The organism is Herminiimonas contaminans, assembly GCF_015645465.1.
In the GTDB taxonomy this organism is placed as follows: Bacteria; Pseudomonadota; Gammaproteobacteria; order Burkholderiales; family Burkholderiaceae_D; genus Oxalicibacterium; species Oxalicibacterium contaminans.
This window is the reverse complement of record NZ_JADOEL010000001.1, coordinates 173014-403699: the sequence shown is the minus strand read 5'-3', so window position 1 is coordinate 403699 and position 230686 is coordinate 173014. Positions and strand designations below refer to the sequence as shown.

Here is a 230686-nt window from a genome sequence, read left to right as displayed (position 1 = left end):
CACGTTGCATCATTTTCGGGATGCGGTGAATCACCACGTTCAGGAAGCTACCTATCAATAAGCCAAATACGCCTGCGACAACGGCAGGTAATACGCTGCCCGCGGGGGCAGACCAAAGTAAATCCATCATCAGACCACGGAACCCAGTTTGAAAATAGGCAGGTACATGGCGATCACCAGACCACCTATCAGTACGCCCAGTATGACCATAATCAGCGGTTCCATCAGGCTGGAGAGTGATGAGACAGCTTCATCGACTTCGTCTTCGTAGAAGTCCGCGACCTTGCCCAGCATATTGTCGAGGGAGCCGGATTCCTCACCGATGGAAACCATCTGCGTCACCATGTTCGGGAACACATCCGAGTTTTGCATTGCGACTGTCAGGCTGACACCAGTGCTTACTTCGGTTTGTATGCGCTTGGTGGCGTCCAGATAAACGGCGTTACCAGATGCGCCACCTACCGAGTCCAGCGATTCGACCAGCGGTACGCCAGCAGCAAACATGGTCGCCAGGGTGCGGGTCCAGCGTGCGATGGTGGCTTTGCGTATGACGGCGCCGAAGATGGGTAATTTCAGCAGCAGCTTGTCCATCGAGCGCTGCATTTTCAGCGAGCGTTTCCACGACTGGAAGAACAGGTAGAGACCGCCAAATAGCAGGCCGAAGATGATGTACCAGTTGGCTACCATGAAATCAGACATGGCCATCACCATTAGCGTCGGTGCCGGAAGGTCGGCACCAAAGCTTTTGAATACTTCTTTAAAGGCTGGAACCACCCAGATCATAATGACGGCGGTCACGATGAAAGCGACGGCCAGGATCGATACCGGATAAAACATCGCGGACTTGATCTTGCCCTTGATGGCCAGGGTTTTTTCCTTGTAGATCGCGAGTCGGGTCAGCAGATCTTCCAGGATACCGGCTTGCTCACCGGCGCCGACCAGATTACAAAACAGCGGATCGAAGTAGAGCGGGAATTTGCGGAAAGCCTGGTTCAGGCTGGTACCGGTTTCGACATCGGAGCGTATGTCCTGGACCAGCTTGGATACGGACGGGTTGTCATTGCCCTTGGCGACGATATCAAAGGATTGCAGCAGCGGCACACCGGCTTTCATCATGGTGGCCAGCTGGCGGGTGAATAAGGTGATGTCTTTTTCGGAGACCTTCTTGCCGCTGCGATAGGTTTTCTTTTTGACCTTGGTGACCAGCACGCCCTGACGACGCAGCGTTGCGCTGACTACGGATTCGCCACCGGCACGTAATTCGCCGCGCACGATCTTGCCGGATTTGTCCTTGCCTTCCCAAGCGAATACGGACTCCTTGGGTAGTGTTGCGCTTCCGACCTTACGTGCGGATGTTGCCATGCATAGACCTCTTTATTATTCGTTGGTGCAGCCGAGAACTTCTTCCAGGCTGGTCAATCCCAGTTTGACTTTTACCAGGCCAGATTCACGCAGGTTACGTACGCCATCTTTTTTGGCTTGCGCTTCGATTTCCATTGACGTGCCGTGATTCAGGATGATGGCTTCGATTTCCTCGCTGATCGGCATGATTTGATAGATGCCGACCCGACCTTTGTAACCACTGCCGCTGCAGCGTTCGCAACCGACCGGTTTGTATGGCAACCAGGTGCCGTCCAGATCATCTTCGCTAAAACCTGCTTCCAGCAATGCCTCATCCGGTATCACAGTGGTTTGCTTGCAGGAGCAAAGTCGGCGCGCCAGGCGTTGCGCAGTAATCAGGATCACGGACGATGCGATGTTGAACGGCGCGACGCCCATATTCATCAGGCGCGTCAGTGTTGCTGGTGCGTCATTGGTATGCAGCGTGGAAAACACCATATGTCCGGTTTGCGCCGCCTTGATGGCGATATCGGCGGTTTCCAGATCGCGGATCTCACCGACCATGATGATGTCAGGGTCCTGCCGCAAGAAGGCTTTCAGCGCGACCGGGAAGGTTAGTCCGGCGCGGTCATTAACGTTGACCTGATTCACGCCTGGCAAGTTGATCTCGGCCGGGTCTTCCGCGGTCGAGATATTGATGCCGGGTTTATTCAGGATGTTGAGGCAGGTGTAGAGCGAAACGGTTTTGCCCGAGCCGGTAGGGCCGGTGACCAGCACCATGCCGTATGGGCGCTGGATGGCATTCAGCAGCGTTTCCTTTTGGTCCGGGTCGTAACCCAGTGCCTCGATCCCCATTTGCGCCTGTGTGCCGTCGAGAATACGCATGACGATTTTTTCGCCAAACAGGGTAGGCAGGGTGCTGACGCGGAAGTCGATGGAACGGGTCTTGGACATCACCAGTTTCATGCGGCCGTCTTGCGGCACGCGTTTTTCTGAAATGTCGAGTTTGGAGATGACCTTGATACGTGAAGCCAGTTTTTCCTTGATTGCCAGCGGTGGCTGCGCGATATCGCGCAAGACGCCATCGACGCGGAAGCGGATGCGGTAAAACTTTTCAAATGGTTCGAAGTGCAAATCGGATGCGCCCAGGTTGATCGCATCAACCAGGATTTTTTGCAGGAATTTGACGATAGGTGCGTCATCGATATCAGCGGTGCCGCCTTCGGCCGGGGTCGCCAGCTCTTCCTCGATGAAGTCGATATCGAGATCGTCACCTATCAGTTCATTCAAGCCTTGCTCGGCACTTTGGCCTAGCTTCTCTATGATCTTGAGCAGTGTCAGGTGGTCGACGATGATGGGTTCGACCGCCAGCTGGGCCTGGAATTTGATTTGATCCAGCGCCTGCGAATTGGTCGGATCCGAGATCGCTATCGAGACTTTATTGCCGCGTTTGCCCAGCGCGATCACGTGCTGGCTTTGCATCAGCTTCGCATCGATGATTTTTTCGGGCAGCAGGCTGGTATTAAAGGCCGCCAGATCCAGTAAGGGATAGCCGAAGGTTTCAGAGCAAAAGGCGGCGAGTTTGCCGGAATCGATCACTTCGCTTTTCAGCAACATGTCGATAAACGGACTTTTTTCGTTGGTGGCTTGTTTACAAATGGTATCGGCTTGCTGTTGCGTCAGCCGCCCTGCTTGCAAGAGTGCGCGGGCGAGGCCAGGCATTGCATTAGTTGATGCCGAACTAGGAAGGACTGCAGCCATTTATTTACGCCAGGAGCATCAAGAGGTGCATTAGATAATGCCTCTAGGCACCTGTTTTGTAAAGATATCCTGCGGGAAATGTTACTTTTACGCATAAAAATGCAACGGCTGTGAGCGCCTGCTGAAGGAGCAGCATTTAACAGTGTTTACAGCCGATAAGGGCGGGGAGATTACGATAGTGGTGCGCATGTGTGGAACATGGCACCACCAGCGTATTAGTGATTGCGGTTGACTGCGAAGGCGCTCAGTTTGAGGAGGGCATCCTTGAAAGCATTGTCCGGCAGACCGGCGATGGATGCGGTGGCGCGGGCAGATGCTTCTTCTGCCTTGCGTTTGGTGTAGTCGAGGGCGCCGGAAGTGGTTACAGCCTGCAGTACAGCGTCGAAATGTTGTTCGTCGCCATTCTCGATGCAACCACGTACCAGTTCGCGTTGTTCCGGTGTGCCATGCTCCATCAGATAGATCAGTGGCAGCGTGGCTTTGCCTTCGCGCAAGTCATCACCGACGTTTTTGCCTATATCGTCGGCCTGGCCGGAGTAGTCGAGTACGTCGTCGATTAACTGGAAAGCGGTGCCCAGCGAGCGACCGTATTCCGCGGCTGCTTCGATTTCATCATCGGAAGCGCCAGCGATCAGGGTGCCGAGCTGGGCAGCGGCTTCAAACAGCTTGGCCGTTTTGGAGCGGATCACTTGGGTGTAGCGTTCTTCCGAGACGTCTGGATCATGCATATTTAGCAACTGCAGCACTTCGCCTTCAGCGATCACATTGGTTGCGTCAGCCAGGATTTGCATGATGCGAATATCGCCGACCGAGACCATCATCTGGAATGCGCGCGAATAGAGGAAGTCACCTACCAGTACCGAGGCAGCATTGCCAAACAGGGCGTTGGCGGTCTTGCGGCCGCGGCGCAGCGAGGATTCATCGACCACGTCATCATGCAGCAATGTTGCCGTATGGATAAATTCCACCACAGCAGCCAGTTGATGATGGTCGGTGCCGCGGTAGCCATAAGCATTGGCCATCAACAGGACCAGGACCGGGCGTATGCGCTTGCCACCTGCGCTGATGATGTAGTCGGCGATCTGATTGACCAGCGCTACTTCAGAGTGCAGCTTCTGGCGGATCACAGTATCGACTGCATTCAAATCAGCTGCGATGGGTTGTATAAGCAGGTTTTGAGCGGAGGGTGCGGAAGCGGAAACCAAGTTGAGCCTGATTAATGAGCGTTAATAAGCGTTAATTTATGGAATTATACGACGAGCCGGGCGGGAAACGTTGCTTACCCGCTACGAAGCAAGGGTATAGATGCCCTGGAAAGCTGTCTTTTTAATACAGTAATACAGTCTTTGACCGGGATCCTAAGTCCATGTATAATTGGGGGTTTTCCCGATTCCGTCTGCGTAGTTCTGGCCGGTTTCAAGAGAAAAAGTCCTTAAATCATTTGATGAGGTTTCACATGTACGCGGTCATAAAAACCGGTGGCAAACAATATAAAGTTGTCGCTGGTGAAAAATTCAAAGTAGAACAGATACCGGCAGACATTGGATCCGAAATCACCTTAGATCAGGTGCTCGCATTGGGCGCTGGAGAAACCATCAAGTTTGGTGCTCCGCTGGTCGCTGGTGCTACGGTCCTTGCTACGGTTGTCTCCCATGGTCGTCACGACAAGGTTAAGATTTTCAAGATGCGTCGCCGTAAGCACTACCAGAAACACCAAGGCCATCGCCAAAATTACACCGAATTGCAGATCGTTTCGATCAACGGCTAAGCCGCTGACTCGGACTAACCAGATACAAGGAGTCAGAAATGGCACATAAAAAAGGCGGCGGCACTACGCGAAATGGTCGTGACTCAGAGTCAAAACGACTGGGCGTTAAAGTCTACGGTGGTCAAGCTATCAACGCAGGCGGCATCATTGTTCGCCAACGTGGTACCAAAATGCACGCAGGCGAAAACGTCGGTATCGGCAAGGATCACACCTTGTTCGCACTGACCGACGGCAAAGTTGCATTTGTTACTAAAGGCGCGTTGAAACGCCATTACGTCACTGTAGTACCTGCTTAATTCACTTAAGCACGCAAGGTAAGGCGAAAGCCTTCAATCGAAAGGCTCTGCCCCAGGTAGAGCCTTTTTAGTTTTATAACGGCAAATATTATGAAGTTTATCGACGAAGCAAAAATCGAAGTCATTGCCGGTGATGGCGGCAACGGCGTCGCATCCTTTTGTCGTGAAAAATTCAGGCCGTTTGGTGGTCCGGATGGCGGCGACGGCGGAAAAGGCGGCAGCATCTATGCGGTAGCAGACCGCAATATCAACACGCTGGTTGATTTCCGTTTTGCCAAAATGCACAAAGCCAAGAATGGCGAAAATGGTCGCGGTGCTGATTGCTACGGCAAGGGCGCGGACGACATCAAATTGCGCATGCCAGTCGGCACCCTGATTATCGATAACAAAGATGGTGAGCTGATCGCCGACCTGACCGAGCACGGGCAGGAAGTCCTGATCGCCAAAGGCGGCGAAGGCGGCTGGGGCAATATCCATTTCAAATCATCGACCAACCGCGCCCCTCGGCAAAAATCCGAAGGCAAGGAAGGTGAACGACGCGAACTGCGGCTGGAGCTGAAAGTGCTCGCCGACATCGGTTTGCTCGGTATGCCGAATGCAGGTAAATCGACCTTCATTACCGCTGTGTCGAACGCGCGTCCGAAGATCGCAGATTATCCGTTTACTACGCTGCATCCAAACCTGGGCATGGTGCGTGTCAGTCATGAAAAGAGTTTCGTGATTGCCGACATTCCAGGTCTGATCGAAGGAGCATCTGATGGCGCCGGACTGGGTATCCAGTTCCTGCGCCACTTGCAACGTACCCGTCTGCTCTTGCACATCGTGGACCTGGCGCCGTTCGACAATGTCGATCCGGTCAAGGAAGCGAAAGCCATCGTCAAGGAATTGCAGAAATACGATGAGTCGCTGTACGACAAGCCACGCTGGCTGGTGCTGAACAAGCTGGACATGGTGCCGGAAGACGAACGCAAAAAACGCGTGAAGGACTTCATCAAACGCTTTGGCTGGAAAGGTCCGGTGTTTGAGATTTCGGCGCTGACACGTGATGGTTGCTCCGACCTCGTAAATGAAATCTACGAATACATAGCTGTGCAACGCCAGGCAGAGCAACGCACTGAAGAAACACCGCAAATGGTTGAAGAGGCGCGTGGTATTGACTCTATCGACCCGGATGATCCGCGCTTCAAGATCATCGACTAAAGTTGTAAGGGATTGCCGTAGCCCGGCAATCCGGCATCCTCACCGTTCAGGTACCTCAAAACTAAAACAGAGCCGGGTTATTAAGCATGGACTCCGTCATTCAAGAAGCCAAACGCGTCATCATCAAAGTCGGTTCTTCACTCGTCACCAATGACGGTAAAGGCCTGGATGCCAATGCCATCCAGAAATGGGCGGCGCAAATCGCGCAATTGCGGGCACTCGGCAAGGAAGTCGTGCTGGTCAGTTCCGGTGCTATCGTCGAAGGCATGCAACGCCTGGGTTTTGACAAGCGACCGGTAGGCATCCATGAATTGCAGGCTTGCGCCGCAGTAGGGCAAATGGGCCTGGCGCAAATTTACGAAACCAGCTTCCGCCAGCATGACGTGCGTACCGCGCAGATCCTGCTGACGCATGCTGACCTGGCCGATCGTGAGCGCTACCTGAACGCGCGTTCTACCTTATTCACCTTGTTGCGCCTGGGCGTCGTTCCCATCATCAATGAAAACGATACCGTGGTCACCGATGAAATCAAATTCGGCGACAACGATACCCTGGGTGCACTGGTTGCAAACCTGATCGAAGCGGACGCCCTGATCATCCTGACCGATCAGCGTGGCTTGTTCAGCGCTGATCCACGCAAAGACCCGAATGCAGTCTTTATCCATGAAGCCAAGGCCGGTGATGTGGCGCTGGAAGCAATGGCCGGCGGTGCGGGTAGCAGCCTCGGACGTGGCGGCATGCTGACCAAAATCCTGGCGGCCAAACGTGCGGCCTTGTCCGGTGCACATACCGTCATCGCCTGGGGGAGGGAAGATAATGTCCTGACACGCCTGGCTGGTGGCGAAGCCATCGGCACCCAGCTGACGGCTCAAACCGCGCAACTGACGGCGCGCAAGCAATGGATGGCCGATCACCTGCAAACCGTAGGTGCAGTGGTGCTGGATGATGGTGCGGTACGGAAGTTAACGGCTGATGGCAAGTCACTGTTGCCTATTGGCGTCACCGACGTGACTGGCAGTTTTGGTCGCGGGGATGTGATTACTTGTGTTGACCAGCACGGACGTGCGCTGGCACGCGGGATCAGCAATTATGCAAGTTCGGACGCACGTCGCATCATGCGCAAACCTTCATCGGACATCGCTGCCATACTCGGTTTTGTCGAAGAGCCGGAATTGATTCACCGGGACAATCTGGTCTTGTTGTAACTGATCTGCAGTAAAGCAAAACGGGCGATGGTGCGCCCGTTTTTTTATTCCCGCAACAATTCGTCTGTCAGTGTCTTGCGGTACTTCATGCGTTCCAGCATTTCTTTTTCATTCCCGACTATCGTCAGATTACTGCAAAAGTAATCTTGCGCCAGTGCCGCATGCTGGCGGTTCACCTTGCTGCGTACGATCACTTCCCACTGGTTGCGGCGTGAAGGCGCCCATGTGCCGTCTTCACGTCCCAAGGCATAGATTTTCTTTTCGAAGGTGGCGCAACGTATGCCTTCATAACTGATGTTTTTGGCACCGCCCTGGCTGACCGCAACCAGCGTGTAACGGATTACGCCATCCTTGCCTATCGCCAGCGACTTGGTGTCAATCGCAAAAGTCTGGGTAGCGGTAGGTCCTACATAAAAAGGTTGCAGGTTTTCAGTCTTGGGTGCTGGAGGTGGCGGCACCTCAAGTTCTTCCCAGTTCTTTGCCTCGGCTTCTTCGAACCCTTTGTTGTATTCCAGCTGTTGCGCCACGGAAATTTGCGTGGCTGCCAACAGCGCCAGGGCCAGCAGGGTTTGCGGCAATGCGTGCAAGGAAAAGAACGACTTATTCATTGTCAGGTTTGGTCTTTGCGGTAGATGGTTCGTCAGGTTTGCGCGATGCATGCGTCTGGCGCAGGTAGCGTGCGGTATTGTGCTGTGGCGGTACATGTTGCGTCGGGCGCGACAGGAAACGTGATAATTCCTGCAAGGCACGCTGGTAAACATCCCGTTTGAATTCGATCACCACATCCAGTGGTACCCAGTAATCATGCCAGCGCCAGGCGTCGAACTCCGGATGTTCGGTCATGCGCAGATTGACGTCGCAATCACGTCCGACCATGCGCAGCAGGAACCAGATCTGCTTCTGGCCCTTGTAATGGCCGCGGATTTCCCGCTTGATGAAATGATCCGGCACCTCGTAGCGCAGCCAGTCGCGGGTGCGACCTATGATTTTGACGTGCTCCGCCCGCAAGCCGACTTCTTCTTCCAGCTCGCGATACATAGCCTGCTCAGGGGTTTCGCCAAATTTAATGCCGCCCTGTGGGAATTGCCACGAATGCTCGCGCACCCGCTTGCCCCACCACACTTCATTCCTGGTGTTGATCAGAATGATGCCGACGTTAGGGCGAAAGCCTTCACGGTCCAGCATGTTGTACCTCAAAACTTTCTGCGGCTAACGGACCCTCAATCGAACATCGTCACCTGTACGGCCTTATACCGTAGTCCCGCGCAATGACGCGCGAACAACGGAGAGAGCAATCAATTGTACGAAGAGTGGGTGCATCAGCCAGCTAATCCTTTAAAATTGAGTTGATTATAACCCTCTCTCTTTTTAAAAAGAATTCATCGTCATGCGCGCATCCCGTTTTTTCATTTCCACTCTCAAAGAAGCTCCTTCCGACGCAGAAATCGTCAGCCACAAGCTGATGATGCGTGCCGGCATGATCAAGCGCATCGGTTCCGGTATTTATACCTATATGCCTATGGGTTTGCGCGTGATCCGCAAGGTCGAGGCGATTATCCGTGAGGAAATGAATAAGGCCCATGCCATCGAGCTGCTGATGCCATTAGTGCAACCGGCCGAGCTGTGGCAGGAAACCGGCCGCTGGGACAAAATGGGCGCAGAGTTGATGCGCGTCAAGGACAGGCATGGCCGTGAATTCGCGATCCAGCCGACTTCGGAAGAAGTGGTTACGGACGTGGTACGGACGGAAATCAAGTCCTACCGCCAGCTGCCTATCAATTTTTACCATATCCAGACCAAGTTCCGTGACGAGCGTCGCCCACGCTTTGGCCTGATGCGGGGTCGTGAATTCACGATGAAAGATGCGTATTCGTTTGACCGTGATGTCGACGGTTTGAAGCGTTCGTATCAAATCATGTTCGATGCCTACGTCAAAATCTTCAATCGTTTCGGCCTGCAGTTCCGTGCGGTGGCTGCCGACAATGGTGCGATCGGCGGTTCCGGTTCACACGAATTCCACGTGATTGCCGATACCGGCGAAGACGCTTTGGTTTACTGCCCGAACTCTGACTATGCCGCCAATATGGAAGCGGCTGAAGCCTTGCCACTCGGCACTGAACGTGCAGCGCCGACCCAGGCCCTGACCAAGACCGCAACACCTGGCAAAGCCAAGTGCGAAGACGTGGCTGCCTTGCTGAACCTGCCGTTGGCACAAACCGTAAAGTCCATCGTGTTGACGGTGGAAAAAGAAGAAAAAGGCGTGACCAGCAAGCAAGTCTGGCTCCTGTTGCTGCGCGGTGACCACGAATTGAATGAAGTCAAAGCCGCGAAAATCCCTGGCATCGCCGGTTATCGCTTTGCCAGCGAGGCAGAAATCGTTGAATGGTTCGGAACGCCACCTGGTTACCTCGGTCCGATCAACACCAAGAAACCGGTCAATGTGGTGGTCGATCGTACGGTCGCCAACATGCATGACTTCGTCTGCGGTGCGAATGAAGTCGATTTCCACTTTACGGGGGTGAACTGGGGCCGCGATTTGCCGGAAGCGCAGGTTTTCGATATCCGCAATGTGGTCGAAGGCGATCCATCGCCGGACGGCAAAGGCGCGCTCGCGATACAACGCGGCATCGAAGTCGGCCACGTATTCCAGCTCGGCACCGCGTATTCCGAATCGATGAAAGCGACCTACCTCGATGAAAACGGCAAGCCACAACTGATCCAGATGGGTTGCTACGGCATCGGCGTGACCCGCATCCTGGGTGCTGCGATCGAGCAGAATTTCGACGACAAGGGCATTATCTGGCCGACTGCACTGGCGCCATTTGAAGTGGTGCTGTGCCCTATGGGTTACGACCGCAGCGAAGGTGTCAAGGCTGAAACCGACAAGCTGTATGAAGCTTTGCAAGCTGCCGGAGTCGACGTGATTCTGGATGATCGCGGTGAGCGCCCAGGGGCCATGTTTGCTGACTGGGAACTGATAGGCGTACCGCACCGTATCGTGATCGGTGATCGCGGCCTGAAAGAAGGCAAGCTTGAATACCAGGGCCGTCGTGATGTCGCGGCGACACCGGTTGCGCTGGAAGAAATGCTGGCTTTCGTTCAAGCCAAACTGGCTGAGTAATCATTACGATGCGTCAGGCCAGCATGTATGCGATAGGGCAGGACTTGAGTAGTCATCAGGTTGTATCTCCCGTATGTGCTGCGCCTGATACTTCGTTGCATGGCTATCGTAGATATGGCACTGGACTCGCTTGTGCCTTGTTGTTCGCGCTGCTGAGTAATGCCGCCAGCGCGGGTAATCAAAAAGAAGAGGCGATGGCCGATGGTGTCCGTATTGCCTTGTCACGCGCGATTACAGATCCGCGTCCGCCGATACCGCAGTTTGCCGGTATCGATGAGCGCATCGAGTATTTGCATTGGCTGGGTGAGATGTCGGATCGGCTGTACAAGAAGCTGCCGGATCGTCAGGTCCGCCTGGAGTTCTTGCGTACGACATGGTATGAGGCGCGGCGTGCTGGCCTGGATCCGGCTTTGGTACTGGGTTTGATACAGGTGGAATCGGCGTTTCGCAAATATGCGGTATCACCAGTCGGTGCCCATGGCTATATGCAGGTGATGCCGTTCTGGACGCGTGTCATAGGCGATGGTGATCGCAGCAAGCTGTTCCATATGCAAACCAATTTGCGCTTCGGCTGCTCCATCCTGCGTATGTATCTGGATATGGAGCGTGGTGATTTGTATCTGGCTTTAGGCAGGTATAACGGTAGTCGCGGCCGTCCTGAATATCCGAATGCTGTGCTGGCGGCGTGGAAGAAGTGGGAGCATCAGCGTGCACCGATCACGAACGTAGTGGCAGAAACCGGATCGGAACGGAAGTAAAGCAGAACAGAGTACAAATACAAAAACGCCCGCGCGATGCGGGCGTTTATGTTTGGCACAGAGGCAAATTATTTCAGGTGACCCGAGATGAGTTTGGTCATCTCAAACATGGACACTTGTTTTTTACCGCCAAAGACAGCTTTCAGCTTTTCATCCGCATCAATCATGCGTTTGTTAGCTTCGTTTTGCAGTTTGAACTTCTTGATGTAGTCCCACACTTTTTTGGTGACTTCAGTGCGTGGAGCTGGCGATGCACCGATAACAGCGGCCAGAACGGCGGACGGTGTTACTGGTTTCATGAATGCGGCGTTAGGCTTGCGTGCGGCTGCTGGCTTTTTCGCTGCAACTTTTTTCGCTGCTGGCTTTTTAGCGGCTACTTTTTTAGCAGGAGCGGCTTTCTTTGCCGGCGCTGCTTTTTTTGCTGGTGCTGCTTTTTTCGCTACGGGTTTTTTCGCAGCTGGTTTCTTGGCGGCCGGTTTAGTGGCCGCTGGTTTTTTGGCTGTTGCCATCTTCAAACCTCCTTCACATTGTGTTGGGAAATTGCGCCAATTCACGCACCGTCAATAGTGGTGTGGTTTTTCTTGCTACGCAAGTGTTTTTTGTGCGTTCCCCTCTGTATTTGTAGGCTGCAAGCCACGTATAGCGTAGTGTTGGAAAGTGCGGCTGGTTTATTCGATTCTGTGGCGCAGTTTTTCATCTCATTTTTCGATGCGCTTTGGGATGCGCAAGCGGCAGGTTTTGCATCGCAGCGAATCGGAAAGACGGCACCGCATTCCTCCCTTTTTTGTGCGGATCAGTAAAAAGGTCGGGATGTAGCGGTGGCAGAATAAGAAAAAGCCCGGTCTTGCGAGCCGGGCTTTTTGTCTAAATGGCGGGAAAAATCAGCGCATGCCGGGTAGCATACCCTTCATGCCGCGCATCATTTTCATCATATTGCCGCCTTTGAGCTTCTTCATCATGGTCTGCATTTGATCGAATTGCGCCAGCATGCGGTTGACTTCCTGCACCTGGACGCCTGCGCCGGTAGCGATACGGCGTTTGCGCGAAGCCTTGATCAGCTCTGGTTTGGCACGTTCTTGCGGCGTCATCGAATTGATGATGCCTTCCATGCGGACCACCTGTTTGTCAGCCATGCCCATATTCGCGCCAGCGGCGGCTTGCTGCAGTTGCGCTGGCAGTTTATCCATCAGGTTGGACATGCCGCCCATTTTCTTCATTTGCGCCAGTTGCGATTTGAAGTCGTTCAAATCGAACTTGCCGCCGACCTTGATTTTATTGGCCAGGCCTTGCGCCGCTTCCATGTCGACGCCTTTGCGGGCTTCTTCCACCAGCGCCAGGATGTCGCCCATACCGAGGATACGGTCGGCCATACGAGCCGGATCGAACGCTTCCAGGCCATCGAGTTTTTCTGCGACACCAGCGAATTTGATCGGTTTGCCGGTGATGTGGCGTACCGAAAGTGCGGCACCGCCGCGTGAATCACCATCCAGTTTGGTCAGCACGATACCGGTCAGTGGCAGTGCATCGCTAAAGGCTTTGGCCGTATTGATTGCATCCTGACCCAGCATCGCGTCGACCACGAACAGGGTCTCTATCGGTTTGACGGCACCATGCAGGGCTTTGATTTCCTGCATCATCGCTTCGTCTATGCCGAGGCGACCGGCGGTATCGATGATCAGTACGTCGTGATAATGGCGTTTCGCATAGTCCAGTGCGGCCAGTGCGATGTCGACCGGCTTGTCAGTCGGCTGCGACGGGAAGAAGTCAGCACCGACTTGTGCGGTGACGGTTTCCAGCTGGCCGATAGCGGCCGGACGGTAGACGTCGGCGGAAACGGTCAGGACTTTTTTCTTCTTTTGCTCGCGCAGGTATTTGGCCAGCTTACCGACGGTGGTGGTTTTACCTGCACCTTGCAGACCGGCCATCAGGATAATGGCGGGCGGCTGGGTGGCAAAATTCAGTTGTGATGCTTCCGGACCGAGATCGCCGCCCATGATGGCAGCCAGTTCGCGCTGTACGACACCGACCAGTGCCTGGCCAGGTGTGAGCGAGCCCACTACATCTTCGCCCATCGCTTTTTCTTTGACGCGGCTGATGAATTCGCGCACGGCGGGCAAGGCAACGTCGGCTTCGAGCAGGGCCAGACGGACTTCGCGCAGCATTTCTGCAGTATTGGTTTCCGTCAGGCGCGCTTCTCCGCGCATGGTTTTGACGGCTTTGGCTAAGCGTTGGGTGAGATTGTCGAGCATGGATAGTGGCTGGTGTGAGTCTGACTAAACGGTGATGCCAAGGGCGACAGCGCTAAAGCGGCTTGCGGCACAGTATGGCGAAAGTCTCATTTTAACCGATGCGCTGGCGGATGCGCCGCCTGGCCTGAGATAGTTGCTGGCCTGCTATCTATATATAGACGCCTGCTTGGGTCGGCCCTGGCCTGGCAAATTTTTATCGCGCAAACGCATCTAGTACGCGCGTTTGTGTCCGGCTAGTGGTAATGTCACGGGAGCAATTTCACGGCAGACACAAAGCTGCTGCCAGTGAGCTGCAAAAGCGGCGCGCCGCTGGTCCTGCCGACCGGGGTGCTGGCCTTACATGGTGTAAACTTAAGCGATGTACACATACTTCTTTGTCTTGGCTGCATTGTTCTACGCAGCTTGCGCATTCCTGCCGTCGAAACAGCACACGGCAATCTCTACCGGCACCCTGATCGGCTGGCTGCTGCACGGGGCTGCGCTGTGGGTTGATGTGATCGGGCATGGTGTCTTGCGGATGGGATTTGCCATCATGTTGTCCGGTGCCTTGTGGATTTCGGTCGCGATTTACTGGCTGGAAAATCGCAATTTCAGTCTCGATGGTTTACGTGTTCTGGTTTTGCCCAGCGCGGCCATCGGCGTATTGCTGCCCACGGTGTTCCCCGGCAGCCTGATCCCGCTGGATGGCAAGTCGGCACTATTTCCCTGGCATATTGCGATTGCGATGCTGGCTTACAGCACGCTGACCATCGCGGCCTTTCACGCAGTGCTGATGGCGTTGCAGGAATCCAAGCTGCATACCCGTCTGAGTGTACAAAAGACCGGCTGGTTTGCGCTGGCGATCGACCGGTTACCAGCATTGCTGACGATGGAGAAATTGCTGTTCCGCCTGATCGGCATCGGTTTCTTCCTGTTGACGCTGACGGTATTGTCGGGCGTGGTGTTTTCCGAAGAGTTATTCGGCAAGGCATTTAAATGGGAACATAAAACCATCTTCACGATGCTGTCGTGGATTTTGTTCGGTGTCTTGCTGGCCGGACGCAGATGGCGCGGCTGGCGTGGCAAGACTGCGCTTAGTTTTACACTGACGGGGTTTACTACCCTGTTCCTGGCGTATGTCGGCAGCCGTTTTGTATTTGAAGTAATCCTGCACCGGAGCCTGGCATGAAGTTGTTGTTATGGGCTGGTGTAATCGTCGCAGTGATCTGGATACTGCGCAGCAAAAAGTCGAACAAGGCTGAGCCGCCAAAAGCGCAAACTCGCCCGCCAGCCGCGACCGGCGAGACCGAGACTATGCTCAGCTGTGCCCATTGCGGCACCCATTTCCCCGCATCCGAGGCGGTGTTGGGGACTTCCAGCCTGGCCTTTTGCAGCGATGAACATCGCCGTCAGCATCTGGCGCGCTGATACATGGTGAATACCAAACCGGTGGCAGCGGATACGCGGGATACCTTCTGGCGTACTTTGCAGGCTTTTGCGCTGACGCGCACCCTGATTGCCGCAGTTTTGTTCGGTTACTTCGGCATGGGCTCATCCAAGCTGTGGCTGCATAAGGAAAATTTCTGGGGCGCCTGCGTGGTGTACCTGGTGCTGGGTTTGCTGTTTGTCTTGTTGTCACTGTACTGGCGCCGTCGCTTCCTGTTGCAGGTCGTGGTGCAGGTATCGGTAGATATCGTCGCCATCTCCATGCTGTACCTGACCGCGGGCGGTCTCAAGAGCGGTCTCGCCATCCTCTATTTATTCCCGCTGGCTGGTGGTGCGATTCTGACGCCACTGGTGCTGGCGCTCTTCTTCGTTTCTGCGGCGACGCTGGTCCTGCTGGCAGAAAACGGCTATCAATTATTGAATGACAACGCCGACATTTCGTCTTCGCAAGTCGGTTTGTATGGCGCAGCGTTTTTCATCATCATCTTTGCCATTAACCGGCTGGCGGCGCGCCTGATCAAACAGGAAACGCTGGCACGCGGCCGTGGTCGCGCCTTGCATGTGCAACAGGCAATCAATCGTTTGGTGATCGCCGATATGGAGGATGGCATTTTGGTGGTGGATCGTAAAGGTCGCGTACTTACCAGCAATCCGGCAGCAGCACGTATGCTCGGCCTGACTTTTCCACACGTAGGTGACTACGGCAGGTTGTCCGATATGGTGTGGCTGGCACCGATCGCTGCCGCTTATTCCGCCTGGGGCGCACGTTCCGGCTTGCGCGCACCGACGCAGCCCAACACATTGCAGCAGACTCCGACTTTTGTATTCATCAAACACACGGAAGAAAACACCTTGCAAGGCGGTAGTACCATCATGGGTGGACGTCGTGAATTGATGACGCATTTGAAACTGCGCTTTGCCCGGGTCGATGCCGATGGCGTGCAGGAAGACCGGGTCGTGATTTTCCTGCAGGATGTCAGCGAGATTGAAAACCAGGCGCAGCAATTGAAGCTGGCGTCCATGGGGCGGCTCACCGCCAGCATTGCGCATGAGGTGCGCAATCCCTTGTCGGCGATAGGCCATGCGACTTCTTTGCTGAAAGAAGATGAGCTCAGCTCCGGCCAGCAGCGCCTGCTCGCCATTATCAGCGACAACGTGGCACGCCTGAACCGGATGATAGAAGACATCCTGAAGCTGTCGCGCAAGGCACACCAGTACCACGAGCCGCTAAGCCTGGATCTGCTGTTCGAAGACTTGCTGAACGAATTAAATGAGCTGCACGAGATCAAGGATGGCATGATCACAGTGTCTGACATGAAGCCGTATAAAGTCCGTTTCGATCCGTTGCATTTGCGCGAAATCGTCTTGAACTTGCTGACAAATGCGTTACGCTACGCCAGTGGAGCCGCCGCCAGTATACGTATATATATAGTAGCGACGCCCGGCCATCGGCTGGAGTTGCACGTACAGGATGACGGCGCGCAGATCACGCCTGCGGTACGTGCTCATCTGTTCGAGCCGTTTTATACGACCTCCAACAAGGGTACCGGCCTCGGTCTGTATCTGGCGCGCGAGCTGTGCCTGAATAATGGCGCGATGCTGAACTATGAGTGCCGGACGGATGAGGAGTCGGGTAAGCCCTCAGGTCGGTTTGTGATTACTTTTGCCACTAACGAAGCTGTTTAAATGTCCTTCAACCCTACACACTGCGCACCATGACATCTCCTCGTATTCTTATCGTCGATGATGAGGCGGACCTGCGCGAGTTGCTGGAAATTACACTCGTCAAAATGGGTTTGGATATCGACAGCGCATCCGACCTGGCTACTGCGCGCGATTATCTGAAGCAACATGAATATGCGCTGGTCTTGACCGATATGCGCTTGCCGGATGGCCTGGGCATAGAGCTGGTGCAGGAAATTACTGCGCAATATAAAAACACCCCGGTCGCTGTGATTACCGCTTTCGGTAGTGCTGACAATGCGGTGGTGGCTTTGAAAGCCGGTGCTTTTGATTATTTGTCGAAACCGGTCGGGCTGGAGCAATTGCGCGTCATGGTGCGTTCCGCCTTGCGTATCAGCCAGTTCGATGAGCAGCCTAGCGTCAAAGTGGCAGTCACACCAGCCTTGCGTCTAATGGGGCAGTCGGCAGCGATGCAGGCACTGCGGGCACAGATTGCCCGCCTGGCGCGCAGCATGGCACCGGTTGCCATCAGTGGTGAGTCCGGCAGCGGCAAGGAATTGGCGGCCCGCGATATTCATGCACAGAGTGGTCGCAGCGACAAACCGTTTGTAGCCGTTAACTGCGGCGCCATCCCGGAAGCGCTGATGGAAGCGGAGTTCTTTGGTTACCGTAAAGGTGCGTTTACCGGTGCGGTTGATGACCGTGATGGTTTCTTCCAGGCGGCGAACGGCGGCACCTTGCTGCTGGATGAGGTGGCCGACCTGCCGCTGGCGATGCAGGTCAAGCTGCTGCGCGCAATTCAGGAGCGTCGTGTGCGCAAAGTCGGGGCGACGGTGGAAGAGCCGGTCGATGTACGTATTATTAGTGCGACTCATCAAAACCTGCTTGATTGCGTGGGACGCGGTACCTTCCGCCAGGATTTGTATTACCGCCTGAATGTCATTGAATTGAATTTGCCGCCTTTGCGCGAACGCCTCGACGATATTGCCTTGCTGGCGCAAGCCATCCTGACGCGTCTGGATACCGAGCCGGTCAGCCTGGCTCCGGCGGCACTGGATGCCTTGCTGGATTATTCCTTCCCCGGCAATGTGCGTGAACTGGAAAACATACTGGAACGTGCGCTGGCCTTTGCCAATGACGGCGTGATCGAAGTAGGCGACCTGGTGCTGAAGGCCGCATATACGCCCAAGACGGTTGCGGTAGCGGAAGCAGAGCAATCAGTCGCAGCGCTGGCCGAGTCTAAAGTGGTGGTGCAGGACGCCCCGGCGTTGACAGCCATTAACGATATACCCGGTTCCTTGCCGGATCACCTGGATGACGTCGAGCGTGAAATCATCCGCCGTGCCTTGAGCAAAACCCAGTTCAACCGTACCCAGGCCGCCGAATTGCTCGGCATCAGCTTCCGCCAGTTGCGTTATCGGATGCAGCGGCTCGACATCAATGCACCGGAATAAGACTTTGGGCCAGCCATCAACGCAGTTCCGGATCGACGCCGCGGGTTGGGCTATCGGGGCAGAGCACCTGCCTTCGCCCAATTTTGACGCACGGGCAGAAGGAACAGAAATTGCATTACTGGTGATACATAACATCAGCTTGCCGCCGTCGCAGTTTGGCGGACCGTATATTGCTGACCTGTTCCTGAACAAATTGGATTATGATGCCGACCCGTATTTTGATCAGCTGCGGCCTTTGCGTGTTTCTGCACACTTCCTGATCCGGCGTGATGGTGCGGTGATGCAATTTGTTTCCGCGCATGACCGGGCCTGGCATGCCGGGGTTTCGTCCTTTTGCGGACAGGAGCGGTGCAACGATTTTTCGATCGGGATCGAATTGGAAGGTACCGACTTTGCTGCTTTTGCGGATGCGCAGTACAGCGCGTTGGCGGCGTTGACGGCAGCACTGAAGGTGGCTTACCCGCTGATGCATGTGACCGGACATGAAGATATCGCGCCTGGTCGCAAAACGGATCCGGGACCTTTTTTCGATTGGGCAGAGTATCAGGCACGTTATCGCCTGCAGCAAAAACAGGCAAATACAGGTGAGCCCGCACCAGATTTGGCTTTCCGCGTAATGTAAAAAATGCAGCTATGCAATCCCATATATTCTTATAAAAAAATATATCTGAAACTGCTGAAAAATTGATTGCATCCTCGCGTCTCGCGCACTAGAATTAGTGCAGATCGTGATTTTCACACTAGATGTAGTAAGTTTTCGGTCCCGCCTTAAGTTTGTTCAGGTAGATGCACCTTCAAGCAATTTGTTAATTCATATGATGTAAGGGCTCTGGGCAGATGCCATATATAAATAGAACGATGTTGGCACGGGCATTCAACACAGCTAGCTGTGTTTCTGGCTGCGGCTTTGGTTTTCATTTGAACCTGGTTCTGCAGCTGTCATCGAGACAAAACAATTTCGCGAAACCGGCAGTAGCCGGTTTTCTCTCTTAAAAAAAGTACGGCAATATTGCCCCCAATCCCTATTGAAGGAGTCGTAATGCTCTCTACGCAAGAAATTTCAGCCAAGTCACCGACAGAAATTGGCAATATCGCGTCCCTCGCGACTGCACCGTCGACCTCCAATACACAGACCGCTGGTCTGGGCGAACATCGCATTATTCGTCGTAATGGCGCAGTTGTTGGTTTTGAGCCATCGAAGATTTCCATCGCAGTAACCAAAGCATTTTTGGCAGTTAACGGTGGCCAGGGTGCGGCATCGGCGCGTGTGCGCGAACTGGTAGAACAACTGACTTCGAACGTCGTCAATGCTCTGGTCCGTCGTCAGCCTGCCGGTGGCACCTTCCACATCGAAGACATCCAGGACCAGGTTGAACTGGCGCTGATGCGTTCGGGTGAACACGATGTCGCGCGCGCTTACGTTCTATACCGCGCCAAACGTATGGAAGAGCGTGCGCAGCAGCAAGCCGCCAAACCAGTCGAAGAAGCACACCAATTGCACGTGACCGAAGACGGTCAGCGTCGTCCGCTGGACATGAATCAAGTGCGTGACCTGATCAATGCAGCTTGCCTGGGTCTGGAAAAACACGTTGATGCTGAAGCGATCCTGCACGAAACAGTTAAAAACCTGTACGACGGCGTACCGGTTGAAGAATTGCACAAGTCTGCCATCCTGGCTGCCCGCGCGCTGATGGAAAAAGACCCTGCATACAGCACCGTAACCGCACGTTTGCTGATGCACACCATTCGTAAAGAAGTATTTGGCCAGGAAGTGGCACAAGCTGACGCGCCTGCGCAGTACATCGAATACTTCCCGAAATTCATCAAAAAAGGTATCGAAGCAGAATTGCTGGACTCCAAACTCGGCCAGTTCGATCTGAAGAAACTGGGCGACGCACTGGTTCCTGAGCGCGATCTGCAGTTCGGCTACCTCGGCCTGCAAACCCTGTACGACCGTTACTTCCTGCACATCCGCGATACCCGTATTGAAATGCCGCAAGCGTTCTACATGCGTGTAGCGATGGGCCTGGCACTGAACGAAATCAACCGCGAAGAACGCGCTATCGAGTTCTACAACCTGCTGTCCAGCTTCGACTTCATGAGCTCGACACCAACCCTGTTCAACTCCGGTACCCAACGTTCGCAATTGTCGTCGTGCTATCTGACCACCGTTGCTGATGACCTCGACGGCATCTACGAAGCGATCAAGGAAAATGCATTGCTGGCTAAGTATGCCGGCGGCCTGGGCAACGACTGGACTCCGGTCCGTTCGCTGGGCGCACATATCAAAGGCACCAACGGCCGTTCGCAAGGCGTGGTTCCATTCCTGAAAGTCGTCAACGACACCGCAGTTGCGGTTAACCAGGGCGGCAAACGCAAAGGCGCAGTCTGCGCATACCTGGAAACCTGGCACATGGACATCGAGGAATTCCTCGACCTGCGTAAAAACACCGGCGATGACCGTCGTCGTACGCATGACATGAATACCGCTAACTGGATTCCTGACCTGTTCATGAAACGCGTCATGGAAAAAGGCGAATGGACCCTGTTCTCGCCATCCGATGCACCAGACCTGCACGACAAAGTCGGCAAAGCGTTCGAAGCGGCTTACACCGGCTACGAAGCCAAGGCAGCGCGCGGCGAACTGAAACTGTTCAAGAAAATTCAGGCACTGGACCTGTGGCGCAAAATGCTGTCCATGCTGTTCGAAACCGGCCACCCATGGATCACATTCAAAGATCCTTGCAACATCCGTTCGCCACAGCAACACGTGGGCGTGGTTCACAGCTCGAACCTGTGCACCGAGATCACACTGAACACCAACGATTCGGAAATCGCAGTCTGCAACCTGGGTTCGGTCAATATGCCGGCCCACATGAAAGACGGCCAGCTGGACCACGTCAAGCTGCAAAAAACGGTACGTACCGCGATGCGCATGCTGGATAACGTGATCGACATCAACTACTACGCAGTCAAGAAAGCACGTGATTCCAACCTGCGCCACCGTCCGGTCGGCCTCGGTATCATGGGTTTCCAGGATTGCCTGCACATGATGCGCATTCCTTACGCTTCGGATGAAGCAGTACAGTTTGCTGACCGCTCAATGGAAGCCGTCTGCTACTACGCTTACTACGCATCGACCGAACTGGCCGAAGAACGTGGTCGTTACAGCTCCTACCGTGGTTCGCTGTGGGATCGTGGCATCCTGCCGCAAGACTCGCTGAAGCTGCTGCAGGAAGAGCGCGGCGGCTATCTGGAAGCCGACCTGACAGAAACCCTGGACTGGGCACCGTTGCGTGAACGCATCAAACAATACGGTATGCGTAACTCGAACTGCGTGGCGATTGCACCAACCGCAACCATTTCGAACATCATCGGCGTTTCGGCATGTATCGAACCGACTTACCAGAACCTGTACGTTAAATCGAACCTGTCGGGTGAGTTCACCGAGATCAATGAATACCTGGTACGTGATTTGAAAGCACGTGGCTTGTGGGATGAAGTCATGATTTCCGATCTCAAATACTTCGACGGCAGCCTGGCCAAGATCGACCGCATTCCGCAAGACTTGCGCGACATCTACGCAACGGCGTTTGAAGTTGAGCCGAAATGGCTGGTTGAAGCGGCATCGCGTCGTCAAAAATGGATCGATCAGGCGCAATCCCTGAATATCTACATGGCTGGCGCATCCGGCAAGAAACTGGACGACACCTACAAACTGGCATGGTTGCGTGGCCTGAAAACCACTTACTACCTGCGTACCATGGGTGCAACGCATACCGAGAAATCGACGTCCAAAACCGGCGCGTTGAATGCAGTGGATTCGGGCGCTCCATCGGCAGCACCACAAGCAGCGGCAGAAACAGACGGTCCTGCTTGCATGTTGCGTCCTGGTGATGCAGGATTCGAGGAATGCGAAGCTTGCCAATAAGCGGTAGCCAAGCGCTGGCAGGGCGGGATTAAACCGGCTGGCCAGCGCGAGATTGAACTAGATGTAAAGAAAGCAGACAAAGGACTATGAGCTTTTGTTCTGCAACGACGGTGTAACGACACCAGCAGAATACGAATAAGGAAATAAGTCATGCTAAGTTGGGATGAAGAAGTAACTCCGGCAGCACCTGCGCCTGGCGCGCAACCAGCGTTGCAACCAGTGCGTGAAGCAGCCGCACCACGCGCGCAGGCGCAACAGGATGTGGCACTGGATCCTGCACTGGTAGCGAAAAACGCTGCTGCAGTCGACCCGACCCGCCGTATGGACGCCGCCGACAAGCGCGTCATCAACGGGCAAACAGACGTTAACCAACTGGTTCCGTTCAAATATAAATGGGCATGGGATAAATATCTGGCCGGTTGCGCTAACCACTGGATGCCGCAAGAGATCAATATGCAGCGTGATATTGAACTGTGGAAAAACCCGAATGGCCTGACCGAAGACGAGCGTCGTCTGGTCAAGCGTAACCTCGGCTTCTTCGTTACCGCCGATTCTCTGGCTGCCAACAACATCGTGCTCGGTACCTACCGCCACATTACCGCTCCGGAATGCCGCCAGTACTTGCTGCGCCAGGCATTTGAAGAAGCGATCCACACTCACGCTTATCAATACATCGTTGAATCGCTGGGCCTGGACGAAGGCGAAATCTTCAATGCTTACAATGAAGTCGAGTCGATCCGCGACAAGGATCAGTTCCTGATCCCATTCATCGAGACGCTGACCGATCCTGAATTCAAGACCGGCACGATTGAGAATGATCAAAAATTGCTGCGCTCGCTCATCGTGTTTGCCTGCCTGATGGAAGGTCTTTTCTTCTATGTCGGCTTCGCACAAATCCTCGCGCTCGGTCGTCAAAACAAGATGATGGGTGCTGCAGAGCAGTATCAATACATCCTGCGTGATGAGTCGATGCACTGCAACTTCGGCATCGATTTGATCAACACGATCAAGCTCGAAAATCCGCATTTGTGGACGCCGCAATTCCGCGAAGAGATTAAAACGTTGTTTTTACGCGCAGTAGAGTTGGAATATCGTTACGCAGAGGATACAATGCCGCGTGGAGTGCTTGGTCTTAACGCACCGATGTTCAAAGGCTATTTGAGATTCATTGCAAATCGCCGCGCACAACAAATCGGTTTGGAACCGATGTTTGAACAAGAAGAAAATCCATTCCCATGGATGAGCGAAATGATCGATCTGAAAAAAGAGCGCAACTTTTTTGAGACACGTGTCATCGAATACCAAACTGGTGGCGCGCTCAACTGGGAATAAATAATTAAAAATCGCGTTGCCTGAGCAACGCGAAACAAGCAGCAAAAGAGTAGTTCCAAAGATGCAGTCGCTCAAGCAGGAATTACAAAGACTGCGTAAAACAGGAAAGGCAACAACCAAATTTAATGAACAGTAGAAGACCTATACGATCTCATCTGCTCAAACCGCAACACTTGATTCAGTCAGGTGCGGCGGTTTTTTTCTTTAAAAAAGGTTTGTTTTTTCTGAAACAGTATTCCAATGCCGGCGTGTGCGCTGGCGTTTTTTTTGGCTATAGCGGTAGCTCCGCTACGTTGGACGCATAGCCAAGCAAGGCTGAAGTGCTGCATAAGTGAGGGGATGCAGCAGTTCAGCTGGAGCCGAATTCATTAGCGCAAGCAACAAGCACGCTTGTGCCGATGAATAATTCGCCCAAACCATCGCGATGGTGCGGGAGAGTTTCAAACCTAGAAGCTTGATTTTTTCCATCACGTGAAGGAGAAACAAAATGGCAACAGCAGCAAAAAAACCAGCAGCTAAGAAACCAGCTGCAAAGAAAGCAGCAGCTAAAAAACCAGCTGCAGCAAAAAAACCAGTAGCTAAAAAAGCAGCAGCTAAAAAGCCAGTGGCTAAAAAAGCAGCAGCTAAAAAGCCAGTAGCGAAAAAAGCCGTAGCTAAGAAAGCTGTAGCTAAAAAGCCAGTGGCTAAAAAAGCAGCAGCTAAAAAGCCAGTAGCGAAAAAAGCCGTAGCTAAAAAAGCCGTAGCTAAAAAAGCTGTAGCGAAAAAAGTCGTTGCTAAGAAAAAGCCAGTGGCTAAAAAAGCAGCAGCTAAAAAGCCAGTAGCTAAAAAAGCAGTTGCTAAGAAAGTCGTAGCTAAGAAAAAGCCAGCGGCCAAAAAAGCAGCAGCTAAAAAGCCTGCTGCTAAAAAAGCAGTTGCTAAAAAAGCCGTAGCTAAAAAAGCTGTAGCTAAAAAGCCAGCAGCTAAAAAGGCAGCCGCAAAAAAGCCAGCAGCTAAGCCTGCTGCTAAAAAAGCAGTTGCTAAAAAACCTGCAGCTAAAAAAGCAGCGCCTAAAAAGCCTGCCGCTAAGCCAGCAGCAGTAGCAGCGCCTGCAGTTAAGACGGTGTTGAATCCGGCAGCAGCATGGCCGTTTCCAACGGGCACACGTCCGTAAATCCAGGTTCGCTTGGATGCGCCTGATTAAATTCAGGCACAATCCCGCTGTGTGGCTTTGGTCGCACAGCGGTTTTTTTTTAAGGAGTCTCCGTGCTGGATAGCATCTTTACGCTGATTATCGATACGGTCGCCATCGTGCTGGCCGGTGCCTTGCTGCTCAGATTCTGGATGCAGGCTGTGCGCGTGCGTCCACCGATGGAACTGGCACAATTTACCTATCAACTGACAGACTGGCTGGTACGCCCGTTGCGCCGAGTATTACCGGGTGCCGGTGGTTACGATTGGGCCAGTGTGATTGCTGCCTTCCTGGTGGCGTTGGTGGCAACAGCTGTTGACCTGTTGTTGCGGGGTGGCTTTAGCGCGCAAACGCTGTTGCTCCTGTCCTTGCTGCGCGTCGTGCAGTGGGCTTTATATGGCCTGATCGGCCTGATCCTGATCGAAGTGATCTTTAGCTGGGTGAATCCGCGTGCGCCGCTGGCACCGTTCGTCCGTGCCTTGAATGATCCGCTGATGCGGCCTTTGCGCCGGGTAGTGCCTTTGATAGGCTCGGTGGATTTATCGCCGCTGGTTGCGCTGATCCTGCTGCGCATAGCGATACAGTTGGTCACTACCGTGGTGGCAGCGCTACTGTAATGAATATGCGGTCCGGCCACCGAGCCGGATCCGCAGTACTTCCTTCTTACAGACGATAGCCGAAAGCTTGCTGGAAGCGATCGTCGATCTCTGTACGCGACAATACGTGGTTTTGTGGGCCCTGGTGTGCAATCTTGATGGAGCCCATCAGACTGGACAAACGTCCGGTCGTCGCCCAATCCATATTGTTGGTCAAACCAAACAACATACCGGCACGGAATGCATCGCCGCAACCGGTCGGGTCGAGTACCCGTTCCGCCTTAACGCATGGGATATTCAGATGTTCGTTGCCGGTGAATATCTCTGCGCCTTGTTCGCCGCGGGTGACGACCAGGGCCGAAACGCGCTCTGCGATCTGTTTCAGTGACAAGCCGGTACGCTCAGTCAGCAATTCTGCTTCGTAATCATTGACTGCAACATAGGTTGCCAGGTCGATGAAGTTCTTCAGCTCATCACCATTAAACATAGGCAAGCCCTGGCCCGGATCGAAGATCAGCGGGATATTCAGGTCGGCACAGTGCTGTGCGTGCTGCAACATGCCGTCGCGGCCATCTGGTGCGACGATGGCGATGGCGACCTGGCCAGCGTCTGCCACCTTGTTGTAATGGGAGTAGCTCATTGCGCCCGGGTGGAACGCATTGATCTGGTTACCGCCAGCATCTGTCGTGATGAAGGCCTGGCCGGTATAGGAGTTATCTATGGTTTTCAAGCATTGCTGCGAAATCTGCAATTGCTCGAGGCGGTCACGATAGGACGCGCCATCCTGGCCTATGGTTGCCATGATGAGCGGATCGCCGCCCAGCAATTTCAGGTTGTACGCGATGTTACCGGCGCAACCACCGAATTCGCGGCGTATGCTCGGAACCAGGAAGGACACATTGATTTTGTGCAATTGGTCGGCCAGCAAGGCTTCGGAGAAACGGCCTTCAAAGGACATGATCGTATCGAATGCAACGGAACCGCAAATTAAGGATTTCATATTTAGTATGGAATAGGCCAGAGATAAGAAATTGGTCGCAATCATACACTGGGCCGCTGCTTTGCGGCACGGTGTTCAATGGCAGGAGTTCAGGGGTAGAACAGGTAGACGCGGTAGCCGGATGCTTTCAGCTGCGATAGTTCAAACGATAGTTTGACGCTGCGCTCGCTGTTGGCGCTAAAGCCTATGCGCACATCCTCGCTATTGTTGAGATAGTCAGCCGGTGTGAAGACGCGTCGCAACAAGGCTTTTTCATTGGTGTCGTTGAGCGTCAATTCTATGTGCGGCCACTCCTGATACGTACTGCTGTAGTTGCGTAGCAGCGTAGTGAGTACAAACGTATCTTTGTCATTGGCGAGCGTTTGCAGTTCGCTGGATTCTATCGATACCTGGTCGATCTGGGCAGGCAGGTCGATGCGGCAACCCAGTAATTCACAGGCGTTGATCAACGCCGGTTTGGCTTGCGGGAACCAGCCAGCGATTTGATTGCGGAATATATAGGTGCCCTGCAGCAGGGCCGCGATCAGCAAAATGAAGCAACTGATGCTGAGGAAAATGCGCAACTTGCGGCTCAGGCGTTGTTTGCGCCTGCCTCGTTTCAGGAAGTCGGGCTCGTCATCTGCATCGACTTCATCCAGTGCGTCTTCGGTCGCTGCTTTCGCCGATTTGCGGCTACCGCGCCAGGGTTTGCGTTGCAAGTCATTGATCGCCTGGTCCAGCTCGTTCGGGTCGTAGGTGGACGCGGTGTTTTCGGCATTGATTTCATCCGGGAGTTCACGGGTGAAATCCAGCAAGGTCATACGCTGCAGCGGGTCTTCGGGTTTGTTTGCTTCGTAATCGGGATCAGGTACATAGACATCCGCATCACGTTCAAAACCGGCCGGGATCTCGAAATCTATCTTGCTGGCGGCCGGTGCTTTTGCTACTTCCGGTTCTTCTTCTACTGCTTGGTCTTCGATTGCGGCTTCGTCTGTCTCGGTTTCTGCGGTATCCGGTGCGGATGCGCTGCTTGTGTCAGCGCTGTTATCCATATCTACTTCAGAGACGGGTGCTACCGGAGTTGCAGGAACAGATGGGGTTTCGACGACGGCGGGCGCAGCAGGTGTCGCGGGTGCTGGTGTGGATGCTGCGGCATCTTCAGACGGCAACAGATTCTCTATGCCGTTAAAGATTTCCTTGCAGTAGCCGCAGCGCACCAGGCCTGCGCGCAACTTCAATTGATCATGCGCGACGCGGAACGTCGTCTGGCAGTGGGGACATTGAGTCGCGAGTGCCATAAGTGCGTTGGTCTTTATGCCTGGCCGGGCGGGAGATGGCCAGCCAACGCGACCCAACCTTCATGTTCTGCCCAGACACTGAGCGCGATGAAAGGAGCGTAAGCGGCGGTGACTTCTTCGACCTGGGTCGCGAGTACGCCGGACAGGATCAGCTTGCCACCCGGACGGACGCGTCCGGATAGCATCGGCGCCATCACCTTGAGCGGGTTGGCGAGGATGTTGGCGACGACCACGTCAAACGTGTGGGCATGGCCGGAGATGGCAAATTCATCCGGCAGGTAATAAGCGACGTCGCAATGATTGCGTTCGGTATTGAAAACTGCCGACTTGATCGCTTGCGGATCGATATCGATACCGATCACGTCGGTGGAGCCCAGCTTGGCTGCCACCATCGCCAGTATGCCGGAGCCACAGCCATAGTCGAGTACGCTCAGGCCGACTGGCGGATTTGCTTCCAGCCATTCCATGCAGAGTCGTGTGGTCGGATGGCTGCCGGTGCCAAAGGCGAGGCCGGGGTCCAGTTCCAGTACCAGCGCCTGCGGGTCAGGTGCATCGTGCCAGCTCGGCACGACCCAGATGTTTTTACCGATATGGATAGGTTCGAATTGCGATTGGGTTAAACGTACCCAGTCCTGTTCTTCCACGGCGCGCAGTGTAAAGACGACGTCAGCAGCGACGAGCCCGACTGCTTGTGCGGCTTCGGCCACGATGCTGGCCTGGTCTGCTTCGATGGGGGTGAGGGCGACAACGCGGCTATGTTCCCACGCTGCGTCTGTCGGTTCCATGCCGGGTTCGCCAAACAAAGGTTGTTCGGCGTCAGTGCCGAAGTCAGCGTCTTCTACCGAGACTGATAATGCGCCAGCCTCCATCAGCGCATCGGATAATGCTTCCGCATGCGTACGGGCGACTTCGATCACAATTTCGGTCCAGCTCATGTATTACCTCGATGTACTTTACTGTCAGTCATTATAGGGGCTGTGCGCCCGCAAGGGGCAGGGTGATGATAGTTTGTATACGCTGTAACAATCAAACCGCTTGATTGTTACAGCGATAGGCTCGACGCCAGGAGATGATGCTGATTACGCTTTCGGCAAATCTGGCTTGTTTGCCAGTTTTTGCTCGAGGTAGTGAATGTTGGTGCCGCCTTCGATGAAGCGTGCATCCACCATCAGTTCACGATGCAGTGGGATGTTGGTTTGTATGCCTTCCACCACCATTTCGGACAAAGCGATTTGCATGCGCTTGATCGCTTGTTCACGGGTCGCACCGTAAGCAATGACTTTGCCTACCATCGAGTCGTAGTGTGGCGGCACGTAGTAACCAGCATACGCATGCGAGTCTACACGGATGCCAGGACCACCAGGTGCATGCCAGGAAACAATCTTGCCTGGCGACGGAGTGAACTTGAACGGGTCTTCCGCATTGATACGGCATTCGATGGCGTGGCCGCTCAGGATCACGTCACGTTGGCGGAAACGCAGTTTTTCGCCAGCAGCGATACGGATCTGCTCTTGCACGATGTCGATGCCGGTGATCATTTCGGTGACCGGATGTTCAACCTGCACGCGGGTGTTCATTTCGATGAAGTAGAACTCACCGTTTTCGTACAGGAACTCAAACGTACCAGCACCGCGATAACCCATTTTGCGGCAAGCTTCTGCGCAGCGATCGCCGATGCGTTCTATGGTTTTGCGTGGAATGCCAGGAGCTGGCGCTTCTTCCATGACTTTCTGGTGGCGACGTTGCATGGAGCAATCGCGCTCGCCCAACCAGATGGCGTTTTTGTGTTCGTCGGCCAGGATCTGGATTTCCACGTGACGTGGATTTTCCAGGTACTTCTCCATATAGACTTCCGGATTGCCGAAGGCTGTACCGGCTTCGGTCTTGGTCATGGTGACCGCATTCAGCAAAGCTGCTTCGGTATGCACAACGCGCATGCCGCGTCCACCGCCACCGCCGGCTGCCTTGATGATGACCGGGTAGCCGATCTTGCGTGCAATCTGCACGATTTCTTTCGGATCATCCGGCAATGCGCCGTCCGAACCTGGCACGCATGGCACGCCAGCTTTAATCATGGCTTGTTTGGCCGACACTTTGTCGCCCATCATGCGGATCGATTCCGAGCGTGGACCGATAAAGACGAAGCCGGATTGCTCTACGCGTTCAGCAAAATCCGCATTTTCCGACAGGAAGCCGTAGCCGGGATGGATCGCTTCGGCGTCGGTCACTTCTGCCGCGCTGATGATGGCCGGCATGTTCAGATAGCTTAATGTGGATGGTGCCGGGCCGATACAAACGGACTCGTCGGCCAGTTTGACGTATTTTGCATCGCGGTCTGCCTCGGAATGGACGACCACGGTCTTGATGCCCATTTCGCGGCAGGCGCGCTGGATTCGGAGCGCAATCTCGCCACGGTTGGCGATAAGAATTTTTTCAAACATAGTGGAAACTGGATTCGTCGTTATAGGGAATGAATCGAATCAGCAAAATGGGAGGGGCGGCTAAGCGTCTCTTGCTTACGCTACCCCTGCAACCATTTATTAGCCGATGATAAACAACGGTTGGCCAAACTCGACCGGTTGGCCGTTTTCGACCAGGATTTCCTTGATAACGCCAGAAGCGTCAGCATCGATTTCATTCAAGAGTTTCATCGCTTCGATGATGCACAGGGTGTCGCCTTCTTTGACAACCGAGCCAACTTCAACGAATGCTGGCGAACCTGGAGCAGAGGAGCGGTAGAAGCTGCCAACCATAGGCGATTTAACGACATGACCCTTGATTTCAACTGGTGCTGCTGCAACTGGTGCCGCGGCGGCTACTGGAGCTGCTGCTGGTGCAGGTGCATATTGCGCTGGAGCGCCTTGCGGTTGCATCATCACTACTTGGTTTTGCGGTGCTGCGGAAGATTTGACGATACGGACTTTGCTTTCGCCTTCCGTGACTTCCAGTTCAGCGATATCCGATTCTGCGACCAGATCAATGAGGGTCTTGAGCTTGCGTAAATCCATGTGAATTTCCTTGGAAATTTTAGTTTTTATGATTGAAGATGGCGGCAATTATAAGTCATTTGCCGACAAATGGTGAAATTTAGAGCTTTTTGAGCGCAAAAGAGATAGCTGCTGTATATCCTTCGGTGCCCAATCCGCAAATCACGCCGACAGCGATGCCGGACAGATAGGAATGATGGCGAAATGCTTCGCGCTGGTGAATGTTGGAAACGTGGATTTCCACAAATGGTATGGCAACGCCTGCCAATGCATCGCGCAATGATACGCTGGTATGCGTAAGTCCGCCCGGATTTATCACGATGGCATCGATACCTTCTTTTTTCGCGGCCTGGATGCGGTCGATTAACGCGCCTTCATGATTGCTCTGGAAGGTCGTCAATTTGGCACCGGCTTGCGCAACCTGTTCGCTGGCCGCACGTTCCACATCAGCAAGAGTGGTGCTGCCATAGACTTCAGGCTCGCGCGAACCCAGTAAATTCAGGTTCGGGCCGTTTAATAAAAGAATATTTTTTGCCATGGAGATGCAACTCCGTTTGCAGACGATGGGCGCATTTTGCCGCTAAATGGCGCTGATTGGCAAGGAAAAATCTTGCTTTGGATTTAAAGAGCGGCGATGTCGGCGCGCAGTTGATCCATCTTCAGGCGACCCAGGTAGGTTTTGCGTACGTCGCCTTTCGGTCCAATGATCACGGTAAAAGGCAGGCCGCCAGCCTGATTGCCGAATTGGCGCGACAGTTCGCTGCCGGTCAGTCCGGCTATATAAAGCGGATAGGTGATTTTATATTTGGCGGCGAATTCGCGGATATTGCTCGGCGAGTCTATGCCGATACCGAGGATCTGGATGTTCTTTCCGGCCAGCTCTGTTTGTAATTCCGTCAGTTCAGGCATTTCTTCCACGCAGGGTGCGCACCACGTTGCCCAAAAGTTAACGATCAGGGTTTTGCCATGGTATTCACCCAAGCTATGTGTTTTGCCGTTGCTGTCTTCCATGTTCTGCGCGAAGAAGTTGGCGACGGCGGGAGATTCGGGATTGGCCGGACGGTGATGTTTGGCACCGAAGTAGATGCCGAAGGCAGCAAAGAATACGGCGATAGTGGCGAACAAAAAGACATTACGTTTCATATTTACTCATTTTCCTCGGATAGCAGTGCGCGCACTGATTCTATATCAGCACGCTCGGCACGGCCGGATGATGACTTTTTCAGGGCGCCTCGCAGATCATCGCTGTTGTAGAGTGCCAGGTGTACGCCTTCCTGTTGCCAGAGGAAGCTCAGGGTTTCTACCGGCTCGTTGTGACCTTTGAAATGATTGGACTCCGAAACGTCGAAGTCCACCCCCTTATTTAATAGATAGATTTCTACGTCTTTCGGACTTTCTGCGAACAATTGCAGATGGATTTCCGAGTGTTCGCCTGCGGTGCCGTTCAGGATCGCGCCGGTCAGGTGGGGCTGGAAAGGTGCCAGTTCGGCCATCAGGCGCACCGCGAGTTGCCGCAAATGCAATAAGCGGGCAGGCTGGGTGTCACCGAAAAACAGCTCGTTATATATCCGTACCTCGTCTTCGATCTGGCTGTTGTCCGGCAGCACATTGCCGCGCACTTTGCTATTGCCCAGTATCTGTTTGACGGCCTTGCGTTTGGCCGTGCCGTAGTCGACCCCATCTTCTGCAATCAGGCGGGCGGCGGCTGCGGCGATTTCCGCGCGCAGCAATTCGGTATCGGACAAAGGGGGTGTAGGCATGGCGTGATTGATACTCCCGCCGACATAGGCCCGTCGTCGGGTAAAATCTCGTTAATTCAATCTGAAATTGTACAATGCATATCCACATACTTGGCGTTTGCGGCACCTTCATGGGTGGTTTGGCAGTTCTGGCTAAGGCCGCCGGCCATACGGTTACCGGATGCGACGCGAACGTCTATCCGCCTATGAGTACCCAGCTTGAAGCACAAGGCATCAAGCTGATCGAAGGTTACGGTCCCGAACAGATCAGCCTGTCCCCTGATTTATATGTCATCGGCAACGTTGTTTCGCGCGGCAATCCGCTGATGGAAGAAATCCTCAATCGAGGTTTGCCATACACCTCCGGCCCGCAATGGATAGGTGAGCACATCCTGCAAGGTAAGTGGGTGCTCGCTGTTGCAGGTACACACGGTAAAACCACGACTTCGTCCATGTTGGCGTGGATACTGCAAGATGCAGGCTACGATCCCGGCTTCCTGATCGGCGGCGTGCCTATGAACTTTGGTATTTCTGCGCGCTTGTCCGGCAGCGGCAAGGAATCGTCATTCTTCGTGATTGAGGCGGATGAATACGATACGGCCTTCTTCGACAAGCGCAGCAAGTTCGTGCACTACCACGCGAAGACAGCGATCCTGAATAACCTGGAATACGACCACGCCGATATTTTCCCTGACCTGCATGCAATCGAAACCCAGTTCCATCATCTGGTGCGTACCGTGCCGGGTGTAGGGCGCGTGATTGCAAACGGACGCGAGGAGGCGTTGCAACGCGTATTGCAACGTGGTTGCTGGAGCGAGAGCGAATGGTTTGGCGGCAAGGATGGCTGGTCGCTGACCACGCATGACGATGGCAATTTCGATGTGATCTTCAATGGCGAATTGCAAGGCACAGTGCAGTGGTCGCTGACCGGCGAACACAATCGCATGAATGCGCTGGCTGCCATCGCTGCTGCACGCCACGTTGGCGTATTGCCAGCACAGGCAATCGCCGCACTCGGACAATTTGAAAACGTCAAACGACGCATGGAGCTGCGCGGTACGGTCAACGATATCGCCGTCTATGACGACTTCGCGCATCATCCGACGGCCATCGCGACCACGGTAGAGGGCTTGCGCAAGAAGGTCGGCAAGGCACGCATACTCGCAGTGCTGGAACCGCGCTCGAATACGATGAAGCTGGGCACGATGAAAGAAGCCTTGCCTGGCAGCCTGGTCGATGCCGACTTGGTCTTCGGTTATGGCGCCAGCGGTAACGGCAAGGATGCGCTGGGCTGGGATCTGGCGGAAGCACTGTCACCTTTGGGCGACAAGGCGCGCGCCTTTAATGACTTGCCAACTCTGGTGCAAGCGATTGCGCAAAGTGCACAAACCGGCGACCAGATCCTGGTCATGAGCAACGGTGGCTTTGGCGGTGTGCACCAAAAGATTCTGGATGCGCTGGCTCAATGATTTTGTATCTGCACGGTTTCCGTTCTTCCCCGCTGTCATATAAAACCAGTTTGCTGGCGGCCCGCATGCAGGCGCTGGGGCGGGGTGATGAATATATTTGTCCGCAACTACCCGCTTCACCAAGCGCAGCAATCGCGCTGGCATTGTCGCTTGCGCAGGATATTCCTCCTGCCGAGCTCACACTGATCGGTTCTTCGCTCGGTGGCTACTACGCAACCTGGCTGGCAGAACGACTGGGTTGTCGGGCTGTCATGCTTAATCCTGCCGTGCACGCAGCACGCGACCTGGCGAGCCAGGTTGGTGTCAAAACGCAATATCACTCGAATGAGGCGTTTGAATTCAAGCGCGAGTATATTGATGAATTGACGGCGCTGGCCGTGCCTGTGATTACGCAGCCGCAACGTTATTTCCTGATAGCAGCAAGCGGTGATGAGTTGCTCGACTGGCGTGAGATGGTGACGCAATTCGCAGGTGCAAAACAGCATGTAATAGAAGGCAGCGACCACGGCATATCTGATTTTGCCGAGTATGCAGATGAAGTGCTGGCCTTTTGCGGTGTCGACCTCGGAGCGGTGCAGTGATGAGCGAGACCAGGACACATCGCGCGGTTACGCACGCGTACTGGTATGCACATGTCAACGCCGTGCAGCCGTCGCCGCAGATGCGGGGCTGGCTGACGGATGAGATGTCGCTGACGATGAAGCTGGTCGCACGCTGTGAGCAATTTCGCATACGCCGGCTGGTACAACAGCAAGCGATGGTGTTGGCGGATGAATATGAGATGGTCGCCTTGCCGCGCCGTCTGCAAGTGCAGGAACGTGAAGTATTGCTGTGCTGTGATGACACGCCTGTCGTCTATGCACACACGATAGTGCCGCTGTCGGCGACTGCTTCTGACTGGCCATTTTTTGGCACGCTGGGCGAGCGCTCGTTGGGGACTACCTTGTTTGGTGATCCCAAGGTGTGGCGCGGCAAACTGGAATATGCGCGCCTGTCGGCACAGCATCCGCTGGCGGTGCGCGCGGCGGCAGCCCTGGGTCAGGCCTTGCCTGCACCTTTATATGCGCGTCGTTGTTTGTATCGTCGCGGCCAGGGTTTGCTACTGGTAACAGAAGTTTTTCTCCCCAATCTGGCTACGATCCGGCAGAATCCGCACGCCGAGAGGAAAAGCTAAATAACACAGCGCAAATGTGCGCGTAATCCATGCAGCAATCTATCCTGTGTACAAGCGGGAGCGATAGTAGGTGCAGCTGTATAAAGAACGATTAAGAATTACTAAATAAGCAAAGTATTGAATGAATCTATTTTTTGATGAATCCGGTGACTTCAAGGCCGGCGTCGCGATGTCGCAGCAGGGTGAGGCATATCAGGTAGAACTGCCTACGGGCAAACGCAGCAAGGTGAGATCCAAGGATGTCCTGCTGCAATTTGCCAGTCCTGCACCAGCGGAATTCATGACGGATGCGCAAGCCATCGCCGCGGATATCGATCTCGATTTCCTGTGGGAAGTGGCGGGCCAGGAAGAATTTGGTTTTGCAGAACTGGGTACCGAGTATTTTGGTCATGAACCCAAGCCACATGAAGCGGCCGGGTTGATACTGCGTTTGCATGCTGCCCCGATTTATTTCTATAAAAAAGGCAAAGGCCGTTACAAGGCAGCGCCGGAAGCATCGTTGAAAGCGGCTTTGGCGGGCGTTGAGAAAAAGCGCCAGCAAGCGTTGGTGCAAGCCCAGTACGTTGAAGAATTAAAAGCGATGCGCTTGCCGGATGCCATGCTTCCTATCGTGTTGCAGCTCTTGTTCAAGCCGGATAAAAACTCGATCGAGTACAAAGCGCTGGATGCTGCCTGCGCAGAATTGCAAATGGCACCACAGCGCCTGATGCTGGCGGTAGGCGGCATTCCATCAGCCAAGGATTTGCACTTCTCGAAATTCCTGTTTGAGTCATTCCCCAAAGGCACAGGCTTCCCTGAAATTACTTTGCCGACCTTGCCGGAATTGCCGGTGGCTGACGTGCAGGCATTTTCTATTGATGACGTCACCACCACCGAGATCGATGATGCGATGTCCGTGACGCGCCTGCCGGATGGCAAGGTTTGCGTCGGCATCCATATCGCTGCACCTGGCCTGGGTATCAAGCGTGACGACGCACTTGATGTCATTGCGCGTCAACGCCTGTCTACCGTGTATATGCCGGGTGACAAGATCACCATGCTGCCGGATGAACTGGTAGAAGAATATACGCTGGCAGAAGGCCGGACTTGTCCGGCGCTGTCCTTGTACGTCACGCTTGATCCAAGTGACTGGTCCGTGATTAGTACTGAAACCCGTGCTGAACGCGTGCCTATCGCTGCCAATCTGCGCCATAACGATCTCGATGCTTATGTCACCGAAGACAATCTGGCGGCCGACGTCGGCGACTATCCGTACAAGGAAGATATCGCGCTGTTGTGGAAATGGGCGCAGGTATTGGAACAAGGTCGTATGGCCAAGCGTGAGAGCTTTGGCTTGCGGCCGGAACAAAACAATCGCGTCGATTTCAACTTCTATGTAGAGAATGACGTGGTCTCCATCCAGCGTCGCAAACGCGGCGCACCGCTGGATAAAATCGTCGCCGAACTGGCGATCCTGACCAATAGCAGCTGGGGCAAGTTATTGCATGACCACGGTGTGCCAGGCATTTACCGTGCTCAAGGTGGGGCTGGTAATGGCTGGGCGGCAAAAATGCAGGTGCGCATGCAAACACATGCAGCGCCGCATCAGGGTCTGGGTGTCGATCAATATGCGTGGAGCACTTCGCCTTTGCGTCGTTACACCGATCTGGTCAATCAATGGCAAATCCTGGCTTGTATAGAGCACGGTGTAACAGCACCGCTGGTCGCGCCATTCAAACAACGTGATGCGGATCTGTTTGCGATCGTGTCGGCATTCGACGCTGCTTATAGCGCCTACGGTGCGTTCCAGGCGGACATGGAGCGTTACTGGTGTCTGCGCTGGTTGAGTCAGGAAAAAGGCGAGGCCGAGACCCTGAAGCTCGAAGCCGCGGTTCTGAAAGAAGAGATCTTGCGCCTGATGGATATACCACTGGTCATCAAACTGTCCGGTATGCCGCAGCTGGCACGTGGTTCGCAGGTCAAGCTGGATTTGCTGCGCTGGGATGAAGTGGATCTGACCGTGGAAGCACGTTTGCTCGATATCATCCAGGATGCCGCTGCCAATGCGGCAGTAGCCGAGGAGCTGGATGATGAAATGACGGACGATATGATGGAAGGCGATGCCGAGCCGGTACCGCTGGAACCGGAATTGCAGGAAGCGCCGACAACGGAAGGCGAGCCCGCACCAGAAGGTAATACGAATCCGTAGCGGCAGACCGGCTTTGCCGTAAAATTCATTCTTTTAAACACTATTGCCTAACGCCTGCACGTGAAGTCTCTTTTCCAGAACCGCTTTTTGACTGCTGCCGTCACGATTTCCGTGCTGGCGCATGCGGCGTTGCTGGCCGTGCACTTCACGCCACCCGAAGCCTTCAAGTTCAAGCCGACTGATCCGGGACTGGAAGTCATCCTGGTCAACGCCAAGCATGACAAGCAACCGTTGAAAGCGGATGCGCTGGCACAGGCGAATCTGGACGGTGGCGGGAATGCGGACGCCGGACGCGCCAAATCGCCTTTGCCGGATTTGCGCAAGAGTGAGGATGGCGATAGTGCGAAGGCTGCGCGCCGCAAGATAGAAGAACTGGAACGGCATCAGCAGAAATTGCTGGCGCAGATGGAAAAGAAAACACCTGTGCACACGCCGAAAGTCAGCGATGTGGAACCGGTCAAGGATGTGCCGATACAGCGTAATGCGACTGACATGCTGGATAGCGCGAAAGCTTTGTTGCGGCGTGAAGCGGAAATCTCGCGCAGCATAGAGGAATACAACAAGCGTCCGAAGAAAACCCAGGTCACACCAAGTACGCGTGAGGTCGGTTATGCCGCGTACTATAAGACCTTGCAGGATCGCATCGAGAAAAACGGCACGCTGAATTTCCCGCAAAAAGACGGCAAGAAACTCTACGGCCAACTGGTGGTGTATATCCCCATCTTCCAGGACGGCACCATTTATATGAAGGAAGGTGGTCCGCGGGTCGAACGTACTTCCGGTAACCCGGCACTGGACCAGGCGGCGCTGAACATCGTGCGGCGTTCCGCGCCGTTCGGCAAGTTCCCCGATAATATGCGCTCAGTCGGCAAGGACGATGTGTGGGAAATTATTACGCGCTTTAACTTCACGCGTGACGATGCATTGCAAACCGAAACACGAGGGCAGTGAGTGAGTATGACGACGGATCATTATGCAGTGATCGGCAATCCGATCGCACACAGTAAATCGCCGGATATCCATGCGCGCTTTGCGGCGCAGACCCGGCAAGACCTGCAATACGATCGCTTGCTGGCACCGCTAGACGGTTTCCTGGCAACCGTACAGCAGTTTGTGCGCGCAGGTGGCAAGGGCTTGAATGTGACAGTACCGTTCAAGCTGGAAGCGTATGCGATGGCAACCCGCCTGACCGAGCGTGCACGTGCAGCCGGTGCAGTGAATACCCTGAAGTTCGAAAACGGCGAGATGTTGGGTGATAACACCGATGGTGTGGGCCTGGTCACCGACATCGTGCGCAACGCAAGTGTCGCAGTAGCCGGTAAATCAGTCTTGTTGCTGGGTGCCGGTGGTGCGGCACGCGGTGTGATCCTGCCTTTGCTACATGAAAAACCGGCACGTCTGGTCGTCGCGAATCGTACTCACTCCAAAGCGGTCGAACTGGTGGAACGCTTTGCGCCGCAACCTTGCCTGGAAGTCAGCGATTTCGGCATGTTGGATGATACCTTTGATATCGTGATCAATGCGACGGCAGCCAGCCTGGCGTCGGAAGTGCCGCCGATTTCGCCGCGTGTTTTTGCGCCGCGCACTTTGGCTTATGACATGATGTATGGCGCAGCGCCCACCGCTTTCATGCAGTTTGCTACCCAGCATGGCGCAGCTGCGCGTGATGGCCTCGGCATGCTGGTAGAGCAGGCGGCAGAATCGTTTTATCTGTGGCGCGGTGTACGACCAGAGACCGCTGCCGTGTTCGCGGAGTTACGCGACAAACTGTAAGGCGCGCAGTATCCTGTTTTACAGTTGTCGTAGACAGTGCACCATGCTTTTTCCAAGAACCAGGCAGACTATATAAAAATGAAAATACTGCGCAAGCTGCTGTTTTGGCTAATAGTTGTGCCAGTGCTGCTGGTGTTGCTACTGCAACTCTACTTCTTCCTGCAGATCGGTTGGTGGGTCAACCATAATCCGGATTCGACCAGCTTCATGCGGCACCAGCTTTCCATCCTGCAGGAAAAAAATCCGAAAGCGCAGCTCAAGCAAAAGTGGATACCGTATAAACGTATTTCCAATAACCTGAAGCGCGCCATCATCGCGTCGGAAGATTCCAACTTCTCCGAGCACGAAGGCGTGGATTGGGATGCCTTGCAAAAAGCCTACGAGAAAAATATCAAAAAAGGCAAGGTTGTGGCCGGTGGCTCCACCATCACGCAGCAACTGGCAAAAAACCTCTTCTTGTCCGGTGAGCGCAGCTACCTGCGCAAAGGGCAGGAAGTCATCATCACTTACATGCTGGAATACTGGATGGACAAAGAGCGTATCTTTGAAATCTATCTGAACGTGGTCGAGTGGGGTGTCGGCGTGTTTGGCGCTGAAGCTGCAGCCCAGCATTATTACGGTGTATCCGCTGCGCAACTCAGTGCGGCTCAGGCAGCGCGCCTGGCCGTGATGTTGCCGAATCCGCGTTTTTACGATGTGCACCGCGGTACTGCTTATCTGGGGCGTCGCACTGATCTGATCCTGCGTCGCATGAACTCGGCGGCCTTGCCCTGAGTCACTACACACTGCAGTCATATTGCCTGTGTAAAAGACAGTCTGAAGGACAAGGTGGTGTCGGCAATACAGAGTTGAGGAAAAAATGCTGCAGTGCGCTATTCGCGGCTTGCTAGCCGTTGCACTTATCAGTACACTTGCGCTGTTTTCGTTTCCGGAGCCCTGAATTGGGTAGTCCTACTTATAGTTGTCCGCCGTCTTGCGACGGTTATTCCGCGAGATAGTGCTTTAGCGATCACCTTCCTTTAGCGCCTCTCGCCGGATACGGTGAGTGGTCGCGTCCTGGCCTGTGTATTTTGTTGCATGGCCGCGTTCCCTCAAAAAATAATGAGCTGCAGCGTTGGCGCTGCAGGATATGTTGTGTGTTTCATCAATCATATTGATGTTTCCGGCGCGACAGGGAGAGCTAATGATCAATGTATTTGTATTGCAAAATGGTCGCCTGAACCAAATCAATATCGACAGCCGTGCTGATCTCGAGCGGGCTACGCCGGTCTGGGTCGACCTGACTGATCCGAACGACGATGAGCGGGACTGGGTTAAAAGCATTTATGGCGTGACCTTGCCGGGTGAGGATGACGTCAAGGACATTGAGGCGTCCGCGCGTTATTACGAAGGCGAAAACGGCGACTTGCACCTGCGCACCGATTTCCTGCTGGAAGAAGATGATGGCCCGTCCCGTGTGGTGACCGTAGCGTTCATCCTGGCGCGCGACATCCTGTTTTCCGTCCATCCTGAAGATTTGCCGATTTTCCGCCTGGTACGCATGCGTGCACGTTCGCGTCCCGGCTCGATTGCAGATTACAAGGATGTCTTGCTCGACCTGTACGCAACCGATGCCGAGTATTCGGCGGATGCGCTGGAAGGCGTGTACCAAAGTCTGGATGAAGTCAGCCGCAGCGTCTTGCAGGAAGAACTGAGCGATCAGGACGCCGCCGTTGCGCTGAATGCCATCGCGCATGAAGAGGATTTGAATGGTCGTATTCGCCGCAATATGATGGATACGCGACGCGCAGTCAGCTTCCTGATGCGTGGTCGTTTATTGAATGCGGAGCAGTTTGAAGAAGCGCGCCAGATTATGCGCGATATCGAATCGCTGGACGGTCATACTGCCTTCCTGTTCGACAAGATCAACTTCTTGATGGATGCGACCGTCGGTTTCATTAACATTAACCAGAACAAGATCATCAAGATCTTCTCGGTTGCTTCGGTCGCCTTCCTGCCACCGACGCTGATCGCCAGTATCTACGGTATGAACTTCAAGGTCCTGCCGGAGCTGGACTGGACCTTCGGTTATCCGCTGGCCATCGTCATGATGATCGCCTCTGCGGTCACGCCATTCTGGTACTTCCGCCGCCGCGGCTGGCTGAAGTAATTCACTACATGTTTTCCACGCACCGTGCGGTGCGTGGAGTATTTCCTTACATCAATCGTCGCAGTCGTCAGCCAACTGGGCAAAGGCGGCGCGTGCTGCCTTGATGCTGCTCTCTATGATGGCGTCATCATGCTGGGCCGAGACGAAGCCAGCTTCAAACGCAGACGGTGCGAGATACACGCCAGCATCCAGCATCGCATGGAAGAAAGCGTTGAAACGTGTCTTGTCGCACTTCATCATCGTGTCATACGACACTGGCACTTCTGTCGCGAAATACAAACCAAACATGCCGCCGACCGAGTTGGCACAGAAGGCAATGTCCGCCTCGCGTGCCGCAGCGCTGAAGCCATGTACCAGCTTGGCGGTTTGCGCGCTCAGGTTTTCATAGAAGCCTGGAGCCTGTATCAGTTTCAGCGTGGCCATACCGGCTGCGACGGTGACCGGATTGCCGGACAGCGTGCCCGCCTGGTATACGCCACCCAGCGGTGCCAGGTGACGCATGATGTCAGCGCGACCACCGAAGGCAGCAACTGGCAAGCCACCGCCTATGACTTTGCCGAGTACTGTCAGATCCGGTGTGATGCCGTACAGCGATTGCGCCCCACCGAGGGCGACGCGGAAACCGGACATCACTTCATCCAGAATCATCACTGCGCCGTACTGGGTACAGACGCGGCGCATGGTTTGCAGGAATTCAGGTGTGGCAGGCAGCAAGTTCATATTGCCTGCAACTGGTTCGACGATGACGCAGGCGATTGAGTCACCCATTTCCTTGAACACGTTTTCCAGTTGTGCCGGATCGTTGTAGTCGAGCACCAGCGTGTGTTTGGCAAAGTCTTCCGGTACCCCGGCTGAAGTCGGATTACCAAAGGTCAGCAAGCCGCTGCCTGCTTTCACCAGCAGCGAATCGGCGTGGCCGTGATAGCAACCTTCGAACTTGATGATCTTGTCGCGTCCGGTTGCACCACGCGCCAGACGTAGTGCGCTCATCGCTGCTTCGGTACCGCTGGAGACCAGGCGTACTTGTTCTATCGATGGAACCAGGCGGCAAATCAATTCAGCCATCTCGATTTCAGCTTCCGTCGGTGCGCCGAAACTCAGGCCGCGGGTCGCCGCTTCCTGTACCGCCTTGACCACATCCGGGTGTGCATGGCCGACGATGGCCGGACCCCAAGAGCCTATGTAATCGATGTAGCGACGGTCATCGGCATCCCAGAAGTAGGGGCCTTCGGCACGGGTGATGAAGCGTGGCGTGCCGCCGACCGAGCGGAAGGCGCGGACTGGCGAATTAACGCCGCCCGGCGTACTCAATTGTGCGCGGGCGAAGAGTTGATCGTTCTTGGATGTCATGCAGAGACCGTAGCGGTGAAAAATAATTATTGTATCGGTGGCGGCAGGATATCGATGTTTTCATCGAATTCGCGCGCCCAGAAATAGCGGTCCAATACCAGCTTACCCATGCCCAGGCGTTGCGCATTGGCGATCGAGGCGATGGTGAATTCCTGTGCTTCGAATACCGCTTCCGGCACATCGAGACCGTTCGCCAGCAGGGCGGCAATGGTCGCCGCCAGTGTGCCACCAGCACCACTGTAGGAACCGGAGATGCGTTGCCAGTTATCGTGGCGGATCACGCCGGTTTCGTCGAACAGGGTATTCGCGACATCGGTCAGGTCGGACGGGGTACCGGTCACGAATACATATTCGCAACCCATTTCTATCAGGCGCATCGCATCGACCGCCATCATGTCTTCCTCGGACGCTTCGCGCCAGGTTTCTGCCAGGCGTGACAGTTCGACCGCAGAGATGATCAATACCGTGGTTTGCGGGATCAGCAATTCACGGGTGGCCATCAACATATCCTCGCCATCCGGGCCCTGGTCGGGCAGGGAAGACAGGAACGGGTCGAAAATGAGCGGAATATCCGGGTAATCGGACACGATTTCGGCAATGGCCGAGACATTTTCTATGCTGCCGACGGCGCCGACCTTGAAAGCGGCGACCGGCATATCTTCGAGTACGACGCGTGCCTGGTCGGCCACCCAGTCGGAATCAATGACTTGGGTATCTTCGATCCGGGCGGTGTCGCCTATAAATAAGGAGGTAATCACCGACAGGCCGTGGCAGCCCATCGCGGCAAAAGAGGCCAGATCAGCCTGAATACCAACAGCACCGACCGGATCGGTAGGGCCAAAGGTCAATATAAGCGGAGAAGTTTGGTTTTGCACGGCGGGTATATTAAGATAGCTGACTATGCATTTTAACTTGAAGGGCTGTCAGACGTGAGCAATAACGAAACATCGAACGAACAATTCCAAACCTGGATGTGCCTGATCTGCGGTTGGATCTACGACGAAGCCGCCGGTTTGCCGGAAGAAGGCATTGCGCCGGGTACGCGCTGGGCCGATGTGCCTATGAACTGGACCTGTCCGGAGTGCGGCGCGCGCAAGGAAGACTTCGAAATGGTAGCAATTTAAGGCAGTAATCACGCTAGTCCAGCGTTATGACTTCGGCAATTTTTGTTTAAAAACGACGGGTGTTAATACATACCCCCGAGTTGGCTTAAAGAATCTTGCTTTTTGTTACGGATGCGCCGTATATTGTTGACACAGTTCAACGAGACGAATCATGACAATAGCGCTGGATAATGCCGACATGAAAATCATGGTGATCGACGATAGCAGCACTATTCGTCGGTCTGCCGAGATATTCCTTGGTCAGGCAGGTTATAAGGTCGTGCTGGCTGACGATGGATTTGACGCACTTGCCAAGATGCATGATCACAAGCCTGCGCTGATCTTCTGCGACATCCTGATGCCGCGTCTTGACGGTTATCAAACCTGTGCACTTATCAAGAAAAGTGCGAAATTTCATACAACGCCGGTCATTATGCTGTCATCCAAAGATGGTTTATTCGACCGTGCGCGTGGTGCGATGGTCGGTTCCGACGCATACCTCACCAAGCCATTCACAAAAGACAGCCTGCTCAAAACTGTGCGCGAACACGCGCTCGAGGCAGTCGCAAGGTAAATTCGATCTAAAGGTTTCAGATGGCTATTCAAAAAATTCTGGTCGTGGACGACTCACCGACTGAACGTTACTTTCTTACCGATATCCTGATTAAACGAGGTTTTTCCGTCTCTACCGCAGAGAATGGCGAAGAAGCGCTGCTGAAAATCAAGGCAGACAAACCACAATTGATCCTGATGGATGTCGTGATGCCAGGTCAAAACGGTTTCCAGGTAACCCGTTCCATTGCGCGTGATCCGGAAACCCAAGATGTACCTATCATTATTTGCACCAGCAAGGGCCAGGAAACCGATCGCATCTGGGGCTTGCGCCAGGGCGCGCGCGACTACATCGTCAAACCAGTGGATCCGGCTGAACTGTTATCCAAAATTGCAGCGCTCGGATAAGTAGCTCCTCATGAGCCAGCCTACGTCGGATTTTCAAACGGATAGTGCATCCCCGAAATCGGATATCACCGCGCGGCGTACGCGTTTGCGCGAATTCCAGGCGCAGTTGGTGGAGCGCATGCAAACCGCACGCAGCGGTACCGATGCACGTGTAAGCCAGTTGGGTGTGATGATAGGTGATCAGCGCTGGCTGCTGAATCTGCAGACCGCAGGCGAAATCGTCTCGGTCGGCACGATCACACCGGTGCCGCTGACACAGCCGTGGTTTCTCGGCCTGACGAATATACGTGGCAACCTGATCAGCGTGATCGACTTCGCGCGGTTCCAGGGTTTGCCCACTACTAATATAGAGAAAGACAGCCGTATCGTGGCCTTCGGTCCGTCGCTGGCATTTAATAGCGGTTTGCTGGTGTCGCGTGTACTGGGTTTGCGCAATGTCGCGCAAATGCAATTGCAGGCTGACACTGCTGAAGCCGATGCACCATGGGCCAGCAAACGCTACCTCGATCAAGAGTCGCAAGTCTGGACCGAGCTCGACCTTTCTTCAGTAATACAAAACCCCCAATTTTTACATGTCGGCCTGTAAGCCTCGTAACCATAGTCCGAGCGCTTCATCTATAGAGAATCAGGAGAATCAGTATGGCGTTTAAATTACCGCTCTTTTCCCAAAATAAAAAAGAGACGGCTGCGCAAGGCAATGATGCCAATAATGCTGCGCCAACTGAGGGGGGTACACACGCAGAGTCTCCTGCTGCGCCAAACACGATTACACGTGCCAACATCAATCCGAACGCGACCTACATCGGCGACGTATTGCAGAAAAGTGGCGACATCACGCTGCCACTGATCGGCAAGCTGCCACTGCAACAACAGGTTCGTATTTTGCTGATCGCACTTGGCGGTTCGCTGGTGGCTGGTGCCTTGTTCGTCTGGCTGAGTGCCGATTCCTCTGCTTTGAGTTCGACCCAGACCCAGATCGCCGGTGATGCACTGATGCACTCGCAGCGTGTGGGTAAGGCGACGCCGAATGCGATTCAGGGTAACAAGGAAGCGTTCCAGCAACTTGCTGACAGTCGTAAAGAATTCAATAACGACCTGGCCATTCTGTCCAAGGGTGGTGTGTACCAGGGGCGCAGCATCAGCCCGCCGGACGCACAGATGGATGCGATGCTGAAAGAAACACAAAAGCTGTGGACCGGTACCGACAAGGCTGCCGGAACAATTCTGAAGCTGGAAAAAGAATTGACTGGTTTCGGTAGCACATTGCAGATCCTGAACGGTATCTCACCTAACTTGCTGGAGCTGACCGAACAAATCTCGACCCTGAAAGCACAGGGCGGTGCTTCTCCGCGCGAAACAGCGCAGGCTGGCCAACTGGTCATGCTGACACAGCGTCTGGCACGTAGCGCGAACGAATTCCTGACGTCCGAAGGTGTGAACCCGGAAACAGCCTTCTTGCTGGGTAAAGATACGAACACCTTCCGCGAAATCGTCGACGGTTTCCTGAACGGTAGCGAAGCTTTGCGCCTGAGCAAAACCACGGAGCCTGATACCCGCGACAAGCTGCTGGAATTGCAGGCCAACTTCAATGAATACCAAAAATCGATTTCGCTGATTCTCGGTAATCTGCAAAACTTCATCTCGGCAAAACAAGCCGAGGAATTGATCTTTAAAGAAAACGAAGCGCTGAAACAACGCCTGACCGAACTGCAACAAAGCTATCGCAACGAGCAGGATTCGCTGACAGTGCCATTCTGGTTAATGCTCTTGAGCGTGCTGGCGGCACTGTTGTCTGCTGCAGGTATTGCACTGGTACTGCTGCAGGACAGCCGTAACCGTACCAAGGAAGCGGATGCACGTCGTCTCGAAGCTGAGGGCCAACGTCTCGAAGCGCAGAAACAGGAAGAAGAAGCGAAACAAGCGAACGATCAAAACCAGGCGGCGATTTTGCGTCTGATGAACGAATTGCAGGAAGTGGCGGATGGTGACTTGACGGTGCAGGCGACGGTCTCGGAAGACATTACCGGCGCGATTGCCGACTCGGTTAACTACACGGTGGAAGAGTTGCGCGGCCTGGTAGGGCGTGTCACGAATACAGCGGAACAGGTTACCTCGGCCTCGACACAAGCGCAGAACATCTCGACCGAATTGCTGGAAGCGTCGCAAAAGCAATCGCGCGATATTCAAGAAACCGGCCAGGCGGTATTGGATATGGCGGTACAAATTACCGACGTTTCCAAATCAGCCAATGAATCAGCCGAAGTTGCACGTCAGTCCGTGACGGCAGCGGAAGAAGGTTCACGTGCGGTGGAAAATGCGATCAAGGGCATGAACGAGATTCGCGAACAAATCCAGGAAACCTCGAAACGAATCAAGCGACTCGGTGAATCGTCGCAAGAGATTGGTGAGATCACTGAACTGATTTCCGACATTACCGAGCAGACCAACGTACTGGCGCTGAATGCGGCGATCCAGGCGGCGTCTGCCGGTGAGGCCGGTCGCGGCTTCTCGGTGGTGGCGGAAGAGGTGCAACGACTGGCGGAACGCTCAGGTGAAGCGACCAAGCAGATCGGTGCACTGGTACGTACGATTCAAACCGATACCCATGATGCGGTAGCGGCGATGGAAAAATCTACACAGGGTGTGGTCGAGGGGGCCAAGCTGTCAGATGCGGCCGGTGCTGCGCTGTCCGACATCCGCCGCGTGTCGAACCGACTGGCGGAACTGATTCAGGGTATTTCATCTGCGACCGAACAGCAGGCAACATCGGCGAACGGCGTGGCGCAAAACATCCAGGGCATTTTGACGGTTACCGAGCAAACGCAAGAAGGTACGCAGCAGACGGCGCATTCGATTCGCGAATTGTCGAAACTGGCCGAAGAATTGAAGAACTCGGTATCACGCTTCCGCGTCACCGCTTGATATTAGAACTCATTTCACCAATATCCGTGAGATGCGTTCTTACCAAAAGCGGTGCTGGCAAGGCGTGCGACGCGTCGCATAGTGGCCTATGCGCAAGGAGCACAACGCGGCCAGCGCCGCTTTTGGTAAGAACCCGGAGGGAACGGGCTATTTGGGCGTATTGCTGCGTTGCGCCGCTTGCCAAGGGACCACCCTTGGCTGCGCGACACGCCTTGCACTACCTCCCAAATAGCCGCGTTCGCACTCGCGGATATTTATGAAATGAGTTCTAACTATTGCAGGCTTGCAGTGGCTTAGACCCAATAGCAATTGCGGTGATCGACCAATATAGGTTGATCACCTACGCACCGCGAGGCAGTCATGAATACCCCTACCTCCCCATTGTCGCAAGGCAGCGGGGCACACTTCGATACCGGCCCCTTGTCATGGGTGATCGGTGAAATCAGCGGAGCGCTGACGCGTTCAAAAATCGCGCTGGGCGAAGCATTGATGCAAGATGCCGAAACCAGCTCGACCACCTTGCGTCATGCCAAGGCATATTTGCATCAGGCACATGGTGCTTTGCAAATGGTGGATGTTGATGGCGTCGTCATCATTACCGAAACAGTAGAAGATTTGCTCGATCGCGTAGAGTCCGGTCAGTTGCAGCTGGATGAAGGCTGCGTGCATGCGATCACGCATGCTTACCAGGCTTTGCTCGAGTACCTGGAAGAGTTGTTGGCAGGTGTGCCGCACCAGCCGGTGCGCTTATTCCCATACTACCGCGCATTGTTGCAAGTACGCGGTGCGGAACGCATTCATCCAGCCGATCTGTTTTTCCCCAACCTGGCGATACGACCACAGCTGCCATCAGCCAGTGTCAAGCTGTCGCACGATGATTATGTAGCGCTGCGCAAACGCTTTGAGCGCGGCCTGTTGATGTTCCTGAAGAATGCGCCTGATGGTTCGGCCATCGCCAGTGCGCAGGCGATGCGCGACATCGTCCTGCGTGTCGAGCAGGCACAGAATACGCAGCAGGGACGCAGCTTCTGGTGGGTCATGCGAGGCTTTGCCGAAGCGGTCGCAGGCGGACAAGTACCGAACGAACTCTACGTCAAACAATTGTTTGCACGTATCAATCTGCAGATGCGCCGTCTGAGTGAGGGTTCATCCAGCATCACGGAAAGATTGTTGCGTGATGCCTTGTTCTTCATCGCGAAAGTTGAGCAACCATCGCCGGTGGTACAGCAAATCCGCGCCGCTTATCAGCTCGACGGCGTGGTCCCGCCTGATTATGAGAAGAAGCGTTACGGCCAGATTGATGCACAGGCGTTGACACAGGCGAAAGAGCGCCTGATGCAAGCCAAGAATTTCTGGAATCGCATCGCAAGCGGCGATGCCAGTGTTGCCACGGCTTTTGAAAAAGAAATGGGCGGCCTGGCAGAAGCTGGCGCACGTCTGAATGCACCAGCGCTGGCCAAGTTGTTGCGTGAGCTGGGCGGCATTGCCCGTCATGCGGCGCATACCCAGCCGGGCGATAACCTGAGCCTGGAAATCGCGACCAGCCTGCTGTTTGTGGAAAACGCCCTGCAGCAAATCGGCCACTTGTCTGAAGACTTCGCCGAACGTGCTGATGCATTGACTGCACGTTTGTTGTCGGCAGTAGCGGGCGAGCAACTGAGTGTATCGGCATCGTGGCTGGATGACATGTCGCGTGAAGCGCAAGAGCGCCAGACCATGGGGGCGCTGGCGACAGAAATGCAATCCAGTTTGCGTCAGGTAGAGAAACTGCTTGACGAATACTTCCGCGACACGACGCAACGTAGCGGTCTGGCTGATATCGACACCATACTGCATCAGATCAGCGGTGCACTGGCCGTACTGGAGCAGGATGATGCAGTGCTGGCAGTCCAGCATACGCAAGCGGCAGTACGTCGCTTCATCGAAGCGGAAGACGAGCCTTATGTACAGGAATTTGAGCAGGTCGCGCAAAACGTCGGTGCGCTGAGTTTCTTTATCGAGACTTTGCAACTGCATCCGGACGGTGTGAAGAATCGCTTTTCCTTTGATCAAAAGCTGGGCGTGTTCCATGCCCGCCTGACGGAAAAGAATCAGCCGGATGAGAGTGCGCTGGATGTTGCGCTGATGCCGATACCGGACGAAGGCACACCGGTGCCAGCAGATCGTGCGTTCGATGCACCTGATTTGCCTACGGTTGAGGCTGAACTCGCTTACCACCAGAAGCAATCGGAAGAACTGGCGATGTCCTTGCTGGCCGAGCCTGATAACTCCTTGTTGCAGGAGCAGCTGCGCGAATCGCTGGAACAGGTGCGCCTGGATGCGACGCTGGTCGACAATCCGGAAGCCAATGACAGGGCGCGTGCCGTGATCGATATGCTGGAGCATCCGGCTTTCGTGGCTTCGCAGGATGCGATGGAAGACGTCGCACTGGCCGCCGCGGCACCGGTCAAGACAGTCGCGCAAGTCGATGAAGAAGTACCGCGTGCGACGCCAGTCAGCGATGAGGCGATCGATGCAGAATTGCTCGAAATCTTTTTGTCGGAAGCGGTCGAAGTGCTGGATTGCGTCAGGCAAACCATGCCGGAATCGCGCAATGCACCGCATAACCAGGAATACCTGACCACGCTGCGTCGGTCCTTCCATACACTCAAAGGCAGTGGCCGTATGGTCGGTTTGCTGGCTTTCGGCGAAACCGCATGGAGTGTGGAGCAAGTCTTGAATCTGCGCTTGTCTGAAACTCGTGGTGGCGATCCTGATTTGTATGCTTTGCTGGATCGGGCGACACAGGAACTGGATGCCTGGGTTCAGGATTTGCTGACACAAGGCCGCTCTGATCGTCAGGGTCTGGCACTGATCAATGCAGCGGAACGCGTGAAAAATAATGCAGGCTTCTATTACGAAACTGCAGAGGAAGCCGCGCATGAAGCTGCCCCTGCAGTAGCAGACGTAGTTGCCGAAGCTGAGGATGGCAAGGTAGCAGAAGCAGATACTGCACTTGAGTTCAACACGGAAGAAGCGCCTGCAGTCACGGAAGCGGAAGAACTGGAATTAAGTGACGAAGAATTGGCGCAATTCCGTCAATTCGATGCTGCACCTGAAGCGATAGCGGCGGAAACCAAGAAGACGCAGGCAGCGGGTGAATTTGATCATCTGCAGATAGCCGATGTCATTGATTTCCCGAACAAGCCTACGCCGCTGAAAACAGATGACAACATCAAGTACATAGGCGATCTGGAAATCAGCCTGCCGCTGCACAATATCTATCTGGCAGAAACCGATGAGCTGGTGCGTTTCCTGTCGCAAGATATAGGTGAATGGCGGCACGAACCTGATCGCCAGGTGAATACCCAAGTCGTGCACGCGGCGCATTCGCTGGCTGGTAGTTCCGCTACCGTCGGCTTCAAGCCGCTGCAGGAAATTGCCTATGCGCTGGAAACAGTGCTGCAATACCTGGCACGCAAACCGGTGAAATTGCTGATCTCTGAATACGATGCGCTGGAGCATGCGGTTGGTCGCATACGTTTCATGCTGCAAATGTTTGCGCTCGGCGAAATGCCGGATGCAGAACCGGATCAGGTCGCTATTCTGCAAAGCATGCCGGAAGATTTCGAAGCGCGTTCGGGTTTGCGTAACGGCTTCGCTGCGCCTGATGAAACAGAATATGCAGAGCCGGAAACAGCCGCGCCATTGCCGGATTATCCTGAGCTTAACGAGCAAGTATTTGTCGCGCCAGTTGCAGAAGCAGCGCCGCAAGTACAAGCCGATAGTCAGCAACCAGCGCCGTTTGCCGAACCGGTTTATCCGCAGCTGGATGAAGAGTTAAATGATCCTGCGCTGCTGATCCGCGATGAAATCGATGCCGATTTGTTGCCGGTATTTATAGAAGAGGGCCGCGATATGCTGCCGCAGATGGGGCAGGCGCTGCGCGCCTGGCAACAGGATCTGGGTAATTCCTTGTTGCCACAATCCTTGTCGCGTTTGCTGCATACGGTTAAAGGCAGTGCGCGTATGGCTGGTGCGATGTCGCTGGGTCAGCATATGCACGAGATGGAAACCCGGATCGAAAACATTACGCATGCCGGTCATCCATCGCATGCAGCCCTCGAAGATTTGCTGGCGCGCTACGACCAGGGTCTCTATCTGTTCGAGCAATTGCAAAGCCAAAGCAAAACTGCAGCACCAGCTGCCGCAGCAGCGACGACGGTTACGCCAAAAGCAGAGTTGCCACAAATTCATAGCGCGATGCCGGTACCGCCGCATCGTCTTGCACCTATTGTGCCGGATGCTGCTGCGCTGGCTGCGACAACTGCCGCGCCTTTGGTGCGGGTGCGCGCCGACATTCTGGATCGCCTGGTCAATCAGGCGGGTGAAGTATCGATCTCGCGTTCCAAGCTGGAAAACGAGGTTGGCAGCTTGCGGCAGTCCATGGGCGAGTTGTCGGAAAACGTGGTGCGTTTGCGTGAACAACTGCGCGAAATTGAAATGCAGGCGGAATCGCAGATTACGTCGCGCATGGGTATCTCGGCCGACCGTGAATTCGATCCGCTCGAGTTCGACCGCTTCACGCGCTTGCAGGAACTCACACGCATGATGGCGGAGAGTGTGAATGACGTCGGTTCGGTGCAACAGAACCTGAGTCGCACCATCGATAGCGCCACCACTGACTTGTCTACGCAGGCACGTTTGACACGCGATTTGCAGCAGGATTTGATGCGTGTGCGTATGGTGCAGTTTGCCAGCATCTCTGAGCGCCTGTTCCGCGTCACGCGCCAGGCTGCCAAAGAAACAGACAAACGTATCAACCTGGATATCCGCGGTAGTGCGGTCGAGATCGACCGCGGCGTGCTGGAAAAAATGGCCGGTCCGTTTGAGCACTTGCTGCGGAATGCGATCGTGCACGGTATCGAGTCACGCGAACAACGCCAGGCGGCAGGCAAGAATGAAACCGGCGAGCTGCGCATAGAAATCCGTCAGGAAGGTAATGAAGTTGTGATCCATTTCTCTGACGATGGTCAGGGTTTGAATCTGAATAACATCCGTAACAAGGCACTGAACAGTGGTTTGCTGACGAACGATATGGATTTGTCCGATGCCGAAGTCACCGATTTGATTTTCCATCCGGGCTTCTCCACTGCAGAAGAAATCACCGAGCTGGCTGGTCGCGGCATTGGTATGGACGTGGTGCGTTCGGAAGCCGCCTCGCTCGGTGGTCGCGTTGCGATTGCATCGGAAGCGGGCAAGGGTGCACAGTTCACCATCCATTTGCCACTGACACTGGCCGTTACGCAAGTGGTGTTGCTGTCTACTGGCGGCAAGACTTATGCAGTGCCATCGGTGCTGGTCGAACAAGTGCAGCAATTGAAAACGGGGCCGCTGGCCGCCGCGTATAACGAAGGCGCAGTCATGTGGCAGTCGCAACGCGTGCCTATGCATTATCTGTCCAGCTTGCTGGGCGACCAGCAGGTGGCGCCGGTGACGCAGCAGTATTCACCGTTGCTGATTTTGAAGAGCGGCAATGAACGCGTCGCCTTGCACGTCGATGAAATCCTCGGCAACCGTGAGGTGGTGGTCAAGAACATAGGCCCGCAATTGTCACGCATGATAGGGATCGCCGGTGCGACAGTGTTGGGTTCGGGTGAGATCGTGCTGATCCTGAATCCGGTGCCACTGGCACAACGCGCAGCGCTGGACAATATTCGTGCACCGCGCCTGACACCATCGGATGCTCCTGATGGCATGGGTGCGATCGCGGAGATGGCTGATTCGAATGTGCGCGGCGCTGAACCGGTACAAGGCTTGCGTACGCAATCTATCGTGATGGTGGTTGATGATTCCCTGACCGTGCGTCGTGTCACCCAACGTTTGTTGACACGTGAAGGCTATCAGGTGGTGCTGGCAAAAGATGGTGTCGATGCCTTGCAGCATTTGCAATCTGTGACGCCGGATGTGATGCTGGTCGATATCGAAATGCCGCGCATGGACGGTTTCGATTTGACGCGCAATATACGTGACGATGAACGCACACGTAATATTCCTATCATCATGATTACCTCACGCACCGCCAGCAAGCATCGCAACTACGCGATGGAACTGGGTGTAAATGAGTACCTCGGTAAGCCGTATCAGGAAGATGCCTTGCTGGAGTTGATCGCCGGTTTCGTGGCTAAGGCAGCGACCCTGAATTAAGTAATCGTTCTTCACAAAAAAATCCCGCATTCAGGTGCGGGATTTTTTTATGGTTAGTCGTCTCCTGTGACCTTTTTCACGACTGCGTAGCGCTGCAAAGTACGTGCGCGTGCCTCGTCGTGTTGCAGTAAGGGATGCGGATAGTTCTGTCCGAGCGTGACGCCCGCCTTTTGCAATTCCATCGCCGGTACGCGCCACGGTGCATGGATATGCTTGCCCGATAGCTTGGCCAGTTGCGGCAGGTAGCGGCGTATGAATTTGCCGTCCGGATCGAATTTTTCCGACTGCGTCAGCGGATTGAAAATGCGGAAGTAAGGCTGTGCATCACAGCCAGACGATGAGGCCCATTGCCAGCCGCCATTGTTGGCCGACAAGTCGAAGTCATTCAGCTTCTCGGCAAAGTAACGCTCACCCCAGCGCCAGTCTATGCCCAGGTCCTTGATCAGGAAGGAGGCGGTCACCATGCGCAGGCGGTTATGCATATAGCCGGTCTGGTTCAGTTGCGCCATCGCCGCATCCACCAGCGGATAACCGGTACGACCATCGCACCAGGCCCGGAATATTTCTTCTGCATGCGGCCCGCTTTCCCAGACGATGGCGTCATAGTCTGGTTTGAAGGCACTCTCGCACACATGTGGATGCTGGTACAGGATCATGAAATAAAAGTCGCGCCAGACCAGTTCGGATAGCCAGACTGCGGCACCGCTGCCGCCTGCACCCATGCGGATGGCGTCCAGCGCACGCCTGACCAGTCCGCGTATCGATACCGTACCGAAGCGCAGGTGTACCGACAGGTAAGACGGCCCTTTGACGGCCGGGAAGTCACGCGTGCTGTCATAGTTGCGCATGCGTTCGGCAAAGTCGTCCAGCAAGTCCTGGCCACCCTGCATACCGGTCGGGATCTGCAGTTCACCCAGGTTGGTTTTTTCAAAGCCGAGTTCGCCCAGTGTCGGGATGGCAGGCATTGCGGGTGGCAAGGGTGCGAAGTGTGCATTGAGTGCGTCGACTTCGTACGCAGACAGTTCGGCTGGTGCCAGTTCGGTTTGCAGTTTTTTCAGCCAGGCATTCTTGTACGGCGTGAATACCGAGAACGGTTTGCCTGCCAGCGACAAGACTTCATCTTTTTCAAAAATGACCTGGTCTTTATAGCTGCGGAACTCGCGCCCGGCTTTCTTCAGGGTGGCGGCCACTGCCGCATCACGTGCGATGGCCTGCGGTTCATAATCATGGTTGCAAAAGACGGCATCCACGCCGAGTTCGGCTGCCAGCTCGGGGATCGCCTGTTCTGCGTGGACATGGCGTACGATCAGGCCGCCACCGAGTTCGCGTAGCGCCGTATCCAATTCCAACAGACTGGCACGGATGAATTCGACGCGGCGGTCATATTTGGGCAGATCATCCAGTATGTTGCGGTCAAAAATGAAGGCGCAGTAGACCTGGCCGCTCAAAGTCAGCGCATGGTGCAGGGCGGCATGGTCAAAGCTGCGCAAGTCGCGGCGGAACCAGACCAGGGATTTATCAAATAGCAGCATGGGCGGGAGGTCTGAAAATTCAGGGTTGAACAAAAAACATGAAAAATATGGGCAAAATCGATCCGGACCGCGGTTGGGGAGCTAGATTTCGGCTAAAACTGCTAAAATACCGCCATGCCGAAGCAACGTAAGACTAGCAAATCCTCCGAACATCCCGATTCACCTTGGGAATCCCTCGATTTTTCCGCAGCACCCGATACTCCACCCCGCGAATCGCTGAACCTGGCCGATCATTTCCTGATTGCCATGCCATCCATGCTTGATCCGGTATTTGGTGGAACCGTAGTGTACCTGTGTGAGCATAACGCCAACGGTGCACTGGGTGTGATTATCAATAAAGCGACTGATATGACGGTCGATGTCTTGCTCAATCGTATCGATTTGACGCTGGAAATCGCCCCTGAGCTGTCGGCGCTGGACAAGGCTCCGGTCCTGTACGGTGGTCCGGTACAGTCGGATCGCGGCTTTGTGCTGCATGCACCGCGCGGCGACTTTACGTCGACTTTGCCGGTAACGGAAGATATTTCGCTGACCACCTCCAAGGATATCCTGGCGGCAGTCGCGCTCGGCTCCGGTCCGCAGCGCATGCTGGTCAGTCTCGGCTGCGCTGGCTGGGGTGCCGGTCAGCTGGAAGATGAAATTACCCGCAATGGCTGGCTCACGGTACGCGCCGACCCGGCCGTATTGTTTGACCTGCCGCTGGAGCAGCGCTTTGTCGCTGCGATCAAATTGCTGGGCATAGACCCGATGATGCTGAGTGGCGAGGCCGGGCATGCGTGACGGGGTAGCGCGCTAGTGGAAACCGTACTGGGTTTCGACTTTGGCCTGAAGCGCATAGGCGTTGCGGTCGGCAATACATTAATTAAACAGGCACAACCCTTGACGATCATCAGCGAGGCGACGAATGACGCGAAATTCGCGGCCATCGCCGGACTGGTGCAGGAGTGGCAGCCGAGCGTATGCGTAGTAGGCTTGCCGCGCCACCCGGATGGGGAAGAGCATGAAATGACGGTGCGCTGCCGGCGTTTCGCCAATCAGCTGCATGGACGTTTTAACGTGGCAACGGTGCTGGTGGATGAGCGTTATTCATCCGCAGTGATTTCTCATCAACGTGGTGAACTGATCGATGATCAGGCTGCCGCAATCATCTTGCAACAATACTTCGATGACTATACCCAATCCGAATCCTGATCACGCGCTCGACGCTGAAGCCCTGTACACGGTACTGGCGCAACAAGTGAAAACCGGTCTCGCACAAGCTGAAAATGTGGCGATAGTCGGCATCCATTCGGGCGGCGCCTGGCTGGCAGAACGTCTGGCCAAGGAATTGCAGCTGACCGAGCGCCTGGGTTTTATCGATGTTTCTTTTTATCGCGACGATTTTTCAGAAAAAGGTTTGCGCCCGGACGTGAAGCCAACGCAGATTCCATTCGATGTCGATGGTGCGACCATCCTGTTGGTGGATGATGTGCTCTACACCGGCCGCACCACGCGCGCTGCGATCAATGAGTTATTTGATTACGGCCGTCCGGCCCGCATCATGCTCGCCGCACTGGCTGATCGTGGTGGTCGTGAGTTGCCGGTGGCAGCTGACTTTGTCGCAAAAACGATTTCTATTCCCGGCCAGCAATCGCTGGTACTTCAACGGGCCGATGACGGCCGCTTTTCCCTGACGGTGGATCATGTTTAATCCGCAACTGAACAAAAACGGTGAGCTGCAACATTTGCTCACTATCGAAGGCCTGCCCAAGGCTAACATCCTGCACATACTGGACACCGCATCGTCCTTTGTCAGCATCGGTGACCGCGAGGTGAAGAAGGTGCCGCTGATGCGCGGTAAAAGTGTTTTCAATCTGTTCTTTGAAAACTCGACGCGCACCCGTACCACTTTCGAAATCGCTTCCAAGCGTTTGTCGGCCGATGTGATCAACCTGAACATCCAGGCATCGAGCTCGAGCAAGGGCGAATCCCTGCTCGATACCATCGATAACCTGTCAGCCATGCATGCCGACATGTTCGTGGTACGCCATGCACAATCGGGCGCGCCTTACCTGATCGCCAAACATCTGAGCGACACCTCGCAATCGCATGTGCACGTCGTGAACGCAGGTGATGGTCGCCATGCGCACCCGACCCAGGGTTTGCTGGATATGTACACGATCCGGCACTACAAGAAAGACTTCAGCAACCTGACCGTTGCGATTGTCGGCGACATCCTGCACAGCCGTGTCGCGCGTTCGGATATCCACGCGCTGACGACGCTGGGGGTACCGGAAATCCGCGCCATCGGTCCGCGTACCTTGCTGCCTAGCGGCCTCGAGCAAATGGGCGTGCGTGTCTTCACCGACATCAACAAGGGTTTGAAAGACGTCGACGTCATCATCATGCTGCGCTTGCAGAATGAGCGCATGAGCGGTGCCTTGCTGCCATCCGCGCAGGAATTCTTCAAGAGCTACGGCCTGACGACAGAACGCCTGGCATTGGCCAAACCTGATGCCATCGTCATGCACCCGGGCCCGATGAATCGTGGTGTGGAAATCGAATCGGCAGTGGCCGACGGTACGCAAGCCGTGATCTTGCCGCAGGTGACTTTCGGTATCGCGGTACGTATGGCCGTGATGAGTATTTTGGCGGGAAATTAAGAGATGAAAATTCATATCAAGAACGGCCATCTGATCGATCCGGCCAACGGCATCGATGCACAACAGGACGTCTTCATAGCAGCAGGGAAAATCGCCGGTATCGGCAGCGCGCCGGAAGGCTTTGTCGCCAGCAAGGTGATTGATGCGACCGGCCTGGTCGTCGCACCTGGCCTGGTCGACCTGAGCGCACGCTTGCGCGAGCCTGGTTATGAGCACAAGGCGACACTGGAATCGGAAATGCAGGCAGCAGTGCAGGGCGGCGTTACTAGCCTGGTATGTCCGCCGGATACTGAGCCTGTGCTGGATGAACCGGGCCTGGTCGAGATGCTCAAGCATCGCGCCAAGTCGCTGAACCAGGCACACGTGTACCCACTCGGTGCCTTGACCGCTGGCTTGAAAGGCGAGTCGCTGACTGAAATGGCAGAGCTGGCTGAAGCCGGTTGCATCGGTTTCTCGCAAGCCGATAATCCTATCCTCGATACCACCGTCCTGTTGCGTGCGATGCAGTACGCAAAGACATTTGAATACACGGTCTGGTTGCGTCCGCAGGACCCGCATCTGGGCCGCACCGGTGTCGCGCATAGCGGACCGGTTGCTTCACGCCTGGGCTTGTCCGGCGTGCCAGTGATGGCAGAAACCGTCGCCTTGCACACCATCCTGGAACTGGTGCGCGTCACCGGTGCCCGCGTGCATCTGTGCCGCATGTCTACCGCTGCTGGTCTTGAGTTGGTGCGTGCTGCGAAAAAAGAAGGTTTGCCGATCAGCTGTGACGTCGGTGCACACCATATTCACCTGACAGAAAACGATATCGGTTTCTTCGATTCGAATGCACGCCTGACACCGCCGTTGCGTAGCCAGCGCGATCGCGATGCGATCCGCAATGCTTTGCTGGATGGCACCATCGATGCAATCTGTTCGGATCACACGCCAGTCGACGATGATGAAAAATTATTGCCGTTTGGTGAAGCGTCACCGGGTGCAACTGGTCTTGAGTTGCTCTTGTCGTTGGCTTTGAAATGGGCGGAGGACTGTGTCGATGGCAAGCAGCAGTTGTCGCGTGCCATTGCCAAGGTCACGACCGATGCAGCGCGCATAGTCGGTTTGCAATCCGGTCAGCTGGCTACCGGTAGTGTCGCCGATATCTGCGTGTTTGATCCGGCCGAGCGCTGGACCGTATCGTCCAAGGTATTGGCCAGCCAGGGCAAGCACACACCTTTCCTAGGCTATGAAGTAGCGGGGCAGGTGAAGGCTACTATCGTCGCCGGACATATCGCATTCCAGCGCTGATCCGTAGTTTCTCCTTACTTTCGGTTCACGCATGATTCAGTATCGTTTGATAGCTGTCATCAGCGGCAAGGCATACCCATGATAGCCTTGCCGTTTGTACGTGTAATGCTGCATTTGTTGCAGGGTTTGTGCACGAGTGCTTTCATTTTTCCGTTTATCGGCAGCGTTGGCCGTGACCGGCGTATCAAGAAATGGTCGGCTGGTTTGCTGGCCATCCTGCATGTCGAAGTAGAGGTCATCAATGAAGCAGGGCCAGCGGCGCAGGCACTAATCGTATCCAATCATATTTCCTGGCTGGATATCTTCGTCATCAATTCCCTGCAACCTTGCCGCTTCGTTGCAAAAGCCGATATACGCAGCTGGCCAGCGTTAGGCTGGTTGTGCGCAAAGTCGGGCACCATCTTTATTGCACGCGGCAAGCAACGCGAAGTGCGTCGCGTCTACGAAGGCCTGGTAACCAGCATACGCGCTGGTGAACGCATCGCCTTCTTCCCGGAAGGTACGACAGCTGCGCAAGGTACCTTGCTACCGTTCCATCCGAATCTGTTTGAAGCCGCGATAGAAGCGGGTGTGCCGGTGCAGCCGTATGTGCTGCGCTATGTCGATGCGCAAGGCAATTTGCATAGCGCTGCCGATTTCATCGGTGACATGACCTTTGTGGATAGCATGTTGCTGATCATGAAGACACGCCAGATGACCGCGCAATTAACCTTGCTGCCAACGATAAGCAGTACGCATGAGCACAGGCGTGACCTGTCGCAGAAAGCGCGCCAGGCAATCGCTGGCAAGCTTGGCTATGACGGTCAGCCTGGAGCGGCGTCCTAGTTCTTCCCGGGTTTCTGGTGTTGCGGACACCTGACTTGTATGATGCTGCGGTCCTGCAGATTCATGGCTGTCAACTGACCACCCCAGACGCAACCAGTATCCAGTCCGATTACATTTGGTGAAACCATCAATCCCAGCGTCGACCAATGACCGAACACCACGGTCGTATCGGCACTGCGCCGATTCGGCGCTTCAAACCATGGCATTAAACCGGCAGGCGTGTGTGCGAGGCCTTCGACTGCCTTGAAGTCCATGCGACCATCTGCTTGGCAGAAACGTATGCGTGTCAGTGCATTGACGATGCAACGCAGACGATCATCACCTTGCAGGCGGTCATCCCATATCGCAGGCTCGTTGCCATACATTTTTTGCAGGAAGGCGACCCAGTCCGGGCCTTGCAATACGGTTTCCACTTCGCATGACAGTGCGACCGTCTGCGCCGCAGTCCATTGCGGCAAGACACCGGCGTGCACAAATAAATGACCATCCTGTTCCAGCGCCAGCGGCTGGTGCCGCAACCAGGTAATCAGTTCATCCCTGTCATCCGCTGCCATGATGTCATCCAGCGTATCGCTGGCGTGTGGTTTGCGCAGGCCACAGGCGACTGCCAGCAGGTTGAGATCATGGTTGCCGAGTACGATGCGGGCACGTGTGCCGAGTGCACGTACCTGGCGCAGGGTGGCGAGCGAACGCGGCCCGCGATTGACGATATCGCCGACGAAAACCAGTTTTGCTTGTGGTGCGACTGCATCAATTTCTTGCAGCAAGTCGTTTAATTGCGTCTGGCAACCTTGCAGGTCGCCGATGGCGTAAGTAGTCATGTAGGCAGATATCCGGTAAAAGCAGGCGTGATGGCAGACATTATCGCGGATTCCGTACGGAATTTCTGGTGGGCAGCAAAAGATACCCATCCTGCTGCAATCTGTTTGAAACTAGCGGGCCGGTGATGTGTCGAACTAGCTCGTGTAACAAATGTTGACCGCAGGAACGATGACCACAGGCTGGCAGTAAATGAACGCTTAAGCATCGCATCCTATAAAATGCGTGCAGTTGGCTGGTATCGCAAGCGGCAGCGCCGACAGAAAACTAAACTGGATAAGGATAACGACTAAACATGCTGACTCTCTCGCAAAGCATTTTCAAAGCCTATGACATACGCGGCATTATTGATTCCACGCTGGATGCCGATGTGGCACGCGATATCGGACGCGCTTTCGGTAGCGCGGTACGCGCCAAGGGTGAGCAGGTCGTGGTGCTGGGACGTGACGGGCGTTTGTCCGGCCCTGCGCTGGCAGCAGCACTCGCGGAAGGCATGCAGGAAGTCGGCATTGATGTAGTCGACCTCGGTGTAGTCGCGACGCCTATGCTTTATCTCGGCACTCACGTACTGGATGCGCAGTCCGGCATCATGGTCACTGGCAGCCACAATCCGCCTGATTACAATGGTTTCAAAATGGTGTTGGCAGGTGAAGCAATTTACGGCGACACCATACAGGCTTTATACCAGGCCATCGTGAATAAAGAATACGCAGAAGGCAAAGGCAGTTATCGCACATACGATATCGCTGATGGCTACCAAAACCGGATAGTGAGCGACGTCAAACTGGCGCGTCCTATGAAAATCGCTATCGATTGTGGTAATGGTGTGGCGGGTGCATTTGCCGGTGACCTGTATCGCGCGATGGGTTGCGAAGTCATAGAATTATTCTGCGAAGTCGATGGTACTTTCCCTAACCATCATCCCGACCCGGCTCATCCGGAAAACCTGCAAGACCTGATACGTTGCCTGCAAACTACCGATGCTGAAATCGGCCTCGCTTTCGATGGTGACGGTGATCGCCTCGGCCTGGTAACCAAGGATGGCCAGATTATTTATCCGGATCGTCAACTGATGTTGTTTGCACAGGATGTATTGACCCGTCATCCGGGCGAACAAATCCTGTATGACGTGAAATGTACGCGTCACCTCGCGCCGTGGATTACCGAGCGTGGCGGCAAGCCGCTGATGTGGAAAACCGGCCATTCGCTGGTGAAGGCAAAAATGCGTGAAACCGGTGCACCGCTCGGTGGTGAAATGAGTGGCCACGTATTCTTCAAGGACAGATGGTATGGCTTTGATGACGGCATGTATGCGGGTGCACGTATGCTGGAATTGCTGAGCCGCGAAAATAATCCTTCGGCAGTCCTGAATGCCTTGCCGCAATCGGTTAGCACACCGGAACTGCAACTGAAGCTGAAAGAGGGCGAAAGCTTCCCGCTGATCGCCAAGCTGCAACGCGAAGCACAATTCCCCGGCTCCGATCAGATCATCACCATCGATGGTTTGCGGGTTGAGTATCCGGACGGCTTTGGCCTGGCACGCTCGTCGAACACCACGCCGGTAATCGTGATGCGCTTTGAGGCAGAGTCGCAAGCGGCTTTGCAGCACATCCAGGCTGAATTCAAACGGGTGATCCTGGCGGCCAAGCCGGATGCGGTATTGCCCTACTAAGCCGGTATCCCGGGCGCAGTCGGTGCAAAGCCGGTTGCGCCTGTTGATAAAAACACGAAATCCTGTCTGAACTCCATACGGAATCTGCACCAGATTCCGGCTGCACGGCATAATACGGCTGACCGATTTAATTTCTCATTGATGCCAGCGATGCTGCCCTTTCCCTGCCCGGCAATACTATGCGCCTGATTTATTCCCTAGCCTGGTGGTTCGCCTTGCCGCTCGTCTTGTTGCGGCTGTTTGTACGCGGGCGTAAAGAACCGGGCTACCGTTTGCATATAGCTGAACGCCTGGGTTTTTATGGTGGCGTACGGTATGACGGCAAAACGCCTTTGCTATGGGTGCATGCGGTGTCGGTGGGTGAGACGCGTGCGGCACAACCGCTGATCGACGCTTTGCTGGCGGCTTATCCGACTCATCAATTATTGCTGACGCATATGACGCCGACCGGTCGCGCGACTGGCAAGGATTTATTTGGCAAGCAGCCACGCGTATTACAAAGTTTTTTGCCGTATGACACCGGCTGGATGGTAGGGCGTTTCCTGCGCACTTTCCAGCCGCGTATCTGTGTGCTGATGGAAACCGAAGTGTGGCCGAATGTGATGGCGCAATGTGTGCGCTACGATGTGCCAGTCGCTTTGGTCAATGCTCGCTTGTCTGAGCGCTCATTGAAAAAAGCATTGAAGTTTCCGTCGCTGTTTGTCGAAGCTGCGGCTGCCATGTCTTGCGTCGCAGCGCAAACCGAGAGTGATGCCCAGCGTGTCAAACAACTGGGTGCGCCCGATGTACATGTCACCGGCAGTATTAAATTTGATGTGACGCCGCCAGCGGAAATGCTGCAACGTGGCGCATTGCTGCGTGCGCAATTCGGTCAGCGCAAAGTGCTGGCCTGTGCCAATACGCGCGATGGTGAGGAAACGCTGATCCTTGATGCGTTGCTCGCCGTGAACCGTCCCGATATCTTGCTGATGATAGTGCCGCGCCATCCGCAGCGCTTCGATGATGTCGCACAAATGGTGCGGGCGCGTGGTTTGTCGTTGGCCAGACGCTCGACGGCCGGTAGTGCAACGCTGGATGCCGATGTGCGCGTCTTCCTTGGCGATAGCATGGGTGAAATGTTTGCCTATTATTCGGCGTGTGATCTGGCTTTTGTCGGTGGCAGCTTGTTGCCGCTGGGCGGGCACAATCTGATAGAAGCCAGTGCGGTCGGCAAACCAGTACTGGTGGGGCCGCATACCTTCAACTTTGCCGATGCGGCAGAGAATGCCATCGTTGCCGGTGGTGCGATTCGCGTCGCGAATGCTGCCAATCTGTGGCAGCAGGCCATACGTCTGCTGGACGATGATACAGCACGACATGCGATGGGATTAAAGGCGCAACACTTTGCGCAGCAGCACGGCGGCGCTACCCGCCGCACCATGAGCCTGCTCATGCCGCTCATTAAATAATGAGCGGCTTCAAATCACTTCAGATCAATAGCGGTAGGGATTGTTAGGTCGACGGTCATAACGGTTAGGTACGCCGTCATGGTCGCGATCGTGACGATCGTAGTAATGCCTGTGACGATAATGTCTGTCGCCGTAGTAAGGACGCGGATGGACATAAACCGGACGGGGCTGCACGTACACCGGTTGCGGTTGTACATATACAGGCTGTGGCTGCACATAAACAGGTGCGGGCGCGCCGTAAACCGGGACGCCGATATTCAGGTCGACATCCACGCGTGCCATTGCCGGTGCTGTTGCAAACAGCAAGGTGGCGGTAGCCAATATGCCTGCGCCTGCGCTTAAAAATTTATTCATGGTCTGCTCCTTGTTCTATGCCTGTATTACAAACCAAGGCAGCAGTCATATCTAGAGTAAATCCGTAAGCTTTGTTACGACTTGTATCAGCGCTGGACTAGCTGCAGGCCCACAGTTTAGTTGCCAGCCTTGCCGACAGGACAGCTTGCAGCGATCCAACGGCCGCTGGTATTGGCTGATTCATCGACTGCCACGCCGCGCACGTTACCTTTGAACGAGGTTTTGCCGCTGAAACTTTCCGGCGTATTCAATGTGGCTTCGGCCTTGCCCTGGCCACTTACCTGATCGCTGTTGCAGACCAGATCGGCGCTATAGCGATTGTCGACGCGATTGGCATTGCGTGCTTCACAGCCGGACTGGCGATGATAGAAGGATGGTGGAATGTTTTGTGCTGCCATTTCTGGTGTGATGCAAACCTTGGAGGTGGCTGCGCCGTTTTGAATTTTTGGCATGTCAAAACCATATTGTTTTGCCAGATTGCTCAGATTTTGCATTTGATTCGGTGGAATTTGTTCGACCAGATTCAGCAATTCCGAGCTTGCACTCATTTCCCACAGGCCAGGTTTCATTTGCATCTTGTTTTCTGCAGCATGTGCCCCCATATGGAGTGCCATCAGCAAGGTGAGGGAGAGCGGGAGTTTGCGCATGAACTTTCCTGTTGAGTTTGTATCCGATATGCGTCTGAGTGTAATCAGGCGATGAGGTTCAAATCACAGCCGAAACATATCGGCATAAAAATAATCAATAGCGAGAAACGACGTTATACGCGCTTATCTTGATCGATATCCCATATCGATGGGATACGAAAAGAACGCGAATACGACGAGAATAGAGACTGAAACGGAGCACACATTATGTCATTTCAATTACCACCGAATGTCACCGCGCAGCGGAAACCCATCTCTGCGACTTCCTACGAATATATTTTGCGTCACAGCGAACTCGGCCAGTTGGGCCAGATCATGTTGAGCGCTTGTACATCCGGTAGTTGCAAGGTGACTAGCCTGGTCAACGGCCAGCCTGGCGATCAATTGACGGAGCAACGTCGTGCTGTGTTTGAGCCGCTGGCAAAAACACTGGCTGAACAAATCCAAATGACAACCAATTTCCCCAAAGCAGTAGCAGAAAAAAATCAAACTGTTACTGCTTAGTATGTTGATGTAATCCATCAACGGGTAGTCGTCTGTACCTGCGGATGGCAAAAAAAAGGGAGGCCACACAATGGCCTCCCTTTTTTATTGTTGCTGCAGTTTATTTTACTGGCGTCGCTGCTGGTGCGGCCGCCGGAGCAGTTGCCACGGTAGTTTCTACCAGGCCACCGCCGAGCGAACGATACAGATCGATCGCGTTGGTCAGGCGCAGCAAGCGTGCTTGTACCAGCGTCAATTGCGCCGTGAACAATTCACGCTGTGCATCCAGCACGTCCAGCGAGCTGGCTATGCCGTTCTGGAAACGTTGCGTCGCAAACTTGTAACGCTCTGCCTGTGCTTCCTGTACCAGGCGTTGTGCATCAATTTGTTCGTCGAGCAGGCTACGTGCAACCAGTGCATCCGAAACTTCGCGGAATGCAACTTGTATGCTTTTCTCGTAATTCGCAACGGCGATGTCTTTGCGCACTTCTGCCAGGTTCAGGTTGCCACGATTACGGCCTGCATCAAAAATCGGCAACACCAGTTGCGGTGCAAACGACCATGAACGCGAACCGCCTTCAAACAAGCCGGACAACTCATTGCTGGAGGTACCCAGGCCAGCGGTCAATGAAATACGCGGGAAGAACGCTGCACGCGCTGCGCCGATATTTGCATTGGCGGAGAGCAGAGTTTGTTCTGCACTGCGGATGTCAGGGCGCTGGGTCAGCAAGTCGGAAGGCAAGCCTGCCGGGATGTCGGTCAGGATGTCTTGTGCCGACAGAGGCTGGGCCGGTGGCAAATCATTCAATGGCTGACCGACCAGCAAGGTCAGTGCATTCATTGCCTGTGCGCGCTGGCGTGATGCCGCCAGTTCGGCAGCACGTGCGGTTTGCATCAGTGCTTCGTCATTGCGTAAGTCCAGTGCTGATGACGCACCTACGTCAAAACGCTGTTTCGACAGCTTGTAGGCTTGCGCACGGCTTTCATAAGTTTGGCGTGACAATTCCTGCTGCTCGGCAAACGCACGCTCCGACAGATAGGCTTTGGCAACTTCCGATACCAGGCTGATCTGTGCAGCGCGCTGTGCTTCTTCGGTCGACAGGTAGCTGGCCAGTGCTGCATCGCTCAGGCTACGGACACGACCAAAGAAGTCCAGTTCGAATGCCGCCAGACCGAGACCGACCTGGTAGTTGCTCGATACCACGCTGCTGCCGGTATTGTTGATCGAAGCCGGAACACGGCCACGTGAGCCGGTTGCGTTGGCATTCAGGGTCGGCAACAAGTCTGCCGACTGAATGTTGTACAGCGCACGGGCTTCTTCAATACGCAATGCTGCTACACGCAGGTCCCGATTGTTGGCGAGTGCGTTGGTGATCAAAACCTGCAGGCGCGGATCAGTAAAGAAATTGCGCCAGCCGATGTCAGCTGCACGTACCTGGTTGTTACCAGCTGCGGATGGCACACCGTAATCCGCAGCGACAGGTGCATCAGGGCGCACGTATTTCGGCGCCATCGAGCAGGCGCTCAAGACGCCCGCTGCCAATAAGGCCAGGGTTATGGACTTCATCATAATTCTTCTTCCTCATCACGTGGCTTGCTCGCAGCGTATTTACGACGCTGACGTTCGCTACCTTTGAACATCGTACGAACCACCACAAAGAACACCGGTACCAGGAACACTGCGAATACGGTAGCGGTGATCATGCCGCTCATCACACCAGTACCGATAGCGCGTTGGCTGGCAGAACCGGCTCCGCTTGCAAGCACCAGCGGCAATACGCCAAGGATGAAAGCCAGCGAGGTCATGATGATAGGGCGGAACCGCAGGTGTACCGCTTCCAGTGTTGCTTCGATCAGGCCTTTACCCTGCGCTTGCAGGTCTTTCGCAAATTCGATAATCAGAATCGCGTTCTTCGCAGAGAGCCCGACCACCGCAATCATGCCGACCTTGAAGTACACATCATTCGGCATGCCGCGCAGCGTCACACCCAACAGTGCACCAAAGATACCGAGCGGCACCACCAGCATCACCGAGAATGGGATCGAAGTGCTTTCATACAATGCAGCCAGCACCAGGAATACAGCGATCAGCGACAGTGCATACAATGCAGGAGCTTGTGAGCCGGAGGTTTTTTCTTCCAGCGACTGACCAGTCCATTCGAAACCGAAGCCAGGTGGCAACTTCGCTACCATTGCTTCCATTTCCGCCATCGCTTCACCAGTACTGCGGCCAGGCGCTGCACCACCGGAAATCTTGACTGCTGGGTAGCCGTTGTAACGGATCAGTTGGACCGGACCGATAATCCACTTCGATGTCATGAAGGAGGAGAACGGCACCATGGTGCCCGACGAGCTACGTGCGTACAGACGAGTCAGATCTTCTGGTTGCAAACGTCCCTGGCTGTCAGCCTGCACGATCACACGTTGTTGACGACCCTGGTTCGGGAAGTCATTCACGTAAGACGAGCCGAGTGCTGTCGACAACACGCTATTGATGGTCGAGAACGGTACGCCCAAAGCATTCGCCTTGTCGCGATCGATATCTACCTGTAATTGTGGCGCATCTTCGAGACCTTCAGGACGTACACCTGCCAGCACTTTGCTTTGTGCTGCCATACCCAGCATCTGGTTACGTGCTGCGATCAGCGCATCATGGCCGAGACCAGCGCGATCCTGCAGACGGAAGGTGAAGCCGGTTGCATTACCCAATTCAGGGATAGGCGGCGGGTTCAATGGATACACAATCGCATCCTTGATGCCCATGAATGCACCGAAGGCCTTGCCTGCAACTGCATCAGCAGATTCGTCAGGACCGCGTTTGCTCCAGTCTTTCAGCGGGGTAAATACCAAGCCCGCATTTTGACCGTTACCCGAGAAGCTGAAACCTGCAATCGCAACCACGTGTTCCACTGCCGATTGTTTCAGGTAGTAGTCTTCAATGGTTTTCAATACTTCCATGGTACGACCAGTGCTGGCACCCGCTGGCAACTGGACGTTGGTCACGATGTAACCCTGGTCTTCGTTAGGCAGGAAGGATGCCGGCAGGCGTGCATACAGGATGCCGACGCAAGCCAGGATCAGACCGTAGACCAGCATGTAACGACCGGTCTTGGTCAGCATCTTCGCCACAAAGCCCTGGTAACCTGCAGCTGTGGTGTTGAAGTGACGGTTAAACCAGCCGAAGAAGCCACGCTTCTCGTGATGATGGCCGGCTTCCACTGGTTTCAACAAGGTTGCGCACAGTGCTGGTGTCAGCGTGAACGCCATCAATACCGAGAACACCATCGAAGCAACCATGGACAGCGAGAACTGACGGTAAATCGCACCGACCGCACCACCGAAGAATGCCATCGGGATAAACACCGCGATCAGAACCAGCGTAATACCGATCAGCGCGCCGGTAATCTGGCCCATCGCCTTGCGGGTCGCATCACGTGGCGACAAACCTTCTTCGCTCATGATACGTTCGACGTTCTCCACCACCACAATCGCATCATCGACCAGAATACCGATCGCCAGCACCATACCAAACATGGTCAGCACGTTGATCGAGAAACCGAACAGCAGCAAGGTCGCGAACGTACCCAGCAATGCGACCGGCACCACGATGGTCGGGATCAATGTATAGCGGATGTTCTGCAAGAACAGATACATCACCAGGAACACCAGGATGATCGCTTCGAACAGTGTTTTAACCACTTCTTCGATCGAGATCTTGACGAACTTGGAGGTGTCGTAAGGGATGGTGTACTTCACGCCTGCCGGGAAATACTTCGACAGTTCATCCATCTTCTTGTGCACTGCAGTTGCAGTACCCAGCGCATTTGCAGTTGGTGTCAGCTGTACGCCAATAAAGGAGCTAGGCTTGCCGTCGAGACGACCGGAAGTCGCGTAGGACTGACCACCGACTTCGATACGGGCAACGTCACGCAAGCGTACCGACGAACCATCCTTGTTGGCGCGCAAGACGATATTGCCGAACTGCTCCGGGCTGGTCAGCTGGCCGTTAACAACAACGGTTGCTGCGATCTGTTGCGTGCTCGGACTAGGCAAGTCACCCAGCGTACCACCAGCGACCAGTGCATTCTGGGTCGAGATAGCGCTGCTGACATCAGATGGTGTCAGGTTCAGGCCGACCAGTTTGTTCGGGTCGATCCAGATACGCATCGCACGTTCGGTACCAAACAATTGTGCCTGGCCGACGCCTGGTACACGTTTGATTTCATTGAGTACGTTACGTGACAGATAGTCACCGAGTGCAACCGGATCCAGTGTGCCGTCAGTCGAAGACAGACCGATAAACAGCAGGAAGTTACTACGCGATTTGGTTACCTGCACACCTTGTTGTGTAACGGCTGCAGGCAAACGTGCTTCCACGCGTTTCAAACGGTTTTGTACATCGACCGCTGCCAGATCCGGATTGGTACCCGGCAAGAAGGTCACGGTGATTTGCACAACGCCATTGGCCTGGCTTTGCGATTCGACGTATTGCAAACCGTCGGCGCCGTTCATTTCCTGTTCGATCAGACTGGTGACGCTATCGTCCAGCGTCTGTGCCGTTGCACCCGGATAGGTAGCGGTAACAACGACTTGCGGTGGCGCGATGTTCGGGTACTGCGAAACCGGGAGGCTGGTGATAGCCAGGACACCTGCCAGCATGATGAAGATCGCCAGCACCCAGGCAAAAACCGGGCGGTCAATAAAAAATTTACCCATTACAGTACTCCCTTACTTCGACTTCGATTGTTCTGCGGTCTTGTCTGCAGGGGCTGGTTGCGCAGGTTTGGCAGCTGCGTCAGCAGCGGGTTTCTCTGCAGGTGCGGCAGCTGTCGGAGCTGCTGGAGCAGCCGCAGGAGCAGCAGCGGCTGGTGCAGGTTTTTGCCATTGCACCGGTTTAACCGTTGCGCCTGGTTGTACTTTTTGCAGCCCTTCAACGATGACCTGGTCGCCTTCTTTCAAGCCGTCAGTGATGATCCATGCGGTGCCGCTCGAGTTACCGGTTTTGACTGGACGCGAAGCGACCTTGCCGTCAGCACCGACCACCATGACAGCAGAGCCGCCTGGGGTACGGAGTACCGCTTGTTGCGGTACGGTGATGGCGTTTTCATCAACCGCTTGTTCGAGGCGGGCACGTACATACATGCCCGGCAGCAGCAGGCCGTCCGGGTTAGGAATTTCAGCACGCAATGTGATGGCGCCCGAAGTCTGGTCTACGGTCAGATCGGAGAACAGCAGCTTGCCGGTGCGACCATATTCCTGGCCATCATCAGTCACCAGGGTGACCTTGGCAGCACCTTTGCCAGCGCTCTTCAATTTACCTTCATCCATTGCGCGTTTCAGTTGCAGGACTTCATTCGCTGATTGCGTCATGTTGACGTAGATAGGATCGATTTGCTGCACAACGGCGAGTGGCGTCACGTCGCCCTGGCCAACCAGTGCGCCTTCAGTGACGAGGGCACGACCGATACGGCCGGAGATAGGCGAAGTCACGCTGGCATAACCGAGCGACAGACGTGCATTTTCACGTGCAGCCTTGGCCGAAGCGAGATCAGCGATAGCTTGTTTTTCGGCAGCGACGACATCGTCATATTCCTGTTTGCTGACAGCATTGGTTTCTACCAGCGGTTTGTAACGCTTGGCTTTCAGTTCCGCCGTCGCCAGGGTTGCTTCGCTGCGCGAGACGGCTGCGTCAGCACTGTTATAAGTGGCTTGCAGCTGTGCCGGATCGATCTGATACAACTGCGCGCCCGCTTTGACATCACTGCCTTCGCGGAAGACACGCTTCAGGACGATGCCGGGTACGCGCGCACGTACTTCAGCGACACGGATCGATTCCATGCGGCCGGGCAATTCATTGGTCACACCCAGTACGCCTGGCTGAACGGTGACGACGGATACTTCTTGTGGGGGTGGGGCTCCGGCTTGTTCGGATTTTGCACCGCAACCGGCGATTGCATAAATAAGGAAGAGGGCGGCGCTAAGGCGTGTCAAACGGGGAAGTGAACTCATAAACATCTCGCACGGTAGGTGGATTGCGCTGTCAGAACATCAACAGTCCGGTAAAGAAAAAGGTAAGGCTGAATTGGGGCAATACATTCGTTTCTGCGATCTGGCCAGAATGCTTTGCTTTGCTTTGCTGCTATGCGGTAAATCGGGTATTATACATACGTTCGCGAATGTATGTATAGGTGGCAATTATTGATTTGGCCAGATAACTAAACATACATAAATATTCGAAAATTATGACAGGACTATGATTTTATGGCTCGCTCAACGAAAGAAGAGGCACTCGAAACACGCAGTCGCATACTTGATGCTGCGGAAGAGGTGTTCTTTACTCGTGGTCTTGCGCAATCTTCGTTAGCAGATGTTGCAGTTGCAGCAGATGTGACACGTGGTGCAATTTATTGGCACTTCAAAAACAAGAGCGATCTGTTTGAAGCCATGTGCGAGCGCGTGCGTTTGCCTATGGAAACCATGATGACAACGCCGGGCGAGAAATTCGTGCGTGATCCCTTGGGCCATTTACGTCATACCTGGATATATCTGTTGCGCGATGTCGTCGACAATCCGCGCTCACGCCGGGTACTGGATATCATATTCCTGAAATGCGAATTGGTCGATCACAACGATCCGATCTGGGTACGTCAACGTGAGTGCCATCGCGAAGGTCTGGAAATGATGGAAGGCATTTTGCGCGAAGCGGTTGCCATCGGGCAATTGCCCGCGGATCTGGATACTCATCTGGCCGTCTTGTGCCTGCACGCCAGCTTGGTCGGTTTGCTGACTGACTGGTTGTTTTCACCAGATAGTTTTGATTTGAAAGCAGTAGTGGAACCGCTGGTGGATGCCTGCCTGGATAGTTTGCGCAATGCACCATCCTTGCGCCAGAAAAAAGCAGTTGTAGCTAACTAAGTAAGTGCGCCATCAGCAGATGGCCGCATGTATCCGCAGAGAGATCTGCAGAATATTCAGGGCTGGATCAACAAGGTATTGATCTGTACCAGGTCCTGTTCCCGCAATGAGCCAGCTGCCGACTTCAGGCGCAGGCTATTCATCAGGGTGTCGTAACGCGCTTTCGAGAGATCGCGCTGAGTGATGAATAATTGTTGCTGTGCATTCAGCACATCAATATTGATACGTACCCCTACCTGATATCCCAAACGATTCGATTCCAGCGCCGAACGGCTGGAAACTTCTGCCGCCTGCAAGGCTTTCACTTGCGCCAGGCCACTCGTTACACCCAGATATGCCTGCTGCGCATTTTGTGCTGCACTACGACGCGCACTTTCCAGATCCGAACGTGATTTGTCTTCCAGTGCAATGGCTTGTCGTACCTTGCTGGTAACGGCAAAGCCGCTGAAGAGTGGGATGTTCCATTGCAGGCCTACCGAGCTGGTCGCGCCGGTGCCGCTGTTGAGGCTGGGTATGGCGCTGTTGCGCTGGTTGCTGTCACTGCGGCTGGCAACCAGATCGACGGTAGGGTAGTGACCAGCGCGATTGCGCGTGATCTCACGCTTGGCGATTTCGAGTGCCAGCTTTTGTTGCAGCACGACGTAATTCTGTTCTTCTGCGCTGCTGACCCAGGTGCTGATTTGCGCTGGTTCCGGTGCATTCAATTCCACACCTTTGCGCAGGATGGCCAACTCAGCGGGTGGCTTGCCTATGATTTGTTGCAAGGCTGTGCGTTTGATCGCGAGGTCATTTTGCGCGCCGAATTCCTGCGCAATCACCAGATCGTAACGAGCTTGTGCTTCGTGTGTGTCGGTGATGGTGGCGGTGCCGACTTCGAAGTTGCGTTTGGCCGAAGCGAGTTGTTCGCTGATTGCATCTTTCTGTACCAGCAATGCTGCCAGCGTATCCTGTGCTGCCAGCACATCAAAGTAAGCTTGCGCCACGCGCAGGATCAAATCCTGCTGCACGACGGCGAATGCAGCTTCGCTGGCCGCGACCGCGAGTTTGCTTTGTTCGTAATTCTGCCAGGCTGCGACATCCAGCAAGGGTTGCGACAGTGAGAGCGTGTAACCGTGCGACCTTATATCCGGCACATTGCCGCGTTGTGCACGCTGATAGGTGCCGCCGATGCCGATCAACGGCAAGAGCTCGGCACGACCTTGTACGGAAGCTTCTTGCCCTGCGCTCAGGTTTGCACGTGCGCTCGAGTACACCGCATCATTGAGCAAAGCGTCCTGATACAGCTGCAACAAATTGACTGCCTGCGCCTGCAGTGAGAGAAAAGCGCCTGCGATCAATGTGACGAGCTTGGCATTACGCATTGCTTTTCCGTTTGCTGAGTGATGTGTAGGGCAGGCGAGTGACGGAAGGAATTAATAAGTAGGCATGGCTGGATCGACTTGCTGGGCCCATGCATGGACGCCGCCAGTCAGATTGGTCACGCGCGAGAAACCGTTGGCTTCGAGGAAATGTGCAACCCGCAGGCTGCGTGCACCGTGATGACAGATGCAAACGATAGATGCATTCCGGTCCAGCTGTTCGAGCTGGCCGGGTATGGTATTCATAGGAATCGAGACTGAGCCCTGGATCTGGCAGGTTTGTACTTCCCATGGCTCGCGTACATCGAGCAGGAAGGGGGCGGCACCATCGGGTGCCGCGATCAGCGCTGCCAGTTCGGGCGCAGTCAGGTGTTGCATGCTATTCCTTAGAACTTGAACTGCGAAGGTGCAGGTGCATTACGCAGTGGCTTGAGCAGGGTCTCAAACAAGCCAACGGTGCTGTAGCCTACATCCGAAGTACGGGTGATGATTTGTGCGGTCATCGCAGGTGCAGTACCGACTACAGCCAGCAGGCGACCACCGACTTTAACGTTAGCCAGCAAGCCAGCAGTGACGCTAGGTACCGAACCGGATACCACGACGACGTCATAAGTCGCATCGCCCCAGCCTTGTACGCCGTCGCCCAGTTCAACATTAACGTTGCTGATGCCGTAGTCAGCCAGGTTCTTTTCAGCCATGGCTTTGAGTTCTGGTTCGATTTCAACGGTGGTGACGTGGCGTGCTTTGTGCGCCAACAGTGCTGCCATGTAACCGGAGCCAGCACCGATTTCGAGTACGTTTTCGTGTTTTTGTACGGCCAGCTCCTGCATGATGCGTGCTTCAAGCTTAGGCGTCATCATGCTTTCTTCGTGCGACAGCGGGATTTCGCTATCGGCAAAAGCTAGGGCACGGTAGGCGAGCGGAACGAAAGCTTCGCGCTTTACTACAACCAATAATTCGAGGACGTCCTGATCGAGCACATCCCAAGGACGAATTTGCTGTTCGATCATGTTGAAACGGGCTTTTTCGATGTTCATTTTGTTGGCTCTAGAATAGCTAAATAAGAAAAACAGGCATTTTATCAAATGACGGGCACCTGGCCGCATTCATATAGTCGATAACAGTCGCAACATAGCTGGCGTAAGCGCTGGCTATGAAGCGGAAGGACTTAAGCATTCCAGGGGGAGGCTGCGGTCACGACATGATCAGTGTTTGCGGCACTGTGCTGCACCTGGGCAAAATGAATGGCTTCATTGCCGGGCATCCGTAATGTAAGCGCCCACCCTGCAAGCGTCAAGCCTGCGAGCCGAATCGGCCATTTATTTGTGGCGATAGCGTGCTTTTGCAGCTTAAAAGGGGCGATTTCGACACTTCCCGGTAGAATCACGCCTGTCCTGCACCCCTTGCCAAGTTAAATTGTCGAATGACTAACGATTTACATTGCCGCCCCGATTGTGGTGCCTGCTGCACCGCGCCGTCGATTTCATCGGCGATACCCGGCATGCCGAACGGCAAACCGGCCGGGGTCCGTTGCGTGCAACTGGATGAGCGCAATCTTTGCCGGATTTTTGGACAACCGGAACGACCAGCAGTGTGCGGTGGTTTGCAGCCGCAAGCGGAAATGTGCGGTAGCTCGCGCGAAGAAGCGATGATTTATTTAATGACATTGGAACGATTAACCGCCGCCTGAGTCGGATCGTTAGCGCGCTGGACAGGCTAGTCTTCCGGTGCGGCAATACGTGCTGTCAGCTCTGCTGATGACGCGAAATCAGAACAGCGATATGCGCTCTCGTGGTAACCTTTGAGCCTGCACGATCGCGCTGACTGAAGTGCCGCATGCTGGCCACACAGCGCATACGTTGTAACCCGTACGGCGTCACAACCGGCGGGTTTTTTATTACCCTCTTCATACTGAACACATCGCCATGGATCCAATTCTCGCGCTCAAAGCCATCATCATGGGCATCGTCGAAGGCTTTACGGAGTTTTTGCCGATTTCTTCGACCGGACATCTGATACTCGCCGGCAGCCTGCTGGATTTCACCGGACCCAAGGTTAAGGTTTTTGAGATTGCGATCCAGACCGGCGCCATGCTGGCAGTGGTGTGGGAATACCGCGCCAAAATCGCTGCAGTGCTGGGTGGCTTATTTACTGAGCGCAAGGCGCAGAAGTTTGCGCTGAATATCATCATCGCTTTCCTGCCAGCTGCCTTGCTCGGTTTTGTCTTCGCCAGCAAGATCAAGGAAAAACTGTTTGCACCGGTGCCGGTCGCGATTGCCTTTATCGTCGGCGGCTTCATTATCCTGTGGATAGAAAAGCGCAACCGCAATACGGATTTCGTGGCGCGTGTAGAGACCGTGGATGACATGACCATGCTGGATGCGTTGAAGGTCGGTTGCGCGCAGGCATTCGCATTGATCCCGGGTACCAGTCGTTCCGGTGCCAGCATCATAGGTGGCATGTTCTTTGGTTTGTCGCGCAAAGCGGCCACGGAATTTTCTTTCTTCCTCGCGATTCCCACCCTGATGGGGGCAACGGTTTATTCTGTTTATAAAGACCGGGCCTTGTTGTCTATGGCCGATATTCCTTTATTCGGCCTCGGTGGTTTCGCTGCTTTCGTATCTGCTTTCCTGTGCGTACGCTGGTTGCTGCGTTACATCAGCACACATGATTTCACTTTCTTTGCGTACTACCGCATCGTGTTTGGCCTGTTTGTATTGTTGAGTGCCTACTACGGCTGGGTTGTGTGGGCGGATTAAATCGCAAGACTGAATGAACAAGACTGACCTCGGCGCGCAGGCGCTGCATATCCTGGAAACCGTTTTCGGCTACTCGTCCTTTCGCGGTGAGCAAGCCGAGATCGTGGATGTGGTCGCGCGCGGTGGTGATGCACTGGTGCTGATGCCGACCGGCGGCGGCAAGTCGCTGTGCTATCAGATCCCGGCCTTGCTGCGCGACGGTGTCGGCGTCGTGATTTCCCCTTTGATCGCCTTGATGCAAGACCAGGTTGATGCGCTGGCTGAAGTCGGTGTGCGCGCCGCCTTCCTGAATTCGACGCAGAGTTTTGACGAGTCGGTACGCATAGAAAGACGTTTGCGTAGCGGTGACCTTGACCTCCTATATGTCGCACCCGAGCGCCTGATGACGTCGCGTTGCCTGGACATGCTGGAAACCACCAAGATAGCCCTGTTTGCCATCGACGAAGCGCATTGCGTGTCGCAATGGGGGCATGACTTCCGTCCGGAATATATACGCCTGTCGGTATTGCATGAACGCTTCCCGCAGGTGCCGCGTATCGCATTGACGGCGACCGCCGATCAACAGACCCGCGCTGAAATTGCCCATCGTTTGCAGCTGGATGATGCGCGCATGTTTGTCTCATCCTTCGACCGGCCGAACATACGCTACCAAATAGTAGAGAAGGCTAACGGTCGCAAACAGGTGCTGGACTTCATAGAAAGCGAGCATCCCGGTGATGCCGGTATCGTCTACTGCCTGTCACGCAAGAAGGTGGAAGAGACGGCCGAGTTCCTCAATGAAAACGGCATCAATGCCTTGCCGTATCACGCCGGGATGGACTTCGCTACACGTAGCAAAAACCAAGCGCGCTTCCTGCGCGAAGAAAGCATCGTGATGGTGGCCACCATCGCTTTTGGTATGGGTATAGATAAACCGGACGTACGCTTTGTTGCGCATCTGGATTTGCCGAAAAGCATAGAAGGCTATTACCAGGAAACCGGGCGTGCCGGACGCGATGGCGGTGCCGCGAATGCCTGGATGGCCTACGGTTTGCAGGACGTGGTGCAGCAGCGCCGCATGATAGATGAGTCGGATGCCGACGATACCTTCAAGCGGGTGCAAAGCGTCAAGCTGGATGCAATGCTGGGTTTGTGCGAGACGCTGCATTGTCGACGTACGCGCTTGCTGGATTACTTCGGACAGGCTTCAGCGCCTTGCGGTAACTGCGATACCTGCCTCAATCCACCTCGTTCCTTTGATGCGACTGTCGAAGTGCAGAAATTACTGTCGACGATATACCGCGTTGGTCAACGCTTTGGTGCGATGCATGTGCTTGATGTCTTGCGCGGTGTTGATTCTGACAAGATCAAGCAATGGCAGCATGAAGAAGTTTCTACCTTTGGTATCGGCTCGGATCGCAGTGAAGCTGAATGGCGCGCTATCTTGCGTCAGTCGATTGCACTCGGCCTGGTCAGTGTGGATCATGAGTCGTATGGGGCACTCAAGCTGACTGAAGCAGCGCGTCCGGTGCTGAAGGGCGGTGAAAAAGTACAGCTGCGCGAATACCAGAAACCGCTTAAATCCAAGCGCGCCAGCAGCAAGCCTAAAGGCTTTGTGGAAACCGATTTGTCGGCGGCAGAGCAAGCGGTATTCGAGAAGTTGCGCTGGTGGCGCATGGAAACAGCACGCAAGCACAATGTACCGGCGTATGTCATTTTCCATGACGCGACCATGCGTGAAATCGCCAAGGCGCAACCAGCGTCGCTGGATGATTTGCGCGGCGTCAGTGGGGTTGGTGAAAAGAAACTGGAAACTTACGGAGCAGATATCGTGGCCCTGATTGCCGAGATGGCCTGAGGCCAGTCCGGATCAGGGACGCGGATTTATTTTTTCTCGAACACCAGATCCCACACGCCGTGGCCTAACTTCAAGCCACGGTTTTCAAACTTGGTGACAGGACGGTAGTCCGGCCGTGGCGCGTAGCCATCGGCAGTATTTTTCAAGCTCGCGTCACCACTCAATACTTCCAGCATTTGTTCTGCATATTCCTGCCAGTCGGTAGCGCAGTGCAGATAGCCGCCTTTTTTAATGCGTGACGACAGCAGCTCGACCAAAGGCGGCTGGATCAGGCGACGCTTGTTGTGTCGTGCTTTATGCCATGGATCCGGGAAGAATACATGTACGCCCGCCAGTGATTCTGGGGCGATCATATTGGTCAGTACTTCAAATGCATCGTGCTGGATGATGCGCAGATTGCTCAGGTTTTGCTCGCCGATCAGCTTTAACAGGCTGCCGACGCCGGGCGTATGCACTTCGACGCCAATGAAATTTTTCTCCGGCATACCGGCAGCGATCTTGGCGGTGGTTTCACCCATGCCGAAGCCGATTTCAAAAATTGTAGGTGCAGTGCGGCCGAAGGCCTGGTCTATATCCAGTGGTGCTTTGTTGTACGGGATAAAAAATTGCGGTCCCAATTCTTCGATCGCGCGCGCTTGCGCAGTCGACAGGCGACCGGCGCGTGTCACGAAGCTGCGGATGCGGTGCTCGGTCGGATCGTAGAAAAGAGGCTTTTTGCCGTCGTCGGCTGTGTGATCGGTCATGCTGGATATCTTCTGTACAGGAAATAAATTGCGCGCTTGCCTCGGGAAAAGCCTAAAACGGCTTACACCAAGTGCGCTGGCGGGGCGTATTGTACCGTGCAGGCATGCTTACTACCGTATTCCGGATGATTTATGCCTCTGAATGGCAGGTGGTAGCGCTACAACATTTATTTTTAAAATAGCTTGCAATTAAATAGTGTGCTATATATTATTCATTTCATGAAATCGAGATCCGCAAAAACCGATAACGCGCCACGGCTGGATAACCAGCTTTGCTTTGCGCTGTACTCAACGTCATTGGCGATGAGCAAGGTTTATCGCAAGCTTTTGCCGCGGCTCGGGCTGACCTATTCGCAGTATCTGGTCATGATGGTGTTGTGGGAGCAGGATGAGTTGACGGTGTCGGATATAGGCGAGCGCCTGTTCCTCGATTCCGCTACGTTGACGCCTTTGCTCAAGCGGATGGAAGCAGCAGAATTGATTACCCGTGTCCGGGCGGCCAACGATGAGCGTCAGGTCATCATCACGCTGACCAAAAGCGGGGATGCCTTGCGTAGCAAAGCGCTGGAAATGCAGGGCGAAGTATTGTGCGCGACTGCATGCAGCCTGGATGAAGTCGTGGCAATGAAAGAACAGCTGATCGCCTTACGCGGCAAGCTGGCAGGAAATAGCTAGGTTTTAAAAATTCGTGGGGTGGGTGTATAAATGTTCCATTAATAGTTGTATTTATATAGCGCACTATTTAATAGCTTGCAATTAATAAGCTTGTAACTTTTGTTTTGTAATTTCGGTATGCAGCGAGCCGTATAGATTAAATCGCTGAATTTCTTAAATGATGCAACCTTCAGGAGAATGACCATGTCGATCGAAAAAGTCCTTTATCGCGCTCACGCAACTGCAACCGGTGGCCGTGACGGCCGTGCTGTTTCATCCGATGGCGTGCTGGACGTCAAACTGGGTACACCGAAAGAACTCGGTGGTGCCGGTGGCGCCGTCACCAATCCGGAACAATTGTTTGCAGCTGGTTACTCGGCTTGCTTCTTGGGCGCGATGAAGTTCGTCTCAGCCCGCGAAAAAATCGCCTTCCCGGCAGATGCATCGGTACAGGGTAATGTCGGCATTGGTCAAATCCCGACCGGTTTCGGTATCGAAGTGGAACTGCAAATCAACTTGCCAGGTCTGGACCGCGCAGTAGCACAAGGCCTGATCGAAAAGGCGCACATCGTTTGCCCATACTCGAACGCGACCCGTGGCAACATCGACGTGACGCTGACACTGGTGTGATTGCAGCAAATTAACTACCGCTGTAGCGAAAACGGACTTGTTGAGGCAGGTCCGTTTTTTATGTGCGTCTGAAAGAGTGGCGACGTTGATTTAGCTGACCTGCCACGCACCATCACGATAAACAACTTCATCATCGAGATAGACTGCGTCGGTCACCGCGAATACGTCGACGTGATAGCGTGCAGTAGCGCGCCGGATCAGCGCCTTGTTGTAGACGCCGTGTTTGGCTCCGAGTGACAAATGGATGCCGCACATGCGTTCATAGGTGCCTATGTCATCCACCAGGCAGGTTCGTGAAAACGCGCGGTTCATGCCAAAGCCCAGCTCCCGTAACCAGACTTCGCCTTCGTCGGCGCGTATGTTGGCCATGACCTGGTCAAAGGCCGGGGTGGAGTTGATGACATCTGTCACGCGTCCCTGTGTGATGACGAGTGTAATCGGTTGTTCCGGTTTATTGACGTGGAACGAGGTATCACCAAAGACGAAAATTTTTACCTTGCCATGGACTGCTTCCAGGTCGCGCGCCTCGGTGAAGACTTCGCCCAGCGGAAACTGGCCACCGACATTGTTCATTTCGCTGTAGTCGCCGATATTTAATTTGGCGGGTTCAAACGGCGACGTGAAGTGCAAATGTTCGCCGTCGCTTTCCACCATGCCCTTACTGGCTTTATCGATGCGTGCTTTCAACGCATGGCCGACGCCGCGATAGTAGGCCGGGTCATAGGCCAGCGATGCGATGTAGTGCAGGGCCTGGATGCCGGGCATGCGCGACAGGTGCGGATGTTCTATGACTTTGAGCCCGAGTTTGAAGAGCTCGACCCGTATGCGGAACGCTTCGAGACGGAAGTTGGTGGACTGGATCAATACCACCAGGTCGCCGGGCTTAAGTTCGTCAAAGGCGGCGCGTACGGCTTCCGGGCTGACACCGTCAAAGTCTATGAACCGTGCGTCAGGCAGGCAACGTCTATACGCCTCGCTCAATGCGCGTGATAGTTCGCTACGCGTATCCATCACGATCAGAGCAGCTTGTTCAGGCGTGTGTTGTATCGCCAGCGTCAGTACGTCGCGCAGGTGTTTTTCCGCGTCGTCTATGGCGAGGTCGCTAATTGTGCTGCTGGCGGTATGCGCGCTGGGGCTGGGACTAGTCATGGGATGTTGCTCTGCAAAGGAGGAGCATGGCGTATGACGGGAAATGGCAAACGAATAACAGTATGTCAAGCGCTTGCACAAGCCGGCACGGCGATGCGGTGACGCATGTTACACCATGCGCCACCCCGACATAACTTCAGCGCGGATGGGCGAGCAGGTGTTGCGCCAACGCGTGATAGGCGGGTAGTGAGGTAGGGTCATTGGCTGCATTGCCAGCGACCGGATTGGATGCAAAGCGGACGATGACCATTTCCGCTTTCGGATCGATGTAGATAGTCTGTCCATGTACGCCACGGGCTGTGTATGCGCCATCTTCATTGTGCGTGACCCACCACATATTGCGATAGCTCCAGCCGGGCAAAAGGGTGTAGTTGGCTTGGGCGAAAGCCTCTTTGTCGCCACCACGACGGATATCGTCGACCACTGATTTTGGTACGATTTGCTGGCCGTGATAGCGACCATTGTTGCGCAGCATTTCGCCAAAGCGGGCGAGGTCGCGCAAGCCTGCGTTGAAGCCGCCGCCCGCGAATGGTGTGCCTATCGAATCGACGCTGAAGTAGGCATCCTGTTCGGCACCGAGGCGACGCCAGATACGTTCGGATAGCAGTTCAGCGACGTTGCGCCCGGTTACCCGCGCGATGACCCAGCCCAGCACATCGGTGTTCACGGTTTTATAGCCGAAAGCCACACCATGCTGTCCTTGTGGCTGCACGGTTTGCAGGAACTCGTAGTAGCTGCGCGGGCCGGTGTAGTCCTTGGGTTTGGGTAGCGGATTGCCCGCCTGTGCATGGGCCCAGACTTCAGCCTTCGGATCAGCGTAGTCTTCGCTGAATTTCAAGCCTGTCGTCATATCCAGCACCTGACGTATGGTCGCGTTGCCAAAGGCGGATTGCGCCAGTTCCGGCACGTATTTTGCGACACGCTTGTTCGCATCTATGCGTCCTTCGGCGACCAGCGTCGCACCCATGGTGCCGATCAGGGATTTGGTGACTGACATCGCGCCATGCTGGCCATCCGCTTTCAAGACACCAAAGTAGCGTTCATACACGATGCGGCCTTGATGCAGCACGACGATGCCATCGGTATAGTTGGCTGCGAGTGATTCTTTCCATGTCATGCTGGTCTTGCCGTTTAGCGGCATGAAGTGCAGATTGTCGATATCGCTGCGCAACGCACGGGGCAAGGCTACAGGTGCTGACAAACCGCGCGAGACATTGATGGTCGGCATCAGCTGGCGGAAGTTGGATACACTCCAGCGCAGCGCCGGGAACTGGAAATAACTGCCATCTTCGAAGCGCAGTATGCGATCCGGTGGCGGCGGTGCGCCTACCATCCAGCCTAGCGTGGCCGGATCACTGGCTGCGGCGTTAGGAAAGCTGGCTGGCTCGCTGGCGTGGACGCTGCCATACAGGCTGCAGGCAAGGAGGGTAGTGACTAGGGAAGCGCGTTGCATACGTGTTTTAAGCATGATGGCCGCCATTTCTGTGGGAGAGTGCTTGCTGCCGCGAGGGCATGTCGTCCCTATACTGCCTGATTTATTCCTAAACGACGCGATATTGCAGAAAAAGGTCGGTGTGACAGCCAAATTGAAAGTAATCTTGCTGTCACAGAAATATATGCGCACATCGATATAATGCTGATTAAGCGCTCCTTCCTCTAACCCAGCAACGCATAAAAACAATGTTCACTCAACGTTCCGGCCTGTGGCGTACCGCATCCATATTGATGTTTAGCGCTTTACTTGCTGGTTGCAGCAGCCTGGTGCAATACAACATCAATGAGCCATTGACGGAATACAAGCCGGATCACGGCTACACCATCAAGTCGATAGACCTCGCGCCTGGCGATAGCAAGATGTTTATGGTGGTGCTGTTTTCCGGTGGCGGTGCGCGTTCCGCTGCTTTGGGCTATGGCGTGCTGGAAGAACTGGCACGCAACAAGTTTATGCAGAACGGCAAGGAAAAACGTTTGTTCGATGAAGTCGACCTGGTCTATGGCGTGTCAGGTGGCTCCATCCTCGCGGCTTACTATGGTTTGCACGGGCAGGATGTTTTTCCCAGTTTCAATGATCGTTTTCTGAATCTGGATTTCCAGGACAAGATCGTCAGCCAGATTATTTCCTTTTCCAATCAATGGCGCCTGACCTCGCCGCGCTTCGGCCGCTCCGATTTGCTGGAGGAGCAACTGGACGAAGTCTTGTTTGATAAAAAGACTTTTTCCGATCTCGCCAAAAAGAAACGCAAAGGCCCGTTGACCATCATTAGTGCGACCGATATGTCTTCCGGTGCGCGTTTTGATTTCATCCAGGAGACTTTTGATTTCCTGTGCTCCGATCTGAACCGTTTCTCGATTTCGCACGCCGTTGCAGCTTCCAGTGCCGTGCCCTTATTGTTTTCGCCTGTCACCTTGTGGAACTACGCGGGTATCTGTGATTTCCATGTGCCGGATAGCATGATGGCCGCAGCCGACAATAAGAATCGTGGTCGCATCGCCGCAGTGTCGCGCACGCGTGCGCGCGAGTTGTTCAGCTATCTGGATCCGATTAAACGACCTTACATCCATCTGCTGGATGGCGGCCTGTCCGATAACCTCAGCATACGCAGTATCCTGGATATGGAAGCGCTGGTCGGCAGCGAAGAGGTCAGGCAAGACTTCCGCCTGGATGAAATGGAAAAGCTGGTGCTGGTGGTCGTGAATGCGCAAAACAATCCGGAGAATACGATAGACCAAAGTGCCGATGTGCCGGGCTGGCGCGACGTGATACGTGCGATCAGCGATATTCCGATTGCGCGTTATACGCAGGAAACCGAGCTGGCGATGCAGTCATCGATAGAGCGCTGGCAGGAAGCAGGTCGCCTGCGTGCCGAGAAGAATCACACCACGCCTCCTTCGGTGTATTACATCAATGTTTCGCTGAAGAATATGACGGATGAAGAAGCGCGGACTGACTTGCTGAACGTGCCGACCTCTTTATACTTGCCGAAAAAAACGGTGCGCGAGTTGCGTGCGGCAGCGACCACGCTCTTGCATGACTCGCCTGAATTCCAGCGCCTGCTGAAAGATATTTCGGCCAAACAGGACAATTGAGCAGCATACTCATATTTGTGAAATGAGTTCCAGTAAGCGAGGTGCAGTATGGGTAAGGACGATGAATTGCAGAAAGCAATTCTGAACAATATTCCTGATCAGGCATGGCTGAAGGATAAGGATTCACGTTATATCCTGGTCAATGAGGCATTCATCGCGGCATGCCGTTTGCCGGAAAGTGAAATCCTGCATAAAACCCCGGCCGATGTGTGGCCTGAAGAATGGGGTAACAAATACATAGATACCGACAAACGGGTGATGGAACAGGGTGAACGTCTGCGCTATGAAGAATGGCGTCATACCGAAGATGGAACGCTGCGCTGGTACGACACCATCAAGACACCTATCCGCAATGAGCAAGGTGAAGTAATCGGTACCACCGGTATCTCGCGTGATATCACTGATCGCAAAATGGCGGAGCAGGAATTGCTCGCTTCGCGTACCCAGTTGCGCGAGCTGTCGGCGTATCTGCAAGTGGTGCGCGAAGAAGAACGCACGCGCATTTCACGTGAGTTGCATGATGAGTTGGGACAGGCGTTGACAGCGATCCGAATCGGTCTCAGCGTAATAGAAACCCAGCATGAAATGCACGACGACGAATGGCTTAAGAGCGTTTCCGGATTGAAGAAAATTGCTGATTCCACCGTAGAGTCAGTGCAGCGCATCGCGGCCGATTTACGTCCGTTGATTCTGGATGAACTGGGCTTGCTGCCAGCGATAGACTGGCTGCTCGAATCCTTCTCCGAACGCAGCGCGATTACCTATGAATTGAGTTTGCCCGCTGCACCTTTGCACTTCAGTCGCGAAGCAAGTACTGCTATATTCCGCATCCTGCAGGAATCACTGACGAATATCAGTCGGCATAGCCAGGCGACACTGGTAGTGGTGGCACTGAAAGAAACAAAAGATTTCATCACGATGAAAATTACCGATAATGGAAGCGGCATAGACAGTACCGTATCGCGGCAGAACAGCCTGGGTTTGCTCGGTATGCGCGAACGTGCGTTTATGCTGGGCGGTAAGCTAAGGATACAGAGCCGCGCCGGGTCTGGCACCAGTGTCGAGCTGCGTATTCCAAAAATAAATGCCGCGCATGCGGGAGAAAGAAAATGATCCAAATCCTGATTGCTGACGACCATGCCATCATCCGTGATGGCTTGAAGCAAATCATTTCTTTCGTGTCGAATATGGCGGTGGCTGGCGAAGCATCGAACGGCGAAGAAGTGCTACAAAAAATCCGCATGCTGAAGGTCGATGTGCTGGTGCTGGATATGTCCATGCCGGGCAAGAGCGGAATCGCGCTGATCCAGCAGATCAATGCGATCAAGCCGGATTTGCCCATCCTGGTATTGAGCATGCACCAGGAGAGTCAGTATGCGGTGCAGGCCATGCGCGCCGGTGCGTCTGGCTACATCACAAAAAACACCGCCTCCAGCCAGCTGATCGAAGGCATACGCAAGGTGGCCGAGGGTGGGACCTTTGTTTCGCCGGAGATTTCTGCCAAACTGATCAAACAGTTGCACAAGCCGGAAACGGATTTGCCCCATACCAAGCTGACAGCGCGGGAATTCCAGATTTTCAGCATGCTGGTCGAGGGCCATTCGGTCAACGATATCGCCAAAATATTGTCACTTAGCAACAAAACAATCAGCACCCATAAAGCAGCCGTTTTACAAAAAATGGAGGCTTCCACCACGGCCAGCCTGGTGTATTACGCGCTCAAACACGGCTTGATCAATGAGGGGTACGATTGAATCGTGAGCATCTAGGAAAATCCCTAGATTCGAATCAGGTAATCCTGATTCCCACCTGAGTCATTGATCTTTATGCTCATCTTCCATGAACCCGATTCTTGGAGAAATGATGAGAACCACCCGCCCAGTCAGTTATGCCGAACATGGCATGGTCGCTACCGCCCACTATCTGGCGACCGGCGCAGCACTGGATGTGTTGAAGGAAGGCGGTACGGCAGTAGACGCAGCAATCTGCGCGGCCGCGACCATGAGCGTGGTCTTGCCGCACATGATAGGCATAGGCGGCGATGCATTCTGGATGATACACGACGCCAAATCCAACACCCTGTCCGCGCTGAACGGCAGCGGCACCTGCGGTAAAGACATCACACTGGACACCTACCGCGGTATGGACGCGATCCCGAATCGTGGTCCGCAATCCGCGATCACCGTACCTGGCGCGATCGATAGCTGGGCGCTGGCGCACGAACGTTTCGGCACCATGCCACTGAGCCGCCTGCTGGCACCGGCGATTCGCTATGCGAGCGAAGGCGTGGCGGTCACGCAGGATATCAGCCGCTGGATCAGCGATGACACCGAAGACTTCCGCAAAGATCCTGGCTCGGCTGGCATCTTCCTGAAAAACGGCAACGCCTACCAACCTGGCGAACGCCTGCAGCAACCGGCATTGGCCAAGACCCTGGAAAACATCGCGCAACACGGTCCGCGTTACTTCTACGAAGAAACCGCACAATCGATCGTGTCTTACCTGAAGAGCCAGGGCGGTTTGTTGACGGTTGAAGACTTCCAGAACTATCACGCGAAGTGGGTCAAACCGATCTCGACCAACTATCGCGGCTTCCAGGCGTTCCAGGTACCGCCACCGTCGCAAGGTATCGCTGGGTTGATGATCCTGAATTTCCTGAACGGTATCGACCTGTCAGGACTGGACTCGAACTCGCCTGAGTACTACAACGCCATGATCCAGGCCATTAAATGGGCCTTCAACAAGCGCGATAAGTACCTGACCGATCCTGAGTTCTCCGATATCCCTATCGAGAAACTGCTCGATCCGGAACTGGCTAACGCCGAGCGCGCAGAGTGGCTGGCAGATACCAAACGTACGCATGAAAACCGTCCGGGCGGCAGCGACACCACCTTCATCAGCATCGCCGACAAATACGGTAATGCGGTTGGCCTGGTGCAAAGCCTGTACTTCGACTTCGGCTCCTGCGTCACTGACCCAGGTTCGGGCGTGTTGATGCAAAACCGTGGCGCGTTCTTCTCGCTGCAACCAGATCATCCGAACGTCCTCAAACCAGGCAAACAAAGTGCATCGACGCTGATGTCGGGCATGTTGTTCAAGGACGGCAAGCCTTACATGGTGTACGGCACCCAGGGTGGCGAAGTGCAGCCACAGACGCAAACATCAGTTGCAACCCGCGTGGTCGACTTCGGTCTGAACGTGCAGGAAGCCATCGATGCGCCACGCGTGCTGTACGGTCGCTCATGGGGCGATACATCGAACAAATTATTGCTGGAGTCCGCAGCACCGGAGGCAACCTTTGACGCATTGCGTGAACAAGGTCATCCAGTGGAACCGGCACAGTGGCCATTCCCACGTATGGGTACGGCGCAAGCGATCCGTTTGCCGGGTCCGTGGTCGCCGTTCTTTGAAGGCGGTGCAGATCCGCGAGGCGAGGGAATTGCTTTAGGTTTTTAGTTGTTTCATCCAGAGGAGAAGGTTATGGAGATGGACTTGTTAATACACAATGTACGCGTGTGGGATGACAAACCACTGATGGACATTGGTATCAAGGATGGAAAGATTGCTGCCATAGAAGAAGGCCTCGATGCCTCGGCAAAAGAAGCAATCGACGCAGAAGGCCGTGCCGTTATTCCAGGCATGGTTGAGCCACACATGCATTTGGAAAAAGCATTCCTGCACCGCCGCTTGCCGCCGGTCCTGGGTACGCTGGAAGAAGCGATCCGCGTGACCGGTATCCTGAAAAGCAAACAGGAACGCAAGGACGTGCTGGATCGTTCCCGCCAGGTGCTCGATATGGCCGTCAAAAACGGTACCGTCGCATTGCGCGCTCACCCGGACGTTGATTTGATCCAGGGGCTGATCGGTGTGGAAACACTGGTCGAGCTGCGCGACGAATACAAAGACCTGATGGATATCCAGATCGTTGCGTTCCCACAGGAAGGCATCATCAAATCGCCAGGCACGACTGACTTGATGGAGAAATCCATGAAGCTGGGTGCGGACGTGGTTGGTGGCTGCCCATACAACGAACTGACCTGGGAAGACACCAAGCGTCATATCGACATCGTGTTCGACATGGCGATCAAGCATGATGCACCTATCGACCTGCACGCGGACTTCTCCGACGATGCCAGCGATCAGCGTTTTGCAGCCACTGCTTATGTCGCACAAAAAACCATAGATACCGGTTATCAGGGACGCGTCTCGATGGGTCACGTCACCAGCCTTGGTTCGCTCGATCCGGACGAACTGAAACCGATCATTGAATTGCTGCGCAAGGCTGACATCAGCATCGTGACCCTGCCAGCAACCGATCTCTACCTCGGTGGCCGCAACGATACCAAGAACCGTCGTCGCGGTTTGACACCAGTACGTTCGCTGCATGAAGCAGGTGTCAACGTTGCTTACTCGTCGAACAATATCCGCAATGCGTTCACGCCTTTCGGTAAAGCCGACATGCTGGTCATCGGCAATATGCTGGCGCATGCAGTGTCCTTCGGTACACCTGCACACCAGGCCGCGATCCTCGAAATGGGCACCACCAATGCTGCACGTTCCATCGGCATCGGCGGTAACTACGGTGTCGCTGTCGGCAAACAGGCTGACCTGGTCATCCTCGACACCTACCAGGTCGCGGATGCCTTGCTGGATATTCCGGCTCGTTCATGGGTAATCAAACGCGGCAAGATCACCGTCGTTACCCAGCACAAAGCGGAAATCCACCGTCACGGCTGTTGCGGTGCAAAAGACCATGGCGCTAAAGGCCACGTCTGCGAACCGGCTACTGCCAAATAAGAACTACAAAAGAATCACATCATTTGATAAATCAGGAGACAGAAATGAAAAAGCCACCACACGCCGTTGTTGCATCACTACTCGCAGTTACCACCGTCCTTATGGTCCAGTTGCCGTGGCATTTGCCAGTCTGGGCGATCTTCGTCAGCTGGGCAGGTACCTTTGCGATGGGTGGTCCAACCGCAGCTAATATGAAACGTATCTGGCCTACGCTGGCCTTCGGTTCCTTTACCGGCTTTCTGGTCGTCACCGGTTTCGGTATCGCATCGAAAAACTTCTCCGGCACCAACCTGATGATCGCAGAAATGATTATCCTGTTTATCCTCAATACAGCGATGATCATGATGGCACGCGTACCAGGCCTGAGCTTTGTGCCAGGTATGTTCTTCGGTTTCGCTTCGTTCTTCGCGACCATGTTCGGCGGTTTCGGTCCTACCCCCAAAGATCCGTTGTCGGCACTGGGCGTCGTGATCGTGATGAATGCACTGGGTCCTATCTATGCATGGATCACAGCTAACTTCTCGCATCGCCATGTACCGTTGGAAAATACTTTCCCGCAGGCAAAGCAAAATCAGCAAGTAGAGCAAAAAGTATAAGTGTAAAAATATCGCCGCCCTCTCTGATAGATGGGGCGGCTTTTTTTTCGACCATATGCGATATAGGCGCTGCTATTATTTAGCTTGCCGTACCGTTGCATGCATTACCTAAAAAGATAGGCAAGCTCGCATCAATCGCTGTGGAATTTGTTGTTGGTGCGTGTCTTGTCCCAATTAAAAAATGGAGAAGACATGAAGAACAAGATGTTTCAGGATATGACGAGACGAGACTTTTTATCCGCTTCCGGTGCAATGGCACTGGGTTCGCTGGCACCACTGTCGCTGGCACAAGATGCCAAGCCCAAGAATATATTGGCAACCTCGACCAAAGGCATGGTCACCAGCCCGCACGAACTGGCTACCAAGGCCGGTCTGGACGTGTTGAAATCAGGTGGTAATGCGATCGAAGCAGCGATCGCCATCGCCAGTTGCCTGAACGTTACCTATCCCCATTTCTCCGGATTTGGCGGTGACGCCTTCATGATCATCAGTGATCGCAACGGCAAAGTCAGGACCCTGTCTGGCATCGGTCAGGCTCCGCAAATACTCCCTCAATACAGTGGTTCCATCCCGGTACGTGGCCCTGGTTCCATGCTGACGACAGCTGCTAACGTTGATACCCTGGGCAAGGCCTTCGATATCAGCAACAAGGAACTGGCAGGTCGCAAAAGTTGGGCTGAATTGCTGAAGCCGGCGATAGGCTATGCACGTAACGGTTTCCCGGTTTCACCATCAGAGCGCTTCTGGATGGATTTCCGCCTGAAGGAATTGGCGGACATGCCAGCGATTGCCAATCACTTCATGGTGAATGGCAAAGTGCCGGAAGTAGGTGAGTTGTACAAGCAGCCGCAACTGGCTGACACGCTGGAAATGCTGGCTGTGCGTGGTTACCGTGACTTCTATGACGGCAAGCTGGCAGAACGTATTGCGAAAGGCCTGAAGGATGCAGGTTCGCCGCTGACTGCTTCGGATCTGGCAAAGACGCAGGCGCGTATCGAACCGCCTTTGCGCGTTGCTTATCGTGGCGGCGAATTGCTGGCCAACCAGCCGCCGACACAAGGCATCACTACGCTGGAAATCATGGGCATACTGGATCGCTTCGATCTGAAAAAAATCCCGGAAGGCAGTGCCGACTACTACCACGTTGTGGTGGAAGCAGTGAAACGCGCTTTCATCGACCGCAACCAATACGTGGCCGATCCGGAATTTGTACACGTGCCGTCAACTACCATGCTGTCCAAGTACAACCTCGATAAATGGGCAGGCCGTATCAAGATGGATCAGGCGCTGGCCTGGCCGCACGTCTTTAAAAATGGCGATACGGTCTACATCGGCGCAACCGACAATCAGGGTAATTCGGTGTCGATGTTGCAGACCGTGTACTTCGACTGGGGTAGTGGCGTGATGGCGGGTGATACCGGCATTTTGTGGCACAACCGTGGTGCTTCTTTCAGCCTGAAGCCAGGCCATCAGAACGTACTGCAACCAGGCAAGCGTCCGTTCCATACCCTGAATCCGGGCATGTACATGAAAAATGACAAGCCGCAGATCCTGTACGGTACGCAAGGTGCGGACGGGCAACCGCAAACACTGGCGGCGATCCTGACGCGCATGATCGACTATGGCATGGATCCGGCCACGGCTCTGTCCAGACCGCGCTTCCTGTTGGGCAAAACCTTCTCGGATACGCGGGATACCTTGAAGCTGGAAAAAGATGCGGGCGAACAGGTGTTCCAGGAGTTGGCACGACGTGGTCATGAGATGAGTGTGATTCCGGCGCAAAGTCCGTTGGCAGGACATCCGGGCGCAATCATGATCAACCAGAAAACAGGGACGTTCACGGGTGCACATGATCCACGCAGTGACGGCAGGGCTTTAGGCGTTTAATGTGCAATGTGTTGCTTGATGCGTCTGGTGCGCGTTGAGCAATACATAAAGCAAGCGCGCATAAAAATGCCCGATCAGTATCCGGTCTGATCGGGCAATAAAAAAGACAGGCAAGACCTGTCTTTTTTAATTACTGCGAATTACTTAGCTGCTGCAGGCGCTGCTGCTGCAGGTGCTGCTGCAGGAGTCGCTGCTTTTGCTTTCTTAGCTTTTTTGTGTTTTTTAGCGTGTGTTTTGGTTGCTTTAGCTGGGGCTGCAGCTTCTGTTTTTGCAGCTACTGGAGCTGGGGCAGCAGCAGGTGCTGGAGCAGCAGCTTGTGCGAAAACGGTGGAGGCAAACAGACCGGCAACCAGGGCAGCGATTAATTTATTCATTTGAGTGCTCTCTCTAAAGTATTAGGAAATTTTGCGAACTGCTTAGTCAGTTCGTACGTATATAACGCCAGCCAATTAATGCGGTTGACGCGATTACACAAATATTTTGAAATCATTTTCAGAGTGAAAATCATGTGATTTGCGTGACGATATCGTTAAGAATTCGTGACGAATTTTGATCCCTTGCCGTCACCTCTGGTCGCGTCCGACTACTGCATTTGCAGTATTTACTCCCGGCAAGTCGATTGCTATTCTCGCCGCCATTAGCCGTTTCTATATACGGCCTGCCACGGGAGAAGCACATGCACTCATTTACCTCTATATATAAGTACCACCCGCTTATGCCGCTACGGCAGACATGGGGGCTGTGTTGTGCTGCTTCTGTCTTGTTGACACTCGTAGCCACGCATGTCGAGCCGGTCCAAGCGCAAGATGTGCAAGGTATCGATGTCGATCTGGGGCGTGCCATGCAGAAGCAGCCTCCTGGACAACAAGGAGGACAGCAGTCGGGTGCTCAGCAGACGCCGATACCTTTATCCGACAGCACATTGTTGCGTATCACGAATATGCTGAAGAATCTTACGCCTGCAGGGCGGGACATCTTGTTGAGCAAGACGTATACGCCGGAGGAAAGACAGCAGATCCTGGGCTACATGCAGTCCCAGACCAAGCAGCAGGAAGTCACACTGCAACCTCAGCCGCAGGAGTTAACACTGGAGCAGCGCAGGCAATTGATGTCGGCGCCGCAGGCTGAAATGACGCAGCAACAGACTGTGCCGGAAGAAGTGAAGAAAACTGAACAGCTGACAATGGAGCAGCAAAAGTTGCCGTCCAAGACTTTGCAGCAGCAAGAGCAGCTTAAGGAAGAAATCAGGAAGACTGAGACGCTGACGCCTGAACAGCAGAAGCAATTCTTATTGACGCAGCAGTTGGAGCAAAAAAAGCAGCTCGAGCAAGTTCAAGCTGAGCAGACCAAAGAACAAATCAAGCAAGTGGAGAGGCCGACGCTTGAGCAACAAAAACAATTACTGTTGACACAGCAACTGGAGCAACAAAAACTGCTGGAAAAAACACAACAGCAGCAATTAAAAGAAGAAATCAAACAAGTCGAAAAGCCGGTGCTGGAACAGCCCAAACAAATTTTACCGATCAAGCAAACCAGCTTGCCAGCTGCGACGCCGGTATCTCCCGCAAGCACCGTGCAGGAGAAGTATCAAAAGCTGCTGGAAGCAGGTGTCTTCTCTGCCGGCAGCGACGGGACACTGGTTCCGGATGCAACAATGACGCGCACGCAATTCGCGATGATTGCGAACAAGCTGAAGGATCTGGCGGCCAACTCGGGTGGTACCTTTTCTGACATGCCGAGCTCGCCCTGGGGTGAGCTGACTGGAGCGCAGACTATCGGCACGATAGAGGGCCTCGGCAAGCAAACGATCACCGTGGTTTCCGATGACAAGAAATCTTCGGTGGATTTCCTTGCATTGCTGGCGGCATTCAGCAAAGAAAAAGTGAATCAGGAAGACTTGGATAAGTTAATCACAAAACTCGGCTCCATGAATCCGACTGTTAAACCGGCTGCATCACTGTTTAACGGCGAGGTTCCTGTACTGGGCGCAATCCGGCCAGTCGAGCAGATCGTCGCTCCGCCTGGTGGAGCTGTTGTGGCAACGGGTATAGCCGGCATCACAAGCGGAGGACTCACTGCCATACAGGCAGCTTTAGCTGCTGCGCAGGCGGCTGCCATTGCAGCATCCAGCAGTGCAAACAATATTGCGCTGGCAAACGCAGTGACAATGGGCACTGAATATACCGTGGTCACACCGCGTGCGAATTTCCCCACCAATCTGAACGCAACTTTCAATGGCCGCATGACCGGAACCCTGAGCGATAGTTCGGCAGTCGGCGCTAACCTGACCATGAACGTCAACTTTGCCAATATAGGCAATGGCACACCGATAGGCGGCAACGTCCAGTTCGACAATAACAAAGGCAGTGCGAGCTTTAATAGTGTCGCTTACATCGGCGGATATGTAGGCGGTGGCATGAATGGCACGTATAACGGTGCAGCCATGAATGGCTTTATCCGGAACGGACAATTCTTTGGCCCGGCTGCTAACGCAGTCAAAGGTTCCTGGGATATGACGACGAATAGCGTAAGTGGCGGCGGTAGCTTTGCTGCTACACGTTGATGTCATGCCAGATATTTACTCCCTACCCATTTCATCCATGAATCATATGCTCCGTTCGCTTGTCGTCGTATTGATGTTGTCCTCTTCCGTCGCTTACGCTGCGACCCCTGCAGTCGATGGTCGGAATGAATTATTGGTCGCGCGTTTGATGCAGGAAAACGGCAGGCCGGATATGGCATGTGCATTGCTGGAAGATACGTCTGTAAACAGTGTGGATGCAGATCGCCTGTATGTGCTGGCGCGTTGCAATGCATCCTTGCAGCGGATAGACACGGCGATTGTCTACTATCAGCGCGTGATCGCTTTGAAACCGGCAGAAGCAAATCCGCGGGTGGAACTGGCGGCGATCATGGTTGCGCTGGATCGCAAGGATGAAGCGGCACAGCTATACAAGCAAACCTTGCCCCTGTTGCCAGCCGGGCAGGTATCGACCCAGATGAGTAACCTGATCGAGCAACTGGGACGTGACGACCCCGCTGCATTTGCGCGCCAGGCATCAGGCAAACCGTGGTCACTGGAGTTCTATGCCGGGCTGGTGCATGACAGCAATATCAATGGCGGGCCGGTGTCGAATATCATTCCTGCGATGGTTGGCGGCTTTCCGGGTAACTTCGTTTTGTCGCCCGATGCGATGCCACGTTCTTCATGGGGTGCCAGCGGCAGCCTGACAGGCAGCTATCTGGTGCCACTGAATGAACGCTGGTCGGTGCTGTTCCAGGGCGTATTGCTGGGGAATGGTTACTTCGATACGTCAGACTTCAATAATGAATACATGTCCTTGTCCGCGGCTTTCATTTATCGCGATAAGGACTGGAGTGCCAGCATACAGCCGAATATCGGTTTTTCGCGGCAGGCGAATCGCATGAATGAAACCACGCCTGGTGTGATCACGCGTGTTTCGCGCAATCTGAATTCGACCTGGTCGCTGACCGGTTCGCTAGGCTATATCAACCGCACCGTGCATTTGGATAGCAACAGAAACGCCGATGGCGTACTCGGCAGTGTCGGCGTAGTCGCGCAAGTGCAGCCGAATTTGCAGGTGGGTGCTGATTACAATATGCAACGTGAGCATGCCGACGCGGCGGTGTACTCACGTCGCCTGGACGGGCCTAGTGTGTTTGCCGCCTATCGCATCAAGCCGCAATGGACGGTAGTCGGCAACTATAGTTATTCCAAGGTGAAGTACGACGAAGGCAGCTTCTTTTTCCCGGCCCGTGAAGATACACAAAAGACTGCCAGCCTGACCAGCTTGTGGGACATCAGTGCATGGGCGGGACGCAATATGGTGGTACGGGCGCAATATACGCAGATCGATAATCCGTCGAATATCGGCTACAGCAATTACTCACGCAATATCTTCAGCGTGGGTGTGCAGACGCAATTCTGATCGTGATTTAGAGCAGCCCCTGATGCATGGCGTAACGCGTCAGTTCCACCGCGTTGTGCAACGATAATTTGGCCATCAGGTTTTGTTTGTGTTTGCGCACGGTAAAGATGCTGAGTTGCAGTGCATCGGCAATTTCCTGTGATGATTTGCCGGCGGCGACCAGTTTCAGGATTTGTTGTTCACGTGGCGTGACGGCCTGGTCTTCCTGCTCCTGGAAGTGCGTCAGCGGTCCCAGCAGTTTGCTGACGTAGCGTTGATTGCGCAGCACGGTGGGGATGGCTTCCAGCAATTCGCTGCTATCTTCCAGTTTCAGCAGATAACCATCAGCACCTGCAGTGAAAGCCTGGCGTACGCTATTGTGATCAGTTGATCCGGTCAGGATCAGGATTTTGATGTGCGGATGTTGTTGCTTGATGCGTGCGGTGAGGGTGATGCCGTGGCAACCGGGCAGGTCGAGGTCTAGTAGTAGCAAATCGGCAGCGTGCCGGGTCAGCAGCTCCTCGACTTGCGTACCGCTGCCGGTATCCGCAATGATCTGCATGCCGTCGACGTGCGCCAGCAAGGAGCGTAATCCTTCGCGGATCAGGGTGTGATCTTCTGCAATGATGATGTTAGTCATGGTGCCGGACGCGTGATAATTTCCGCTGGGACTTATATTGTTACACGGTAATAATAGGCAAATATTACACTGCGCAGCAGTAGCTATCCATTTTCCTCGTTTTAGGCGGGACATTCATGAACAATCATCCAGCTGCATCCGCAGTGGAGACGCGCATATTCGACGAACTGGTGAATGTCCTGTACCGACAGGCAACTCCTATCTTTTTTGGCAATTTTTCAGTTGTCATCCTCTCGGTTTACCTGCTGTGGAATGAGCTGCAGCACAGCGTCCTGCTATCGTGGGCGAGCGCGATCTTTGTCCTGACGCTGATCCGGATAGTCATCGTTCGCCGCGATTTGCGCGCAGTCCATACGCCGGACCAGGCGGAGCGACGGGCATGGGTATATACCGCGTTCGCCGGACTTTCCGGCTGCCTGTGGGGTTCTATCGGGATATTCTTCTTCGCGCCTGACAGCACGATAGTTACGGTCTTCATCTGCATCCTGTTGGCCGGGATGACCGGCGGTTCAGTCGCGTCGCAGTCTTCATTTCCGCCAGCGTATTACGCGTTTGCGCTGCCTACTGTCCTGCCATTTGCCATCCGTTGCTTTATGTATGGCGGCCCCCTGTTTTCCGTATTCGCTTTGTTGTCGCTTTTTTTGCTGGGCGTGAATCTGGCTTACAGCCGTAACGTGCATCGCACGGTGCGTGAGGCCGTATCCCTGCGTTTCGAAAACACCCAGTTGATAGCGCAACTGCGACAGGAGAAGGAACGGGCCGAATCTGCCAGCCGTTCCAAGTCACAGTTTCTTGCCGCGGCCAGCCACGATTTGCGGCAGCCTACGCACGCGCTGGGTTTGTACATCGCTACTCTGCGTGCGCTGTGCAGCACGCCTGCGATGAGCGGGGCAGAGGTTGGCAATATCGCCGGTAAATTGCAGACGGCGCTGAAAGGTCTGGTGCAATTGCTGGATGTGTTGCTGGATATTTCCAAGCTGGACGCCGGCGCGGTCAAGGTCAAGCGCGAGGTATTTGACTTGCAGGACTTGCTGGAAACGATAGACCAGCAATTCTCTGCCGTTGCCGTTGAGCAGAAATTGCGCTTCATCGTCAGACCAACTGCGGTACTGGTACAAACCGATCGCGCCCTGGTGCACAGCATATTGGCAAATTTCGTTTCGAATGCCTTGCGTTATACCGAGAGTGGCAAGGTATTGGTCGGCGCGCGCAGGCGTGGCGAGTTTATAGAAGTGCAGGTGCTGGATACCGGTATCGGTATTGCTGCCGAGCAGTCGCAGCTGATCTTCAGCGAGTTTTACCAGATCGGGAATGCAGCGCGTCGTCGTGAGCATGGCCTGGGTCTGGGATTAGCCATCGTCAAACGTACGGCTGATTTGCTGAAGATACGTATAGGCCTGCGTTCGATGCCGGGGCGTGGCTCGGTCTTTTCCGTCTGGCTGCCATTGGCACCGCAGGTAAGCGCCGCAGCGGGTGCTGCCATGCCTGTGCAGACGCCATCGTCCGGCGCGGCGAAAAACATCCTGGTGATAGATGACGATGCCGCCGTATTGGATAGCATGCGTTTACTGCTGTTATCCTGGGGGCATCAGGTTACGGCAGTGGCATCGCTGGGCGACGCTTTGCAGGCGGCAAAGACACAGCAGGGTGCAAGCGGACGGGCGTTTGACCTGATTCTGAGCGACTTCCGTCTGGCGGAGAATGTCAGCGGGGTGGATGTGGTGCAGGCAGTACGACAAGCCAGTGGCTATGCCATCCCGGCCGTGGTGATTACAGGTGACACATCGGTGGAAAGCATACAGAGCATAGCCGGCGCCCAGCTAGGTATATTGCATAAGCCTTTGGCACCCGAGATGCTGCAGGAAGTGTTGCGCGATTTACACTAAATTTCTGTTTTATCCAGCTCTTCAACACATAAAATCTGTCAACTTGCGCAAACTGCGTTTAAAGTGAGTTTCTGCCGTCATGGTATACGCTTGTTAATAAAGAAAAATTTCGTAAAAAGAAATCTTTCCTTAAAACTATTAAAGCACCAGTGCATCTAAAAGATGCATGCTACCAATGAAGTAGCCACGGGACATCGAATGCGACCAAAAACACCGGAGCGCTTGCGACTAGCTACCCTAGTGACGATAGGCGTGTGCGCGACCGTGATCGTGACCATGCTGATCTTGCTGGTACTGATCGATCATTTCGCTGCGACCTACGCCAAGCAACAAGCGCAAGAACGACTGCAACAACTATCGTGGCAAATGCGTGATTCGATGGATCGCGGCATGAGCCGCATGATAGATCATGCGCAAGTGATAGCCGAACTGGCACCTGTGCGCGACGGGCAGAATCCTGCCGAGATCCGGCGCGTCTTTGACAGCGTCAATAAAAATTTCCCCAATTACGCCTGGATAGGTTTGACCGATATTGAAGGCAAGGTAGTTGCCGCCAGCAGAGGTTTGCTGGAAGGCGTGGATGTAAGCCAACGTCCGTGGTTCAAGGGCGGCGAAAAGCAGATATTTGTCGGCGATTATCATCCGGCCTTGTTACTTGAAGATAAATTGCCGGAAACCGAAGACCGCTGGCGCTTTGTCGATGTCGCCTTACCCGTCACGCATAGCGACGGCCACTACCGCGGCGTATTGGGCATACACCTGAGCTGGAGCTGGGCACGTGGTTTGGTGAATAGCTTGCTGATACCGGCAGACCGCCAATACCTGGTCGAAGTGCTGGTGGTGCGCAACGATGGCGTGGTGATGCTGGGGCCGGATTATCTCGAGGAAAGCACGATAGCCACGACCAGCCTGGATCTGGCGCGCACTGGCAGTACTGGTGCCGTGGCAGAAAAATGGCCGGACGGACGACGTTACCTGACCGGCTATGCATTAACCGGTACGCAGGCACGTCCCGGACATCCGACCTTGAAGTGGGCCATCCTGATCCGGCAGCCGGAAGAAATTGCACTGGCTGACTTCCGCGATTTACAGCAACAGGTCTTATGGGTAGGCGGTGCCATCGGTGTGCTGCTAGCCTTGATCGCGGTCGCCCTGGCACGACAACTGGCACGGCCACTGGATGAGTTGAGTGCCGCGATTACGCAGCGCAAGGAAGGCACCGCGGCGACTATTCCGGTGATTGATGGTTACCATGAAGTTCATTTGCTTTCGCGCACACTGGCCGACATGGTCGGACGTGAGCAGCAGCATATCGGCAAGCTACGCACCCTGAATGAAAACCTTGAGAACCTGGTGCGTGAACGCACGCAGGAGATAGAACAAAAAGCGCAGGCGCTGGAAGATGCCTTGCAACAGCAACTGGTGATACAGGACAGATTGCAGGAGAGTGAAGCGGAACTCCGGGCCACGTTGCAAAATGCGAATGACGCTTTCATCTCGATGGACCAGGACGGCATCATCGTCGACTGGAACGAGCAGGCCGAACATTTGCTGGGCTGGACGCATAATGAAGCAGTCGGCCAGTCGCTGGCTGAACTGGTGGTGCCGCCAGCGATGCGCGAAGGATATGGGAAAGACTTCCAGCACTTCTTGCAGACCGGCCAGAGCAACATCATCAATCGTCGGGTCGAACTGACTGCCTTGCGTCGCGATGGTGTGGAATTCCCGATAGAACTGGCGGTGGGCTGCGTCGCCCGTCGTAAAGGTTATTTATTCATCGCCTTCCTGCACGACATCACGGAAAGAAAACTGATGCAGGCGTCGCTGATGGGCATGGCGCTGAAAGATCCGCTGACTGATCTGCCGAATCGGCGCGCACTGATACAAAAGCTGCCTGAATCTATCGCGCGCGGCGCGCGTCTCGGCAAACCTGTCGCAGTGTTGTTCCTCGACCTTGATGGCTTCAAAGGGGTGAACGATGGTTATGGCCATGAAGCGGGCGACGAGCTACTGCGTACCATCGCGCAACGCATGATAGGTGCGGTACGTACGACCGATACCGTAGCGCGGCTGGCGGGTGATGAGTTTGTCGTGGTACTGGAAATGTTGAATGGCGATCAGGATGCGATGGAGGTCGCGGACAAGATACTGCAGACCTTGCAACAGCCGTTTGCATTATCTGCAGCAACGGTATCGATATCAGCCAGCATAGGCATCGCCATGCATTGGCCGGAAGACACGACCACGCCGGAACAATTGATTACGCTGGCGGACGGTGCAATGTACGCAGCGAAAAAGCAGGGCAAGAACCGCGCAGTCGCGGTCTAGCCCCGTCTGGCCTTACTCCACGCTTTCCCATGCATTGGGTTCCTGTCGCGCATCGAGGAAGCGTCGATAGGTACGACCTCCTAACCACAAGCTCAGTGCGATCAGCGTAAATATCATCTGTCCCGCTGCCAGCGCGATCGGTGTATGCGAGAGTGCCGGTGCAATCACACCTGCTACCAGAGCACCCAGTATCGTCAGCACAAAGGATTGGCAGGAAGCGACGATGCCACGGATATTCGGAAACAAATCCAGCACCAGCAGTGTGGCACCCGGTGCCACCATAGACATGCCAAAGGTATAGAAAAACAAAGGCGCAACCGACCACGGCAAAGCAGGCGGGAACAGCGCATGGTAAGTCACGTTGAATACTGTGGCACCGATCAGGAAGCCAAAGCCGATCAGGACCTGACGTGAAATCGGAATATTGCCTGCCAGTCGATTCGCTGCCAACGCACCACAGAAAATACCGGCCACGGTAGGGATGAATTGCCAGCCAAACTGATCCGGTCCCAGCCCGAGATGCTCGACCAGGAACACAGGCGCTGCCGCGACATACAGGAACATGCCCGCGAAGTTAAATGCAACTGCACCGGCTTTCAAATGAAACAGCGGTGAACGGAATACGCGCTTATAGCTGTGGTACAGGAAGTGTGGGTTGAAGGGCTGTCGTTTTTCTGGTGGCAGTGATTCGGGTAAGCGCTTGTAGCAATAAATCAGCAACAGCACCGCATACGCGAATAGCGCGAGGAAGATGGTGCGCCAGTCGCTATGCTTGACTATCCAGCCGCCCAGTATCGGCGCGATCGCCGGAGCAATGGAAAATATCATGGTCACCAGCGACAGCAAACGTTCTGCTGCCGATCCGGCATACAGGTCACGGATGATGGCGCGTCCGATTACGACACCCGCACCTGCAGAAATTCCTTGCAGCATACGAAACACCCACAGGTATTCAATGCTATGCACGGCCGCGCAGGCTAGCGTTGCCACCGCAAAGACCGCGAGCGAGACCAGGATGATGTTGCGACGGCCAAACGCATCTGATAGTGCGCCATGCCACAGGATCATGACCGCGAATGAAAACAGATAAGCGGTCAGCGTTTGCTGCACTTCCAGTGCGCTCGCATTCAGTGATGCCTGGATATTCGGAAACGCAGGCAGATAGGTGTCTATCGAAAACGGGCCGAGCATGGACAAGGCCGCCAGCATGATAGCCAGCGCGCTGCTATTGATGACCACGGCTGCGGCTGTGCTTGCAGGCAGCGTGTTCGTTTCTTTTATCTCAGACATCGGTATTACTCTTTATTGTTGGTATTAGAACGTATCTCACGGATATTTATGAAACGAGTTCTACGCTTGTGACCGATGTGATGGAACCATGTAACCGCGCGGGTTTAGATGCCACCCATGCACAGATATTTGATTTCCAAATATTCTTCTATACCGTACTTCGAACCTTCCCGGCCCAGACCGGATTGTTTGACTCCGCCAAAGGGCGCGACTTCATTCGAAATCAGGCCGGTATTAATGCCGACCATGCCGTACTCTAGCTTTTCGGCGACACGCCAGACGCGGCCGATATCACGTGAGTAGAAATAACTGGCCAGGCCGAAGTCGGTGTCGTTGGCAGCGGCTATTGCTTCTTCTTCGGTTTTGAACTTGATGACAGCGGCTACCGGGCCGAAGGTTTCTTCATGCATGATCAACATGTCTTTACTGATATTGGATAGCACGGTCGGTTCATAGAAATAGCCACCCAGCGCATGCTGTTTGCCGCCAGTCACGAGGTGTGCGCCTTTGTTCACGGCGTCGCTCACATGCTGTTCTACTTTCTTTACAGCTTGCGCATCGATTAGCGGGCCTTGCAGCACGCCTTGTTCAAAGCCGTTACCGACTTTGATCTTGGCCGCACCTTCTCCCAGCTTCTGCACGAAGGCATCGTAGATGGATTCATGTACATAGAAGCGATTAGTACAGACGCAGGTTTGTCCTGCATTGCGATACTTGGATTGCAAGGCACCGACCACGGCTGCATCCAGGTCGGCATCGTCAAAGACGATGAAGGGTGCATGGCCACCGAGTTCCAGTCCTATCTTTTTCACTGTCGGTGCGCATTGTTCCATCAGAATGCGGCCGACGGGTGTCGATCCTGTGAACGAGACATGGCGCACAATAGGGCTGCTGCAGAGTACCTTGCCGACCACGATAGATTGCTCGGAATCTGCCGTCACGACGTTGACAACACCAGCGGGAATGCCAGCCCGGTGCGCCAGCTCAGCGATGGCCAATGCTGACAATGGGGTTTGCTCGGCGGGTTTGATGACGATGGTGCAGCCCGCGGCGATGGCAGGTGCGACCTTGCGCGTGATCATCGCAATCGGAAAATTCCACGGCGTGATCGATGCACACACGCCTATGGGCTGCTTGAGCGTGACCGTGCGTTTATCGCTCCAGGTCGATGCCATTACATCGCCGCTGACGCGTTTGGCTTCCTCGGCAAACCATTCGATGAAGCTGGCCCCGTAAATGACTTCGCCGCGTGATTCGATCAGTGGCTTGCCTTGCTCTGCCGTCATCAGCGCCGCCAGATCGTCTGTGTGCGCGATGATGAGGTCAAACCATGCGCGCATGACAATCGCGCGTTCCTTGGCGGTTTTGGCAGCCCAGGCGGGAAAGGCGACATGCGCGGCCTGTATCGCCTGCTCGGCTTCGGCTGCGCCCATGTTAGGTACTTGTGTGATGTGTTTGCCATCGGCCGGATTGTGCACGTCGAAGCTGGCCTTGGCCGTTACCCATGCGCCGTTGATGTAGGCCTGGTTACGCAAGAGGCTAGGGTCTTTTAACTGTAAGGCGGTGTTGTTCGACATGGCATGCTCCTGCGTGGCAAAAGGAAAAGCATAGCCCAATCAAGGCGAACGCGCTGACGACGCTCGTAAGCGCTGGGGAATCCGACACGGACGTTGACGGCGGATGACTTTAGTTGCAGTCCATCTGTCGTTTCATCGCGCGCACAAAATCCGGCAGTCGACGGCCGCTGACACCAGTGTAGGAGCCGCCATCGGCCAGTGTCTGCACGCGATCCAGGCGGAAGGAGCGGAAATCGCTGCGTGTTTCGCACCAGGCCGCGATAGACCAGGTATTGCCCCAGAAATACAGTGCCAACGGCCAGATGGTGCGGCAACTGGCTTGCTGTTTGGCATCAATGTAATTGAGCAAGAGCTTGTTTTGTTTGCCTATCGCCTTGCGTATGTTTTCCAGTCGTTCGCCGTGGCTGGCATCGATATGGAAATCCGGTGCAAACAAAGGTGTGGCTTCGACGAAGTCGCGTTTCTCGCGCGGGAGGGCGAGGGTGATTTTGGCCAGTGCTGCAGCACCGGAGGCTGCCAGTTGTGGACCACCCCAGGCTTGCACCATGCGCACACCAGCGACCAGTGCTTCGATTTCATCGGAGCTGAACATTAACGGTTGTAAATCGAAGCCTGCCTTGACGCGGTAACCGACGCCAGCTTCGCCTTCGATCGGCACGCCAGACAATGACAGGTCGCGTATATCGCGGTATATGGTGCGTTCGGATACGTACAGCCATTCCGATAATTGCAAGGCGGTAGTCAGTCTGCGGCCACGCAAATATTGGGCGATCTGGAACAGGCGTTCAGCGCGGCGCATGGTGTTTCTTGGTAATTGATTGGAACTGCAGCATACAGATACTCCAGTGACAGGAAGGCCGGGCGCGCGGCGCGACAGGCGCTTCATTTTGACAAATGCTAGCGCCAGCGTCCAGTTGCCCGTAGTTCGGTTTATTGCATGGCGTGCAGGCCGATCAGATTGCCTTCGGTATCGACGAAGTGCGCCATGTAACCGATGTCGTCCGGCAGCTGTGTTTTCGGTACATAGACTTTGCCACCGGCCGGTGCGATGCGTTGTATGACGGCATCGATAGATGCGCCTGCATCCAGATAAATCATGGTGCCGTTGCTGCTGGGCTTTTGATGCTCGCTGTGGGTGACACAGCCGCAGCTATCACCGGCAGGGCTGGTGAAGATAGCCATCTGCATCAGGTCGGCAGTCGCACCTTCTATCTGTAGTTTGGTATCAAACAGGGTTTCGTAGAAACGTGTGGCGCGTGCAAAGTCGTTGGAAGGGATTTCGAACCAGTTTATTTTTGTTTGCATGATGTCCTCGCATGAAATGGCCAAATGGCAGATAGCATCATGCGCGGATGCTCCTGACAGCATACTGTCAGGAGACTTCAGCAGTTTTACTGTTTTGGTTCGGTTTTTGGGATTGCTTGTTCACGGCGGTTGAAGCCAGCCACCATATCGAAGCGGAACAGGCGGCATTCCAGTGCACCGTTGAAGAAAGGTGTTTTACGCGCTTCTTTCAGGCGCAGCAATTTCGGCAAACCGAGGTCGGCAGTGAAGAGGAATACTTTCCAGCCAGCGAAGCGTTGCTTGAGCGTGGTACCGAAGGCGCTGAAGAATTCTTTCGCCATGTCATCCGCTTCCATCGTGCTATCACCACGCACACCGATACGTTCGCCATAAGGCGGATTGGTCAACAGGATGCCCGGTGTTTCGCTAGGCGCTTTGACTTCCTGTGCTTCGATTTGTTTGAGCGGAACTTCGAAGCGTATGCCGGCCTTGTTCAGGTTGTTGCGTGTCATGGAGACCATGTCGCCCGAGATGTCGCTACCGAAGATGGTCGGTTCGGTCGGCAATGGATTTGGTTTGACGCTGGCTTTGATCGCGGCCCATTCCGCCTTGCTGAAACCAGCGAATTTTTCAAAAGCGAAATCGCGATGCAAGCCGGGCGGGATGCCCGCCAGCATTTGTGCTGCTTCTGCCAGGATGGTGCCGGAGCCACACATAGGATCAAACAGGGTCATGCCTGGTTTCCAGCCTGAGGTGCGCAGCAAGCCCGCTGCGAGGTTTTCGCGCAATGGTGCGTCGCCTGTTTCCATGCGCCAGCCGCGTTTGAATAACGCTTCGCCGGAGGTGTCCAGGTAGAGGGTGAAAGTGCGCGCGTCGAGGAAGCCGACGATGCGCATGTCCGGCATCTTGGTATCGACCGATGGGCGGCGATTGTAGATGTCGCGGAAGCGATCGCAGATGGCATCCTTGATTTTCAGCGTGGTGAATTCCAGGCTGCGCAATGGTGATTTGATGGCGGTGACGTCTATGCGTATGGTGTGGTCGACTTCAAACCAGTCTTCCCATGCCTGCGCCAGTGTCAGGTCATAGATATCGTTTTCGGTGGTGTAGCTGGCATGTGCCATGCGCATTAATACACGAGATGCGATGCGTGAGTGCAGGTTGATGCGATACGCATCCTGCAAACTGCCGGAGCAATGTACCCCGCCCGGAACCTGGGTGTGTACCTTCAGGGTTTTATCGAGCAGGGCGATTTCGTTGAGCTCTTCCGCGAGGGCGATTTCCAGGCCACGTGGGCATGGGCAAAAATAGGAATACGATGAAGACATGTGGGGAACCCTTTATCCGTTATAAAAATAGACGCGCGACCACATCATGGTGATGCGTCGCGCGAAGCTTGTTGCTACTGGTGTTGCCAAATACTGCGTTGCTGCTTTTACTTTTGGAATGCGCGTTCCACGAAATCCAGCCGATCCTGGCCCCAGAAGGCTACACCGTCGACGATATACCACGGTGCACCGAAGACACTGGCCGCCATCGCATCGTTGGTAAATTGTTCGTACTCGTTTTGTACGCTGGTGGTTTCTGATGCCTTGACCAGCGCGTTACCGTCATGGCCGGCGGCGCTTGCCAGCCCGCTCAGGGTTTCGGCATCCATGATGTTTTTATCGTCGGCCCAGAACGCATGCATGATGTCACCCGTCAATTTCAGCGCGGCGTCAGTGCCATGTGCAAACTTGGTCGCGATGATGAGTTTGGATGCTGCATCACCAGAGGCTGGTGAAAACTTGGGCTGCAGATTCAGCGGCAAGTCCAGGTGCGCACTCCAGCGTTTGAGTTCGACCAGGCGATACGCCTGGCGTTGCGGTGGACGCTTGGCCAGTGGCAAGCCGCCGGATACGCTGAACAACTTGGGTAGATCGATAGGTTTCATATCGATTTGCACATCATATTGCTTCGCCAGCGCGATCAGGCGTGCATGGCCGAAGTAGGCCCACGGTGACTGGGGCGCAAAATAGTATTCGCAGATCTTGGCCATGTAGGCTCCGAAGAATGTTTAAAACGGTTTGACCACGACCAGGATCACGATGGCGAGCAGCAGGACGATAGGCACTTCGTTGAACCAACGAAACCAGGTATGACTGCGCTTGTTGACGCCATGCTCAAATTTTTTCAGCAAGGAATTGCACGCATGCTGGTAGCCGATGACCAGGATGACTAATACGACCTTGGCGTGTAACCAGCCATTACCGGGACCCTGACCAAAGCCGTAAAACAGCAGGCCGGCACCGAACAGTACTGCCGGCACCGCCAGGATGGTGGTGAAGCGATACAGTTTGCGTGCCATGAGCAGCAGGCGTGTGGTCGCAGTGGCATCGGTTTCCATCGCCAGGTTCACGAAGATGCGCGGCAGGTAAAACAAGCCTGCGAACCAGGAAATGACGAATACGATGTGCAGCGCTTTGATCCAGAGCATGTGATTTTCCTGCTGAATATAAATGCCGTAGGTGCGTTATTAAACGCGCACTTCCCCGTGGTGCAGCAGGGATTTCACAGGGCATCTGCCCTGTGCCTGCGAAACGATGTTGCCTTGCAAGGCAACACTCCTTTGCACGGCATTAAGCACGTACTTCCCCGTGTCCAAAGACGACATACTTCAGCGACGTCAGTCCATCCAGACCTACAGGTCCGCGTGCATGCAGTTTGTCGTTGGAAATGCCTATCTCGGCACCCAGGCCATATTCAAAGCCATCAGCAAAACGGGTCGATGCATTGATCATGACCGATGCCGAATCCACTTCACGCAGGAAGCGCATCGCACGGGTGTAATCCTCGGTCACGATGGCGTCTGTGTGTTGCGATGAATAGGTGTTGATGTGATCAATGGCTTCATCCAGGCTGCCGACGATTTTGACCGACAGGATGGCGGCCAGGTATTCGGTGCTCCAGTCTTCTTCGGTGGCGCTGGCCAGATGCGGATAACCTTGCAGGATGGCACGCGCTTCATCGTCGCCACGCAATTCCACTTCTTTGGTGGCGTACAGTTTGGCGAGTTCAGGCAAGACTGCAGCGGCGATGCTGCGTGCGACCAGCAGGGTTTCCATGGTGTTGCAGGTGCCGTAGCGATGGCATTTCGCGTTGAAGCAGATATCCAGCGCTTTTTTAAGGTCAGCCTTGTCGTCGATATAGACGTGGCAAATGCCATCCAGGTGCTTGATCATAGGCACGGTGGCTTCATGCATCAGGCGTTCGATCAGGCCCTTGCCGCCGCGTGGCACGATGACATCGACATACTGCGGCATGGTGATCAGTTCACCGACTGCAGCGCGGTCTGTGGTTTCGACGATTTGTACGGCATCGGCTGGCAGGCCAGCGGCAGCCAGGCCTTCGTTGACCAATTTGGCCAAGGCTTGATTGCAATGAATGGCTTCGGAGCCGCCACGCAGGATGGTGGCATTGCCGCTCTTGATGCACAAACCGGCAGCGTCGACGGTCACGTTAGGACGTGCTTCGTAGATGATGCCGATTACTCCCAGAGGCACACGCATCTGGCCGACCTGGATGCCGGTCGGACGGTATTTCATGTTCGAGATTTCGCCGATAGGATCCGGCAGCGCAACGATTTGCTCCAGGCCTTCAGCCATGGTGGCGATGGCTTTGTCAGACAAGGTCAGGCGATCGAGCAGGGCGGGTGCCAGGCCGTTGGCACGGGCTGCTTCCAGATCACGCTGGTTGGCGGCGCGCAAGGTGTCCGCTTCGCGTCGTATCGCTGCTGCGATGAAGAGCAAAGCCTGGTTCTTGGCTGCGGTGTCAGCTTTGGCCATGGCGCGTGATGCCTTGCGTGCACGCAGACCAACTTCTTTCATGTATTGCTTGATATCCATTTTGCTAAGGAATGGTTGGTGTGACTATTAATGAATAACTAACTGTTGATGCTTAAGGCCCGAACAACTATATGCTGGACGTTCCGCGCGATTGCAAGTTGTGACAGCTGCAAACTAACCGCGTGCGATTTTCAGTCCTAACTGCAACATGGCATCCCAGGCATCGCCGGAAAACTGTTTCGCCCGTAAACCTTTCACCATCTTATCGATTTGTGCCGCTTCTTGCAGCGCGCTTTCCAGTGTCGATAATTTGAGGCGGCGCAGAGCAGGTTCTATCAGGCGCTCGCGCGGCCCCCAGATGCGATATTCTTTCGTCAACTGACTCAGCGGGCGGCCTTGTGCCACGCCAGATTTCAATTTCAACAAGGTGCGCACCTCTTCTGCCACCGCCCACAGTACCAGCGGCAAGGCTTCGCCTTCGCCTTTCAAACCTTCCAGCATGCGTACCAGACGGGTGGCGTCGCCGCTGAGCATGGCTTCATTCAGCTTGAACACGTCGTAACGCGCCACGTTCAATACCGCATCGTGGATTTGCTCGAAACTTAAGGGCCCTTCCGGATAGAGCAGGGCCAGCTTCTGGATTTCCTGATGTGCAGCCAGCAAGTTACCTTCGACCCGATCCGCGATGAAGTCCAGGCATTCGCGATTGGCGCTCTGGCGCTGCGCTGCCAGTCGCACGCCCAGCCAGGCTGGCAATTGCGCACGTTCGATCAGTGGAATGTCGATGTACACACTGGCTTGCTGCAGGCTGGCAACCCAGGCCGCCTTTTGCGTTGCCCAATCGAGTTTGGGTAAGGTGATCAGCGTGACATTGTCCGGACTAAGCGATGCCGCATAGTCCTGCAATGCCTTGCCGCCATCTTTGCCCGGTTTGCCGGTAGGGATGCGCAGTTCTATCAGCTTCTTATCGCCAAACAGCGATTGCGATTGATTCGCTGCCAGCAATTCGCCCCATTTGAAGCTGCGATCAACGACCAGCACTTCGCGTTCCGAATATGCTTGCGCACGGGCCGCCTTGCGTATCTTGTCGGCGGCTTCCAGTGCCAGCAAATGCTCATCGCTCGTGATGACATACAAGCCGGACAAGGGCTTGTTCAGATGAGCGTCTAGCGCATCAATCCGCAGTTGCATTGTCGACCGGCTTGATGGCGGCGATGCGGCGCAGGATTTGTTGCACCAGATCGGATTGCATGTCGCGGTACAGCATGGCTTCTTCCGCTTCCTTCGCCAATACTTGCGCTTCGTTATAGCTGAGGTCGCGTTTCAGGATGATCGTGGTCGGCGGCATGTATTCGACGCCGGCATTGTTACGCACGCGTACCGCGACCTGGTAGTTCAGCACGTATTCACGCACGCGACCCTGGCTGTTCAGCGACAGGATGACTTTGTTGCGTACCTCGCTGACGATATCCAGGATCGCTTCCGCTTCTTCCGGCCTGTCCTTGATGGCCAACTCACCGCTGCCGCGTATATAGCGCCGCAATTCACTGCCCAGTGTGGAATTTGCCGGTGCGGCGATGTAGATCGACTTGAACGGCAGGTCGCCGCCAAGTATGGTGCCGCGCAGCTTGAAGCCGCATGCACTCAGCAAGAGGCTGGAAGCCAGTACCAGGGTCAGGAGACGACGGTTCTTTAACATGAATAATCCTGCGTCAGTTGTACTTCAAATGTTGTGCACAAAGTTTAAGCAATCATCAGGCAACGATGTTGACCAGCTTGCCTGGAACCACAATGATCTTCTTCGGTGTGCCTTCGATGAATTTCTGCACGCTTTCATTCGCCAGCGCTGCTGCTTCTATGCTGGCTTTGTCTGCGTTCTTGGCCACGATAATGCTGCCGCGCAGTTTGCCATTCACCTGGATCATCATTTCGATCTCGGCTTGTTCCAACGCCGCTGGATCTACTTGTGGCCATGGCGCATCGAGGATGTCGCCGTGTACTTTGGCAAAGCCGAGCTCCTGCCACAGCGCATGCGTGATGTGCGGTGCAACCGGATTCAGCACGCGCAGGAAGATGCTGAGGCCTTCGCTGATGACGGCATTCGATGCTGGCGAGTCATCCAGCTTCGCCGCTTCCAGTGTATTGAGCATTTTCATGCTGGCTGACACCACGGTGTTGTACTGGATGCGTTTGTAGTCGTTATCCGCTTGCTGCAGAATCTTGTGCGTTTCACGACGCAAGGCTTTGTGTGTTTCGGGCAAGGTGCCCAGATCAACAGCTGTCGCGTTGGCCACGCGCGCTGCCTGGTTGTAGCCATAAGCCCAGACCCGACGCAGGAAGCGATTGGCACCTTCGACGCCAGCACCCGACCATTCCAGTGTTTGTTCTGGTGGCGACGCAAACATGGTGAACAGGCGTGCGGTGTCCGCGCCATACTGATCGATTTGCGCTTGTGGATCGATGCCGTTGTTTTTCGACTTCGACATTTTTTCGGTGCCACCGATTTCGACGGCTTTGCCATCGCTGCTCAGGACGGCAGAAACAGGGCGACCTTTGTCGTCGAGTTGCAGTTGCACATCGGCCGGATTGAACCAGGTTTTCTTGCCGCTGGCATCTTCGCGGAAGTAGGTTTCGTTCAGCACCATGCCTTGCGTCAGGAGATTGGTGAACGGCTCGTCGAATTTGACCAGGCCGAAGTCACGCATGACTTTGGTCCAGAAACGCGCATACAGCAAATGCAGGACCGCATGTTCGATACCACCGATGTATTGATCCATCGGCATCCAGTAATCGTTACGGCTGTCGACCATGGCGTCGCTGCTGTTAGGCGAGCAATAGCGCATGTAGTACCACGACGAATCGACGAAGGTATCCATGGTGTCGGTTTCACGACGCGCCGGCTTGCCGCATTGCGGACAATCGACGTGCAGGAATTTTTCGTGTTTATTCAGCGGGTTGCCGCTACCATCCGGTACGCAATCTTCCGGCAGGACGACAGGCAAATCTTTTTCCGGTACCGGTACATCACCGCAATCCTTGCAGTGGATGATAGGAATCGGGGTACCCCAATAACGCTGGCGGGAAATACCCCAGTCGCGCAGGCGGTAGGTGATCTTCTTTTCGCCGAGACCGAGTTCGGCCAGGTCGGCGGCAATCGCGTCGACTGCTTGCTGGTAGTTCAGGCCATCGTATTTGCCGGAATTGATGCAACGACCGTTTTCCTTGTCGCCATACCATTCATGCCAGGCAACGTCGGAGAATGTCTTGCCCGGTACATCGATGACCGGGTGGATAGGCAATACGTATTTTTGCGCAAAGGCGAAATCACGTTCGTCGTGCGCTGGTACGCCCATCACGGCGCCGTCACCGTAAGTGATCAGCACGTAGTTGCCGACCCAGACTTCGACCAGTTGGCCGGTCAGCGGATGTTTGACGAAAAGGCCGGTAGGCATGCCTTTCTTTTCCATCGTTGCCATATCGGCTTCGATGACGCTGCCGAGTTTGCATTCGGCGATGAAGTCGGCGAGTTCAGGATTTGATTTGGCGGCGTAGGTCGCCAATGCATGTTCCGGCGCCACGGCGCAGAACGTGACGCCCTTGATGGTGTCGGCGCGGGTGGTGAAGACCCACAGCTTGCCGTCATTGATGAGCTTGCCTTCGTCGGCGATGTCGTGCGTGAACGCAAAGCGTACGCCGGTCGATTTGCCGATCCAGTTCGATTGCATGATGCGCACACGTTCTGGCCAGCCTGGTAATTTATTGTCGACGTGGTCCAGCAATTCTTCCGCGTAATCGGTAATGCGTGCGTAGTACATCGGGATTTCGCGCTTTTCGATCAGCGCGCCCGAGCGCCAGCCGCGACCATCGATGACTTGCTCATTGGCGAGCACGGTCTGGTCGATAGGGTCCCAGTTCACGGTACCGGTTTTTTTGTAGATGATGCCTTTTTCCAGCATCTTCAGGAACATCCATTGGTTCCATTTGTAGTATTCCGGACGGCAGGCGGTCATTTCGCGCGACCAGTCGATCGCCAGGCCCATGGAAGCCATTTGCGTCTTCATGTAGTCGATATTGGCGTAGGTCCATTGCGCTGGCGGCACGTTGTTGGCCATCGCCGCGTTTTCCGCAGGCATGCCGAACGCGTCCCAACCCATAGGCATTAACACGTTGTAGCCGTTCATCCGCAGGTAGCGGTACATCACGTCATTGATGGTGTAGTTGCGCACATGCCCCATGTGCAGCTTGCCGGATGGGTACGGCAGCATAGAGCAAGCGTAGAATTTCTTCTTGTCGTTGCCGTTTTTATCCTTGGCGTTTTCGACGGCTTTGTAAGCGTCGATTGCCTGCCAATGGTCGTGCGCCGATTTCTCTACTTCGGCGGGGCTGTATTTATCTTGCATGACGGATGGAGCCAAAAGTGAATGTGAACCTGTGATTATACTGGTTCACCACCTAGAACTCATTTCCTAAATGCGTGTGTATGCGACTGTGGCCGCTTATGTGGTCGCTAATGGTCGCTAAATCAGGCCAGCTTGAGTTCCAGCGCCGGATTTTCGCCGTAATCGGCGTAGCGTTCGTTGATGGCTTCTATGCAGAAAGCGAGGTCTTCCAGGATGTCCGGGGCTTTTTTCTGCAAAATATCTGCATGATCGACGATGATCTGGAGTTTTTCTGCCGGTTTTAAACGGAATTTGGTCATGCCGTCTTCATCACGCAGATAGCTCATGCAATCGACCCAGGCATCCATATTGTCGCCATAGAAATCCGGAAAGCCGAAGGCAGTCTTGCAGGCGCTGTGAAAGGATGGCCAGTCGGTGATGGTTTCACCGTTTAAATGTACGACAGCCATCGACTATTTCTTGTTGGATTGCGGTGTTTCGGTGACAAAACCCAGCTTGGTGATGCCATTGCCCTGCGCGGCAGCCATGACTTGCGCAATGACTTCATAGCGGGTGCCTTTGTCAGCGCGCAACTGCACCTGTGGTTGTGGTTGCTGCTTGGCAGCGGCTGACAGCCTGGTCGTCAGATCATCCAGCGTGACCGGGTCATTGTTCCAGAAAACTGCGCCCGCACCATTGATGGAAAGCGAAATCGTGGTCGGTTCGGTCGGCGCCGGTGCTGATTTGGCGCTAGGCAGGTCGAGCTTGATGGCGTGTGTGAACAGCGGGGCGGTGATGATGAAGATCACCAGCAATACCAGCATGACGTCCACCATAGGCGTGACGTTGATGTCGGCCATAGGACCGGCTTGCTGCTTGTCGTTGAATCCGCCGAATGCCATATTGCTCTCCCGGTTTGCTTACTTGCCGACGCGCGCGCCGGTAGTCAGGTAGGCGTGCAAATCATGCGCGAAGGCGTCCAGTTCAGCCAGCGTGATGCGATTGACGCGGGTGAAGGCGTTGTAAGCCAGTACTGCAGGAATCGCGACAGCCAGGCCGAGCGCAGTCATGATCAATGCTTCACCAACCGGGCCTGCGACTTTGTCGATTTGTATGGTGCCGGACGACGAGACTGCAACCAGCGCGTGGTAAATCCCCCAGACCGTACCGAACAAGCCGATAAACGGCGCAGTAGAGCCGACCGATGCCAGCAGCGTCAGGCCGGTTTCCAGGCGCGACGATACGCGATTGATTTCCTGGCGCAGCGTACGGGTGATTAGTTCGCCGGGATCGGTGTTGGCGTTGAGCGAATTCGCATGCGGTTTGATATTGGCGGCTTCGACGCTTTGCGCGGCCAGTGGCGTGTAGACGTTTTCGCTATCGCTACGCTTGATGGTCGCGATGGCATCTGTCAAGGTTGGTGCCTGCCAGAAGCCATCCAGCGCGGCTGCGCTGCGACGGATGCGCCATGAGCTCCAGGCTTTGGACAGGATGTAGTACCAGCTGAGGATGGACATGATCAGCAGCACGTACGCAACGCTATGCGAAACGGCATCGCCTTGTGCCCAATAGTGCGCGAGTCCCAGGCTTTGCTCTGCTGCTGTTGAATTCATGTTGTCTATCCGAGGAGAGTTGTTTTAGTCAGTCAGGGATCAGCGCAAGCCGAGCACGTCCTGCATATCGTACAAACCGGTTTTCTTGTCAGCCAGGAAGCGGGCGGCACGCAAGCTGCCGTGTGCATAGCTGACACGGCTCGACGATTTGTGCGAAATCTCTATGCGTTCGCCAGTACCGGCAAACAGCACGGTATGGTCACCGATGATGTCGCCGCCGCGTACTGTGGCAAAGCCTATTGATGACGGATCGCGTGCACCGGTCACGCCTTCACGTGCCCAGACTGCAACATCGTTGAGTTCCTTGCCCAGTGCTCCGGCTATCACTTCGCCCATTTTGATCGCGGTACCGGATGGTGCATCGACCTTGTGGCGGTGGTGTGCTTCTATGATTTCGATGTCATAGCCTTCGGAGAAATTCTTCGCCGCCATTTCCAGCAACTTCATGGTGACGTTCACGCCTACGCTCATATTTGGCGCAAACATGATGGCGGTTTTTTCTGCGGCAGCAGCGATTGCCGCTTTGCCAGCCGCGTCGAAGCCGGTGGTGCCTATGATCATTTTGATGTTGTGCGCCGCGCAGTATTCGAGGTGCTTCAGTGTGCCTTCAGGGCGGGTGAAGTCGATCAGGAAGTCGGAATCAGCCAGGCCCTGGGCGAAGTCGGATGCGATCAATACGCCGCTAGGTTTGCCGAGGAAGGCTGCGGCATCATTGCCGATAGCTGGTGATGTTGCGATATCCAGTGCGCCCGCGAGTTTGGCATCCGGTGCTTCCAGGATGGTTTCGATCAGCATATGGCCCATACGGCCGGACGCACCCGCTACCGCGATTTTCAGTTGATTCATGTGTTCAGATTCGGTTGATTATTTGTTTGCTGCTTTGGCTTTGTCTGCGATACGCGCCAGGTAGTCTTTTTCAGTTGGCAGGTCGCCACCGCCTTCGAAGGACGAGACCAGCTTGTCCTTGAAGTAGACAGTAACGCGGCTGCTGGTGATTTCGCCATTACCCTTTTGCATGCGGAACGCGTAGTCCCAGCGATCAGCGTGGAAGACGTCGGTCAGCAAAGGTGTGCCGAGCAGGAAGACGACCTGGTCCTGCGTCATGCCTTCTTTCAACTGGGCGACCATTTCCTGCGAAACGAAGTTGCCTTGCTGGATGTCAGGACGGTAAGGGGAGAAAATGCCGAGGAAGCGTTTTTCACGTTTGACTTGCACACCGCTGCTGGCGGCGGCTGGTGCGGCGGCGACTAATGCTGGCTTGGCTTCGGCCGCAGCAGTTGTCGTTGCGGCTGCAGCTGCTGCAGTTTCCGTTGCTTCGCTTGCAGGTGCGGCTGTTTCTACGGCTACTTTTTCTTCGTTGGCTGCTACTGGTGCTGGCTGTGCGGCTGGCTTGGCGGCAGGTTTGGCCGCAGCGGCTACCGGTGCGGTTTCGTCTATCAATGGGTTTTTCGAGGCGCAGCCTGTGAGTACACCTGCCAATACCAGGCAAAATGTACCAGCGAGGAGCGGAGCGCGATTAGAATGACGGGGCAGCATTTGCATATGGGGTCTCAAGGGATTGAGCAATTGTACGAAAACACTATATGATAAGGCAGATATCCTTAATATGAGCAAGAACATGCCGAACAATCCATCCGAGTTAAAAGCCAGCGGCCTGAAAGCGACGCTGCCACGTCTGAAAATCCTCGATATTTTCCAGACTGCCGAAGTACGCCATCTGAGCGCAGAAGACGTCTACAAGATGTTGCTCGCTGACAATCTGGATGTCGGCCTGGCAACGGTTTACCGTGTTTTGACGCAATTTGAACAAGCAGGCTTGCTGCAGCGTAATCACTTTGAAACCGGCAAAGCCGTATTCGAACTGAATGAAGGCTCGCACCATGACCATCTGGTTTGCCTGGATTGCGGCAAGGTAGAAGAGTTTTTTGATGCTGAAATCGAAAAGCGCCAGGTACGTATCGCTGAAGAGCATGGTTTTGAAATCGCCGACCATGCGCTTGCCTTGTATGGGCATTGCAAGAGTTGCCAAAAAGCTAAAAAGTAAGCTGTCACGTTTTACGAAAACCATGCTGGTGGAAACACCCGCATGGTTTTTTTACGTTTTGCAGTTTTTTCTTGGCTGCTTCAGCCAGGATTGTGGCTGAGTGCGTTCGACAGCAATTTGGCCGTGATGTCGACGATAGGAATCACGCGTTCATACGCCATGCGTGTCGGGCCGATAACGCCCAGTGTGCCGACGACTTTGCCGTTCACGGTGTAGGGCGAGGTCACGACGCTCATCTGGTCCATAGGCACCAGCTTGGATTCGCCACCGATAAAGATTTGTACGCCGTTCGCCTTGTTTGACACGTCGAGCAATTGCATCAGGCTGGTTTTTTGTTCGAACAGGTCAAACAGCTGGCGCAAGGACACCATGTTCGATGACAGGTCACTCACGCTGAGCAGATTACGCTCACCGGAAATGACGACATCATCGCTATTGTCATTCATCGCATCGCTGCCGGCTTCGACTGCAGCTTGCATCAGGCGCGTCATATCGTCGCGCAATTGCTTCAATTCACCCTGCAAACGTATCCTTACTTCGTCGAAGCTGAGGCCGCCGTAGTTCTGGTTGATGTAATTCGCTGCCTGTATCAACTGGCTAGGTGTGTAATCGACATCGGTCAGCAGCAGGCGGTTTTGGACGTCGCCGCTGGGGCTGACGATGACCAGCAGTATGCGTTTCTCGGACAGGCGCAGGAAATCGATTTGCTGGAATACCGATTCGTGTCGCGGCGTCATGACGATGCCAGCGAATTCGGATAGCGAAGACAGGATTTGTGCGGCGTTGGAGATAATTTTTTGTGACGAACCGGTTTGCAGCGAATTCTGCAGTTTCGATTCGAGTGCGCTTTCATCGATGGATTGCACCGTCAGCAAGGTATCGACAAACACACGGTAGCCGCGCGGCGTAGGTACGCGTCCAGCCGAGGTGTGCGGACTGGCGACAAAGCCCATCTCTTCCAAGTCCGCCATCACGTTGCGTATGGTCGCGGGTGACAGGTCGAGGCCCGAGATTTTGGAAAGCTCGCGCGAGCCGACCGGCATGCCGTCCGCTATATAGCGTTCGACGAGGGCTTTAAGCAGGGTTTGTGCGCGGTTATCAAGTTGCATAGTATCGCTATTGTATGAGTGGTCATGCCGGGCGGCAAGGGCAAGGCCACAGGGGGCATGCTGCCCATTATGCGCGCTTTAGCCAGGCATCGAGCTCATATAAATTGGTGACGCTGGCAGTCGGCACAATATGGTCGGGCAATGTGTGGTCGAAGCGATTCATCCACACCGCGCGCAAACCGGCGTTTTGTGCACCCTGGATATCCAGTTTGGGGTCGTCACCGACGTAAATGGCTTCGTGTGGCGCAACGTTCAGTGCGGCGCAGGCCGCATGAAAAATCTCTGCGCCGGGTTTAGCGCTGCCAAATTGATGGGCCGCGATCGATACCTGGAAATAAGATGCCAGGCCAATTTCGCCGAGGTCGGCAAAACCGTTGGACACCGAGCCCAGGGCAAAACGTTCGCTCAGGCTGGCCAGACCAGGTGTGACATCTACAAACGGGTTGACGGTGTTGCGCGCGACTGAAAAAACCGCCATCGCCTGATCCACCAGATCCTTGTTTTCACTCGTTAAATGACAGGCGCGTGTCAGTGCAGCGTGGCGTAAAGCCCATACATTGAATTGGAATTGCGGATCGGTAGGCAGCAATTCCATGCGCAGCTCGCGTAACTCCTCATTGCTGAAGCGTTGTGTTACACCCGGAATGTGCTCATTCAGCCAGTCATACAAAATGGCTTCTGCCTTGACCAAAGTCGGGGCCAGGTGCCACAAGGTGTCATCCAGATCGAACAGGATGGCCTTCACAGGCGGATGAGTGGAATGCGGTGTAGGCAGGGACGTCATGTTGGATACTCAATCATTTGCATGGATGATGCGTTGCATAGCGCACGAGAAGGCCAAAAGAAGGACAAATTATGGTCTAATCTGCAGCATGTCGCTTACCTCACACTCTACACACCCTTCCAGTTTTAATACGATCGCTATCTTCGGCAAACATATGGCCGGTGGGATTGCGAAATCGTTGACTGATATCGCCGATTGCCTGGGCAAGACCGGCCGCAAAGTCATTTTCGAAGCAGAAACCGCACTGAACTTTTCGCTCAGCAATTACGATTCCATGACTTTGCCGGAAATCGGCGAGTGCGCGGATGCCGCTATTGTAGTCGGCGGCGACGGTACCATGCTGGGGATTGCGCGCCAATTGGCGCCATACAATGTGCCGCTGATAGGCGTGAACCAGGGACGTCTCGGTTTCATGACCGATATTTCGCTGGACCAGATGATGCCGCTGCTGAAAGAAATGCTGAATGGGAAAGTCCGTTCCGAACAGCGCAGCTTGCTGAAGGGCTCGATAGAACGTGAGGGTGAGGCTGTATACAGCACACTGGCTTTCAATGACGTCGTCTTGTCGCGTGGCTCGGGTTCCGGCATGGTGGAATTGCGCGTCGAAGTCGATGGTCATTTCATGTACAACCAGCGTTCGGATGGCCTGATTGTGGCGACACCGACTGGCTCCAGCGCGTATGCTTTATCGGCCGGTGGCCCGATTTTGCATCCCAGCCTGACCGGGATCGGACTGGTGCCGATTGCGCCGCACGCCTTGTCGAATCGTCCTATCGTGGTGCCGGACAGTAGCGTGATCGAAATCGAAGTCGTCGGTGGTCGCGAAGCCAATGTCAATTTCGATATGCAATCAGTGGCGCGCCTGCTCAAACATGACCGGATTACCGTGCGTCGTTCCGAACATACGATTACCTTCCTGCATCCGGAAGGCTGGAATTATTACGATACCTTGCGCGAAAAGCTGCATTGGAATGAATACCCGTCAGTAGAAGGTCGCTTGAAATAAACATGCTGCGCACGCTCTCCATCCGTGATTTCGTTATTGTCGATGCCATCGAACTGGAATTTTCGCCTGGTTTCTCCGTTTTCACCGGCGAAACCGGCGCGGGTAAATCCATCCTGATCGATGCGCTGGCACTCGCGCTTGGCGGGCGTGGTGATGCCAGCGTGGTACGCGAAGGCGCAGCCAAGGCTGACATAACGGCCGAGTTTTCCAGCAGTGCCGAGTTGGATGCCTGGCTCGCCGAAAACGAATTCAGCAATGAAGACGGCGGCGCATTGCTACGCCGCGTCATAGACAATGCCGGTCGCTCCAAAGCCTTCATCAACGGCATCGCCGCTACCGCCACGCAATTGCGTGAGCTGGGTGAGCAACTGGTCGATATCCACGGCCAGCATGCGCACCAATCGCTGCTCAAAACCGATGCGCAACGCGTGCTGCTGGATAACCAGGCTGGTTTGCAGGATGAAGTGAAAGCAGTCGCCGCCGCATATAAAGCCTGGCGTGCGCTGGCGCGGCAACGCGAAGAATTCGAAACCAATGCCAAGAATGTCTTGTTGGAGCGTGAGCGCCTGGAATGGCAAGTCGGCGAACTGGAAAAGCTCGCAGTCAAACCGGGTGAGTGGACCGATATCAGCAATGAACATAGCCGCTTGTCACATGCAGCCAGTCTGATAGAGGGGGCGCAAGAAGCGCTCAGCCTGATCTCCGAAGCCGACACACCGATGCTGTCGCAGCTGTCGTCGCTGAATACCCGCATCGGCAAACTGGTCGATCTCGATGCGGGCTTGCAACCGGTGCTGGATGCACTGGAGCCAGCGCGTATCCAGTTACAGGAAGCGGTCTATGCGCTGAACGATTACCTGAGCCGGGTCGAGCTGGATCCGGCGCGCTTGCGTGAGGTTGAAGTGCGGCTGGAAAACATCCATTCGGCCTCACGTAAATTCCATGTCGCTGCCGATGATTTGCCGCAGGAACTGGAAACCCTATCCACGCAATTGAAGCAACTGGCTGATGCCAGCGACCTTGATGCCTTGCGTGCGCAGGAAGAAAAACTGAAAGCGGTCTACACCGGTGCCGCGCAAAAACTCACCAAAGCACGTACCAAAGCCGCCAAAGCGCTGGGTGATGCAGTGACTGCAGCGATGCAGGACCTCAGCATGAGCGGTGGCAAGTTCGCAATCGCCCTGCAGCCATGCGAACCCGCTTCGTACGGATTGGAACAGATTGAGTTCATGGTGGCTGGTCATGCCGGTACCACGCCGCGGCCACTGGCCAAGGTTGCATCGGGTGGTGAGCTGGCGCGTATCGCGCTGGCAATTTCCGTCATTACCTCCAGCGCGACTGCGACACCCACATTGATTTTCGATGAAGTCGACAGTGGCATAGGTGGTGGTGTCGCCGAAGTTGTCGGCCGTTTGTTGCGCCGTCTCGGGCAGGACCGGCAAGTACTGTGCGTCACACATTTACCGCAAGTGGCGAGCCAGGCCAATCAGCACTTCCAGGTCAGCAAACAAAACAACAAGGGCAAGACCGCATCGTCGATCGCTGCGCTGGATAGCAATGCGCGCGTAGAAGAAATCGCGCGTATGCTGGGTGGACTGGAAATTACTGCCACTACACGTACGCATGCACGGGAATTGCTGGCAAACTGAGCTAAGCTTATACCTGCGATGCTCAGGCATCGCTTCCCATAAGACCAATAATATTGAGAGCTCATGTCCTTTAGAACTGAACCACCGTACACCCATGGCAGTTTGCCGAAAACAGCAGTCGTACTGGTTAATCTTGGTACCCCTGATGCACCGACGACTTCGGCAGTAAGGCGTTACCTCAAACAGTTTTTATCCGATCCGCGCGTGGTGGAAATCCCGCGTGCGATCTGGTGGTTCATCCTGCATCTCATCATCCTGCCGTTCCGGTCCGGACAGTCGGCGAAGAAGTATGCGTCGATCTGGAGTAATGAAGGTTCGCCGCTCAAAGTACATACCGAGAAACAGGCCAGGCTGCTCAAGGGCTATCTGGGCGACCGCGGTCACAAAGTAAAAGTGGTGTATGCGATGCGTTATGGCCAGCCTGCGTTGCCGGATGTCTTGCGCGAGCTGAAAGCTGACGGTTGTGAACGCATCCTGATCCTGCCTGCCTATCCGCAATATTCAGGGACAACGACGGCTTCTATCTTCGATGCCGTATTCAGTCATTACGCGCAAGAACGCAATGTCCCCGAGTTGCGCTTCGTTAAGCATTATCACGACCACGATGCCTACATCCGCGCCTTGTGCAAATCGGTGCAGGCGCATTGGGATATGGCCGGACGTCCGGACAAGCTGGTCATGAGTTTCCACGGCGTGCCCAAGCGCACCTTGACGCTGGGCGATCCGTATCACTGCGAATGCCATAAAACGGCACGCCTGCTGGCCCACGAGCTGGAGCTGACTTCGGATCAATACATGGTCACGTTCCAGTCGCGCTTCGGCAAGGCTGAGTGGCTGCAACCCTACACCGCACCGACGCTGAAGAAACTGGCGCAAGAGGGTATAGGCCGGGTCGATGTGATTTGCCCGGGCTTTACCAGCGATTGCCTGGAAACGCTGGAAGAGATCGCAATGGAGGCGCGCCATGACTTCATGAGCGCCGGTGGCAAAGACTTCAACTACATCGCTTGCCTGAACGAGGATGATGCGTGGATTAAGGCAATGGCGGAAATTACGGAGTTGCATCTGGTAGGCTGGCCGACTATCGTCTCGCCTGCGCAGCACGAAGAGCAGGTCCACGAGGCGCAGGTTTCGCTGGATGAGGCGCAGCGCCTGGGCGCCCAACAATAAAAATGGCCCGCGAGGGCCTTTTTCATTAGAAAACCTTGTTTTTTTGCAATAAACCCCTATTTATTGAGGGTAAAAGTGGTCTGCACATGCTTTTACCCCGCTGCGGCTATTAAGTGGCTGGTGCATTGTTTTACAATGTCGTATAACAAATGACCGTGGTCGCAATAGCGGTATAGGCAACAATCGACATGGAAATAAGCGGCAGTTTCATGGCTGGCTCCTGTCGGTAGCAGTGGTGGCACACAAGCCACCCAATTACAGCCTAGTCCGTATAGAGAAAAATGCCATCCCATGAACAGGGAAATTTTGTAACAACGACACTGCCACAGCGCTTATCATCGCGTTTCGTGAATTTTTGCTAAGCCTGCAGGAATACCCCTTGAAATAGTGTGGGATAACCCCATGTGCACTGTCGCATTGGCATTTTTTGTCATAACTCATTGATTGTTGGAGATTTTTTCATGCAAGACCAAGATAAATACGCTGAGCAAGCAGCGTCGATCGAAGATCCGGTAACGGCTGAGGCGGCTACTGCACCTACTCCTACTGTGGAGGAGCAGCTCGCGGCGTCCCAATTGCTCGTACAGGAATTGCAGGACTCATTCTTGCGTGCCAAAGCTGAAGTCGAGAATTTCCGTCGTCGTGCCCAGGAAGATGTCACCCGCGCACACAAATTCGCGATTGAAGGCTTTGCCGAAATGCTGCTGCCAGTGAAAGACAGTCTGGAAATGGCGCTGCAAGTAGAAACACCTTCCATCGAGTCCTTGAAAGAGGGTGTGGAAATGACCTTGAAACAGCTGAATGCTGCCTTCGAGAAGAACCGCCTGCTGGAAATCAAACCACAGCAAGGCGACAAACTGGACCCTATGAAGCATCAGGCGATGTCCCTGGTTCCTGCTGATCAGGAGCCAAACACAGTCGTCAACACGCTGCAGAAGGGCTATCTGATTGCAGATCGCCTGTTGCGTCCAGCGCTGGTAACGGTTGCACAAGAAAAATAACTTGAAAGCATCTGTTTACACCACATATTGACGTTAACAAATTTTGTATTTAACAGTTTCGCATCACAGACATTAAGGGAAATTCCATCATGGGCAAAATTATCGGTATTGACTTAGGTACGACCAACTCCTGCGTAGCAATCATGGAAGGCGGTAAACCAAAAGTTATCGAAAACTCGGAAGGTGCGCGTACTACGCCCTCCGTGATCGCATATCAGGAAGACGGTGAAATTCTGGTTGGCGCACCTGCCAAACGCCAGGCTGTCACCAATCCAAAAAACACGCTGTACGCAGTCAAGCGTCTGATCGGCCGTAAATTCGACGAAAAAGAAGTGCAAAAAGATATCGGCATGATGCCGTATCAAATCGTCAAAGCCGACAACGGCGACGCATGGATCTCCGTGCGCGACAAAAAGCTGGCCGCACAGCAAATCTCCGCAGAAATCCTGCGCAAAATGAAAAAAACCGCCGAAGACTACCTCGGTGAAGAAGTGACTGAAGCCGTCATCACGGTTCCTGCTTACTTCAACGATGCACAACGTCAGGCAACCAAAGACGCAGGCCGTATTGCTGGTCTGGACGTTAAGCGCATCATCAACGAACCTACCGCAGCTGCGCTGGCTTTCGGCCTCGACAAAGGTGGCAAGGGTGACCGCAAGATCGCTGTGTACGATCTGGGCGGCGGTACCTTTGATATCTCCATCATCGAGATCGCAGACGTAGACGGTGAAATGCAATTTGAAGTGTTGTCGACCAATGGTGACACCTTCCTCGGCGGTGAAGATTTCGATCAACGCATCATCGATTACATCATCGACGAATTCAAGAAAATCAACGGCCTCGACCTGAGCAAGGATGCGATTGCATTGCAACGTATCAAGGCATCGGCTGAGCGCGCGAAGATCGAATTGTCGTCGTCGCAACAAACTGAAATCAACGAACCGTACATCGCGATGGCGAACGGCGCACCGGTGCATTTGAACTTGAAAATCACCCGTGCAAAACTGGAATCGCTGGTTGAAGAACTGATCTCGAAAACCATCGAGCCATGCCGCACCGCGATCAAGGATGCAGGCGTTAAAGTTTCCGACATCGATGACATCATCCTGGTCGGTGGTATGACCCGTATGCCTAAAGTGCAGGAAACCGTAAAAGACTTCTTCGGCAAAGATCCACGTAAAGACGTGAATCCGGATGAAGCAGTTGCTGTCGGTGCTGCAATCCAGGGTTCGGTTCTGTCCGGTGATCGTAAAGATTTGTTGTTGCTCGACGTGACTCCGCTGTCGCTGGGTATTGAAACCCTGGGTGGCGTGATGACCAAAATGATCCAGAAGAACACCACCATTCCGACCAAGTTCAGCCAGGTGTTTTCGACCGCTGACGACAATCAGCCTGCGGTCACCATCAAAGTGTTCCAGGGTGAACGCGAGATGGCAGTTGGCAACAAGGCTTTGGGTGAATTCAATCTGGAAGGCATCCCACCAGCAGCACGTGGTACGCCGCAAATTGAAGTGACCTTTGACATCGATGCCAACGGTATTTTGCACGTCGGCGCGAAAGACAAGGCAACCGGTAAGGAAAACAAGATCACCATTAAGGCAAACTCCGGTTTGACTGAAGAAGAAATTCAAAAAATGGTGCAGGACGCAGAAGCGAATGCAGAAGAAGACAAACGCCTGAAAGAAGTCGCGGAAGCGCACAACCAGGGCGATGCACTGGTGCATTCGACGCGTAAAGCCTTGACCGAATACGGCGACAAGCTGGAAGCCGGTGAGAAAGAAAAAATCGAAGCAGCGATTGCTGAACTGGAAGAAGCATTGAAAGGTAGCGACAAGGCTATCATCGATGAAAAATCTGCAGCCCTGACCACTGCAGCGCAAAAACTCGGCGAAAAAATGTACGCCGACATGCAAGCGCAACAAGCAGCAGGCGCAGCTGGTGGTGATGCAGGCGATGCCGGTCACAGCCACGCTGACAGCAAACCACAGCAAGATGACGTAGTGGATGCTGACTTCAAAGAAGTGAAAGACAAGTAATTTTTAATGGTCTAGCGGTCTGATGCATGGCACCGCTGGTCACTTCAAATTGTTGTCTTGGAGTGTCTTGCGCTTGCCATCGTCTGTACTGTGCAGACTCGCCGGGTCGTATGGTTTTTGTAAAAAAACCGTCGATTCGGCGTTTTAGTTTAGATAGAACAAGGCGCCTACAAAAATGGCAAAACGTGATTTTTACGAAATTCTTGGCGTAGGGAAGAGCGCTTCCGACGAAGAAATCAAGAAAGCGTATCGCAAGCTTGCAATGAAACACCATCCGGATCGCAATCCGGATAGCAAGAGCGCGGAAGAAAAATTCAAAGAGGCTAAAGAAGCCTACGAGATGCTGTCGGATCCGCAAAAGCGCGATGCCTATGATCGCTATGGTCATGCCGGTGTTGATCCGAATATGGGCGGCGGCGGAGGCGGCGGTGGTTTTGCTGATGCCTTTGGCGATATCTTTGGCGACATCTTTGGCCAGGCTGGCGGCGGTCGCGGTGGACGCGGCGGCCCGCAGGTATATCGCGGCGCAGACTTGCGCTACAACCTCGAAATTACACTGGAACAAGCTGCACACGGTTACGACACGACTATCCGTGTTCCTTCGTGGGATAACTGCGAAACCTGTGACGGTAGCGGTGCCAAGCCGGGCACTTCGCCAGTCAGCTGTACGACTTGCGGTGGCCACGGCCAGGTACGCATGCAGCAAGGCTTCTTCAGCGTGCTGCAAACCTGTCCCAAGTGCCATGGTAGCGGCAAGATCAATCCATCGCCTTGCGGTACCTGCAGCGGCGCTGGCAAGATCAAACGCAACAAGACACTGGAAGTCAAAATCCCGGCAGGGATAGATGACGGCATGCGTATCCGTTCGTCCGGTAACGGCGAACCAGGTATGAATGGCGGTCCTCCAGGTGACTTGTATGTGGAAATCCGCATCAAGCAGCATGCGATGTTCCAGCGCGACGGCGACGACTTGCATTGCGAGATTCCTATCTCATTTGCGAAGGCAGCCCTCGGCGGTGAAATTGAAGTGCCGACGCTGAATGGCAAGGCTTCGTTCACGATTCCTGAAGGTACGCAGTCGGGTAAGACTTTCCGCCTGCGCAGCAAAGGGATCAAGGGCGTACGTTCCGGTTATGCTGGTGACCTGTTCTGCCACGTGATTGTGGAAACACCTGTCACCCTGACCGAACGCCAGAAGGAATTGATGCGTGAGTTTGAACAATTGACGGTGGAAGGCGGTTCCAAGCACAGCCCGCAAACCAAATCATGGAAAGATAAGGTCAAGGAATTCTTTGAATAAGGTTTCCTGATCCCAGCAAAATGCCGGTCGATATTTCGACCGGCATTTTTTTTTGTTGATCGCCGGACGACAAGGTTCTATGCTGGTTCCACATCCATTACAGGAGACACCATGAAACCGTTACAGGCGATAGGCTGCATCCTGGCCTTATGCAGTGCCGTGTTCTTCTCCGGCAATGCAGCAGCAATCGAATTGGCCGGGGTCAAGCTGGACGACAGTGTGCGAGTGGCGAATCAGGACTTACGTCTGAATGGTGCGGGCATACGCAGCAAGCTGATTTTCAAAGTGTATGTGGTGGGTTTGTACTTGCCGGAAAAGAAAACCTCGACCGTTGAGGTGCTGGCTGCTATCGGAGCGCGACGCGTCAGCATTGTGATGTTGCGCGATGTTGCCAGTGATGAATTCGCCAAGGCATTTAGTACGGGCATAGAGCAGAATACCGACGCGGCAGAACGCGCGACGCTGGCGCCATCGATGGCAAAATTCAATGCGATGTTTGCATCTGTTGCGCAGTTGAAGGAAGGCGATGCCCTGCAGGTGGATTGGGTACCGGCGACCGGCATGACCGTGCAACTGAACGGCAAACGCATACTCGAGCCGCTGCTAGATGCTCCTTTCTACAATGCCGTACTGCGCATCTGGCTGGGTAACAAACCTGTAGATGACAAGCTCAAGCGACAGCTATTGGCAGAGCAGTAAAGCCGGATACGTATCGTTCCATGCTGTTCTACGCTCTTTATCCGGGATGCCCAATACCGGATAAAATGGCAGCCATTGCAGCCAGGCCGTCGGCCTGGCCAGTCCGCAGCATGATAGAAAAAGATGACTAAAAAAGAACCGCTGGAATTGGAACAACTGTTTCAGAAGAACCGTAATTGGGCAGCAGCGATGGTGGCGCAGGATGCAGATTTCTTCGCCAAACTTGCCGCCCAGCAATCTCCCGAATATTTATGGATAGGTTGCTCCGATAGTCGGGTACCCGCGAATGAGATCGTCGACCTGCAACCGGGTGAATTATTCGTGCATCGCAATGTGGCCAACGTGGTCGCGCATTCGGATTTGAATTGCCTGTCCGTGCTGCAGTTTGCGATAGATGTATTGCGTGTCAAACATGTGATCGTCTGTGGCCACTATGGCTGCTCGGGTGTGCATGCCGCGATGACAGGACGCCGCGTTGGTCTGGCTGATAACTGGTTACGCCACGTGCAGGATGTGCATCAGAAGCATGGTCGTTATCTGGGCGATGCCTTACCGACCCAGGCCCAGCATGATCGCTTGTGCGAGCTGAACGTGATAGAGCAGGTCGCCAACGTTTGCCGGACCACCATCGTGCAGGATGCCTGGGAAAACGGCCAGGACCTGACGGTACACGGTTGGGTATATGGTTTGAAAGACGGTTTGCTGCACGATCTGAACGTGACCATCAATAGTCCGGATGCGGCAGACGAAAAACTGAAAAATAGTTTTGCCCGTTACGAGCAATTGGAAAAACGCTAAGCTAGCAAAACAAGCTTTAAGCCGGGGGAGGCAACATGAAATGGGAAGGTAATCGCGAAAGCGATAACGTGGAAGACAGGCGTGGCAGTGGCGGTGGTGGCTTCGGCGGCCGTTCGATAGGCATAGGCACCATCGTGATTGCCTTGCTCGGCTCTTATTTCCTCGGCATTAACCCGGCCACTATCATCAGTTTGCTCAGCGGTGGTCCGGGGCAGTTGCAATCGCAGCAGGCACCGGCGCAACGGCCGCCAGCGGATGACCAGACGGCACGCTTTGTCGGCACTGTGCTGGCAGATACCGAAGATGTCTGGGGTCAGATTTTCCGTGAAAATGGCGGTACTTACGGCAGGCCTAAACTTGTGTTGTTCTCCGGGCAGACGCCGACTGCTTGCGGTACCGGCGATACGGCAGCCGGACCATTCTATTGCCCGGGTGACCAGAAGGTTTATATCGATCTGGAGTTCTTCCAGACCATGCGTGATCGTTTCCGTGTTTCCAGCAACTTTGCGCAAGCCTATGTGATCGCGCATGAAGTCGGTCATCATGTACAGCACATCAGCGGCATCATGGACAAGGTCGATCAGGCACGTCGCGGCGGTACGCAAAAGCAGGCGAATGCCTTGTCGGTGAAGGTTGAGTTGCAGGCGGATTGCTTCGCCGGTGTCTGGGCTTACCACGCGAACCAGGCGCGCAGTATTCTGGAAGACGGCGATGTGGAAAGTGCATTAAAGGCAGCGAGTGCGATAGGTGACGATGCCTTGCAGCGTCAGTCGCAAGGTGTGGTGGTGCCGGATTCATTCACGCATGGCACATCGGCACAGCGGGTGCGCTGGTTCCAGCGTGGCATACAACGTGGTCAGTTAAATGACTGCAATACCTTCGCGGCGCAACAGCTGTAAGTATCCGTAGCCTTATGAAAAAAGCCTGTCCACTACGAACAGGCTTTTTTATTTTCAGAAGCAGTGTTCCGGGGCTGGAAATGATCCGTCCTTGACCGCTGCGACATAAGCGCGGGTCGCGCCTTCTATGCTGGTCTGGCCTTCCATGAAGTTGCGCACGAAACGTGCTTTTTTGCCAGGGAAGACGTTGATGTAGTCGTGCAGTACCAGTACTTGTCCGGAGCAGTCAGGGCCTGCACCTATGCCTATGGTCGGCATGTCGACCAGCTCGGTGAGCTCCTTGCCGAGCGAAGCTGGAATAGCTTCCAGCAATAACATCGCAGCACCGGCTGCTTGCAATGCTAGTGCATCGCTTTTCATTTGTTCTGCGCCTTCCGCAGTTTTACCTTGTACTTTGTAGCCACCGAACTGATGTACGAATTGCGGTGTCAGGCCGAGATGCACCATGACCGGGATCGCACGTTCGGTCAAAAAGCGCACGGTGTCAGCCATCCATGCACCGCCTTCTATCTTGACCATTTGCGCACCGGCTTGCACCAGTTTGACGGCGTTTTTGAACGCGTCTTCCTTGGTTGCATACGAGCCGAAAGGCATGTCGGACATCACGAATGCGGTCTTCGAACCACGTGCCACGCAAGCGGTGTGATAAGCGACGTCATCGATGGTGACTGGCAGCGTGGAATTATGTCCCTGGCAAACCATACCCAGCGAATCGCCGATCAAGATCATCTCTACGCCGCAGGTATCCATCATCGATGCAAAGCTGGCATCGTAGGCGGTCAGCATGGTGATTTTCTCACCGCGCTCTTTCATTGCGAGCAGGGATGGAACGGTGACGGCTTTGGTACGTACTTCTTGCAAATAGCTGGACATGCTTATTCTCCACGGCTAAAAAATTCGCGTTTTCCGCGCATGTTGGCGATGCGCGTCAGCAGCAGCGCAAAGTCTTCATTGTTATCAATCGGGTTCAGATGTTCGGTGTTGACGATCAGCAAGGGTGCGGTGTCGTATTCGTAAAAGATACGGCTATAGCTGTCGCACAGGCGATGCATATAATTTTCCGAAATGCCTGCTTCCATCGGGATGCCACGCTTCTTGATGCGATCGATCAGGGTTTGCGGTTCTGCCTGCAGGTAGATCACGAGGTCAGGTAATGGTGCTTGCGGACGCAGGTGATCGTACAGTTGCTGGTACAGCGCGAGTTCGTCATCACTCAGGGTCAGGCGCGCGAAGATAGGGTCTTTGTCCAGCAAGAAATCAGACACGATGCGGGCATCGAATAAATCCGGTTGTGCCAGGTCGCGTAACTGATTCATCCGTTGCAGCAGGAAGAACATTTGAGTAGGCAATGCATAGCGCGCCGCATCGCGATAGAACTTTTCGAGGAAGGGATTTTCTTCCGGCAATTCCAGCAAGGTCTGTGCGCCGAGCTGGGTCGCGAGCTTGCGTGCCAGCGTGGTTTTGCCAGCGCCGATAGCACCTTCGACCACGATATATTTGTATTTCTCTAAATCCATAAGATGCTTTCCTGATCTTTTCTATAGGCGATGTTGCGATGGCGTTGCAGCTGTTATCAGGTGCGGAAAATGAAGTACACCGCGCCGACCAGACAGAGTGCAGCCCAGACGTAGTCCAGCTTGAAAGGCTGATCCATAAAGACAATCGCAAACGGCACGAACACCGTGAGTGTAATCGCTTCTTGCATAATTTTCAGTTGGGCCAGACTGAACTGGGTATAGCCGATGCGATTGGCCGGGACTTGCAGCAAATATTCGAAGAGTGCAATGCCCCAACTGATGAGTGCCGCTATCCACCATGGCTTGGATGCCAGACCTTTGAGGTGGCCGTACCAGGCTACTGTCATGAAAATATTCGATAGCGTCAGCAAGCCGACGGTTTGGACGATTACAGGTATTTGCATGCTGGCCTCGGGTATGGAGTAATCAGTATGTGTATGTGGCGCTATGGATGCAGGTAAAGATATCAGGCTATCTTGCTGATGGCCTGATCAGCTACTGCCGGAGCAAACTGATGTGCGGCACCCAGTCCCGGGATCTGGATGAAGGGATCGATTTGCAGCAATGGAATGAGTACGAAGGCGCGACTCGTCATACGGGGATGCGGCACGGTCAGGGTGTCGGTGTTGATCTCTGCATCACCATACAGCAGCAAGTCGAGATCCAGCGTGCGCGGTGCGTTGAAGTAGGGACGTTCACGGCCGCGCGTTTGTTCCAGCGCCAGCAAAGCCTGCAGCAATGCTTCGGCTGACAGGCTGGTGCTGACAGCTGCAACCGCGTTGATGTAATCGTCGCCGCTGGAATCTATCGGTGCGGTGCGAAACAGCGATGACTGCGCCAGCAGGCGAGTGGAGGCGAGCTGATCCAGCTCGCGCAAGGCGTACAAAACATGATCCTGCGCATCGCCCAGGTTCGAGCCTATCGCGATGTAGGCAGTAACAGCTGTTGTCACTGGGGTCATTCGGCTTTGGCTGTACCGCTAGCGCCACCACCGCCGGAACGCGAACGACGACGGCGTGGTCGTTTCTTGGCAGGAGCTGCTTCAGCAGTGCTGCTTGGTTTCTTTGCCAGCAAGGCTTCACGACCTGGGCCGTCTGCTTCCATGAAGGCAGTCCACCATTCACCAATCTCGCTATCGATTTCACCTGATGCGCAACGCAGCAACAGGAAGTCGTAACCGGCACGCATGCGCAGGTGTTCGAGCAATTTGTATGGCGACTTGCCGATGCGGCGTTCGAAGCGTGGCTGCATCGCCCAGATGTCACGCATGTCGGATGCGATCTTGCGTTGCAGTGCGAGCTTGTCGGTTTGCGTATTCAGCACGTCATCGGCCGCCAGGTGCAGCGCCGGAATCGGATACTCGCCAGCTGCCTGGTAAGCCTTCCATTTTTCCAGTACCTGATGCCACAGCAATGATGCGAACAGGAAGCCCGGTGAAACCGGTTTGCCTTGTTTGACGCGTTCATCGGTGCTGGCCAGCGCCAGGCGCACAAACTTCTCACCCAGCGGTTGTTCGAGTACCACGTCCAGCAGAGGCAGCAAGCCGTGGTGCAAACCTTCCTTGCGCAATTGCTGCAGGCAGGCGAGGGCAGAGCCACTCATCAGCAGCTTGAGCATTTCATCGAATACGCGCGCCGCCGGGACATTGTTGATCAGCGGTGCCATCACACGGATAGGTGCGCTGGTGGCCGGATCAATGACGAAGTTCAGTTTGGCGGCAAAGCGTACGACGCGCAGCATGCGCACCGGATCTTCGCGGTAGCGTGCTTCCGGTATGCCTATGATGCGCAGGGTTTTATTGCGGATGTCGGCCATGCCGCCGTGGTAATCCAGCACGGTTTGCGTGGCGGGATCGTAGTACATCGCATTGATGGTGAAGTCGCGGCGCAACGCATCTTCATGTTGTTCGCCGAAAGTGTTGTCGCGCAATACGCGGCCATGTTCATCCTTCGGTGCTGCGTCGGTGGAGGTACCACGGAAGGTGGTGACTTCGAGCAGGTCCTGGCCAAACATGACATGTACGATTTGGAAGCGTTTGCCGATGATGAAGGCGCGGCGGAACAGGCGTTTGACTTGTTCCGGCGTCGCATTGGTTGCGATATCAAAATCCTTGGGCTTCACGCCCAGCAGCAAGTCGCGCACTGCACCGCCGACCAGGAAGGCTTTGAAGCCAGCCTGTTGCAGGGTACTGGTGACGCGCACGGCATTGGCGGATACCAGCTTGGGATCGATGCGATGTTCTTTCGCAGTCAATACGACAGCTTTGCTGGTATCGCCGGTTTTTTGTTTGGTGCCGAGGATGCGACGGATAAGCTTTTTAATCATTGAAGAGATTGATGATCGGCCAGCCCTGCGCTTTAGCGTGCGCAGTCAGCAAGGCATTAGGGTTGGTTGCAATCGGATGAGTGACGACGGACAACAAGGGAATGTCGGCTTGCGAGTCGCTATAGAAATAGCTGCGTTCGAAATCCTTTAATGTAAGGCCACGCGCGGCCAGCCACGCATTGGTATGTGCGATTTTACCCGCGCCTGAGGTCGGAACGCCAACTAGTTTTCCGGTCAGGTTGCCGTCTGCCTTGACTTCAGGCTCGGCGGCCAGCAAATGCTCGACATTCAGCGCCTGTGCGATAGGTGCTGTCACGAAGCGGTTGGTGGCGGTGACGATCGCGACCAGGTCGCCAGCATCCTGGTGCTTTTTCAATAAATCACGAGCAGATGGCAGGAGTACCGGGTGGATGACTTCATTCATGAATTCCTGATGCCAGGCGTCGAGCTGGGTGCGTGGGAACTGCGCCAGGGTGCCGAGCGCGAACTCCAGGTATTCATGCGGGTCCAGCGTGCCATTTTGGTATTGCGCGAAGAATTCGGCATTGCGCTTGGCAAAGGCCTCGCGATCAACGGCGCCGGTACGGGCCAGGAACTGTCCCCATTCATAATCGGAATCGAGCGGGATCAGCGTGTGGTCGAGGTCAAATAAAGCCAGGTTTTTCATGTTTCTGCTTAACGGTTTGTTCAGTCTTGCCGTTGCAGCAATTCGCGCAGCAAAGGCAGGGTAATCGGGCGTTTTGTTTCCAGCGAATATTGGTCGAGTGCGTCCAGCATCGCTGATAAAGAGCGCATGTCGCGCGCAAAATGCGTAATGAGATAGGGTAACACGCCGGGCGACAGCGTTAGCCCGCGTGCGTTGGCCGCATGCGTAAGGGCGGCAATTTTCTCTTCATCACTCAAGCCGTGCACCTGATAAATCAGACCCCAGCCGAAACGGGTACGCAAATCTTCCCGCACCTCCAGGCTGGTGGGTGCGGCATTGCCCGCTGCAATCAGGCAGCCACCTTGTTCGCGCACTTGGTTAAACAGGGCAAACGCGGCGATTTGTGCCTCCGGCGATAGTTTGTGGCTGTCATCCAGCAGGTATAGCGTGGTTGCCGGGTCGTACAGGAAGTCGTCAGTACCGGCATTTGCCGCCAAGTAGCGCGCCCGCGGCGTTTCTGCCATCGCACGTAGCAAATGGGTTTTGCCCGCGCCGGCCTCGCCCCACAGGTAGACGAAGCGTTCATCCAGGCCATTTGGCTGGCCTGCGGCCAGGCGGTGCAGTAATTGCGCCAGTTCGGCGTTGGTGCCGACCACGAAGCTGTCCAGCGTCTGTGGCTTTTCGGCGGGTAAATCGAGTAACAACTGCCTCATGCGTGTTTGGTCATATTTATTTGTAAAAAATGCAATGTTCGCAACCGGTATGAAAAACCGGTAAAACGCCATTCCGTGCAGCATACCCGAGCATATCCGGGTTTATTTTGTTCCCAAGGCAAAGAAAGTGGCATCAAATGACGGAGGAGGGGGATCGATTTGCTAGAATACGGGCTAATCCGAATTATAGAGCCTGAATCGTCCTGTTTTGGAAGCGCGCTTAGTGATTTTGCCCGCGATGACTCCCGCTCATTGTGATCCTGATCCGATCCGTCCTCCAGAACTAATGATCCACAGGCTAGCCATCTGGCCATAACCGTCTATTTTACTGCCTCTGCTGACTATCCATCATGAGTTCCAATTCCAATATTTCCCTTTCCTACCGCGACGCTGGTGTAGACATTGATGCCGGAGATGCTCTGGTCGAAGCGATCAAGCCATTTGCCAAACGCACCATGCGTGAAGGCGTAATGGGTGGCCTGGGCGGTTTCGGCGCGATGTTCGAGATCAGCAAGAAGTACAAGGAGCCGGTACTGGTCTCCGGTACCGACGGTGTCGGCACCAAGCTGAAACTGGCTTTTGAATTGAATCGCCACGACACGGTCGGCATCGATCTGGTCGCGATGAGCGTTAACGACATCCTGGTCCAAGGTGCAGAACCGTTGTTCTTCCTCGACTACTTCGCCTGCGGTAAGCTGGATGTTGCCATTGCAACCGACGTTATCAAGGGTGTGGCCAAGGGTTGCGAACAGGCCGGTTGCGCGCTGATCGGTGGTGAAACCGCTGAAATGCCTAGCATGTACCCAGCAGGTGAATACGATCTGGCCGGTTTCGCGGTCGGCGCAGTAGAGAAATCGAAAATCATCGACGGTACCAAAATTGCCCCGGGCGACGTGGTACTGGGCCTGGCTTCGTCGGGCGCACATTCCAACGGTTACTCGCTGGTCCGTAAAATCATCTCGGTCGCCAATCCTGACCTGAACGCTGATTTCCATGGTCGCAAGCTGGCTGATGTATTGATGGAGCCTACCCGTATTTACGTTAAACCATTGCTGGCTTTGATGGCCGCGATGGAAGTCAAAGGCATGGTGCACATCACCGGTGGTGGCCTGGTCGAAAACATTCCACGCGTGTTGCAGCCGCATCTGACTGCCGTGCTGGACAGCGGTGCATGGGACATGCCGCCATTGTTCAAATGGTTGCAGGAACACGGCGGCGTGGCTGACGCAGAAATGCATCGCGTCTTTAACTGCGGTATCGGCATGACCGTTATCGTGTCGAAAGAAAATGCAGATGCAGCGATGGCACAATTGAAAGCCGCTGGCGAAACCGTAATGCGCATCGGTGAAATTCGTGAACGCGCAGAAGGCCAGGCACAAACCATCGTGCTGTAAAGATCAGCGCTGACCAGCGCATAGCAAAAAGGCTGCGACACGCAAGTGTGGCAGCCTTTTTTATTTGCCGGACGGCGTTTGTGTGGGCTAGTGCTGTTGGTTATTGCCTTCGTCCTGCGCCAGTGTTTGCAAGGGACCCGGTGCGCTGACGGTTTTATCCATACCGAACTGGGCCGGCGCCTGTATGCGTAGCGGCTGGTTCTTGTGGCCCTGGCTGGACAGGACATTGCTGGTGGTTTCCGGTGCGGCATTCCATACCGGATCGTTGATGCTTTCAAACACAGTCTTCAATTGCTTGGCCCAGGTGTTACGTATCATCTGGAAGTATTGATTGTGTTCGTCGATGGTGACGAAGCGGGTCACGGCCAGCTTGTCCGTTTCGTAGATCAGCAAGTCCAGCGGCAGGCCAACCGAGATATTCGAGCGCAGGGTAGAGTCCATCGAGATCAGTGCGCACTTCGCTGCTTCATCGAGTGGTGTGTCTGGTGTGACGACGCGATCGATAATGGGTTTGCCGTACTTCGATTCACCGATCTGGAAGTAGGTGTTTTCGTCCTGCGATTCGATGAAGTTGCCTGCCGAGTACATTTGGAACAGGCGGCAACGTTCGCCCTTGATCTGTCCGCCAAACACCATGCTGACATTGAAGTCGATGCCGAATTCTTTCAGCGTACCGGCATCACGGTCATGCACCATGCGGATTGCTTCACCGACAACTTGTGCTGCTTCATACATGGACGAGACATTCCAGATGCTCTTGCCACCAGCTGTTGTGTGTTCTGCAATGATTTGCCGGACCGATTGCGAAATCGACAAGTTCCCAGCTGTCATCAAGACCATCAGGCGCTCGCCCGGGATCTCGAAAACATTCATTTTGCGGAAAGTACCGACGTGATCAACGCCAGCGTTGGTGCGCGAATCTGACAGAAACACGAGCCCGGCGTCCAGCCGCATCGCAACACAATAAGTCATGGTGAGCAGAGAAAAAGCAAAACGCGAATTTTACAGGAAGCCCGGCTTTTGTTCATTTACTGGGCACACAGGGGCACCACTTTGACGCTTACATCCAACGATTCTTCACCGCCGCCGCGCCGCACTCCGCTGACCGGGGCTGCCGAGTCGTAATCGCGCGCCACCGCAAGGCGACAATGCGCATCGCTGGCAAAGCAGGCGTGCGTGACGTCTATGCTGACCCAGCCGGTGAAATCCAGTTCTTCGACCCAGACATCGACCCAGGCATGGCTTTCGGCATGGCCGGTGCTGCCGGAATCGATATAGCCGGAGACATAGCGCACCGGAATATTGCGCGTGTGGCAGCAGGCGATGAACAAATGTGCATGGTCCTGGCATACGCCCTGACCCAGTTGCAGTGCATCGTTGGCGGTACTGGTAACTGCAGTCGCACCGCTTTGGTACGCGACCGCACCACAAATTGCTTCAGCCAGTTTGAGCAGCTCGCTACTCCCGGTGCCGTGCAGGTTTTTCTCCGCAAATGCCTGGATGTAATCGGTCGCTTCGGTCAAACGGGTCGGCACAGTGAAGACCAGTGGCGATAAGGTGCCGTTGTCCAGCAAGCGTCCTCTATCCAGAGGCAGCACTTCCACTTCGCCGGTGACAACGATGCGCACCGTATCGTGGCTGTCGGTGATCGTCAGCATGTGGCACAGATTGCCGTATGCATCGGTAAAGGCATGGCGTTGGCCGGATGTGTCTATGGTCCATGACAGCAAGTGCTGGTGTGTCTCCACACGCGGCGTCAGACGCAGTTGCTGGATCGTATACGTCAGTGGCGAGGTATAGCGATATAAGGTTTCGTGACGGATGGCTAGTTTCATTTATGCCGCCAATGGAACGAGGAATTCACGGCTGATGCGATTGCCCAGCTCGTAAATGTCTTCAAGGAATTCGGTCAGGTAGTCGTGCAAACCTTCGTGCAAGACATCATTGATGGTAGCGAATTTCAATTCTGCATGCAGCTTGCCTGCGAAGCGCAAGGTGTCGTTATGCGGATCGCCTGTGACCATGCTCAGGTTGTTGACCACTTCGGTGAGCGAGGCCAGCAGTGAGCGCGGCATATCGGCTTTCAGCATGAGCAGATCGGCGACGCGTGCCGGGGTAATCGCATCACGATAAACCTTGCGATAGATTTCAAAGGCCGAGACCGAACGCAGGATAGCGGCCCAGTAGTAAAAGTCGAGCTGGTTTTCGTGGCTCGACTTCTCGCCCGCTTGCGCACTGGCACCGTGGAATTTGACGTCGAGTATGCGCGCGGTGTTATCAGCGCGTTCGAGAAAGGTGCCGAGCCGGATGAAGAACAATGCCTCATCCTGCAGCATGGTGCCTAGCGTGACGCCACGTGACAGGTGTGAACGGTGCTTGACCCATTCAAAGAATGGGCTGGGATCGTTTGCAAAATCGCTTTCATCGATCTGGTTTTGCATTTCGAGCCAGGTCGTATTGTGTGTTTCCCAGACTTCGGTGGTGAGGGTGCCACGCACTGCACGTGCATTTTCGCGGGCGGAACGCAGGCAGGAGGTAATCGATGACGAGTGTGAAGTGTCGAGTGCCATGAAATGCAGGACATCACGCGGTGTCAGCTTGTCGTATTTCAGGTCGAAGGCTTCCTGCAATTCCGAAATACCTAGCGTGGCGCGCCAGCCTTGTTCGGCGCTGCGGGCGGATTGTGGTAACAGCGCAGTCTGGACATTCACGTCCAGCATGCGTGCAGTGTTCTCGGCACGTTCGGTGTAGCGCGCCATCCAGAACAGGTGATCGGCGGTGCGGCTGAGCATATTAGTTCTCCAGTATCCAGGTGTCTTTGGTACCACCACCTTGTGAAGAGTTGACGACGAGTGAGCCTTCTTTCAGCGCGACGCGTGTGAGGCCACCGGGCACCATAGAGATGGTTTTGCCGGACAGGACGAAAGGGCGTAAATCAATATGGCGTGGTGCCACGCCTGACTCGACAAAGGTCGGGCAGGCCGACAATGCCAGCGTAGGCTGTGCGATATAGCCGTCGGGGCGCGCGATGATGCGCTGGCGGAAACTCTCGATTTCTGCCTTGGTCGATGCAGGTCCGACCAGCATGCCGTAACCACCGGCACCATGCACTTCCTTGACTACCAGATCTGGCAGATTCGCCAACACATAGGACAGTTCATCCTTTTTGCGGCATTGGTAAGTCGGGACATTGTTGAGTATTGGTTCTTCCGACAGGTAGAAGCGCACCATGTCCGGCACATATGGATAAATCGATTTGTCGTCGGCGACGCCAGTGCCGATCGCATTCGCCAATGTGACACGGCCGGAGCGATACACCGAGAGCAAGCCTGGCACACCGAGAGTGGAATCAGCGCGGAACGCGAGCGGGTCCATGTAGTCATCATCGATGCGGCGATAGATCACGTCGACGCGTTTTGGGCCGCGCGTGGTACGCATATACACCGCATTGTCGTTGACGAAGAGATCCTGTCCTTCGACCAGCTCGACGCCCATTTGCTGCGCGAGGAAGGCGTGTTCGAAGTAAGCGGAGTTATACATGCCCGGTGTCATCACGACGACGGTCGGATCAGTGACACCTATCGGTGCAACCGAGCGCAGATTGTCCAGCAACATGTCGGGATAATGTGCGACTGGTGCGACCTGATGCTTGGCGAATAATTCGGGGAACAGACGCATCATCATCTTGCGATCTTCCAGCATGTAGGAGACGCCGGATGGCACGCGCAGGTTGTCTTCCAGCACGTAGAACTCACCTTGCCCGGCGCGCACGATATCAACGCCAGCGATGTGTGCGTAGATGTCAGATGCGACCGAGATGCCTTGCATTTCAGGGCGGTACTGTGCGTTGCGGAAAATTTGCTCGGGCGGAATGATGCCGGCCTTGACGATGTTCTGGTCGTGGTAGATGTCGTGGATGAACATATTCAGCGTGCGTACACGCTGCTCCAGGCCAGCTTCCATATGCGCCCATTCGCGCGCGGTGATCATGCGCGGAATGATGTCGAAGGGGATCACACGTTCGGTACCGGCTTCATTGCCGTAGACGGCGAAGGTAATGCCGACCCGGCGGAAAATCAGGTCGGCTTCCGCTCGCTTGCGCGCTACGGTCTTGGGCGACTGGGTCGCCAGCCAGGCTTCGAATTCACGGTAATGGTCGCGTACGTTGTTGCTTGCGCCATCTATATACATCTCGTCGAAAAATTTTCGCATGGCGTCGCTCACTCTTAGTTTTCATGGAGATGAAATCTAGCTATATCAAGAAGCATGCCAGATCGAGCGAGTGCTGCTTACGGTGAGCGCAGATGTTTCAGTAAGTCTTCTGTACGTTGATCGGGGGCGCGCGTCAGCAGACTCACGACAATAATGGCACAAAATCCGGCAGGAACACCAAAAACTCCTGCGGAAATTGGCGCAATGTTGAACCATTGTCCAGTTGCCGAGCCACCGAAAGCGGGCAGGGTGTGAATCATGTAGTACGCGCATACCGAGAAGCCGACCAGCATACCGGCGATGGCGCCCGGCTGATTGGCACGCTTCCAGAACACGCCCAGTACCAGTGCCGGGAACAAGGCTGACCCTGCGAGGGAGAACGCGGCACCGACCAGCGACAGGATATCGCCGGGTTTCATGGAGGCAATATATGCGGCCACCAATGCGACCATGAGTAGGAGCAGTTTGGACACTGTCACGCGCTTTTGCGTCGATGCTTGCGGATCTACGGTTTTGTAATAGATGTCGTGCGACAGCGCATTCGAAATGGTGAGCAGCAAGCCGTCAGCAGTCGATAGTGCAGCCGCCAGCCCACCGGCGGCAATTAGCCCGGAGATGACATAGGGCAGGCCAGCAATTTCCGGTGTTGCCAGCACCACGATGTCGACGTCCATCACGATCTCTGCCAGCTGTACGATGCCGTCCCGATTGACGTCATTGATGCTGACCAGCGGATGCAGTTTATCTATGCTGGCCCAGTAGGAAACCCATTCCGGTAATTGCGAGAAGCTGGTGCCGACCAGTGAACTGTAGATGTCGTACTTGACCAGTACCGCCAGCGCCGGGATGGTGATGTACAGCGCCATGATGAGGAATAAGGTCCAGAACACCGAATGCCGCGCTTCCTTGACGCTGGGCGTGGTGTAGTAGCGCACCAGCACATGCGGCATTGCGGCCGTGCCCAGCATCAGGCAAAAGACTAGTGCGAGGAAATTATTGCGCTTGATATCCGAGGCTTCCTTGCTGTCGCCGGGGAAGGGCTCGGTGTGTCTGGTCGGAGGTTTGGCCAATTCGAGATTGAGTGCCCGCTCCTCTTTCCATAATCGTTCTGCTTCATCGGCATCACGCGGGTAGGCTGCCAGTTCGCGTGCGGTTTGCTTGATGTCCTGTAGCGCGGCATTGCCGAGTTTGAGTGCTTCCAGATTGTGCTGGATTTCGGCACGGCCGTTTTCCCATGACTCTGGCAGGGTCGCCAGGCGGTCGTCGAGGTCATAGGCACGCTGGCGGAAAATCGCCCGTACTTCTTTTTCCTTGGGATCGTCAATCAGGACTTTTTCACGCTCGGTCAATTGCGCAATCGCGGAGCCGTAGGCGATAGGCGGGACCGGCATATTCGTATGCTTCATCGACAGCCAGACCACCGGGATCATGTAGGCGATGATGAGGATGATGTATTGCGCTACCTGGGTCCAGGTAACGGCGCGCATGCCGCCGAGGAAGGAACACACCAGGATGCTGGCGAGACCCAGGAAGATGCCGACCGAAAAGTCGACGCCTGTAAAGCGTGAGGTAATCAGGCCGACGCCGTATATCTGTGCGACGACATAAGTAAACGAAACGATGATGGTGGCGATCACGGCGATGACGCGCACCACATTGTTGCTGAACTGTCCGGTGTAGCGCGCTGCCAGGTAATCGGGGATGGTGTACTGGCCAAACTTGCGCAGATAAGGCGCGATCAATAAGGCAACCAGCACGAAGCCGCCAGTCCAGCCCATGATGTAGGCCAGTCCGTCAAAGCCCCATAAGTACAGGCCTCCGGCCAGGCTGATAAAGCTGGCGGCGGAAATCCAGTCTGCCGCAGTCGCCATGCCGTTGAAGAATGCCGGCACGCGACGTCCCGCGACGTAGTACTCCTGCACGTCGGAGGTGCGACTGATGACACCGATGGTGGCGTACACCACGATGGTGGAGAACATGAAGACGTAGCCTATCCAGACGCGCGGGAAGCCCTCGTGTTCAAGGATAGCGACACCAAACAGGAAGAGCACAAAACCCACCGTGTATAGCAGGTAGTAGCGAACCAGGCGCTGGAAGAAGGACTTATCTTTCATGTTCGCTATCGTGGTTATAGGCGTCGTCGAGTCTGTGCATGCGCCAGCCGTAGAAGGCGATGATGGCGACAAAAATCAGGATGCTGCCCTGTGCCGCCATGAAGAAGGAAATAGGCCAGCCGAGGAAGGTGTAGACCGACAATTGACGGGCGAAGAAGATCGCAGAAAATGTCACGATGAACCACAACAGCATCAGCCAGAAGGTCATGACTTTCGTGCGCCGCCAATAGAGTCGTGCGCGTTCGGAAGTCTGTTCTCGCTGGCTTGCGGTCATATCAGATACTGCCATCAAAGAATGGTGCGGGTTGTTCCAGTGGCAGCGTGATACGCATCAGGCAGCCCGGCGCTTTCGGATTGGTGCAGTTCGGATTAGTAAGGATATCGATTTCTGCGCCATGTTGCTGTGCAATTTCACGCACGATGGCGAGTCCCAGTCCGCTGCCTTCGACGTTGCTGCCGAGGATGCGGTAGAAGCGTTCAAAGATGCGTTTATGTTCGTGCGGTGCGATGCCGGGGCCGGTATCCTCGACTTCGAGGAAGGCCAGTCGTGCTTCATCGTCAGCGCGTACACGTACGGTGGCATGGCCACCGGCAGGCGTGTAGTTAAGCGCATTGTCGATCAGGTTGTTCAGCAATTCGCGCAACATGATGGCATCGCCATTGACCATGATGTGGTAGTCCGGTTGCTCGAAGCCGAGATCGATTTTCTTGTTGAATGAAGTCTGTACCCATTCCTGTACGTTGTCGCGCGCCAGTTCGGATAATTCCAGCGGTAGCAGCGGGCGCGTGGTGGGCGTCTGGTTCTCGGCGCGTGCCAGTGCCAGCAACTGGTTGATCATGCGCGTCGCCGATTTGGAACTCTTGGCCAGTTGTTCCAGTGATTTATGGATTTCAGCCTGATCGGTCTGGCGCAGCGCCAGTTCGGATTGCATGCGCATACCGGCCAGCGGTGTTTTCATCTGATGCGCAGCGTCTGCGATAAAGCGTTTTTGTATCTTGATACTTTGCGACAGACGCTCCAGCATTTCATTCAGCGAGCCTACCAGTGGCAGGATTTCTTCCGGCACGTAACCGGAATCGATAGGGCTTAAATCATCGGGACGGCGTTCGCGTATGCGTTGCTGCAATTCAGCCAGCGGGCGCAAACCACGGGTCAGCGCAAACCACACCAGTACCAGCGCGATCGGCAGGATGATGAATTCGGGCACGATGACGCCCTTGATGATTTGATTGACGAGTTGCGAGCGTTTATCCAGCGTCTCCGCTACCTGTACCAGGGCCATTCTTGGCTCTACGCTGAGTTGTGGTGCGGTCTGGGTCTTATGCAAATCGACATAAATGTAGGCGATACGTACTTCAGTATTGCGTATAAAGTCGTAGCGGAATTGGGTCGACCACGGCGGTGGTGGCTCCAGATCTTTCGGCAATGGTATTTCTCCATCGCCTTCGACTATGTCACCGACCGCATTGCGTACTTGGTAATACACATTGTCGACATCGTCGGCATGCAGAATGTCGGTGGCGGCGCCGGTCAGGCGCGTGACGACCTTGCCGTTGACTTCCTTGACCTGTTGCGCGACGACCGTAACTTTGTCTTCGAGTGCGCGATCAAAGGGTTCATTCGCAATGGACTTTGCGACCAGGTAGGTGATGGCGATGCTGAGCGGCCACAACAAGAGTAGTGGTACCAGCATCCAGTCGAGGATTTCACCGAACAGCGAACGCTGCGTGCGTTCTTCCGGCTGGGTCGCATTGGTGCGCGTCGCCATAGGCTTGTGCGGCGTACCGGCATCGGCTTGCGCATCGAGTCGTTGGGCGTCAGGCATAGGCTGGATTAGCCGGGTGGCGCGATGGTGTTAGGAGCTGTCTCGGTAAATTTTTCGAGGCAATAACCGAGGCCGCGCACGGTGGCTATGCGCAAACCGCCAATTTCTATCTTCTTGCGCAAGCGATGGACATAGACTTCGATCGCATTGTTGCTGACTTCCTCGCTCCATTCGCACAGATGATCGACCAGCTGTTCCTTGGAAACCAGGCGACCACTGCGTTGTAGCAAAACTTCGAGCAAGCCGAGTTCGCGCGCGGACAGATCCAGCATCTGATCGTTGATATAAGCGATACGACCGACCTGGTCATACGAGAGCGGACCATGCTTGATGACGGTCGGACCACCTCCGGCGCCACGTCGGGTCAGTGCGCGTACGCGTGCTTCCAGTTCCGACAAGGCAAAGGGCTTGGCCATGAAATCATCGGCGCCCAGGTCGAGGCCTTTGACGCGCTGTTCAATTGAGTCGCCGGCGGTCAGGATGAGTACTGGCAGGCGCGAATTGCGCGCGCGCAGGCGCTGCAAGACCTCAAGGCCGGACATCTTGGGCAGCCCCAGGTCGAGTATGAGTAAATCGAAATCTTGGGTGGACAGGACGGAGTCCGCCTCTGCTCCATTTTTTACGCAATCGGTGGCATAACCGGACTGACGCAGGGAACGCGTTAAACCGTCGGCAAGCACACTATCGTCTTCGGCAAGCAGGATTCGCATGGGAATGGCAGGAGGGGGAAGTTGGCTCGTAGTCTATTGGGTTTCGCTCGCAGCAGCAAGACAAGTGTCATGCTGCGCGACTTGTTATTTACATATTAGGCCTGTTGCGGGTTTGCCGCTGCCGCACTGTTACGGATGGCCTGTTGTGACAGGGCGTCGGCCTGGGCATTCCGGTGACGTGGTATCCAGTTCAGGCTCACTTGCGGCAGGCGGGCGATCAGGCATTGCGCCTTTAAACGCTGTGCGCTGAGGATGGTCGCACCGCCGCTCTGGCTTAGTACATCGTTGATGACAACCTGGCTGTCGCCGTAAATCATGAGTTTATCGGCACCGGCCTGGATGGCTGTTTCCAGTACGCTGATGAGGGCGATGTATTCCGCCTCGCTGCTATCACCGATGCCGGCATGGAAACTGATCTCGGTCTCCGTGCCTTGCGGGCTTTTGAGCAGGCCGCCTATGCCCATCTTGCCCGGATTTGGATGGCAGGAACCATCGAACCAGGCCAGCCATGCGCTGGCATCGGGTTGCCGGGACGCCTGTTTCTGTGCGCGTGCTGTGAGTTTGGCCTGTTTATGCGCGGCGAGCTTGGCAGCGATATGTGCTTTTTCCTGCAGTCGTCGGGTCAACAGTTCGTTTAAAGGGCTGCTTCCTGCTACTTTGCTCAAGATTTCGCTCAGTGCTGCTTCCTCGCTGATGCCGAGGCGTTTCGCCAGGCGCAGGCTGGCGGACTTCTCTTTTTTATAAGCGATTTCGGATAATTCAGCGGCGGTGCACATATAGATAGGGTGTAAGCAGGTAGGCAGATATTACGTGGAAATCAGCTTGCGGCTGGAAGGAAATAGTCGCTCTTGCTAGTATGTGGGTTACTTTTCAGGCACCGTGCTTGCAGATATGAATACATGTCAAAAAACAATCTTTTTGACTGTTTTCAAAAATATCGCAAGAGCAGCTTGCATAAAGCACTGTTTTTTTATACAGTACGGTTTCTGGCTCCAAACACTGTATAAACCCTGTTTCGTTACAACCAACCGCCGAAAGAATCTTTATGGACGACAAAAAAATCGCTGCCAGCTCGGACAAGAGTAAAGCACTCGCCGCTGCACTAGCGCAAATTGAAAAGCAGTTCGGTAAAGGTTCGGTGATGCGCATGGAAGATGGCGCGGTCGTCGAAGAAGTGCAGGTTGTATCTACCGGCTCCCTCGGACTGGATATCGCACTCGGCGTCGGTGGCTTGCCACGTGGCCGTGTAGTTGAAATCTACGGTCCTGAATCGTCGGGTAAAACCACGCTGACCCTGCAAACCATCGCAGAAATGCAAAAGCTGGGTGGCACTTGTGCGTTTATCGATGCAGAACATGCACTGGACGTGACTTACGCACAGAAGCTGGGTATCAATTTGTCCGAGCTGCTGATTTCGCAACCAGATACCGGCGAACAGGCACTGGAAATCTGCGACGCGCTGGTACGCTCGGGCGGCGTCGACCTGATCGTTATTGACTCGGTCGCGGCACTGACACCACGCGCTGAAATTGAAGGCGACATGGGTGATTCCCTGCCAGGTTTGCAAGCACGTCTGATGTCGCAGGCATTGCGTAAATTGACCGGTAGTATCAATCGCACCAACACGCTGGTGATCTTCATTAACCAGATTCGTATGAAAATCGGTGTGATGTTCGGTAATCCTGAAACCACCACCGGCGGTAATGCATTGAAGTTTTACGCATCGGTTCGTCTGGACATCCGTCGTACCGGTTCGATCAAATCTGGCGATGAAGTGATAGGTAACGAAACCAAGATCAAAGTCGTTAAAAATAAAATCGCTCCACCATTCAAGGAAGCGCACTTCGACATTCTGTATGGCGAAGGCACATCGCGTGAAGGTGAAATCCTCGATTTGGGCGCCGATGCCAAAATCGTTGAAAAGTCGGGCGCCTGGTATAGCTACAACGGCGAACGCATCGGCCAGGGTAAAGACAATGCACGTAATTACCTGAAAGAGCGTCCGGAACTGGCACGCGAAATCGAAAACAAGGTACGTGCTTCGCTGGGGGTGCCTGAATTGAGCCCGATCAAGTCGGATGAGCCAGCTGCAAAGAAATCTTCGGCCAAGGAAAGCAAAGAAGCCAAAGAACTGAAAGAAGTTGAATAAGGTACAGCGTCGCTGCACTTGATTCAAAGTTTGATATTAACGAGCGCCCGCGCTGAAGGACTCATATGGCAAAACTGCAAGTGAGTCTGAAAGCGCGGGCGCTTCGCTATTTATCGGCACGCGAACACAGTCGGCAAGAGTTGGGACGCAAGCTGGCGCGCTATGCGCAAGAGGGCGACGACGTCGAAGCCTTGCTCGATACGCTGGAAGCAGCGAAGTTTCTTTCGCAAAGTCGCTTTTCCGAATCGCTGGTACACAGACGTGCAGCTCGCTTCGGCAATAGCCGCATCATGTCTGAATTAAAAAGTCATGGCATAGCCCCGGAGTCGCTGACTGACATCAAGGCGAATCTGGAAGCAGATGAGTTTGCGCGTGCACGCGGAGTGTGGGAGCGCAAGTTCGGCACGGTGGCAACGAGTCAGGAAGAGCGGGCCAAGCAGATGCGTTTTTTGATGCAGCGCGGATTTTCGCATCGGGCGATACAGGCTGCGATGCGTGCAACAAATACAGACGAAGATTGAAATGCCAGTCTGTGTTTATAAGAACCACAGACTGGCAGACATGATTAGTGATCCATCAGGGCTTTGACATGCACTGCCGTGCTTGAAGCCAAACCTTCCAGGCTGTAACCACCTTCCAGTATAGAAACGATGCGTCCTGCGCAGGTTTCGTCAGCGATTTTCATCAATTCACGTGTAACCCAGTCAAAGTCATCATCCTGCAACTTCAGACCTGCCAGCGGATCCAGGTGATGCGCGTCAAAGCCGGCTGAAATAATGATCAGTTCGGGATTGAAGGCACGGATAGCGGGCAGCATTTTTGCTGCAGTCTGTTCGCGGAACAAGGCCGAATCACAACCGCGTGGCAGCGGCACGTTGACGATATTGTGCGACACGCCGGTTTCCTTTTCGAGGCCGGTACCCGGATAGAAATGTGACTGATGGCTGGATGCATAGAACAATTCCGGCCGGTCATAAAACGCTGCTTGCGTACCGTTACCGTGATGGACGTCGAAATCGATGACGGCTACGCGTTCCAGCTTGTGTACTTCGTAGGCATAGGCCGCAGCAATCGCCGCCTGATTGAAAATGCAGAAACCCATTGCGCGGCTAGGTTCGGCGTGGTGGCCACATGGGCGGGTGGCGCAGAAGACGTTATGCGCTTCATTGTCCAGCACCAGGTCTACGCCGGCGCAGGCAGCACCGACACAACGCATGACTGCTTCCAGCGAGCCGGGCGACATGACGGTATCGCCGCCATCCAGCGGCATGGTGCCGCGGTAGGGGGAAGCGTCTTCGACGTCGAGCACAAAGTCTTCGGTATGGATGAGTAACACCTGTTCACGTGTGCCCATAGGCGCTTCGCGCCACTCTGCCGCAGCGAATTCCGGTACGCGCAAGGCGCGCAGGACAGCCTTCAAACGCTCCGGAGATTCAGGATGTCCGGAGCCAGGTTTGTGTTCCAGGCAGGCGTCGTGCGTATAGATAACTGTGGTCATATTTAATTATTGATGCCCGCTGTGGCGGCATCTTCTCCTTGATAAAAACCTGAATAGCGGATGCGTCGTTGCGCCCCGATCTGTGCATGCCTGCCATTATAGAGGCGCATTCCCGGGCAGGCGACTACAGCCGGCCGATTTAAACGACGGCTTCCTGGTATGCGGTAAGCAAGACAGTTTTATTGCGTTGACTGTGGCCGGATAGCGGTAAACGTCCATTTTTGGCCTGAAAGCAGGATATGATCTGTTCCTGTCAGGAATGTAAGTTCGCCTGTAGAAGAGTAATTCGTACTTTCACCGCCTAAAACCCAGCCGCTAATCTGCCATCTTTATGACGTATTCCGTCGAGCTTCAATTCGCCGCCAAAACCGATACGGGTTTGGTGCGTGCGCATAATGAAGATGCGGTGGAAATCAGTGAGGTACACAAAGCAGTCGTTTTGGCTGATGGTATGGGCGGTTACAACGCTGGCGAAATTGCCAGCGGCATCGCGACTACCGTTTTCCGCGCCGCGCTGGAACAGCAATTACAGCAAGTGCAGGAAAAAGGCCGTGCCACCAGCAGCAAGTCTTTGCAGCGACTGGTAGTGGACTCAGTCAGCGCTGCTAATGAGCAGATACTTGAGGTGGCACGCATCCAGCCGCAGTACAGCGGCATGGGTACGACACTGGTCGCTGCTTTATTCCATCATGACCGGGTTGTTGTCGCACACGTCGGCGATTCCCGGGCCTATCGTTTCCGGCGGGGACAACTGACACAAATCACTCGCGATCATTCGCAACTGCAGGAACAGATCGATGCCGGACTGGTAAGTCCGGAGTGGGCACGTTTCGCACCGAATAAGAACCTGATTACGCGTGCGTTAGGAGTGGCTGCGCAAGTTGATGTAGAAGTGCATGATTACCAGACCGAGGGCGGCGATATCTACTTGCTGTGCTCGGATGGTCTGTCCGACATGTTGGGTAGTGAACAGATGAGCGCGATGCTGGCTGATAACGATACGGATCTTGAATTATTATGTAGTTCGCTGGTGCAAGCGGCAAATGACAATGGCGGGCGCGATAACATTTCCGTCATCCTGGTCCAGGTTGTATCAAGCATGCCCGCGCCTAAAGCGTGGTGGGAACGTCTGGCAGCCAGCTTCAAGTCCTGACTTGGCATAGATATTGATAGTGTGGTCCTTGAACCCGCCTGAACAGGTGTAAACAGATAAGCAAGAAGAAAGCTGGAAAGTAATAATGCCTACGATTATTTTGGCAAAAGACGGTATCGCCTTGCAGGAATTCCCGTTGTTGAAAGAGCGCACCAGCATAGGCCGGCGTTCCTATAACGACATCGTCATAGATGCGGCCGGAATCAGCGCTGAACATGCGGTGATCATTTCACATCCGGTCGGATGTTATTTTGAAGACCTGGGCAGTACCAATGGCAGCCAGATTAACGGCAGGGTCGTCACGAAACATTTGCTGGAAGACAGTGATGTGATTGCACTTGCTACGCATACCATTCAGTATTGCGCGACTGCCAGCATGGACGATTCCATCATGGTATTGGCTGACAATATAAGTGGCATGGAAGATCTGGGCGATATCCAGCAAATTACCGAACCATCGTATCGCGATTCAATAGAAGCAATCATGAGTACAACAGCTGTAATCAAAATCCTCAACGGAGCCAGTGCGGGCAAGGAAGTGGTCTTGAACAAGGTCCTGACGACCATAGGTCGCCCGGGCCGGCATGTCGCCGTATTCGCGATAGGCCCGCAAGGCTATAGCCTGACCCATGTTGAAGGCGAAGATTATCCAGTGGTCAACGGGGCATCGATAGGCATGCTGACCCAGAGCCTGAACAATGGCGACCAAATCCACCTGTCGGGTACTGACATCGTTTTTCTGCATGAGGTCTGACGTATTCCTGCGTCGCTGCACTGCCGCAAGACAAAATTTATCGCACCATGTGACAAATTTTGGCGCGGCTCTAACCAAAATTGTTACTTTTCGTTAAATAATTGTGACAATTCCGCAAGTTTGGGCTGAATTTGGGGTGGCACAGCGATTGCTGTATGTCTGCCAGGGTGGAAAAGCTACCTGTATTCCCAAACCAGGAGAAAAAAATGAAATCGATGAAAATGATGAAGAAAGCACAAAGCGGTTTTACGCTGATCGAATTGATGATCGTTGTGGCGATTATTGGTATTTTGGCGGCAGTGGCGATTCCACAGTATCAGGATTATGTGACACGTGCGAAGTTGGCGAAAGTCAATACTGTTGTTGATTCAATTAAGCTCGCTCAAGCTGAATACATGCAAAATAATAACGGTACTCCATCCCCTAGTTTGTCGAGCTTGGGCATTGCAAGTGTGGCCTTGATTACTGAAGTTAGTGGCGTAACGGTTAATTCTGCAGGAGGAATTGAGACAACCCTCGCAAATATAGGCTCGCCTTTCGATACCAGTACCGTTACATTTGCTCCTCAAGTTGCAGATACGGGCATAACCTGGACAATCGCTTGCTCCTATACGAAGACAACCAAAACTACTGCGCTTATGACTAAAGTATTTGGTACGGTAGGTGCGAGTTGCTAATTTATAGTCTTTTTTGTTAAAAGCGCAATGAGTGATGCCGTTCAATTTAAAATTGAACGGCATTTTTTATTGAAACGAGTATGTAAATACGTGGCAGAGCAACTTCGTACGCACCGGCAATATGAATTACGCTGGTTTGTGGTACAAGAATCAAGAAATTACAAGTCTTGTCGCCGTGTCTATGTCAGCACATGGTGACTTCGCTCAATCAAAAATGTCGCGAACGAGAATGTGGTTGGAGTATCAGAGTAACTTCAGAACGATACACCGCTCGCTTACTCAAAAAATACTTATCAGATCAGCATTGTTTATGATGAGTTTATTTTTCTGAAAGGCTATTCGTCACTCGCGCATAGCTTCATTCAATATGAATATCAATAGAGCGCCTTAATGTATGTATAACCGTAAGGTGTTTCCAATTTTGGTTTTGCTATGCATAACCATACTAGCCACCACGCTTTATTTCCCCTTTCTTGGTAACGGTCTGGTATTCGACGATCATGGCTTGTTCACAAGCATGATGGTCTATGACAGCGCGCAGCTACCGTTTAATCTTCAGCCTCGAACATTTCCCTATTTTACGCTTGGACTGATTCACGTCTTAAGTGGAAGTATCGAAGTAAATCGCATTTTCAGCATCACTCTGCATTTGGCTTGTGCCTTCACGCTATTTCTTCTGTTAAGAGATTTATTGCAGCAGGCTATAAGGGAGTCAAACTTCCAGCATATAGACATCGGCCCAGATCCGGCACGTGCGCAGCTGCTTGCAGGCTTGTGTGCCTGCATTTTTACAATTCATCCGATTGCTGTTTACGGTGTTGCCTATCTCGCCCAACGTACGATTCTATTTGCAACACTGTTCTCTCTTCTTTCACTTTGGTTTTATCGACGGGCATTCGAGAAAAATAGAGTGGCGGATTTGTTCACTGCCGCGTTGTTTTACTCGATGGCTATTTTTTCCAAACAGCATGCAATCATGTTGCCTTTGACAGGAATATTTCTGACCGCTTTGTATCAACGGAATTTCGGTTCAATTTACAAGCGGATTTCGCTTTATCTTGTGTTGTGTTTTCCTGCCGCATGGCTGGTCTTGTCTATGACGACACAAGTCGTCGCAACCAGTTATGAGCCGTCCGTCGGGGCGATGGTGGCGCAGATGAATAAGGCCGTTGTGTTGCAACATGAGACGGCAATACTGGATCAGCCTTGGGGGAGGTGGCTGGTCAGTATATTAATGCAGGCGGGTTTCTTTTTTGACTATTTCTTTTATTGGATAGTGCCCGACGTGAGGGTGCTTTCGGCGGATATGCGGTTTGATTTCGTCGACATCTGGTTTTCGTGGACAACTTATCTGAAGGCGATTCTCTTTTTTTTATCGCCGTTGATTGCTATTTATTTTTTGCGGAAAAAGGGGCTGATTGCGCTATTTTGCTGTGGATTTTTGTATAGCTGGTTTCTTTTTTTGACAGAATTGGCCGCGGTGCGTTTTCAGGAGCCATTTGTTTTATACAGAAGTTATTTATGGGCACCGGGCTACTTCATCATGCTGGTGGCCGTATGTGCACATTTTTCGAGCCGTTGGTTAATGATTGCAGCAACACCATTGTTGATTATTTGTTTTTTGTTGGCGCGAGATCGTCTGCATAGCTTTTCTGACGAAAGCGCACTATGGAAAGATGCTGCACAAAAGTTGACGTCAACGGAGCTTGTGGGTAGCGATCGAATTTTTTATAACCGAGGCAATGCGTATTTGGCAGAGAAAAAATATGCGGAAGCAATTGCGGACTATTCCTTGATGATTCAGCGAAATCCTACGTTTCCGTATGCTTACTATAATCGCGGTCTGGCTTACTCGTTTCTAAAACAGAATAAAGAAGCGCTCGCCGATGTTGATTACTCACTATCGCTTGACCCTAATAATGCAGCCGCAATGTACGCGCGGGGTTTTATTCTTGAAGAGCAAGGATGTTTTGAGCAAGCCAGAAATGCGTATGCGACCAGTCTGGCTTTGGGTAACCGCATTGCAAAACTGAAACTTGGTGATCTGGATAAGAAAAGTGCTACGCACAAATCCGTTAAGCAGGGCACAGAAATCGGCGCTTGCCCTGATTAATCCATTGTTTACGGTGTGCTAAGGCTACCATCAGTAGTCGACCAGCTCCCCGACTTCCCACCATGTTTTTCCTCCACCCGGACGTCAGACATCACCATCCCTCTATCCACCGCCTTGCACATATCGTAAATCGTCAACAAACCGATTTGTACGGCGGTCAGTGCTTCCATCTCCACCCCGGTTTTGCCGAAGGTTTCAACTTGCGCAGTACAAGTAACACTGGAGTTCGCTTCGTTGACCGCGAAATCAACCGTGACACGGGTCAGGGCGAGCGGGTGGCATAGCGGGATCAGGTCGCTGGTGCGCTTGGCACCCATGATGGCGGCGATGCGTGCGATGCCCAGTACATCGCCTTTTTTTGCAGTGCCCGAAGTAATGATTGCCAGCGTTTCTGCTTTCATGCGGATGATGCCGCTGGCTATTGCGATGCGGTGGGTTTCATTTTTGCTGCCGACATCGACCATATGCGCCTGGCCGGTGGCATCGAAATGGGTCAGGCCGTCGTTGGCGGCTGTGTTGTCTTTATTTGTAGTCATGGTGACAAAAGGGCGGGGAAGCGCCAGAGGTGGAACGTTTGCAATGAGCAGGTATCATAGCATCGTGAAACTGAAATTCATTATTCCTTCTGCTATTTCCTCACCGCGACCATGGCTGCGCTCGCTGGCTATGGCGGGCTTGTTGGCATGCGTGAGCATGCCGGGATTGGTCGCGCCCGTGCACGCGCAATCGCTGCCCAGCCTGGGTGATACCGAACGCGAGGCTTTGTCACCGTTGATGGAGCGCAAGCTGGGTGAACAGATCATGCGCGAGATCAAGCGTAATCGTGATTATCTGAGCGATGCTCCGTTGCAAGAATATTTGAATAATCTGGGCGCCAGCCTGCTGACCGTGCGCCCTGAGGCGCGCGGCGAGGCGCAATACGATTTCTTTTTCTTTGCGGTACGCGATCCCATGCTCAACGCGTTCGCCTTGCCGGGAGGTTTCATAGGTGTGCATTCTGCACTGGTGTTGGCGGCGCAGAATGAGTCCGAGCTGGCCTCGGTGATGGCGCATGAGATAGGCCACGTGGCGCAGCGTCATATTGCCCGTATGCTAGGCAAGCAAAAGCAGGACATGTTGATTCCGCTGGCGGCCATGGTGTTGGGTGCGTTGGCCATCAGTTCCAGTCCGGATGCGGGGATGGCGATGATTATGGGTGGGCAAGGGCTGGCGATACAGCGTCAGCTCAATTTCAGCCGCGAAGCCGAACGTGAAGCCGATAGGGTCGGGCTCGATATCATGCGCGAAGCAGGTTTTGAAACCACCGGCATGATCAATTTCTTTGGCCGTTTGCAAACCGCCAGCCGCAACTATAGCGACAACGCGCCGCCTTACCTGCGTTCACACCCGATGACGACGGAACGTATCGCCGATATTCAGGCGCGCACCCGTGATTTGCGTTACCGGCAACATGTGGATAGTCTCGATTTCCCTTTGATACAGGCGCGTGTGAAAGTCTTGCAAGATCCCAGTCATCAAGGTTTGATCGATGCAGCATCCGCGTTTGAACGTCAGTTACAGCTGAAAACACGGACCGCGATAGTGGCTGGTAAATATGGTTTGGCTGTGATTGCCCTGCGGCAGGGGAATCCTGCTAAAGCACAAAGCCTGTTGAACGATGCTCGTGCTGCCTTGAATAATGGCTCGCCGAGTTCCAAGAGCGCAGTGCTGTCCAGCCTCGCTATCGAGATCAAGCTGGCAGCGCATCAGCCACGCGAAGCAGTGCAGGAAGCGGACGCGGCGCGTGCACAATTCCCAATTTCGCGCGGCATCGCATTGCAGTATGCGGATGCACTGTTTGCGGCCGGGCGTTATGAAGATGCTGCGACTTATTTGCGTGACCAGACACAGTTGTATCGGCAGGAGCCACAGCTGTATGAGCGTCTAGCCAAAGTCTATGCGGCATTGAAGATGCAGGCGCAGCAGCATCTCGCTTTGGCTGAATCGTATGCGTTGAACGGCAGTCTCTCGGCGGCACTGGATCAGTTGTCTATTGCACGCAAAGCACCCGATGCCTCGTTCTACGATCAGTCGATTATCGATGCACGTGAACGTGAGATTAAAGCGCAGCGCCTGGAAGAAATACGCCAGGAAAAAGAAGGCTATACCGGATAGTTATCGAACTGCTGGCTGGCGGCACTCAATCTGCCGTGCGCGGCTGAAGTATGAAACCGAAGCGAGTAGCTGGCTCATCATCCTTGATGTACTGCAGACTGATGTTGCCTGAGTTTGTTTGCAAACTTAAAGCGCCGGTCTTTCCTTCACTTGCCAGCCAAGCCAGCAATTCCTCATCCTTAATCGGGAGATTCCCGAGTTCAATCTGCGGTAAGCACAAAGCCATATCCCGGTCGTCCAGCGCGGCAAATTTATCATCGCCATGCAGAAATAATCTTCCCGTAGCACTGAGATAAGCAGCACTGATATTGTTCGGCGGCTCACCTGTATGCAGGACAAAACCATGAGCGGGATCAGTGTGCGCAATATATGGCGCGATTTCGAGATCGACATACACGCGTTGCGGGCCGTTCTGAAAATAGTAGCGACCTTGCGTGTCGCAAGCGTAGTTGCGCTGTATGAAGCTGATTAAAGCGGGATGGGCGATTTTGTCGCCCGGTAGTTGCTGTGCTTGTGCCGCCTCATTGCGCATGCGCCAGTTGCCACGCGCATCGAGTGCCAGCCAGCCGTAGCAATGCGGGACATTGGGCCACTTGGCCAAAGCTTGTGCAACGATTGCATCCATTCCACCTCCTCAGGCGGCTGTACCTTCGAGGAATCTGACCATACGTTGTGGCAGCCAGTTCAATTTACCCGGTATAGTGCCGACGGCAAAGCCGACATGCCCGCCATGTGCCGGATATTCCAGCGTGACTTTATCTGATGCTTTGGATGGTAAATATTTTGCGGGCAGGAAAGGATCGTTGCGCGCATTCAGTACCAGTGTCGGCACGGTGATGTCTTTCAATACGTGCTTGGCACTGGCGCGCTGCCAGTAGTCTTCGGTGTTGAGGTAACCATGCAGCGGTGCTGTCACTATATTGTCGAAGGCGTACAGGTCACGCGATTGCAGCATGGCATCGCGATTAAAGAGGTCAGGGAATTGTGCCAGCTTGGCCACGCATTTCGGCTTCAGTGTTTCGAGGAAGACGCGCGTGTAAATCATATTGAAACCGCGCGATAGCGCACCGCCGCCACCAGCCAGATCGAGTGGTGCGGACACTGCGCAAGCGGCGTCGACGATTTCGGCCTGATGTTGCGATTCGCCCATCCAGCGCAACAGCGCATTTGCGCCGAGCGAAACACCGGTTGCATAGAACTTGCCCGCACCGCGTGCGCGTGCATACGGCACCAGGCGTTGCAGTATCCAGTTGATTTCCGGTGCATCGCCGGAGTGATAGAAGCGCGGTGCGCGATTCAATTCACCCGAACAACCACGGAAGTGCACCACCGCTCCCGACCAGCCTAGACCGCTGATGTGCGCCATCAAGGCGCGTGCGTAGTGGCTGTTGGACGAGCCTTCCAGCCCGTGGAACAGCACAATGAAAGGCAGGTTTTTACGCCCGTCGACAAAATCCAGATCGATGAAGTCAGCGTCGGGCGTATCCCAGCGTTCACGCCGGTAGCTGACTTCAGGTTTGTTGATGAACTTGGCTGGATAGATGGTTTGCAGATGGCCGCCGGGCAGCCAGCATGGAGCGGGATAGTTCATTACTGGCTTAGTCCTGGAAATTCTGAGGCGTCATGCACGGCACGAAGGTGGCTTGCTTACCTGGTGACAAGCACTGCAATCAGTGCAGCACATTGCTGCTGTGTGCGAGTTCGGCGCGCGGTTTGCCGGGTGCGATGGAAGCGTGATGCAGCACGATGCGCCAGCCCACCGGCGTTTTGATATACACATTGGTGGCGATGATGTGAATGTCGCGGTCGTCTGTCGTGTTGACGGCTTCGATCAGATTGTGCACGGCATTCATGGTGTTCTGTGAAGTATGCAGCTGGGTCGGGCGGATATGTACACCGCCGCGGGTGAAGATTTCCTCCCATGAGGCACGGATGGCGGCGTAGCCGATCAAGCGCGTGCCGTCAGGGTGGATGCAGACGATTTCTTCATCGTCTGCCCATAAAGCCATGAGTGCATCCAGATCGGCACGGCCGATAGCATCGTAAAGTGCGACTTCGATGTCGTCTGCGGTACCGAACTGTTTGCGGGCTTTGGGCATGATGGTCTTAGTGGTGGTGTACGACTGCACCTGGTTTCAGGCGATATACGGTGCCGCAGTACGGACATTTTGCTTCACTGCCGTGGGACAACTCCAGGAACACGCGTGGATGCGAGCTCCAGGCCGGCATCGCCGGGTTAGGGCAGTAGGCTGGCAAATCCTTGCCGTCCAGTTCGATTGCGGATGTGCCCTTGCTTGCTTCTGTCATTTCATTCTCCGAATTACTAGGTTGTAGTCTTGATGCTTGCTTATATATTTAAACGATAGTCAGCCAATGGCTGTATTGCGGCGCTTTACCAGCGACCACATCAAAGAACAGCGATTGCAGTTGGGTTGTGACCGGGCCGCGCTTGCCGTCGCCGATCTGGCGGTTGTCGAGTTCGCGTATCGGTGTGACTTCTGCTGCGGTGCCGGTAAAGAAGGCTTCGTCGCAGCAATACATTTCGTCACGGGTGATGCGTTTTTCGATGACTTCGATACCGAGGTCACGTGCCATCGTCAGCACTGCGTCGCGGGTGATGCCGTCGAGGCAGGATGCCAGGTCTGGTGTATAGAGTTTGCCGTTCTTGACGATGAACACGTTTTCGCCGGAGCCTTCGGAGACATAACCGTCGGTGTCCAGCAACAATGCCTCGTCGTAACCGTCGGTCAGCGCTTCCTGGTTCGCCAGGATGGAGTTGATGTAGTAACCGCAAGCCTTGGCGCGTACCAGCGAGACATTGACATGGTGACGGGTGAACGACGAGGTTTTGACGCGTATACCTTTGTTCAGGCCGTCTTCGCCCAGATAAGCGCCCCACGGCCACGCTGCGATCGCGACATGGATGGTATTGCCTTTGGCGGAGATGCCGAGTTTTTCATCGCCGATCCAGACCAATGGACGCAGATAGCAGGTTTCCAGCTTGTTTTCGCGGACCACTTGCAATTGCGCTTCCATTACTGTTTCCAGATCAAATGGAATTTTCAGCTGAAAAATCTTGGCGGAATTAAACAGCCGTTCTGTATGTTCGCGCAGGCGGAAGATCGCCGTGCCTTTGTCGGTTTTATAAGCGCGCACGCCTTCAAACACACCCATGCCGTAGTGCAGTGTATGGGTCAATACATGAACGGTTGCATCGCGCCAGTCGATTAATTTGCCGTCTTTCCAAATTTTGCCGTCGCGATCAGACATCGACATTTCGGGATCTCCAGTAATTGTGCAAGATCTCGATTTTAACGGATTCGGCTATCGAGAAAGAATGATCAAGGGCATTCTTGCGCGAAATATTGTGATTTTGCGTGCGTATTGAGATCGCTTGAACCGTGCGGATAGTGCTGAAAACATTTTTTGTTATAAAAATTGAATCAATTTGGAGTGGGTGCTTCTAACCCGGGGATTTGCTGCATCGCGGTAATTTCCTTAATATGCGGCCTCTGATTTCCGTCCGGATTGCCTTTTTTGCCCTTTTTCAAGCTGAAACTAGGCATAAAACCAAGGTTTTTGCGGCATCTGGTGCGGTAAAATAGCGGTCTTTCTGATTTTTCATCTTTAACCCTCCAATTTACGAGCACATGCAATTTAAAAGATTGAGCGACCTGATCGCGCGTGGTGAACTGCAGGGCAAGCGCGTTTTTATCCGTGCCGATCTCAACGTACCGCAAGACAGCACGGGCAATATTGCCGAGGACACGCGTATCCGCGCTTCGGTGCCGGCGATACAGCAGGCCTTGCAGGCAGGTGCCGCGGTCATGGTAACGTCGCATTTGGGACGTCCGGTCGAAGGCGAATTCAAACCTGCCGATACCCTGGCGCCGATTGCGCAACGTTTGTCCGAATTGCTGGGACAACCCGTGGCCTTGAAGCAAAACTGGGTAGACGGCGTTGATGTTGCGCCGGGCCAGGTGGTCTTGCTGGAAAACTGCCGCGTCAATAAAGGCGAGAAAAAGAACGACGATGCACTGGCGCAAAAGATTGCAGCGCTGTGCGATGTCTACGTCAATGATGCATTCGGTACCGCCCATCGCGCGGAAGCAACGACACATGGCATCGCCAAGTACGCACCGGTAGCCTGCGCGGGTCCTTTGCTGGCAGCCGAACTGGATGCATTGGGCAAAGCCTTGTTTGCACCGGCCAGCCCATTGGTTGCCATCGTTGCCGGTTCCAAGGTTTCGACCAAACTGACTATCCTGAAAACGCTGGCGGATAAGGTTGATAACCTGATCGTCGGCGGTGGTATTGCGAATACCTTCATGCTGGCTGCCGGTCTGAAAATTGGCAAGTCGCTGGCCGAAGCGGATCTGGTCGGTGACGCCAAAGCCATCATAGACATGATGGCTAAACGCGGTGCATCGGTACCTATTCCGGTCGACGTCGTGTGCGCGAAAGAATTTGCGCCGACCGCAGCAGCGACCGTCAAGGATGTCGCTGATGTAGCGGATGACGACATGATCCTCGACATCGGCCCGAAAACAGCCGACTTGCTGGCCAAACAAATTGCGCAGGCTGGCACCATCGTCTGGAACGGTCCGGTCGGCGTATTTGAATTCGACCAGTTCGCCAACGGTACTAAAACCCTGGCTTACGCGATTGCGGAATCCAAGGGCTTTTCAGTGGCTGGTGGCGGCGATACCCTGGCGGCGATTGCCAAGTACGATATCGCTGACAAGATAGGCTATATCTCGACTGGCGGCGGTGCCTTCCTCGAATTCCTCGAAGGTAAAGCCTTGCCTGCGGTCGCTATTCTGGAACAGCGCGCACAAAGCTGAATGCAGCAAACGGAAGCACGCGATTCCTTGCGTGCCTTCCGCTGATTGTTTTTAAAGAAAATTGCAGCAGTATCGAACTACTGTTGAACCTTTTACTGATTTTGGAGAATTACCATGCCTCTCGTATCCATGCGTCAATTACTCGACCACGCAGCCGAAAACGGCTACGGTCTGCCTGCGTTCAACGTCAACAACCTTGAACAGGTCACGGCCATCATGGAAGCGGCGAATGAAGTCGGCGCACCGGTAATCATGCAAGCATCCGCTGGCGCACGCAAATACGCGGGTGAACCATTCCTGCGTCACTTGATTGAAGCAGCAGTCGAAGCGTACCCACATATTCCCGTCGTCATGCACCAGGATCACGGCCAGTCGCCAGCAGTCTGTATGGCGGCGATCCGTTCCGGTTTCACCTCGGTGATGATGGACGGTTCCCTGAACGAAGATGGCAAATCAGTTGCCAGTTACGAATACAACGTTGAAGTATCGCGCAAGGTTGTCGAGTTCTCGCACGCGATCGGCGTCACGGTAGAAGCAGAACTGGGTGTGCTCGGTTCGCTGGAAACCATGATGGGCGACAAGGAAGACGGTCACGGCGCTGACGGCAAAATGACACGCGAACAATTGTTGACTGACGTTGAGCAGGCAGCAGACTTCGTCAAAAAAACCCAATGTGACGCGCTCGCTATCGCTATCGGTACTTCGCACGGCGCATACAAATTCACCAAGAAGCCTACCGGCGACATCCTGGCGATCGAACGTATCCGCGAAATCCACACCCGCATTCCTAACACCCATCTGGTGATGCACGGTTCGTCTTCGGTACCGCAAGAATTGCTGGCGGAAATCCGCGAATTCGGCGGTGACATGAAAGAAACCTACGGCGTACCAGTAGAAGAAATCCAGGAAGGCATCAAGAACGGCGTGCGCAAGATCAATATTGATACCGATATCCGTCTTGCGATGACCGGTGCGATCCGTCGTTACTTCATCGAGAACCCATCCAAGTTCGATCCGCGCGATTACCTGAAACCAGCACGTGAAGCGGCCAAGCAAGTATGTAAGGCACGCTTCCTGGCATTTGGTTGCGAAGGACAGGCTGCCAAGATCAAGCCACTGCCTTTGGACAAAATCGCAGAGAAGTACAAAAAAGGCGAACTGGCGCAAATCATTCAGTAAAGTGTCCGCAGCAATTTGTTTGCTGCAATTATTTGGTAGTGCATACCCACCTTCGGCGATTCTTGGAATCGCCGTTTCAGATTTATGGAAACGTCATGACTAGTCTGTATCAATCCACCATCACATCACTGCCTTTACTCGGTCGCGGCAAAGTGCGCGAAAACTACGCGGTAGGCGACGACAAAATTCTGATCGTTACCAGTGATCGTTTGTCCGCATTCGACGTGGTGATGAATGAACCGATTCCAACCAAAGGTCAGGTGCTGAATCAGATGTCTGACTTCTGGTTCGAGAAACTGAAAGATATCGTGCCTAATCATTTGACAGGCATTGCACCTGAATCCGTGGTGGCACCAGACGAAGTGGCACAAGTAAAGAATCGTGCAGTGGTCGCCAAGCGTCTGCAACCGATACTGGTGGAAGCCGTTGTGCGCGGTTACCTGATCGGTTCCGGCTGGAACGATTACAAAGCGAGCGGTGCAGTTTGCGGTGTGGCTTTGCCAGCAGGTCTGAAGCAGGCAGAAAAACTGCCTGAACCGATCTTCACACCGGCAGCGAAAGCCGAGATGGGTGAGCACGATGAAAACATCACTTTCGCTGATATGGAACAACGCATAGGCAAAGAACTGGCCAACAAAATCCGTGACGTCAGCATCAAGCTGTACAAAACTGCTGCTGACTATGCAGCTACACGCGGCATCATCATTGCCGACACCAAATTTGAATTCGGCCTGGATAAAGACGGTACCCTGCACCTGATGGATGAAGTGCTGACCGCTGACTCGTCGCGTTTCTGGCCTGCTGATTCGTATGCTACCGGCATCTCGCCACCATCGTTCGACAAGCAATTCGTGCGTGATTACCTGGAAACACTGACCGAGTGGAAAAAGACCGCGCCAGCACCAGCATTGCCTGCTGACGTCATCGAAAAAACCGGTGCCAAGTATCGCGAAGCACTGACCCGTTTGACTGGTCAAGAACTGAAAGGCTGATATGGCAGACGCATTGACAACCAAGCCAGTAGTTGGCGTGATCATGGGCTCTTCATCTGACTGGGATGTGATGCAGCACGCAGTCGCGATCCTGAAGGATTTTGGTATTGCACATGAAGCGCAGGTAATTTCTGCGCATCGCATGCCGGATCAAATGTTTGCCTATGCCGAGTCGGCACGCAGCCGCGGCTTGCGTGCCATCATCGCTGGTGCTGGCGGTGCTGCGCACTTGCCGGGCATGGTTGCAGCCAAAACCATCGTGCCCGTGCTCGGTGTGCCGGTACCTTCCAAATACCTGCGTGGTGAAGACTCCCTGCTGTCCATCGTGCAAATGCCGAAAGGCATCCCGGTTTCGACCTTTGCGATCGGTGAAGCAGGTGCGGCGAATGCTGCGCTGGCGGCAATCGCCATCCTCGCCACCACTGATGACAAACTGGCTGCCAGCCTGCAAGAATTCCGCGCCAAACAAACGCAAATCGCCGTAGAAATGACCCTGCCGACATGAGCACACCGAAACAACTCCCGCCTTTGAATCCATCCGCAACACCTGGCACCTGGCTGGGTGTCATGGGTGGTGGCCAGCTCGGCCGTATGTTTGCGCATGCCGCACAACAAATGGGCTTCAAGGTCGCGGTGCTGGAACCGGCACTCGATTGCCCGGCCAGCCACGCGGCTGATTATTTGCATTGCGCCGATTACACCGATAGCGAAGCCCTGGGCAAGCTGGCAGCGCAATGCGTAGCTGTCACGACTGAATTTGAAAACGTCTCGGCCAAGAGCCTGGCTTTCCTGGCGGAGAGCACCTTTGTTGCACCATCTGCCGATTGTGTTTCGATTGCACAGGACCGGATGGCAGAGAAGCGCTTCTTCATAGAATGCGCGACGACTTCGGGCGTATTCCCGGCGTCGCATAAAGAAATCAATTCAACTGCTGATGTTGATGCCGTACCTGATGATTTATTGCCCGGCATCCTGAAAACGGTACGCATGGGTTACGACGGTAAAGGCCAGGTCCGCGTCAAGACCCGTGAAGAATTGCACGCTGCCTATGCCGGTATGAATGGCGTGGCCTGCGTGCTGGAAAAAATGCTGCCGCTGGCATATGAAATCTCGGTGCTGGCTGCGCGTGGCGCGGACGGCAAGGCAGTGGTATATCCGATCGCGGAAAACGTCCATCGCAACGGCATCCTGTTCACCACCACGGTACCAGGTCCTAACATTACCAAGGCTTCTGCCGAGAAAGCACAAGCAGCAACATTGGCGGTGATCGAACAACTCGGTTATGTCGGCGTGCTGTGCATAGAATTCTTCGTGCTGACCGATGGTTCGCTGGTCGTCAATGAAATGGCACCACGTCCGCACAATAGCGGTCACTACACCATCGACGCCTGCATCACCAGCCAGTTTGCACAACAGGCACGGGCGATGGCGCGTTTGCCTTTGGGTGACGTACGTCAACACTCGCCAGCCGCGATGCTGAACATCCTGGGCGACATCTGGTTCGAAGGTGATTCCGACGAAGCACGTGAGCCGGCATGGGACAAAGTGCTGGCTTTGCCGGGTGCGAATTTGCACCTGTATGGCAAAGACACCGCACGTCGCGCGCGCAAGATGGGTCACATCACCTTTGTTGCAGCGACACTGGAAGAAGCGCAAGCCAACTTGCGCAAAGCCTGTGACATCCTTGGCATCGCTGCCTGATTGCACTGACTAAGTTATCCATGCCTGAAGAGAAACTGGACTGGCCGGCGATACGCGATGCAGCTCGTCGGCTGGAGCAGGGCGAGCTGGTCGCTTTCCCTACTGAGACTGTTTACGGTCTTGGCGCGGATGCAGAAAACCCGGCCGCAGTAGCGAATATCTATGCGGCCAAAGGTCGTCCGTCGAATCATCCTGTCATCGTGCATCTGGCACCGGAAGCTGACCTGAGCTATTGGGTGCAGTCGGTTACGGCTGATGCGCAGAAACTGATCGCGGCATTCTGGCCGGGTCCGCTCACACTCATCCTGAAGCGTGCTGCACACATCCCGGACACCGTCTCAGGTGGCCAGGATTCGATAGGTTTGCGTTGCCCTTCACATCCGGTGGCACAGGCTTTGCTGCGTACTTTCAAGGATGGCAAAGGCGGCGTTGCTGCACCTTCCGCCAATAAATTCGGTCACGTCAGCCCGACCACGGCCGAGCACGTACGTAATGAGTTTGGTAATGATGCTGACAGTTTGCTGACTTGCATACTGGATGGTGGACAAAGCGAAGTCGGTATCGAATCGACCATCGTTGATATGTCGCGTGGTCACGCCGTGCTGCTGCGGCCAGGTCATATCAGTGCGGCGCAAATTGCAGAAGTCATAGGCTCTGCACCTGCGCTGCCGGATCAGGGGGCGCCACGTGCTTCCGGCACGCTGGAAGCACATTACGCACCGCGTACGCCAGTCGTGCAGGTAGATGGTGAACATTTGCTGGCCGTGGTGCAAAAGTTGATTACACGCGGCCGTCACGTGGCTTTGATGCAGCATGCAGCCGATGCGATACCACCGGTTGCTGCCAACATGCGTTTACCGAATACACCGGGTGCTTACGCTCATGATTTGTACGCAGCACTGCGTGCGATGGATGAGGTACATGCCGATGTAATCATTGTGCAGACGCCACCGGCAGATGCCGCATGGAGCGGCGTCAATGACAGATTGCGCCGCGCGGCGCATGATTCACTCGGCGTCTTGCAGCAGCTGTTGCAGGATTGATGCGGCAGGAATAAAGCAGCTGGATTAAAACTGCAGTAGCTTTATTCAGACAGGAAGCGCCCGCCGTGGAAGACCAATGGCGCTTGCGCACGGACATCACAACATTCCACTTCGCCGACAAAGATAACGTGGTCGCCTTCCGGATAGCGGCTGCGGTTATGGCATTCAAACCAGGCCGAGACACCAGCCAGGATAGGCAGGCCAGTAGGTGATAAGGTGTAATCCACACCTGCGAAGCGATCGTCGCTGGGTTTGGCAAACTTCATTGCCAGTTCAGCCTGATCGGCGGCGAGGATGTTAATCACATAGTGCGAGTTACCGCTGAATACAGGCATGCTTTTGGCGGCCTGGTTGAGGCTCCACAATACCAGCGGCGGATTCAGCGAAACGGAATTGAAGGAGCTGGCAGTCAGTCCGAGAAAGCTATTGTCAGCCAGACGGGTCGTGATAATGGTCACGCCAGTGGCAAATTGTGAGAGCGCATCACGGAAATGGCGCGCATCCATCACAGGCGCAGCGTTGGGTGAAGAAGAAATAGACATCGATGTTCCATGAAATTTCGTTCATTATGCCGAAAAAGGAAGTGACATGGCAAAACGCCTCACGTTGCATAGGGCTTTTGCATAAAATGATGTCGGAGGAGACCCCGGTATATGACCTTGTTTGAATTACTACGTGCCCGTGCGAAAACGCATGAAGGCATTATTGTCTCGCGCTCCAGCCGACGTCTGGTGAGCTGGCGCAAGTTCTGGTCGCGCATAGAACGGGGCACCGCGCGTCTGCAGGGCGAGTGGGGTGTCACCAGCGGCGATACCGTAGCGTACTGGGGGCTCGGCCATCAGGATGCGCTGATGCTGTACATTGCCACTGCGCGCTGTGGTGCACGATTGCTGCCTTTGGAGCATCCGTCCTTGCAGCAGGCTAGTGAGGCTATCCTGCGCGATATTCCGGTCAAGATCCTGTTGCACGATGATGAGCTCAGGTTTGCGCAGCCTCCAGCGGCTCCGGTACTGACCAATTTGTCGTCGCTCATTGCCACCCGCAGTTATCACGCGCCGGTTGTGGTGGAAGACGTGCAGTTACCCAGCCTGATTACTATGTTTCGTGATGCGAATGGGCGTTTCCGCACAGAAGAGCATAGCCTGCAGCAACTATCATCAATGACAACCACTCCTGTCACGCAGGAATTCAGGGTAGGCGCCGCACTCTTTGATAATGACGTATTCGCACCACAGGTTTTATCGACGTTGACAGCTGGTGGCACGATCATTTTTCGCTGAAATTCCGCACGGGCTCCCGATATATGGAGAGCCAGGCTGATATTTGCCTCTGCCAAGAGCGGTGATTAGTCTGGAATTTGGTAGGCAGGCAGCAACAGTTGCGCTACAGTCACAGGCATACATGAAGGGAGTCTATGAATGGCAATGGAAATCGCAACTCTGGGTGGTGGCTGTTTTTGGTGCACCGAGGCTGTGTTCCAGCAGCTCAAAGGTGTGCAGGCGGTTGAGTCCGGCTATACCGGTGGTCACGTCGAGAATCCGGTGTATGAGCAGATATGCGAGGGCACGACCGGCCATGCTGAAGTCGTACGCCTGACTTTCGATCCTGCGGTCGTCAGTTACCGTGAAATCCTCGAAGTCTTCTTCACTATCCACGATCCGACTACGCTGAATCGCCAGGGTAATGATGTCGGCACCCAATATCGTTCAGTGATCTATTTCCACTCGCCGGAACAGCAAGACACGGCCAAGCACGTCATCTCCGAAATGGCGAATGTCTGGGACGCGCCTATCGTGACCGAATTGAGTCCGGCCGAGACTTACTACAAGGCGGAAAATTATCATCAGAATTATTTCCGCATGAACCCGATGCAAGGCTATTGCGCTTTCATCGTGGCACCCAAGGTTTCCAAATTCAGGAAAACATTCAGTGACAAAATCCGCGGAGATATGATTTAAGCCGCAGATTTAACGCAGGAGGGCCGCATCATGCATATTGAAGAGTCAGTTAAACTGGATTTCAAGGATGTGCTGATACGGCCAAAACGCTCCACGCTGACATCGCGTCTCGATGTCGATATCTCGCGTGAATTCATCTTCCGCAATTCACACAATACCTATCGCGGCATTCCCATCATCGCTTCCAATATGGATAGCACCGGCACCATGGCTATGGCACAGGCGCTGGCAGGGCACGGCTTGTCGGCGGCATTGCACAAGCATTACTCGGCGGATGAACTGGCCGATTTCTTCCTGCAACGGCATGAGCAAGGTATACCCGCCTCCGGTGCGTTCTACTCGATGGGTATCAGCCAGCTTGATTTTGAAAAGCTGAATGCAGTGATGGCACGTACCGGCGATACGCTCGAATATCTATGTATAGACGTTGCGAATGGTTATACCGAGGGCTTCATCAACTTCGTCAAGAAGATACGCAAGGCTTATCCGCAACTCACCATCATGGCAGGCAATGTGGTGACAGGTGATATCACCGAGGAATTGATCCTGGCCGGAGCCGACATCGTCAAGGTCGGCATAGGGCCGGGTTCGGTATGCACCACGCGCAAGATGACAGGTGTTGGCTATCCGCAGCTATCGGCGGTGATTGAATGCGCGGATGCGGCACATGGCCTAGGCGGGCAGATTTGTGCCGATGGCGGTTGCTCGGTACCGGGTGATCTGGCCAAGGCGTTCGGTGGTGGCGCAGACTTCGTGATGCTGGGTGGCATGCTGGCCGGGCATGATGAAAGCGCTGGTGAATTGATAGAACGCGATGGCAAGAAATTCAAACGCTTTTACGGCATGAGCAGTCGTACCGCGATGGAAAAATATGCGGGTGGGGTCGCCGAGTATCGTGCGGCCGAAGGCAAGGATGTGCTGATCGATTATCGCGGCCCGGTCGCCGATACGCTGCAGGATATCCTCGGTGGTGTGCGTTCAGCTTGTACTTATGTCGGTGCGCACAAGTTGAAGGAGCTGACCAAGCGTACAACCTTTGTACGCGTGACGCAGCAATTGAATGAGGTGTTCGGCAAGTCCTGATCGGACTCAGGTGCTGGCTTGTTCCGCTGCCTCTGCCAGTTTGCGCAAGACGTGCGCTGCGGCTACCAGGCCGAAGGAAGCCGTTACCACCATCGCAGAGCCGAAGCCTGCGCAATTCAAGCCAGTAATGCCGCTGTGTTCATCGCCATCGACTGCACACACTTCTGCCGCTTCCGGAAAGCGCAATGGCTCACTGGAAAACACGGCATCGATACCGAACTTGTTTTTAGTCCCGCGCGGGAAGCCGTGTTCTGCACGCAAGCGTTTGCGTACCTTGGCCAGCAACGGTTCCTGTTCGGTACGGCATAAATCCAGTACTTCTATGCGGGTCGGATCAATCTGGCCACCGGCGCTGCCTATGGTCACCAGCTTCAGGCCGTGTTTGCGGCAGTAAGCAATCAGTGCAGTTTTGGCGCGTACATTGTCGATTGCATCGATGATGTAATCGTACTGATGCGCACCTATCATTTCATCCAGGTTGTCCGCGGTGAGGAAGTCTTCGATTTCGGTGACGACGCAATACGGATTGATTTGGCCGATGCGTTCCGACAAGGCCGTGACCTTGGCTTTGCCGAGGGTGTCGGTCAGCGCGTGGATTTGGCGGTTGATATTGGATTCCGCCAGGTTATCCAGGTCTATCATCGTAATCTTGCCGATGGCGCTGCGGGCCAGTGCTTCGACTACCCAGGAGCCGACGCCACCGACGCCGATGACGCAGATATGGGCGCTACGGAAACGTTTCAGCGCGGCGCTGCCATACAGGCGCGCAATGCCGCCGAAGCGACGGTCAAAATCGATATCGGGTACGGCGGTAAGGGTAGGGGCTGCATTTGAAGTCATCCCGTCATTTTAACGGAGGACGGCCCGACTTTCCTGTTTGATGATGGATAGGCGAGCGTCGGGCGTGTTGTTCTTGTTGTCTATGCAAGAAATGCTTGCGTTGGATCAAATACGCCGGAGCTGCCTGCGGTTAAGGTAGCTGCAGGGACAGGAAATACGCGCTGTCTTACAATGCATGACTAGAACTCATAAAAGAATCAGGAGAAAGAAGTATGTCGATTGCAGATATCCGTACCGATTACACACAGGCGGCCTTGTCGGAGCTGGATACTGATCCGGACCCGGTTGCGCAGTTTGCCAAATGGTTTGATGAAGCCTTGCGGGCGGAAGTGCCGGAGCCGAATGCGATGAGTGTGGCGACGGTAGGCGCCAACGGCCGTCCATCGTCGCGTATTTTGCTGATCAAGGATTTCGATCAGCGCGGCTTTACCTGGTTCACCAATTACGATAGCCGCAAAGGTCAGGAGCTGGCGCAGAATCCGCATGCCGCTTTGCTGTTTCACTGGATACCGTTGGAGCGGGAAGTGCGGATAGAAGGCAAGGTGGAACGCGTCAGTGCGGCTGAGAGCGAACAGTATTTCCAGAGTCGCCCGGTCAAGAGTCGTTTGAGCGCACTGGCCTCATCACAAAGCCAGCCGGTAGCGGATCGTGCGGCCTTGGAAGCGCAGTATGCTGAGGTTGAGGCGCAGTTTGGTCAACATCCGCCACGGCCTGAGCACTGGGGCGGTTATCGCCTGAAACCGGATTACATCGAGTTTTGGCAAGGCCGTGCTTCGCGCCTGCATGACCGGATAGTCTATACGCTGGATAAAGACGGCAAGTGGCAACGTCATCGTTTGCAGCCGTAAATCATCCCGTCGTCGTCAATAAAAAAGCCGCTATCCTGAGGAAGCGGCTTTTTTGTTTTTCTAGTGTGATATTACTTCACGTCTTTAATATCCTTGCAGCTGGCTTGTGGCGGGATGATGCCCCACTCGACGACTACGATAGGGCCACCGGCTTTTTTGGTCCACGGGATTTCCAGTGTGCCGTGTTCAGTGGTTTGCGCCATCAGGGCAATGACGTCGATACCGATGTCGTCAGGATTGACTTCGCTGCGGTTGATTGCCACCAGCATGCCGCATTTCTCGGCTTTTTCTTCATTCACCCACGGTGCCTTGTGGAAGTCTCCATCGATGAAGACCTGCACTTGCGGGCCGATGTGGGTTGCGATATTGCCGCCCAGCCAGGTATCGGATGCAACAAGTGTCAACGGCGTCTGCATATGCGCTTGCCATTGTGCATGCACCTGACGGGCCACTTCAGCACCCGGGAAAGTAGCGCGGCTGGGGCGGCCGGATTTGTCCGCCAGCGGGCCGCGTGCCAGGCCATAGCCGATGGAGCCGAGGATCTGGAACAGGACTACGATGATAATGGTTTTGCGCAGCAGTGCGGTATCGTCGCCCGAACGGAAGACCCAGAATGAAAAGAAACCAAACAGCACAAAGAAGGTGGTCGCCCAGTGTGCCGCCAGCGGTACTTTCATTGCTCCGGCTACCAGCAGTGTCAATACCAGTGGAGCCAGGCCGATGAAGAGCAGGAAGAAACGATCCGAAGCCGCCAGTTCGCTGGCGATTTTGCCCGGACGGGCAGATTTCGGCGTGAGTTTGTATTGGCGACCGGCCCAGATGGCAATCACAACGACAGCCAGGATCAGGGCGGCGATACGTCCCAGGTTGGTCACCAGGAAGCTGGACAAGTCCTTGATTTCCAGCCAATAAGTCTCCAGCGGCACCATTTCACTGCCAGCGTAGGCTATCGGGCCAGCAGCTTGCTGTTTCAGCCACATCAAGTGTGGTGCGACCATTACCAGCAGGATGACAGTTGCAAGCAAAATGCCTTTCCAGGTTTGTGCGCGCAGCAGTTTGCCGGTTACCAGCAGGTACAGGAAGAAGGCAGCGAACTGGATCAGTGCGCTGTATTTGGTCAGGAAGGCGCAGCCGCAAAAGAAGCCGAGCGCAGCCCAGGCGCGCATGCTGTCATAGCGGGTGGCACGGTAAAACATCCAGATCGCACCGGCTACGGCCCACAATTGCATCGTATTGTGGTTATTCATGACGCCGCGTACGGTGAAGTAGGCGACCAGCGAAACCAGCAAAGTCGCGACCAGTGCGCGGCTTTGCGTGGTCATTTCACAGCCTAGTTTCCAGACCAGCCAGAGTGTCAGGATGACGCTTAATTGGCCGGTGAAGAAGGTCAGCCAGACCGGACGGCCAAAAATCGAGACCAGTCCATACAGTATCCAGGTTGGCAGCGGTGGATGCTTGTAGTAGCCCCATTCCAGTCCGCTGGCCCAGACCAGCTCTTCCATATTGTCCCAGTCGGGTGCACGGTGGCTGATACCAGTGAAAACGCTCCATAAAACCAGGTGCAGCAGCAACAGTACGATGACCATCGGTACCAGATTGGATGAGTTCAGCGAAAAGAGCCGACTATTTTGATTGGACGAGGAAACTGGTGGAGTGGGCATCATCGGTAGCGAAAAATGGAAAAGATGTAGATCTGGCGTGGAAACAGGCTTAGTTTCACAAATGCATACAGTGGTGCTGAATTATAATCGCTGCTAAGAATCGTCTTATACACAATTTTTTCAGAATACATGCCTGTTTTCCTGAATTTTGCGGGATGGGTAGAAGCCCAGCAAATGGCGTCCGAAAGGCTTTTTACATGTTGACAGTGCCAGCACTTCCGAAGCATCGTCCGGCTGATGCCCTGATTTCCTGTGTAATTCCGGCTTATAACGAAGCCGCCCATCTGGCCGACTTTTTGCGCGATTTGCGTAAAACGCTGGCGGGTTTCGCTGTGCGCTATGAAATTATCGTGGTCAATGACGGTAGCCGTGACAATACCGACGAAATCATGGCCTCGCTGTTGCACGAGGGCGGGCTGCGTTATATCAGCTTCTCGCGCAATTTCGGCAAGGAAGCGGCCTTATCGGCAGGTATCGATGCAGCGCAGGGCGATGCGGTGATCCTGATGGATAGTGATTACCAGCATCCGCTGGAGTTATTGCCGGAAATGACGCGTTTGTGGCGTGACGGTATCGATATGGTCTACGGCGTGATCAGTGATCGCAGTAATGAGTCGCGCCTTAAGCGCTGGGGCACTGGAATGTTTTATTACCTGATGGAATCCGGTTCGCCGATTACCATCCCGCGCAACGCGGGTGACTTCCGCCTGATGGATAAGAAAGTGGTGGACGCCTTGCGACAGCTGCCGGAGCGCAATCGCTTCATGAAAGGCTTGTACGCCTGGGTCGGTTTCAGCAGTATCGCCTTGCCGTTTGTCCCGGCGGATCGTGCAACTGGTGTTTCCAGTTTCAGCTATCGTAGCCTCGGGCGTCTGGCGATGGCGGGAGTGACCGCCTTCACGACCTTGCCGTTGCGGATCTGGAGTATGGTCGGCTTTGTGATTTCCATTATCGCGATCCTGTATGCGTTCTGGATTGCCGGTGAATCACTGTGACGTACCGGGCTGGTCGACGCTGGCTGCGGGTTTGATGTTTTTCTCCGGCGTACAACTGATTTCCATCGGTGTCTTGGGTGAGTACCTGGGCCGCGTCTATGATGAGGTCAAGAAACGTCCCTTGTACGTGGTAGCGCACGACATTAATAATGGCCCTGCAACGACTGTAAACAACAGCAACGATAAAGATGGCACGCCATGCGCCTGATGGAGTTGTTTCGTGTAATGCGTTTCGGCATCGTCGGCCTGACGGCGGCGGCCGTGCATTACTGGGCGGTGATAGCCCTGGTGGAGTTGCTACATATTGCGCCCTTGCTGGCGAATGTCGGTGGCTTCATCGTTGCCTTCTGGGTCAGCTATTTCGGTCACCGGCACTGGACTTTTTCTGATGCGGTTGCCAGCCATGCCAATGGCGCCAGGCAATCATTCCTGCGTTTCCTGGCGGTGGCGGTGCTGGGTTTTTGCATAAATGAATTATTGTTTTATCTGTTGCTGCGTTATGCCGGTTTGCCTTACTACGTGGCGCTGGCTATCGTGGTCTTCACAGTGGCGGTGATGACTTACATCCTGAGCCGGCTGTGGGCTTTCCGCCATGCTGCACATACGTAAGAAGCTAGACTGACCATGACTCCGATTGCACTTTGCTCTGATGACTACGCACAGAATCCCGGTATTGATGCGGGCATTTTGCAATTGCTGGCGTTTGGTCGCCTGAGTGCGGTCAGCTGCTTTAGTACTGCACCGAACTGGAAGAGCACAGCGGCACCGGCGATACGCGAGCACAAGGGGCAGGCCGATATCGGTTTGCATTTCAACCTGACCGAAGGCTTTGGCCAGACCCGCATGCCGAGCTTGCACGCAGTGATCTTGCGCAGCTTGCTGAAGGGGATGAATGCAGAGCGCTTGCAGCAGGAACTGGAGCGGCAACTGGATGCGTTTGAAGATGGTTACGGCCAGGCACCTGATTTTATTGATGGCCATCAGCATGTGCATCAATTGCCCGGCGTGCGCCAGATCGTGCTGCAAGTGATTAAACGTCGTTATGCGGATAAGACTATCTGGGTGCGCAATACGGTGCCGGCGAATCCGGCATGGAGTGGCAAGCCGCAAATCCTGAAGTATCTGGGCGGGCAGAAACTGGCGGCCGGTTTACAAGTATCCGGCATCAAGACCAACCACGGCTTTGCCGGGGTGTATGGTTTTGATCGCGCTGATTACGGTAACTGCTTCAAGGAGTGGCTGGCGGCGGCGCAGCCGGGCATGCTGATCATGTGCCATCCGGCGACAGAGGTGTATCCGGATGACGAGATAGCGAAGCAACGGGTGGTGGAATACAACTTCTTCCGTTCGCAGGAGTATCTGGATATGCTGGCAGCCGCCAAACTCAAATTGGCGCGGCTATCCAGCATAGTTTGAATCACAGCTTAGAAAGTATCGAGACGATAGCCTATCGTGTACACCGTCGTCAGGCGTACATTGTTGTCCAGCTTCAGTTGCAGCTTGGTCCGTACTTGCGACATATGGGTGTCGAGCGTGCGCGAGGTCATCATGAGTTCGCGTCCCCACACTTCTTCCATGATGCGTTCGCGTGAAATCAATTGCCCGATGTTTTGAAAGAACAGGGCAGCAATATCAAATTCCTTGGGTTTCAGATCAACCGGTTCGCCGCGTATGGTGGCGATCTTGCGCATCAGGTCGAAATTGAAAATGCCGACTTCTACCGCGGTCGCCTGTGGTGCGACGATGGCTGCATCATTGCCTGACACGTGGCGTATGCGTTTCGACAACGCATGAATGCGGGCTGACAGCTCTGCCTCGCGTATCGGCTTGGTCATGTAATCGTCGGCACCGGCCATCAGACCTGCGACGATGTTTTCTTCCAGTACGCGATTGGTGAGGAACATTACGATAATGTTCTCGCCTATGTTGCTGCGTACCCATTCTATGACGTCCTTGCCTGTCATGTCGGGCAAATGCCAATCCAATATCAGGATGTCGAAACGTTGGGACTGCAATGCAGCGATCAGCGTTTTTCCATCTGCAAATGACGTACATTCATGGCCTGCATCGGTAATGACCTGATTGATCAGTTGCGATTCGATCGGATCATCTTCCAGTGACGCTATTTTCATGGCTTACTCTCTAACTCCGTTTTTTAATTAATCTATCCAATCACGCACGGCAAGGTGATGGTGAAGGTACTCCCTAGCCCTACGATACTGCTGACTTCTATACTGCCGTGGTGGCGCTCGACCACCATTTTTACAAAGGCCAGTCCCAGCCCGACGCCATCGTGATCCTGCTCGTCTGCGCGCAGGAAAGGCGAGAAGATGGCGTTGCGATCCGCATCGGCTATGCCTTTGCCATGGTCGGTAATATTGCATACGACGCTGCTGCCGGTTTCGGTATGGAGTGGCTTGGCGCTGCAAATAATTTCTGATCCTTTGGGACTGAATTTGATCGCATTCGATAGCAGATTGCCGAGGGCACGTATCACCAGCGAACGATCGACATTCAGCCAGCAATTCTCGACTTCCTGTGCATCGACCACAATGTTGATGGACTTGCTGTGGGCAAAGGCCCACATATCGTCGGCAGCTTCAGCCAGTAGCGACGAGAAGTCGGTGTCCTGCAATTGATAGGATTGCGATTCCGCCTTGGCCAGATGGACGAAGTCATCGGCCAGGTTCAGCGTGGTTTCAACCGATTTTTCTATACGGCTGAGGAATTCCGGAATGGCGAACGCGGTACTTGGGTTACGTTGCAGCTGGATCAGTGCCAGTATCGACGATTGCGGTACGCGCATATCGTGTGAAATAAAGTTCAGGCTTTCTTCGCGCCGACGTTCGGCAGCGCGCAAGGTGGTGACGTCAATCAGCGAGACGATCCAGCCCAGCATCGAGCCGTCGGTCATGCGTGATGGTGCGGATTTGATCAGGAATTCACGCTTGTTGATATCGCGCGTTTCAATTTCCACCGCAGTGTTGCCAGGGGTTGAATGCAGCAGGGCGACACGCCAGTCGGTACCATTGCTGCCGACGTCCTGCAACATGTCGAACTTGGAGAAAATCGCTTCCAGCGTCGGGGTCTGGCCTTTATCCAGGTTCAGCGTCGCAAAGTACTCGCGGGCGATGCGGTTGTACATCAGGATCTCACCGGTTTGCGACAAGACCAGGGTGGCATCCGGCATGCTGTTCAGATTGTCGATCACGAACTGATGCATGTCGCGGGAGCGATTGGCTGCTATGCGGATGGCACCGATTTGTCGGTCCAGGTAGTCTGAATTCTTGATGCGTACGGTCTCATTGGCATGACGCAAAACCATAGGCGTGGTTTGATTCAGGCGCGCGAATTCTTCGCTGAGGTAGGCGAGGGCAGCCTCCAGGCGACGCCAGCTCCATAGAGGATAAACAATTACGATCATCAAAATGGCTGCGCTAGGCGGTATCCATAATTCTTCGAGGAAGGCGCCATAGGTCAGCGCACTGATCAGGCTGGCCAGGAATAGCGTCAGGCCGAGCGCACCAAACGGTGAGAAGTAGCGGCAGGCGAGCAGTGCCAGTGAAGTGGACAGCAGCGTAAACAGTATGGTTTGCCAGCGCGCTGCCGGGCTGATACTGCGATCTTCTATCAGGCCTGTCAGGATGTTGGCGTTGATTTCAACACCGGACATCGCTTCGTGATCAGTCGTCACCGGCGTCGCAAAAGTCGATGCTATGCCAGCGGCGGTCGCGCCGATCAATACATATTTATCGGTAAAGAAGCTGGGAGGAATCTTGCCCGACAAGACGTCGATATAGGAAATCGTTTTGAAGTGACCGGGGCGGCCAGCGTATGGGATGCGCGCCAGGTGATCGCCTTGCAGGATGCTGTTGACGTCGATATCCCGATAGTCGTCGGAGACGATGTTGTCGCCGGTGAGGTTACGCGTACCGTCGCTATGCGCCGCATTGAAGACCGCCTGTGCAAACTGTGGCCAGGACACGCCATGCAGTTTTTCCTGCAGGTAAATGCCACGGACTACGCCATCCGCTTCAAAAGTGAAGTGGATATGCCCCAGGCTGTTTGCTGCCTGGCGGAACGCGGGCAGCGGCAGCGTTGGTTGCAAGCCTATCGGTGTGCGTTCTATCAGTACTGGTAAAACAGTGCGTTTGTTATTCGCAATCGCACTTGCCAGCAAGGCATCGTCATCGGAGAGGTATTGCGGTTCGGCGAAGATGATGTCCATGCCGACGGCTTTCGCTTTGGCCTTGGTCAGGATATCCAGCAATTCCGCGTGGGTGCGTCGCTGCCATGGCCAGCGTCCGAGTGAGGCGATACTGAATTCATCGATTGCGATAATGACGACGTCGGATGGCGCCGGGCGTTGTGTCGCCTTGACCAGATTGTCATATATAAAGCGATCCGCCTGGCCCAGGCCATTTTCGTAGCCGAGCAGGATTGCCAGCAACAACATGAGGAACAGGAAAATACGCCATTCTTTTCTTAATGGTGATTTGGCTGTTCGCAAATTGGGCGTAATGGATCGGATAAGCAAACCGGGGTGACTTGATTAGTAGCTGCTGCCCAGGGGCTGCCCCTGCGATTCGAGCGGTGCATCGTACTCGGTACGCCATTGCAGCGGGACAGAGAATTTTTGTGCCGGTGAGAAAGCACCGACGAAGCCATCGTCATCAGTACTGCGTACGCGTGCATAGTAGGTGCCTGCTTCCGGACGCGGAATGGCGACTTCTGCCTTGCTGCTCTCTATATTGTTCAGCAAGGTTTTGAAGTCCGGCGTGGCGGCAACCTGGAAGGTAAAGCGCTGGCCAGGTTCTGCACTCCAGGAAAACTGGATTTCTTTCTGGCCGATGCTGGCCGATGGTGCGTCCAGGCCTGGTATCACGGCCAATGGCTTCGCATCGCCAAACGGGCCTTGTTTGGATGTGTTGCCCGAACGGAGTATAGAGGCGACACGCCAGTAATAATTTCCACGCGCAAGCGGCACCGTCATTTCGTCGGCGCCGGTGTCGGCAGTCTGATCGAAGATGATGCCCTGGAACGTCGCGTCGCTTGCAACTTGCAGGCGATAATCCTTGATGCCTTCGGCCAGCGACCATTTCATCGTGACCGGGATGCGTTCATTTTGCAACTGACCCTGGAACTTGGCACCTGGTTGCAGCAGGAACGGCGGGAATGGACGGGCATCGACACGGAAGGCTTGTATCGTCGGTATACCTTCGAGTCCGGCCGCATCTAGCGCGCTGGTACGGACGAAGTAGGCACCGTCTTCCAGGTTTTCCAGTTTCGCGACCGCTTTGCCGTTATTGCTGCGTATGCTGGTTTCGGCAATATTGTTGCGTCCGGCCGCGTCGGTAGAAACGATGACGCGGAATGCCGCGGCACTTGCGTGCGACAACGGGAACTGAATAGGCAAGCGTATTTGCTGCTGGTAGCCGTCTTGCAATACCGGTGCCGTCAGTAGTGCGACTGGTTTGCTGACGCGGCCATTCTCAACCACCGTGCCATAACCGGCCGCAACCAGTTGCTTGCTGGGTTTGTTGACGGCAGTGTTTTGTGCGACCGCGACTTTACCTTCGAGGACTTCATTCAAGACCCGTTTGTCATCCACATTCACACGGAAGTTGGTGCCGCGCACACCAGAGACGGCGAGCGGGCTGATGACTTCAAATTTGCCGTCGGGTCTATTATTTAATGGCGTGACTTGTGATTCAACTCGACCCTTCTGCAGATACAGCTGGGTGCGCGGTGTTTCCACATACTGAGTGGCGCGCAACAGACGCAGGCTGACCACGCTATTCGGTGGCAGTGTGAATTGGGTGCCGTCATCCAGCATCAGCGAGATAAAGCTGTTCGCCATTGTGGTCAGCGTGTCGCCTTCCTTTAATAGCGCGTCTATTTTCGCTTCTATCGCGTTGCCGTCATGTCCGCGGATCACCACGTCGCCAAAGAAGCTTTTGATCCGTGCAAATGTTGAAACCGGCGTGAGCAGACGGGCAGGGATCAGGACTTTGCGACCGATAGGAATGGTCCTGTCGTTTTCGATCTGGTTGGTCTGGCCTATGGCGCGCCAATTTTTGACGTGGCCGGTAAATTTCTGCGAAATACTGGACAAGGTTTCGTGTTGCGAAACGGAGTACACAACGCCATCGCGCGTCACGCTGATGTTATCTGCGGATGCGGAAGAACTGATTGCGATTAACAGGAATGCACTAGCTATGGTTCTCAACACTGCTTGCCTCTTAAGGTACTTCGCGAAATCCTTGAATTTATGCGGTATTTTGTTGATTTCGGGAATTATAGGTGGATCAGAAAAGCCGGATGGAGGTGAAACGTTAACATTTGCAAATATTCGCGTTTTGGCCTGATTTTGCTTGGCGCGGGCCGTGTTTCTTATGATACCGGGGCAAGTATGGATGCTGTCTTGAACGCACATACACATTTGTTGCTGTATGGAAATGCTTTGTTGTGGCTTTTCCGCAAATTACAATGAATTGTTCGCTCCTGAACAAGTTTGCCCGCGTTGAGCAGCCTAGTATCTGCTCAATTCTATCTCCATTCCGCAGCGCCGAATTTATTCCAGGCAATGTTGTATATGAATGAGTTTCTCATTCTTTTTGTCAGCCCGGTCTGATAGCGAGTGAGCTGTCGTAATATTGCATTGAATAGAATGAGCGTGCCGCTGCAGGCATATGGAATTGGAAGATGTGGGTGAAGCATGGCTGATAACTTTAATCGTTTTTCGACGGACGCCTTCCCTGGCGAGTTGCGTGCTGCAGCATGGCAGCAAACCTTGAGTCGAATCGGACTGGCCTGTGATTTCCCCGCAGCTGAACGCACACCTTTGCATGGTTGTGCCTCCGTCAGTGTTTCTTCCCACGCTTCCGTATTCGCTAAATTACATGGTTCACCACAGATATTGCATTCGCCGCAGGATGCGGTGGGCAAGCGCAATGACGTCGTCCTGATCCTTGCGCTGCTGGAAGGTCATGGCCAGGTCAGTGTCGGTCCCGAATCTGCGACTGTGGATGCCGGTGATATCTTTTTGCTCAATCCGCAGCAAGACTGGCGTCTTGATTTACGAACTGCATTTACCGCGATTCTGGTCGAACTGAAGGAAGCCGGATTCCTGGCACGCCTGATGCGCACCGGTTCCAGTGATTTGAACAAGGTGGCGACGAGTTTTGGTACTGGTGGTATCAGTGCTGACTTCCTATATTCGATAGGCGAACACTTCGATGGCCTAGGCCCGGAAGACCTCGGGCAAATGGAGGCTAGCCTGATCAGCCTGTTGATCGCGGGCATGGCGCGGCATGCGGATGCCGAAGACTCTGGTGATGGTGATGCCGAGCATTCGACCTCGGTTCAGCTCGGACATTTGCGTCGGGTTTGTCGCAGCATAGAGAACCGCCTGACCGATCCGGATGTATCGATAGGCGAAATCGCCCGTATCGAAAATCTATCTGCGCGTTATATACAAAAATTGTTTGCAGGTGGTGATACCACCTTCGGTGAATATGTGAAGAAGCGCCGACTGGATCGTTGTCGCAATGATCTGGCCAATAGCGCGCTCAAACATTTGACCATCTGCGAACTTTGCTTCCGCTGGGGCTTTAATGACGCGGCAAACTTCAGTCGCGCTTTCAACCTGGAGTTCGGCATCAGTCCGAAAGCGTATCGCTCTTCTGCGGGCAAGCAAGTCGCTTTGCATTTGCAGCGGGGACGTCCTGCCAGCAATGCTGCAGCGACTTCTGAAAAGAGGCGCAACAGTCGCAAAACACACGGTGCCCCACGTGTTGCGCACGTCGATGGTGTGGCGGATGGCCTGCGTGACCAATTTGCCAGCATACTGAGTGAAATTGCCGAACATGCGCATGTTCCGCTCGGCGATGAGGCGGTGTCGACCAACTCCGTACAAAGCAAACATCACTACATTCCGGTTTCGGACAAGACTGTGCACTGGGGCTATTTCAGCAAAACGATCAAACCGGTCGTCAGCGTACATTCAGGCGATTGCGTCACGATAGAAACGCTGACCCAGCATGCATACGATGATTACGAGCGCATGATCAAAAATGATCCGGGCGCAGAGAGCGTATTTCATTGGGATGCCAACGGAAAGTCGGTAGACCGGCGCGGTTCCGGCCCGATAGACGGTTCCATCTACGGACGTGGAGCAGGTGAGGGCTTTGGCGTACATATCTGTACCGGCCCGGTTTATGTGCAGGATGCAGAGCCTGGCGATGTGCTGGAAATACGCATCCTTGATATACAGACCCGTCCCGCAGCGGCGGAAGAATACGCCGGCAAATCATTTGGCAGTAACGCCGCGTCATGGTGGGGCTTCCATTATCACGACTTGCTGACCGAACCCAAGCCGCGTGAAGTCGTGACCATCTACGAAATCGAGCATCCGACGCATGAGCATTGCTGCGCGAAGGCGGTCTACAACTTCCGCTGGACGCCGCAGACCGATCCGTTTGGCGTGCGCCATACCACTATAGATTATCCCGGCATCCCGGTTGATCACAGCAGCATCGTGAAGAACTATGGCGTACTGAAAAATGCGCGCATTCCTATCCGGCCCCACTTTGGTGTGATGGCAGTTGCGCCTTTGCTGGACGATGAAGTGGATTCAGTGCCGCCAGGTTCGTTTGGTGGAAATCTGGATAACTGGCGTGCGGCCAAGGGTTCTACCCTGTTCCTGCCGGTCGCGGTGCCAGGGGCCTTGTTCTCGGTTGGTGATCCGCATGCGTCACAGGGCGATTCCGAACTGTGCGGCACGGCGATTGAGTGCTCGCTGACCGGCGAGTTCCAGCTGGTTCTGCATAAGAAGAAAGACATAGCCGGGACTTTCCTCGACGATCTGGATCATCCCTTCCTCGAGAGCGAGACTGAATGGGTAATCCAGGGCCTGAGCTATGCCAATCACCTGGTCGAGCTGGGTGCCAACGCGCAGGCTGATATTTACAAAAAGGCTTCGCTCGACATGGCGATGCGCGATGCCTTCCGCAAGACCCGGCGCTACCTGATGACTGCGCACGCCTTAAACGAGGATGAGGCGATATCCCTGATATCGGTGGCGGTCGATTTCGGTATCACCCAGGTTGTCAATGGCAATTGGGGGGTACACGCCATCATCAAGAAATGCATACTGGGCCATCCGGACGAAGCGATTTAAGGACGACATCGCGTTGCATTCAATGCAGACCAGGCGTCGGATAGATGGCTATGGTGTTTGACGGATGTATGCATGCCCTTATCAATAAACAAATAATCCTGCCTCGGGAATAGAAACGATTCCCATATCCGATGATTAGCGTGTTTTTCCTCCTCCTTGCCGGTTTATACACACGGCTGATTACAGCGTCTTTTCCCTCAATAAAACGTTAAAAAAAGTACCAAATACACAAACGTTTTTCGCGATTTAACCAAAAGTCACAGATACACCAGAATATCTTCGTGATGGCCTCGTTTTTCTCTAAAGATTCGTTACGGAATGACGTAATCAGGATTAAGTTGAAGGGGGAATTTTTCCCGTTTCAACTGCCTATATTTTTACGCTAAAAGTGTTAACCACAGCGCAAAAAAACAATCCTTCTTATAAACAGGCCACCCATGCAAAACAAGCAACAATCTCTCGGCGGGACCGAGGTATTGGCGTTTACTTTAGGCAGCGAAGAATACGGCATCGATATCCTGAAAGTTCAGGAAATTCGTGGTTACGACGCTGTTACGAAAATCGCTAATGCACCCGAGTTCATCAAAGGCGTTATTAATCTGCGCGGCATCATCGTACCGATTGTTGATATGCGCATTATGTTCAAACTGGGGGCGCCTACTTATGACCAGTTCACGGTCGTCATTATTTTAAATATTGGTAATCGTGTAGTCGGAATTGTGGTCGACAGCGTTTCGGACGTCATCACACTCAATAGCGAGCAAATCAAACCGGCCCCGGAAATGGGAACCTCCATGAATGCAGACTTTTTGATCGGGCTGGGGACGATAGAAGAGCGCATGCTGATTTTGCTGGATATAGACAAGCTGATGTCTTCATCCGAAATGGGACTGATAGAAAAATTAGCGGCCTGATAAAAAATAGAGCCGTCTTCACAATAATGGTCTGAGAGGGAAAAAATGTTTAATAACTTGTCAATCAAGATGCGCTTGATAGGCACGATGGCCTTTATGGGCATCATGCTGATCGTTGGTGGCGCCATGGGTGTATTTGGCTTGCAAAGCACCAATGACTCACTGAAAAATGTATACGGTAACCAGCTTGCGTCATCGCAGGCGATTGATACTGCAATGACGCGCTTGTTCCAGGCGCGCTCGAATATCGACCGCGTACTGGTCAAGCCGCATGCAGCGAATGCAGGCGATCTGATCGCCCGCGCCGCGAGTTTGCGCGCGCAGTCTGACGAGGCATGGAAGCGTTACACCGAATTACCAGCGGATGCAGAAGAGAAGAAGCTGGCGGAAGACGTGAATGCCAAACGTGATGCCTATATACGCGACGGCGCACTGCCTTTGGTCACTGCGATCCAGGCTGGACGTTTTGAAGAAGCAGAGCGCCTGATGTTTGAAAAAACCACGCCGCTCTTCATAGAACTGAATAACAGCGCGGAAAAGCTGTCGGACTTCCAGATGAAGGTCGCCGCTGCCAGCTATGAAGCGAGTCAATCCATGTACGGGATGTTCCGTATCGCTGCGATTGGTGGCGTATTGTTTGGCCTGATCGTGGTTGCGATCGCTGCTTTCTTCCTGATCCGCGCCATCATGCAACCGCTGACTGAAATGCTGGGTCATTTCAGCGCGATTTCTTCCGGTGATCTGACCAGCCGCATCGAAGTCAAATCCCGTAATGAAATGGGTGTCTTGATGAGTGGTCTGCAAGTCATGCAAAAAAGCCTGATAGAAACCGTCTTCAATGTACGCCAGGGCAGTACCGCCATCGGTGTCGCCACCCAGCAAATCGCTGCCGGTAACCTGGACCTGTCCAGCCGTACCGAACAACAAGCCAGTTCGCTGGAAGAAACTGCGTCGTCGATGGAAGAACTAACCTCGACCGTCAAGCAAAATGCTGATAACGCACGTCAGGCCAATCAACTGGCAGCTTCGGCTTCCACCGTGGCAGAAAAAGGTGGTGTGGTGGTTTCGCAAGTGGTCGATACGATGGAAGACATCAATACATCGGCGAAGAAAATTGTCGACATCATTGGTGTGATTGATGGCATCGCTTTCCAGACCAACATCCTTGCCTTGAATGCCGCAGTGGAAGCAGCGCGTGCAGGTGAGCAAGGTCGCGGCTTTGCCGTGGTCGCCAGCGAAGTGCGCAACCTGGCGCAACGTTCCGCCGCTGCTGCCAAGGAAATCAAAACATTGATCGGTGATTCGGTAGATAAAGTCGAAATCGGTAGCAAGCTGGTCGCCGAAGCCGGTGTGACCATGAAAGAAGTTGTTCATGGCGTACAGCAAGTGACCGACATCATGTCGGAAATCACTGCAGCCAGCCAGGAACAAAGCGCAGGTATCGAGCAAGTCAATCAGGCGATTAGCCAGATGGATCAAGTCACGCAACAGAATGCTGCGCTGGTTGAAGAGGCTGCCGCTGCCGCTGAATCGCTGAATGAACAAGCCGGCAAACTGGCCGAAGCAGTCAGCGTCTTTAAACTGGATGGTGTGGCTGCCGCTACGCCGCTTAAAAAAGCTGCGAGCAAAATCACCGCAGTTCCCAGCACACCAGCACCAGTCAAGCGCGCAATCTCGGCACCCGCTCCGGCGCGTCAGAAAGTAGCGAATGGCGCGCCGACCGGTGGCGACGATTGGGAAGAGTTTTAAATCCACGCCCATCTGAAGTGTGTGATTGAGGCAGGGGCAGCTTTATCCCTGCTTTATCCCGACTATGCGATGACATCAAGTTCGCCAGCAGGCCTGGCAACTTGATGTTTTTTCGTGAACATCCTTTTGCAAATATCCTTTCTTCACTTTGAGTATAAAAATGAAAATAACTAATCTGAAAATTGGCGTACGTCTGGGACTGGCGTTCGCTGTGATACTGGCACTGATGGCATCCATGATCGTGATCGGTGTCTGGCGTTTGCAGGAGGTAGCACAGGCTACTGTGCATATGGAGGAGGCCGCTACCAAGGAGCGGCTGACACATCAATGGTATCTGGGCAATATCGCGAATGCAGTGCGTACCGCAGCACGTGTACGTAGTAATGATGCGGAAGTGCAGAAGCAATTCCAGACTGAAATGGAAGCGCAAAGCCTGGAAATCACCAAGCTGCAAAACCAGATCGTTGAGTTGATTCATAGCGACGAAGGCAAGAAGCTGATGAGCGTCGTCGGTGAGAAGCGTACTGCTTACATGGATGTCCGCAAGGATGTGTTCAAACTCAAGGCGGAAGGCAATCCTGCAGCTGAAGCCGCAGCAAAAAAACTGATAGAAACAAAAATGGACCCGGCGCTGCTTTCCTACAATCAGTCGGTACAGGCTGTCGTGGAGTTTCAGCAAACGATTTTCCTGAAAGCCAAAGCCGAGGTCGATGAGCTGTATGCATCCGGCCGCACGGTCCTGATTGCTTTGGGCACCATGGCTTTAATATTGAGCGCGATACTGGCGTGGCTGTTGTCACGCAGCATTACACGCCCGCTCGATTACGCGGTGTCGGTTGCGCGTACCGTGGCCTCCGGTGATCTGCGTAACAAAATCCAGTCCAACTCCAACGATGAAACCGGCCAACTCTTGTATGCCTTGCGCGACATGAATGATGGGCTGGTGAAAAGCGTGAGTCAGGTGCGCACAGGTATCGATACGATAGCGACCGCTTCCAGTCAGATCGCTGCCGGTAATCTGGATCTGTCCAGCCGCACCGAAGAACAGGCCAGCTCATTGGAAGAAACAGCATCTTCGATGGAAGAACTGACTTCTACCGTCAAACAGAATGCTGACAACGCACGTCAGGCAAATCAACTCGCCGTATCTGCGTCGGGAGTCGCAGAAAAAGGCGGTGCGGTTGTATCACGCGTGGTCGATACGATGGAAGACATCAATGCCTCGGCGAAGAAAATCGTCGACATCATTGGCGTCATCGATGGCATTGCATTCCAGACCAATATTCTGGCACTGAACGCAGCCGTCGAAGCAGCACGTGCTGGTGAACAAGGTCGCGGCTTTGCCGTGGTGGCGAGTGAAGTGCGCAACCTGGCACAACGTTCTGCGGCAGCAGCCAAGGAAATCAAAACACTCATCGGTGATTCGGTCGATAAAGTGGAGCTCGGCAGCAAGCTGGTTGAAGAAGCTGGCGTGACTATGGATGAAGTGGTGCAAAGTGTGCGTCATGTCACTGACATCATGTCCGAGATCATGGCAGCGAGTCAGGAACAAAGCGCGGGTATTGAACAGGTCAATCAGGCGATCGGTCAGATGGATCAGGTCACCCAACAAAATGCAGCATTGGTAGAAGAAGCTGCGGCTGCTGCGGAATCGCTCAATGAGCAAGCGGCGAAACTGGCTGAAGCAGTCAGTGTATTTAAGTTGGACAGCTCGGCTGTGACGGTAGCACCAGTGAGAAAAACAGCGAAAGTACAGGTCGTTCCTTCGCATGGTGATGCTGCCAATCGTGCGATCTCGGCTCCAGCGCCGAAGAAGATTGCGAACGGTGCTAGCAGCGGTGCCGACGATTGGGAAGAGTTCTGATCTTCACTGTTGTAAAAAAACGAAGCCGGGTTTAGACCCGGCTTTTTTTATGCACTGTGTTTGCAAGTGCAAATTTTGTAAACGATGTGTTGGATATTTCAAACGGATTGTGAAATTGAGACGCGCCTATGTCGTCTAGTTTGCAAACGTTTACTCAACAAAAAAATCATAAATTATTTCCATGTGGAAATAATTTACGCGTGTATGTGCGTCGTATCGATAAGGCGATAACGCGCTAACTAATTGTTTTTCTTGTGAGAATTTATTTCTTATCAAAAATATTCACACGCGACTCTTCTCGCATTTTCTCCTTCTTCTCCGCTCCCCGTAGTTCCGCACGTCTCAGCATTTGTCAGCATTTCCATCGCGAAACTTATTAACCTCCCGCAGCATTTCTTCAGCGAGTTTTCTTCTGTCAACACCGCGTCAACAGGACATCTGCCGCAATTCGTTTGCAAATGTTGACGATCGTTTACGTGCGATTCCTCCGCCTGAAATTTATATTCCGTTCGGAAATTTATTGCATTGGATCAATTTTTTAGCAGTCGATCGCTGTGCTCCTGGTTTTAAAAATTTTTGAAAAGTAGATAGGTCTGCCATGTCGCGTCCCACAATTTTTGCCAAATCGTCTTTCGCATCCATGCTCCGGTCAGTGCCTCTGGCTCTGGCGATGGGCTTGTTGCCTATGTCTGCATTTGCTGCATTGACTGCATCGGTGACGACGCCGGACCCGTCTTCTTTTTATCCGGGCGAGGTGCGTACCCTGCGCATTACTTTGTCGAACAATGCGACGGTGCCTGTCAATAACACCGCGTTTGACAATCTGTTGCCCGGTACTTTGCCGAACGGTTTGAAAATAGCCGGTACTCCGGTTTCTACCTGCGGCGGAACCATGACTACCTCGGTTGGTACGCAGCAGATCAAGCTGGATGGTGGCGTAGTTCCAGCTGCAACGACAAGCCCTGCGGTAGACGGCTCTTGTACTATCGATATTCCTGTTACTGCGGGAACTTCGAACGGTGCCGCTGCTAGCTACGATTATCAATTGGGTAGTGGTGCGGTAACCGGTACAGAGAACGGCGTTAATGTGGCGAATAGCGGTCAGGTAACCCAGACCTTTGGTGTACGCGCGCTTGCACAGCCGGAAATTAACAAGTCATTTGCAAATTCGAACCTGGTACTTGGTGGTGCGCCGACCGCGTTGACTGTTACCGTCAGCAATACGAATCCGGTTGCTATCGACAGTTTTAACATTGCTGATGCATTCCCTCAATTGGGTGGTAGCAGCATCATCAAGATCGCTACTCCTCTGGTTGCAAATGCTACCTGTACCGGTGGCGGTCCCGCTCCGACTATCACTGCAGTTGCAGGTGCCACGACCGTAAGTGGTAGTGGTACTTTGCCCGCGAGCGGAAGTTGTACCTTCACAGTCAACGTCGAAGCGAACCAGACCAATGGTGCATATTCGACCGGAGCGCAAACCAACCGTATCAATCGGTCCACGGGCTTCACCAACAGCGTGGGTATACCCGCATCTGCCGATGCAACTGCAAATGTCACTGTCCTTTCGCCGCTCAAGGTGTCAAAGGCATTTTCTGCGGCATCGTTATCCAGTGGAGAAAACGGTAGCTTCACGATCACGCTGACGAATGAAGGCGACACACCGCTTAACATCAGCAATTTTGTAGATAGTCCTATTGATGGAGTGGGTGGCGCAGACGGAACCAAAGGTCTGTTGGTAACTGGCGCCACCAGCACATGTGGTGCTGTACCGACCACTACTGCGGTAGGATTTTCTTTGGCAGGTGGCACCATACCTGCGAAAGTCGGTAATACAGCTGGAACTTGTACCGTCACCGTGAACTTTACCGGTCGTGTGCAAACTACTGGTGTTCCGGTTACTTATACCAATGCATTGTCGGAAGGCGCGGTCAATGTCGGTAACCCGGCGATACGTAGTCAACCGGCATCCTCCTCCATCCTGGTGGCGGATGATTTGCGTGTTTTGAAAACCTCTACACCTACCTCGGTGGCACCGGGTAACCCGATCCGCTATGAGGTTGAAGTACAAAACTACGGTGCAGGTGCGATCAACAACGTCAGCATTACTGACACCTTCACCAATGGCCAGACATTTCTGACCGGCACCATCAACGGAGTAAATTACTCGCCGACAGTGACTGGCGCAGGTTGCGGCGCGGTGAGCACGTCGTCGCCAGTCGGCGCAACATCACCAGTGGTTAACCTGACGACGGTTCCTGGTCGCAGCACCATTAACGCACCTGGTTCTTGTAAGGTCAGTTTCTGGGCGATGACTTCGCTGACTACCAATACCTCGACTGCTAACGTTATTAATTCAGGTGGCGTCTGTTACAACAATGGTGCAGGTCAGGTTTGTAACGGCGGTGGTTCGAATACGACACCGCCTAATCCAACTGCTCCGGTACTTTCTGTAAGCAAGGCATTTGCAGAATCAGCGCCTGGCGTCAGCACTTTTGCCGAAGGCACCATCGTCCGCATGACGATCAGGCTGAACAATAAATCGGTAAATCCGCTGACCAGCGTAACCATCTCCGATACTTTGCCAGCGGCAACTGCGGGTGGTGGTCTACTGCGTGTCGCAACGCCATCGAATGCCGCCAGCACCTGCGGTGCGCCGACCATCACTGCAACACCAAATTCAACTTCGGTCAGCATGAATGGCGCAACCGTTCCGGCTCGTGCAGGCAACGGGACAGGCGCGGATGGTACTTGCGTATTGCAAGTGGACGTAGTGGGGCCTGCTGGTGTGTACAACAATATTGCAACGGTAGGCGGCAATGAAACCCTGGCAGATAACCAGACGCGCTCGCTGACGCCGCTGGCAACGAATCAGGCGACCGTGACCTATACCTCGGCGCTGACTGCAAATAAAAGCTTTAATCCGGCCAGTGTAGCTTCTGGTGGCAAATCGACTGTTACCGTGCAGCTGCTGAATTCGAGCACTCTGCCACTGACCAACGTGGCCGTGACTGATCCATTGCCGACCGGGATGGTTTTGGCGAATCCGACCAACGCATATTCGACTTGTGCAGGTACACCTGTCATTACCGGTGCAGCTGGAGCGAACTCGATTTCGCTAGCTGGAGCCAGCATCAACGGCGGCGGAAGTTGCTCGCTGCTGTTTGATGTCATCGCAACGGGTAGCACGAACTGGCTTAACAGCATTCCAGCCAACAACATCACCGCCGACGGTGGCGTACGCAATGTAAGTTCGGTCGATGCGACCCTGATACGTAATGCGCCAACCAACCTGACCATTTTGAAATCGACGAATCCATCTTCGTTGACCTTTCCGGGCCAGGTCAGTCAATTGACGATTGATATCAATAGCGGTACCCAAGGCGTTACCAATATGGGTGTCACCGATTACTTCACGACTGACGGTACTGCTGGTGCACCGGAAAATGGCTGGGTTATCACTGCGAGTCCTATGGCGAGCACGACTTGCCCGGGGGGGAATGTGGTTGCCGTGCCCGGCTCGCGCTCGGTCAGCCTGAGCATTGCAACATTGGCGGCGAACACGACTTGCTCGGTCAAGGTTAATGTGACTTCAACCGTGGCAGCGGGTGTGACCAACATCATCCCGGCAGGTGCCTTGCATACTGACCAAGGCCTGACAAACAGCGCTCCTGCATCGACCAGTCTGGCGACCAGCAGCAACTTAGGTATCGTCAAGCAGTTCACACCGAATGTGGTCAAACCGGGTGAGCGTTCGCGTTTGCGCATTTCCTTCTTTAACCCTACGGCACAGGTGGGCACCAACCTGTCGGTGAACGATACTCTGCCAGCTGGCGTGACAATTCCTGCTGATGGTGGCAATCCGACGACGACATGTACAGGCGCAACAGTGACATCTTCCGGCGGCAACGTCGTACAAGTCAGCGGCGGCACGATTCCTGCTGCAAGTGGCCTGGTACCTGCCAGCTGCTACGCGGAAATCGATGTACTGGTTGCAGCGGCAGGCGACTACGTCAATACGATTCCGGCTGGTGCCTTGTCTGTCACTATCGGTGGCACGACAACCAATAACACAACGCCGACCAGCGATACTTTGCGCGCAAAATCGCCTTTGTCGGTGCACAAGGCGTTTAGTCTGCTCACGCTGGACGCAGGTAATCCTGCTGGCTTCACTACCGGTATTGATAATAAGGCCCCTGGTGCGATTGCAGTGCTGACCCTGCGTTTTGAAAACACCAATGCCACCGCATTGACCGGCGTCAATGTGACAGATGTCCTGCCGACAGGTCTGGTTGTGGCACCTACGCCGGGAGCGAGCACTACCTGCGTCGGCGGTGTAGTGACCGCTGATCCATCGGGAACCAGCGTGCGCCTGAGCGGTGCTACGATTGCTCCGACCAGTTCTTGTACGGCGACGGTCAACGTCTTGAGCAACGTATCAGGTACTTATACCAATACGATTCCGGCTGGTGCAGTCACGACTAATGAAGGTGTCGTGAATGAAGAGCCGACACGTGCAGAACTGATCGTCTCGACACCACCGACCGTTAGCAAGCAGTTTTCTCCTGCAGTGATTCCACCGAACGGCGTATCGCGCCTGAGCATCGTCATTACCAATGACAATGCGACGACGATGACCCTGACGTCCAATTTTGACGACGTACTGCCGGTCGCTCCTGGTCAGATCAGCCTGACGGCGACGCCTGGCATTACGACCACTTGCGGCGGCACGGTCGATGCAGTGCCGAATGCAGTCAGTGTACGTTTGCGTAGCGGCGGTACCATCCCGCCAGGCGGCTGTACCATCGATGTCAATGTGACCGGATTTGCTGCTGGTGTACATACCAACAATATCCCGGCCGGTGCCTTGCAAACCAATCTGGGTAATAACCAACAACCTGCGAATGCACCGCTGACTATCAGCACACGTGGCTATATTTCGGGCAAGGTATTCAAGGACAACAAGCTGGTTCCTAACGGTGTATTTACCAGTGGTACCGACACCCCGATTGCCAACTCGCCAATTGAATTGCGCAGCGGCCCGACTTGTAGCGGCCCATTGCTTGCAACCGCGACGACCGATTCACTAGGTAACTATATATTTGCCGACCTGGGTGCGGCCACCTATTCGGTGTGCCAACCTACACAACCACCAGGAACACTGAATGGCACGACCACTGCGGGCACGATAGTGAACGTAGCTGGCAGCACAGGTACACCAGGCACAGCCTCTAACCCAAGCACGACCAGCAGCCAGATCGCGAATGTCGTACTGGGTGATAACGGCGCGGGTGAAATTTCGGGTTCGATTAATAACAACTTTGCAGAGATCGCTGCATCCACGATTTCCGGTAAGGTATTCAAGGACAACAATCCGGTACCGAATGGCACGTTTGAAAGTGGTGTAGATACACCGCTGCCAGGCGTCACCATCCAGTTGCTGAATGCAGCGAATGTTGTGGTCGCAACGACAGTAACCGACGCTGACGGTAACTACAGCTTCAGCGGATTGTTGCCAGGCACTTATTCTGTGCTGCAGCCTACCCAGCCATCTGGTACCAGCAACGGTATTACGACAGCAGGCCCTGTGCCTAACGGTGGTACGCCAGGTACAGCTACGTCGCAGGCGGTCACGCCTAGCCGCATCAGCAATATCGTTCTGCCGCCGAATACATCGACGCTGAACAATAACTTCGCAGAAGAAGGGCACGGTGGTGCGACTGGTGTTGTCTATGACGCGATCACACGTCAACCGGTTTCCGGCGCAGTGGTTACCATTCAGGGACCTGCGGGCTTTGATCCGGCGTTGCATGTGATTGGTGGCGTTGGTGCGTCGACTACCGGTGCTGATGGCTTGTATCAATTCCTGTTGAATTCGAACGCACCCCCAGGCATGTATACCCTGGTTGTGACCACTTATCCTGCGGGTTACACACCGTCGCCATCGACATTGTTGCCGGTATGTTCGAATACCTTGCTGGTCTCACCGACCCCAGATCCAGCGCTGGTACAAAGCAACGTGGGTGCACCGGCACTGGCAATAACCAAGCAAAATCCTGGTGCTTGCCCGGCTACCACCAGCACGCTGGGTTCCGGCTCGACGCAGTACTACACGACATTTAATCTGTCGAACACGCCAGGTCCTACCAGATCGGCCAACGTTGGGAATAACCATATCCCGCTGGACCCAGTCCTGGGTGGTGCGATCGTGATGACGAAGAGCACCCCACTGGTCAACGTGGTACGTGGAGATCTGGTGCCTTACACCATCACCGCCACCAACACCTTGGCGGCAACCTTGACGGGCATCAATGTCGTCGACGTGATACCAGCTGGTTTCCGTTATCGCACCGGTACCGCTTCGCTGAACGGTGTGCCAACCGAACCTTTGGTCAGCGGTCGCAACCTGACCTGGCCTAACCAGACTTTCACAGCGGGTGAGCGCAAGACACTGCGCATGATGCTGGTCGTCGGTACCGGCGTCTCTGAAGGTGAATTCGTTAATCGCGTCTCTTCAATTAACGACATCACTAAAACGCAAGTCTCGAACACAGCTTCGGCTACCGTGCGCGTGGTGCCAGATCCGACCTTTGATTGTTCCGACATCATCGGCAAGGTCTTCGATGACAAGAATGCCAATGGTTATCAAGACCAGGGTGAGCCAGGTATTGCCAACGTGCGTATCGCGACTGCCCGCGGCTTGCTGGTGACCAGCGATCAGGAAGGGCGTTTCCACGTAGCTTGCGCGGCCATTCCGAATGCGGATCGCGGTTCCAACTTCGTCATGAAAGTGGATGAACGCACTTTGCCGTCCGGTTATCGCCTGACTACAGAGAACCCGCGCGACGTTCGCGTCACCCGCGGCAAGATGGTCAAACTTAATTTTGGTGCAAGCGTACATCGCGTAGTGCGACTGGAACTCTCCAGTGCTGCATTCGTAGGTGAGGGCACAGAATTGCAAGCACCTTATATCTCGGAGCTGGATAAATTGCCGGAGCAACTGCAATCACGTCCTACGGTTCTGCGTATTGCATACCGTCAGGGTAAGGAATCCAAAGACCTCGCCAAGAAACGCATCGCTGCCGTCAGTGATCGTGTACAGCGTATGTGGAAGGAGAAGCGCAAGAAAGGGCATGAGGAAAGCGAGCCACTTGTTCCGCTGATGATAGAAACAGAATTGGAGGGCGCGCAATGATGCTCCGACCACACACCATCGCATTGGCGATCAGCATGTTGTTTGCCGGTCCATCCACCTGGGCGGATACAGAGATTAATGGCAAACGTATCGATAACGGACGCATCGATTTGCATTCGATACCGCGTCCGGCGGAAGTGCAACCGAAGATTGCCTATCCTATGCCGTCCGGCGTGACACGCGCTGAAGCGACCGAGATGCGTAATCGTGCTGCGCAAGTACCTGCTGCACCTGCAGACCTGAGCAAGGCACTGCAGGAAGCCAAAGGCTTGAGCCTGTTCGTATCCGGTAAAGCTGACCTGACACCGTCCGCCAAGGAATCGCTGGATGCATTGATAGCCGAGATCCACGCACGTAAAGGTGTGATCGCCGGTATGCGTATCGCGATCGTCGGTCATACCGACAATCAACGTCTGTCACCGAATGCCAAGCGTATCTTTACCGATAACCAGGGTTTGTCTGAAGCGCGTGCGCTGACGGTAGCCGCTTACCTGAAGCAGGCATTGAAAAATCCTGCGATCACATACTCGATAGATGGCAAGGGCGAAAGCCAGCCGCTCGCATCGAATGCGACACCCGAAGGCATGGCCAAGAATCGCCGTGTGGGCTTGCAAGTCTGGTTTGATATGGCAGCACCAGTAGTTGCCTTGCCTAAGCCTGCACCTTGTTCACCGCAAGCGATGTCGCAGATGATAGATGCGCCATTCCGTATCACTATCGACGGCGTACCGTTCCAGGGTAATGACGCGAATGAGGCGGATGGGCAGCGTTGTACCGACGTTGCGCTTGAGCGTGCAGATATCCAGGTACGCTACGACAGTCTGGCAATTGCACCGACCATGAATATCTGGGCAACGCCGAATGCAGCTGTCAAAGGCCAGCAAGTCGAATTCCGTGCCTGGTCCAACTACATACCATGGCTGAAGAAGGCCGAGTTGCGTTTGTTCAAAGCAGGACAAAAGACACAAGAGCAACCATTGGAAGTGTTGCCAGTTTCGTGGACCGGTGTGACGAACTGGACTGCACCTGTGGTCGCGGATGACCAAGTCTTTTATCTGTTGCGCGTGTATGACGAACAAGGTCGTTTCGATGAAACCAGTCTGAAGTCGCTGAATCTGTTGAATCGCGCGATGCCTGCAAATGAAGATCAGGACAAGATAGAACGTGAACGCCTGACTGGTTACGGTGAAAACAGCCTGGCACTGCGCAATATCCCGGTGACCGGCGGCACGATTACCGTCAATGGCACTCATATGCAGCCAGGTCAGCGCGTCGCTGCCCTCGGACTGGATTTGCCGGTGGATGCGAATGGCAAGTTTGCGATGAAGCAAATCATGCCAGCCGGTCCGCAGTCAGTCGAAGTCACCGTGACTGAAGCAGATGGTCGTGCGAACAGCTTCCGTCGTAATCTGAACATTGCAGCCAATGACTGGTTCTATCTGGCACTTGGTGATTTGACGGTAGGGCAGAACAAGACATCGGGCCCGATCAAACTGGTGACGGGTGACAACGGAGATCATTACGACAATAAAGTCTACGTCGACGGTCGTGCCGCGTTCTACCTGAAAGGCAAGATCAAGGGCGAGTACTTGCTGACTGCTTCGGCGGATACGCGCGAAGGTCCGTTCAAGGATTTGTTCTCGAACTTCTCCAGCAAGGATCCTAAATACCTGTTGCGCAGCATAGATCCGAACCTGTATTACCCGGTCTATGGCGATGACAGCACCACGGTTGACGATGCGCCGACACAAGGTAAGTTCTATGTGAAATTGCAAAAAGGCGACTCGCATGCGCTGTGGGGTAACTTCAAAACCAGCTGGACAGGTACCGAGTTGATGCAATACTCGCGTGGCTTGTACGGTGCGCAACTGCGTCATCGTTCGGAAGATGCAACCACCTACGGCGAGAAGCAAACGCAGATCGATGCCTTCCTGGCAGATCCGGGTACCTTGTCGTCGCGTGAAGAATTCCGTGGTACCGGCGGTTCGCTGTACTACCTGCGCCACCTGGATATCACGCAGGGTTCGGAGCGGGTATGGGTAGAGGTACGCGACAAGGATTCCGGCATGGTGATCGAACGTCGTGAGCTGGCACCAGCACAGGACTACGAGATCAACTACCTGCAAGGTCGCATCTTGCTGCAATCGCCATTGTCATCGACCGGCGGCAGCGCCAGCCTGATCATGACGTCGGCGGTGAGCGGCAATCCGGTTTACCTGGTGACGACTTATGAATACGCACCAGGTGTGACAGCCATTAACAATCTGTCGACCGGTTTCCGTGGCAGCCAATGGCTGAACGATCACGTACAACTGGGTATCAGCAGCTACCATCAAGGCGAAGACGGCACCAGCCAGACTCTGAAAGGAGTAGATGGTACCTTCCGTTACAAACCGGGTACCTGGGTCAAATTCGAAGTAGCACAATCGAAGGGGCCGGGCAGTGGTTCGCAAACTTCGCTGGATGGTGGTTTCGGTTTCAACAGCCTGAATCCCGGTACCAACCAGACGGCTGGTGCGCAGCGTGTGGAAGCAGCGGTCGACCTGGCAGAAGTCACGGACGATATGAAAGGCAAGTTCTCCGCCTATGCGCAGAACCGTGAACGTGGTTACTCCGCACCAGGCCAGATCGGTGTCAGTGGTGAAGCGATCCGGCAAACAGGTGTGAATGCTGACGTCGAAATCGTGCAGGGTACACGCTTGCTGGTCAAAGCTGATCAACGTAACGGTGATCTGCAGGATAGCCAGAACCTCGAAGTCGCAGTGCGCCAAACCATCAATCCTGAATGGGATGTGGCAGTCGGTACGCGTATGGATGACCGCAGCAAGGTGGTTGCCAATGCTAGCCCATTGCTGTCACAAGTCGGGTCACGTACCGATGCACAAGTACGTGTCGGCTACAAACCGGAGCGCAAGGATGGCAAGCCGGGTGAGAAAGATGACTGGGAAGCATACGGTTTCGTGCAGGCGACACTGGATCACGATGCCACACGCGATGCAAATAATCGCGTTGGTGTAGGTGGCTCGCTGCAAGTCAGCGAACGCGTCAAGCTGCTGGCCGAAGTATCGGATGGCAGCATGGGTATAGGCGGCAAGGTGGGTGCTGATTACCGTGTATCGGATCGTAGCAATGCCTACCTGACCTATGCGATGGAAACAGAAAGTCCGGATATCGCGTGGCGCGGTCGTCAAGGAACTTTGGTTTCCGGTGCCAGCACCCGTGTATCGGATCAGTTGCGTGTCTTCGGTGAAGGACGTGCTTCCAACGGTGCAGGTCCGCAAAGCCTGACCCAAGCCTTCGGTATAGACTGGGCGCCGAATGATCGCTGGAACTGGGGCGCCAAAGCTGAATACGGTACGGTCTCCGATCCGTTGGCGGGCGATCTTGAACGTCGCGCGCTGGGCGGTTCGGTCGGCTATAAAAAGGATGGCCTTAAATACGGCGGTAGCCTGGAATGGCGCAAGGACAGCGGCAATGTGTCCGGTGAGCGCACAACCTGGCTGATGCGTAATACCCTGGGTTATCAGGTTGATCCAGCCTGGCGCATCCTGAGCAAATTCAATGTGTCACGCTCGCGCAATAACCAGGGGGCATTCATCGATGGTAACTATCGTGAATTCGTGTTGGCCAGTGCTTACCGTCCGGTCGATAACGATCGCTGGAATACCTTGTTCAAGTACACCAACCTGAACAATGTACCTACCAATGGTCAATTGACGCCGTCCGGCCTGAATGCGGATTACGCACAACGTAGCCAGGTGTTTGCAGTTGATACGATTTACGACTTGCTGCCGTGGTTGTCGGTAGGTGGTAAGTATGCTTTCCGTATCGGTGAACTGAAGACCCCGGTGGCCGGTGGCGAATGGTTCTCCAGCCGCGCGGATCTGTGGGTGCTGCGCGCTGACATACATTTCGTCAAAGAGTGGGATGCACTGGTTGAATTCCGCAATCTGCGTGCGACGGAAGCGAAAGATGCGAAGGCAGGTGCATTAGTTGGTCTGTATCGTCACTTCGACAAAGGCATCAAAGCGGGTGTCGGCTATAACTTCACCAACTACTCGGATGATTTGACGGACCTGTCGTATCGCGCTCGTGGCTTCTTTGTGAACGTGTTGGCGACTTACTGATCGAAAACGCAGGCGGAAGGCAAAATATTGCCTTCCGGAATGTGTTGACGGCTGTTTCTGTATAATGCGCGGCCTATAAGGTCGGCATGGCAGCAATTTGCCGTTTCCCATTGTTCAGGGTCACGCATTCCGTTTTCGTCAGAAGTGTAATGTCCATTAAACCGCTCGTTTTTGCAGTGCTATCCGTCGTTTCCGCCGTTTCGTTTGCAGATGAAAATGATGTCGGGAAATTCTATTTAGGCCTGGATGCCGGTAGTGGCAAGGTCAAGAAAAAAGACCCGCTAAATCCGAGTTTTCGGGTTACCTCCGAAACTGACAGGGTGGATGGCGGCCGACTTTACGTCGGTTACCAGATCACGCCCAAGCTGAGCGTAGAGCTGGGAGCAGTACGTCCCAGCGACTATAAGCAAAGCGCGACTAACGGCGTTTTTTCTTACAATGCGCGGGTCGAGACCAAAAATCATGACCTGGCTTTCTTTTATAAATTACCCGAGGTTCTGCCTGGCCTGTATGTACTGGGCGGCGCGACGTATTCGACTATCAATACCACCGCCGAGTTTCCTGCATTACGCAGAACTAACTCGGTCCGGAAAACGGATACAGACTTTACCTGGGGTGGCGGTTATGAAGCCCGGCTGTTCGGCAACGTGGACGGACGCATCATGTATGCGCGCTATGCAGGCACCAACCTTGTTACGGTCGGTCTCAAATATCGTTTCAAATAGGATGGGATAGGACGCAGATGCCTTGTTAGCGGCTGTTTAAAATACTTCTATGTCGGCGCAGAAGCTATAGCCTTTGCCATGTTCGGTCCGGAACGGCAGTTCTTCCGGACAGTTTTCGCGCCAGCGGCGGCGCAGCCGGCTAACGATTTGCTCCAGCCTGCGCTCATCGTAATCCAGCCAGTCGGCCCCGAAGGCATTCGCAATCGTACGGCGGCTGACCGCCTGGCCGGATTGCGCGGCCAGCAGTTCAAACAGTTTTAGTTCGTGTTCGGATAATACTTCGGCATGGCCGTTAGGCGCATATAGCTTGCGTTCCACGGTATCGAGTCGCCATCCACCCAGTCCCATACGCCGTTCCAGCGCGCTGATATGGGCCAATAGCTCGTCATAGCGTACCGGTTTGACCAGGTAGTGATCGGCACCGTCGCGTAAGCCAGTAATTTTGTAATTGACGCCGCCCTGGGCGGTCAGCATGATGATGCCGCATTTGTTGCGATACTGACGCAACCTGGCTGCGACTTCCAGGCCATCGCCGTCCGGCAGTCCCACGTCTATCAAGGCGATATCCATGACATCCATCAGGGGCATGAATTCTGCGGCGCTGCCTGCTTCCATCACCTGATGTCCTTCGCTCCTCAGGAAGTCGGCGATTTCCTGCCGATAGTCAACCTCATCTTCCAGTAACAACAGCTTTGCCATATCTGTATACGCCCGTTATCAGCCTGCCCAATACATACTTGCCGCACTTATCCTTCAGGGCGCATATTGCCATACATTTTTTGCGTGTTGATGTGGCTAGGTCAAATGATCACCTCTTTCCTGAGCCGGAAAGCGCATAGGGTGGGACTTACGAAGCCGGACGACTCACCATTTCGATAGTTGAAATAACATCCCTGACCTTGAATGGCTTCAGAAGGATGCGGGAAACTTGCAATATCTTTAGGCGTTCAGCCAATTCTTCGTCGCAGCTTGGTGTGATGATGAAATCCAATAGCTGTCTGGCTCGATTCTGTTGCCGTAAGGGGAGGAGTGTCAATAAGGACCTGCCAGTGGATTACGATAGTGGGCTCCCGACTGTGTGCTTGCAAGCGCACACCGCTCAGCCAGCACAACGCATGCGTTGCGCAACCCTGGCTACGCCCCGCGTCCCGCGAGTTCGATCCCCTCAACGTCAATACAAATAAAAAAGGCCATCCTGATGGATGACCTTTTGTATTGGTGGTGGAGGCGGCGGGAATCGAACCCGCGTCCAGAAGCACTCTACAGACAGTTCTACATACTTAGTGCTGCCATTTGATTTAACCCGTACGACGCGGACGCACACGCTGCGGACAGGCGAGTCACCTATTGTTTAACGTCTTGCCAAGTGACCCGGCACGACGCGATTCCTTGTATATGACTTCACTGCTGTTGCCAGCCCGCCCCAAGGAAGAAACGGTGTGAAGCTAACCGGTATTAAGCGGCTAGTGCGTACGAGTTATCGTTTGCAGTTATTACTTTTCTGGTTGTATTTACGAGGTGACCAGTCCTCGGTATGCCCTGCGCTGCTTTGCAACCCCTGTCGAAACCAGGTCGCCCCCAAAGCATTGCCATTGTATCGCATTAGATGGGGTGTTTCACGGCAGATTCAAGTGAGCCGATTTTTGCCGGTGTATCTGAAGCTGTACTGCCGTTTTACTGCTTAATCAGTGTAAATAATTGCTGTGGTGACTCTGCCAATGCATCCGCATTCCAGCTTGCCGGTTCTACATTTCCGCAATAACCCCAGCCTGCTGCGATGGTAGTCATGCCAGCAGCCTGGCCAGCCTGGATGTCGCGTAAATCGTCGCCAACGTACCAGCAGTGCTCAGGGTCTATGCCTATGCGTTTGGCGGCTTCAAACAGTGGGGCCGGGTGCGGCTTGGGATGGCTGGCCGTGTCGCCGGAGACGACGCAGGCTGCGTGATCCAGACCAATTTGCGGTACCAGTCTGTCGGTCAGGTAGCTGACTTTGTTAGTGACGATGCCCCAGACGATGCCCTGATCCTGCAATTGCGCCAGCAGTTCAGTGACGCCATCGAACAGACGGCTTTCTACTGCTATCGATGCTTCGTAGTTTTTCAGGAAAGCATCGCGTAGTTCAGGATACTCGGCATCTTGCGGAGTCAGGCCAAAGGCGGCACCGATCAGGCCACGTGCGCCAGCAGAAGCAGTAGGACGCAGCAATTCGTAGTCGGTTGGTTCCAGGCCGCGTGCAATGCGTAATTGATTGACGGCTCCGGCCAGGTCGGGCGCGGTGTCCGCGAGTGTGCCGTCGAGATCAAACAATATGGCGAGTGGCGTGCGTAGTGTCATGTGAACTCGTGCAGAGAGGTAAGCAAGGCCAGGCTACATGCGCAGGCCTTGCAGTGTGTCGAAGATCAGGCTGGCTTGGTGCAGGCGATCAGATAGTTGACGCTGGTGTCCTGGTTCAACGAGTAGATCTTGGTCAATGGATTGTAGCCCATGCCTTTGAGTGCATCGATATCCAGGCCAGCTTCGCGTGCGAAGCGTGACAACTCTGCCGGAGTAATGAACTTGGCGTAATCATGTGTGCCTTTGGGCAGCATGCGCAGCAAGTATTCTGCACCTATGACCGCATGCAGATACGCTTTCGGATTGCGGTTGATGGTCGAGAAGAATACTTTGCCACCTGGCTTTGCGAGTTTGGCGCAGGCAGCAACGATGGCTGCAGGATCCGGTACGTGCTCCAGCATTTCCATGCAGGTCACCACATCGTAGCGACCAGCTTCGCGCTCCGCCAGATCTTCTGCCGCGATCAGTTCATAGCGTACCTGTACGCCGGATTCCAGGCTGTGCAGATCGGCTACTTTCAATGCTTTTTCTGACAGGTCTATGCCGGTGACATTGGCGCCGCTCTTGGCCATCGATTCGGCCAGGATGCCACCACCGCAACCGATGTCGACTACAGTTTTGCCAGCCAGTGGCGCACGGCCATTGATCCAGCCCAGGCGCAGCGGATTGATTTCATGCAGCGGACGGAATTCTGATGTTGGGTCCCACCATTGATGGGCCAAATCGCTAAATTTTTTCAGTTCTAAAGGATCGGCGTTCATGGGCTAAATGATAACTGGAAAGTGCGGCGAGCGCGCTGGTTTGCGCAGACGAAAAAAAACCCCGCCGGAGCGGGGTTTAGATTTCGCTAGAAACGAATTATTTGCGTGTGCCAACAACTTCGATTTCTACGCGACGGTTTTGTGCGCGACCAGCAGCTGTTTTGTTAGTAGCAACTGGTTGTTTTTCGCCTTTGCCTTCGGTGTAAACACGTTTCGCGTCAACGCCTTTGCCAACCAAGTAAGCTTTAACAGCTTCTGCGCGGCGAACCGACAGTTTTTGGTTGTATGCATCGGAACCGACCGAGTCAGTGTGACCAACAGCAATGATAACTTCCAGGTTCAGATCTTTCAGTTTCGAAGTCAGATCGTCCAGTTTAGCTTTGCCTTCTGGTTTCAACACTGCTTTGTCGAAATCAAAGAATGCGTCAGCTGCGAAAGTTACTTTTTCCGAAGTTGGAACTGGAACAACTGCTGGAGCTGGGCTAGCTGGAGCAGGGGCTGCAGCTGCAACCAGTGCACCGTCGCAACCTGGAACCGAGTCAGCTGGTGTCCAGTAGCCAGTGTGCCAGCACAGACCGGTCGAGTTGCGAACGATCGTACCGTTAGTAGCTTGTGCATAAGCGCTGTTTGGTGTGCTTGCTTTGATGTCGGTCTGTGCTTGAGCAGACATTGCGACAATCGCGGACGCAGCGAAGACGAGTTTTGCTAATTTATTCATATTTCTTTCTCCTCTCGAGTGAGATATCCGCAGACTAAACTGCGCAAAATTACGTGAATGACATCGGAAATGGATATTAACACGCGCTTCAACAACCACATGAAACAAATTGTTCGCATGCAATGGTTTAACTTGGCTCCATTTTGCCACAGCCAGCCACTACAACGACCGATTGCTAAATCGACTAATTAACGTTTTTTCCAAAGCGTTGTGTTTAAACAACGCTTGCTAAGAATTATTTCCCCTGGCAAAACATTGACCTTTGGACATCAAAAACGTTCATGTTTTGAAGAAATATTTATTAAAAAGCACTCTTTTATTTCGGCAAACTGTGCATTTCTATTAAAACGCGCCGATTTGGTGCTAAACATGCAACTAGTTTGGTGCGGCTCAATTTGCTGTCACATTCCTTGACTGGCTGTGTCGCACCGGCACCGGCTACCTTCATATTGACCGTCACGCCCTTTTTCTTTAGATAGCCGGCGACCGCAGCGGCACGTTTTTCCGACAGGGCCTGGTTGGAGTGCGCATTGCCCAGCAGATCCGTGTAGCCGGTAATCGTCATGCTGCTGGCGCCGTTGCAGGCGGTCAGTTTCGGCAGGACGTCGCGATCGATGCGGTTTTTGGCTGCTCTATTTAACACTGCCTGGTTCAGGCCAAAGGTCTGGTCGCTTTCCAGTGCGATAGTGAAATCGCAAGGATTGGCCGCAAGCGCAAGCGGCGCTACCTTGCCATCCAGATGGCTGGCAACGTCGGGTGCGATTGGATTCGGAATAGGGGAGACCAATGCACCGTCGCAGCCTGGGACTGCATCGGCTGGCGTCCATGTGCCGGAGCGCCAGCACAGGCCAAAGGCACTGCGCGTGACGACGCCGCGGCTGTCCTGGGCATAAGCATTGTTGGCGGGGACCTGAATATCAGTTTGCGCGGCGACGTAGGAGGAGGATGCGCCAAGCAGCAAACCAAGGACCACTTTGTTGATCATGTTTTTCTCTTATTAATAGATGAGTGCTGGAAAAAGCAGCAAATTTTTGACAGTCAGCATTTAAACATATTTTCTTCTTGCCACGTGACCGCAATGGTCGCCGCGGCGAAAGCTCCCGGAATGCCGAAAGCGGGGAGCGAAGGCCTCTGCCGTGTTAAAATCTTACGATTTGCCGGATCGCCCGTAACTAAGCTTTACTGCTCAAGCGATTCTTCATTATTAAAACCCCTAGCCAAAGACCAGACGAACCGCCAATGGATCAATTCGCTAAAGAAACAATTCCTATTTCACTCGAAGAAGAGATGCGCAAGAGCTACCTCGATTACGCGATGAGCGTTATCGTTGGCCGCGCATTGCCCGATGTGCGTGACGGCTTGAAACCGGTGCATCGCCGGGTATTGTTTGCCATGCATGAGATGAATAACGTGTGGAACCGCCCGTTCGTGAAATGTGCGCGCGTGGTCGGTGAAACCATGGGTAAATATCACCCGCACGGCGACGCGTCGATTTACGACACGCTGGTGCGTATGGCACAGCCGTTCTCGCTGCGCTATATGCTGGTCGACGGGCAGGGTAACTTCGGCTCCATCGACGGCGATAACGCAGCGGCTATGCGTTATACCGAGTGTCGTCTGGATAAGATCGCTGGCGAATTGCTGGCTGATCTGGACAAGGAAACTGTCGACTTCGTACCGAACTACGACGGCAAGGAAAAGGAACCATCGGTACTGCCGACGCGTATTCCTAACCTGCTGATCAACGGTTCGTCCGGTATTGCGGTCGGTATGGCGACGAATATCCCGCCGCACAATATTACTGAAGTCATCGATGGTGCTTTGCATGTGTTGCGCAATGCAGATGCGACAGTCGATGAACTGATCGAAATCATTCCGGCACCGGACTTCCCTACGGGCGGCATCATTTATGGTGTGTCCGGCGTACGCGATGGTTATCGCACTGGCCGTGGCCGTGTGGTGATGCGCGCGAAGACGCACTTCGAGGAATTCGGCAAGGAAAACCGTGCGGCCATCATCGTCGACGAGTTGCCGTATCAGGTAAACAAAAAGTCGCTGCTCGAACGTATTGCTGAATTGGTACGTGACAAGAAGCTCGATGGTATCTCCGACATTCGCGACGAATCCGATAAATCGGGTATGCGCGTAGTGATCGAACTGAAGCGCAATGAAGTACCGGAAGTCGTGCTGAACAATCTGTACAAACAGACCCAGCTGCAAGACACCTTCGGTATGAATATGGTTGCGCTGGTGGATGGTCAGCCTAAGTTGCTGAACCTGAAGCAGATGCTGGAATGCTTCCTGTCGCATCGTCGCGAAGTCGTAACACGCCGTACCATATTTGAACTGCGCAAAGCACGCGAACGCGGTCACGTACTGGAAGGCCTGGCAGTTGCATTGGCCAACATTGACGACTTTATCGCGATCATCAAAGCAGCACCGACTCCGCCGGTGGCAAAAGTTGATCTGATGTCGCGCGCCTGGGATTCGTCCGTGGTGCGTGAGATGCTGGCACGTACCGGTGAAGCATCTATCGGTGGCGTAAATGCATTCCGTCCGGAAAACCTGCCTAAGCATTACGGCATCCAGACTGACGGCTTGTACAAACTGTCCGATGACCAGGCACAGGAAATCCTGCAGATGCGTCTGCAACGCCTGACCGGTCTGGAGCAAGACAAGATCGTTAATGAATACAAGGAAGTCATGGAGCAGATCGCTGATTTGCTCGACATCCTGGCCAAGCCGGAGCGTGTCACCGTCATCATCAATGATGAACTGACGCTGGCTAAAAACGACTACGGCATCGGCAATAAAGATGAACGTCGTTCGACCATCGAACTGAATGCTACCGACCTCGGTACCGAAGACCTGATCACACCGCAGGATATGGTCGTGACCTTGTCGCATACCGGTTACATGAAGGCGCAGCCGATTTCCGAATACCGTGCGCAGAAGCGTGGCGGTCGCGGCAAGCAGGCGATGGCGACCAAGGATGACGACTGGATCGACCAGCTCTTCATCGCGAACACACATGATTACATCTTGTGCTTCAGCAACCGCGGTCGTTTGTACTGGTTGAAAGTATGGGAGGTGCCGCAAGGTTCGCGCAACTCGCGCGGCAAACCTATCGTCAATATGTTCCCGCTGCAGGATGGCGAAAAGATCACTGTGATCCTGCCTATCTCTGGCGAAAACCGCAGCTTCCCTGAAGATCACTACATCTTCATGGCAACCAGCCTCGGTACCGTGAAGAAAACCTCGCTCAGCGATTTCAGCAATCCACGTAAGGCCGGCATCATCGCGGTCGACCTCGATGACGGTGACTTCCTGATCGGTGCTGCACTGACCGACGGCAAGCATGACGTCATGCTGTTCTCCGATTCCGGCAAGGCCGTGCGCTTCGACGAAAACGATGTACGTCCTATGGGCCGTACAGCACGCGGCGTGCGCGGCATGAACCTGGAAGAAGGTCAGCAAGTCATTGCATTGCTGGTGGCTGAGAACGAACAGCAATCCGTGCTGACGGCAACGGAAAACGGCTTTGGCAAACGTACGCCTATCACCGAGTACACCCGTCATGGTCGTGGCACCAAAGGCATGATCGCGATCCAGACCAGCGAACGTAACGGCAAAGTTGTGGCGGCGACCCTGGTCGATGCCAGCGATGAAATCATGCTGATTACGACCGGTGGCGTACTGATACGTACCCGCGTGGCAGAGATCCGCGAAATGGGCCGTGCGACGCAAGGTGTGACCCTGATTGCCGTCGAAGACGGCACCAAGCTGAGCGGACTGCAACGCATACTTGAATCAGATGTAGAAGTTGATGATGATCAATCCGGTACGGAGGAAGCAGAATAATGAAGCGTGTGTATAACTTTTCGCCGGGTCCGGCTGCATTGCCTCAAGAAGTAATCAAGCAGGCAGCAGAGGAAATGACAAACTGGAGAGGTAGCGGTTTGTCAGTGATGGAGATGAGCCATCGCGGGCGGGAATTTACGGAAATCCTGGCAACAACCAAAGCTGATCTGCGCTCCTTGTTGTCGATTCCGGATAATTACAAAGTGTTGTTGATGCAAGGTGGTGCCATCGCGGAAAATGCGATCGTGCCTATGAACCTGGTTGGTCATAAAGCGCAACCTGCGACTATCGACTTCGTCAACACCGGCCACTGGTCGAGCAAGACTATCGAAGAAGCGCACAAGTACGCGAAGGTGAATGTTGCTGCTTCTTCTGAAGACAAAGGTTTCACCTATGTGCCTGCACGTGATACCTGGAAGCTGACACCTGACGCTGCCTACGTACATATCTGCACCAATGAAACCATCGGTGGTGTTGAGTTCGACTTCACGCCTGACGTTGGTAACGTACCATTGGTCGCGGATATGTCGTCGAATATCCTGTCGCGCGAAATCGATATCTCCAAGTACGCCGTGATCTATGCTGGCGCACAAAAGAACATCGGCCCTGCAGGCGTAACTATCGTCATCGTGCGTGATGACATGCTGGGTCACGCATTGCCTATCTGCCCGTCCGCATTCGACTGGCAGCAAGTGGCTGAGCATGACTCCATGTTCAACACGCCGCCGACCTATCCTATCTACATCGCCGGCCTGACCTTCCAATGGATGAAACGCCAGGGCGGTGTGGCTGCGATGGAGCAGGTCAATATCGCGAAAGCGAAGTTGATGTATGACTATTTGGATTCGACCGGTTTCTACCTGAACAATGTTCCTGCAGCGAATCGCTCGCGCATGAATGTACCGTTTTTCCTGAAAGACGAGTCGCTCAATAGCAAGTTCATCGCGGAAGCGGACCAGCAAGGTCTGGTACAACTCAAAGGCCATAGCTCGGTCGGCGGCATGCGTGCGTCGATCTATAACGCGATGCCGATGGAAGGTGTACAGGCACTGGTCGCGTTCATGAAAGACTTCGAGAAAAAGTACGGCTGATTTTTATTCAAATAAAAGATTGTTTGCATAACTATGACGACCGACGACAAGCTCAAACCACTGCGTGAACAAATCGATGCCATCGATGCGCAACTTCTCGATTTACTGAATCGACGCGCACGCGTCGCGCAGGAAGTCGGCCACATCAAGGCGGAGACCAATGCACCGGTCTTCCGTCCGGAACGCGAAGCGCAGGTCTTGCGCAGCGTGGCAGAACGTAATCCCGGGCCTTTGCTCAACACCGATATCCAGACCGTTTTCCGTGAAGTGATGTCAGCTTGCCGCGCGCTGGAAAAGCGCGTGACCGTCGCTTACCTGGGACCGGTCGGCACTTTTAGCGAACAGGCTGTCTATCAACAATTTGGTCGCTCTGTCGATGCGATGCCTTGCGCCTCCATCGATGAAGTCTTCCGCGCTACCGAAGCAGGTACTGCCGATTTCGGCGTCGTGCCTATCGAAAATTCGTCGGAAGGCGTGATCAATCGTACGCTGGATTTGCTGTTGCAAACCACACTGACGATTAGCGGTGAAGTGTCTATCCAGGTGAATCACAGCCTGATGACGCGTACCGGTTCGATGACAGGTGTAAAAACTATCTGTGCGCATTCGCAGGCGCTGGCGCAATGCCAGGTCTGGCTGAACCAGAACTACCCGAACATCGAACGTATGGCTGTCGCTTCCAATGGCGAAGCGGCGCGCCTGGCGGGCGAAGATCCGAGCGTGGCTGCTATTGCAAGTGAGATCGCCGGACAGAAATACCAGTTGCAAGTCATCAAGGCGCACATCCAGGATGATCCGCATAACCGTACACGTTTTGCTGTCATCGGCCGTTTGCAAACGTCGGCCAGCGGCAAGGATCAGACTTCGTTGGTACTCTCGGTGCCAAACAAGGCGGGTGCGGTTTACAACTTGCTGGCGCCTCTGGCCAAGCACGGTGTATCGATGACCCGTTTTGAATCGCGTCCGGCACGCATGGGTACGTGGGAGTATTATTTCTACGTCGACGTTGAAGGTCATCTGCAAGATGCCAAGGTCGAAAGCGCCTTGAAAGAGCTAAAAGACAACGCAGCATTTTTCAAAGTGCTGGGTTCGTATCCTTCCAGTTTGTGATCTATAGCGGGCACTGTATGCGGTGCCCGACTTTGCTTCAGACGTGATTAATTTTGGAATCTGCTATGTCAATTAAGTTTGGTCCTGACTACGTTCGTGCGATTGCGCCTTATCAGGGCGGTCGCCCGATTGCTGAAGTCGCGCGTGAATTCGGCCTCGATGAAGCGAAAATCGTCAAACTCGCTTCAAACGAAAATCCGCTCGGCATGCCTGAGTCGGCGAAGCAGGCGATGGCAGCAGCGCTGGCGGATGCCGGTCGCTATCCGGATGGCAATGGTTTTGAGCTGAAAGCAGCGCTGACTGCCAAGTATGGTGTGCCTGCTGAATGGATCACATTAGGTAACGGCAGCAACGACATCCTCGAACTGGCCGCGCACGCATTCGTGCAGCCGGGTCAATCCGTCATTTACGCGCAGTATTCTTTTGCCGTGTATCCGCTGGCGGCGCAAGCCGTCGGTGGCCGTTCGCTGGTAATCGCGGCGAAAGATTTTGGCCATGACCTGGATGCGATGGCGGATGCGATAGAAGCTGATACGCGTTTGATCTTTGTCGCGAATCCAAACAATCCGACTGGTACCTTTATCCCGGGTGAGCAGATTGAATCTTTCCTGAAGCGCGTGCCGCCGGAAGTGGTGGTGGTGCTGGATGAAGCCTATACCGAATTCCTCGCACCGGAACAGCAATACGATTCCATCGCCTGGGTCGCCAAGTATCCTAATTTGCTGGTGTCGCGCTCCATGTCCAAGGTCTATGGCCTGGCAGGTTTGCGCATCGGCTACGGCATTGCGCAAGCGGGCATCACCGATTTGCTGAATCGCATACGCCAGCCTTTCAACGTGAATTCGCTGGCGCAAGCTGCGGCGATTGCTGCATTGAATGACCATGCTTTCGTACAGAAAAGTGCGCAATTGAATGCCTCCGGTTACCGTCAACTGACACAGGCTTTCGATGAATTGAAGCTGCGCTATCTGCCATCTTCCGGTAATTTCGTCATGGTCAAGGTTGGTGATGACGATGGCGCCGGTGCGCGCGTCAACCTGGCTTTGCTGAAGCAGGGCGTGATTGTGCGTCCGGTCGGCAATTATGGTTTGCCGCAATGGCTGCGCATCTCCATTGGACTGGAAGAAGAAAATACCATCTTCATTGCCGCGTTGAAAAAAGCCCTGGCCTGATTTTGTATTGAACCGATCAACTTTAATCCCTACGCTCTCGTGCTAAAAAAAATCGTCATCTTTGGAGTGGGTTTGATAGGCGGATCGTTTGCGCGCGCTTTGCGCCAGGCGGGAGCAGTTGAACAAATCGTTGGCGTAGGGCGCACCGCTAAGGTGTTAGAGCGCGCTAAAGAACTGGGCATCATCGATGTCGCCAGTACGTCGGTTGAAGAGGCTTTGCGCGGTGCTGACCTGGTATTGCTGGCAGCACCGGTTGCGCAAACCGAAGTGATCCTAAAATCTATCAAGCCTTATTTGCAAGCCGGTACCGTGGTGACTGACGCCGGGAGTATCAAGGGCGAAGTCGTCACTACTGCGCGTGCAGTCCTGGGTGACAAGATTACGCAATTTGTACCCGGTCATCCTATCGCCGGCTTGGAAGCCAATGGCCCTGAAGCGGCGATTCCCGATCTGTACGTAGGCAAGAAGGTCGTATTGACGCCGCTGGCGGAAAATTCCGCCGCCGATGTCGCTTTGGTAGCGCAAGCCTGGCAACAATGCGGTGCGATCATCCATCAGCTAACACCTGAAAATCACGATGCAGTATTTGCAGCTGTCAGCCATTTGCCGCACTTGCTGGCGTTTGCACTGGTAGACGATATTGCGAACAAACCGCACGCTGATTTGCTGTTTCAGTACGCCGCCAGCGGCTTCCGCGATTTCACACGGATAGCGGGCTCTTCCCCCGAGATGTGGCGCGATATCAGTTTGTCTAACCAGGGCGCGATCCTGACTGAACTGGATGCCTATATTGCACAGCTGACCCGCTTCCGTGCGCAATTGGCGGCTGGTGATGGTTTGGCGATGCAAGCGATGTTTGCGAACGCACAGCAGGCGCGCCAGAACTGGCAGCGCAGCATAGAAACGGCTGAACCTCAGCACCAACCAGATGGCGATAAATGAAACACTATCCGCATTATCTTGACCTGAAACCGGCGATGCACGCGAAAGGCGTGGTGCGTTTGCCTGGTTCCAAAAGTATTTCCAACCGTACCTTGTTGCTGGCAGCATTGGCGCAGGGGACGACGCATATCCGTGATTTGCTGGCTTCCGACGATACGCATGTCATGCTGATGGCATTGCAAAAACTGGGCGTCAAATGGGAGCAGATAGGCGAGTCGCAGGATTACATCGTGCACGGCGTCGATGGCAGCTTTCCGGTACACCAGGCCGATCTGTTCATGGGTAATGCAGGTACCGCGATACGTCCGTTGACCGCGGCACTGGCAGTGACAGGTGGTGATTACACCTTGCATGGCGTGTCACGCATGCACGAGCGTCCTATCGGTGATCTGGTCGATGCCTTGAATGCAATCGGTACACATATTGAATACACCGGCGAGCCGGGTTATCCGCCGCTGCATATCCAGCGTGGCCGCATACACGCGCATGAGATGTCGGTGCGCGGCAATGTATCCAGTCAGTTCCTGACAGCGTTGCTGATGGCTGCGCCTTTGATGGCGCGCGAACAGGATGTAACCATCAATGTGATCGGTGAGTTGATCTCCAAGCCGTATATCGAAATCACGCTGAACCTGATCCAGCGCTTTGGCGTGGAAGTGCAACGCAACGGCTGGCAATCGTTCACGGTGAAAGCCGGTCAACGCTATATCAGCCCGGGCAATATCCATGTTGAAGGCGATGCTTCGTCGGCATCCTACTTCCTCGCCGCTGGTGCAATCGCTGGTGGTCCGGTGCGTGTCGAAGGCGTGGGGCAGGACAGCATCCAGGGCGATGTGCGTTTTGTGGAAGCGCTGGAACAAATGGGTGCAACCATACGCATGGGCGATAACTGGATAGAAGCCGAGTCGAATGGTGTCTTGCGCGCGATTGATGCCGACTTCAACCATATTCCGGATGCAGCGATGACGATAGCCGTTGCGGCACTGTATGCCGACGGTCCGAGCATCTTGCGCAATATCGGCAGCTGGCGCGTCAAGGAAACCGATCGCATCAGTGCGATGGCGACCGAGCTGCGCAAGCTGGGTGCGATCGTGGAAGAGGGCGAAGACTACCTGAAGGTGACGCCACCTGCCGAGATACTGTCCGCAGCGATTGATACCTATGACGACCATCGTATGGCCATGTGCTTCTCGCTGGCGACCCTGGATGGGGCAGCACGCCGTGGCAACAAGGAACGTATTAATGACCCGCAATGCGTGGCCAAGACCTTCCCTGAGTATTTCGAAGCCTTTGCCAAGGTTACCGAAGAGAGTTTGTTTTAATGCATGGCGGGATGTAGTGTCATCCCGCCAGTATCCATTCCCTTTATGACTGCGGCGCTGGGCCGCAGTTGTATTTTTGACACACTTGTTAAATGACATCCACTCCAACTTCCGCTATTCCGGTCATCGCTATTGATGGTCCGACCGCTTCCGGCAAAGGCACGGTTGCCCAATTGGTAGCAACCGAACTTGGCTTCCACTACCTCGATTCGGGTGCTTTGTATCGTCTGACTGCCTTGTCTGCCTTGTATCGCGGCATCGCCATTGATGATGAGCAAGCTGTCGCTAATTCCGTCGAAACCCTCAAATGTGGCTTCAAAGATGGCGACATCTTCCTTGATCGTGAAAACGTCACAATGTCGATCCGGGCTGAGGAAGTTGGTAATACAGCATCAAAAATCGCTGCTTTGCCTGCTGTGCGCAAGGCCTTGGTCGATTTGCAGTTGCGCTTCCGTGAAGCGCCAGGCCTGATTGCTGATGGCAGGGATATGGGAACCGTGATTTTCCCGGACGCCAAACTCAAGGTCTTCCTCACCGCCAGTGCCGAAGCGCGCGCTGAAAGACGTTATAAGCAATTGATTGACAAGGGATTTTCTGCTAATATAGAAGACCTTCTGAAGGATTTGAACGAACGTGATGCACGTGATGCGAATCGCGCCATCGCCCCGCTCAAACCCGCCGAAGACGCATATTTGCTGGATACCTCGAATCTGACTGTGCAGCAAGCAGTGGATCAGGTGCTCACCTGGTATGCCGCTGTAAAGGCTTAGCTGTAAAGAATTAAGTAGCAAAAAAGCGTAGTAGCTGTTTGTAGTACCTGGTGTCTGTCCGATGCAAAGTCGGGCAGGCGTTGAAAAACCTAACCCATGATTCGTTCCTTTTGCTGTTTTTATATACGGCAAACCGAGTAAACCCGAGTCCTGGTCAACTTGTTTAAATCTATGACTACTGTTGTCACCTCTGAAGCAACACCTGTTGGTATGGAAAGTTTTGCCGCTCTTTTTGAAGAATCGTTGTCACGTCAGGACATGCGTTCTGGTGAAGTGATTTCGGCTGAAGTTGTCCGCCTCGACCATAACTTCGTTATCGTCAACGCTGGCTTGAAGTCGGAAGCATTTATTCCTATCGAAGAATTCAAAAACGACAATGGCGAACTCGAAGTCAACGTTGGCGATTTTATTTCCGTCGCTATTGAATCCCTCGAAAACGGTTTTGGCGACACTATCCTGTCGCGCGACAAGGCTAAACGCCTGGCATCGTGGCTCTCGCTTGAAAAAGCGATGGAATCCGGTGAAATCGTTGTCGGTACCGTTAACGGTAAAGTCAAAGGCGGTCTGACCGTTTTGACCAATGGCATCCGCGCATTCTTGCCGGGTTCGCTGGTTGATACCCGTCCTGTTAAAGACACGACTCCATTCGAAGGCAAAACGCTCGAATTCAAAGTTATCAAACTCGATCGCAAACGTAACAACGTTGTGCTGTCGCGTCGCGCTGTCATCGAAGCATCGATGGGCGAAGAACGTCAAAAACTGATGGAAACCCTGAAAGAAGGCACCATCGTTACTGGCGTCGTTAAAAACATCACCGACTACGGCGCGTTCGTGGATCTGGGTGGTATCGATGGTCTGTTGCACATCACCGATCTGGCATGGCGTCGTGTGCGTCACCCATCGGAAGTACTCACCGTCGGTCAAGAAATCACCGCGAAAGTACTCAAGTACGATCAAGAGAAAAACCGCGTATCGCTGGGCGTCAAACAATTGGGCGACGATCCTTGGACCGGTTTGTCCCGTCGTTACCCACAAGGCACACGCCTGTTCGGTAAAGTCACCAACCTGACCGACTACGGCTCATTCGTTGAAGTCGAACAAGGTATCGAAGGCCTGGTGCACGTTTCCGAAATGGACTGGACCAACAAAAACGTGGCGCCAAACAAAGTCGTTCAATTGGGCGATGAAGTTGAAGTCATGGTTCTGGAAATCGACGAAGAACGTCGTCGTATCAGCCTCGGCATGAAACAATGTAAAGCCAACCCATGGGATGACTTTGCTGTGACCCATAAAAAAGGTGACAAAGTTCGTGGCGCGATCAAATCGATCACCGACTTCGGCGTGTTCATCGGCCTGGCTGGCAACATCGACGGTCTGGTTCACTTGTCCGACCTGTCCTGGACAGAAACCGGCGAAGAAGCTGTTCGTCGCTTCAAGAAAGGTGATGAGCTGGAAGCAATCGTGTTGGCTATCGACGTGGAACGTGAACGCGTATCCCTCGGCGTTAAACAACTCGAAGGTGACCCATTCAACAACTTCGCTGCAATGAACGACAAAGGCGCGTTGGTAACTGGTACCGTTAAATCGGTTGAGCCTAAAGGCGCAGTGATCCAATTGTCCGATGAAGTTGAAGGCTACTTGCGCGCTTCCGAAATCTCCCGCGATCGCGTGGAAGATGCTGGTACGCACCTGAAAGTCGGCGATACAGTTGAAGCTATGGTTATCAACGTTGACCGCAAAGCACGCGGCATTCAACTGTCGATCAAAGCGAAAGACAATGTTGAAACGCAAGAAGCAATGCAAAAAATGTCGTCGGATGCAAACGCTGCATCGGGTACGACCAGCCTCGGCGCATTGCTCAAAGCTAAGCTCGATAACAAGAACTAAGACCATCGTCAATGACAAAGTCGGAGCTGATTGCTCGCTTGGCTGAGCGTTATCCGCAACTGGTAGCTAAGGATGCGGATTACGCGGTCAAAACCATTCTTGATGCAATGTCCGATGCCCTGGCAACCGGACAACGCATCGAGATACGTGGTTTTGGCAGCTTTGCACTCAATAGCCGCCCGCCGCGTATCGGTCGCAACCCGAAGTCGGGTGACAAGGTGATGGTCCCGGAAAAACGGGTTCCTCACTTCAAGCCAGGCAAGCAGTTGCGTGAGCGTGTGGATGCGATGGTTGGGCAACCAATCATCGAAGACTGAGTTGTTTGTAACGAAATAAGAACGGCATCTTCGGATGCCGTTTTTTTTCACGTACAATTTCATTAATCTATTACTGTGCCAAACTGAGGGCATGCAGTAGCCCGGATCAGCTTATAAAGGAACGAATGCCATGAAAATCCTGCTCAGAATTATTGCTGTCCTGCTTTTCATCGTGTTCTTTGGTTTCGCCATGAAGAATACGCAGGAAATCTCGCTGCAGTTCTTCCTCGGTTATGAAATGCGCGGACCTTTGGTATTGCTCTTGCTGGGTTTCTTTGTCGGTGGTGCCGCTCTGGGTGTATTGGCGATGACGCCGACCCTGTTCCGTCACCGTCGTGAACTGGCGAAACACAAGAAGACGATCGCAACGATACAAAAAGAAGTACAAGAACAGGCTATGGTGAAATCGCAGCCACCACAGCCGGACGCTGTGATTCATCTGTGAGTCGTGCGTCTTGCATCATTTGATTACTCTCTACGACACAACATTGCATGGAATTTGAAACTTGGTGGTTGCTTGCCATACCGGCCTTTTTTACCCTGGGCTGGATAGCTGCGCGCGTGGATATCAAACAATTGGTTTCGGAATCGCGCAGCCTGCCGCGCGGCTACTTCAAGGGTTTGAATTTCCTGCTGAATGAACAGCCCGATAAGGCGATCGACGCCTTTATCGAAATCGTCAAACTGGATCCGGAAACCGCTGAGCTGCACTTTGCGCTCGGCAATCTGTTCCGTCGTCGCGGTGAGACTGAGCGCGCAATACGTGTGCACCAGAACTTGCTGGCGCGTCCTGATTTACCGCTGGAACACAAGGTGCACGCCCAATACGAGCTGGGGCAGGACTATCTGAACGCTGGCTTGCTGGACAGGGCAGAGGAAACCTTTAACCAACTGATAGACACTCAGTACGGTGCGCAAGCCAGGCGTGCATTGCTGGAAATTTATCAGCGCGAAAAAGAATGGGAGCGCGCGATCGAAGCGGCCCATGCATTGCAGGAATCAGGTGCCGGTGGCCGTCAGAAGGAAATCGCACAGTTTTACTGTGAGCTGGCGCAGGATGAATTGGTGCATACCCATCCTGAGACCGCGATCAGTTTGCTGGAAAAAGCATTGGCGGCAGATCGTACCAGCGTGCGAGCCACCATCCTGCTGGGCGATGCGCAACTGGCGCAAGGCGATACCGAATCTGCATTGCTGACCTGGCGCCGGGTTGAGCATCAAAGCGTGCCGCACGTGGCATTGGTGGCGCAGCGTTTGATGGATGGCTATCGTGCAGTCGGACGGGCGCAGGAAGGCGTGAACCTGTTGAAGTTCTATCTGGCGGAGGCATCGTCGATAGATTTGCTGGAAGTCGTGTTCAAGGCCGTGCTGGAACTGGAAGGTGTAGACGCAGCGAATCAAATGGTCAGTGACGAACTGCGTCGTACCCCGACTTTGCTGGGGCTGGATAAGCTGCTGGAAGCGCGTCTGATGGAAGCGCCGCCGGAAATGCGTTCGGAACTGTCGCTGGTCAAGAACCTGGTGCATGGTTACACGCAAAAACTTGCACGTTACCAATGCAGCCATTGCGGTTTCAAGGCACGTCAGTATTACTGGCAATGCCCAGGTTGCAGCAAGTGGGAAAGCTACCCGCCACGCCGCACCGAAGAATTGAATGTCATGAATTAAGTAGTCTGCAACCCCCCGGCTAAGCTGCTTTATGTGTATTTAAATGCACGTAGGTTAGCCGGTACTCACTTTTCTCTCCCTTGATGTATTTCCTTTGGGAGATGTCCGATTCAAATCCCTGCTTGTTTTTTCTACATTCGGCGCTGGGCTAGCGATAAATATAGCTGTCTGACGTCGTTATCTCTGTGCATTTTTATAAACTGACCAGGAGATTCAAATGTTGAAAAAAGTGTTTTTTACACTCGTAGCTGCATTTTTCTCGATGAGCTTTGCGTGGGCACAAGTTGATGTCAATAAAGCGGATCAGGCGGCACTGGACGGCATTAAGGGCATAGGCCCGGCTACCTCCAAGGCCATACTCGAAGAGCGTAAGAAAGGCGGGAGTTTCAAGGACTGGGATGATTTGCAGAAGCGCGTCAAAGGCGTAGGTGAAAAGAGTGCTGAAAAGCTCTCGCAAGCCGGGCTGACGGTAAATGGTGCCGGGAAATCAGCTGTAAACAAACCGGCAGAAAAGAAGGGGGCAGCGAAGGCCAAGTCAGGGAAGTAAGCGCCAGGTATTTGCGTATCTTCAAGAAAGCCCCGTCCACGTCAGCGGATGGGGCTTTTTGCTGTCCGCATGGTTTTAATCGAGTTCGTACGCGCAAAGGCATCTGCGATTAAAATGGCGTTTTCCCGGATACACCATATAAGCACTCACTATGCAATATTTGACCATCGAAGACACCATCGGCAATACCCCACTGGTACAACTTAAACGACTGGGCGGTGAAGAAGCAGTACGTCGCAACAACGTCATCCTCGGCAAGCTGGAAGGCAATAATCCGGCCGGTTCTGTGAAAGACCGTCCAGCGCTTTCCATGATCCTGCACGCGGAAGAGCGCGGCGTGATCAAGCCAGGCGACACCCTGATCGAGGCGACCAGTGGCAACACCGGGATTGCGCTGGCGATGGTGGCAGCGATGCGTGGCTACAAGATGGTCTTGCTGATGCCGGAGAATCTGAGCGAAGAGCGCAGACAGGCGATGGCAGCATACGGTGCGCGTATTGTCCTGACGCCGAAAACCGGTGGCATGGAGTATGCGCGTGACCTGGCAGAACAAATGCAAAAGAACGGCGAAGGTTTGATCCTCGATCAGTTCGCCAATCCGGACAATCCGCGTGCACACTACGAAACGACTGGCCCGGAAATCTGGCGCGATACCGGCGGCAAGATCACGCACTTTGTCAGCGCGATGGGTACGACCGGCACCATTATTGGCGTGTCGGAATACCTGAAACAACAGAATCCGGACATCAAAATCATCGGTGTGCAGCCGGATGAAGGTTCGCAAATTCCTGGTATCCGCAAATGGCCGGAAGCCTATCTGCCCAAGATTTATGACGCCAGCAAAGTCGACCAGCTTGAATACGTCAGCCAGGCTGTGGCCGAGCAAATGGCTCGTCGTTTAGCTATAGAAGAGGGGATTTTCTGCGGGATTTCAGCAGCGGGCGCATGTGAAGTTGCGCTCAGGATTTCTCAGACGGTAGAAAACGCGACGGTAGTCTTTATCGTCTGCGACAGGGGGGATCGTTACTTGTCGACAGGCGTATTCCCGGCCTAAGCCGAGAATACTCTGCGGGTAACTTTCATTACTCTTGCGGCTCGCTTGCTACGACGCCGCCTTCTTTTGGTTTGAATTGCTTGTCGCTGATACGGAATTTATCGCGACGGTCACCCATCAGGATACGCAGGTCACGAATACTCAAATCACTTACTTCGTGCATGCGAATCAGCAGGGATGCACCTACCGGCAGACGGCGATGGCGGATTTTGCTGATAACTGGTGGGGCAACTTCCAGTGCGCGCGACAGAGCTGCATCATTTTTAAGATGCAGTCTTTCAATCAGGGAATCCAACAAATGATTGGGGTCGTACGCAACTTGATCTGCAAGTCGGTTACTTGTGATTTGGCTATCTGGAGTAGTCATAATATCTTCGATTTCAAAGTGTCAAACGAGGGATCGGTGAAATGCAAGGCACCTTGCAATTTCGTCGGCTACTGATATTGGAGTCTTGTCATATTAGTAAAGTTGCAAATGGTGATGATTTTTTCAGGGTATTACGACATATATGAAAAAATTAACTATATGCAATCAATATAGCAAGGAATTTCAAAAAAGCAATTACAACTCAGTGTTCTTTTGGCCTCACAATTGGTCAAGAGTTCCTTCAAACAATCTTTTCTTTTTGAGAAAAGTAGCGTTATTGAAATTTTATTCTTTTCTGTGATTTTTCACAAAAAAACCTTAAAAATCAATGCTTGTTGTTGTTTTAAGGAATGATGCCGCATGGCAATGTGCGCGCTTAAACGATGCTTAAATAATACTTGTATGTCATTATTTGCGCTTATGCCCGGGTGCTAACAATTGTAAATTCATCCATCCTTCCAGTCCCAATTTCCGTAACGTTTCCATATTCTTTTCGTAAATTTCCTCCGCTTCGGGGAAAGCTTCGACTGCGCGCTCTATGCTCGCTTCGCGTAAGAGATGCAAGATTGGATATGGTGAACGATTCGTGTAGTTTTCTATATCGTCTGCTTTGCTGTCTGCAAATTGATAGTCAGGGTGGAAACTGGCAATCTGGATTTCTCCATCCAATTCCAAATCTTCAATTGCTTCATCTGCAACATCGAGGAAGTCGTTGTAATCCAGGAAGTCGGCCAGGAGCTCCGGCAGGATTAGCAAGGTGGTATCAATATCGGCTGGATCGCTCTGATGCAAATGCTGCAACTCTGCACTGAGTTCTTCATATAAGGCATCGGTGTTGCGCGCAGTGCTGACGACATAGCGGATTTGCTGTTTGACGTAGACCGCTTTGGCGAAGGGGCAGAGATTCAGGCCGATAACGGCTTTCTCCAGCCAGGCTTGGGTAAGGGCGATGACTTCATCGTGTGCTGCCGGGGGAGTAGGTGTGTGCATGCAAGCCATCCTGTTGATCGATCGCTATTTTAAACGTTTGCCGTAATCGGCTCTGAACGATCTCGAAATGCGTACGCGCATGCGGCGTATATAAATTGATCGCAGAGTGGGGCCGGATCGGCTATTCTTGCCACCGTTCCGTTGTGCGCATACGCGCGACATTTTCATCAAAGTAGAATTTCATGGCTCTTAAATCCACCATTTTCAAAGCTGACCTGCAAATCGCCGATATGGACCGGCAGTATTACGACGGCCATGCACTGACGATAGCGCGCCATCCGTCCGAGACCGATGAGCGCATGATGGTCAGGATCCTGGCCTTTGTGTTGCACGCGCATGAGGCGCTGTCCTTTGGCAAGGGTTTGAGCACGGATGATGAGCCTGATCTGTGGCAAAAGGATTTAACCGGTGCGATCGAACTGTGGATAGATGTCGGTCAGCCGGATGAGAAGCGCATCATGAAAGCATGCGGCCGCTCGAACCAAGTGATGATTTACAGCTATAGCAGCATGAGCAATATCTGGTGGAACCAGATTGCCAGCAAGGTGGATAGGGCGAAGAACCTGAGCGTGTTTAATCTGCCGGCAGCGACCAGTCAGGCGCTGGCCAAACTCGCGCAACGCAATATGCAATTGCAATGCACGATACAGGACGGTCAGGTCTGGATTAACGGTGAAGGCGAGTCGATACAGATCGATCTCGTCCAGTTGAAAGCGCCTGCGGACGCAGCGCGCTGAGCGTGACCGCCGTCTGGCGGTCACCACATGCAATTAGAAATTGCGCGCAGCGCGCACAGCGCGGCTCAGGTCTACTACCGACATTGCATAGAAGAAGCTGCGATTGTATTGTGTGATCGCAAAGAAGTTATCCGCCCCCAGCCAGTACTCACTGGCATCAGCGCCATTCTGCAGATCGACCAGGCCGAACAGCATATCGGCAGGTGGTTCGACCAGCGGCGTCACGCCTGCTTCCTTCATTTCCTGCAATGTGAATTTCGCGCTTAGTCCCTGATTGATAAAGCGCTGCCAGTTTTCCGTCATGTCCACCTTAGCTGGAAACACGATGGGTTGTCCGCTACGCCAGCCATGTTGCACCAGGAAATTGGCAACGCTGCCTATGGCGTCGACTGGTGAGTTGCGCAGATCGATATGACCATTGCCATCGAAGTCGACCGCGAATTTACGTATGCTGCCCGGCATGAATTGCGGCCAGCCTATCGCACCCGCGTAGGAACCAAGCAGTGAGAATGGATCGATCTGTTCATCGCGGGCAAACAACAGGGTGTTTTCCAGTTCGCCGCGGAAATAGTTCATGCGTGCCGTGCGATTCGGTGTCTCCGGATAAGCGAAGGCCAGCGTCGTGATGGCATCCATCACGCGGAAGTTGCCGGTGTTACGGCCGTATACAGTTTCGACGCCCAGGATGGCGACGATGATTTCCGCAGGTACGCCATACTTGGCTTCAGCGCGTGCCAATTCACCAGCATATTGATTCCAGAAGGCGACGCCGCCGTTGATGCGCACAGGCTCAACAAAGCGTGCCCGGTAAGCCGCCCAGTTCTTCGGCTTGCCTGGTGGAGCCGGTTTCATTAACTGGATCGCGCTATCGACGTAGTGGGTTTGGTTCAGTGTGGCTTGCAACTGCTTCTTATTGAAGCCATTTTTTTCCACCATCTGGTCGATGAAGCTGGAGACATCACTCCATTGCGAGAAATTTGCGAATTCATCACCTTGTACTGGCTTGACGGCTTTTTTGGCCTTGGCTGTGGTCTTGTTTGCGGTCGCCGGCTTCTTACCGGTTTCACCAGCGGAAGCACAGCCACTCAAGGCGAGGATGGAAGAGAGAGCGATTAGTGGAATAGCTTGTCTGGAGAGCAGTGGAAATGTCATCGAATTTGAGTCAGCAATGATTTGAGTGTGGCAAGTGCGTCGGATGGCGATAAATCTTCAGCGCGACCATAACGAACTTGTTCATAAAGAGTCATAAATTTCCCGGCGGCATGTTTGCGCTTATCGGTCAGCGCAGTATCAGCAGCCAGCAATCGTAGTGCATATGAGCGCGGTCCTTCATGTGCCTGGCGCGGATAACCATGGCGTGCCATCAGTTTGCCAAACTGCGCATACGTAGCTGTCAGCGGATCGCCTTTGCGACGCACACCCAGCAGCAGGGCGGCTAGTGCGGCCATCACCGTGGCCCCCGCAAGCAGTAGCAACAAGACCAGTGTTTGCCAGTCGATGTTACCGAAGCCGAGTGAACGTAGCAAATTCTTTTGCTCATCCGGCGTGTAGTTCAACACCCATTGGTTCCAACCGTTGTTAATGGCTTCCCATTGAAAGCGCATGCTGCGCAACCATGATGCCGGATTACTATTCGTATTGAGCAAGCCGTCCAGCACCGGTTCACCTGCATCCGTCGTGGCTGTATCGCGCGAGATACGCTCCGGCGCGATCACGGCAGTCGGGTCGACGCGTACCCAGCCACGCTCTGCCAGCCAGACCTCAGTCCATGCATGCGCATCGGATTGCCGCACGATCATATAGCCATCAACCGGATTGATTTGTCCGCCTTGATAACCTGTCACTACACGAGCGGGTATGCCCATCGCACGCATCAGTACGACCAGGGCACTCGCATAATGTTCACAAAAACCTGCGCGCGTAGAAAATAAAAAGTCATCGACGCTATTGACGCCCAGCAGTGGCGGTTCCAGCGTGTAGCGGAAGGGATCGCTACGGAACAGTTGCAGAACGCGATCGATGGCAGCCTGATCGTCGATAGATTCGCGCCGGATCTGTGCTGCCAGCGCCAGCGTGCGTGGGTTGTAGTCCGGTGGCAAAGCCAGCCATTGCTTCAATACATTCGCATCTGCTTGCGGCAGGAAATCAAAAGCCAGGTGCGAAGTGACGTCGTAACGTATGCGTTCAGTGATGGGGCGTGCCGTGCGCAATTCGTACGAAGACGTATTGGCAACGAATTTTCCAGCCAGTTGCGGCATGGAAGTCGGCAATTCAAGCGCGAACAGCCATGGTTCCGAGCTGGCTTCCTGCGTGACCTGATAGTGCACCGGATTGCCATGGGTTTGCAGAGGAGTCTGATTGTTTCTGCGGCTGGCTGCTGCTTTGGTCCAGGTACGGCCATCGTACTGATCCAGCACGATGCCGCGCCAGTACAGCTGATGGCTGGGTGGAACAGTGTCGGTAAATTTAACCCTGAAGGCGACTTCGCCAGACAAGGCCAGCTTGGCGATATTACCCGGACTCATGCTGCTGGACAGGCCGCTGCGCGCAGTCCTGCTATCGTTAGGCATGCCCCACAGCGGTCCCTGTATGCGCGGGAACAGGATGAAGAGTACGACTGTCAGCGGCACGGCCAGCAACAGGATCTTGCTCGCGAGCTGCAGGCGTTTGCGCAAGGACGGTATCGCATCGGTGTACTGAAACGATAGCTGCGCCGCCAGCATCACGATGATGGTGATGATGCTCAGTGCTGCGATGGCCAGTGATTGCGAGTTGAAAAAATTCGTCAACAGTAAAAAGAAGCTGAGGAAGACAACTGCAAACAGATCGCGGCTGGCGTGCATCTCCAGTAGCTTGAATGTCAGCAGCAAGGTCAGGACGGCCACACCAGCTTCACTGCCGACAAATGTCCTGAAGGTCAGATATACACCGCCCATGGTCAGCAAGGCGAGCGGCAACAGCAGCCAGCGCGATGGCATGCGATTGCCACGGAAGGTGATCCAGCCGCGCCACAGCAGCATCACACTGCAGGTGGCGACTATCCATGGCGGGAGGTTCGCGACATTGGGTGCCAGTACCAGTGCGCATGCGCATAGCAGGAGCAGGGTATTGGCCTTGTCACGTGACATGGGGCGCAGCATTTGGGCGAGCAGCTTCATGGCGCACGCTCGTACAAGGCGAGTGCCTGCAGGCAGGCGGCCTGATGCGCCGGGCCGATGGACGGTGGCAGGTAGATGTGAGCGAGGCGGAATGCATACGGCAAGCCTTGCGCTTCCGCCATGAGTACCCAGCTCGTCATGCGCGCCAGCCTGTGTTCCACATCCATAGTCAATGGCAGCTGCTTGTAGTCGAGCGTGAGTTCACTGGCTGCGCCGCCTTCAAACTGTTTGCTGACAAGTGCGCCACCGTTGCTGCGTGCAATCTGCCGCCATGCCAGTTGGCGTATGGAGTCGCCAGTCTGATATGCGCGTATCCCAGCGAAATCATCATGCCCGGCACTGCCGCGACCATCTGTCTGGGTTCCTGCATTTAATGGCAAGGGTGGGCTGTCTGTTTCCGGGCGCGGATAAACCAGCACCTGCATGGCTGGTTGCCAGTAAGCCCATGCCTGCAGCAAGCCGAGCGGAAAGGTTGTTTGCAGGCGTATGCGTGGTGCCGCCAGCCAGCCGCGTTCTGTTGCTGGTGTGCTGAGGGTCACATCATTGCCCGCTTGCGACGGGATGTCGGCGACGTGTGGAATACCGACATTGCCATCGGCTATGAATGCCAATCGTATCGCGTAGCGCTCATAGGAGCGGCGATTATCCAGGTGCAGACTGAATTGCGCGACTTCTCCGGCGTAGACCGGCGTTGTGCGTCCGGGTGACAGATGCAAATAGGCGAGGTTGCGAAAGGTCAGGTGCATGCCGACGATGGCGCAACTGGCGAGCAAAAAAGTCAGCGCGAAGCCCAGGCTCAGGTTGTAGTTGATCGAGCATACGAAGAGTACGACCAGCATCAGGCCGAAGATTAGCCCGGCGCGGGTCGGCATGATGAAGATGCGGCGCTGTTTCAGGAACACTGTCCCTGTTTCGGCCGTACTTAGTCTGAACAGGTATTTTCCTGTCCATGGCTTGAACATCGTTTGCAGCTGTATAGGGATGAGGCGCACGCAGTGATCCCGCTTCAGACGCTGACCGACCTCATTAATTGCAATACCAGGTCGCGACTGGCGAGCGCGCTGGCGCTGCCAGTTTTGAGCGGACGCAGGCGGTGTGCAGTGACGGGCACCAGCACTGCTTGCACATCTTCCGGAATCACATGATTGCGTCCTTCGAGTGCGGCCCAGGCACGCGCTGCCTGTAACAATGCGATCGTTGCGCGCGGACTCAGGCCTTCGGCAAACATGCCGTTCTGGCGCGATGCTGCGGCCAGCGCCTGGATGTAGTCTATGAGTGCGGTAGAGACGTGGATGTTCTTCAGTTCGGCTTGTGCCGCCAGCAAGTCGCTGGCTTGCATCGCCATCGGTAGTGATTTCAATAAGGTGCGTCTGTCTTCGCCCATCAGCAAGGCGCGTTCCGATGCAGCATCCGGATAGCCGAGTGACAAACACATCAGGAAGCGATCAAGCTGCGATTCCGGCAAGGGGAAGGTGCCGAGCTGGTGTGTAGGATTTTGGGTGGCGATGACAAAGAACGGTTCCGGTAATGCGCGAGTCAGGCCGTCGGAAGTGACTTGCCGTTCTTCCATCGCTTCCAGCAATGCAGACTGCGCTTTCGGCGTCGCACGATTGATTTCATCGGCCAGCAAGACTTGCGTAAAGATAGGACCGGGGTGGAATACAAAACCGTTTTTCTCTCTATCGAAGATAGAAATACCAACCACATCGGCTGGCAACAGGTCGCTGGTGAATTGCTGTCGGTTGAATTGCAGGCCAAGCGAGATCGCCAATGCATGCGCTAATGTGGTCTTACCTACGCCGGGTAAGTCTTCTATGAGTAGATGACCGCCAGCCAGCAGACAGACCAGCGCCTGGCGTATCTGCACATCCTTGCCGACCACAATTTCGCCTACTTGCCTGGCGACTGCATGCACTTTTGCGAACATTCGATTTTCCGTCGTTAATGAGCGCCATAGCGACGCGGTGAGGGCGAGTTTCAGATTCTATGCGAAATCACTTGCTTTGACGCGAGCATAGTTAGCACTGAAAGCACCTGGAAATTGAACGAATGTTCGTTTATGCACAAGATGTGACGCGCAAGATGTGACAGTCGTTAATCCTGCTTCTGTTTGCGTATCACCAGCCAGCCGACGATGGCGGTACAGGTGGGGACTATGCCAGCCACTATCCAGAAGCCATAGCTGTGCTCGGCAAAGGGGATGCCGCCTACGTTCATGCCGAGCAAGCCGGTAATGATATTGATAGGCAGCGCCAGCACGGTCACGATGGTCAATACGTAAAGGCTGCGGTTGTTTTCTTCGTTGACCTGGGCTGCGATTTCTTCCTGCAGCAATTTGATGCGTTCCTGTAGCGAACTCATATCGCTCAGGACCACAGTAAATTCCTCGGTAGATTGGCGTAACTCTTGTGCTGCCAGTTCGGCGACCCAGGTTGGTGGCTTTTGCAGCAAGCGGAACAGGGCGGCCGGTTCCGGTGCCAGCAAGCGTTGCAGGCGTACCAGGATACGGCGCAATGCGCCGAGGTCGGTGCGTTGTTTATTCACTCTGCCGGAGAGCAGGGTGTCTTCTACTTTGTCGACCCGTGCGACGGCATCGCGCACGATCTTGACCAGCACATCAGCCTGATCGCGCAGCAGATGCACCAGCAATTCGACCGAGGACTGTATCTGGTCGCCGTGTTCGACTGCCTGGCGCAGGCGTTCGATAGATTTCAATGGCGTGCGGCGGGCACTGATGACGACATTCTGCGTGACGTTCAGCCACAAGGTCGCGATATCGGCTGATTCAAAAGAGAAGCTGTGCAGCACATCATTGACGACTGCAATCAGGGTGTTGTCGGCCTGCTCAATCCGGGTTGAGCGTGAACCATCATGCAAAGCTTCGTTGAACTCATCGGCGACTTGCGCATGCTCATGCATCCACTTTTCGCTGGCGGTATTGCTCAGGTTGAAGTGCAGCCAGATGAATTCGGCCGGATCGTGCTCTTGTACACCCAGCAGCCATTCAGCGGCTTGGACCGAGTTGATACGGCTCGCTGTCACGCCTGGCTTGAAGCGGAAACCCCAAATCAGACCGGATGGATCCGAGCCATAGCTGAAACCAGTAACGCCTGTCATCATTTATAGGGGGGGGGCTGGATGTGAGGTGATTTCTTCACGTGGCAGGTCAGGCCGCGCAATAAGTCGGCTGACGGGCCAAGAAGGTGCACGAGAGGTGCGTTTCTTGCAAGGTCGGATAGGGCTGGCAACATTACTCGGGAATTGGTCGGGGCCTTTATTTGCGCCGGTCCCCGTTAGCGCTAGCGGATGCCAGTGTGCATGCCGGATATGACGCGCGTATGACAATTTCACCCATTTAATGCGTGGAATATGACGAAACCCGGTCTGCCCAGCCGTTGAGGGGGCTGTGAGCAGGTAAAATAGCGGCTTGCTTCCCTCAGATAAAGTCACGCATGTCCATACAATGGTACCCAGGTCACATGAACGCCGCCCGCAAGAAGGCGGCGGAAGCCATGGAAAAGACCGACATGATCATCGAGGTGCTGGACGCGCGCGTACCGCAGGCCAGCCGTAATCCGATGATCGAAGAGCTGCGCACCTTCCGCCAGCGTCCTTGCTTAAAGATATTGAACAAGAGCGACCTGGCCGATCCGGTCGCGACCAAGAAATGGCTGGATTTTTATAACAACCAAAAGAATGTGCACGCGGTCGCTCTCAGCTGCAAGAAGCCGTCCGACGTGGCCAAGATTCCCAGCCTGTGTCTGAAGATTGCGCCGCATCGTGGCACGCCGCTCAAGCCTTTGCGTATCATGATCATGGGCATCCCTAACGTCGGTAAATCGACGCTGATGAATGCACTGCTGAAGAAGCGCGTGGCCAAGGTCGGCGACGAACCGGCGGTGACCAAGACGCAGCAGCGCCTGTATCTCGGCAACAATATGGTGCTGACCGATACCCCGGGCATGATGTGGCCGAAGATCGAGCATCCTAGCGATGGCCTGATGCTGGCAGCCAGCCATGCGATCGGTAGCAATGCCTTGATTGAAGAAGAAGTGGCGACTTTCCTCGCCGATGTAATCCTGATGCACTATCCACAGTTGTTGACAGCTCGTTACGGTTTTCCGACCGAAGGTATGGACGGCGTCAGCGTGATTGAAGGTGTGGCCTTGCGTCGTGGTTTCCGTATCAAGGGTGGGGAGCTGGATCTGGAGAAAGCGGCGCACACTTTCCTGCAGGATTACCGCGTCGGCGCAATTGGTCGCGTCAGCCTGGAGACTCCGGAGAGCCGTATAGCCTTGCTCGCCAGCTATAAACCACCGCCATCGTTGAGCGATGTGGAAGATGAAGTGGATGAAGAAGAGTAAGCGCAAACATAGCAGTACAAACAAAAAGCCCGCAAGGCATAAACCTTGCGGGCTTTTTGATGTGCAGATAAACGCATGGTGCTTCGGCATCGTGCAGCACGATACCGAAAGCAGGTCGGCAATTACATCATGCCGCCCATACCACCCATGCCGCCCATACCGCCCATATCACCCATGCCGCCTGCTGGTTTGTCTTCGACAACTTCAGCAACCATGCAATCGGTGGTCAACAACAGGGCAGCGATCGAAGCAGCATTTTGCAATGCCGAACGGGTCACTTTAGCTGGATCCAGCACGCCCATTTCAACCATGTCGCCGTAGGTACCGTTGGCAGCGTTGTAACCGAAGTTACCTTTGCCTTCCAATACTTTAGCAACAACAACCGAAGCTTCTTCACCGGCGTTTTGTACGATCATGCGCAGCGGTTCTTCCATTGCACGCAGAACGATACGGATACCAGCGTCTTGATCCGAGTTGTCGCCTTTGATGCTGATTGCAGCACGTGCGCGCAGCAGGGCAACGCCACCGCCAGGAACGATACCTTCTTCAACAGCAGCGCGGGTTGCATGCAGAGCATCTTCAACGCGTGCTTTTTTCTCTTTCATTTCAACTTCGGTAGCAGCACCGACTTTGATCACTGCAACGCCGCCTGCCAGTTTGGCAACGCGTTCTTGCAGTTTTTCACGGTCGTAGTCCGAAGTTGCTTCTTCGATTTGCGCGCGGATTTGTTTAACGCGTGCTTCGATGTTGATAGCTTGGCCGTTACCGTCGATCAGCGTGGTGTTTTCTTTGCCGATTTCGATACGTTTAGCCTGGCCCAATTCTTCCAGAGTGATTTTTTCCAAAGTCAGGCCGACTTCTTCAGCAACAACCTGGCCGCCGGACAAGATAGCGATATCTTCCAGCATTGCTTTACGACGATCGCCGAAGCCTGGAGCTTTCACTGCGCAGGTTTTCAGGATGCCGCGGATGTTGTTCACAACCAGGGTTGCCAGTGCTTCGCCTTCGATGTCTTCTGCGATGATCAGCAGTGGACGGCCAGCTTTAGCAACTTGTTCCAATACCGGGAGCAGGTCACGGATGTTGGAGATTTTCTTGTCGCACAACAGGATGAACGGATTGTCCAGGATAGCGGTTTGCTTTTCTGGGTTGTTGATGAAGTATGGCGACAGGTAGCCACGGTCGAACTGCATACCTTCAACGATGTCGAGTTCGTCGTTCAGGGATTTGCCGTCTTCAACAGTGATGACGCCTTCCTTGCCGACTTTTTCCATCGCTTCAGCGATGCGCTCGCCGATCGATGCATCGCTGTTAGCGGAGATCGAACCAACTTGAGCGATTTCTTTGGTGGTGGTGCATGGCTTAGCAATGGCTGCCAGTTGTTCGACAGTTGCTGCAACAGCTTTGTCGATACCGCGTTTCAGATCCATTGGGTTCATGCCGGCTGCAACGTATTTCATGCCTTCGCGAACGATCGCTTGTGCCAATACGGTTGCAGTGGTGGTGCCGTCGCCTGCGTTGTCGCTGGTGCGGGAAGCCACTTCTTTCACGAGCTGTGCGCCCATGTTTTGCAATTTGTCTTTCAGTTCGATTTCTTTAGCGACCGAAACACCGTCCTTGGTGACGGTAGGTGCGCCGAACGAACGTTCCAGAACCACGTTACGGCCTTTAGGGCCCAGGGTTACTTTAACTGCGTTGGCCAGAACGTTAACGCCTTCGACCATCTTGGCACGGGCTGCGTCGCCGAAAATTACTTCTTTAGCTGCCATGTTGATTGCTCCTGATTATTCGTTGAGTGACTGAATCACTGAATTCCGACTAGGAATGAAACCGTTTCGAGCTCTGCGGCACGGCCGCCACGCTCGAGAAACAGGATCACTTTTGTACGATTGCCATGATGTCTTCTTCGCGCATCACGAGAACTTCGTTGCCATCAACTTTGACGGTTTGGCCAGCATATTTGCCGAACAAAACGCGGTCGCCGACCTTAACGTCGAGTGGGCGTACTTTGCCGTCTTCGAGGATTTTGCCGTTGCCGATTGCCAGAATTTCACCTTGATCAGGCTTTTCAGCTGCTGCTTCAGGAATGATGAGGCCAGACGCAGTTTTTGTTTCCTGGTCGAGGCGCTTGACGATGACGCGATCGTGCAAAGGACGAAGGTTCATACAAACTCCTTAGTTTTCAATAGGTTATGGTGATTTGCGGCATCAAGCTGCAAAGCTAGCTTTACAGTGCATACATGCCGCACTAGAAAGTTGGTCGTACGGGAAAAGTTGTTAGCACTCTCGCCCGGCGAGTGCTAAGTATATGGATGCTTGTTGGATAATTCAAGTGATCAGTAAAGGAATATTGAGGAGACAGTACCGAAATCCATTTATCTCTATATAGATAGGCATGGTGCAAATGGTCAATTTAGCTAGAAGCTCATTCAATATATAAAAGACAATTTTCCGGTCGAAATCAGTAGCAAATATTTCGTGATTAATGATCCCTGGTTTCTCAAAACAACACGCTACAACAAGCTTGTTGCACTTCTTGCGCCTGTTTGTAAAATGCCATTAGAAAAAATAACAAACGCTACAGGGAGTAGTAATGAGTCGCTTGAAATCCAACAAGCTTAGGATTGCTGTATCCGTATTTTCCGCTTGCGTCGGTACCGGAGCATACGCGCAGAATGCCGGGCAAGAGAAATGGAGTACTTATCTCGACCTGGAAGGCAAAGTCGGATCCAAGCGTGACATCGGCGAAGCGAATCTCTTTATCCCTGTAGTACAAGATGCGCGCTCACTTTATTTTGCGAACGTTCGTGCGCGTCTGGCGAATGGTGGCGATTTTGAAGGAAGCCTGGGCGGTGGTATGCGTCATATGCTGGAGACCGGATGGAATCTTGGTGCGTATGGCTTTGTCGATAGGCGCAGAACTACTTATAACAATTCCTACGATCAGGCGACATTAGGTTTTGAGGCACTCGGGTCTCAGTTCGATTGGCGCGCTAATGTCTATCAGCCCTTTGGTAAGAAAAGCACCACCTTATCCAGTGTTAACACAGGATCGGTGTCTGGTGGTTCTCTCTTTGTAACCAGTACGGTGCAGGAAGAGCGCGCACTACCTGGCTTTGATGTGGAGGCCGGATGGCGTCTGCCTATCTTCGACGAAGAAGATACGCGACAGGTGAGAGCTTACCTCGCGGGCTATCGATTTTCCGATGACGGGATCAAGGTACAAGGCACCCGTGTGCGAGCCGAGTATGTGATGGCTGACTTCAGCAATACGTGGAAGGGCGCGCAGTTAACCATAGGTGCGGAGTACCAGGACGATAATGCTCGCGGCAGTCAGAGTTTCGTTGCACTGCGCTTGCGCATCCCATTGGGGAGCGCTGCTTCCTCTGCGCAACGGATGAAGGCGCAGGAGCGCCGTATGACTGCGCCGGTTGTGCGCGATGTGGATATCGTCAGCCAGGTCAGTACGCGACAAATTGCGTCTGAAAAAGCGTCTACGACGGCTGGCGGGCAGACGATAGTTGCTCTTTCCAGCGAAACGACCACTGGTGCATCTCTTCCCGGTGAAGTGGCGGCTGCGGGTAGCAATAGCACAGTAGTGTTGGCGGGCACATTCAATACCACTGCTTCTACAGTGCTCCAGAATGGCCAGACACTGATAGGTAAAGGCTCGCTGGATGTCGTTACCGCAAGTGGAAGGACCGTCACTACGTCATTGCCTGGCGCAACCA

Annotated in this window: 202 protein-coding genes, 1 other RNA gene and 1 pseudogene (2 of these 204 running past the window's edge); 109 read left to right on the top strand and 95 right to left on the bottom strand. The window is 54.2% G+C overall.

What is annotated here, in order from left to right:
• From IXC47_RS01795 to ispB, 4 genes are all read right to left on the bottom strand, one after another.
• A protein-coding gene (locus tag IXC47_RS01795; RefSeq protein WP_195874578.1) for a prepilin peptidase crosses the window boundary here: on the bottom strand, window positions 1-127 show its start. Its footprint begins 737 nt before the window's first position; 127 of the gene's 864 nt are visible here — the first part of the coding sequence; the start codon lies at window positions 125-127; its stop codon lies off the left edge, out of view.
• A 2-nt stretch (window positions 128-129) separates the two neighbouring features.
• A complete protein-coding gene (locus IXC47_RS01790) occupies window positions 130-1362 on the bottom strand; it encodes a type II secretion system F family protein (RefSeq protein WP_175624948.1) in 1233 nt (410 codons plus the stop codon).
• Window positions 1363-1377: 15 nt separating this feature from the next.
• Window positions 1378-3102: a type IV-A pilus assembly ATPase PilB gene (gene pilB, locus IXC47_RS01785; RefSeq protein WP_175624949.1), complete on the bottom strand. Its 1725-nt coding sequence runs from the start codon at window positions 3100-3102 to the stop codon at window positions 1378-1380.
• A gap of 215 nt (window positions 3103-3317) precedes the next feature.
• Window positions 3318-4268, bottom strand: a complete 951-nt coding sequence (gene ispB, locus IXC47_RS01780) for an octaprenyl diphosphate synthase (RefSeq protein ID WP_326838353.1) — start codon at window positions 4266-4268, stop codon at window positions 3318-3320.
• Window positions 4269-4558: 290 nt separating this feature from the next.
• Between ispB and rplU the strand changes: the two genes are divergently transcribed.
• The 4 genes from rplU (at window position 4559) to proB (ending at window position 7571) form a co-directional block, all read left to right on the top strand.
• On the top strand, window positions 4559-4870 hold the full coding sequence (gene rplU / locus IXC47_RS01775) for a 50S ribosomal protein L21 (protein WP_012080843.1): 312 nt from the start codon (window positions 4559-4561) through the stop codon (window positions 4868-4870).
• 38 nt (window positions 4871-4908) lie between these two features.
• Window positions 4909-5166 carry a 50S ribosomal protein L27 gene (rpmA, locus tag IXC47_RS01770; RefSeq protein WP_124574528.1) on the top strand — a complete coding sequence of 86 codons (258 nt, stop codon included), beginning with the start codon at window positions 4909-4911 and terminating at the stop codon, window positions 5164-5166.
• Between the two features lie 90 nt (window positions 5167-5256).
• On the top strand, window positions 5257-6366 hold the full coding sequence (gene cgtA, locus IXC47_RS01765; RefSeq protein WP_175624951.1) for an Obg family GTPase CgtA: 1110 nt from the start codon (window positions 5257-5259) through the stop codon (window positions 6364-6366).
• 86 nt (window positions 6367-6452) lie between these two features.
• A complete protein-coding gene (gene proB / locus IXC47_RS01760) occupies window positions 6453-7571 on the top strand; it encodes a glutamate 5-kinase (protein ID WP_195874521.1) in 1119 nt (372 codons plus the stop codon).
• Between the two features lie 44 nt (window positions 7572-7615).
• On the opposite strand, the gene IXC47_RS01755 is transcribed toward proB, so the two are convergent.
• Together IXC47_RS01755 and IXC47_RS01750 are read right to left on the bottom strand one after the other, a co-directional pair.
• On the bottom strand, window positions 7616-8179 hold the full coding sequence (locus IXC47_RS01755) for a CNP1-like family protein (protein WP_195874520.1): 564 nt from the start codon (window positions 8177-8179) through the stop codon (window positions 7616-7618).
• Entirely contained in the window at window positions 8172-8756 is a 585-nt protein-coding gene (locus tag IXC47_RS01750) for an RNA pyrophosphohydrolase (protein ID WP_124574532.1), read from the bottom strand. Before IXC47_RS01750 ends, IXC47_RS01755 begins: the two co-directional genes overlap by 8 nt.
• A gap of 202 nt (window positions 8757-8958) precedes the next feature.
• Here IXC47_RS01750 and IXC47_RS01745 point away from each other — a divergent pair, with 202 nt between their 5' ends.
• Window positions 8959-10692, top strand: a complete 1734-nt coding sequence (locus tag IXC47_RS01745; RefSeq protein ID WP_195874519.1) for a proline--tRNA ligase — start codon at window positions 8959-8961, stop codon at window positions 10690-10692.
• 8 nt (window positions 10693-10700) lie between these two features.
• Window positions 10701-11450, top strand: coding sequence for a lytic transglycosylase domain-containing protein (locus IXC47_RS01740; RefSeq protein ID WP_230089334.1), 750 nt, complete (start codon window positions 10701-10703; stop codon window positions 11448-11450).
• 68 nt (window positions 11451-11518) lie between these two features.
• Here IXC47_RS01740 and IXC47_RS01735 read toward each other — a convergent pair whose 3' ends face one another.
• Complete coding sequence (locus IXC47_RS01735) at window positions 11519-11959, bottom strand: SWIB/MDM2 domain-containing protein (RefSeq protein ID WP_124574534.1); 441 nt, start codon at window positions 11957-11959, stop codon at window positions 11519-11521.
• 372 nt (window positions 11960-12331) lie between these two features.
• Complete coding sequence (gene ffh / locus IXC47_RS01730) at window positions 12332-13699, bottom strand: signal recognition particle protein (protein WP_175624955.1); 1368 nt, start codon at window positions 13697-13699, stop codon at window positions 12332-12334.
• Between the two features lie 358 nt (window positions 13700-14057).
• Here ffh and IXC47_RS01725 point away from each other — a divergent pair, with 358 nt between their 5' ends.
• The 9 genes from IXC47_RS01725 (at window position 14058) to IXC47_RS01685 (ending at window position 25309) form a co-directional block, all read left to right on the top strand.
• Window positions 14058-14867 carry a cytochrome C assembly family protein gene (locus IXC47_RS01725; RefSeq protein ID WP_175624956.1) on the top strand — a complete coding sequence of 270 codons (810 nt, stop codon included), beginning with the start codon at window positions 14058-14060 and terminating at the stop codon, window positions 14865-14867.
• Window positions 14864-15106: a PP0621 family protein gene (locus tag IXC47_RS01720; protein WP_175624957.1), complete on the top strand. Its 243-nt coding sequence runs from the start codon at window positions 14864-14866 to the stop codon at window positions 15104-15106. Before IXC47_RS01725 ends, IXC47_RS01720 begins: the two co-directional genes overlap by 4 nt.
• 3 nt (window positions 15107-15109) lie before the next feature.
• Window positions 15110-16810, top strand: a complete 1701-nt coding sequence (locus IXC47_RS01715) for a sensor histidine kinase (protein WP_195874518.1) — start codon at window positions 15110-15112, stop codon at window positions 16808-16810.
• A 29-nt stretch (window positions 16811-16839) separates the two neighbouring features.
• Entirely contained in the window at window positions 16840-18261 is a 1422-nt protein-coding gene (locus IXC47_RS01710) for a sigma-54-dependent transcriptional regulator (protein WP_175624959.1), read from the top strand.
• Window positions 18248-18883 (top strand): 1,6-anhydro-N-acetylmuramyl-L-alanine amidase AmpD, encoded by a 636-nt coding sequence (gene ampD, locus IXC47_RS01705; protein ID WP_175624960.1) that lies wholly within the window; start codon window positions 18248-18250, stop codon window positions 18881-18883. The genes IXC47_RS01710 and ampD overlap by 14 nt, the downstream gene beginning before the upstream one ends.
• Before the next feature lie 417 nt (window positions 18884-19300).
• Window positions 19301-22192 carry a ribonucleoside-diphosphate reductase subunit alpha gene (locus tag IXC47_RS01700; RefSeq protein WP_175624961.1) on the top strand — a complete coding sequence of 964 codons (2892 nt, stop codon included), beginning with the start codon at window positions 19301-19303 and terminating at the stop codon, window positions 22190-22192.
• Window positions 22193-22342: 150 nt separating this feature from the next.
• Window positions 22343-23524: a ribonucleotide-diphosphate reductase subunit beta gene (locus tag IXC47_RS01695; RefSeq protein WP_175624962.1), complete on the top strand. Its 1182-nt coding sequence runs from the start codon at window positions 22343-22345 to the stop codon at window positions 23522-23524.
• Between the two features lie 487 nt (window positions 23525-24011).
• Window positions 24012-24674 (top strand): histone H1-like DNA-binding protein, encoded by a 663-nt coding sequence (locus IXC47_RS01690; protein WP_195874517.1) that lies wholly within the window; start codon window positions 24012-24014, stop codon window positions 24672-24674.
• A 92-nt stretch (window positions 24675-24766) separates the two neighbouring features.
• A complete protein-coding gene (locus IXC47_RS01685) occupies window positions 24767-25309 on the top strand; it encodes a YggT family protein (RefSeq protein ID WP_175624964.1) in 543 nt (180 codons plus the stop codon).
• Between the two features lie 46 nt (window positions 25310-25355).
• Here IXC47_RS01685 and IXC47_RS01680 read toward each other — a convergent pair whose 3' ends face one another.
• The 8 genes from IXC47_RS01680 to IXC47_RS01645 all read right to left on the bottom strand — a co-directional run bounded on the left by IXC47_RS01680 (window position 25356) and on the right by IXC47_RS01645 (window position 32312).
• Window positions 25356-26288, bottom strand: coding sequence for a carbohydrate kinase family protein (locus IXC47_RS01680; RefSeq protein ID WP_175624965.1), 933 nt, complete (start codon window positions 26286-26288; stop codon window positions 25356-25358).
• 89 nt (window positions 26289-26377) lie between these two features.
• Window positions 26378-27565: a DUF3426 domain-containing protein gene (locus IXC47_RS01675; RefSeq protein WP_195874516.1), complete on the bottom strand. Its 1188-nt coding sequence runs from the start codon at window positions 27563-27565 to the stop codon at window positions 26378-26380.
• A gap of 14 nt (window positions 27566-27579) precedes the next feature.
• Entirely contained in the window at window positions 27580-28500 is a 921-nt protein-coding gene (prmA, locus tag IXC47_RS01670; RefSeq protein WP_195874515.1) for a 50S ribosomal protein L11 methyltransferase, read from the bottom strand.
• A 144-nt stretch (window positions 28501-28644) separates the two neighbouring features.
• On the bottom strand, window positions 28645-30006 hold the full coding sequence (gene accC, locus IXC47_RS01665; protein WP_175624968.1) for an acetyl-CoA carboxylase biotin carboxylase subunit: 1362 nt from the start codon (window positions 30004-30006) through the stop codon (window positions 28645-28647).
• 99 nt (window positions 30007-30105) lie between these two features.
• Entirely contained in the window at window positions 30106-30573 is a 468-nt protein-coding gene (gene accB / locus IXC47_RS01660) for an acetyl-CoA carboxylase biotin carboxyl carrier protein (protein ID WP_175624969.1), read from the bottom strand.
• Window positions 30574-30652: 79 nt separating this feature from the next.
• Window positions 30653-31090, bottom strand: coding sequence for a type II 3-dehydroquinate dehydratase (aroQ, locus tag IXC47_RS01655; RefSeq protein ID WP_175624970.1), 438 nt, complete (start codon window positions 31088-31090; stop codon window positions 30653-30655).
• An 83-nt stretch (window positions 31091-31173) separates the two neighbouring features.
• Window positions 31174-31695, bottom strand: coding sequence for a TlpA disulfide reductase family protein (locus IXC47_RS01650; RefSeq protein WP_124574551.1), 522 nt, complete (start codon window positions 31693-31695; stop codon window positions 31174-31176).
• Window positions 31696-31697: 2 nt separating this feature from the next.
• On the bottom strand, window positions 31698-32312 hold the full coding sequence (locus tag IXC47_RS01645) for a hypothetical protein (RefSeq protein WP_175624971.1): 615 nt from the start codon (window positions 32310-32312) through the stop codon (window positions 31698-31700).
• 74 nt (window positions 32313-32386) lie between these two features.
• On the opposite strand from IXC47_RS01645, the gene mpl reads away from it, so the two are divergent.
• The 8 genes from mpl (at window position 32387) to corA (ending at window position 41044) form a co-directional block, all read left to right on the top strand.
• On the top strand, window positions 32387-33760 hold the full coding sequence (gene mpl, locus IXC47_RS01640; RefSeq protein WP_175624972.1) for a UDP-N-acetylmuramate:L-alanyl-gamma-D-glutamyl-meso-diaminopimelate ligase: 1374 nt from the start codon (window positions 32387-32389) through the stop codon (window positions 33758-33760).
• Window positions 33757-34341 carry a YqiA/YcfP family alpha/beta fold hydrolase gene (locus tag IXC47_RS01635; protein WP_175624973.1) on the top strand — a complete coding sequence of 195 codons (585 nt, stop codon included), beginning with the start codon at window positions 33757-33759 and terminating at the stop codon, window positions 34339-34341. The genes mpl and IXC47_RS01635 overlap by 4 nt, the downstream gene beginning before the upstream one ends.
• Entirely contained in the window at window positions 34341-34934 is a 594-nt protein-coding gene (locus IXC47_RS01630; protein ID WP_175624974.1) for a chorismate--pyruvate lyase family protein, read from the top strand. The genes IXC47_RS01635 and IXC47_RS01630 overlap by 1 nt, the downstream gene beginning before the upstream one ends.
• A gap of 121 nt (window positions 34935-35055) precedes the next feature.
• Window positions 35056-37122, top strand: coding sequence for a ribonuclease catalytic domain-containing protein (locus IXC47_RS01625; protein WP_195874514.1), 2067 nt, complete (start codon window positions 35056-35058; stop codon window positions 37120-37122).
• A gap of 60 nt (window positions 37123-37182) precedes the next feature.
• On the top strand, window positions 37183-38073 hold the full coding sequence (locus IXC47_RS01620; protein WP_175624976.1) for a TonB C-terminal domain-containing protein: 891 nt from the start codon (window positions 37183-37185) through the stop codon (window positions 38071-38073).
• A gap of 6 nt (window positions 38074-38079) precedes the next feature.
• On the top strand, window positions 38080-38895 hold the full coding sequence (gene aroE, locus IXC47_RS01615; RefSeq protein WP_195874513.1) for a shikimate dehydrogenase: 816 nt from the start codon (window positions 38080-38082) through the stop codon (window positions 38893-38895).
• Window positions 38896-38973: 78 nt separating this feature from the next.
• The gene (gene mtgA, locus IXC47_RS01610; protein ID WP_175624978.1) at window positions 38974-39669 is read left to right on the top strand and encodes a monofunctional biosynthetic peptidoglycan transglycosylase; all 696 of its coding nucleotides are present in this window, start codon (window positions 38974-38976) and stop codon (window positions 39667-39669) included.
• Between the two features lie 409 nt (window positions 39670-40078).
• Window positions 40079-41044, top strand: coding sequence for a magnesium/cobalt transporter CorA (gene corA / locus IXC47_RS01605; protein ID WP_175624979.1), 966 nt, complete (start codon window positions 40079-40081; stop codon window positions 41042-41044).
• Between the two features lie 51 nt (window positions 41045-41095).
• On the opposite strand, the gene hemL is transcribed toward corA, so the two are convergent.
• A complete protein-coding gene (gene hemL / locus IXC47_RS01600) occupies window positions 41096-42394 on the bottom strand; it encodes a glutamate-1-semialdehyde 2,1-aminomutase (RefSeq protein ID WP_195874512.1) in 1299 nt (432 codons plus the stop codon).
• A 26-nt stretch (window positions 42395-42420) separates the two neighbouring features.
• Window positions 42421-43269 (bottom strand): bifunctional hydroxymethylpyrimidine kinase/phosphomethylpyrimidine kinase, encoded by an 849-nt coding sequence (gene thiD, locus IXC47_RS01595; RefSeq protein ID WP_195874511.1) that lies wholly within the window; start codon window positions 43267-43269, stop codon window positions 42421-42423.
• 54 nt (window positions 43270-43323) lie between these two features.
• On the opposite strand from thiD, the gene IXC47_RS01590 reads away from it, so the two are divergent.
• From IXC47_RS01590 to IXC47_RS01565, 6 genes are all read left to right on the top strand, one after another.
• The gene (locus IXC47_RS01590) at window positions 43324-43518 is read left to right on the top strand and encodes a rubredoxin (protein ID WP_012080806.1); all 195 of its coding nucleotides are present in this window, start codon (window positions 43324-43326) and stop codon (window positions 43516-43518) included.
• Window positions 43519-43669: 151 nt separating this feature from the next.
• Complete coding sequence (locus IXC47_RS01585; protein ID WP_175624982.1) at window positions 43670-44071, top strand: response regulator; 402 nt, start codon at window positions 43670-43672, stop codon at window positions 44069-44071.
• 20 nt (window positions 44072-44091) lie between these two features.
• A complete protein-coding gene (locus IXC47_RS01580) occupies window positions 44092-44457 on the top strand; it encodes a response regulator transcription factor (protein WP_124574565.1) in 366 nt (121 codons plus the stop codon).
• Window positions 44458-44467: 10 nt separating this feature from the next.
• Window positions 44468-45043, top strand: a complete 576-nt coding sequence (locus IXC47_RS01575) for a chemotaxis protein CheW (RefSeq protein ID WP_175624983.1) — start codon at window positions 44468-44470, stop codon at window positions 45041-45043.
• A gap of 53 nt (window positions 45044-45096) precedes the next feature.
• Complete coding sequence (locus IXC47_RS01570; protein WP_195874510.1) at window positions 45097-47379, top strand: methyl-accepting chemotaxis protein; 2283 nt, start codon at window positions 45097-45099, stop codon at window positions 47377-47379.
• A gap of 360 nt (window positions 47380-47739) precedes the next feature.
• Window positions 47740-53565, top strand: a complete 5826-nt coding sequence (locus IXC47_RS01565; RefSeq protein ID WP_195874509.1) for a hybrid sensor histidine kinase/response regulator — start codon at window positions 47740-47742, stop codon at window positions 53563-53565.
• 53 nt (window positions 53566-53618) lie between these two features.
• Here the strand turns inward: IXC47_RS01565 and IXC47_RS01560 are convergent, their stop codons facing one another.
• The gene (locus IXC47_RS01560) at window positions 53619-55097 is read right to left on the bottom strand and encodes a cryptochrome/photolyase family protein (RefSeq protein WP_195874508.1); all 1479 of its coding nucleotides are present in this window, start codon (window positions 55095-55097) and stop codon (window positions 53619-53621) included.
• Window positions 55098-55211: 114 nt separating this feature from the next.
• Here IXC47_RS01560 and IXC47_RS01555 point away from each other — a divergent pair, with 114 nt between their 5' ends.
• From IXC47_RS01555 to IXC47_RS01530, 6 genes are all read left to right on the top strand, one after another.
• Entirely contained in the window at window positions 55212-55877 is a 666-nt protein-coding gene (locus IXC47_RS01555) for a YqgE/AlgH family protein (RefSeq protein WP_175624987.1), read from the top strand.
• A gap of 15 nt (window positions 55878-55892) precedes the next feature.
• Window positions 55893-56288 (top strand): Holliday junction resolvase RuvX, encoded by a 396-nt coding sequence (gene ruvX / locus IXC47_RS01550; RefSeq protein WP_175624988.1) that lies wholly within the window; start codon window positions 55893-55895, stop codon window positions 56286-56288.
• Window positions 56263-56787, top strand: a complete 525-nt coding sequence (pyrR, locus tag IXC47_RS01545; RefSeq protein WP_195874507.1) for a bifunctional pyr operon transcriptional regulator/uracil phosphoribosyltransferase PyrR — start codon at window positions 56263-56265, stop codon at window positions 56785-56787. The genes ruvX and pyrR overlap by 26 nt, the downstream gene beginning before the upstream one ends.
• Window positions 56780-57739, top strand: coding sequence for an aspartate carbamoyltransferase catalytic subunit (locus IXC47_RS01540; RefSeq protein WP_012080796.1), 960 nt, complete (start codon window positions 56780-56782; stop codon window positions 57737-57739). Before pyrR ends, IXC47_RS01540 begins: the two co-directional genes overlap by 8 nt.
• A gap of 3 nt (window positions 57740-57742) precedes the next feature.
• Window positions 57743-59026: a dihydroorotase gene (locus IXC47_RS01535; RefSeq protein ID WP_195874506.1), complete on the top strand. Its 1284-nt coding sequence runs from the start codon at window positions 57743-57745 to the stop codon at window positions 59024-59026.
• A gap of 78 nt (window positions 59027-59104) precedes the next feature.
• Window positions 59105-59851 (top strand): lysophospholipid acyltransferase family protein, encoded by a 747-nt coding sequence (locus IXC47_RS01530; RefSeq protein WP_195874505.1) that lies wholly within the window; start codon window positions 59105-59107, stop codon window positions 59849-59851.
• Here IXC47_RS01530 and IXC47_RS01525 read toward each other — a convergent pair.
• On the bottom strand, window positions 59848-60672 hold the full coding sequence (locus tag IXC47_RS01525; protein ID WP_195874504.1) for a symmetrical bis(5'-nucleosyl)-tetraphosphatase: 825 nt from the start codon (window positions 60670-60672) through the stop codon (window positions 59848-59850). The genes IXC47_RS01530 and IXC47_RS01525 overlap by 4 nt on opposite strands.
• Before the next feature lie 293 nt (window positions 60673-60965).
• Here IXC47_RS01525 and IXC47_RS01520 point away from each other — a divergent pair, with 293 nt between their 5' ends.
• Complete coding sequence (locus tag IXC47_RS01520; protein ID WP_175624993.1) at window positions 60966-62342, top strand: phosphomannomutase/phosphoglucomutase; 1377 nt, start codon at window positions 60966-60968, stop codon at window positions 62340-62342.
• A gap of 179 nt (window positions 62343-62521) precedes the next feature.
• The gene (waaA, locus tag IXC47_RS01515) at window positions 62522-63790 is read left to right on the top strand and encodes a lipid IV(A) 3-deoxy-D-manno-octulosonic acid transferase (protein ID WP_195874503.1); all 1269 of its coding nucleotides are present in this window, start codon (window positions 62522-62524) and stop codon (window positions 63788-63790) included.
• Between the two features lie 24 nt (window positions 63791-63814).
• On the opposite strand, the gene IXC47_RS01510 is transcribed toward waaA, so the two are convergent.
• Together IXC47_RS01510 and IXC47_RS01505 are read right to left on the bottom strand one after the other, a co-directional pair.
• On the bottom strand, window positions 63815-64144 hold the full coding sequence (locus IXC47_RS01510; RefSeq protein ID WP_195874502.1) for a hypothetical protein: 330 nt from the start codon (window positions 64142-64144) through the stop codon (window positions 63815-63817).
• Window positions 64145-64260: 116 nt separating this feature from the next.
• A complete protein-coding gene (locus tag IXC47_RS01505) occupies window positions 64261-64791 on the bottom strand; it encodes a DUF3617 domain-containing protein (RefSeq protein ID WP_195874501.1) in 531 nt (176 codons plus the stop codon).
• Window positions 64792-64998: 207 nt separating this feature from the next.
• Between IXC47_RS01505 and IXC47_RS01500 the strand changes: the two genes are divergently transcribed.
• Window positions 64999-65295, top strand: coding sequence for a hypothetical protein (locus IXC47_RS01500; RefSeq protein ID WP_195874500.1), 297 nt, complete (start codon window positions 64999-65001; stop codon window positions 65293-65295).
• A gap of 100 nt (window positions 65296-65395) precedes the next feature.
• Here the strand turns inward: IXC47_RS01500 and IXC47_RS01495 are convergent, their stop codons facing one another.
• From IXC47_RS01495 to IXC47_RS01485, 3 genes are read right to left on the bottom strand one after another with little or no spacing between them, the layout of a single operon-like run.
• Window positions 65396-66844 carry an efflux transporter outer membrane subunit gene (locus IXC47_RS01495; protein WP_326838348.1) on the bottom strand — a complete coding sequence of 483 codons (1449 nt, stop codon included), beginning with the start codon at window positions 66842-66844 and terminating at the stop codon, window positions 65396-65398.
• Window positions 66841-69990: an efflux RND transporter permease subunit gene (locus tag IXC47_RS01490; RefSeq protein WP_175624998.1), complete on the bottom strand. Its 3150-nt coding sequence runs from the start codon at window positions 69988-69990 to the stop codon at window positions 66841-66843. The genes IXC47_RS01495 and IXC47_RS01490 overlap by 4 nt, the downstream gene beginning before the upstream one ends.
• Window positions 69991-70002: 12 nt before the next feature.
• Window positions 70003-71283, bottom strand: a complete 1281-nt coding sequence (locus tag IXC47_RS01485) for an efflux RND transporter periplasmic adaptor subunit (RefSeq protein WP_326838347.1) — start codon at window positions 71281-71283, stop codon at window positions 70003-70005.
• 252 nt (window positions 71284-71535) lie between these two features.
• On the opposite strand from IXC47_RS01485, the gene IXC47_RS01480 reads away from it, so the two are divergent.
• Complete coding sequence (locus IXC47_RS01480) at window positions 71536-72189, top strand: TetR family transcriptional regulator (RefSeq protein ID WP_175625000.1); 654 nt, start codon at window positions 71536-71538, stop codon at window positions 72187-72189.
• A 56-nt stretch (window positions 72190-72245) separates the two neighbouring features.
• Here IXC47_RS01480 and IXC47_RS01475 read toward each other — a convergent pair whose 3' ends face one another.
• Genes IXC47_RS01475 through IXC47_RS01465 form a run of 3 tightly spaced genes read right to left on the bottom strand, consistent with a single transcriptional unit; the run spans window position 72246 to window position 74584 of the window.
• Window positions 72246-73550 carry a TolC family outer membrane protein gene (locus IXC47_RS01475; RefSeq protein ID WP_195874498.1) on the bottom strand — a complete coding sequence of 435 codons (1305 nt, stop codon included), beginning with the start codon at window positions 73548-73550 and terminating at the stop codon, window positions 72246-72248.
• A gap of 51 nt (window positions 73551-73601) precedes the next feature.
• On the bottom strand, window positions 73602-73925 hold the full coding sequence (locus IXC47_RS01470) for a rhodanese-like domain-containing protein (protein WP_175625002.1): 324 nt from the start codon (window positions 73923-73925) through the stop codon (window positions 73602-73604).
• Between the two features lie 8 nt (window positions 73926-73933).
• Window positions 73934-74584, bottom strand: a complete 651-nt coding sequence (locus tag IXC47_RS01465; protein WP_175625003.1) for a protein-L-isoaspartate O-methyltransferase family protein — start codon at window positions 74582-74584, stop codon at window positions 73934-73936.
• A 386-nt stretch (window positions 74585-74970) separates the two neighbouring features.
• Here IXC47_RS01465 and IXC47_RS01460 point away from each other — a divergent pair, with 386 nt between their 5' ends.
• From IXC47_RS01460 to recQ, 3 genes are all read left to right on the top strand, one after another.
• Entirely contained in the window at window positions 74971-75237 is a 267-nt protein-coding gene (locus tag IXC47_RS01460; protein ID WP_195874497.1) for a YkgJ family cysteine cluster protein, read from the top strand.
• A 235-nt stretch (window positions 75238-75472) separates the two neighbouring features.
• Window positions 75473-76306, top strand: coding sequence for an undecaprenyl-diphosphate phosphatase (locus IXC47_RS01455; protein ID WP_175625005.1), 834 nt, complete (start codon window positions 75473-75475; stop codon window positions 76304-76306).
• A 13-nt stretch (window positions 76307-76319) separates the two neighbouring features.
• Entirely contained in the window at window positions 76320-78143 is a 1824-nt protein-coding gene (gene recQ, locus IXC47_RS01450) for a DNA helicase RecQ (RefSeq protein ID WP_195874496.1), read from the top strand.
• A gap of 26 nt (window positions 78144-78169) precedes the next feature.
• On the opposite strand, the gene trmB is transcribed toward recQ, so the two are convergent.
• Window positions 78170-78886 carry a tRNA (guanosine(46)-N7)-methyltransferase TrmB gene (gene trmB, locus IXC47_RS01445; RefSeq protein WP_175625007.1) on the bottom strand — a complete coding sequence of 239 codons (717 nt, stop codon included), beginning with the start codon at window positions 78884-78886 and terminating at the stop codon, window positions 78170-78172.
• 219 nt (window positions 78887-79105) lie between these two features.
• On the opposite strand from trmB, the gene IXC47_RS01440 reads away from it, so the two are divergent.
• Together IXC47_RS01440 and IXC47_RS01435 are read left to right on the top strand one after the other, a co-directional pair.
• Window positions 79106-79561, top strand: a complete 456-nt coding sequence (locus tag IXC47_RS01440) for a MarR family winged helix-turn-helix transcriptional regulator (RefSeq protein WP_175625008.1) — start codon at window positions 79106-79108, stop codon at window positions 79559-79561.
• Window positions 79562-79744: 183 nt separating this feature from the next.
• A complete protein-coding gene (locus IXC47_RS01435) occupies window positions 79745-80170 on the top strand; it encodes an organic hydroperoxide resistance protein (protein ID WP_175625009.1) in 426 nt (141 codons plus the stop codon).
• A gap of 90 nt (window positions 80171-80260) precedes the next feature.
• Here IXC47_RS01435 and IXC47_RS01430 read toward each other — a convergent pair whose 3' ends face one another.
• Entirely contained in the window at window positions 80261-81319 is a 1059-nt protein-coding gene (locus IXC47_RS01430) for a M29 family metallopeptidase (protein WP_195874495.1), read from the bottom strand.
• A gap of 136 nt (window positions 81320-81455) precedes the next feature.
• Window positions 81456-82652: a serine hydrolase domain-containing protein gene (locus tag IXC47_RS01425; RefSeq protein WP_407651067.1), complete on the bottom strand. Its 1197-nt coding sequence runs from the start codon at window positions 82650-82652 to the stop codon at window positions 81456-81458.
• Window positions 82653-82999: 347 nt separating this feature from the next.
• Between IXC47_RS01425 and IXC47_RS01420 the strand changes: the two genes are divergently transcribed.
• The 7 genes from IXC47_RS01420 to ggt (IXC47_RS01390) all read left to right on the top strand — a co-directional run bounded on the left by IXC47_RS01420 (window position 83000) and on the right by ggt (IXC47_RS01390) (window position 91686).
• Window positions 83000-84406, top strand: coding sequence for a patatin-like phospholipase family protein (locus IXC47_RS01420; RefSeq protein WP_195874493.1), 1407 nt, complete (start codon window positions 83000-83002; stop codon window positions 84404-84406).
• A gap of 48 nt (window positions 84407-84454) precedes the next feature.
• Window positions 84455-85519 carry a PAS domain-containing sensor histidine kinase gene (locus IXC47_RS01415; RefSeq protein WP_195874492.1) on the top strand — a complete coding sequence of 355 codons (1065 nt, stop codon included), beginning with the start codon at window positions 84455-84457 and terminating at the stop codon, window positions 85517-85519.
• On the top strand, window positions 85516-86160 hold the full coding sequence (locus IXC47_RS01410; RefSeq protein ID WP_195874491.1) for a response regulator: 645 nt from the start codon (window positions 85516-85518) through the stop codon (window positions 86158-86160). The genes IXC47_RS01415 and IXC47_RS01410 overlap by 4 nt, the downstream gene beginning before the upstream one ends.
• Window positions 86161-86269: 109 nt before the next feature.
• A complete protein-coding gene (ggt, locus tag IXC47_RS01405; RefSeq protein WP_195874490.1) occupies window positions 86270-87862 on the top strand; it encodes a gamma-glutamyltransferase in 1593 nt (530 codons plus the stop codon).
• Between the two features lie 30 nt (window positions 87863-87892).
• Window positions 87893-89203 carry an amidohydrolase family protein gene (locus IXC47_RS01400; protein ID WP_230089333.1) on the top strand — a complete coding sequence of 437 codons (1311 nt, stop codon included), beginning with the start codon at window positions 87893-87895 and terminating at the stop codon, window positions 89201-89203.
• 44 nt (window positions 89204-89247) lie between these two features.
• Complete coding sequence (locus IXC47_RS01395; protein WP_195874489.1) at window positions 89248-89799, top strand: DUF1097 domain-containing protein; 552 nt, start codon at window positions 89248-89250, stop codon at window positions 89797-89799.
• A 192-nt stretch (window positions 89800-89991) separates the two neighbouring features.
• Complete coding sequence (gene ggt / locus IXC47_RS01390) at window positions 89992-91686, top strand: gamma-glutamyltransferase (protein ID WP_175625018.1); 1695 nt, start codon at window positions 89992-89994, stop codon at window positions 91684-91686.
• A 140-nt stretch (window positions 91687-91826) separates the two neighbouring features.
• On the opposite strand, the gene IXC47_RS01385 is transcribed toward ggt (IXC47_RS01390), so the two are convergent.
• On the bottom strand, window positions 91827-92060 hold the full coding sequence (locus IXC47_RS01385) for a hypothetical protein (RefSeq protein WP_175625019.1): 234 nt from the start codon (window positions 92058-92060) through the stop codon (window positions 91827-91829).
• 386 nt (window positions 92061-92446) lie between these two features.
• On the opposite strand from IXC47_RS01385, the gene IXC47_RS01380 reads away from it, so the two are divergent.
• Both IXC47_RS01380 and IXC47_RS01375 read left to right on the top strand, forming a co-directional pair.
• On the top strand, window positions 92447-94249 hold the full coding sequence (locus IXC47_RS01380; RefSeq protein ID WP_195874488.1) for an S-layer homology domain-containing protein: 1803 nt from the start codon (window positions 92447-92449) through the stop codon (window positions 94247-94249).
• A gap of 46 nt (window positions 94250-94295) precedes the next feature.
• Complete coding sequence (locus tag IXC47_RS01375; RefSeq protein WP_195874487.1) at window positions 94296-95636, top strand: surface lipoprotein assembly modifier; 1341 nt, start codon at window positions 94296-94298, stop codon at window positions 95634-95636.
• A gap of 7 nt (window positions 95637-95643) precedes the next feature.
• Here the strand turns inward: IXC47_RS01375 and IXC47_RS01370 are convergent, their stop codons facing one another.
• A complete protein-coding gene (locus tag IXC47_RS01370; RefSeq protein ID WP_175625022.1) occupies window positions 95644-96255 on the bottom strand; it encodes a response regulator in 612 nt (203 codons plus the stop codon).
• A gap of 116 nt (window positions 96256-96371) precedes the next feature.
• On the opposite strand from IXC47_RS01370, the gene IXC47_RS01365 reads away from it, so the two are divergent.
• Complete coding sequence (locus IXC47_RS01365) at window positions 96372-98141, top strand: hybrid sensor histidine kinase/response regulator (protein ID WP_195874486.1); 1770 nt, start codon at window positions 96372-96374, stop codon at window positions 98139-98141.
• A gap of 198 nt (window positions 98142-98339) precedes the next feature.
• On the top strand, window positions 98340-100469 hold the full coding sequence (locus IXC47_RS01360; protein WP_230089332.1) for a diguanylate cyclase domain-containing protein: 2130 nt from the start codon (window positions 98340-98342) through the stop codon (window positions 100467-100469).
• Between the two features lie 12 nt (window positions 100470-100481).
• Here the strand turns inward: IXC47_RS01360 and IXC47_RS01355 are convergent, their stop codons facing one another.
• The 16 genes from IXC47_RS01355 to IXC47_RS01280 form a co-directional block, all read right to left on the bottom strand.
• Window positions 100482-101759, bottom strand: coding sequence for a multidrug effflux MFS transporter (locus IXC47_RS01355; RefSeq protein WP_195874484.1), 1278 nt, complete (start codon window positions 101757-101759; stop codon window positions 100482-100484).
• A gap of 104 nt (window positions 101760-101863) precedes the next feature.
• Entirely contained in the window at window positions 101864-103336 is a 1473-nt protein-coding gene (locus IXC47_RS01350) for an NAD-dependent succinate-semialdehyde dehydrogenase (RefSeq protein ID WP_195874483.1), read from the bottom strand.
• 109 nt (window positions 103337-103445) lie between these two features.
• Window positions 103446-104135: a helix-turn-helix transcriptional regulator gene (locus IXC47_RS01345; protein ID WP_195874482.1), complete on the bottom strand. Its 690-nt coding sequence runs from the start codon at window positions 104133-104135 to the stop codon at window positions 103446-103448.
• 131 nt (window positions 104136-104266) lie between these two features.
• Entirely contained in the window at window positions 104267-104641 is a 375-nt protein-coding gene (locus IXC47_RS01340; RefSeq protein WP_195874481.1) for a VOC family protein, read from the bottom strand.
• A gap of 86 nt (window positions 104642-104727) precedes the next feature.
• Window positions 104728-105948, bottom strand: a complete 1221-nt coding sequence (locus tag IXC47_RS01335) for a THUMP domain-containing class I SAM-dependent RNA methyltransferase (RefSeq protein ID WP_195874480.1) — start codon at window positions 105946-105948, stop codon at window positions 104728-104730.
• 107 nt (window positions 105949-106055) lie between these two features.
• The gene (locus IXC47_RS01330) at window positions 106056-106658 is read right to left on the bottom strand and encodes a 2-hydroxychromene-2-carboxylate isomerase (protein WP_175625030.1); all 603 of its coding nucleotides are present in this window, start codon (window positions 106656-106658) and stop codon (window positions 106056-106058) included.
• 18 nt (window positions 106659-106676) lie between these two features.
• Window positions 106677-107096: a CopD family protein gene (locus tag IXC47_RS01325; protein ID WP_175625031.1), complete on the bottom strand. Its 420-nt coding sequence runs from the start codon at window positions 107094-107096 to the stop codon at window positions 106677-106679.
• A 142-nt stretch (window positions 107097-107238) separates the two neighbouring features.
• The gene (locus tag IXC47_RS01320) at window positions 107239-108504 is read right to left on the bottom strand and encodes a glutamate-5-semialdehyde dehydrogenase (RefSeq protein ID WP_195874479.1); all 1266 of its coding nucleotides are present in this window, start codon (window positions 108502-108504) and stop codon (window positions 107239-107241) included.
• Window positions 108505-108618: 114 nt separating this feature from the next.
• Window positions 108619-109635 carry a DNA polymerase III subunit delta gene (holA, locus tag IXC47_RS01315; RefSeq protein ID WP_195874478.1) on the bottom strand — a complete coding sequence of 339 codons (1017 nt, stop codon included), beginning with the start codon at window positions 109633-109635 and terminating at the stop codon, window positions 108619-108621.
• A complete protein-coding gene (locus IXC47_RS01310) occupies window positions 109619-110143 on the bottom strand; it encodes an LPS-assembly lipoprotein LptE (protein WP_195874477.1) in 525 nt (174 codons plus the stop codon). Before IXC47_RS01310 ends, holA begins: the two co-directional genes overlap by 17 nt.
• 55 nt (window positions 110144-110198) lie before the next feature.
• Window positions 110199-112844 (bottom strand): leucine--tRNA ligase, encoded by a 2646-nt coding sequence (leuS, locus tag IXC47_RS01305; protein WP_195874476.1) that lies wholly within the window; start codon window positions 112842-112844, stop codon window positions 110199-110201.
• Window positions 112845-112966: 122 nt separating this feature from the next.
• Window positions 112967-113293, bottom strand: coding sequence for a barstar family protein (locus IXC47_RS01300; protein WP_175625036.1), 327 nt, complete (start codon window positions 113291-113293; stop codon window positions 112967-112969).
• Between the two features lie 3 nt (window positions 113294-113296).
• Window positions 113297-113725: an ExbD/TolR family protein gene (locus IXC47_RS01295; RefSeq protein WP_175625037.1), complete on the bottom strand. Its 429-nt coding sequence runs from the start codon at window positions 113723-113725 to the stop codon at window positions 113297-113299.
• Between the two features lie 18 nt (window positions 113726-113743).
• Window positions 113744-114436 carry a MotA/TolQ/ExbB proton channel family protein gene (locus tag IXC47_RS01290; protein WP_124574626.1) on the bottom strand — a complete coding sequence of 231 codons (693 nt, stop codon included), beginning with the start codon at window positions 114434-114436 and terminating at the stop codon, window positions 113744-113746.
• Between the two features lie 39 nt (window positions 114437-114475).
• Entirely contained in the window at window positions 114476-115282 is an 807-nt protein-coding gene (gene dapB / locus IXC47_RS01285; RefSeq protein WP_195874475.1) for a 4-hydroxy-tetrahydrodipicolinate reductase, read from the bottom strand.
• Window positions 115283-115300: 18 nt separating this feature from the next.
• The gene (locus IXC47_RS01280) at window positions 115301-115978 is read right to left on the bottom strand and encodes an outer membrane protein assembly factor BamE (RefSeq protein ID WP_230089331.1); all 678 of its coding nucleotides are present in this window, start codon (window positions 115976-115978) and stop codon (window positions 115301-115303) included.
• A 76-nt stretch (window positions 115979-116054) separates the two neighbouring features.
• Here IXC47_RS01280 and fur point away from each other — a divergent pair, with 76 nt between their 5' ends.
• Window positions 116055-116480: a ferric iron uptake transcriptional regulator gene (gene fur, locus IXC47_RS01275; RefSeq protein ID WP_175625040.1), complete on the top strand. Its 426-nt coding sequence runs from the start codon at window positions 116055-116057 to the stop codon at window positions 116478-116480.
• 80 nt (window positions 116481-116560) lie between these two features.
• Here fur and hrcA read toward each other — a convergent pair whose 3' ends face one another.
• Together hrcA and IXC47_RS01265 are read right to left on the bottom strand one after the other, a co-directional pair.
• On the bottom strand, window positions 116561-117589 hold the full coding sequence (hrcA, locus tag IXC47_RS01270) for a heat-inducible transcriptional repressor HrcA (RefSeq protein ID WP_175625041.1): 1029 nt from the start codon (window positions 117587-117589) through the stop codon (window positions 116561-116563).
• 67 nt (window positions 117590-117656) lie between these two features.
• A complete protein-coding gene (locus IXC47_RS01265; RefSeq protein ID WP_195874473.1) occupies window positions 117657-118373 on the bottom strand; it encodes an HAD family hydrolase in 717 nt (238 codons plus the stop codon).
• 88 nt (window positions 118374-118461) lie between these two features.
• Here IXC47_RS01265 and IXC47_RS01260 point away from each other — a divergent pair, with 88 nt between their 5' ends.
• From IXC47_RS01260 to ypfJ, 9 genes are all read left to right on the top strand, one after another.
• A complete protein-coding gene (locus IXC47_RS01260) occupies window positions 118462-119379 on the top strand; it encodes an NAD kinase (RefSeq protein ID WP_175625043.1) in 918 nt (305 codons plus the stop codon).
• 2 nt (window positions 119380-119381) lie between these two features.
• Window positions 119382-121028 (top strand): DNA repair protein RecN, encoded by a 1647-nt coding sequence (recN, locus tag IXC47_RS01255; protein ID WP_195874472.1) that lies wholly within the window; start codon window positions 119382-119384, stop codon window positions 121026-121028.
• A gap of 63 nt (window positions 121029-121091) precedes the next feature.
• Window positions 121092-122198: a ferrochelatase gene (hemH, locus tag IXC47_RS01250; RefSeq protein WP_195874471.1), complete on the top strand. Its 1107-nt coding sequence runs from the start codon at window positions 121092-121094 to the stop codon at window positions 122196-122198.
• Between the two features lie 461 nt (window positions 122199-122659).
• Entirely contained in the window at window positions 122660-123199 is a 540-nt protein-coding gene (gene grpE / locus IXC47_RS01245) for a nucleotide exchange factor GrpE (RefSeq protein ID WP_175625046.1), read from the top strand.
• 89 nt (window positions 123200-123288) lie between these two features.
• Entirely contained in the window at window positions 123289-125235 is a 1947-nt protein-coding gene (gene dnaK, locus IXC47_RS01240) for a molecular chaperone DnaK (RefSeq protein WP_175625047.1), read from the top strand.
• Window positions 125236-125410: 175 nt separating this feature from the next.
• On the top strand, window positions 125411-126535 hold the full coding sequence (gene dnaJ / locus IXC47_RS01235) for a molecular chaperone DnaJ (RefSeq protein WP_175625048.1): 1125 nt from the start codon (window positions 125411-125413) through the stop codon (window positions 126533-126535).
• Window positions 126536-126646: 111 nt separating this feature from the next.
• Window positions 126647-127234: a chalcone isomerase family protein gene (locus tag IXC47_RS01230; protein WP_195874470.1), complete on the top strand. Its 588-nt coding sequence runs from the start codon at window positions 126647-126649 to the stop codon at window positions 127232-127234.
• A 123-nt stretch (window positions 127235-127357) separates the two neighbouring features.
• Entirely contained in the window at window positions 127358-128032 is a 675-nt protein-coding gene (can, locus tag IXC47_RS01225) for a carbonate dehydratase (protein WP_175625050.1), read from the top strand.
• A gap of 35 nt (window positions 128033-128067) precedes the next feature.
• Entirely contained in the window at window positions 128068-128931 is an 864-nt protein-coding gene (gene ypfJ / locus IXC47_RS01220; protein ID WP_195874469.1) for a KPN_02809 family neutral zinc metallopeptidase, read from the top strand.
• A gap of 54 nt (window positions 128932-128985) precedes the next feature.
• Here ypfJ and panB read toward each other — a convergent pair whose 3' ends face one another.
• The 7 genes from panB to hda form a co-directional block, all read right to left on the bottom strand.
• A complete protein-coding gene (gene panB, locus IXC47_RS01215; protein WP_175625052.1) occupies window positions 128986-129804 on the bottom strand; it encodes a 3-methyl-2-oxobutanoate hydroxymethyltransferase in 819 nt (272 codons plus the stop codon).
• Between the two features lie 2 nt (window positions 129805-129806).
• Window positions 129807-130448, bottom strand: a complete 642-nt coding sequence (locus tag IXC47_RS01210) for a deoxynucleoside kinase (protein ID WP_175625053.1) — start codon at window positions 130446-130448, stop codon at window positions 129807-129809.
• Between the two features lie 56 nt (window positions 130449-130504).
• Window positions 130505-130852: a DMT family protein gene (locus tag IXC47_RS01205; protein ID WP_012080725.1), complete on the bottom strand. Its 348-nt coding sequence runs from the start codon at window positions 130850-130852 to the stop codon at window positions 130505-130507.
• 62 nt (window positions 130853-130914) lie between these two features.
• The gene (gene folK, locus IXC47_RS01200) at window positions 130915-131409 is read right to left on the bottom strand and encodes a 2-amino-4-hydroxy-6-hydroxymethyldihydropteridine diphosphokinase (protein ID WP_195874468.1); all 495 of its coding nucleotides are present in this window, start codon (window positions 131407-131409) and stop codon (window positions 130915-130917) included.
• Complete coding sequence (gene pcnB, locus IXC47_RS01195; protein WP_195874467.1) at window positions 131406-132773, bottom strand: polynucleotide adenylyltransferase PcnB; 1368 nt, start codon at window positions 132771-132773, stop codon at window positions 131406-131408. The genes folK and pcnB overlap by 4 nt, the downstream gene beginning before the upstream one ends.
• Complete coding sequence (locus IXC47_RS01190) at window positions 132766-133440, bottom strand: histidinol-phosphatase (protein WP_175625056.1); 675 nt, start codon at window positions 133438-133440, stop codon at window positions 132766-132768. Before IXC47_RS01190 ends, pcnB begins: the two co-directional genes overlap by 8 nt.
• Window positions 133441-133460: 20 nt before the next feature.
• The gene (gene hda / locus IXC47_RS01185; protein WP_195874466.1) at window positions 133461-134132 is read right to left on the bottom strand and encodes a DnaA regulatory inactivator Hda; all 672 of its coding nucleotides are present in this window, start codon (window positions 134130-134132) and stop codon (window positions 133461-133463) included.
• 350 nt (window positions 134133-134482) lie between these two features.
• Here hda and purM point away from each other — a divergent pair, with 350 nt between their 5' ends.
• Window positions 134483-135526 carry a phosphoribosylformylglycinamidine cyclo-ligase gene (gene purM / locus IXC47_RS01180; protein WP_175625058.1) on the top strand — a complete coding sequence of 348 codons (1044 nt, stop codon included), beginning with the start codon at window positions 134483-134485 and terminating at the stop codon, window positions 135524-135526.
• 87 nt (window positions 135527-135613) lie between these two features.
• On the opposite strand, the gene IXC47_RS01175 is transcribed toward purM, so the two are convergent.
• The 9 genes from IXC47_RS01175 to IXC47_RS01135 all read right to left on the bottom strand — a co-directional run bounded on the left by IXC47_RS01175 (window position 135614) and on the right by IXC47_RS01135 (window position 145164).
• The gene (locus IXC47_RS01175; RefSeq protein ID WP_175625059.1) at window positions 135614-136498 is read right to left on the bottom strand and encodes a proteasome-type protease; all 885 of its coding nucleotides are present in this window, start codon (window positions 136496-136498) and stop codon (window positions 135614-135616) included.
• A gap of 56 nt (window positions 136499-136554) precedes the next feature.
• On the bottom strand, window positions 136555-137361 hold the full coding sequence (locus IXC47_RS01170; RefSeq protein WP_195874465.1) for a transglutaminase family protein: 807 nt from the start codon (window positions 137359-137361) through the stop codon (window positions 136555-136557).
• Window positions 137362-138318 (bottom strand): alpha-E domain-containing protein, encoded by a 957-nt coding sequence (locus IXC47_RS01165; RefSeq protein ID WP_195874464.1) that lies wholly within the window; start codon window positions 138316-138318, stop codon window positions 137362-137364.
• Window position 138319: 1 nt separating this feature from the next.
• Complete coding sequence (locus IXC47_RS01160; RefSeq protein WP_195874463.1) at window positions 138320-139738, bottom strand: circularly permuted type 2 ATP-grasp protein; 1419 nt, start codon at window positions 139736-139738, stop codon at window positions 138320-138322.
• 77 nt (window positions 139739-139815) lie between these two features.
• A complete protein-coding gene (locus IXC47_RS01155) occupies window positions 139816-141852 on the bottom strand; it encodes a sodium:solute symporter family protein (RefSeq protein ID WP_175625063.1) in 2037 nt (678 codons plus the stop codon).
• On the bottom strand, window positions 141842-142141 hold the full coding sequence (locus IXC47_RS01150; RefSeq protein ID WP_230089330.1) for a DUF4212 domain-containing protein: 300 nt from the start codon (window positions 142139-142141) through the stop codon (window positions 141842-141844). Before IXC47_RS01150 ends, IXC47_RS01155 begins: the two co-directional genes overlap by 11 nt.
• Window positions 142128-143678: a sensor histidine kinase gene (locus IXC47_RS01145; RefSeq protein ID WP_195874462.1), complete on the bottom strand. Its 1551-nt coding sequence runs from the start codon at window positions 143676-143678 to the stop codon at window positions 142128-142130. The genes IXC47_RS01150 and IXC47_RS01145 overlap by 14 nt, the downstream gene beginning before the upstream one ends.
• An 8-nt stretch (window positions 143679-143686) precedes the next feature.
• Window positions 143687-144388: a response regulator gene (locus tag IXC47_RS01140; RefSeq protein WP_012080712.1), complete on the bottom strand. Its 702-nt coding sequence runs from the start codon at window positions 144386-144388 to the stop codon at window positions 143687-143689.
• A gap of 95 nt (window positions 144389-144483) precedes the next feature.
• Entirely contained in the window at window positions 144484-145164 is a 681-nt protein-coding gene (locus IXC47_RS01135) for a ribonuclease HI family protein (protein WP_195874461.1), read from the bottom strand.
• Between the two features lie 269 nt (window positions 145165-145433).
• Between IXC47_RS01135 and recA the strand changes: the two genes are divergently transcribed.
• On the top strand, window positions 145434-146537 hold the full coding sequence (gene recA, locus IXC47_RS01130; protein WP_195874460.1) for a recombinase RecA: 1104 nt from the start codon (window positions 145434-145436) through the stop codon (window positions 146535-146537).
• A 65-nt stretch (window positions 146538-146602) separates the two neighbouring features.
• Window positions 146603-147058 (top strand): recombination regulator RecX, encoded by a 456-nt coding sequence (gene recX / locus IXC47_RS01125; protein ID WP_195874459.1) that lies wholly within the window; start codon window positions 146603-146605, stop codon window positions 147056-147058.
• Window positions 147059-147102: 44 nt separating this feature from the next.
• Here recX and IXC47_RS01120 read toward each other — a convergent pair whose 3' ends face one another.
• Entirely contained in the window at window positions 147103-148035 is a 933-nt protein-coding gene (locus IXC47_RS01120; protein WP_175625069.1) for a histone deacetylase family protein, read from the bottom strand.
• Between the two features lie 331 nt (window positions 148036-148366).
• Here IXC47_RS01120 and IXC47_RS01115 point away from each other — a divergent pair, with 331 nt between their 5' ends.
• From IXC47_RS01115 to IXC47_RS01100, 4 genes are all read left to right on the top strand, one after another.
• The gene (locus IXC47_RS01115) at window positions 148367-149188 is read left to right on the top strand and encodes a Stp1/IreP family PP2C-type Ser/Thr phosphatase (RefSeq protein WP_195874458.1); all 822 of its coding nucleotides are present in this window, start codon (window positions 148367-148369) and stop codon (window positions 149186-149188) included.
• Between the two features lie 85 nt (window positions 149189-149273).
• Window positions 149274-149942, top strand: a complete 669-nt coding sequence (locus IXC47_RS01110; protein ID WP_195874457.1) for an FHA domain-containing protein — start codon at window positions 149274-149276, stop codon at window positions 149940-149942.
• Between the two features lie 215 nt (window positions 149943-150157).
• A complete protein-coding gene (locus IXC47_RS01105) occupies window positions 150158-150619 on the top strand; it encodes a pilin (RefSeq protein ID WP_407651066.1) in 462 nt (153 codons plus the stop codon).
• Window positions 150620-151013: 394 nt separating this feature from the next.
• A complete protein-coding gene (locus IXC47_RS01100; RefSeq protein ID WP_195874455.1) occupies window positions 151014-152732 on the top strand; it encodes a tetratricopeptide repeat protein in 1719 nt (572 codons plus the stop codon).
• Window positions 152733-152740: 8 nt separating this feature from the next.
• Here IXC47_RS01100 and moaC read toward each other — a convergent pair whose 3' ends face one another.
• Complete coding sequence (gene moaC, locus IXC47_RS01095; protein ID WP_195874454.1) at window positions 152741-153268, bottom strand: cyclic pyranopterin monophosphate synthase MoaC; 528 nt, start codon at window positions 153266-153268, stop codon at window positions 152741-152743.
• A 43-nt stretch (window positions 153269-153311) separates the two neighbouring features.
• Here moaC and IXC47_RS01090 point away from each other — a divergent pair, with 43 nt between their 5' ends.
• Window positions 153312-154886 carry a M48 family metalloprotease gene (locus IXC47_RS01090; protein WP_195874453.1) on the top strand — a complete coding sequence of 525 codons (1575 nt, stop codon included), beginning with the start codon at window positions 153312-153314 and terminating at the stop codon, window positions 154884-154886.
• Between the two features lie 25 nt (window positions 154887-154911).
• Here the strand turns inward: IXC47_RS01090 and IXC47_RS01085 are convergent, their stop codons facing one another.
• From IXC47_RS01085 to IXC47_RS01065, 5 genes are all read right to left on the bottom strand, one after another.
• On the bottom strand, window positions 154912-155511 hold the full coding sequence (locus IXC47_RS01085; protein ID WP_195874452.1) for a DUF2946 family protein: 600 nt from the start codon (window positions 155509-155511) through the stop codon (window positions 154912-154914).
• Window positions 155512-155520: 9 nt separating this feature from the next.
• Window positions 155521-156477, bottom strand: coding sequence for a YheT family hydrolase (locus IXC47_RS01080; protein ID WP_195874451.1), 957 nt, complete (start codon window positions 156475-156477; stop codon window positions 155521-155523).
• A gap of 79 nt (window positions 156478-156556) precedes the next feature.
• Entirely contained in the window at window positions 156557-156985 is a 429-nt protein-coding gene (locus IXC47_RS01075) for a YybH family protein (RefSeq protein WP_175625077.1), read from the bottom strand.
• A gap of 7 nt (window positions 156986-156992) precedes the next feature.
• A complete protein-coding gene (locus IXC47_RS01070) occupies window positions 156993-157193 on the bottom strand; it encodes a zinc-finger domain-containing protein (protein WP_195874450.1) in 201 nt (66 codons plus the stop codon).
• Between the two features lie 48 nt (window positions 157194-157241).
• Window positions 157242-158162 (bottom strand): branched-chain amino acid transaminase, encoded by a 921-nt coding sequence (locus IXC47_RS01065; RefSeq protein WP_175625079.1) that lies wholly within the window; start codon window positions 158160-158162, stop codon window positions 157242-157244.
• 374 nt (window positions 158163-158536) lie between these two features.
• On the opposite strand from IXC47_RS01065, the gene IXC47_RS01060 reads away from it, so the two are divergent.
• The 6 genes from IXC47_RS01060 (at window position 158537) to IXC47_RS01035 (ending at window position 164645) form a co-directional block, all read left to right on the top strand.
• Window positions 158537-159730: a phosphoglycerate kinase gene (locus tag IXC47_RS01060; protein WP_195874449.1), complete on the top strand. Its 1194-nt coding sequence runs from the start codon at window positions 158537-158539 to the stop codon at window positions 159728-159730.
• A gap of 114 nt (window positions 159731-159844) precedes the next feature.
• On the top strand, window positions 159845-160909 hold the full coding sequence (gene fba, locus IXC47_RS01055; RefSeq protein ID WP_012080695.1) for a class II fructose-bisphosphate aldolase: 1065 nt from the start codon (window positions 159845-159847) through the stop codon (window positions 160907-160909).
• 95 nt (window positions 160910-161004) lie between these two features.
• Window positions 161005-161901 carry a phosphoribosylaminoimidazolesuccinocarboxamide synthase gene (locus tag IXC47_RS01050; protein ID WP_175625081.1) on the top strand — a complete coding sequence of 299 codons (897 nt, stop codon included), beginning with the start codon at window positions 161005-161007 and terminating at the stop codon, window positions 161899-161901.
• Window position 161902: 1 nt separating this feature from the next.
• Window positions 161903-162406, top strand: coding sequence for a 5-(carboxyamino)imidazole ribonucleotide mutase (gene purE, locus IXC47_RS01045; RefSeq protein ID WP_175625082.1), 504 nt, complete (start codon window positions 161903-161905; stop codon window positions 162404-162406).
• Window positions 162403-163602, top strand: a complete 1200-nt coding sequence (locus tag IXC47_RS01040) for a 5-(carboxyamino)imidazole ribonucleotide synthase (protein ID WP_175625083.1) — start codon at window positions 162403-162405, stop codon at window positions 163600-163602. The genes purE and IXC47_RS01040 overlap by 4 nt, the downstream gene beginning before the upstream one ends.
• A gap of 20 nt (window positions 163603-163622) precedes the next feature.
• Window positions 163623-164645 carry an L-threonylcarbamoyladenylate synthase gene (locus tag IXC47_RS01035; RefSeq protein WP_195874448.1) on the top strand — a complete coding sequence of 341 codons (1023 nt, stop codon included), beginning with the start codon at window positions 163623-163625 and terminating at the stop codon, window positions 164643-164645.
• Between the two features lie 41 nt (window positions 164646-164686).
• On the opposite strand, the gene IXC47_RS01030 is transcribed toward IXC47_RS01035, so the two are convergent.
• Window positions 164687-165187, bottom strand: coding sequence for a flavin reductase family protein (locus IXC47_RS01030; protein WP_195874447.1), 501 nt, complete (start codon window positions 165185-165187; stop codon window positions 164687-164689).
• 111 nt (window positions 165188-165298) lie between these two features.
• Here IXC47_RS01030 and IXC47_RS01025 point away from each other — a divergent pair, with 111 nt between their 5' ends.
• From IXC47_RS01025 to IXC47_RS01015, 3 genes are all read left to right on the top strand, one after another.
• Window positions 165299-165925 (top strand): AMP-binding protein, encoded by a 627-nt coding sequence (locus IXC47_RS01025; protein ID WP_195874446.1) that lies wholly within the window; start codon window positions 165299-165301, stop codon window positions 165923-165925.
• A gap of 138 nt (window positions 165926-166063) precedes the next feature.
• Window positions 166064-166603: a peptide-methionine (S)-S-oxide reductase MsrA gene (msrA, locus tag IXC47_RS01020; protein WP_175625087.1), complete on the top strand. Its 540-nt coding sequence runs from the start codon at window positions 166064-166066 to the stop codon at window positions 166601-166603.
• Window positions 166604-166633: 30 nt separating this feature from the next.
• Complete coding sequence (locus IXC47_RS01015) at window positions 166634-167686, top strand: GMP reductase (protein WP_195874445.1); 1053 nt, start codon at window positions 166634-166636, stop codon at window positions 167684-167686.
• A 6-nt stretch (window positions 167687-167692) separates the two neighbouring features.
• Here IXC47_RS01015 and tcdA read toward each other — a convergent pair whose 3' ends face one another.
• Complete coding sequence (gene tcdA / locus IXC47_RS01010; RefSeq protein WP_195874444.1) at window positions 167693-168526, bottom strand: tRNA cyclic N6-threonylcarbamoyladenosine(37) synthase TcdA; 834 nt, start codon at window positions 168524-168526, stop codon at window positions 167693-167695.
• Between the two features lie 212 nt (window positions 168527-168738).
• Here tcdA and pdxH point away from each other — a divergent pair, with 212 nt between their 5' ends.
• Window positions 168739-169374 (top strand): pyridoxamine 5'-phosphate oxidase, encoded by a 636-nt coding sequence (pdxH, locus tag IXC47_RS01005; protein ID WP_175625090.1) that lies wholly within the window; start codon window positions 168739-168741, stop codon window positions 169372-169374.
• A gap of 71 nt (window positions 169375-169445) precedes the next feature.
• On the opposite strand, the gene IXC47_RS01000 is transcribed toward pdxH, so the two are convergent.
• Window positions 169446-170960 carry a glycosyltransferase family 39 protein gene (locus tag IXC47_RS01000; protein ID WP_230089329.1) on the bottom strand — a complete coding sequence of 505 codons (1515 nt, stop codon included), beginning with the start codon at window positions 170958-170960 and terminating at the stop codon, window positions 169446-169448.
• A 272-nt stretch (window positions 170961-171232) separates the two neighbouring features.
• Here IXC47_RS01000 and IXC47_RS00995 point away from each other — a divergent pair.
• From IXC47_RS00995 to IXC47_RS00985, 3 genes and pseudogenes are all read left to right on the top strand, one after another.
• A pseudogene (locus IXC47_RS00995) lies at window positions 171233-172238 on the top strand (glycosyltransferase family 2 protein).
• Complete coding sequence (locus tag IXC47_RS00990; protein WP_195874442.1) at window positions 172229-172639, top strand: GtrA family protein; 411 nt, start codon at window positions 172229-172231, stop codon at window positions 172637-172639. Before IXC47_RS00995 ends, IXC47_RS00990 begins: the two are co-directional and overlap by 10 nt.
• A gap of 15 nt (window positions 172640-172654) precedes the next feature.
• On the top strand, window positions 172655-173446 hold the full coding sequence (locus IXC47_RS00985) for a ChbG/HpnK family deacetylase (RefSeq protein ID WP_175625094.1): 792 nt from the start codon (window positions 172655-172657) through the stop codon (window positions 173444-173446).
• An 8-nt stretch (window positions 173447-173454) separates the two neighbouring features.
• Here the strand turns inward: IXC47_RS00985 and IXC47_RS00980 are convergent, their stop codons facing one another.
• The 3 genes from IXC47_RS00980 to IXC47_RS00970 form a co-directional block, all read right to left on the bottom strand.
• A complete protein-coding gene (locus tag IXC47_RS00980) occupies window positions 173455-174162 on the bottom strand; it encodes a response regulator transcription factor (RefSeq protein ID WP_195874441.1) in 708 nt (235 codons plus the stop codon).
• A 32-nt stretch (window positions 174163-174194) separates the two neighbouring features.
• Window positions 174195-176486 (bottom strand): CHASE2 domain-containing protein, encoded by a 2292-nt coding sequence (locus IXC47_RS00975; protein WP_195874440.1) that lies wholly within the window; start codon window positions 176484-176486, stop codon window positions 174195-174197.
• Window positions 176487-176582: 96 nt separating this feature from the next.
• Window positions 176583-178262, bottom strand: a complete 1680-nt coding sequence (locus tag IXC47_RS00970; RefSeq protein WP_195874439.1) for a FecR domain-containing protein — start codon at window positions 178260-178262, stop codon at window positions 176583-176585.
• Window positions 178263-178748: 486 nt separating this feature from the next.
• Here IXC47_RS00970 and IXC47_RS00965 point away from each other — a divergent pair, with 486 nt between their 5' ends.
• The 7 genes from IXC47_RS00965 (at window position 178749) to IXC47_RS00935 (ending at window position 197785) form a co-directional block, all read left to right on the top strand.
• Entirely contained in the window at window positions 178749-181211 is a 2463-nt protein-coding gene (locus tag IXC47_RS00965; protein WP_195874438.1) for an acetamidase/formamidase family protein, read from the top strand.
• Between the two features lie 437 nt (window positions 181212-181648).
• Window positions 181649-182125, top strand: coding sequence for a chemotaxis protein CheW (locus IXC47_RS00960; protein ID WP_175625099.1), 477 nt, complete (start codon window positions 181649-181651; stop codon window positions 182123-182125).
• Window positions 182126-182170: 45 nt separating this feature from the next.
• Complete coding sequence (locus tag IXC47_RS00955) at window positions 182171-183874, top strand: methyl-accepting chemotaxis protein (protein ID WP_195874437.1); 1704 nt, start codon at window positions 182171-182173, stop codon at window positions 183872-183874.
• A 160-nt stretch (window positions 183875-184034) separates the two neighbouring features.
• Window positions 184035-185738: a methyl-accepting chemotaxis protein gene (locus IXC47_RS00950; protein WP_195874436.1), complete on the top strand. Its 1704-nt coding sequence runs from the start codon at window positions 184035-184037 to the stop codon at window positions 185736-185738.
• Between the two features lie 598 nt (window positions 185739-186336).
• Complete coding sequence (locus IXC47_RS00945; RefSeq protein WP_195874435.1) at window positions 186337-192933, top strand: DUF7933 domain-containing protein; 6597 nt, start codon at window positions 186337-186339, stop codon at window positions 192931-192933.
• Window positions 192930-197060, top strand: coding sequence for an OmpA family protein (locus tag IXC47_RS00940; RefSeq protein ID WP_195874434.1), 4131 nt, complete (start codon window positions 192930-192932; stop codon window positions 197058-197060). The genes IXC47_RS00945 and IXC47_RS00940 overlap by 4 nt, the downstream gene beginning before the upstream one ends.
• 149 nt (window positions 197061-197209) lie before the next feature.
• Window positions 197210-197785 carry an outer membrane beta-barrel protein gene (locus IXC47_RS00935; protein WP_195874433.1) on the top strand — a complete coding sequence of 192 codons (576 nt, stop codon included), beginning with the start codon at window positions 197210-197212 and terminating at the stop codon, window positions 197783-197785.
• A 36-nt stretch (window positions 197786-197821) separates the two neighbouring features.
• Here IXC47_RS00935 and IXC47_RS00930 read toward each other — a convergent pair whose 3' ends face one another.
• The 6 genes from IXC47_RS00930 to IXC47_RS00905 all read right to left on the bottom strand — a co-directional run bounded on the left by IXC47_RS00930 (window position 197822) and on the right by IXC47_RS00905 (window position 202583).
• Entirely contained in the window at window positions 197822-198484 is a 663-nt protein-coding gene (locus IXC47_RS00930; protein WP_195874432.1) for a response regulator transcription factor, read from the bottom strand.
• Between the two features lie 520 nt (window positions 198485-199004).
• Window positions 199005-199365: a transfer-messenger RNA gene (gene ssrA, locus IXC47_RS00925) on the bottom strand.
• Window positions 199366-199459: 94 nt separating this feature from the next.
• Window positions 199460-200119: an HAD family hydrolase gene (locus IXC47_RS00920; RefSeq protein WP_175625106.1), complete on the bottom strand. Its 660-nt coding sequence runs from the start codon at window positions 200117-200119 to the stop codon at window positions 199460-199462.
• 65 nt (window positions 200120-200184) lie between these two features.
• On the bottom strand, window positions 200185-200880 hold the full coding sequence (gene ubiG / locus IXC47_RS00915; protein ID WP_175625107.1) for a bifunctional 2-polyprenyl-6-hydroxyphenol methylase/3-demethylubiquinol 3-O-methyltransferase UbiG: 696 nt from the start codon (window positions 200878-200880) through the stop codon (window positions 200185-200187).
• Window positions 200881-200977: 97 nt separating this feature from the next.
• On the bottom strand, window positions 200978-201598 hold the full coding sequence (gene ompA / locus IXC47_RS00910; protein ID WP_124573344.1) for an outer membrane protein OmpA: 621 nt from the start codon (window positions 201596-201598) through the stop codon (window positions 200978-200980).
• Between the two features lie 316 nt (window positions 201599-201914).
• A complete protein-coding gene (locus IXC47_RS00905) occupies window positions 201915-202583 on the bottom strand; it encodes an OmpA family protein (RefSeq protein ID WP_195874431.1) in 669 nt (222 codons plus the stop codon).
• A 254-nt stretch (window positions 202584-202837) separates the two neighbouring features.
• On the opposite strand from IXC47_RS00905, the gene gyrA reads away from it, so the two are divergent.
• From gyrA to cysM, 13 genes are all read left to right on the top strand, one after another.
• Entirely contained in the window at window positions 202838-205459 is a 2622-nt protein-coding gene (gene gyrA / locus IXC47_RS00900) for a DNA gyrase subunit A (protein WP_175625109.1), read from the top strand.
• The gene (gene serC, locus IXC47_RS00895) at window positions 205459-206550 is read left to right on the top strand and encodes a 3-phosphoserine/phosphohydroxythreonine transaminase (protein ID WP_195874430.1); all 1092 of its coding nucleotides are present in this window, start codon (window positions 205459-205461) and stop codon (window positions 206548-206550) included. Before gyrA ends, serC begins: the two co-directional genes overlap by 1 nt.
• Before the next feature lie 33 nt (window positions 206551-206583).
• Window positions 206584-207660 carry a prephenate dehydratase gene (gene pheA, locus IXC47_RS00890; protein ID WP_195874429.1) on the top strand — a complete coding sequence of 359 codons (1077 nt, stop codon included), beginning with the start codon at window positions 206584-206586 and terminating at the stop codon, window positions 207658-207660.
• A gap of 65 nt (window positions 207661-207725) precedes the next feature.
• Window positions 207726-208832, top strand: a complete 1107-nt coding sequence (gene hisC, locus IXC47_RS00885) for a histidinol-phosphate transaminase (RefSeq protein ID WP_195874428.1) — start codon at window positions 207726-207728, stop codon at window positions 208830-208832.
• A 39-nt stretch (window positions 208833-208871) separates the two neighbouring features.
• Window positions 208872-209774: a prephenate dehydrogenase gene (locus tag IXC47_RS00880; RefSeq protein ID WP_175625113.1), complete on the top strand. Its 903-nt coding sequence runs from the start codon at window positions 208872-208874 to the stop codon at window positions 209772-209774.
• The gene (gene aroA / locus IXC47_RS00875; RefSeq protein WP_175625114.1) at window positions 209771-211096 is read left to right on the top strand and encodes a 3-phosphoshikimate 1-carboxyvinyltransferase; all 1326 of its coding nucleotides are present in this window, start codon (window positions 209771-209773) and stop codon (window positions 211094-211096) included. The genes IXC47_RS00880 and aroA overlap by 4 nt, the downstream gene beginning before the upstream one ends.
• Window positions 211097-211188: 92 nt before the next feature.
• Window positions 211189-211866 (top strand): (d)CMP kinase, encoded by a 678-nt coding sequence (gene cmk, locus IXC47_RS00870; protein ID WP_195874427.1) that lies wholly within the window; start codon window positions 211189-211191, stop codon window positions 211864-211866.
• 210 nt (window positions 211867-212076) lie between these two features.
• Window positions 212077-213753 carry a 30S ribosomal protein S1 gene (rpsA, locus tag IXC47_RS00865; protein ID WP_175625216.1) on the top strand — a complete coding sequence of 559 codons (1677 nt, stop codon included), beginning with the start codon at window positions 212077-212079 and terminating at the stop codon, window positions 213751-213753.
• A gap of 11 nt (window positions 213754-213764) precedes the next feature.
• Entirely contained in the window at window positions 213765-214070 is a 306-nt protein-coding gene (locus IXC47_RS00860) for an integration host factor subunit beta (RefSeq protein ID WP_011871954.1), read from the top strand.
• A gap of 130 nt (window positions 214071-214200) precedes the next feature.
• Complete coding sequence (locus IXC47_RS00855; RefSeq protein WP_175625116.1) at window positions 214201-214515, top strand: LapA family protein; 315 nt, start codon at window positions 214201-214203, stop codon at window positions 214513-214515.
• Between the two features lie 47 nt (window positions 214516-214562).
• Window positions 214563-215738, top strand: a complete 1176-nt coding sequence (gene lapB / locus IXC47_RS00850; protein ID WP_175625117.1) for a lipopolysaccharide assembly protein LapB — start codon at window positions 214563-214565, stop codon at window positions 215736-215738.
• A 217-nt stretch (window positions 215739-215955) separates the two neighbouring features.
• Complete coding sequence (locus IXC47_RS00845; RefSeq protein WP_195874426.1) at window positions 215956-216285, top strand: ComEA family DNA-binding protein; 330 nt, start codon at window positions 215956-215958, stop codon at window positions 216283-216285.
• Between the two features lie 151 nt (window positions 216286-216436).
• The gene (cysM, locus tag IXC47_RS00840) at window positions 216437-217339 is read left to right on the top strand and encodes a cysteine synthase CysM (protein ID WP_175625119.1); all 903 of its coding nucleotides are present in this window, start codon (window positions 216437-216439) and stop codon (window positions 217337-217339) included.
• Between the two features lie 28 nt (window positions 217340-217367).
• Here cysM and IXC47_RS00835 read toward each other — a convergent pair whose 3' ends face one another.
• Both IXC47_RS00835 and IXC47_RS00830 read right to left on the bottom strand, forming a co-directional pair.
• Window positions 217368-217706: a hypothetical protein gene (locus IXC47_RS00835; protein ID WP_175625120.1), complete on the bottom strand. Its 339-nt coding sequence runs from the start codon at window positions 217704-217706 to the stop codon at window positions 217368-217370.
• A 408-nt stretch (window positions 217707-218114) separates the two neighbouring features.
• Window positions 218115-218696, bottom strand: coding sequence for a DUF1415 domain-containing protein (locus IXC47_RS00830; RefSeq protein WP_195874425.1), 582 nt, complete (start codon window positions 218694-218696; stop codon window positions 218115-218117).
• Between the two features lie 182 nt (window positions 218697-218878).
• Here IXC47_RS00830 and IXC47_RS00825 point away from each other — a divergent pair, with 182 nt between their 5' ends.
• Window positions 218879-219433: a YaeQ family protein gene (locus IXC47_RS00825; protein ID WP_195874424.1), complete on the top strand. Its 555-nt coding sequence runs from the start codon at window positions 218879-218881 to the stop codon at window positions 219431-219433.
• A 33-nt stretch (window positions 219434-219466) separates the two neighbouring features.
• Here IXC47_RS00825 and mltB read toward each other — a convergent pair whose 3' ends face one another.
• The 5 genes from mltB to IXC47_RS00800 all read right to left on the bottom strand — a co-directional run bounded on the left by mltB (window position 219467) and on the right by IXC47_RS00800 (window position 225711).
• Window positions 219467-220585 carry a lytic murein transglycosylase B gene (gene mltB, locus IXC47_RS00820; RefSeq protein ID WP_175625123.1) on the bottom strand — a complete coding sequence of 373 codons (1119 nt, stop codon included), beginning with the start codon at window positions 220583-220585 and terminating at the stop codon, window positions 219467-219469.
• Window positions 220582-222591 (bottom strand): transglutaminase TgpA family protein, encoded by a 2010-nt coding sequence (locus IXC47_RS00815; protein WP_195874423.1) that lies wholly within the window; start codon window positions 222589-222591, stop codon window positions 220582-220584. The genes mltB and IXC47_RS00815 overlap by 4 nt, the downstream gene beginning before the upstream one ends.
• The gene (locus tag IXC47_RS00810; protein ID WP_254873127.1) at window positions 222588-223583 is read right to left on the bottom strand and encodes a DUF58 domain-containing protein; all 996 of its coding nucleotides are present in this window, start codon (window positions 223581-223583) and stop codon (window positions 222588-222590) included. The genes IXC47_RS00815 and IXC47_RS00810 overlap by 4 nt, the downstream gene beginning before the upstream one ends.
• Window positions 223584-223597: 14 nt before the next feature.
• The gene (locus IXC47_RS00805) at window positions 223598-224518 is read right to left on the bottom strand and encodes an AAA family ATPase (RefSeq protein ID WP_175625125.1); all 921 of its coding nucleotides are present in this window, start codon (window positions 224516-224518) and stop codon (window positions 223598-223600) included.
• A gap of 167 nt (window positions 224519-224685) precedes the next feature.
• Window positions 224686-225711 carry a transporter gene (locus tag IXC47_RS00800; RefSeq protein WP_407651057.1) on the bottom strand — a complete coding sequence of 342 codons (1026 nt, stop codon included), beginning with the start codon at window positions 225709-225711 and terminating at the stop codon, window positions 224686-224688.
• 332 nt (window positions 225712-226043) lie between these two features.
• Between IXC47_RS00800 and ylqF the strand changes: the two genes are divergently transcribed.
• Window positions 226044-226955 (top strand): ribosome biogenesis GTPase YlqF, encoded by a 912-nt coding sequence (gene ylqF, locus IXC47_RS00795; RefSeq protein WP_195874422.1) that lies wholly within the window; start codon window positions 226044-226046, stop codon window positions 226953-226955.
• A 122-nt stretch (window positions 226956-227077) separates the two neighbouring features.
• Here the strand turns inward: ylqF and groL are convergent, their stop codons facing one another.
• Both groL and groES read right to left on the bottom strand, forming a co-directional pair.
• A complete protein-coding gene (groL, locus tag IXC47_RS00790; RefSeq protein WP_175625127.1) occupies window positions 227078-228724 on the bottom strand; it encodes a chaperonin GroEL in 1647 nt (548 codons plus the stop codon).
• Between the two features lie 106 nt (window positions 228725-228830).
• Complete coding sequence (groES, locus tag IXC47_RS00785; protein WP_012080503.1) at window positions 228831-229121, bottom strand: co-chaperone GroES; 291 nt, start codon at window positions 229119-229121, stop codon at window positions 228831-228833.
• 427 nt (window positions 229122-229548) lie between these two features.
• Between groES and IXC47_RS00780 the strand changes: the two genes are divergently transcribed.
• Window positions 229549-230686 carry the 5' portion of an inverse autotransporter beta domain-containing protein gene (locus IXC47_RS00780; protein ID WP_195874421.1) on the top strand. It continues 524 nt past the right edge of the window, so only the first 1138 of its 1662 coding nucleotides appear in the window; the start codon lies at window positions 229549-229551; its stop codon lies off the right edge, out of view.

What these genes read in the sequence shown, in the direction of transcription:
- IXC47_RS01105 (WP_407651066.1), top strand. Translation starts at nt 150,158, where the DNA reads ATGAAAATGATGAAGAAAGCACAAAGCGGTTTTACGCTGATCGAATTG.
- IXC47_RS01120 (WP_175625069.1), bottom strand. Translation starts at nt 148,035, where the DNA reads ATGACCACAGTTATCTATACGCACGACGCCTGCCTGGAACACAAACCT.
- ampD (WP_175624960.1), top strand. Translation starts at nt 18,248, where the DNA reads ATGCACCGGAATAAGACTTTGGGCCAGCCATCAACGCAGTTCCGGATC.
- IXC47_RS01650 (WP_124574551.1), bottom strand. Translation starts at nt 31,695, where the DNA reads ATGAAACGTAATGTCTTTTTGTTCGCCACTATCGCCGTATTCTTTGCT.
- IXC47_RS01040 (WP_175625083.1), top strand. Translation starts at nt 162,403, where the DNA reads ATGAGCACACCGAAACAACTCCCGCCTTTGAATCCATCCGCAACACCT.
- IXC47_RS01360 (WP_230089332.1), top strand. Translation starts at nt 98,340, where the DNA reads ATGCGACCAAAAACACCGGAGCGCTTGCGACTAGCTACCCTAGTGACG.
- IXC47_RS01320 (WP_195874479.1), bottom strand. Translation starts at nt 108,504, where the DNA reads ATGGATATCAAGCAATACATGAAAGAAGTTGGTCTGCGTGCACGCAAG.
- IXC47_RS01645 (WP_175624971.1), bottom strand. Translation starts at nt 32,312, where the DNA reads ATGCCTACACCCCCTTTGTCCGATACCGAATTGCTGCGCGCGGAAATC.
- IXC47_RS00845 (WP_195874426.1), top strand. Translation starts at nt 215,956, where the DNA reads ATGTTGAAAAAAGTGTTTTTTACACTCGTAGCTGCATTTTTCTCGATG.
- IXC47_RS01375 (WP_195874487.1), top strand. Translation starts at nt 94,296, where the DNA reads ATGCTCCGTTCGCTTGTCGTCGTATTGATGTTGTCCTCTTCCGTCGCT.
- IXC47_RS01725 (WP_175624956.1), top strand. Translation starts at nt 14,058, where the DNA reads ATGTACACATACTTCTTTGTCTTGGCTGCATTGTTCTACGCAGCTTGC.
- IXC47_RS01190 (WP_175625056.1), bottom strand. Translation starts at nt 133,440, where the DNA reads ATGAAAAACCTGGCTTTATTTGACCTCGACCACACGCTGATCCCGCTC.
- dnaK (WP_175625047.1), top strand. Translation starts at nt 123,289, where the DNA reads ATGGGCAAAATTATCGGTATTGACTTAGGTACGACCAACTCCTGCGTA.
- IXC47_RS00860 (WP_011871954.1), top strand. Translation starts at nt 213,765, where the DNA reads ATGACAAAGTCGGAGCTGATTGCTCGCTTGGCTGAGCGTTATCCGCAA.
- IXC47_RS00945 (WP_195874435.1), top strand. Translation starts at nt 186,337, where the DNA reads ATGTCGCGTCCCACAATTTTTGCCAAATCGTCTTTCGCATCCATGCTC.
- IXC47_RS00950 (WP_195874436.1), top strand. Translation starts at nt 184,035, where the DNA reads ATGAAAATAACTAATCTGAAAATTGGCGTACGTCTGGGACTGGCGTTC.
- IXC47_RS01430 (WP_195874495.1), bottom strand. Translation starts at nt 81,319, where the DNA reads ATGACTAGTCCCAGCCCCAGCGCGCATACCGCCAGCAGCACAATTAGC.
- IXC47_RS01790 (WP_175624948.1), bottom strand. Translation starts at nt 1,362, where the DNA reads ATGGCAACATCCGCACGTAAGGTCGGAAGCGCAACACTACCCAAGGAG.
- recQ (WP_195874496.1), top strand. Translation starts at nt 76,320, where the DNA reads ATGAACAAGACTGACCTCGGCGCGCAGGCGCTGCATATCCTGGAAACC.
- IXC47_RS01635 (WP_175624973.1), top strand. Translation starts at nt 33,757, where the DNA reads ATGATTTTGTATCTGCACGGTTTCCGTTCTTCCCCGCTGTCATATAAA.
- pyrR (WP_195874507.1), top strand. Translation starts at nt 56,263, where the DNA reads ATGACTATACCCAATCCGAATCCTGATCACGCGCTCGACGCTGAAGCC.
- IXC47_RS01210 (WP_175625053.1), bottom strand. Translation starts at nt 130,448, where the DNA reads ATGGATTTAGAGAAATACAAATATATCGTGGTCGAAGGTGCTATCGGC.
- mpl (WP_175624972.1), top strand. Translation starts at nt 32,387, where the DNA reads ATGCATATCCACATACTTGGCGTTTGCGGCACCTTCATGGGTGGTTTG.
- IXC47_RS01695 (WP_175624962.1), top strand. Translation starts at nt 22,343, where the DNA reads ATGCTAAGTTGGGATGAAGAAGTAACTCCGGCAGCACCTGCGCCTGGC.
- folK (WP_195874468.1), bottom strand. Translation starts at nt 131,409, where the DNA reads ATGACCCCAGTGACAACAGCTGTTACTGCCTACATCGCGATAGGCTCG.
- IXC47_RS01030 (WP_195874447.1), bottom strand. Translation starts at nt 165,187, where the DNA reads ATGTCTATTTCTTCTTCACCCAACGCTGCGCCTGTGATGGATGCGCGC.
- IXC47_RS01110 (WP_195874457.1), top strand. Translation starts at nt 149,274, where the DNA reads ATGCCTACGATTATTTTGGCAAAAGACGGTATCGCCTTGCAGGAATTC.
- IXC47_RS01070 (WP_195874450.1), bottom strand. Translation starts at nt 157,193, where the DNA reads ATGACAGAAGCAAGCAAGGGCACATCCGCAATCGAACTGGACGGCAAG.
- IXC47_RS01575 (WP_175624983.1), top strand. Translation starts at nt 44,468, where the DNA reads ATGAGCCAGCCTACGTCGGATTTTCAAACGGATAGTGCATCCCCGAAA.
- IXC47_RS01555 (WP_175624987.1), top strand. Translation starts at nt 55,212, where the DNA reads ATGCCGAAGCAACGTAAGACTAGCAAATCCTCCGAACATCCCGATTCA.
- rpsA (WP_175625216.1), top strand. Translation starts at nt 212,077, where the DNA reads ATGGAAAGTTTTGCCGCTCTTTTTGAAGAATCGTTGTCACGTCAGGAC.
- IXC47_RS01425 (WP_407651067.1), bottom strand. Translation starts at nt 82,652, where the DNA reads ATGGTAGGCGCACCGCCGCCACCGGATCGCATACTGCGCTTCGAAGAT.
- IXC47_RS01470 (WP_175625002.1), bottom strand. Translation starts at nt 73,925, where the DNA reads ATGCAACACCTGACTGCGCCCGAACTGGCAGCGCTGATCGCGGCACCC.
- IXC47_RS00805 (WP_175625125.1), bottom strand. Translation starts at nt 224,518, where the DNA reads ATGTTCGCAAAAGTGCATGCAGTCGCCAGGCAAGTAGGCGAAATTGTG.
- IXC47_RS01410 (WP_195874491.1), top strand. Translation starts at nt 85,516, where the DNA reads ATGATCCAAATCCTGATTGCTGACGACCATGCCATCATCCGTGATGGC.
- IXC47_RS00855 (WP_175625116.1), top strand. Translation starts at nt 214,201, where the DNA reads ATGAAAATCCTGCTCAGAATTATTGCTGTCCTGCTTTTCATCGTGTTC.
- IXC47_RS01395 (WP_195874489.1), top strand. Translation starts at nt 89,248, where the DNA reads ATGAAAAAGCCACCACACGCCGTTGTTGCATCACTACTCGCAGTTACC.
- IXC47_RS01065 (WP_175625079.1), bottom strand. Translation starts at nt 158,162, where the DNA reads ATGTCGATGTCTGATCGCGACGGCAAAATTTGGAAAGACGGCAAATTA.
- serC (WP_195874430.1), top strand. Translation starts at nt 205,459, where the DNA reads ATGAAGCGTGTGTATAACTTTTCGCCGGGTCCGGCTGCATTGCCTCAA.
- IXC47_RS01420 (WP_195874493.1), top strand. Translation starts at nt 83,000, where the DNA reads ATGTTCACTCAACGTTCCGGCCTGTGGCGTACCGCATCCATATTGATG.
- IXC47_RS01365 (WP_195874486.1), top strand. Translation starts at nt 96,372, where the DNA reads ATGAACAATCATCCAGCTGCATCCGCAGTGGAGACGCGCATATTCGAC.
- IXC47_RS01480 (WP_175625000.1), top strand. Translation starts at nt 71,536, where the DNA reads ATGGCTCGCTCAACGAAAGAAGAGGCACTCGAAACACGCAGTCGCATA.
- cysM (WP_175625119.1), top strand. Translation starts at nt 216,437, where the DNA reads ATGCAATATTTGACCATCGAAGACACCATCGGCAATACCCCACTGGTA.
- IXC47_RS01150 (WP_230089330.1), bottom strand. Translation starts at nt 142,141, where the DNA reads ATGGCAGTATCTGATATGACCGCAAGCCAGCGAGAACAGACTTCCGAA.
- IXC47_RS01490 (WP_175624998.1), bottom strand. Translation starts at nt 69,990, where the DNA reads ATGGGTAAATTTTTTATTGACCGCCCGGTTTTTGCCTGGGTGCTGGCG.
- ylqF (WP_195874422.1), top strand. Translation starts at nt 226,044, where the DNA reads ATGTCCATACAATGGTACCCAGGTCACATGAACGCCGCCCGCAAGAAG.
- IXC47_RS01100 (WP_195874455.1), top strand. Translation starts at nt 151,014, where the DNA reads ATGTATAACCGTAAGGTGTTTCCAATTTTGGTTTTGCTATGCATAACC.
- IXC47_RS00940 (WP_195874434.1), top strand. Translation starts at nt 192,930, where the DNA reads ATGATGCTCCGACCACACACCATCGCATTGGCGATCAGCATGTTGTTT.
- IXC47_RS01325 (WP_175625031.1), bottom strand. Translation starts at nt 107,096, where the DNA reads ATGCTCTGGATCAAAGCGCTGCACATCGTATTCGTCATTTCCTGGTTC.
- IXC47_RS01415 (WP_195874492.1), top strand. Translation starts at nt 84,455, where the DNA reads ATGGGTAAGGACGATGAATTGCAGAAAGCAATTCTGAACAATATTCCT.
- prmA (WP_195874515.1), bottom strand. Translation starts at nt 28,500, where the DNA reads ATGAGCTGGACCGAAATTGTGATCGAAGTCGCCCGTACGCATGCGGAA.
- proB (WP_195874521.1), top strand. Translation starts at nt 6,453, where the DNA reads ATGGACTCCGTCATTCAAGAAGCCAAACGCGTCATCATCAAAGTCGGT.
- IXC47_RS01700 (WP_175624961.1), top strand. Translation starts at nt 19,301, where the DNA reads ATGCTCTCTACGCAAGAAATTTCAGCCAAGTCACCGACAGAAATTGGC.
- IXC47_RS01175 (WP_175625059.1), bottom strand. Translation starts at nt 136,498, where the DNA reads ATGACTTATTGTGTTGCGATGCGGCTGGACGCCGGGCTCGTGTTTCTG.
- IXC47_RS00920 (WP_175625106.1), bottom strand. Translation starts at nt 200,119, where the DNA reads ATGACACTACGCACGCCACTCGCCATATTGTTTGATCTCGACGGCACA.
- IXC47_RS00800 (WP_407651057.1), bottom strand. Translation starts at nt 225,711, where the DNA reads ATGATGACAGGCGTTACTGGTTTCAGCTATGGCTCGGATCCATCCGGT.
- waaA (WP_195874503.1), top strand. Translation starts at nt 62,522, where the DNA reads ATGCGCCTGATTTATTCCCTAGCCTGGTGGTTCGCCTTGCCGCTCGTC.
- IXC47_RS01580 (WP_124574565.1), top strand. Translation starts at nt 44,092, where the DNA reads ATGGCTATTCAAAAAATTCTGGTCGTGGACGACTCACCGACTGAACGT.
- IXC47_RS01115 (WP_195874458.1), top strand. Translation starts at nt 148,367, where the DNA reads ATGACGTATTCCGTCGAGCTTCAATTCGCCGCCAAAACCGATACGGGT.
- cmk (WP_195874427.1), top strand. Translation starts at nt 211,189, where the DNA reads ATGACATCCACTCCAACTTCCGCTATTCCGGTCATCGCTATTGATGGT.
- IXC47_RS01680 (WP_175624965.1), bottom strand. Translation starts at nt 26,288, where the DNA reads ATGAAATCCTTAATTTGCGGTTCCGTTGCATTCGATACGATCATGTCC.
- IXC47_RS01400 (WP_230089333.1), top strand. Translation starts at nt 87,893, where the DNA reads ATGGACTTGTTAATACACAATGTACGCGTGTGGGATGACAAACCACTG.
- lapB (WP_175625117.1), top strand. Translation starts at nt 214,563, where the DNA reads ATGGAATTTGAAACTTGGTGGTTGCTTGCCATACCGGCCTTTTTTACC.
- mtgA (WP_175624978.1), top strand. Translation starts at nt 38,974, where the DNA reads ATGAAAATACTGCGCAAGCTGCTGTTTTGGCTAATAGTTGTGCCAGTG.
- IXC47_RS01520 (WP_175624993.1), top strand. Translation starts at nt 60,966, where the DNA reads ATGCTGACTCTCTCGCAAAGCATTTTCAAAGCCTATGACATACGCGGC.
- pheA (WP_195874429.1), top strand. Translation starts at nt 206,584, where the DNA reads ATGACGACCGACGACAAGCTCAAACCACTGCGTGAACAAATCGATGCC.
- IXC47_RS01265 (WP_195874473.1), bottom strand. Translation starts at nt 118,373, where the DNA reads ATGACGTCCCTGCCTACACCGCATTCCACTCATCCGCCTGTGAAGGCC.
- cgtA (WP_175624951.1), top strand. Translation starts at nt 5,257, where the DNA reads ATGAAGTTTATCGACGAAGCAAAAATCGAAGTCATTGCCGGTGATGGC.
- IXC47_RS01435 (WP_175625009.1), top strand. Translation starts at nt 79,745, where the DNA reads ATGTCGATCGAAAAAGTCCTTTATCGCGCTCACGCAACTGCAACCGGT.
- recA (WP_195874460.1), top strand. Translation starts at nt 145,434, where the DNA reads ATGGACGACAAAAAAATCGCTGCCAGCTCGGACAAGAGTAAAGCACTC.
- fur (WP_175625040.1), top strand. Translation starts at nt 116,055, where the DNA reads ATGCCGAACAATCCATCCGAGTTAAAAGCCAGCGGCCTGAAAGCGACG.
- IXC47_RS01625 (WP_195874514.1), top strand. Translation starts at nt 35,056, where the DNA reads ATGAATCTATTTTTTGATGAATCCGGTGACTTCAAGGCCGGCGTCGCG.
- IXC47_RS01145 (WP_195874462.1), bottom strand. Translation starts at nt 143,678, where the DNA reads ATGCCTGACGCCCAACGACTCGATGCGCAAGCCGATGCCGGTACGCCG.
- IXC47_RS01135 (WP_195874461.1), bottom strand. Translation starts at nt 145,164, where the DNA reads ATGTGCACCGCCGCTGAATTATCCGAAATCGCTTATAAAAAAGAGAAG.
- ggt (WP_175625018.1), top strand. Translation starts at nt 89,992, where the DNA reads ATGAAGAACAAGATGTTTCAGGATATGACGAGACGAGACTTTTTATCC.
- IXC47_RS01300 (WP_175625036.1), bottom strand. Translation starts at nt 113,293, where the DNA reads ATGGCTGTCGTACATTTAAACGGTGAAACCATCACCGACTGGCCATCC.
- ggt (WP_195874490.1), top strand. Translation starts at nt 86,270, where the DNA reads ATGAGAACCACCCGCCCAGTCAGTTATGCCGAACATGGCATGGTCGCT.
- IXC47_RS01340 (WP_195874481.1), bottom strand. Translation starts at nt 104,641, where the DNA reads ATGCAAACAAAAATAAACTGGTTCGAAATCCCTTCCAACGACTTTGCA.
- IXC47_RS00975 (WP_195874440.1), bottom strand. Translation starts at nt 176,486, where the DNA reads ATGTTGTTGCTGGCAATCCTGCTCGGCTACGAAAATGGCCTGGGCCAG.
- IXC47_RS01000 (WP_230089329.1), bottom strand. Translation starts at nt 170,960, where the DNA reads ATGGTCATCGTACTGTTGCTGCTGCACCTGGTTTTATGGAGCGTTTTC.
- IXC47_RS01060 (WP_195874449.1), top strand. Translation starts at nt 158,537, where the DNA reads ATGCAATTTAAAAGATTGAGCGACCTGATCGCGCGTGGTGAACTGCAG.
- IXC47_RS01280 (WP_230089331.1), bottom strand. Translation starts at nt 115,978, where the DNA reads ATGCAAATGCTGCCCCGTCATTCTAATCGCGCTCCGCTCCTCGCTGGT.
- IXC47_RS01230 (WP_195874470.1), top strand. Translation starts at nt 126,647, where the DNA reads ATGAAACCGTTACAGGCGATAGGCTGCATCCTGGCCTTATGCAGTGCC.
- purM (WP_175625058.1), top strand. Translation starts at nt 134,483, where the DNA reads ATGAGTTCCAATTCCAATATTTCCCTTTCCTACCGCGACGCTGGTGTA.
- IXC47_RS01035 (WP_195874448.1), top strand. Translation starts at nt 163,623, where the DNA reads ATGCCTGAAGAGAAACTGGACTGGCCGGCGATACGCGATGCAGCTCGT.
- aroE (WP_195874513.1), top strand. Translation starts at nt 38,080, where the DNA reads ATGACGACGGATCATTATGCAGTGATCGGCAATCCGATCGCACACAGT.
- IXC47_RS01165 (WP_195874464.1), bottom strand. Translation starts at nt 138,318, where the DNA reads ATGCTCAGCCGCACCGCCGATCACCTGTTCTGGATGGCGCGCTACACC.
- IXC47_RS00905 (WP_195874431.1), bottom strand. Translation starts at nt 202,583, where the DNA reads ATGATCAACAAAGTGGTCCTTGGTTTGCTGCTTGGCGCATCCTCCTCC.
- IXC47_RS01495 (WP_326838348.1), bottom strand. Translation starts at nt 66,844, where the DNA reads ATGATGAAGTCCATAACCCTGGCCTTATTGGCAGCGGGCGTCTTGAGC.
- IXC47_RS01710 (WP_175624959.1), top strand. Translation starts at nt 16,840, where the DNA reads ATGACATCTCCTCGTATTCTTATCGTCGATGATGAGGCGGACCTGCGC.
- IXC47_RS01080 (WP_195874451.1), bottom strand. Translation starts at nt 156,477, where the DNA reads ATGAACTATCCCGCTCCATGCTGGCTGCCCGGCGGCCATCTGCAAACC.
- hemH (WP_195874471.1), top strand. Translation starts at nt 121,092, where the DNA reads ATGTCCTTTAGAACTGAACCACCGTACACCCATGGCAGTTTGCCGAAA.
- IXC47_RS00990 (WP_195874442.1), top strand. Translation starts at nt 172,229, where the DNA reads ATGCGCCTGATGGAGTTGTTTCGTGTAATGCGTTTCGGCATCGTCGGC.
- IXC47_RS01335 (WP_195874480.1), bottom strand. Translation starts at nt 105,948, where the DNA reads ATGTCTTCATCGTATTCCTATTTTTGCCCATGCCCACGTGGCCTGGAA.
- IXC47_RS01720 (WP_175624957.1), top strand. Translation starts at nt 14,864, where the DNA reads ATGAAGTTGTTGTTATGGGCTGGTGTAATCGTCGCAGTGATCTGGATA.
- recX (WP_195874459.1), top strand. Translation starts at nt 146,603, where the DNA reads ATGGCAAAACTGCAAGTGAGTCTGAAAGCGCGGGCGCTTCGCTATTTA.
- pilB (WP_175624949.1), bottom strand. Translation starts at nt 3,102, where the DNA reads ATGGCTGCAGTCCTTCCTAGTTCGGCATCAACTAATGCAATGCCTGGC.
- holA (WP_195874478.1), bottom strand. Translation starts at nt 109,635, where the DNA reads ATGCAACTGCGGATTGATGCGCTAGACGCTCATCTGAACAAGCCCTTG.
- IXC47_RS01015 (WP_195874445.1), top strand. Translation starts at nt 166,634, where the DNA reads ATGCATATTGAAGAGTCAGTTAAACTGGATTTCAAGGATGTGCTGATA.
- ffh (WP_175624955.1), bottom strand. Translation starts at nt 13,699, where the DNA reads ATGCTCGACAATCTCACCCAACGCTTAGCCAAAGCCGTCAAAACCATG.
- IXC47_RS01755 (WP_195874520.1), bottom strand. Translation starts at nt 8,179, where the DNA reads ATGAATAAGTCGTTCTTTTCCTTGCACGCATTGCCGCAAACCCTGCTG.
- IXC47_RS00960 (WP_175625099.1), top strand. Translation starts at nt 181,649, where the DNA reads ATGCAAAACAAGCAACAATCTCTCGGCGGGACCGAGGTATTGGCGTTT.
- IXC47_RS01140 (WP_012080712.1), bottom strand. Translation starts at nt 144,388, where the DNA reads ATGCGAATCCTGCTTGCCGAAGACGATAGTGTGCTTGCCGACGGTTTA.
- IXC47_RS01500 (WP_195874500.1), top strand. Translation starts at nt 64,999, where the DNA reads ATGTCATTTCAATTACCACCGAATGTCACCGCGCAGCGGAAACCCATC.
- msrA (WP_175625087.1), top strand. Translation starts at nt 166,064, where the DNA reads ATGGCAATGGAAATCGCAACTCTGGGTGGTGGCTGTTTTTGGTGCACC.
- fba (WP_012080695.1), top strand. Translation starts at nt 159,845, where the DNA reads ATGCCTCTCGTATCCATGCGTCAATTACTCGACCACGCAGCCGAAAAC.
- IXC47_RS01155 (WP_175625063.1), bottom strand. Translation starts at nt 141,852, where the DNA reads ATGAAAGATAAGTCCTTCTTCCAGCGCCTGGTTCGCTACTACCTGCTA.
- IXC47_RS01740 (WP_230089334.1), top strand. Translation starts at nt 10,701, where the DNA reads ATGCGTCAGGCCAGCATGTATGCGATAGGGCAGGACTTGAGTAGTCAT.
- IXC47_RS00830 (WP_195874425.1), bottom strand. Translation starts at nt 218,696, where the DNA reads ATGCACACACCTACTCCCCCGGCAGCACACGATGAAGTCATCGCCCTT.
- IXC47_RS01090 (WP_195874453.1), top strand. Translation starts at nt 153,312, where the DNA reads ATGAGCAGGTATCATAGCATCGTGAAACTGAAATTCATTATTCCTTCT.
- accC (WP_175624968.1), bottom strand. Translation starts at nt 30,006, where the DNA reads ATGTTTGAAAAAATTCTTATCGCCAACCGTGGCGAGATTGCGCTCCGA.
- IXC47_RS00955 (WP_195874437.1), top strand. Translation starts at nt 182,171, where the DNA reads ATGTTTAATAACTTGTCAATCAAGATGCGCTTGATAGGCACGATGGCC.
- pcnB (WP_195874467.1), bottom strand. Translation starts at nt 132,773, where the DNA reads ATGATTAAAAAGCTTATCCGTCGCATCCTCGGCACCAAACAAAAAACC.
- grpE (WP_175625046.1), top strand. Translation starts at nt 122,660, where the DNA reads ATGCAAGACCAAGATAAATACGCTGAGCAAGCAGCGTCGATCGAAGAT.
- IXC47_RS01630 (WP_175624974.1), top strand. Translation starts at nt 34,341, where the DNA reads ATGAGCGAGACCAGGACACATCGCGCGGTTACGCACGCGTACTGGTAT.
- IXC47_RS01565 (WP_195874509.1), top strand. Translation starts at nt 47,740, where the DNA reads ATGAATACCCCTACCTCCCCATTGTCGCAAGGCAGCGGGGCACACTTC.
- IXC47_RS01260 (WP_175625043.1), top strand. Translation starts at nt 118,462, where the DNA reads ATGTCGCTTACCTCACACTCTACACACCCTTCCAGTTTTAATACGATC.
- IXC47_RS01455 (WP_175625005.1), top strand. Translation starts at nt 75,473, where the DNA reads ATGGATCCAATTCTCGCGCTCAAAGCCATCATCATGGGCATCGTCGAA.
- ypfJ (WP_195874469.1), top strand. Translation starts at nt 128,068, where the DNA reads ATGAAATGGGAAGGTAATCGCGAAAGCGATAACGTGGAAGACAGGCGT.
- IXC47_RS01170 (WP_195874465.1), bottom strand. Translation starts at nt 137,361, where the DNA reads ATGAAACTAGCCATCCGTCACGAAACCTTATATCGCTATACCTCGCCA.
- IXC47_RS01465 (WP_175625003.1), bottom strand. Translation starts at nt 74,584, where the DNA reads ATGAACATCGAAAAAGCCCGTTTCAACATGATCGAACAGCAAATTCGT.
- IXC47_RS01735 (WP_124574534.1), bottom strand. Translation starts at nt 11,959, where the DNA reads ATGGCAACAGCCAAAAAACCAGCGGCCACTAAACCGGCCGCCAAGAAA.
- IXC47_RS01310 (WP_195874477.1), bottom strand. Translation starts at nt 110,143, where the DNA reads ATGTTAAAGAACCGTCGTCTCCTGACCCTGGTACTGGCTTCCAGCCTC.
- IXC47_RS01505 (WP_195874501.1), bottom strand. Translation starts at nt 64,791, where the DNA reads ATGCGCAAACTCCCGCTCTCCCTCACCTTGCTGATGGCACTCCATATG.
- rpmA (WP_124574528.1), top strand. Translation starts at nt 4,909, where the DNA reads ATGGCACATAAAAAAGGCGGCGGCACTACGCGAAATGGTCGTGACTCA.
- IXC47_RS01330 (WP_175625030.1), bottom strand. Translation starts at nt 106,658, where the DNA reads ATGGCCAAGATCTGCGAATACTATTTTGCGCCCCAGTCACCGTGGGCC.
- IXC47_RS01540 (WP_012080796.1), top strand. Translation starts at nt 56,780, where the DNA reads ATGTTTAATCCGCAACTGAACAAAAACGGTGAGCTGCAACATTTGCTC.
- IXC47_RS00835 (WP_175625120.1), bottom strand. Translation starts at nt 217,706, where the DNA reads ATGACTACTCCAGATAGCCAAATCACAAGTAACCGACTTGCAGATCAA.
- corA (WP_175624979.1), top strand. Translation starts at nt 40,079, where the DNA reads ATGATCAATGTATTTGTATTGCAAAATGGTCGCCTGAACCAAATCAAT.
- IXC47_RS00965 (WP_195874438.1), top strand. Translation starts at nt 178,749, where the DNA reads ATGGCTGATAACTTTAATCGTTTTTCGACGGACGCCTTCCCTGGCGAG.
- IXC47_RS00980 (WP_195874441.1), bottom strand. Translation starts at nt 174,162, where the DNA reads ATGAAAATAGCGTCACTGGAAGATGATCCGATCGAATCGCAACTGATC.
- IXC47_RS00815 (WP_195874423.1), bottom strand. Translation starts at nt 222,591, where the DNA reads ATGAAGCTGCTCGCCCAAATGCTGCGCCCCATGTCACGTGACAAGGCC.
- accB (WP_175624969.1), bottom strand. Translation starts at nt 30,573, where the DNA reads ATGGATTTACGCAAGCTCAAGACCCTCATTGATCTGGTCGCAGAATCG.
- IXC47_RS01385 (WP_175625019.1), bottom strand. Translation starts at nt 92,060, where the DNA reads ATGAATAAATTAATCGCTGCCCTGGTTGCCGGTCTGTTTGCCTCCACC.
- hisC (WP_195874428.1), top strand. Translation starts at nt 207,726, where the DNA reads ATGTCAATTAAGTTTGGTCCTGACTACGTTCGTGCGATTGCGCCTTAT.
- purE (WP_175625082.1), top strand. Translation starts at nt 161,903, where the DNA reads ATGGCAGACGCATTGACAACCAAGCCAGTAGTTGGCGTGATCATGGGC.
- IXC47_RS01160 (WP_195874463.1), bottom strand. Translation starts at nt 139,738, where the DNA reads ATGCGAAAATTTTTCGACGAGATGTATATAGATGGCGCAAGCAACAAC.
- IXC47_RS01535 (WP_195874506.1), top strand. Translation starts at nt 57,743, where the DNA reads ATGAAAATTCATATCAAGAACGGCCATCTGATCGATCCGGCCAACGGC.
- recN (WP_195874472.1), top strand. Translation starts at nt 119,382, where the DNA reads ATGCTGCGCACGCTCTCCATCCGTGATTTCGTTATTGTCGATGCCATC.
- ompA (WP_124573344.1), bottom strand. Translation starts at nt 201,598, where the DNA reads ATGAATAAATTAGCAAAACTCGTCTTCGCTGCGTCCGCGATTGTCGCA.
- IXC47_RS01025 (WP_195874446.1), top strand. Translation starts at nt 165,299, where the DNA reads ATGACCTTGTTTGAATTACTACGTGCCCGTGCGAAAACGCATGAAGGC.
- IXC47_RS01440 (WP_175625008.1), top strand. Translation starts at nt 79,106, where the DNA reads ATGAAATCGAGATCCGCAAAAACCGATAACGCGCCACGGCTGGATAAC.
- IXC47_RS01750 (WP_124574532.1), bottom strand. Translation starts at nt 8,756, where the DNA reads ATGCTGGACCGTGAAGGCTTTCGCCCTAACGTCGGCATCATTCTGATC.
- rplU (WP_012080843.1), top strand. Translation starts at nt 4,559, where the DNA reads ATGTACGCGGTCATAAAAACCGGTGGCAAACAATATAAAGTTGTCGCT.
- IXC47_RS00935 (WP_195874433.1), top strand. Translation starts at nt 197,210, where the DNA reads ATGTCCATTAAACCGCTCGTTTTTGCAGTGCTATCCGTCGTTTCCGCC.
- dapB (WP_195874475.1), bottom strand. Translation starts at nt 115,282, where the DNA reads ATGAATCAACTGAAAATCGCGGTAGCGGGTGCGTCCGGCCGTATGGGC.
- moaC (WP_195874454.1), bottom strand. Translation starts at nt 153,268, where the DNA reads ATGACTACAAATAAAGACAACACAGCCGCCAACGACGGCCTGACCCAT.
- dnaJ (WP_175625048.1), top strand. Translation starts at nt 125,411, where the DNA reads ATGGCAAAACGTGATTTTTACGAAATTCTTGGCGTAGGGAAGAGCGCT.
- IXC47_RS00825 (WP_195874424.1), top strand. Translation starts at nt 218,879, where the DNA reads ATGGCTCTTAAATCCACCATTTTCAAAGCTGACCTGCAAATCGCCGAT.
- IXC47_RS01715 (WP_195874518.1), top strand. Translation starts at nt 15,110, where the DNA reads ATGGTGAATACCAAACCGGTGGCAGCGGATACGCGGGATACCTTCTGG.
- trmB (WP_175625007.1), bottom strand. Translation starts at nt 78,886, where the DNA reads ATGACCGATCACACAGCCGACGACGGCAAAAAGCCTCTTTTCTACGAT.
- IXC47_RS01345 (WP_195874482.1), bottom strand. Translation starts at nt 104,135, where the DNA reads ATGCGCCGCGCTGAACGCCTGTTCCAGATCGCCCAATATTTGCGTGGC.
- can (WP_175625050.1), top strand. Translation starts at nt 127,358, where the DNA reads ATGACTAAAAAAGAACCGCTGGAATTGGAACAACTGTTTCAGAAGAAC.
- mltB (WP_175625123.1), bottom strand. Translation starts at nt 220,585, where the DNA reads ATGACATTTCCACTGCTCTCCAGACAAGCTATTCCACTAATCGCTCTC.
- hrcA (WP_175625041.1), bottom strand. Translation starts at nt 117,589, where the DNA reads ATGCAACTTGATAACCGCGCACAAACCCTGCTTAAAGCCCTCGTCGAA.
- panB (WP_175625052.1), bottom strand. Translation starts at nt 129,804, where the DNA reads ATGTCCAGCTATTTGCAAGAAGTACGTACCAAAGCCGTCACCGTTCCA.
- IXC47_RS01295 (WP_175625037.1), bottom strand. Translation starts at nt 113,725, where the DNA reads ATGGCATTCGGCGGATTCAACGACAAGCAGCAAGCCGGTCCTATGGCC.
- IXC47_RS01745 (WP_195874519.1), top strand. Translation starts at nt 8,959, where the DNA reads ATGCGCGCATCCCGTTTTTTCATTTCCACTCTCAAAGAAGCTCCTTCC.
- groL (WP_175625127.1), bottom strand. Translation starts at nt 228,724, where the DNA reads ATGGCAGCTAAAGAAGTAATTTTCGGCGACGCAGCCCGTGCCAAGATG.
- IXC47_RS01525 (WP_195874504.1), bottom strand. Translation starts at nt 60,672, where the DNA reads ATGACTACTTACGCCATCGGCGACCTGCAAGGTTGCCAGACGCAATTA.
- IXC47_RS01485 (WP_326838347.1), bottom strand. Translation starts at nt 71,283, where the DNA reads ATGAGTTCACTTCCCCGTTTGACACGCCTTAGCGCCGCCCTCTTCCTT.
- IXC47_RS01510 (WP_195874502.1), bottom strand. Translation starts at nt 64,144, where the DNA reads ATGAATAAATTTTTAAGCGCAGGCGCAGGCATATTGGCTACCGCCACC.
- IXC47_RS01350 (WP_195874483.1), bottom strand. Translation starts at nt 103,336, where the DNA reads ATGTCGAACAACACCGCCTTACAGTTAAAAGACCCTAGCCTCTTGCGT.
- IXC47_RS01560 (WP_195874508.1), bottom strand. Translation starts at nt 55,097, where the DNA reads ATGCTGCTATTTGATAAATCCCTGGTCTGGTTCCGCCGCGACTTGCGC.
- IXC47_RS01370 (WP_175625022.1), bottom strand. Translation starts at nt 96,255, where the DNA reads ATGACTAACATCATCATTGCAGAAGATCACACCCTGATCCGCGAAGGA.
- IXC47_RS01075 (WP_175625077.1), bottom strand. Translation starts at nt 156,985, where the DNA reads ATGCCCAAAGCCCGCAAACAGTTCGGTACCGCAGACGACATCGAAGTC.
- leuS (WP_195874476.1), bottom strand. Translation starts at nt 112,844, where the DNA reads ATGCAAGATAAATACAGCCCCGCCGAAGTAGAGAAATCGGCGCACGAC.
- aroA (WP_175625114.1), top strand. Translation starts at nt 209,771, where the DNA reads ATGAAACACTATCCGCATTATCTTGACCTGAAACCGGCGATGCACGCG.
- IXC47_RS00930 (WP_195874432.1), bottom strand. Translation starts at nt 198,484, where the DNA reads ATGGCAAAGCTGTTGTTACTGGAAGATGAGGTTGACTATCGGCAGGAA.
- hemL (WP_195874512.1), bottom strand. Translation starts at nt 42,394, where the DNA reads ATGACATCCAAGAACGATCAACTCTTCGCCCGCGCACAATTGAGTACG.
- IXC47_RS01690 (WP_195874517.1), top strand. Translation starts at nt 24,012, where the DNA reads ATGGCAACAGCAGCAAAAAAACCAGCAGCTAAGAAACCAGCTGCAAAG.
- IXC47_RS01085 (WP_195874452.1), bottom strand. Translation starts at nt 155,511, where the DNA reads ATGGATGCAATCGTTGCACAAGCTTTGGCCAAGTGGCCCAATGTCCCG.
- IXC47_RS01570 (WP_195874510.1), top strand. Translation starts at nt 45,097, where the DNA reads ATGGCGTTTAAATTACCGCTCTTTTCCCAAAATAAAAAAGAGACGGCT.
- pdxH (WP_175625090.1), top strand. Translation starts at nt 168,739, where the DNA reads ATGTCGATTGCAGATATCCGTACCGATTACACACAGGCGGCCTTGTCG.
- IXC47_RS01675 (WP_195874516.1), bottom strand. Translation starts at nt 27,565, where the DNA reads ATGGCACTCGCGACTCAATGTCCCCACTGCCAGACGACGTTCCGCGTC.
- IXC47_RS00985 (WP_175625094.1), top strand. Translation starts at nt 172,655, where the DNA reads ATGACTCCGATTGCACTTTGCTCTGATGACTACGCACAGAATCCCGGT.
- IXC47_RS01050 (WP_175625081.1), top strand. Translation starts at nt 161,005, where the DNA reads ATGACTAGTCTGTATCAATCCACCATCACATCACTGCCTTTACTCGGT.
- IXC47_RS01585 (WP_175624982.1), top strand. Translation starts at nt 43,670, where the DNA reads ATGACAATAGCGCTGGATAATGCCGACATGAAAATCATGGTGATCGAC.
- IXC47_RS01205 (WP_012080725.1), bottom strand. Translation starts at nt 130,852, where the DNA reads ATGCAAATACCTGTAATCGTCCAAACCGTCGGCTTGCTGACGCTATCG.
- groES (WP_012080503.1), bottom strand. Translation starts at nt 229,121, where the DNA reads ATGAACCTTCGTCCTTTGCACGATCGCGTCATCGTCAAGCGCCTCGAC.
- IXC47_RS01475 (WP_195874498.1), bottom strand. Translation starts at nt 73,550, where the DNA reads ATGCGTAATGCCAAGCTCGTCACATTGATCGCAGGCGCTTTTCTCTCA.
- IXC47_RS01290 (WP_124574626.1), bottom strand. Translation starts at nt 114,436, where the DNA reads ATGAATTCAACAGCAGCAGAGCAAAGCCTGGGACTCGCGCACTATTGG.
- gyrA (WP_175625109.1), top strand. Translation starts at nt 202,838, where the DNA reads ATGGATCAATTCGCTAAAGAAACAATTCCTATTTCACTCGAAGAAGAG.
- ubiG (WP_175625107.1), bottom strand. Translation starts at nt 200,880, where the DNA reads ATGAACGCCGATCCTTTAGAACTGAAAAAATTTAGCGATTTGGCCCAT.
- hda (WP_195874466.1), bottom strand. Translation starts at nt 134,132, where the DNA reads ATGAGGCAGTTGTTACTCGATTTACCCGCCGAAAAGCCACAGACGCTG.
- aroQ (WP_175624970.1), bottom strand. Translation starts at nt 31,090, where the DNA reads ATGGCAAAAAATATTCTTTTATTAAACGGCCCGAACCTGAATTTACTG.
- IXC47_RS01530 (WP_195874505.1), top strand. Translation starts at nt 59,105, where the DNA reads ATGATAGCCTTGCCGTTTGTACGTGTAATGCTGCATTTGTTGCAGGGT.
- IXC47_RS01460 (WP_195874497.1), top strand. Translation starts at nt 74,971, where the DNA reads ATGACTAACGATTTACATTGCCGCCCCGATTGTGGTGCCTGCTGCACC.
- IXC47_RS01355 (WP_195874484.1), bottom strand. Translation starts at nt 101,759, where the DNA reads ATGTCTGAGATAAAAGAAACGAACACGCTGCCTGCAAGCACAGCCGCA.
- tcdA (WP_195874444.1), bottom strand. Translation starts at nt 168,526, where the DNA reads ATGACTTCAAATGCAGCCCCTACCCTTACCGCCGTACCCGATATCGAT.